Raw genomic sequence first — 229,108 nt, 5'->3', positions numbered from 1 at the left:
TTTTCAATCTGGACTTTGTCGGCTTCCAGCTTCGGGTCATTCTTCAGATACCAGCGAGTTTCGCGGGCCACCATGCCGGAAAGGATCAGCAGACCGATCAAGTTTGGCAGTGCCATCAGACCGTTCATCATGTCCGAGAAGTTCCATACGGCGGTCAGTTCGGTGGTGCAGCCAATGAACACGACCAGTGAGAAGATGACACGGAATGGCATCACGGCTTTGCGTCCGATCAGACGCTCAATGTTGCGCTCACCGTAGTAGCACCAGCCTAGGATCGTGGAATACGCGAACATCACCAGACCGATAGTGACAACCCAGTGTCCCCATTCACCTGGCAAACCGTGGCTGAAAGCCTCGCCGGTCATCAGCGCGGCCGAGATCTGCTCGCCAGTGGATTCATCCACCATGTTCCAAACGCCCGTGGTGATGATGACCAAGCCGGTGCAGGTGACCACGATGATGGTGTCGATGAAGGTCTGAGTCATCGAGACCAAGCCCTGACGAACTGGGTGGGTGGTCTGTGCCGAAGCAGCTGCGATAGCTGCTGAACCCATGCCGGATTCATTCGAGAAGATACCGCGGGCCACACCGTACTGGATTGCGATGATGATGGCTGAGCCGGTGAAGCCGCCAACGGCCGAGGAGCCGGTGAAGGCATCGCTGAAGATTTCAGCGAAGGCTGCAGGGATGCTGCTGACGTTGGCAATCAAAATGTAGAGTGCTGCCACAACGTAGAAGACGATCATGATTGGCACAAAACCTGCGGTGACCTTACCAATGGACTTAATGCCACCGACCAGAACAGTCAGGGAGAGTACGGTCAGCACGATGCCGGTGACCCATGGGGTGACATGGAAGGAGTTTTCCAAGTTCAGTGCAATGGAATTGCCCTGAGTCATATTGCCAATCCCAAAGCAGGCCAAGGTGGCAGCAATCGCGAAGAACATGGCCAGGAACTTACCGAAAGGTCCCTTGATGCCACGTTCCAAGTAGTACTGTGGGCCGCCGGACTTCTCGCCGGCTGCATCGGTGCCGCGGTACCGCACGCCGAGGAAGGCCTCGGTGTACTTTGACGCCATACCCAAGAGGCCAGTGACCCACATCCAGAACAACGCACCTGGACCGCCGATGCCGATTGCGGTGGCCACACCAACAATGTTGCCGGTACCCACGGTGGCCGCTAGCGCGGTGGTCAGTGCCTGGAACTGGGAGACGTCACCTTCAGCTCCGTCATCCTTACGCTTGAGTAGTCCGAGGCGAAGAGACGCGGCAAGTTTGACGAACTGCACGCCACCGAGCCGAATTGTCAGGTACAAGCCCGTGCCCAACAACAGCGGAATGAGGCAAAATGGTCCCCAAATAAATGAGGAAATATTCCCGAAGAGTGTTCCCAACGCTTCCATAAGTCGACTAGTCCTTTGCGCGAGTGAGTGATGAGATGAAAACCGAGGCTTTCATAGCTCACATCCTAGGTGAGAGTGCGACCCAAGTCACTGAACGCGCAGGTGGGCGGGGTAGTTCTCGCGTCAAGCGGTTAATCTTGAGAGAACGTTACGCGCGGGATGTTGTCCGCTGAGTAGTAATTCCGTGACGAGCGCAAAAGATAATGGGCCCACCAATAAGGTGAGCCCAATGCGGGAATTAACTACTTTTGCGCAGCGATGAATGTAGTCCGAGCAACGCCCAAACCATCAATGTGCGTCTCCAAAACATCCCCATGCTTCAGCCACGGGTGACGGCCATTCTCATCACGCCGTCCGACAGCGACACCAGCAGGTGTGCCGGTCAGGATGACATCTCCGGGCTGTAGCTCGTTGAAAGTTGAAAGGTAGGAGACGATCTCATCAACGGAGAAAATGAGGTCATCAATCGTGCCTTCCTGAACGAGATTGCCATTGACGGTACTGGAGATCTTTGCTGCCGGATCTAGCTCATCAGGGGTGACCAACCAAGGTCCCAGGGGCGTGGAATGATCCCAGATCTTGCCCTGCAACCACTCGGAGGTGCGGCCCTGGTAACCGCGCATGGACACGTCGCTGGATACGGCGAACCCAGCAATGTGTGCGCCAGCGTCTTCTTCGCTGATGCGTCGGCCGGGGGTTCCGATGATGATGGCTAGCTCTGCTTCATAGTCCACGCGGTGGTCCTCCACCGGAATCTCCACCTCATCGTTGGCGCCGCAGAGCGAAGAAGCAAACTTAGCAAAGACGGTCGGATATTTTGGCAACTCCTGACCAACTTCAGCGGCGTGCGACTTGTAGTTCAACCCAATGCAGTAGATCTTGGAGGGATTGGGAATCAACGGCGCGTAGTTCGCTTCGCCCTCGGCAATGCTGTCGCCAACTAGGGCGCGAGCGATGACTTCTTGCTGCGTTGCTTCATTCAGACGCAGGAATCGCTGGACAGTGTCCAGGTTCTCTAGATAGTAAGCGCGACCGTCGTCAATGACGGCTGCTGTGGTGTGGTTGGGTTCGCTACTCAGGCGGAGCGTTGCAAGTTTCATACTTCCATCTCACTACATTTGGCGGTGAAAACACAGACTATTTCAGCTTCTCACAAGCATTCCTTTTGACTGAGAATTGCCGAGCTGTCTAGGGGATACAGCATTCTCACCTGAGGTGACGTGGGCTACTGTCGGTAAGCTAGGGGTAGAAACAGGGTGTTTTTCGCGTCCTGAGAACGATCGAGATACAAAACTAAAGCGAAGTAGGTTTTAATGTGGGTGAATTTTTTGAGGAGAGATATCGCAATATCCTCTTCGCCTCGTGGCAGCACTTTTCGCTTGTCGCCCAGTGTCTGATTCTGGCAACCATCATTTCAGTGGTCATTGCCGTACTGGTGTACCGCAATAAAGCACTTTCTGGAATCGCTAATTCCATCAGCGCCATCGGACTCACCGTTCCGTCCTTCGCGCTGATCGGTCTGTTGATAGTCCCTTTCGGCTTTGGCGTTGGCCCTGCGGTCATCGTCGTGACGTTCTTCGCCGCCTTGCCAATTCTGCGCAACGCCATCGTGGGTCTAAACAATATCGAGCCGAGCATCGTTGAATCTGCCCGAGGTATCGGCATGAGCCGTTTCAAAACCTTGGTCTCCGTCGAGCTTCCAATTGCTTGGCCGGTGATTCTCACTGGCGTGCGAGTCTCGGCGCAGATGGTGATGGGTGTAGCAGCAGTAGTTTCCTACGCTCTGGGTCCGGGGCTTGGCGGATTCATTTTCCAGGGGCTCTCCCGACTCGGTGGCGCCAACGCCTTGGAATCTGTGGTGACCGGCGTTGTGGGCGTAGTGATCCTAGCGCTCATTCTTGACTTGATTTTGCTCGGCATTGGCCGACTGACTACCCCGCGAGGTATCCGTGTCTGAAAATAAGAACTCTGAAACTTTGACCGCCCAGAACGTTACCGGCGCGTCAATCATGCTCGAAGAAGTCACCAAGACTTACCCCGGGCAAAAGAAGTCCGCAGTGGGCGGCCTGACTTTGGAAATCCCAGCTGGCTCCATCGTGATGTTTGTGGGGCCTTCGGGCTGTGGCAAAACCACCACGCTGAAAATGATCAACCGTCTGATCGAGCCCACCAGCGGCAAGATTGTCATCAATGGTGAAGACGTGACCAGTATGAATGGTGATGAGCTGCGACGACGCATTGGCTACGTGATTCAGGCTGGCGGGCTCTTCCCACATATGACCGTGGCTACCAATATCGCTATGGTTCCCAAGATGCTGGGCTGGTCCAAAGAGAAGATCGCAGCTCGTGTAGATGAGCTTCTGGAACTAGTCTCTCTGGATCCTGAGCTGTACCGCGACCGGTTCCCGAAGGAACTCTCTGGCGGTCAGCAGCAGCGCGTGGGCGTGGCCCGTGCGCTGGCGGCTGATCCTCCCGTGTTGCTGATGGATGAGCCTTTTGGTGCGGTTGATCCGATTACCCGTCAGCGCCTTCAAGATGAGTTGCTGAACATCCAATCTGAAGTTCAGAAAACCATCGTTTGTGTCACCCACGACTTTGATGAAGCAGTGAAGTTGGGGGACTGGATCGCGATCTTTAACGAGGGCGCGCAACTTGAACAATATGATTCCCCGGAACGAATTCTGGCCAACCCTGCCAGCGAGTTCGTGGAGAACTTCATCGGTTCGGGTGCAGGGCTTAAGCAGTTGACCCTAACCCGAGTGAATGAGGTTGAGCTGGAAGAAGCGATCACAACCACTGCGGGCAAGCGCGCTTCCGACGTGCTCTCACAGTTGCAGGGCGCAGGGCGCAAACACGCGGTGGTAGTTGATTCACGTGGTCGTCCACTGCGTCGTTTGGACCGACGCCAGCTCTCCCGTGCAGAAATCATCGATGGCACCTATGACCATGGGCTGCCAGTTGTCGGTGAGCAGGCAACCTTGAACGACGCGCTGGATACGATGCTGGTGGCCAGTTCCGAATCAGCCTTGGTCACAGGTCGTCGCGATGTGTTGCTCGGTGTCATTTCAGTGCAGACCGTCATGGAGGCCATCGCGGCCGCTAACGGTGCTCACGATGCTGATCATGCAGCGCCGGTGGGGTTGAACTCCGGAGCTATCAACGTGGTGAACATTGAAGATGACGCCACCGAGCCGGATGGTGAGCCTGCATGAACGGAGAAAAGCGAACTCTGATTTGGCAGATTGTCGGTATCGCAACTGCCTTTGCGGTACTGGTCATCTGGCTGCTCACCGCAGATCTCACCGAAACTGAACGTCAGACATTGGACCCCGCCACCATTTGGGGCTACACGTTGGAGCATCTGGAACTGACTGTGGTCGCAACGGTCATTGTCTTGCTCATCGCGATTCCGCTGGGTATCTTGCTGACTCGTCCGGCGCTTCGACGCGCTGCCCCTATCGTACGAGCCATTGCGAACTTTGGGCAGGCGGCCCCAGCCATCGGTGTCATTGTTCTGTTGGCGTTTTGGATGGGCTTTGGGCCGAAAACGGCCATCGTATCGCTGGTGATTTATGCGATTCTTCCGGTGCTGTCCAACACTATTGTGGGGTTGCAGCAGGTTGATCAGCGCATTGTTGAAGCGGGCCGCGGTATCGGTATGTCCTTGATGTCAGTGTTGTTTAAGGTGGAGCTGCCGCTGGCGGTTCCGGTCATGCTCTCGGGCATTCGCACCGCACTGGTGTTGCTTGTGGGTACTGCGACACTAGCCACCTTCATCAACGGTGGTGGTCTAGGAATCCTGATTACTACCGGCGTGAACCTCAATCTGAACGTTGTGTTGATTACCGGGTCGTTATTAGTGGCTTTGCTCGCTTTGACCATCGACTGGCTAGGTCGTGTAGTTGAACAGGTCGCTCGACCGAAGGGACTGTCATGAAAAACGTACTAAAGCTGTCCCTTCTCTCATCGGTTGCCATACTTGCACTGACTGGCTGTGGCTTGAGCCCATCCACGGGTACGGTTCCAGCTGTGGGGCCGGGAAAGATCAAGCCAGTGGATGAAGCCAGCGATGCTCCTGCGGTGACCGTGACGTCCAAGTCATTCACTGAGCAGCTACTGCTAGGTAAGATTTCCGTGATCGCCTTGAAAGCTGCCGGATACGAAGTCACCGACCTCACCAACGTGCCTGGCTCGCAACCTGCGCGGCAGCTCTTGCTGTCGGGGGATGCCAGCGTGCTGTGGGAATACACCGGTACTGCGTGGCTGACCTATCTCGGTCACGAGAAGCCAGTAGTTGGTGAGAAAGCTCAGTGGGAGGCAGTGCAAAAAGAAGATGTTGCCAACGGGATTGACTGGGGCAAGCCAGCTCCGCTGAACAATACCTACGCCATGGCAATGAATGAGAAAACTGCCAAACGTCTTGGGATTACGAAGCTTTCTCAACTGAAAACTCTCGATAAGAAGGACCTCACTTTCTGTGTTGATCCGGAATTCAACTCGCGTCGAGACGGGCTGACTCCGATGCTTGAGCACTACGGCATTGACCGTGGCAAGCAAGTATCAGAGAACAATATTGGCCTGTACGACGTCGGTGCGATTTACCAGGCAACTGCTTCTGGTGCCTGCGACTTTGGCGAAGTGTTCACTACTGATGGTCGTATCAAGGCGCTGAACCTAACGGTGCTAGAGGACGACAAGAAGTACTTCCCGAGCTACAACGCCGCTCCTGCGTTCAATGGTGAGTTCTTGAAGGAAAATCCTGAAGTCAAGGAGATCATGGGCAAGATTGCCCCGTTACTCACGGACGAGGTGCTGATGGAACTGAACTACCAAGTGGATGTGGTCGGCCGTGAACCCTCGGACGTAGCGTTCGAGTGGATGGTCAGCGAAGGTTTGGTCAGCAAGCCATAGTCGTTTGGGCACTAACGAGCGTTGAAAAGCTGGAGTTGGGTATTCGCTACCGGACTCCAGCTTTTTGTCATTGAAGGTTCACCCGAAGTTGTTCACAACGGAGGGAAAAACAGGCAAGATAGAGCCAGAAGGTGAAGTTGATCGATACGTTCTCGTAGTTTTTCGCCACCTAGGCAACATGATCTGCAGAAAGTTTTCTGACAAACCGACACGTCAGACGCTAGTTTTGCGGGATCTTGAGCGACGGAAGAAACTTTTTGGGGAATTTTGTTGACGCTTCAACTTTTTCCGTGCAATACTGGTGTCAACAAAACAAATTGAAACGTCAACTACTTGTTGGCGGGATGAAAGGATTTAGACATGGCAGCATCAGCACTTACCTCCGGTACCTGGAACCTCGACGCTTCGCACTCCGAGGTTGGCTTCTCGGTTCGCCACGCCGGCATCTCCAAGGTCCGCGGTAGCTTCACCGAATTCGATGCAACCCTGACCGTCGGCGAAACCCTGGCTGATTCCAGCGTTGTTGCCAACGTTCAGACCGGTTCGGTGAACACCAAGGATGAGAACCGCGACGGTCACCTGAAGAGCGCTGACTTCTTCGACTCCGAGCAGTTCCCAGCCATGACCTTCAAGTCCACTGGCCTCAAGGGTGACTCGGATGAGTTCGTTCTTGTTGGTGAACTGACCATCCGCGGCGTTGCCAAGGAAGTTGAGTTGGAAGTTGAGCTCGGTGGCCAGGCAGTAGACGCCTTCGGTGCAACCCGCGCAGGTTTCTACGCAACCACCACCATCTCCCGCAAGGAATTCGGCATCACCTGGAACGCAGCACTGGAAGCCGGTGGCGTATTGGTCAGCGACAAGGTCAAGATCGAGATCGACGCTTCCTTCGTACTGCCAGCAGCAGCCTAAAGAACTTCCCGACGACCGTCATCATGGGGGTGACGGATTAGAGGGCCGATACCGGCAAAGCCTCCGAACCATCAATGGTTCGGAGGCTTTGTCGTTAGCGCTAAGAATGGATTCGCTTAGAAATCGTAGGTTGACCCTGTAGTAGAGCTTGTTGTGTCAGGAGCGAAGATTGCTAGAACGAACACCCCGACGAACATGAGGATGTAGACAAGAGCGAGGATCGTTCCAATCCACCCGGTCACTTTGCCGGCGGTGGCTGGAGTATTGAACTCACGTTCAGCCTGATTGGCCTTAATGATGGCAATTGGTCCCAGGACGATCCCCAGGACAAAGATCGAAACGATGCCAAGGATCATCGAAGTCTGAGCTAGTTGCATGCCACGCAGGTGATTCTGCGCTGGATACCCCTGATAGCCCCGCTGATACGGCTGCTGGTACGAACCGTTTTGGTAGGAGGACTGCGGGTAATTCGACTGCTGATATGAGGGCTGCTGATACTGCTGGTTCTGGCCCTGGTAGGACTGACCTGAGGTATATGGATTCTGCGGTTCGCCATTCGGGGTCGACATTGCAGCCTACTTTCAAACTTGGTGGTTTCTTACATTAAATCAATCATCTGGCGGCTTCGCCTAAAAGTCACCAGGGGTGAACCTTCCTGAAATTGCAGGGTCACCAATTAGGAAGCTGAACCCGGTGGTTTCTAAGATGGTGAATCATGACGTGGGCTTCATTTATTGCGTATCTTGGCGTTTGTGTCATGGTCACGATTTCGCCAGGACCAGACACCTTCCTCATTCTGCGCTATTCACTGGTTCGCAGGATGCACGGGATCGTGGCGGCGCTCGGATTGATGGTCGCGATTTTCGCCTGGGCCATTCTCGCTGGAGCCGGTGCAGCCACCGTGATTCAGAAGTACCCGATCGTTGAAACGATAATTGCAGTTCTTGGCGGTTTGTACCTGATGTACTTGGGGCTTTCCGGATTCCTCAAATCCCGGGCCGTAGCCAAGGCTGATAGCTCGATTGCGAACACTGAAATGCGGAAGCAGACCCAGCGTGCGCAGGAGCCATTGCGGAAAATCTTTGGGGCCGGAGTGCTCTCTGCGGCACTGAACCCAAAGTTAGGCTTACTATTCCTGGCGATGATGCCAAACTTCATCCCCGCCGATTCAAATACGTTCCTATGGGGACTGCTGCTGGGCGGAATTTTCGCATCTATCGGCTTTGTTTACATGCTGATCTTGAGTACCGCAGCATCCAAAGCCATGAACTGGTTCAAACGACCTGAAATTGCTCTGCGCCTTGAGTGGGTAGCGTGTTCTGCGTTGTTCATCATGGGACTTGTGGTGCTCGTCGGAGCTTTTCTGCACCACACGTAACTGCGTGAAAGATCGGCTCCCTCGATCCGATGGATCAAGGAAGCCGATCTTTGAGAAGCCAAGCGCCTTAGAGTTAGAGTCCGCGCACCATCAGCACATCCAAGGTGCGTGGTCCGTGAACACCCTCAACACGTTCCAGCTCGATGTCGCTGGTAGCCGACGGACCAGAAATCCAGGTCAGTGGTCGAGTGATCGACAAGCGTGGCATGGCCTCAGGCAATAGCTGGACGATCGACGAGACCGGAACGATACATACGTGGTGATCTGGCACCAGAGAAATGGCACGACGGCCCTGGTCAGGCTCACCATCAAGAATGATAGTTCCTGACTCGGCCACGGAAACCGCCGAGGAAGTCACCACTGCGCTGGTGGCATCCAGCTCGGCCACACTCAAACGATTTCCTGGTGCATCAAGTCGCTGCTCCACGTTCTGGTCCAAGGCCGAAAGCCATGTGGCATCCAGACCCTGCGGGTAGACAACACTAGAAGCATTCGCGAGTTTGTCCGCCACGAACTGTGGAATCTGCGCGGCCTCAATGACGTCGACACCAGCCTTGTAGTCCACCAAGCGGTCCACCAGTAATTCGATGAGCTGCTCTTCGTTCATCTCTGAGCTGGTGCGGTACTCGCGCGGAACCTCTTCGGTGACCGGAGAGTCAGCTAACGCTGAACGGATGCGACCGAGGATTTCATCTTTGGCACTCACTTGGACTCCTTCGTATCACTCCACCAGTCACGGAAAGACTTATTTGGTGGGGCGGGAATGTCGCGGCTCTGGGTCCACCCTGCAGCGATGCCCGGCAGCTTCTTAATCTTCTTATCCTTGCCCGCGGCCAGTCGACCCAGAGGCAAAGCCTTTTCGAGCAGCCCAATATTCTTGCCCTTGCCCAAAGCCCATGATCCACCCTTCATCAAAAGGTCCATCTGGGTGGGTAGCTTGTGCTTCTCACGCTTGGCATCAACGTCTTCGCCACGTAGGTGCACGAGGATCTCTGGGATGTTGATCTTCACTGGGCAGGCCTCGTAGCAGGCGCCACACAGCGAGGATGCGTACGGCAGGGAACCGTTTTCCTCGACCTCAATGCCGGTGAGCAGCGGGGAGAGGATCGCGCCGATCGGGCCAGGGTAAGTCGAACCGTAGGCGTGACCACCGGTGCGTTCGTAGACTGGGCACACGTTCATGCAGGCTGAACAGCGGATGCAGTTCAGTGCGGTGCGGCCAAAACGATCGGCCAAGGCGCGGGTACGTCCGTTATCAAGCAGCACGATGTGTACGTTCTGCGGGCCGTCATCGGCACTCGCCCCGGTCCACAGGGAGGTGTAGGGGTTCATGCGCTCGCCGGTGGAGGAGCGGGGCAGTAGCTGCATGAAAACTTCGATGTCTTCCCACTGTGGGAGAACCTTCTCGATGCCCATGACGGTGATCAGGGTTTCAGGCAGGGTCAGGCACATTCGTCCGTTGCCTTCAGATTCCACGACGCCTAGGGTTCCGGTGTCGGCCAGGGCGAAGTTGGCTCCGGAGATCGCGACCTTGGCGGCCAAGAACTTCTTGCGCAGGTGGGCGCGGGCTGCGTTGGCGAGCTTGCTCGGATCATCCGTGAGGTTCGGGTCGACCCCCGGCATTTCCTTCAGGAAGATGTCGCGCACCTGGGTGCGGTTCTTGTGGATCGCTGGGACCAGGATGTGGCTGGGCTTATCGTGCCCGAGCTGAACAATGAGTTCGGCGAGGTCGGTTTCGAAGGCGTCGATGCCTTCGGATTCCAGATGCTCGTTGAGCCCGATTTCCTGAGTAGCCATGGACTTGACCTTGACTACCTCGGTGGAACCGGTAGCCCGCACCAGCTCGGTGACGATCTTATTTGCTTCATCAGCGTCACGAGCCCAGTGAACTACGCCGCCGCGGGCGGTGAAGTTCTTTTCAAACTCCAATAGCCGCTCTTCGAGGGTGGCCATGGAGTTGTTTTTGATGGTGCTGCCAGCATCACGCAATGCTTCCCAATCGGGAAGTTCGCCCACGACTTTCAAACGCTTATCGCGAATGGAATGGGTGGCATGGCGTAGATTCTTGCGCATCTGGGTGTTGCCCAGTTCGCGGTGAGCTGCTTGGGGGAATGGCTCCTGCTCGAACAGGTTGCCCTGTCCGCCAGCAGGCATGCCGAGGAATACCTGAGTCACAGTGACACCGTCTCTTCCATGGTGCTGGCCAGAATGTCGGCCAGGTGCAGGGTTTTTGGTTTGGCACCGGTGCGGGAGAGGCCACCGCCGATGTGCATCAGACAGGAGGCGTCGCCGCCGGAGCAGGCCGAAGCGCCTGTGGAGCAGATGTTTTTCACCTTGTCATCGAGCATGGCCGAAGAAACATCGGCATTCTTGATCGAGAAGGTGCCGCCGAAGCCACAGCATTGATCTGCTTCGGGCAGTTCGTTGATGGTAATGCCACCGACGGTCTTGAGCAGATCCAGTTGGCGGTCACCTAAGCCAAGCGAGCGCATGCCGTGGCATGAGGGGTGATAGGTGATGGTTTCGGGGAAGTAGCTGCCGAGCTGTTCGGCAGCGTTGGTGATCCCCAAAACATCGACCAATAGTTGGGTGAGCTCATAGGTGCGGGCGCCAACAGCCTTGGCCCGATCCTTCAGTTCTGGTTTGCCTAGGCGCTCAGCTAAGTAAGGGTGCTGATGCTTAACCGATGCGACGCAGGAGCCCGAAGGGGCGACGGCGACGTCATAGTCCTCGGTGTCAAAGGCATTGATATGGTTTTCGACAACAGGCAAGGCTTCGGGCATGTAGCCGGAATTCATGTGCATTTGCCCACAACAGGCTTGCGCCTTCGGGAAAATTACTTCATGACCCAAGCGTTCCAGGATTTTCACGGTCGACTTGGCGGTTTCTGGGTACATAGCGTCCACGATGCACGTGGCAAAGAGAGCAATTCGCATAATAAATGACTCTTTCAGGTGTGGTCTGACCATACTATGCGACAACTTTTGTAATAGTCAAGACTTGTTGTGATGACACTCACGTTGTACTCTTGGTGGTCGGACCACATATGGTCAGACCAACACTCGAGCAAGGACGCCCACACCGTGTTTACTCCATCCACCGAACCGATAGCAGGAAGTGTAGCGATCTCTGCGCTGATCGCACTCATTCCTCTCGTAACCTTTTTTGTGCTTCTAGCTGTGATCAAAACCAAGGCTCACTGGGCTGGTTTGGGATCATTGGCAGTCGCCATCATCGTCGCCATCCTCGGCTGGAAAATGCCGGTAGCCATGGCCCTAAATTCAGGGCTCATGGGTATGGTTTTTGGAGCCTTCCCGATCGTCTGGATCGTGGTCATGGCTATTTTCCTTTACCAAGTCACCGTGAAATCCGGTCGCTTTGAAGATTTGCGTCGCGTCTTTGACGTGATCGGCGGCGGGGATGTGCGCATCCAGGCCGTGTTGATTGCCTTCTGCTTCGGTGGACTACTTGAGGCGCTGGCCGGATTCGGCGCTCCCGTAGCCATTACCGCCACCATGCTCCTGGCTCTAGGTCTCTCGCCATTGCGTGCGGCCTGCGCGGTGCTGATCGCCAATACTGCGCCAGTGGCCTTTGGTGCCGTGGCCATTCCCATCACCACCGCTGGTGCCCTGACCGGTATCCCTGCCAAGGAAATTGGTGCCGTCGTTGGTCACCAGTCACCCCTGTTGGCTCTGTTTGTTCCTACCATCTTGGTTTTGATTCTTGATGGCTGGCGCGGAGTACGTCAGGTGCTGCCAGCGACCTTGACCATCGGTATTTCCTTCGGTGTAGCCCAGTGGTTGTGCTCTACCTACTTCTCCTACGAGCTGACCGATATTGTTGCTTCGCTGGTCGGCTTGGCTGCAGCGGTAATCCTGCTGCGTTTCTGGACTCCGAAGGGCGCCGAGGAAGCTCGTGCCCGGGTCCTTACCCCCGAAGCTGCTGCCGTGCCAGTGGAGCAGGGAACTAAGCTGCATGCTGGTAACACCTGGATGGCGCTGTTCCCTTACCTGTTGGTGATCGTGATCTTCGGTCTGGCCAAGCTGTGGAAATTGGGCGTTGATATTCCAGCATGGCTATCAAGCACGGACATCAAGTTCGGCTGGCCGGGCCTGCATGGACATGTGGTTGATGCCAGCGGCAAGGCCGTCTCCTCGACCATGTACAACTTCTCCTGGCTTTCCTCGCCGGGTACCTTGCTGCTGATTACCGGCATAATCGTCGCATTTGTTTACTCGCGCAACTCCGGTGGTGGCAAGTATGCAATGACCTTCGGCGAGGGCTTGTCGGAGATTGGCAAGACCATCTACAACATGCGCTTTGCCGCACTGACCATTCTTTCGGTGCTCGGCCTGGCATACGTGATGAACTTGTCGGGTCAGACCATTACCGTGGGAACCTGGTTGGCCGGTGCCGGCGGATTCTTTGCTTTCCTCTCGCCAATTCTGGGTTGGATCGGTACCGCGGTGACCGGTTCGGATACCTCGGCCAACGCGCTATTTGCTAAGTTGCAGCAGACCGCTGGCGTAAACGCTGGCATTGATCCACACCTGCTAGTGGCTGCCAATACCTCCGGTGGTGTGGTCGGCAAGCTGATCTCCCCGCAGAACCTGGCCATCGCCGCAACCAGTGTGAAGATGGAAGGCCAGGAATCGGTGATCCTGAAGAAGGTTGCCGGCTGGTCGGTGGGTATGCTGCTGGTACTGTGCTGCTTGGTCTACTTGCAGTCCACTCCGGTCCTCTCGTGGATGCTTCCATAGCGTGCTGACCGGCTAAAATAGATCTGATGTCAGTTAACCCAGCTCCGCGTGCGTACCAGATTGTTCTTCAAGCCATTGAGGAAGATCTACGCACTGAGAAGTTGTCCGTGGGAGACCAACTTCCCGGTGAACGTGCGCTCGCGGAGCAGCATGGGATCTCTCGCGCTTCGGTGCGAGATGCCATCCGCATCCTAGATGTGATGGGCATTATTAAAACCTCCACGGGATCCGGTCCGAATTCTGGGGCGGTCATCGTCTCTAACCCTTCGGCCGGAATTTCCCAGGCTCTACGCCTGCATCTTGCCGCCAAAGGCATCAACGTTCGCGAGATCGTTGAGTCACGCATCCTCTTGGAAACATGGGCCGCCCAGATGAATCCGCGCGACCCGATCCACGCGCAGCAGGTTATAGACCGTACAGCGGTACTGATCATGCGCATGGATGATGCGCAGCTTTCACGCGAATCTTTCCACCGCATCGACGCCGAATTCCATGTGCTGCTTGCGTCCATGGCCGGCAACTCGGTGGTCGAATCCATGATGGAGTCACTACGCAACTCGATCAGTGACTATGTTGCTGTGTCCATTCCCGATGATGAAGCGTGGCAACCGGTAGTCAAAGTTCTGCGGCGCCAGCATAAAGCCATTCACCACGCTTTTGCCACGGGGCAACGCGAGCGCGCGGCCCAGCTGCTTGAAGAACACATCACCTGGTTCTATTCGCAGACACACTAGTTATGCGCGGCAGGGTAGCCCTAAATCTGAGGGGCAGATGAGTTCGTGGACTCGCTGTGAAGGTGGGTGCTAATTGTGCAAGGCTTGCACAATTGGGTCCCAGGACGGTTCGTGAACACGAGTACGGCCTATCGCATTGTGGTGCTCCGCTGACGTTTCATTGAAGAAATAAGTACGACTTTATTGCCCCACGTACAGCTTATGTCTGATATGTTTTGAGAAGCGACGGGGCTCACTTTTTTGGATACACCACATTGCAATAGCTGGTGATGGGTTCCCGTCGGTGAATTATCGACACTTTTTTGCGAGGGAATTCATGAGTCAACTTTTTGACCTATCTGGACGTTTGGCCCTAGTCACCGGGTCTTCCCGCGGTATTGGCCGCGAACTTGCCCGCGCTCTAGCTGACGCCGGTGCCAGCATCATTCTGCACGGCCGCGACGAGGAACGTCTGGCACAAACCGTCAGCGAATTCACCACCGCGTATGGAGCCGAACGCATTCACAGCGTCTGCTTCGACGTCACCGATGACGCAGCCGTTCGTGAAAATATTGCGGCCATCGAAAAGAACATCGGCGCGATCCGCATCCTGGTTAATAACGCAGGAATCCAGCACCGCGTTCCGATGCTGGATTTGGAGCTGGCTGATTGGCAGCGCGTGATCGATACCAACCTCACCAGCGCTTTCCTTGTCGGACGAGAAGTCGCTCGCGGCATGGTGCAGCGTGGTGAAGGCAAAATCATCAACATCTGCTCAGTGCAGACCGATCTGGCCCGCCCAACCATCTCTGCGTACACCGCAGCCAAGGGTGGACTGCGCAACCTGACCCGCGCGATGACCGCCGAATGGGCTGCCTCGGGTCTGCAGATCAATGGCATCGCGCCGGGGTACATTCACACAGAGATGACTCAGAACCTGGTGGATGACGAAAAGTTCAACTCCTGGATCTTGGGCCGTACTCCGGCTGCTCGTTGGGGCACCGTGGCAGACCTCGCTGGGCCGGCCGTCTGGTTGGCCTCGGATGGTTCTAACTACGTGAACGGTCAGACCATTTTCATCGACGGGGGCATGAGCGTTGTCGTCTAATACCTTGACCACCAACACCATCGCTGTTGTTGCCCATGCGGCTGGTGACCTGCGCATTGAACAGATTGAGCTTTCGGCCCCGGATGTTGATGAAGCACGAATCGCGATCGCCTACGGTGGCATCTGCGGATCGGATCTTCACTACTGGAGCCACGGCGCAGCCGGCGAGTCCATCCTCAAAGCCCCGATGATTTTGGGCCACGAGATTGTGGGTACCGTGATTCAGGCTGCGGCTGACGGCACGGGCCCGGCTGCCGGTACTAAAGTTGCCGTGCACCCGGCAACTCCTAATGGCACCGGCGAACCATATCCAGAAGATCGCCCGAATCTTTCTCCGGGCTGCACCTACTTGGGCTCGGCCGCCCGCTATCCTCACACCGAAGGTGCTTTCGCTCGTGAAGTGAACCTTCCAGCACGTATGTTGCGTGAACTGCCTGAAGGCTTGTCGCTGCGCGATGCAGCGCTGGCCGAACCAGCTGCCGTGGCGTGGCATGCAGTCTCCCGCGCGGGGGACGTCGCCGGTAAGAAGGCGCTGGTCATCGGTGCAGGTCCAATTGGTGCCTTGGCAGTTGCAGTACTCAAGCGCGCCGGCGCAGCTGAAATCATCGCAGTGGACATGCACGAAAAGCCATTGGCAATTGCCACGCAGCTCGGTGCAACATCTACCCTACGTGCCGATGATCAAGAGGCCATCAGCGCAGTGAATGCAGATGTGGTGATTGAAGCCAGTGGTAACTATCGTGGTCTGGCCTCGGCAGTTCGAGGGGCGACCCGCGGTGGCCGAGTTGTGATGGTAGGTCTGCTTCCTACCGGTGAACAGCCAGCATTGATCTCAATTGCGATTACCCGCGAGCTTGAACTTGTTGGGTCCTTTAGATTCAACGACGAGATTGATCAGGTGATCTCCGCTTTGGCCGATGGTTCGCTGAATATCGCAGCGGCTGTCACCCATGAGTTCCCAGTAGCCAAGAGCTTAGAAGCGTTTGAAACCGCCAAGGATTCATCTACCTCGGGCAAGGTGCTGCTCGAATTCTTGAGCGAGTAGCCTGAAGGGTTCACCAACACAAAACCAACGCACGGCACCGATCCCTCCCAGAGGTTGGTGCCGTGCGTTTTTGGTTGTTGGGTACCTTAGTTCGCTTCGGCCACATGCACCGAAGTAGTCACCGGCACCGGGTTGGCAAACAGGTCCAACACCGGGCAATGATCATCCACAGCCTGGCGTAGTTCCTCGTAGCGCTCGGCAGATTCGGGGCCAGCAATCTGTACCTTCAGATCTACTGAGGAGAAACCGGGACGGATGGAGGCATCAATGCCGAACAGGCCACGGACATCAAGCTGCCCATCGGCGGTGATCTGAACGTCATCAACCTGGATCCCCAAGTTCTCTGCGTAGAGTCGGTAGACCACTACCTGGCAAGAAACCAAGGCTGCCAGCGCGTATTCGACGGGGCTGGCCGCGATGTCACTGCCACCAAGCGCAGCTGGTTCATCGACGGTGAAGGTGTGCTTACCGGCCCGGATATTAGAGGCCACCGACTCGAAACCCTCGCCCTGAACGGTGAAAGTTAGCTGAGCGTTTTGTGGAGCGGCAGAAATGCGTTCGCCCCAACCTGCACCGGCTTCTTTTAGGCGCTGCGAGCGGTCTTTTGCGGCGGAAAGTTTTTCGGTTGCGGTAGGCATGAGGAATCATCCCCTTTCTGACGCAAGGGTGCGCCATCGTTTACGCATCTTGGCTTTCAAGAAGCGTCGAATCCTCACCTGGGGCACCCCGCACAATGGCCTAAGGGTTGCCGTCCGCTCGGCCAGGGCCGTGATCAGCGGAACTCATGATTCAGTGGTTCATTTTTAGCCTGAATTCCGTGGCCACGTAAAGCGTGAGCTTAACTTTTCGTCATTACAAGACTGTCGGTATCCGCCGATAAGATGGAGGATGGCAACCGGCTCTACGGCGTATTGGGTGAATGGCGATTATGGAATACCAGCTGACTCTCGACTCATTGGAAGCTGTCATCAGCGAAGACACGTTGGAGCTAGGTGCTTTCTTCTACAACGCAGGAAAAGTTGCGCAAGTAGGGAGGTGGATTGAACCAAATATCACTACCGTGCGCGGCAAAGTACTCGGTGCCGACGTCAAAGCCGAGTTTCGATTTACTGATCAGGGCATTTCCTTTGAAGGTTCCTGCACTAAGCACCTGGTAGATACTCGTTGTGCTGAGGTCGCTGCCATGCTGATTGAAGCGGTGTCCGATGATGAAGACCCGTTGTACATTTCAGACGGAGCACCGAGTCCACAAAACTGGCAACGCAACAGCGTTCCACAGTGGGAACGCAACCTTAATCGTTTGTTGCCGTACGTTGATGATGAACCGGAAGTCGTAGAAGAGCCACTGGGCCTAATTCTCAAGATTGTCAGCGAACCACGTTATGGATCGGATGATGTACTGACTTTGCAGGCACGTCCCGCGCGACAGGGAACCAAGAGCCCCTGGATTCAAACCGGGGTCAGTTGGAAATCAGTGGCCTTTGACGCGCGATTCCCCAAAGAACAGCGACGAGCCCTGGTGGAACTGGACCGACTGCGCGAGCACTCGGAAAAGCAGCGGTACGGATACGTTTGGGACGTTAAAGATTGGGTTTCCCTGATGACCCTGTCCGGCAAAGATCTCATCGACGCATTCAAGATGCTTCAAGATGCCGGGGTACAAATCATCAATGGCAACAGTGCTAATAAGGCGACCGTAGAGTTCAGTGCGAAACAAGCAAACGCCTACGTAGATATTCGTCGTGGCAACGAGGGGCTGACGATGGAGGGCTTTGTCGCCGGGCCGGAACCAGAACACGAGTATCTGCTACCTATCGGCAACCCTCCCACTATGGTTGCGTACTCCAACAAGCCGTTGGCCAAAGCCAAAAGCTGGGGTCTGGCCGAATTTGCTGAACCCGTATCAGCTGAGCTGATCCAGTTCATGGCCTCAGGCGTTCAGTTTGTTCCTGATTCCGATGTTGCGCGCTTCGAAGAGAAGCACCTAGAACGTATGCGTCATCTTGCGCCGCTGAAAAGCGCTGACGTGAGCTACTCAATTCCGAAACCTGCTCGTCCCGTGCTGCGTTTGGCTGTCTCCAGCAGCCCAGAAGTTGTTAGCCTTCGGTATTCGTGGAAGTACCCGGCCAAGGCGCCGCGTCAGCGAACCACAGAGAAAGAAATTATCGCATCTATCAAGGACAAATTGGGCGACGATGCTGCGCTGGGTCAGCTGAACTCCAACGGGATTTACGAAGATCAAGACCTGAACCTCAGTCAGTCCATCGACTTCTTGGTCTACACCTTGCCACTGCTTGAAGAGCACCCAGATGTGCTGATTGAGGCAGAGAACCGACTTCCTCAATATCAAATCAACGATGCGCCGGCGAAGGTTGCTGTCGAGGCGGGGGAGAGTACCTCAGACTGGTTCGACCTATCCGTTGAAGTCACCATTGATGATGTCAAGGTGCCTTTCCCACAGTTACTCGCTGCCCTGACCCACCACGAGGATTACCTGGTGTTAGATGACCTGAGTGTCATCCCTATCAGCGGAAACGACTTTGCACAGCTACGTCAGCTGGTCAACGAGGCTGGTGAGCTGGGAACGGTTGACGGCGATACGATTCGAATCCACAAGCTGAGCATCGACTGGTGGCAAGAGCTGGTGGACTTGGGCATCATCGAAGCCCAACACAACCAGTGGTTGCACACTATGAACGAGTTGACCAGTGGTGAGGAACTGAAGACGGTAGAACTGCCGGAGACCTTTAAAGCGAATCTGCGTCCATACCAGGAACAGGGTCTGGCCTGGTTGAACTTCTTGCGCACTCATTCACTCGGGGGCGTACTCGCGGATGACATGGGCCTGGGTAAAACCGTGCAGTTATTGGCCTGCCTGGAGCAGGCTCGCAGTGAAAACCCGGAGCAGAAATTCCTGGTTTTAGCCCCCACCTCAGTGGTGGGCAACTGGATCAATGAAGCTCAGCGGTTTGCACCGCACCTTCGTACTCGGGGGATTAGCTCCACTTCCAAAAAAGCTGGACAGTCCATCGCCGAGCAACTCGGTGACGCGCAGTTGATTGTCACTAGCTATACGATCTTCCGACTTTCCTATGAAGAATTTGAAGCGGCCGGATTCTCCGTGATGATCATGGATGAGGCCCAACAGCTTAAGAACCACACATCCAAGGGCTATAAGCAAGCACGCCAGTTGCCGGTTCCTTGCAAATTTGTGGTGACCGGAACTCCCATGGAAAACAACCTCATGGAATTGTGGGCGCTTGTTTCTTTGGCTGCACCTGGACTATTGGGCGGGCAGAAGGCCTTCAAAGATATATACCAGAAGCAGATCTCGGACGGAGACAAAGAGCGTCTAGACCGGTTGAAAAATCGACTACGTCCCTTTGTGCTTCGCCGTACCAAGGAACAGGTAGTTCCAGAACTTCCTGCCAAGACCGAACAGGTACTGGAAGTTGAATTGGAACCAAACCACCGCAAGGCCTATGACCGCCGCTTCCAACGAGTTCGCCAAGAAGTATTGGGACTGGTGGATGACGTTGATTCCAACAGATTTAAGATTCTGCAGTCCTTGACCTTGCTACGTCAGTTGGCATTGGATCCGTCGCTAGTTGGTGAAGGAGATGGACCCAGCGCCAAGCTTGAACTGCTCAAGGAACTCATGTCTGATGCGGTGGCCGAGGGGCACAAGATTCTGGTCTTCAGTCAGTTCACCAGCTTCTTGACCAAGGCTCGTGATGTTGCCCAGGCACTAGATATCAATCACGGGTATCTTGACGGGTCCACTAGTGGAGCCAAACGCAAAGAAATGATCGATGGATTCAGCAACGGCGAATTCCCGGTCTTCTTCATCTCGCTGAAGTCAGGCGGTTTTGGTATCAACCTCACCGCCGCCGATTACTGCATTCTGCTTGACCCGTGGTGGAATCCTGCCGCTGAGGCTCAAGCCATTGACCGTGCGCATCGCATCGGTCAGGAACGTCCGGTCTATGTTTATCGGTTGGTCGCCAAGGACACTATTGAATCCAAGGTGCTCGCGCTTCAGGCGAAGAAGACTCAGTTATTCAATGACGTCTTGGGAGACGAATCTGAAGCTGGTCAGCAAGCAACGCTCAGCGCCGACGACTTCTTAGCGCTGATGGAATAGTGCAGGCGAAGCCTTAGACAAGTTCTTCGAAGCTGATGTTTAGACGGTGCAGCAGCTTACCAAAGTTCTGCAGATCGGTTTCTTCCCATTCGGTCAACTGCTTGCGCAGTTCCTGTCGAAGAGTGTTCCCGCTGTCGCGCCACTTTTGTCGTGCTTCATCAGTAGCGGAGACTAATTGAGCTCGGCCATCGCTTGGGTCTTGGGTGCGAACTACCAGGGACAAAGCCTCCAGCTGCTGAACCAGGCGGGAGATGGTCGCCTTGTCCAAACGAAGTTTTTCGGCCAAAGCACCTTGCTGTTGGGCATCTTCGCGGATAACTAGCGACAACAGTCGGTAGCCAGGCGCTTGAAGGTCAGGGTGCACGGATTTTGCACGCCGTATGAGCATGTCTCGGGCATGCAAAAGTATGGCGGTGAACTCATCCTCGACCGATTGCAACAGCTTTTCATCTTGCATGGGATCTATTCTATTGAGTCCCTCGCGCGATGTGGAATTTAGTTCTTTCCGGGCCGAGCCTGTCCACTGTAGAGTTCAAGCGGAAACCGCGGTGAACTCGCGGATATTCGAGCAGATTTCCTGTACCCGAGACACAAAAGTTTCGTTTGCATGCCCAGAATAATGGGGAGTTGCAATGACACGTGGGTCAGCTGCGAGCCTTTGGGTGAGCGCAGGAGCCACCGAACCCATGGGGGCATCCCACCAGACATCCAAGGCTGCTCCGGCAATCAACGATTGGTCCAAAGCATCAAGGAGCGACTGAGAATCAATAATGGGGCCGCGCGACACATTGACAAGTAATGCATCTGATCGCATGCGCTTGAACTCAGTCGAGGAAATGAGACCTGTCGTTTCGGCGGTCAGCGGCAAACAGAGAATAACAACATCGCTACACTCAAGAAGCTCTGGCAGATGATCCATAGGCTTGGTCCACAGCAAGTTTTCGTTACTCATCGGGTGGCGGGGGACACTGCGACGCACAGCCACTGACTTGGCGCCCAAAGCGGAGACCGCATCTAGGGCACGAGCCCCAATGCCTCCCAACCCGACAAAACCTATGGTCAGATCCTTAAACGTACGAAACATTGGAACGCTCGCATCGGTAGCCACGCTCCTCCAAGAACCGGCCTTCAGTTCCTCGCTGACTTGAAATAGCCTTCTTTCGTGCGCCATGATCACCATCAGAATATGCTCAGCGATGGATTGTTCGTGGTGCGAGGTTGTGGCGACAGTAGTAGTCGAAGGCAAGCTTGCCAACGCTACACGATCAGTCCCAGAGCCGGTAACGTGCACTAGCCGTGCTTGGCATCGCTGTGCATCTTGTGCTGAAAGCCTGGCACAAACGAGCACTTCCGCGTTGGCGATGTGAGCGGATTGCTCCAAGGGGGAGAATCCAGCAACAAAGTGCCAGTCATATTCGGGGAGCAACCGAGGGAACAGGCGCTCGAATCGACTCATGATTGGATCAGTGACTACTACCTTCAGCCCGGTTACCATCGTGGAGTCTTCAGCTCGAAAGTTGGATCAATGGATTGCATGTAGCCGGTATCGTTTCTCTGCTGAAGCCCACAATCCAAATATTGTTGGTGCATGCGTTCTAGGGCCTGGGTATCTAGCTCCACACCGAGGCCGGGAGCAGTAGGTACCTTGACGCTGCCGTCTCGAATTTCTAGCACTCCGGGAACAATGACGTCGTCTTCCACGAGCTTCCATGGCCAATGAGTGTCGCAAGCGTAATCGATATTCTCTGTTGCTGACGCCAAATGAATCATGGCGGCAAAGCTTATTCCAAGATGCGAATTGGAATGCATCGAGAGGCTGAGGCCAAATGTTTTAGCGATGCCTGCTAGGAGGCTTGAGCGGGAGAGCCCTCCCCAAAAGTGATGATCCGAAAGAACAATGTCAACGGCCTTGGCATCCAACGCAGGCGGTAGATCATCAAAGGAGACAACGCACATGTTCGTAGCGAGAGGTAACGAGATTTCCGAGCGAACTGCCGCGTTATCTGCGATGCTCAAACACGGATCTTCTAGGTATTCTAGGGACGATTCTAGACGGTGTCCGATCTGGATGGCTGTCGGAATGCTCCACACACCATTGGGGTCGAGACGCAGGGGGATGTCGGGGAATTCCTGATGCAGGGCTTCAATCGCGGCTGCCTCTTGCTCAGGGGGGAAAACCCCGCCCTTGAGCTTCAGCGCCTTGAACCCGTACTCATCGACCATCTTTCGAGCCTGCTCGACGATTCCCGACGGGTCTAACGCGACGCCCCACTTATCCTCACCATGGCCTGGGTGTGAGGCCCACTTGTAAAAAAGGTAGCCGCTGAAATCAACCTGTGCTCGTACGGCTCCGCCGAGTAGTGTGCTCACGGGGAGACCAAGGATCTTGCCTTGAATGTCCAGGCAAGCAACGTTGAAGGCTGAGAGAACACGATCGTCTAATGAAGTTGTCGTGACCATGCCTCCGGTTCCATGTCCGCCTTGACCATCGTCTTCTAGCAAAGAGCGTGAGACAAGGCGGGAGACAAGATTCAGATTGAACGGGTCGACACCAATGAGTTCCTCAGCTGCCCGACGCAGGCGAGCCACATGGGCCTCATCGCCGTAGGTTTCACCTAGCCCGTAGTAACCGCTGGCGGTGTGCACCACGACGATGGCGCGCAGGGCAAATGGTTCATGCACACCCACCGAATTCAGTAGCGGAGGGTCAGCGAAAGCGACAGGAGTAACGTCAATTTTTGTCACTGCATGATTGGCTGAAACGATCTGCTGTTCCTGAGGCGTGACATACTGCGTCATTGCATCTGACATGGATAACTCCCTTGGTCGTGTAGGTCTAGAATCACTGTAGAAGCACAGATTGATACCTGTCCAAGCTAACTTTTGCAATCAACGGTTCAAGGAGAGTATTGATGTTTTCGCTCATTCAGCTGGAGTCGTTTGTCGCGGTCGCCGAAGAACTTCACTTCGGTGCTGCAGCCGAACGGTTGAATATGACTCAGCCTCCGCTCAGTCGCCAAATTCAGTTGTTGGAACGAGAACTGTCGGCAAAACTCTTCGTAAGGACCTCACGAAGCGTGCAACTCACAGCGGCTGGAGAAGTTCTCTTGCCCAACGCGCGTCGCCTTCTTGAATTGAGCAGACGCACCAGTGTGGAGGTTTCGCGAGTGTCAACAGGGGACTCGGGAACTGTGGTTGTTGGCTATACCTCCGTGGCAGGTCAGTCGGTCTTGCCCGCACTTTTGTCTACAGCGGCACGTCATCTTCCAGAGGTCACACTGGTTCTGCGTGAGGCGGTATCCATTGATCAACTTGATGCTCTGAGCACCGGAAATATTGACGTGGGCCTTCTGCGCCCGGTAGTCACACGGCCTGGAGTGCAATCGTGTCTGGTGAAAAAGGACCGTTTAGTTGTGGCCCTTCCAGCCGAGCATTATCTCGTGACGGGCAAGGGGGTTCTCATCAAGGAATTGGTAGGTCTTCCATTGATGATGTACTCGACCAACGAAGCTCGATACTTCTATGACTTGGTACTTCGCCTCTTTGATTCTGTCGGAACCAAACCTACGATTACCCAAATAGCCAGCCAGATTCCTGCTCTCATGGCGTTGGTTGCCGCCGGTCTTGGAGTGTCTCTGGTACCAGCTAGCGCGATGGATTTTGCCCCGCCAGGAGTGGTCTTCGAAGAGCTGACAGGTCCAGACGGATTGCAGGATTTGAATCATTCAGACATCTTCATCGCTTGGGAAGAAGGCTCGGTAAATCCAGCGGCGCAACGATTGCGGGATGTCTTCATCGAGACTCTGGAAAACGTCGAAGGCAATCAGATCCCTAGTCTCGAGCACTCAAGTGCCAAGCCATAGAGCATTGAAGAGCTGGCGAGAGACCGTGGAGAGGCTAGTGATTTAGCAAACCTGCAAATGCGAGCATGACAGGAATACCCAAAATGGTGGTGACAAGAACGGTATCTTTGGCAACAGTAATTCCTGCGTTGTAGCGATCCGCATTTACGAAGATATTCTGTGCAGTGGGCAGCGCAGCCATGATGATGGCGATGTATTGACCAGTTGAATCGAGTCTGAATACCCATGCTGCTAACGCCCAGGCCAATAACGGGTGAGCAACAAGTTTGAGAGTTGCAGCTGTCCATACTTCGGCCCGACGCCCGGCAGACTTTTGCAGGGGCCTTGAACCGACCAGAGAGATTCCGAAACCTAAAAGCATGGCCGGGATTGAGGCGCCAGCAAGCAGTTCAACTGGCGTTAGTAGCAGCTGTGGCGGCATCCAATGAAAAATGGAGCATGCCAACCCGGCTGCTGAGGCGACGATCATCGGATTAGACAGCGTACGAATAAAAATACTTCTCACACCGGCTTCTCGGTTGCTGGTGGCCTTCTCCATCAAAGACAGCGACACCGGAGTCATAATGGCCATCTGGAACAGAGCTACGGGTGCCGCCAAAGAAATGTCACCCAACGCGTAGAGCGCAATCGGCAATCCTAGGTTGCCGGCGTTGACCGTGGAAGCAGCCATGGCTCCGATGGTCCGTTCCGCCGCAGAGCGTTTGAAGAACAGTTTCGCCAGTACACGGAACAAGACGAAAATTACGAGGGCAGAGATCCCAGCGATGAAGAGTTGTGACCCCAACGCTTCTTCCGGGTTGGCTCCGGCGATGGTAGTAAAAAGTAGTGCGGGGGAAGCAATGAAAAAGGTGAGCCTGTTCAGGATCATTCGGCCTTCGGAGCCGAAGACGTTCTTCTTACCCGCCCAATAGCCAATAGCGATAATGGCCCAGATTCCGAAAAAGCCTTCAAAGACACCAAACATGTAATTGGTTCGAACTCCTAGCTCAAGAGGAATGTTGCTAGTAATGCTACCGGGATAGATAAGAATGTACTGGCCAAAATGACTTCACGAGGAATTGTTGGCTTCAGTGAGAATTGTTGACTGAAAAGCAGAACATTCTGTGCCGTGGGCAAAGCTGCCATGACCACAACGCCCATGAGCTCAACTGACTTAAGCCCGAAGATCAAGTCTCCTAAGAGCCAAGCAATCAACGGCATGACCACTACTTTGAAGGCGCTAGCCAGGAGAACCTCTGGGCGCCCTTCATTCTCGGAGAGTGGTTTTTGCCCATACAGTGACATTCCAAAAGCCATTAACAACAGCGGGATTGAAGCATTTCCCAGCATGTCTAAGGGAGCATGTATGACCTCTGGAAGTCTGAGATTGAAGAAGGAGAAACCGGCTCCAATTGCGGTGGCCACCGTGACCGGATTGGCTACGGATTTGATGATCGTTGTGCCTAGCGGGAGTTCTTGAGAATCGGGACTGAGCTTGCGGGAGGTCAGTGCGAACATACATAAATAGGCCGGGGCAATGACCAGAAGTTGAGCTATGAGAACTGAAACCGCAGGGGTTGTACTTCCTACCGCGTACAGGGCTAGAGGGATACCGATATTGCCAGCATTGACGTAACTGGTGGACATGGCTGCCGCTGGAAGATTGTGCGCAGGAGTCTTGAACAATACTCGCGAGACCACAGCAAACAGCGCTCCGGTCAGGGCCGCAGTCAACAGCGCAATAGGGGTAAATACACCTAGCACTAACCCGAGGTCTGCGTCAGCCAGCAAGATAAACATCAACGCCGGATTGGTGATGTAAAAAATCAGTGGGGTGAGCCCGGTAGAGATCGCTTGTCTTTTGGCTGGAAGGAATTTGGCAGTAGCGAGACCAACCCCGATCAGTATCAGGACTACTGCGAATCCTTGCATGACGCCTTGCATATACGCTCCCATTGCCGGCTCTGTGTTTCACCCACGAATTCTGGGCACCACCGCGGAAACGGCGGAGACAAGGGTTCTTGTCTCCGCCGTACCGTGAATTTCATTTACTTTGAATCAAAACCTAGCGAACCAATGCGGGGCTCTTAGAATCAAAGCTCCAGCCTGGAATAAGGAATTGCATTGACACTGCATCATCGCGAGAACCCAGATCGTGTTCCAGGTAAAGCTCGTGGGCCTCATCTACACGCTCTCGGTTCAGACTTACGCCTAGACCAGATTTCTGTGGAACCTGAATCTGGCCATCACGAATGAGCAACGGATCTTCGGTAAGACCCTGACCGTCCTGCCAGATCCAGTGAGTATCCAACGCCGTGATTTCTCCGGGCGCGGCGGCACCGACCTGGGTGAACATGGCAAGAGAAATATCGAAGTGGTTGTTCGAGTGAGATCCCCAAGTCAGCCCGAATTCATTGCACAGCTGAGCGACACGTACAGATCCAGACATAGTCCAGAAGTGCGGATCTGCCAGCGGAATATCAACGGCATTGGTGCGCACTGCGTGAGACATTTCGCGCCAGTCGGTGGCAATCATATTGGTGGCAGTCTGCAGGCCGGTGGCCCGACGGAACTCGCTCATGACCTCGCGACCGGAGAACCGACCTTCCGGGCCACATGGGTCCTCGGCATAGGCCACAACACCACGCATGCGCTTACCAAGACGGATGGCATCTTCTAACAGCCAACCGCCATTAGGGTCCAGCGTTATACGTGCTTCGGGGAAGCGTTCCTTGAGCGCGATGACCGCGTCTACTTCTGCGTCACCAGCTTGGACCCCGCCCTTAAGCTTGAAGTCTTTGAAGCCGTAACGCTTCTGTGCAGCCTCGGCCAACCGGACCACAGCTTCTGGCGTCATAGCTTCTTCGCGACGAACCCGTTCCCATTCATCGGCACCGTCTGGTTCACGAAGATACGGAAGATCAGTGGCGTCTGGATTCCCCACATAGAAGAGGTAGCCGAGCATCGGAACAGCGTCACGCTGCTGTCCATCGCCAAGAAGCTCTGCCACAGGGACGCCAAGATGCTGTCCATGAAGATCCAAAAGCGCAGACTCAACAGCAGTCACTGCGTGCACCGTGGTGCGCAAATCAAACGTCTGCGCGCCGCGTCCACCCTTGTCGCGGTCCGCGAACTGGGTGGAAATCTGGCGCAGCAAGGAACGGTATTTGGCTACGGGTGCACCGTTGATGAGCGTTCCGGCTTCTTGGATGGTTGAACGGATTGCTTCACCGCCAGGAACTTCACCCAAACCGGTGCGCCCCTCTGAATCGGTGATGATCACGATATTTCGGGTGAAGAATGGGCTGTGAGCTCCGGAGAGATTCAGCAGCATAGAATCGTGACCGGCCACCGGGATGACCTCGACCGATGCAACAGTCGGATGTGTACTCATTAATTATTCTCCTGCAAGCTTCAGCGTGCCATCCACGCGACGAGTCAGATTCCATGGATTAGCGGTGGCCAATGGTTCTGGCAACAATGCGTCAGGGAAGTTCTGGTAAGCCACTGGACGCAGGAAGCGTTCGATGGCCAAGGTTCCAACTGAGGTGGTATGCGGAGCTGAAGTCGCTGGGAACGGTCCACCGTGCACCATCGCGTGGCCCACTTCAACACCTGTAGGCCAACCGTTGATCAGGATTCGACCCGCTTTGGTCTCAAGCACTGGAAGCGCTTGGGCTGCCAGAGCATGATCCGACTCGTTGAGTTGCAAGGTCGCGGTTAGCTGTCCTTCCAGCTTTGTCAGGGCGCCTACCAGTTCTTCTGAACTGTTGTAGCGGATCACCAGAGATGCGGCTCCAAAGATTTCTTCCTGTAACACTGGGTTGGTCAATAGCTGATCAACACCGGAAGCAAAGATCGCTGGGGCAGGAGCGTTTTCGCTTGTTCCCTCGGAACCACGACCCAAAAGCTCCACGCCATCTTGTGCTTCGAGGGCGGCAACGCTTTCGCTCCAAGAATTGAAGATTCCTTCGGTGAGCATGGTCTGACCGGTGGTGGAAGCCGTGGCAGGAGCGATGGCCTTGACGAACGCGTCTCCAGCCTCGCCGGCCGGAACGAAGACCAGACCAGGAGCGGTACACAGCTGTCCGGAGGAACCGGTGACGGATCCGAGGTACGCCTTGGCGTGGGCTTCTGGATCTTCTGCCAAGGCACCTTCGAAGAAGATCACCGGGTTGATGGCGCTCATTTCGGCATATACCGGAATGGGTTCTGGCCGTGCGGCCGCGGTATTCATCAAAGCGGTACCGCCCGAACGCGAACCGGTGAAACCGACCGCCTTAATCACGGGGTCAGCGACCAGTGCCTGACCGATCGAAGCACCAGGACCGTAAACCAACGAGAAGACACCTGGGTGTAGTCCTGAGTCGGTCACCGCCTTGGTGATGGCACGGCCAACGATTTCGCTGGTACCTGGATGCGCATTGTGAGCTTTGAACACCACAGGGCAACCGGCGGCCAGCGCCGATGCCGTATCGCCACCTGCGGTGGAGAACGCCAGCGGGAAGTTTGAAGCGCCAAAGACCGCCACTGGTCCCAACGGAATCTTGCGTTGGCGGATGTCTACACGCGGAAGTGGGGTGCGATCCGGCAAGGCCGGATCAATGCGCACACCGCGGAAATCGCCCTGACGAACAACCTTTGCGAAGAGTCGCAACTGTCCGGTGGTACGTCCGCGCTCGCCGTTTAGGCGTGCAGCTGGAAGACCGGTTTCGGCCATCGCCCGTTCGACCAGTTCCTCACCGACAGCCTCGATGTTATCGGCAATAGCTTCAAGGAAGGTCGCATGCTTCTCTGGATCAAGGGCGCGGAAAGAACCAAAAGCTTCGGCCGCAGCCGCGGTGGCAACTTTCAGTTGATCGGTATCGATCAGACTGTAGCCCGGTTCCAGCGGCTGGTTGGTGGCTGGGTTATAGCCGTTGACAGTGCGTCCGGTGCCAGCGGTTGGTACACCTGCGAGAATCGACTGCCCGGTGAGTTGCTCGGTCTTGGTAGTCATGGTGCTCCTAACGATTCGTATGTTGGCAGTTCAGTTCTTAGAGTGCGGCGTCAGCAGGAACAACGCCTGCCTTCTGGATCAATGCCGAAAGATCAGCCATATCAGCCTCGGTCAGATCCTGCAGTGGTGGACGCACGGAGCCGGAATCACGGCCGATAGCCTTCAGGCCACCCTTGACGATGGATACGCCGTAGCCCTTGACGCGGTCGCGAATTTCCAAGTATGGAAGGACAAAGCGGTTGAGCTTTTCGTTGATCGCCACGCGATCCTGGGCGCGCACGTCCTTGTAGAAGTCCAATGCGAATTCTGGCACGAAGTTGTACATGGCTGAAGAGTAAGTGCTCATGCCTAGCTGCAGCAGTGGCAGTGCAAAAGTCTCAGCGGTTGGTAGACCACCAAGGTAGAACAGACGGTCACCGTTCTTGGCGTACACCTTGGTGATTTGTTCAATGTCGCCCAGGGCATCCTTGAAACCGATGAAGTTTTCATGGTTATCGGCCAAGCGAGCAACGGTGTCTGCAGTGTAGACAGCGTTGGCACGGTTGTAAACGATCACGCCAGTCTTGGTGGCTTCGCAGACCTTGGAAACGTGCTGGTACAGGCCTTCCTGATCACATTCGGTCAGGTATGGAGGTAGTAGCAGAAGTCCTTCAGCGCCGGCTGCTTCTGCATCTTGCGCATTCTGGATTGCCTGTTTGGTGGAGCCACCGGCAGAAGCCAATACTGGTACGTTGGTGCCCGCTTCTTCGACGGCCATTCGTACTACCTTGGAGGCTTCTTGCGGGGTCAGGGTGAAACCTTCACCGGTGCCGCCCGCGGCAAACAATCCTGCGACGTTGAAGCTTGCCTGCCATGACAAGTGCTTGCGGTAGGCAGCTTCATCAATTTCGAGATTTGCGTCGAAGGCGGTGACTGGGAACGAGAGAAGACCGTCTTTGAGTTTGTTCGCCAGTTCGGTGGGAGTGTACTGAGCCATGAGAGGGATTCCTTTGTTTCGTTTCCCAATGTCCGCAGACTCTAGGAAGCAAGTGAGATGTGAATTGCAATTACTCTCACCCTAGGAACAGTCAGTGATGCCTGTCCAAGCCCATATTTGTATTGTTTGATACCTAGTCGGCATCATTGCCGTGGATGCTACCTCGGACGATAGCGACCAAACGTTCAAGAGCCGGATTTTTTGAGGTGCGGCTCCAAATAGCGTGAAGCTGCACCGGGTCTTCTTTGAGCTCTGGCAGGCGAAGATAACTCACTCCCGAAACTCCGAGCAGCTTGGCGCTTTCAGGGACAAAGGCAATTCCGCGACCCGCCGAGACCAAAGCAATCATGGTCAGGATCTGACTTACCGTATGCCTTACGTTCTTGTGTTCAATATCGATAAGGCGAACCACGAGGTCATAGAAGTAGCGAGCCTTAGTTGGTGAATGCATGATCAATGGTTCATCACGAAGGTCCTCGAAAGTGACATCCCGTTTGAGCTGGGCCAGAGGATGACTCGTGGGCACCGCGGCAACTAACCCTTCCGAGAATAGGAGGGCCGACTCGAATAGTGCTTCGTCAAATGGTGGGCGCGCTAAACCGAGATCTAAATCTCCGTCCAGAAGTGCATCGACTTGTTCGCTGGTTACCATCTCGGCGAGTTCCACATGGACCTTTGGCATCTGCTCAGAGATTTCGCCAAGCATGGGTCCCAGGAGGCTGAATCCGGAGGCTGCGGTAAATCCAATACGAAGTTCGCCTAGCTGACCGGCGGCGATTCGGCGCGCGTTATCTGGCGCGCGGTCGGCCGCAATGACTAATCGTCTAGCGTCCTGCAAGAAGGCTTGACCGGCTGCGGTCAGTGATACTCGGCGATTATCGCGCTCGAGTAGTTCCACGCCTACTGTTCGTTCTAGCTTCTGAATTTGCCGGCTCAGCGGTGGCTGGGTCATGTTCAATCTCTCGGCCGCGCGGCCGAAATGTAGCTCCTCCGCCACCGCAACAAAACTTCTGGCCTGATCCAGAGTAAACATTCAATACCTTTCGGGAATCATTCCATGCACATTCAACCTTGGACATGCATCACTTCCAGTTTCTACGCTATACCCGAGACCAACAAGGTGACTTACCTCACGCAAGGGGTAGTGATCTGGTCTTGCACACTCGAGCCCGCAGGAGAAAAACATGAAAAATCGTATGACCCGCCGCGCACTATTCGCACTCACCGCCGCTGGTACGGCACTGGCGCTGACCGCTTGTGGCGGAAATGTTGGAGGAGGCAGTGCCGAATCAGGCAAGTTCCCTTCTGGCCCGGTGACCATGACTGTGGGGCAGGCACCAGGTGGTTCGACGGATTTGATTGCTCGTGCGGCTGCTGAAGGGATGGCTGACTCTTTGGGGGTTTCGATGCCAGTAGTGAATAAGCCTGGTGCCAACGGCGCATTGGCAACCAAAGAAGTTGCAGCCATGAAGGCTGACGGTCAAAACCTGGTCTTGCTCAACGCCTCGCTGATCACCATCACTCCGCTGGCAGTTTCTGAAGAAGAGACTGTTTCGCTTGATGACCTTGACGTGCTGATGGGGCTGTCCCAGGACGACTACGTCATGGTTGCCAGCAAGTCTTCCGGGCTCAAGACTGTGGAAGACATCAAGAAGAGCGACAAGAAGCTGTCCTTTGGCACCACCGGCGTGGGAACCGGTTCGCAGCTAGCGCAGGAACTATTGCTCGCTCAGGCTGACATTGACGGCACCACCGTTCCCTTCGATTCCGGATCACCAGCACTGACCGCAGTCATGGGTGACCAAGTTCAGGTCTCCACTATTCAGCTTGGTGAAGCAAAGCCGCAGATCGACGCCGGCGCAGTGGTTCCGATCGTTGTCTTCTCCAAGGAACGCAATGAGTTCTTGCCTGAGGTTCCTACCGCTATCGAAGCCGGTTACGAAGTTCCGGTATCGCAGTATCGTGCCATCGCCGCGCCTAAGGGCTTGAGTGATGAGGCAAAGGACAAGCTGGTTGAATCCATCAAGGAAGCAACTAAGGCCGATAGCTACAAGAGCTTCAATGAAAAGAACCTGCTGACCACTCACGAAATCAGTGGTGAAGAAGTAGTTTCCGAATGGACCGAGTTAGCTTCGACCTACAAGAAGCTCACCGAAGAGCATGGGATCTCTCTGGCTGGCAACTAGCTAGCAAAGCTCGATAACCGACTCGAAAGAGAGAATCCCAGGATGAAACTTATGGATGCGAAACACGCGCGGCATGATTCAACAGAGAAATCTTTGACCTCTGAACTGACGCCAGAACCGCAAGAAGCAGAAGCGCTAACGCCGGAAGAACTTGCCGCACAGTGGGAAGCCGAGGCAGCCGAACCAGCAGGCCCGATAGCCAACCTGTTATCGTCCTTGGTTGTCCTGGGATTGAGCATTGCGGGCATGGCACTCTCAGTCGGTCTGGGGCTGGGAACTCCCTCGGCCCCAGCGGCTGGAATGTGGCCTTTTGTTATCTCGTTGATTGCCGCCGTCATGGCAGTCGCTCAGATCATAGTTGGCCGCGCCGGTGGCAGAGACGGCGAAAAATTCAGCGCCCTGAGCTGGTACGCAGCCATTGGGTTTGCAACGCTGATCCTGATGGTCGTTTTGATGCCAATTATCGGATTCGAAATCCCATCATTGCTGCTGTGCTTCGTTTGGATGCGTTGGCTAGGTGGGGAGCGTTGGAGGTCAGCGACAATCTATTCAATTCTGATTGTCGCGGCATTCTACGCAATCTTCATTGCAGCCTTGGGCACAACGATCCCTCGACTCTTCTAAGCACGTAAAGGCTGAACCGCATGGAATTTTTCGGACCGGTCTTAGACGGATTTAACGTCGTCTTGGACCCCACAAACCTCTTGTACTGTCTGCTGGGCGTTGTCGTCGGGATGCTCATTGGTGTGCTCCCAGGACTTGGGCCAGCAGCTACTATCGCCATCTTGCTACCCATGACCTATGGCGTTGAGCCAGTGACAGCCATCATCATGCTCGCAGGTATTTTCTATGGCGCGCAGTATGGCGGAACTATTACCTCGGTGCTCTTGCGGCTTCCGGGCGAAGCTAGCTCGGTCGTGACCGTCTTTGACGGCTACGTCATGGCGAAGCAAGGAAGAGCCGGAGCTGCTCTGGGTATTGCAGCGATTGGCTCATTCTTCGGAGCAACAATCTCGATTATCGGGTTGACCTTCCTAGCTCCCTTGGTGGCCAGCTTTGCGCTGGATTTTGGACCTCCTGAATACACCGCATTAGCGATGCTCGGCATCCTACTGGTTGCCACGATTTCAGGTGGCACAAAAATCAAAGCCATCATTGCCGCGGCCGTTGGCCTGTTCCTGGCCACCATTGGCCGCGACGGGTTCACCGGTGCTGAGCGTTTTACTTTCGGCAATCTCTCGCTGGCTGACGGAATTGATTTTGTCCCCATCGCGATGGGACTGTTCGGCCTTGGAGAAATCCTCTACAACTTGGAGGAGCGTCATCGTGCAGCTAACGCCCCGGTGAAGGTCTCGAAAGTCTGGCCTCAGCGCAAAGACATCAAGGAAGCTTCCGGAGCCATCGGACGTGGATCGGTACTGGGCTTCTTCCTGGGCATTTTGCCCGGTGGCGGTGCGACCATTGCGTCCTTGGCGTCATATGCCATGGAGAAAAAGACGGCAAAGGATCCTTCTCGTTTCGGTAAGGGCGCTATTGAAGGCGTGGCTGGGCCTGAATCGGCAAACAATGCCGCCGCGACAAGTTCGTTCATTCCGCTATTGACCCTGGGTATCCCAGCCAACGCGACGATGGCCATCATTTTTGGAGCACTGCTGATTCAAGGGATCACCCCGGGCCCGCAGCTGATCAACGACAATCCTCAGCTGTTCTGGGGCGTGGTGAACTCCATGTATATCGGCAACATTCTCCTGCTGATCATGTCCATTCCGTTGATCGGTGTGTTCGTGAAAATCCTTCGAGTTCGTGCAGCAATCCTGGCTCCAATTACGGCCCTGATCACCATGCTCGGTGCCTACACCATCCGAAACTCAATGTTTGATGTACTGCTGGTTGTACTGTTCGGCGCCATCGGTTACCTCATGAAAAAGTTTGGATTTGAACCGGGCCCGTTGGTTCTAGCCTTCGTGCTGGGAAGCCTGCTGGAATCGAACCTACGTAGGTCGTTGCTCGTTCTTGAAGGAGATCCGACTGGATTCTTCACTCGCCCGATTTCGGCAACACTGCTGGTTCTGTTCATATTTGTTGCTGTGTGGCCAGTGATCAAGAGCGGTATTGAAAAGCGAAAGGCCGGCTCACTGGCCAGCACTATTGCCTCAGAAAAAGAAAAGGAAAACGCATGAGCATCATCGTCGGATACGTTCCATCGAACGTAGGTGAGGCCGCAGTCGCAGCGGCAATACAGGAAGCTAAGCTGCGTGACGAGCAATTGCTCATCGTCAATTCTTCTCGTGAAGGCTCGCTCGTAGACAAGAACACAGCTTCAGAAGAGGATCTCGCTCGGGTCCTTGACACGGCAGTAAAGGCGGGAGTGAGTGCTCAAGTCATCGAATCAACCTATCGAGATGACTTGACCGAAGAGTTCTTGGGACTGGCCGATAAGCATGAGGTCTCGTTGATTGTGATTGGGCTGCGCCAGCGATCACAAGTCGGTAAATTCATCATGGGCTCACAAGCTCAGCGCATCTTGCTGCAAGCCGAGCACCCAGTCTTGGCGGTCAAAGCTCCATAGAGAGTTCTGAACACCTAAGAATGGCGTCTTCTGCAGGCCGTGAAATCTTCTTGAAAAGAGATTTCACGGCCTGCTTTTTGCTGCCCAGAAATAGCTAGCGAACAACGTAAAAACAGGATTAAATTTCCGTGATGCTCGTCACAAGGAGAGTGGAATTTTTCGGTTTTCGAAGCGCGGATGAGTAGCGTGCGGAAGCGCGGATCTGGCTTGTTTTAGGGGTTTTGCGGCGGCATCAGCTTCACCTCACAGGTTGCCGATGCTACCTAGGTATCAATAGATGCGGTTCGAGTCTTGGACGGACTGATGTGAAGTCACTAACGTGATTGATGGCACAAGGGAGTATGCGCCAGTTCACTTGAGAAGAGCTGTTGACGCCCCCCGATTGATGCCCACTTATTCTTTCCCCTGACCGCACTCCAGATTGGAGCCACTATGCCATTGCTCATCGTTGCGCTGGCTGTCGTCGTGCTTCTGATCCTCATGATGAGGTTCAAGCTCAACGGCTTTATTTCGCTAATTCTTGTTGCCACACTTGTCGCTTTTTGGGCGGTGGCAACCGACTCGCTGACCATAGATGGTGAGGCGGCGGGGATTGCGGACATCCCGGAGATCATTGCTGACGGGTTGGGCGGACAGCTAGGTGGAACCGCCATTGTCATCGGTTTAGGAGCGATGATTGGGCGCGTTATGGGTGATGCCGGCGCGGCACAGCGCATCGCTAAGAAAATTCTTGCAGTATTCGGTGAACGAGGCGTTCAGTGGGCTATGGTCATCTCGGCCATGCTCATCGGTGTCACCATGTTCTACGAGGTTGCTTTTGTTATTTTGGTTCCCGTCGCTTTTACTCTGGTGCGAGCCACCAAGGTAAACCTGCTGTGGGTCGGTCTGCCGATGTCCATCTCGCTATCCACGATGCATTCCTTCCTGCCTCCGCATCCTGGCCCAACAGCCGTAGCAGGGCTCTACAACGCATCGGTTGGTCTGACACTGGCCTACGGCCTGTTGATCGCCGTTCCGGTTGGCATTGCCATCGCAATGACCTGGCCACGACTGTCCTTTGTTCGCAAGATGAACCCACAAATGCCTTCTGGGCTTTTGGCCGAAAAGGAATTCAAAGACGAAGAGCTTCCGTCAACGGCAATGTCCTTCATCGTGGCTCTACTGCCGATCTTGCTGATCGCCGGTTCAGAAGTCGCACGTATGACGATGACACTCAGTGACACTGCTGACCATATTCTGGAACTACTTGGTTCAGCGGAGATAGCACTTCTTATCGCCCTGATCGTGGCAATTATCGCGTTCGGTCCAATGAGCAATCGAAGCATGAATCAGGTCGCCAAATCCATGAGTGAGGCGGCCCGAGCTATGGCAATGATCTTGCTGGTTATTGGGGCAGGTGGCGCGTTCAAGGAAGTTTTGGTCTCGGCTGGGATCGCTGATTACATCGCAGAAACTACTTCGGGATGGGATCTTAGCCCGTTGGTCCTGGCATGGCTGATCGCCGTGATTCTGCGCATCGCTTTGGGTTCTGCGACGGTAGCCGTATCTACCGCGGCCGGTATTGCCGCCCCTCTGGTTGCAGCCACTGGAGCTTCGCCTGAGTTGATGGTCTTGGCTACCGCCTGTGGTTCCATCGCCTTTAGCCACGTCAATGACCCAGGCTTCTGGATGTTCAAAGAGTACTTCAACCTCAACGTTGGTCAAGCAATAGCAGTGCGCACTACCTATACCACCACGCTGGCGGTTCTAGGATTGCTTGGAGTCTTATTGTTGAGCACGTTCATCTCCTAGTGCACAAAAATACACTGTGCCCGTACGGATCATTCCGTACGGGCACAGTGCATTTAATAAGGAGACGACTAGGCCTCAGCTTGTAGCCGAGCCATCGAATTGCTCAAGTGAATCCGCATGGCTGCCGAGGCTAATTGCGGGTTGGCCGATGCGATGGCCTGATGAATTGCCCGGTGTTCTGCAGCCACTGAATCAAGGCGCGTGCTGTCAATTGACTCACTGGAGTCCAGGCGGCGACGAGGCATGGCGATCATCGCGGGGCCGAAATTCTGAACGGCCTGAATGAAGTACGAGTTGCCAGTCGCGCGCGCTACGGCCAGGTGAAACTCGTAGTCACAGCGCATACTTACCGAAGCATTTCCCAAGGACGCTTCAAAACCTTGAAGTGCAGCGTCCATAGAGGCCAAATCTTGCTCAGACGATTTCAGGGCCGCGTTGGCAGCCGCCTCAGTCTCGAAGCCCAAACGGAATTCGATGAGGCGACGACGCTCCTCCAAAGTGCGTGGGATCAATGACTGCGACTCGGTGGGAGTCTCTGGGGGAGGAGTTAAGGCAAAGCTGCCGGCACCCCTGCGGGTGTAGATCAGTCCCTCGGCCTGCAGGCGAGTAATCGCTTCGCGAACAACAGTTCGTGAGACACCGTGGGAAGCAATCAGAGTATTCTCGCTGGGAAGTTTTTCGCCAGCGGCAATGTCACCGGAACTGATGCGTTCTCGCAGGTCTTCTACCAATGAAGAAGCCAGGTTGGGTTTCATGCTCTGCATCCTTATAGCATAAGCGCCGGTACCCGCCACAAACGGGTACCGGCGCTCTAATCAATAGTCGTTATGGGCGTCCGAATTCCACGGTGTCCGTGGTCCACGCACGGGCCTGATCACTGAAAGTGAAGCCCAGACCTGGACGGTCTGGAACGATCATGCGACCGTCTTTGGTCTCAAGGCGTTCGTTGAACAATGGATCCAACCAGTCGAAGTGCTCGACCCATGGTTCGCGTGGGTAGGTTGCAGCGAGGTGAAGATGGATTTCCATAGCGAAGTGAGGTGCCAGATCCAGACCTGCCTGGTCAGCTAGGGTTGCCAAGCGCAGGAACTGGGTGATGCCACCTACGCGAGGCGCATCTGGCTGAATGATGTCGCAAGCGCGAGCTGCAATCAGACGTTCGTGTTCAGCAACGGAAGCAAGCATTTCACCGGTGGCGATTGGGGTGTCCAGCGCAGCGGCCAAAGCCGCGTGGCCTTCTGCATCGTAGGCATCTAGTGGTTCTTCGATCCAGACCAGATCGAACTGTTCCAACTTGCGACCCATACGTAGTGCGGTGGCGCGATCCCACTGCTGGTTGGCATCCACCATGAGTGGGAAGTCGTTGCCGATGTGCTCGCGAACTGCTGAAACGCGACGGAGATCTTCGGCGCTATCTGGCAGACCAACTTTGATCTTGATGCCGCCAATGCCTTCTTCGATGGACTGGCTGGCGCGTTCTTTGACCTCTTCGATGGAGGCGTTCAAGAATCCGCCGGAGGTGTTGTAGGTGCGGACCGAGTCGCGGTGGGAGCCCAAGAACTTGGCCAAAGGCAGGCCAGCGCGCTTGGACTTGAGGTCATAGAGAGCAATGTCCAATGCTGCCAACGCCTGCGTTGCAACACCTGAACGGCCAACTGATGCGCCAGCCCAAAGCAGCTTGGTGTAGAGCTTTGCGATGTCGTTGGGGTCTTCGCCGATCATGGTTTCGGCGACTTCCTTGGCGTGCGCATACTGTGCTGGACCGCCGGCGCGCTTGGAGTAGGAGAAGCCCATACCTTCAAAGCCCTGCTCGGTGGTGATCTCGGCAAAGAGGAACACTACTTCGGTCATTGGCTTCTGACGGCCAGTGAAAACTTTGGCGTCTGAGATGGGGGTGGCCAGCGGTAGGCGTGCCGTGGAGAGCTTGACGTGACGGATTACATCGGGGGTGTATGTCATGAGATTCATGCTCCTGAAACTGGGGGAGGAAATAACTTCTGAACTTATCGTACAAGTTAGAAAGTTGTCGCACAAGTGATTTTTGAAGGCAAAAATTGTCAATGACAGTGCTGTTTGACGTGAAGGTTTCGCGCCTGTAGCCCATCCGAATTTGCGGATGGGCTACAGCGTGCGTGGCTGAGGTTTCTTATTAGATAGGAGTGACGAGCGTGCCGTTCGCGAGGTATTGACGCAAGTTATCTAGGGTTAGTGAGGCCATATCGGCCCGAGTCTCACGAGTTCCACTGCCGAGGTGAGGCAAGAGTACGACGTTTTCTAGATCCAGTAATTCGGTAGGAATCGTTGGCTCCTTTTCAAAAACGTCCAGGCCTGCGCCCGCGATGCCGCCTGAGGTTAGTGCGTGCACTAGTGCCGGCTCGTCGATGACCGAGCCACGTGCAATGTTGATGATGAAGCCCTGGGGGCCGACGGCGTTGAGTACTTCGGTATTAACTAGCTTGGCTGACTGTGGGCCACCTGCGGCCGCGACGATGAGTACGTCTGTGGCAGCGGCTAGCTCTGTGGCCGAGTGGTGGTACTCGTAGTTGACTCCAGGCTTTTCGCTTCGGTTGTGATAGTGGATTTCGCACCCAAACGCTTCGAGTCGCGTGGCGATGGCCTGTCCAATGCGACCCAGTCCAAGGATGCCAACTTTCTTACCGCTGGCACGAGTGGCTAGCGGGAAGTTCTGGCCAGGAATCCAGGATCCTCGACGTACAAAACGTTCTGCCGATCCCAGGCCACGCAGGGTCGAAAGGTAGAGCCCTAGGGCAGTATCTGCGACGCAGTCATTGAGGACATCGGGGGTATTGCTGATCTTGATGGATCGCTCGTGTGCTTGGTGGACGTCGGTGGCATCGTAGCCGACCCCGAAGTTGATGATGGCCTCTAGGTTTGGCAGCTGTTGCATGAGCTGAGTGTCAACGCCAAAACGTCCTGAGCACACCGCGACGCGAATGTGCTCCCCGTGGGTGGTGAGCAGGTTCTCTTGTTCGGTCGGTGAGTCGGGAAGTATTAGGGTGCCGAATTCCTCCTGCAAAGCTTGGGCGACCGTTGGGTTTACCGGTCCGACGCGAAGGATCTGTTCGCCGGTGATGGATGTCGAATCTCGTGTGGCGGAGGCGCTGGTATCAGTGGGCATGACTGAATCGTATGGATGCTCATCGATTCACGTCCAACACGCAAATTGTATGAATCAATGCCCTTGAGGCATGGATTCCAAAGTAGCCCCGAAATGTAGCGCAAGTCACACTTTGTTTACTTGGTGGTAGTGAACCCTGAGACCAGATGCCGTATTTGGCAACAATCAAAAACCCTTGACCCACACCGTGGGGCAGTCAAAGCTGTGGTTACGAACTTCGGCGGAAACTCCGCTGCATCCACCACTCACATCGCACTGTCGCGAAGGATACTCAATGTCTCACCGCACTCCACGCTCCCACCGCATCCCACTGGCACTAGCTGCTTCAGCACTTTTGGGCACCACAGCACTTTCCGGTTGCTCGGTGGCTAATTCCGAAGAAGCCTCCTCAGGATCGGGTGCACCGAGCGACACCCTACGCGTTGTCCTGCAGCAAGAACCGCCAACGTTGGAAGCCTGCGAATCAAACCTCACCAGTACCGGCGTAGTGATCCGATCCACCATCACCGAGCCGTTCATCGAAAGAAACCCAACCAGCGGAGAGCTAGAACCAAAACTCGCCACGGAATGGTCCAGCAAAGACGATAAAACCTGGACGCTGAAGCTACGAGAAGGCGTGAAATTCCACGACGGCTCAGACTTCAACGCGGACGACGCCATCGCAACGATCGATCGTGCAGTCAATTCCAAACTCGGTTGCAACGTCGAAGGCTACGTTTTTGGTGACGACGACCTGAAGCTCAAGAAAGTCGATGACTACACCATTGAAGTCACCGCAGCGAAGAAGGACCCTATCCTTCCGCTGCGCCTGTCATTCCTTGAAGTAGTACCAAAGGAGACTTCGGCAACCGAGAAAGTCCGAGAGCCCATCGGCACCGGCCCCTACCAGCTGGCCGACTGGCAGGCAGGGCAGAGTATCAACGCCACTGCCTTCGCTGACTACTGGGGAGAAGCACCAGCTTTCAAGAAAGCCAACTATCAGTGGCGTTCCGAGGGAAGCGTGCGAGCTGCCATGATCACCTCGGGTGAAGCAGACATCGCTACGGGGCTGAGCCCCGAAGACAACATCGGTGACCTAGGTGTTTCATACCCCAACAACGAGACTGTCGCACTGCGCATGCACGCAGATACTGCACCGTTTGATGACATTCGCATCCGCCGGGCGGTGAACTATGCGATTGATAAGGAGTCCATTGTTGCTTCCCTCTACGGTGGACGCGATAAGGCTGCCGCACAGCTAGTTCCGTCGGGCGTTGTTGGGCACAGCGAGGATCTTCCCGTATGGGATTTCAACCTGGATAAGGCCAAGGAGCTCGTAGCCGAAGCCAAAGCCGCCGGCACCGATGTCTCTGCACCCATTAACCTTGTTGTCCGCACCGCGCAGTTCCCTAAAATTCAGGAACTCGCTCAGGTGATCCAGGAACAGTTGACTCAAGCGGGCCTGACCGTAAACCTGAAGATGCTTGAGACTAGCCAGCATTTGACCTACCAAGTTCGTCCTTTCCCAACCAAGGAGGACGGCGCGATCATGCTGATGACTCAGCACGGTAACCAGGCTGGTGACGCTGCCTTCACCGTTGATCAGTACATGACCAGCAAAGGTGCTCAGTCGGCCTTTGGAACTCCTGAACTCGACAAGCTCATCGCTGCGGCAGATGCCGCCACCGGGGATGACCGCCAGGCAGCCTTCGAGAAGGTCTTCAAATACCAGAACGATGAAGTGGTTCAGTTCGCCCATATTGCGCACCAAACAGGAATGCTGGGCATTTCGCCTTCGGTTGCCTACGAACCAAATTCATCCAGCGGCGACGAGCTGCGACTGGCTGAAGTCACCCAAGCTAAGTAATCAACGGCAACTGAAAGTACAGCACTATGCTTACCTATTTGCGTAAAAGGATTATCGCCTCAGCGCTCCCGCTGATTGTGGTCATCGTTGGCGTTTTTGCGTTAGCCCGAATGACGGGCAATCCAGCGGCCCTCTACTTACCGCTGAACGCCACCGAAACCATGCGCGAGGAATTTGCCGCCCGAAACGGTCTTGACCAACCAATTTGGGTGCAGATAGCCCAATACTTTGGCGGCATCTTCCGCCTAGATTTTGGTACCTCAATGCGCACCGGCCAAGATGCGGCGGAAATGGCTTTGCGTGCCTTCCCCGCCACCTTGCAGCTCGCCGCGACCACCATGATCATTGCCATCCTCTTGGCGGTGATCGTGGGATCGGCTGCCGCGATGAAGCCCAACGGAATCTTGGATCGTTGCAGTTCCTTTATTTCAATGACCGCAGCGTCAATTCCAGATTTTTGGTTGGCCATCGTCGGTATTTGGGTATTTGCCATCACCCTCGGGGTTGTACCGACCTCCGGAGTTGTCGGTGCCGCTGCCTGGTTCCTACCCGTTGCCACCTTGGTGATGCGACCATTTGGCACCTTGGTGCAAGTGATTCGAGGAGCTATGGTCTCGGCGCTTTCTGAGCCGTATATCAAACTTGCTCGTTCCAAGGGCGCCACCGAGTACCGGGTGATTGCCCAGCATGCGTTGCGCAATGCTGCTGCTCCGGGGCTTACCGTGGCCGGTGACTTGACCGTCGGTTTGGTCAATGGCGCGGTGGTGGTTGAGACGATTTTCGGCTGGCCAGGTATTGGAAAGTTGATGATTGACTCAATTCTGCAGCGAGACTTCGCGGTGCTTCAGGCATGTGTCTTGCTCACCGCGGTGGCGATTTTCATCCTGAATATCTTGATTGATGTGGGTTACGCACTGCTAGATCCACGGGTCCGTCCCAGCGCAGGTGCCCGCCAGCGACGCAAGGCTCGTGCAGCTCAGGGCCCAACCCAGGGTGAAGATGAGCACCAGAACCAAAATGGCGCTCCAGTATTAGTCATGGCCGAAACTTCTAAGGGGAGTCACTGATGTCTTCTGTAGAACAAATCCCGACGACTAAGACACCGCAGCCAAGTCCTGAGAGCTCTGGCAGCCAGAAGCGTCGAAACGACGGCCGGGTGTCAATGTTCACCATGCTCTTGCGCGACCGCTTTGCCACGGTTGCTGCAGTTTTTCTCAGCCTCGTGGTGTTGACCGCAATTTTCGGCCCGACACTTATGGGCGAACATGCAACGGCGCAAAACCTCATGTTCATGAACAAGGCTCCGTTTGACCCGGCCAATGGGTGGATCTACATCTTGGGATCGGACTCATTGGGTCGCTCGGTCTTGGCACGAATTGTTGTCGCCACGCAGACCACACTTCTGGTTGCGGTTCCGGCTGTACTGGTGGCTCTGATCGTTGGATCCCTCTGGGGTGTCTGGGCGGGCTATCATCGAGGCCGTCGCGAAGCGATTTCCATGCGCATTGCCGACATCATCATGTCCTTCCCCTCATTGTTGCTAGCGGTCGTAGTGCTCTTCGTGTTCAGCCCCTCGGCAGCAAACATCGTGCTGATCTTGGCTATCACCCGCATTCCCATCTATATGCGTACGGCACGTACAGAATCGGCAGAATTGCAGTCACGAACTTTCGTTGATGCGGCGCGAACCTTTGGTACCAAACCGAACTCGATCATTGTGCGCCATGTGATTCCGGTAGTCACTCCTACCTTGCTGACTTTGGCGACGTTGGAATTCTGCTTCGTCATGTTGGCTGAGTCCTCGCTGTCCTTCTTGGGCATCGGGATTCAGCCGCCAGATGTTTCATGGGGACTGTTGGTGGCCCAAGGCCGCCAATATCTGCAGACCGCGTGGTGGCTATCGATTCTGCCAGGCCTGGCCATTGTTCTCACTGCAGTGGCAGCCAACGTGTTAGCTGCGTGGATGCGCATCGCTACAGACCCGGCACAGCGCTGGCGTTTGGAACTGGACCGAAAGAGCACCAAGGCGTTCGAAAAAGCAACACGTCAGGCTGCAAAGATGCATGCTAAGAAAGGCGATAACTCATGATGACCGAAATACTTGAGCCGGTTTCTCGCACTGCGCCATCGCAGCAGGCGGTGCTTGAAGTCAAAGATCTCGACGTGGATATCCGCACCCCCAAAGGAACCGTAAGGGTGGTAAGCAAAGTCGGGTTTAGCGCACGTAGCGGCAAGACGCTGGCGTTGTTGGGGGAGTCCGGTTGTGGAAAGTCGATGACCGCTAAGGCCATTGCTGGACTACTGGATCCAGTTGCTTCGGTGGCTGGCGGCAGCGCCCACCTTGAATCGCATGATCTTTTCTCGATGACCGCCAAGCAGCGCAGGAGCGTCGCCGGCGAGGGCTTGGGAATTGTTTTCCAAGATGCGCTCGCCGCGCTAAACCCGGTCTACACCATCGGAACACAACTGGGCGAAGCGTTCAGGATCCATCGAGGCGCCAGTAAAAAACAGGCCAAGGTTGAAGCGATCGAGCTGATGCGGCGGGTGGGGATTCCAGAACCTGAGACTCGTGTGAATTCCTATCCGCATCAGTTCTCGGGTGGTATGCGCCAACGTATTTTGATCGCGATGGCCGTGGCGCTCAGCCCCAAGCTCTTGATTGCAGACGAACCGACCACTGCACTGGATGTCACAGTGCAGGCGCAAATCATGCAACTACTGCGAAGCCTGCGTACCGAAGAGCAGATGGCGGTGGTGCTAATTACCCATGACCTGGCCGTAGTTGCTGAAGAAGCCGACGATGTGTGTGTCATGTATGCCGGCAACGTGGTGGAACAGGGCAGCGTGGAAACGGTCTTTAATAGGCCAACTCACCCCTATACCAAAGGCTTGCTGTCCTCGGTACCCGCCGATGCGCATCGCGGGTCGAGCCTGACCTCTATTCCGGGCAGTCCGCCGGAGCTGAGCAAGATTCCGACCGGATGCGTCTATCAAGACCGTTGCCCACTGGCCAGTGCGATCTGCCGTGAACAACGTCCGGAACTACGCCCGACGGGTCCGGCGCAGAGCGCTGCTTGCCACTTTGCAGAGCAAGTTTCAGCACTAGATCCTCAAAGCGAACCAGTGACCGGACAGGATTCGGAACGATGAGTATTCAGACGCACAACCAATCAGTGGACTCCGTTCTTGACGTACAGAATCTGACCAAAACATTCCACGTTGCCTCGGGCAGTTCCGGCACCCGCGAACTCAAGGCCTTGGATGGAATCAATCTCAACGTCAAACGCGGCGAAACTTTGGGACTGGTGGGGGAATCAGGGTGTGGCAAGTCAACGCTGGCTAGAACATTGATGATGCTGGAACAACCAGATGGTGGAACGGTTCGCTTTGATGGACAGGATCCGTTTGCCCTGCGTGGAAAACAGTTACGAGCCTGGCGCCGTCGGGTGCAAATGGTCTTTCAGGATCCGTTTGCTTCGCTCAATGCCCGCATGACCGCTGGACAGATCATTACTGAGCCTTTTGCCACGCACAAAGATTTGTATCCCACTAGTGCAGCCCGAAAGCAACGCCTGGACGAGTTGTTGGAGTTGGTGGGGTTGCGAACCACAGATGCCCAGAAGTCACCGCAAGAGTTTTCAGGCGGTCAACGTCAACGTATTGGAATCGCCCGCGCGTTAGCGTTGGGGCCGGATCTGATTATCTTGGATGAACCGGTTTCGGCACTGGACCTGTCAGTTCAGGCTCAGGTGCTGAATTTGCTCAATGACCTACAACAACAATTGGGAGTGAGCTACATTTTCATCTCCCATGATCTCTCCGTGGTCAGGCATGTTACGGATCGTGTTGCGGTGATGTATCTGGGACGGATCATCGAAACCGGCTCAACACAGCAGGTTTTTGATTCACCGCTACATCCGTATACGGCTTCCTTGATGTCTGCGTCCCCCAAATTGGACCCTGCTTTGCGTCCAGTGAATCGCATCGTTCTTCAAGGGGAACTTCCTTCTCCGTTAGATCCACCTTCGGGATGTCGTTTCCGCACACGGTGCTGGAAAGCTGAGTCAATCTGCTCGGTTGAGCGTCCGGAAAGTCGAGTGCGTGAACCCGACGGGAAGATCGTTCTGGGGATGCCAACACTTGGTCCTAGCGCAGAGCAACAGATCGCGGAATGTCATTTCCCGGTTCAGTCCGCAGCCGAAGCTGGTCTGGCAGTGAGCGCCTAGTAAGTGGGAGGGCCGGTGTGTGCGCCTCGTCTAATTTCGTTGACGCTTCAAGTATTTATTGTTACCTTGGAAGCATGACTCAGCAGACAGGCACCCCACCGGTTCTCTTCCTTAGCCACGGCGCACCACCGTTGGCTGATGATCAGCGTTGGACCGAAGAACTGGCAAGTTGGTCAGGAACATTTCAAAAGCCAAAAGACATCTTGATGATCTCGGCGCACTGGGAAAACGCACCGGTGACGCTGAGCGCAACACGTCAGAAAAACGAACTGGTCTACGATTTCTGGGGCTTTGAACAGAGGTACTACGAGGTTCGTTATGACGCACCGCTGGCACCAGACTTGGCTAATGAAGTGGAGCGGCTCACCTCGGCCCACGGTCATCATGTGGCCCGAGATGAATCGCGCGGTTTGGACCATGGCGCCTATGTTCCGTTGAAAGAAATGTTCCCCGAAGCAGATGTTCCCGTGGTTCAAATGTCCATGCCGACCTTGGATCCCACCGGGCTGTTTGAGCTTGGGAAGTCCTTGGCGCCACTACGTGATCGAGGAACACTTATTGTTGGTTCGGGATTTACCACGCACAACCTACGCTGGTTCAATCCATCCGCTGGTGCCGATGCCGCACCACCATCAGCCTCCAGCGAGTTCGACCATTGGGCCGAAGAAGCGATGGCGCACGGGGATGTGGATTCGATCCTTGATTTCTTGCACAAGGCTCCGGCTGCTCGCGAGGCGCATCCACGTTCCGAGCACTGGGCTCCGCTATATGTTGCCCTGGGTGCAGCCTACGCATCGGGTGGAATTGAAGCTAAAACTGCCATCGATGGTTTCTGGTTCGGGTTATCTAAACGCTCGTGGACGCTGAGCTAAACGAGGATTCAAAAACTATTAATATGCGTAGGGTGAAGTCGAAAACGCTCGACTTCACCCTACGTATATTTGTTTGCTTCTATTGGGGGGACAGCTAGTTGCTGGTTACCGACGTATCGTCGATACGGAAGGTGGTTGCCTGGGAACTATCCTCAACACCGCGGAAGCGCACGGTGACGCTCTTGCCGCGGAAATTGTTCAGGTTGACGGTTTTCTGCGCATAAGTAGAGGCAGCATCCAAATTTGACCATGAACCGACGTTGTAGGTTCCGGCGCCATCCAGAACTTGCACGGTCAGCTTGTCGTACGCGGTAGCCGAGGTGCTTTCATCGGTCAGCACCCGCAAATAGAACTTCAACTGTGCATTGGTAGCACCTGCTGGAATGGTGACTTTCTGATCCAGCGTGTATGTGCTGGAAGTTCCCCAACCGTTCAGGCCCGCCAGGCCATTGCCGGTGCGTGCAGCGGTTCCAGTCTCGAAGGTGTCTGCGCGATTGGCGGTCCAGGAGGTGGCACCGCTTTCAAAACCTGGGTTCAATAGCAGGTTGCCACTTGGTTCTGGCGTTGGCTCGGTAGGGCTCCCACTCAGGGCAGTCATGATCTTGGCGGCATCAACCAATCCTGCACCGCAACCGATGCTGCAACCACCAGGCATGGCACGGGTGCCATTCTTCAGTGCCGTCTCTACCTGAGAAGGCGACATGGATGGGCTGACCGACTTCATCAGTGCAACCAGACCTGCGACGTGTGGAGTTGCCATCGAAGTGCCCTGATAGAAGGTGTATCCCTGGCTCGATGGTGTGGTGGTGCCGGTGTTGATGGTCGACAGGATTCCCTGACCGGCATAACGTGTATCCCCGCCTGGCGCGGTGACGTCAATGGCAGAACCATAGTTCGTGTAGTACGACGGTGCTCCGGATGGGTTGCTTGCGGCCACGGTAATCACGTTGTTGCAGTTGGCTGGACGGGAATTGGATGCGTTTTGGCTTTCATTACCTGCTGCGACAACAACTGACGTGCCGCGCGAAACCGCTGAATCAATGGCTGCCTGATAGGTAGTGCCGCAGGCTCCGCCGCCACCGAGTGACATGTTGATGGTGTCGGCAGGAGTCGCGTTGGCTGGAATGTTGGGAACGCTTCCGCCAGAGGCCCAAATGATGGCGTCGGCAATATCGGATAGGCTGCCACCGCACTTGGCCAAAACTCGAACGGGCTGAATCTTGGCATTCGGGGCGACACCAGCAACGCCAGCGGAGTTGCCCGTGACCGCAGCAACGGTGCCTGCGACGTGGGTGCCATGCCAGGAAGAATTACCTGAGGAGCTGTCCCCACATTCACCTGCAGCGTACCAGTCGCCCTGATCTTGCGGGTTCGCATCGCGGCCGTTGCCATCGCGAGCGGCAGTGGAACTGGAAACGAAATCATAACCGGAAATGACGTTCGAATTCAGATCGGTGTGCGAGGTGATGCCGGTGTCCAGAACGGCAACAACGCTGCCCGTGCCCGTTGAGATGTCCCATGCTGATGGCATGCGCATGCCGTTGGTTCCGTTCAAGTCCCACTGCTCGCCGTAGCGAGTGTCGTTGGGGGTCATGGAGATCTTCATGATGGCGTCTGGTTCGACTGCCTCCACGAGTCCGGACTTTGCAATCTGGGCCATGAACTCTTCTGCGCCAGCGCCCTTGAGTTTCTTGTCGGCCTTCACCACAAAGCCACCGGTGGCCATTGCGCGAAGTTCTTTGACGGAAACTCCGGCATCCTTGGCTGCTCGGCCCCAAGCCTTGGCGCGCGATGATTTGCCTGCGCTCTGGGTGGAAGCCTTGTAAGTGACAATGAACTGGTCGTAGGACTCGCCCGATTCTACGGAACCAATCTTGACGCTAGTTTCACTCTGTGGGGCCGGAGTGGTTTTTTCGGCTGGGGTTTTCGCAGGTGCTGCCGAAGCGGGTAACGCGCCAGCGCTGAAACCAGCCACACCGATCGCAACCGCAGCGCAGGCGGCCATGGATCTGGAAAGCGGGGTAGAAAAACGTGCCATTGATCTTCTCCTTGTTGGGTTTTTGGGCGCACAAAACTCGGTGATCAAGCGAAGTGTGGTGTGCCGATATGGAGCGTAGCGGTTGAAGTAGCCCGAGCGGAAGTAGTTCTCAAAGAAATCTTTTATATTCATCCATGTACGAAAAAGTCATTTCATATCTCCGCGGGGCTGCATCATAGGTATTTTGCGGATTAGTTAAATGAATGACGGTTATTCGCGCGACAAGAACCTAGAAAATTTTCAGATTCATGCTGACTATGGCAAACGCGTAACGAATTATCGGAACCAGCGGAACTTATCCCTCCGGATGGATTTGGAACGACGAATTTGAGGGGCGAAGTACCATCGATATTTCTGCCGCGAAGCGCTCCTTAACCTCATTGCCTAATTCCTTGAGTAAAAGTTAGGGACCTTTCCTAAAGGTTGGCGAAGGTTGGAATCAAGGCGAGTGAGCGCTGCCGGAGACCCGGTGACTTCTCACCTGGATAGGAACTTTGGCACTTTCTAGCAGTCCTCAGCGCTCAAGTGCCCGTCGCACAGTAATCTAAAAACCAAGCACATACAGGAGTAGCGGAATGACAGTTAGGTTATTGGCCGTTGACGGCGGCCAGAGCGGGATCAAAGTTCGTCTGGTACACAACGGTGAACGCACGGAAGAGAAATTCCCCGGAGTCCAAACGGACGAGGCAGTACTGCCGCAGTTAGCGCGAGTGGTTAAGCGCGTCATCGCCCAGAACTCAGTACCGATCAATACTGTCACCGTAGGAACCACCGGACTAGTCAAGGCCGAACACGATGCCAGAAAACTCTTTGAACTGATCAATTCCGAGCAGCTTCATCACGTTGCGCTGGCCCACGATTCGGTGAGCAGCTACCTTGGCGCACTTGGCGATAGGCACGGTGTAGTCGTTGCGGCCGGAACTGGTGTGGTCACCCTCGCAGTGGGAGCAAAGCAGGTAGCTAGAATCGATGGCTGGGGCCACATCATGGGCGATGTGGGCAGCGGATACTGGATTGGGCAGCAGGCGCTAATAGCTGCCATGCGCCATTATGACGGCCGTGGCCCGCACACCAAGCTCACCCACGCGGTGAAAGATCGGTGGTCTGACTTGTCCGAAGCCTATATCGAATTGCAAGCACTTGAAGACCGGGTGGCCACTGTGGCCTCCTTCGCAGCCCACGTAGCTACCCTGGCCGACACCGACCAGATTGCCGCACAGATCTGCCAGCGTGCCGGTGAAGAACTGGCAGATTCAGCTGCCACCGCCATCCGGCGTGTGGATCTTGCAGGCAGCGATGAAATTCCGGTGGCGGCGATCGGCGGAGTATTTGAAGGGGAGCATGTGCGTAGAACGTTCACCGAGAAACTCTGTGAGCTCCTGTCCGCAGCACAAGTTCAACCGCAGGGTGGCAACGGCCTAGACGGAGTGCAACGCCTCGCCGAGCTTGCACCCGAGCACGCGCTTCAAGAACTCATCTCTCACCACAAACACTAATTTCAACGCGAAAAGCGTCACTATGGTGATTCACCAGCTAGGTGCTGACCAGCAATCAGTGACAAGATGAGAAGGATTAGTATTCAGCACCAAAGGAGTCACCGTGAGCTATCGAGTCGGTCCCGTAGATCTAGTCCCAGAAGGTGAATCCCTGTTGGTGGATTCTAAGGACAGCGGAGCTACCGAAGATATCGCGATCTTCCACGCAGAAGACGGCAACTTCTACGCCCTGCAGGACGAATGCACCCACGAGATCGCCTCACTCTCCGACGGGTGGATTGAAGACTGTTCGGTGGAGTGCCCAATTCACTCCTCCACCTTTGACCTAAAGACCGGCCGCGTGCAATGCATGCCGGCTACGGTTGATGCCCGAACCTACAAGATCAACGTTGTTGACGGCTTCTTGGAGCTCGAAATCTAAATGCCTTCGGTTCACATCATTGGTGGCGGCGTCGCCGGTTACACCCTGGCGCGCGAACTGGTGCAACAACAGTATTCGGGCACCATCACCATCAGCGACGCTCAGGGCTTGCCCTATGACCGCCCAGCACTGAGCAAAGCCCTGCAGGTTGAACCATTTGCACCGGTAGCTTGGTATCAGCAGCATGGCATCAACCTCATTCAAGAATCTGTCAGCAATGTTCAACTGCCAACCTGCGAATCTGACTGGCTGGTTCTTGCCACTGGAACCAGACCAACGCTTCTAGAAGTGCAGGGTGCCGAGCATGCTCGCACCCTGCACACCGCTGCCGATGCCGTAGCGTTGTCCCAGATCATTGACGCTGCCTACTTTGGTTTCCAGGTGGTGGTGATTGGTGCGGGCTTGATTGGCGCGGAGTTCGCCTCCACCGCCAGCATGCTCGGCGCCCAAGTCACCTTGATCTCGAACCATCCTGCCCCACTGCGCGCGGTGATCGGCCAAGAGTTGGCCGAACAACTGCATGCCGACCACGCCCAGCGTGGCATCCGCACCATTACCGGCACCGTGCAGAGTATCGCCGCGGATCACGTGATGGTGGACGGGGAACGTCTTGAAGCGAACTTGGTAGTCAGTGCGATTGGCGTCAAGCCCGATACCACCTTGGCTTCGGACCTCGGTTTGAGCGTTGATGACGGCATCGTGGTAGATCCCCATCAGCGCTCGATCACCAATGGCCAGGTACTAGCTATTGGAGACGCGGCCCGGCATGAGGGGACCAAACGTGCGGTGCACTGGGAAGCGGCCATGGAAGACGCGGCCCAGGCTGCTGCCACAATCCTTGGTACGGAACCGGTGAAGCGTTCGGTGCCGTGGTTCTGGTCTGACCGCCACGATATGCACGTGGAAACAGTGGGAGATTTCAGCCAAATCGCTACCACCGTTCACCGGTACAACCGACGTGGCAAACTCCAGATGACTTTCGGCTTAGATGCCCAAGGCCAGCTAGTAGCCGCCAGCATGATCGATGGCGGGCTGATGGCCAAGGCCGTCAAACGACTAATAGCTCGCGGGATCGCGCCGAACATCAATGACCTTGAAGACCCGAACGTTGGACCTCGCGAACTAGGGCGGAACTAGCCATGAGCACAGCTGAACCAGCGAAGATCCCTTTGGCATTACGCGCGCCCACCCAGCGGGTGAGCCGTGCCTGGATCGCAGCGGTAGTCACCGTTCAAATCGGTATTAACGTCGGATTCTTCGCTCCGATTCAAGTTCTGTTGGGACTGCACGCTGAACAACTCGACGCCAGTCAAAAGGGAGCCATCCTCTCCTTGGTCACCGGTGTGGGAGCGGCCGTCTCCATGGTGGCCAATCCACTCTTTGGTGCGCTCAGCGATCGCACCACCTCCCGGTTTGGTAGACGTATTCCATGGGTCTTCTGCGGAACCATCTGCGGTGCTCTGGCGCTCCTACTCATGTCCACGGCCCACAACATCGGACTCCTAGTACTCGGCTGGGCTCTGATGCAGGCAGCCGGAAACGCCGCGGTAGCCGCGATCTTCGCCGCCATCCCAGACCGTGTACCAGTAGAACAGCGTGGTGTGGTGGGCGGATTGGTCGCGCTGGGACAAACCTGCGGTTCGCTTATTGGTGCGGTGATCGGCATGGTGGCTGCCGGGGACTTGGTCTTTGGCTACGCACTGGTGGCGCTCGCCGTGGCGCTGTGCGCGCTACCTTTTGCCTTGATGCGCCAAGATGCGGTGCTGCCTAAGGAAGCGGTGGAACCGCTCACCGCGCTACAGTTCCTGCAGAGTTTTTGGATCAATCCGGTCAAGCACAAGGACTTCGGCTGGGCTTGGGTCACTCGTTTCTTGCTATACCTAGGTAGCCAGCTGTGTTTGGTGTACCTCCTGTACTTCCTGCAAGATGCCATCGGTCATCCCAACCCCGCCCAAGGGGTCCTGGTTCTCACCGCCATCTACGCATTCTGCGTGATTTTCTCGTCGGTCATTTCCGGAAAACTTTCGGATCGTGATGGTAAACGCAAGAAGTACGTGATCATTTCATCTGCGATTGTCGCCTGCGCAGCCGGTGTTATGGCGATTTCCACGACCTTCACCATGGCTGTAATTGCAGCAATACTTTTGGGTATCGGCTTTGGCGCCTACCTTGCGGTGGACTTCGCGTTGCTCACCCAGGTTCTCCCTACCGCAGATTCGCGTGGCAAGGATTTAGGAATGATCAACATTGCCAACTCCTTGCCACAGGTAGTTGCTCCATTCATCGCTTGGCTTGCGGTGACGCAATTAGATAGTTACCCGGCGCTGTTCCTTAGCTCTGTAGTGGTCTCGTTGCTCGGGGCAGCGCTGGTGCGAAAAATTAAGTGTGTCCCATAAACATGGCTGACTTGATCTCGTGGTTGATTAACGATGCGCCTTTTTCGGTGACGTTGCTGTTCTTCTTTTGCGGTGCTTTCATCCGAGGCAATGCGACCTACTGGATAGGTCGGGGGATTGCCAAGGGTGTAGAAAATAGCCGGTTTGAGAAGCGCCTTCACACATCGGGATTCCGCAGAGCCCAACAGGTTATTCAACGTTGGGGTGCCTTTGCAGTCCCGTTGAGTTTCTTGACTGTGGGAGTGCAAAGCGCCGTTAACCTATCGGCAGGAATCGGCAAGATGCCCTTGCGCAGATATCTGCCGGCAGTCGCCCTAGGCGCAGCCTTCTGGGCGTTGATCTATACCAGCATTGGTATGGCGGTGTTCTACGCATGGCTGGTCTTGGACTGGCCATGGGTTGTGGCGGGACTTGGACTCATCGCGATTCTCGTAGCGGTGGTCCTTCGACTTCGTGCCCGCAAGAGAAACAACGAAGAGCCCGAACATGAAGAACCTTCTGACATTAGCTGTTGACCAGTCGTATGATGATGGGGTCAAACTGAGAACACCGAGAGTAGGTGCGGCGAATGTCGCTGAACTTATCCAAGTCAGAGAATCGTCCTGTGCAGCTCGATGAGATTGATCGAAAATTACTTGCCCTGCTGAGCAAGAACTCACGTCGCACCAACAACTCGTTGGCCGAGGAGCTGGGCATTGCCGCGTCGACCTGTCTGGCCAGGCTGAACGCGCTGCGCGATTCTGGAGTTATCTCCCGCTTCACCATCGAAGTGGATCCGCAGGTTCTGGGACGTGAACTTGAAGCGCTGATCTTCGTGAAGATCAGGCCCGGTGCCCGGCACTTGATGTCCAACTTTGCCAGTGAAATGCGTTCAAAGTCTGGGGTACGTCAGCTGTTTTTCCTCGGTGGAGCCGATGACTTTGTGCTACACGTTGCGGTGCGAAACTCTTCTGATGTTCGACAATTCGTCCTGGACAATCTTTCGGCCAACCCGGCCGTGGCCACCACACAGACTTCGCTAGTGTTCGAACATGGGCACGGAAACGGCGAATTCTAGGTACTATTTAGACAAGGCTGTTCTCTGAGTCTTCGGATACAGTGATCTGCCCTACGGACGTTTTCGAAGAAATCTGCTAAACTAGTTTCTCTTCTCTTAGCAACACTGCGGTCCACCGGTCATCGGAAGATTCCTTCTGATTAAACGGACGGACCATACGCAGCAGCGACTGAAAGAATGGGGAGGTCGAGAAGACAATGAATTTGGAAACATCAATCCTGACCGCCGTGGTGACTCTGGTTATTTTGGCCATCGTCAGCATCATGATGGTGATCCGTTACAAGAAGGATCACCAGGCAGAGATTCGCCAAGCATTGGTGAATAAGGCATTTAGGCATGGCATCGCTTCGCCTGAGGATTTATCAAACCATGATCTGAGCCTGCAGATCCGCGAAGCCAAGCGCCAGCGCAAGAACAACGAGAACGAATTCAAAACTGTCTAGGCAGCATCATCGTTAACGCGTTCGGCCCCAGATTCTCAGATCGGTCTGGGGCTTTTGCGTACCAAAATTGAGATCCCAGAAGAATAGATATATTCCCTGTTTGTTATGTCGCCGGTCACCAGAAAATCGGATTTAGCCCCAGAATCATGCCGATTGCATCACAAGAGCATGTGTGGTTCTCGACAATTCTCTTCCCCCAATTCAGCGGTTCGGAAATGATAGTTATTGCTGGAAGACGTGATGGAAATGAACTAGGAGCAACAGGTATGGCAACGATCCCTTTAGGTGAAGATATTCTTTTGGCGCGCCACGGTGCGAACATTCTCAAGCTTCGCCAGGATCGTAAAACCCGTTCAACCATCGCCGTTTTGCGTGATGGCCAAACCGACAGCGCTTCCAACTTGCTGACCGTCACCACGCCAGCGCTAAGCCCAGCCGCCAGCTTCACCCAGGGAGCCGTTCGCTACCTGAACGATGAAGCTGAAGTAAGCCGCGGTGAAGTCCGTTCGTTGGTCAAGATTTCCCTTGGCTTCAGTGCCGTCATGGGTATCGTCTTCGGTGGTCTGGTTTTGGCGCTGTACAAGGTCGGCGGCAATGAAGCGATCCAGTCTCTGGCCTATATGGGCGGAGCCCAGTAGGTTTTCACACTTCACGAGGTGGCGAGGTTCCAAGGCAACTTGGAAGCTCGCCATTTTTGCGTTGTAGATAAAACTTTGTCTACGGCACACGCTCATGACTATCGTTTTTCGCCGGTCTCGGGCATAGGATGACCTGAACTAGACGAACAAGGAGCGGGTCATGCGTTTTGTTTTGGAAGTTAACTTCGATACCGAAAACATGCAAGACAAGCCCCTAGAAGAGCTTCAGCGAATTCTGGGGGACTGGTCGCAAAGAATTGCTCTGTATCCACTAGAGCCAGGCTCTCAAGAAGACGTCTATGACTCACAGAATGAAGAGGTCGGCGAGTGGGCCGTGCTCGACGATTAGTCGCGACGTTTTGAAATCCAGCCGATCACATAGCCCAGAGCTAGGGTGATCACCAGAATCAGCCAGAGTGGCGCCGATGAATGAATGAAGAAGAACTCCACGCGCACATAGGTTAGGTTCTGCAGGATAAAGACCAGGGCAAGTACCACGAGTACGATGGCCGTGATTTGTTTGGTGTTCAGTGCAAATCGGCCTTGTTTACGCTCGGGATCAGTCATGATTTTTGCCTGCCTCTAAGAGCCCATCAACCATGGCAGTTAGCCCACGCTGAAATGAGTCATCGCTGGTGTTGATCTTAGTTTCGCGCTGTGCTGCCACCGCTTTGGTGAAGTGCGGGGTGAGATCTTGGTGGTTGCTGGTGTCGAAGATATCGTGAGGGGCTGCGGTGTCCATGGCTGAGCCAAAGATGAATGATTCCAAGGCCACGATGGTTGGAATGATGGCTTCTTCTTTCAAGCCGTAGCTCGTCAGTCCTTGTGCAACACGCTCATACATTTCTAACGTGCCTGGCGAATCAGAGACGGGCAATACGGCAATGATCGGGATTAGCGGGATGTGCCGACTGAAAATATTGCGGTAGTTCGTTGACCAAGAAATCAGAGCATCTCTTAGTGGCTTCGTATCAAAAACTGACGTATCTACCTCAGTCATGATCAGTTCCTGAATCCATTGCATCAGGGCATGCTTTGACTCTACGTGGTTGTACAAAGCGGATGGTGAAACACCTAATGATTTGGCTAGACGCTGCATAGTCAGCGATTCATAGCCATCATCGGAAACCAGTTCCAATGCGTTGACGGTGATACGTTCGCGGGTGAGTACCGCCGTGCGCGGGCGTCCAGCACGCCTGGTTCCAGATGCTGCCATTCGATCTCTCCCTGACGTGGGTTGCTTCACAACTCGATGTTCTTCCCCTATGCTATATGACAAGTAAATGAACTCAATTCATTTTATTGTTGGAGGAGTTAGTCATGGAACATCTACAGCGCGATGTTGTAGTCATCGGAGCCGGCCCATCGGGTCTGACCGCCGCCTATGAGCTGAGCAAGGCAGGCAAGTCGGTGGCGGTACTCGAAGCCCGCGATCGTGTCGGCGGACGGACCTGGACTGATCAGATGGACGGTGCGACCATCGAAATTGGTGGACAGTGGATCAGCCCAGACCAGACAGGCCTCTACTCGCTGATCAACGAGCTAGGCATCGAGACCTTTGAACGCTACAAGGCGGGCAAAAGCGTTTACCTCAACGAGTCGGGTGAAGCCATCGTCTATGAAGGCGAAGACTTCCCGGTCGCTGCCAACACCATTGCCGAAATGAACAAGCTCATCGGTGTCATGAATGATCTGGCCGCACAGATGAACCCAGATAAGCCATGGGACCACCCACAGGCACAGGAACTGGACATGATTTCCTTCCACCACTTCCTTCGCCAGAACTCTTCCGATGAACTAGCCTGCAAAAACGTTGGCCTGTTCATTGCCGGTGGCATGCTCACCAAACCAGCCCATACGTTCTCCGCACTTCAAGCAGTGCTCATGGCAGCCTCGGCAGGATCCTTCGACAACCTCGTTGATGAAGACTTCATCCTTGACCGCCGCATGGTCGGCACCATGCAGGGAGTGTCCAAGGAACTGGCCGCACGCCTTGGCGAAGAGATCATTTTCCTGAACAACCCAGTACTCAAACTGGAATGGAACGATCACGGCGTGGTGGCCCACGGTGAAACGGTCACCGTTTCGGCTTCAAAGGTAGTCCTGGCGGTGCCGCCTAATCTGTACTCACGTATCACCTACGTTCCCGCCCTGCCACGCAAGCAGCACGTCACCCACCAACACCAATCCATGGGCCTAGTGATCAAGGTGCACGCGGTTTACGAAACTCCATTCTGGCGTGAAGATGGCCTGTCCGGAACCTGCTTCGGCCCTGACGCATTGATCCAAGAAATCTACGACAACACCTACACCGGCGAGAGCACCGGCACCCTGGTTGGGTTCATCTCGGATCTGCGGGCCGACGAAATGTGGGAACTAGATGATGAGGCACGCCGACAGGCCATCTTGGAGGGCATCGCCGCATACCTGGGAGACAAAGCACTGGATCCAAAGGTGTTTTACCTCTCGGACTTCGCCGCCGAAGAATGGACCCGCGGAGCCTACGCCACCAGCTATGACCTAGGTGGACTGCACCGCTTTGGCCCGGTGCAGAACGATAATGTCGGCCCGATCTACTTCTCCTCTTCGGACCTTGCTGGTGAAGGCTACCAACACGTGGACGGGGCGGTGCGCATGGGCCGTCGTTCAGCTGCGCGCATCATTGCCGCGCTTGACGGAACCAGCTACGACGAGAACTACGACGGCGTGAAGACGTTGACCCCGGTAACAGAAAAGGTCAGTGCCTAAAGCATGAAACTACTGGTTGGTTACACCGCCGATGAGCGCGGAGCCGAAGCTATCGAATTAGCGAGCGCACTAGCGGCCGATACTGCTGAAGCACAATTGCATATCGCCATTGTGCTACCGGCCTCCGCGCCTTTCAACGCCGTCTATCCCGGGTCAGATCATGGGTATTCAACCATTCTATCCGCGCAAGTGGATCAATGGGCTGCGCAGGCGATGACTTTGGTTCCTGCTGGAATCAAAGCCACGGTGGTGGCCCAATCGGTGCCGTCGGTAGCCGAAGGTTTGATCGACTTGGCTCAACAATATGGTGTTGATGGCATCGTGCTCGGCGGGCGTAAACGTCACCGCGCAGGATTCTTTATGCCCGGGGCCATCGCCAACGCGTTGCTGCACTCCTCACCGGTTGCGGTGTTCATGTCCTCGCCCGCTGCGATCGATACGTTGCGCAACGCCAGCGGCAAGCTGCGCCGACTCACCGCCTTTGTAGGGGACCGGCCCGGAGCCAAGGACGTTGTTGAACTATCGGCAAAGTTGGCAGCGGCCCATGCGGTGGCATTGCGCGTAGTGACTTTGGTGTTGCCTCATGAAGTGCAAGAACCCGAGAAGAACCTCGACGCACACATAGCCGAAACTAACGGCTATCTTTCACAGCTCACCTCCCAGATGAATCTGGAGGTCAGTGTGGAAGTTGTCGTGGGGCGGAACCTTGATGAAGCGACTGCTCAGCTCTCCTGGCAAGACGGTGACCTCGCCTTGCTCGGTTCAGCACGTCTAGCTGCGGACCGCAGGCTCTTTATTGGTCCTAAAGCCCAACGAATCTTGGGCAAACTCTCCGTGCCCATGGGTGTCATCCCTAAGCCGGGAACAAGCAACTAACTCCACTTTTTAGAACCTGACGGAAGGGTGGCTCGGTACTTCTGACCGATGCACTTATCGCCTCACTAAAGCAAAAGGTAAACCAACATGTCGCAAGACTTGAGGCAGGATTCTCATCCTGCATCCACTGAAACCGGTTTGCACGAAAAGGGACTTTCCAAAGGCACCGTCGGTGTTTTGGGCCTGGTCGTTATCGGCATTTCAAGTATCGCCCCGGCCTACACTCTCACCGCGGGCCTCGGAGCAACGGTGGCCGAGGTCGGCACCAGCCTGCCAGCTATCTTGCTCGCTGGCTTCTTACCCATGCTGTTGGTGGCCTTGGGCTACCGCGAACTAAATAACGCCATGCCCGATTCTGGCACCTCGTTTACCTGGGCTACCCGCGCCTTCGGGCCGATGATCGGGTGGATGGGCGGTTGGGGCCTAGTCTCGGCCACCGTTATTGTTCTCTCAAACCTCGCCGCTGTGGCCGTTGATTTCTTTTACATTCTGCTCGCTCAGCTCACCGGGCATGATGAGATTGCGGAACTGACTACCAACCTGTGGATCAACATTCCCACCACGCTGGTGTTCATCGCTATCGCCGCGTTCATTTCCTATCGTGGCATGAACGCAACAAAAGTCTTCCAGTACGGACTGGTGGCCTTTCAAATTGCGGTGCTCTTACTCTTTGCGATCATGTCCTTCACCTCCAACCAGCCGTTCGACAGGACGCCTATTACTTTGGAGATGTTCAACCCGGCCGGTGTGGAAAGTTTCTCGGCGTTTGCAGCGGGCATCTCACTGTCCATCTTCGTTTTCTGGGGATGGGATGTCACTTTGACCATGAACGAAGAAACTACGGATCCTAAGAAGGTTCCCGGGCGCGGAGCTACCTGGACCGTACTGCTGATCATGGCGCTGTATGTGGCAGTATCGCTGGGTGTGCTCTATTGGGCAGGCGTTGGAACTACCGGCATGGGCGCAGGTAATCCAGAAAACCAAGAATCTATTTTCGCTGTGCTTTCCGGTCCTGTGATGGGTCCCTTGGCGTTGCTGATGTCCTTGGCCATTCTTTCCTCTTCGGCGGCCTCTCTTCAGTCCACCATGGTCTCGCCAGCGCGAACCCTGTTGGCCATGGGATACTACAAAGCCTTGCCGACCAGCTTCGCAAAGATCTCACCACGTTTCATGTCCCCATCTGTGGCTACCTTCGCCACAGCAGCTGCTGCAGCGTTGTTTTACGTGGTTACGCGCTTGGTATCCGAAAATGCGCTCTGGGATACGATCACCGCTTTGGGCCTGATGATCTGTTTCTACTACGGTCTGACTGCTCTGGCCTGTGTCTGGTATTTCCGTGCAGAGCTGTTCTCCAACGCCCGCAACGTCATCTTCAAATTCCTCGCACCATTAATTGGTGGCCTGGTTCTGCTGGTGCTGTTCTTTGCTACCGCCATTGAATCGATGGATCCTGACTACGGTTCAGGTTCAAGCATTGGGGGAGTCGGGATGGTCTTCATCTTGGGCGTAGGGGTCTTGCTGTTGGGAGTTGTGGTCATGATTTACATGCGAATTAAGCAGCCGGCCTTCTTCAAAGGCGAAACGATCAAAACCTATCAGCCGATCAAGTAATCAACTGAAGAATCGATGATATTGAACCACCCACGAAACACCTTGTGGGTGGTTCAATAGGTTCATGGCTAACTCGGTACTTTTCATCTGCTCACGCAATGCCGGCAAATCTCAAATGGCGGCCGCACTCATGGACTACATCTCCGGCGGAACGATCACCAGCTATTCGGCGGGCACCAACCCCGGAACGGGGATCAATCAAGAAGCCGTGGCTTCGCTCGCGCAGTCCGGTGCTGACATGTCCGGCGGAACTCCAAAGCCTATCGACTCGAAGGTGGTTGAGCAGGTGGATCGAGTCATCATCTTGGGAACAGATGCACACCCAAATTTTGAAGCCTCGGTGACTACCGAACGATGGGTGACCTATGAGCCAAGCGAAGACGGGATCACCGGCAGCGAGCGAATGAATCTGATTCGCGACGAAATCGCCGAGAGGGTGCGCGAACTCTTCCACGAGATGGAGCAGTAACAATTTCTACAAAACTTCGTCGCGATGGCGCGACTGCATGGTGGCTACCTGGAATCTGTCTAGTACTGACCGGGTGGTGCGCCAATCAGTATGTTTCACTGATCAACTGGTACCAACAGTTCCGCCAGCTCAGCGAATTTGAAGCAATGCTAGTGATGGGCAGCTATTTGCTGGGCATGATTCCAGCACTGGCCCTGGGCGGACCACTGACCGATCGGTTCGGACGCAAACTCTTCTCGCTAGTGGCCCTGAGTAGCTCGGTGCTTGGCTCATTGGTGATGATCTACGGCTCACTGAATGTTGCTGGTCTCTATGCGGGGCGGGTTTTTACCGGCTTGGGCATGGGTCTAGCCATGGTGGCCATTACGAGCTGGGTGAAGTTCCTGAGTCCTGGCACCGCCGGGGCAACACGTGCCGCCCTGTGTACCTCGTTGGGATTTGCGGTAGGCCCGGTCATTTCTGGAATTGTCGTGGGCATCAGCGCGCACCCCGAAATCGCCTACCTGATTCATGCGCTCGCGGCCATGGCTTGGCTGGTTTTGATCATAGTGAGCTCCGAAGAGCCTGTAGCGCAGCAGCCTCGAATTGACCCACGTATGGCCGAACCTTCGGCAGGTACAACGACTTCGGCGAACCTGAGACGGTTCTATCGAGTGGTCCTTCCGGCTGCCCCATGGGTCTTTGGTATGGCAGCCACCGGCTTCGCTGTGGTGCCAGCCCTCAGTGATGGAGCCGGTGGATCAAACCTGTTCTATTCCACAATTGCCGTAGCAGTAACCATGGGTATGGGCACGGTGATTCAACCGTTGGTCCGGCGGTTCAACGATGTTCGTAAAGTCTGGTTGCTTCTGGCTGGCTTAGGCACGGCGATGATTGCGCTTTTGCTGATGATTGTTGTTTCGCTGAGCGGGTCGCAACTCTTAGGTGTGCTCACCTTTGTGATTGCTGGCTGCGCCAACGGTATCCTGCTGGTGGCAGGACTCAGCCAGGTTTTAGACCTTGCCGGACCAGCCGACCTAGGAAAACTCACCGGTCGGTTCTACATGGTCTGCTTTATCGGGTTTACCTTCCCGACTCTCTTTGCGATGTGGCGGTTGATTGCAGCCCCCGAGATATTTATCGGAATCTTGGCGGTGCTTTGCGCGCTGTCCATGGCGCAGGTCTACCGTGCACGCCATGAACTGCCAAAGACCGGAGTAGAGCAGCTACGGTTCTAGTGCTTATCCTTGCTCAGCTTCTTGAGTAGCTCAGTGGTGCGAAACGGGATCACATCGCGAAGAATCATCGAGGTCGAGGTGCGGGTGATGCCCGGGCACAGCCGGATCTCTTCACTGACACGGTAGAGATCATCTGGATCGGTCGCAGAGACTCGAATCAATAGGTCAGTGTCGCCGGCCGGCGCAACACATTCGAGAACCTCAGGGATCTGACGCAAGGCAGCAATGGCCTCATTCAAATTGGCTTGGTTCAATTCGGCACTGACAAAGGCGCTGACCCCGCGACCCAATGATGCTGGCAAGATGCGAGCAGTGTTGGGGCGCAATGCGCCAGAGTGCGCCAGTCGTTCCAAACGGGTTTGTACGGTGCCGCGAGCCAGACCAAGTTGCTGAGCAAGCATCATGATAGGAACACGTGGATCTGCATCGAGCGCCAACAGGATACGTCGGTCGGTTTCATCGAGCTGATACGTATCCGGATTCATAAACTAGTCTCCTGTGACAGGTTGTGGTGCGCGTGCGTAAGTACCTTCTTAGGATTTTAGTCAATATGACCAGTTACGCCCAAATGTGTTGCGCGGTCTGCCCGATTATATTGCGCACACTCCGGTCTTCGTCACAGGAATAACGGAGGTAATTTCAACCAGAACCCTTGTCCACATCATCGTGCTCCGTCGCCTCTGGGAGACAAACCGAAGTACGCTATTGCTATGAGGTTTATGCGCTTGGAAGATGTGGCTGAGGAGCTTAACGTAAAGCTTCCGCAAGTCCGCGCCCTAGTAAAAAGCGGCGAGCTACCGGCAATCCAAATTGGAGGTCGTGGCATGTGGCGCGTGGAACGCGTGGAGCTGGAAAACTATATCCAGCAGCGCTATGCCCAAGCCCGTGAAGAGATCGCCAGCGATTCTGAAATCTAAAACTCTGCGCTGTTTTGCACATACAGAGTCAATGCGTCGCGAACTAGTTCCGCGTAACCGCCATAATTCTTAGTAAACCGTTGATCACTCACGTACATGTCAGCCAACGCCAGAACATAGGCGCTTCGCTGTGCGGGATCTTCTGAAGCAAGCGGAGTGCCTGGTGCAGTATTGAGCCACTGCACATGTCGGGCGGCGAGCCGTTGGGCGGTAGCGCTTTCGGGGGCTACCTGATTTTTCCCCGCAGTAATCCATGCGGAGTTCAGCTCTTTGACCTGGGCAATGAATTCGGCCTGTTCGGACTTGTTCTTCCCGCGCCACCAGCGGTTTGAATCGTTGTAGGCCTTGGCGCCCCACCGTTCGGTGATTTCGTTTTTGTACTGTTCGTTGAAGCCGTCAAAGCTTTCTTCGGGGTTCATGCTGACTCCTGTTTCTAGTGACTTAATAGTGTTGTTCAATGCGGTGATCTGCCGGTTGAGTCTGTGCCGTTGTTCTTCCAAGACCTTCACATGCTCGCCAAGCGCTTCGACCTCGTCGCGCTGTTCGTTAAGAATCTGCGCGATGCTCTCCAAACTCAATCCCATATCTCGCAACAGTAGGATCCGTTGCAATTGCACCAGCTGGCGCTGCTCGTAGTAGCGATAGCCATTGACAGCCACATGATGAGGTGTGAATAGACCGATGTGGTCGTAGTGGCGCAGCGTACGGCTACTGATACCGGCGATGCGCGAAACCTGTGCAATCGAGAGTTCAGGGTTTGTGGCGAAGTGTGATGATGGCTCCATGACTTACAAGCTACAGGTTGACGTAACGTCAAGGTCAACCCCATGAGCTAACTTCAGCGAGGCTAGTTCCATGATTCATCGTTCGCGGCAATTTGGTGGATATTTCACGCACTTCTAGAATGTCATTGATCATATTGACTACTTAGTTGCTTGTCGGTTGCGCAGAGTGATTTATGTGTTATTTAATGTACTCAGACGACGTTGGAAAGGCTATCGCTGAACCAACTACGACCTAACGCCCTTGCAGACCACCCATATCTGCATGGCTAATGATGTTCGGGCCACCCAAGCCAGGACCTGGTGAAAAACTTGAGAGACGGCTCGTGAAGGCTCCACCGCGGTGGAACTCTCACGAGCCGTCTTTTTTAGTCCGGTCACCGAAACGGTCAACATACCTCGCGCCTTTCGCCAAAGCATTCGCTTGGCTCTGGAACAATGAGCCCGTAGGAACATGAAGGAGTGAAGTGGGTTCAATGAGACGCGTCTGGCAAAACTGGTGGATGCAGCTGGTTGGTGGAATTTTGGTGGCGGCTATCGCCGTCTTGCCATGGCTGTGGATCGGTGAAAAGGACCGCTCGATACTGCCGCTGGCTAAAGATGATGCCCTTGGACTCATTGTCGTATTTACACTGACTGCACTGTTGGGTAGTTGGTGCGTGCGGCGTCTAGGACGCGGACGAACCAGCTTTGCGGTACTCACCGCGGTGGGTATGTTCTTGGGCATGCTCGCGTTGGGTGCCCAAGGGATTCAAGCAACAAATCCCGATGCATTCACTGGTCACCTGACTAAGGCAACGGTGCACCAGCTGTGGGTCTTCGGATCCCTGTTGGTGCTGAGTCAAGCGTGGTATTTCCTCAGCGCGAAATTGCGATTACCGGTGGCAACATTGTTCTACGCAGGGCTCACGGTGAGCCTTGGTTACTGGTTGCAGATCGTCGCTTCGTTAGTAGCAGGGGCACAGTCGTATTACATTTATCTAGGCTATGCCGGAGCGCTAGTTTTGGGGCTGATCCTCGGATTTGTTGGCTTCCTGCGAGCTTCGAATTTGATCTTTTGGGTGCTGGCCCTAGCGATTCAATGGGTGATGCCGGCGGTGGTGGACAGCGCTGCACGAGCCATTCAATCTCAGACTGGTTTTGCCAAGGGGCTGCAGAGCTTTGGTAGGAGTTTCAATGCATCGGTTCTTGAAACCGAATGGCAAACGCCACTGGTGATTAGTTTGGCTACAGCCATGCTCACTAGTGTCATCCTGTTGATCGTGCGTAAGGTCCGTCGCCGCTAAGACCTAGAATGAACTCATGGATGAACTGCGCGAACGCGAGCTGGATGAATTGGTCCAACCCATCATTTTGAGGATCGATAAAGAAGATCCATCAACTGAGGATGAGGGGCTCTCAGCAGTGTCTCGGGCCGCGGTCATCGCTTACCTGCAAGATCCGCAGAACCCCGACTGGCAGAAGTGGGCCCGGCAGGCCTTCGCCAAATCAGTACGCAGGGCCAATCCTAAAATGTTCGCCAAGGTACTAGAAATGTTCCCGGAGCAAATGGTCAGTGAAGTTGGTAAAGCTCAAGCTGTTGGGTTGCCACCACTTCCGGCCGCGGATCTGCCCAAGCTCATCGCCAAACTCCAGGTCTCAGGAACGCAGCTACCTAAAAGCGATGAAGTTCTTGACGCCAAAGTTGTTATCGCGGTGAATGCCTCTCTGGAAATGTCCACGGGCAAAGCGGCAGCCCAGTGCGCTCACGCGTTGTTCGCCTGGCTGACCGAAACTACCGGGGAGGATATTGAAGGGTGGCTCAAAATTCACGCACCGGTGGGCATTCGGCATCTGCCACGTAAAGACTTTGAAGCATTGTCTCGTAGGGCAAGCGGCCCGGTGATCCAGGACGCCGGTCGCACAGAAATAGAGCCTGGCTCCACCACCGCCTTTGTTATCGTTCAGGCGGAGTAGTTAGACGAGTTGCCAGTCTGCTATTTCGGACAGGTGCTGAATCCTCGCTCTGGCTCAGGTGCCCAGATTCTGGTCTGCTAGTGACATGGGCGAAACACCAGCATCGCAGCAGATTGTAGTTGACCGACCAGCGCCAGAATGGGGCGGTCGAATTGACGGCGAAGAACCAGAGCACACTCGATGGCATCAGCACATTGCGCACGAACGCCAACAGAATCTCGCAGGTGCTATCGCGCTCATTGGTTTCTGCTCTGATGCGGGGGTGCTGCGCAATCAGGGGCGTGTGGGTGCATTTGATGGGCCTGAAAGTTTGCGCGCTGCCCTGAGTCCAATGGCGATTCATAGTCAACGTCAACTCGTGGACTGCGGTGACATCGTGGTGAGCGGTGATGAATTGGAAAGTGGTCAAGACCGTTTGGCCCGCGCGGTCGCTCAAACGCTAGAGGCTGGCGCGCTGCCGATCATTCTCGGTGGCGGGCATGAAACCGCCTATGGAACCGGCAGTGGACTGGTGCAGTTTTTGGCTCGGTATCCTTCGCAGCGCGTAGGCATTCTGAATCTTGATGCACACTTTGATCTTCGCGAGGAACCGCGACGCAGTAGTGGGACCCCCTTCTTGGATCTTGTTGGTTTGATGAAGGAATTAGGTCGAGACTTTAGATACGCGGTGCTGGGCATAAGCCGCCCAAATAACACGGCGGCACTTTTTGCTCAGGCTGAGAAATTGGGGGTTAGCTACCTGCTTGATGAGCAGTGTCAGCTGGAGAAAGCACAGGACTTCGTTAGCCGGTTCATGGGTCGTATTGATGCGTTGTATTTGACCATTGACTTGGATGTTCTTCCTGCCAGCGTCGCGCCTGGGGTCAGTGCTCCAGCGGGATTTGGAGTAGCCTACGAGGTTATCAGCGAAGTGTGCCGGCAGGTGGCTGACAGCGGAAAACTTGCGGTGGCGGATGTTGTTGAACTGAACCCTAAATTTGATGTTGATGCGCGAACTGCTAGGAGTGCAGCGCGACTCATTTACGACCTCTCAATGAGAAAGTGACGTCTTGAGATTGATTGTTTGACCCCTCAAACATTATCCTGTGAGTGAGCGAAGTTAATCGCTCGCGTTCTTCCGCGATGAGGCAGTCGTAACGCTGAGAAGTTCAGGATCTGAGGTCGGTAGTGCTCAAGGTAACTGGTCGTCATAGGCCATCGCGCTGGATGGCTTTGCTGGTGGTGCCATTACTACTACTCTCCGCGGGGTGCACCACCCAAGACGGCTCATCGATGGAACCTACGGCCCAACACGACTCGCGCCCGGTAGTCATCACAACATTCACCGTATTGCAGGACATCGCCCAAAACGTCGCCGGTGAGCACCTCCGGGTGGAATCGTTAACTCGCCTCGGAGCGGAAATTCACGGATATGAACCAACACCAGATAACCTTCGTCGTGCTGCACAAGCCGATTTGATCTTGGATAACGGGCTGAATCTTGAAGCGTGGTTTGCCCAATTTGTTCAGGAGAATCCTGCGCCACACATCACCGTCAGCCAGAACATCAAACCTATTGGAATCGTTCAAGGCGAAGGGGCTGGCAAACCAAATCCGCACGCTTGGATGAGCCCTTCCAACGTCCAAAAATACGTCAGCGTCATGGCACATTCCTTCAGCGAGATCGATCCAGAGCACGCGCAGGACTATCAAGCCAACGCCAAAAAATATCAGGCCAAGTTGCAAAAAGTCCAAGATGATCTCGCCAGAGAACTTCAAACCATCCCAGCCCAACAGCGCGTCTTGGTCAGCTGCGAAGGAGCCTTTAGCTATCTGGCCAGGGACGCGGGACTCAAGGAAAAATACCTCTGGGCGGTCAACGCAGAGTCTCAAGCTACTCCACGCAAGGTGGCATCCACCATTGACTACGTTCGAGAGAATCAAGTGACGGCTGTCTTCTGCGAGTCGACCGTTTCAGATGCGGCAATGCAACGCGTGGTTGAATCTACCGATGCGCAATTTGGCGGAACTCTTTACGTGGACTCGCTCTCCGAAGCCGACGGTCCAGTACCTACTTACTTAGATTTGATCACCCACGATACTCAGCTCATTGCCATAGCCTTGAAAGGCCAAAGATGATGACCACTAAAGATTTGGCTCCGCTGGCCGTCAACGTGCTTGACGCAACGGTCCACTACGGGCCGGTGCAAGCTCTAGATCGGGCCTCACTGCAGCTGGTTCAAGGAACTGTCTGCGGGTTGGTAGGCATGAACGGCTCTGGAAAATCCACGCTCTTCAAAACGATCATGGGACAGATCAAACCCGATACCGGAACTGTCCAGGTGGGAGGGACTGACCCGCTGCAGGCACGCAAAAGTGGCAAGTTAGCCTATGTTCCACAAAGCGAAGCGGTGGATTGGAGCTTCCCTATTTCGGTGCGCGATGTGGTGATGACCGGACGCTACGGCCAGATGGGTTTCAGCCGTCGGGCGAAGAAAAAGGACCACGAGGCAGTGAACGAAGCACTCGAACGTGTAGAGCTCACTGAATATGCTCACCGACAGATTGGGCAACTCTCCGGTGGACAGAAAAAGCGTGCCTTTGTGGCTCGGTGTATCGCTCAAGGTGCAAGCATCATGCTGCTTGATGAACCTTTTGCAGGCGTGGACAAACGAAGTGAAGCAACTATCACAACACTCCTGCGTGAAATTGCTGACGAGGGTGGAAGCGTTCTGATCTCCACCCATGATCTGCAGGCCTTGCCTGAGTTGGCAGACGAAGCGGTGCTGTTGATGCGCAAGGTACTGATGCACGGTCCACCTGAAGTTGTCTTGAAAGCAGAAAACCTAGCGATGGCCTTCGGGCTGGACCCAATGAAACGAGATGCGTCATGAATCTATTGGAGTTGCTCGCTGAGCCCCTGAGCTACACGTTCATGATCAGAGCTCTGTCCGTTACTGTCATCGCTTCGGTTCTCTGCGCGGTGCTTTCTTGCTGGTTGGTGCTCATCGGTTGGTCGTTGATGGGAGACGCTGTCTCTCATGCGGTGCTACCCGGAGTTGTCTTGGCCTATATCGTTGGTGCGCCCTTCGCCCTGGGCGCGTTGATCTTTGGCTTCCTTGCTGTTGCCCTCATCGGGGGCGTACGAGATACAACCAAGTTGAAGGAAGATGCAGCCATTGGCATTGTCTTCACCACGCTGTTTTCCTTCGGGTTAGTCCTGATTTCTGTGACTCCCAGCCACATCGATTTGAACCACATCATCTTCGGAAACCTACTCGGAGTCTCCTCAAGTGACTTGTGGCAAGTATTGATACTGGGCGCAGTCACATTGGCGATTCTGATCTTCAAACGCAAAGACTTTACGTTGTACGCCTTTGATCAAACCCACGCCCATGCGTTGGGTATGAACCCACGTTTGATTGGAGCCGCTTTGCTGGGACTTCTTGCCATGACTTCCGTGGTTGCTCTGCAAGCGGTGGGCGTGATCTTGGTGGTGGCCATGCTGATCATCCCGGGAGCAACGGCCTTCTTGCTAACCGATAAGTTCTCAAAAATGTTGGTTATCGCGCCAATGCTAGCTGCTGCTGCCGGAGTTTTGGGTGTCTACGTCAGTTATTTCTTGGATGCATCAACCGGCGGGATGGTGGTGCTGGCGCAGGGACTGATCTTTACTGTTTTCTACTTGTTTAGTCCTAGGCAAGGATTGATTGCCACGAGAATTGCCACAAAAAACCGGCGAAAGTCCTTGGTCTCTGTGCCCTGAAGCAAAATTCCTGCAGGGGCAGAAAAATGGCGGAGGTATGAACCTCCGCCATTATCTAGTGATCCTTATACGCGCCAACGAAGCTTTCCGTTAGCGTCGTATTTGCAGGTGTATAGCTTGCCCGCCTTAGACTTGCCGCGCTTACCCTTATCAACGTTCTTGCAGTAGGAACCTGGATGAACTGTGCCTTTGACGGTGGCAGGTGCCTTGGAAGTTTTCTTCTTAGGCGTCGCCTTCGGAGCAGAACCCCCTGGCTTGACGGTAGTAACCTTGGCGCCCTTTTGGTTCTTGCATGTGTTGAGCACCTTGGTCATGGCGTTCTTCTCGGCTTTGGTTACCGACAACGCGTACTTTTTCTTGACGCTAATTTGTGTAGCTACGTATTGGCAACGGAAGCTTTTGTTCTTCGGCAACCATTCGGCGGTATTCTTCTCGCCCTTCTGCCGGTTAGCCGATGCATCTGCCGCGATGAGGTTCAGCGGATCGTTGGCTAGGGCCTGACGCTGAGACTGCGAAAGCTTCTGTCCGCCGGAAATCCAAGCATTCTTCAGGGCAACAACGTGGTCAATATCGACGCTGCCTGACTTGACCTTCCAATTAATCCGCTTGTTGGTGTACTTGTCGTTTAGGGTTCCCGAAGCAACGGTGCACTTCTTGCGGTCCTTAAATTTGACCTTAGACATGTCTCGCGACAAGGTGTCTTGACGTTCGTCGCATTTGTCACCGTCAAAGTCTTTCCAACCATTACCGAATTTTTTATTTCGGTTGTAACCGGTGGCGGCTGCCTTTCCCTTCACTGGAAGAGACTTGAGCATGACTGTTGCTTTGGGGCCGGTGAGTTTGGCCCCAGCGCTGACCTTTTTAGAGCTGGTAGCAGCTCGCTCGACGATCAGGGCCTGGCTCGAAACCAGTGGTGCGGGAACTGCGTTTTTGGCAGGCGAGGACGAATAGGAATCCGTCGGTGTAGTACATCCGGCGAGTACCAGAATCCCTGCACAGAGCAGGGCAAAGAGTTTCCTTGGCAAGGTGATGACTTTCGGCAAGAAGGAATACGAGTGATGCCAAACCTCACCGTGTTATTCAAGGGATAACAACTTGAACATTTCAGTAAGTTTGGTTGATTCTTACTCTAATCCACAATCCGACAAATAAGATCCTCAAGCTGAGTCGAGCATGGTAGTGACACGATTTAGACCCCCGAAAGACCTGATCAACCGATGTTCGAAACCCACACCGCAGCGCTTGCGCGGGCGCCGAGCTGAACCGGTGAATTCTTCTGGTTGACGCGAACCGTGATGGTATCGGAAAAATCTGCGGCCACTGAAACACTGAGTTGTACTCCAACTCGCATGCCCTGATCTGAAAAGTATTGGAGTAGTTGCGAGTCATCATCGGCAATTCGTTCAATCATGACCTGGCTGCCATCGGTGGCCTCGCTGAGGTTAATCGCTTCGGGGACGCTGATAAGACCCTCGGCGGTGGGAATCGGGTCGCCGTGCGGATCTCGGGTTGGATAATCTAGCAGGTCGTCAATGCGCTCAATCATGAAATCTGAAACGGCATGTTCCAGATTTTCGGCCTCGTCATGAACTTGATCCCATCGGTAGCCGAGCATTTGAACGAGGAAAGTCTCCACAAGTCGATGGCGTCGCACCATAGTCATCGCGTAGGTGCGACCCAGCTCGGTGAGCGTGACGGCTCCGTAGGGTGCATGATCCAGCAGGCCCTGTTGGCGTAGTTTGCTCAGCGCACCAGAGACTGTTGACAGCTTCATTCCGGCTTTGCTCGCAATGATGCTGGGGGTCACCGGTTCACTCGACCACTCGTTGAGTCCATAGATGATCTTGAGATAGTTTTGCGCGCTATCTGAAAGTTGATTAACCGACACGAACTCCATCTTAGTCATTGGCGAGACGCGCGTGCCCAGATGCTGGTTCGAAACAACGGAACAGATCGAGAATAAATCTGAATTATTCAGTGTTCTGGGCGACAGCTCACGAAAAACAACAGGTCATGGCGTTGAGAATACGATGGATCTTGGCGAAGATCGACGGCTGATGTTGACAATAAATTCGTGGTGGTGGAGACTGTGTAATCGATTCCATGGAATCGATTACACGTGAGCAAAGGGGCTAACGCGATGAACGCCGTCACCATAAAGGACGTGGCACAGGCAGCCGGAGTATCTTCGGCCACGGCCTCGCGCGTTCTTTCAGGGCACTCCGCCACGTCGGCCGAATCTCGTGAAAAAGTTGAAGCCGCAGCTAAGAATCTGGGCTTTGTCCCCAATGCTCAGGCCCGTTCACTTCGCTCCACGAAGACCGACACTATTGCGTTGCTGATTTCTGATGTTCGCAACCCCTACTTCTCGGACCTCGCCCACGCTGTAGAGCAACAAGCACTCGAAGCTGGCATGATGACCTTCATCGGCAACGCCAATGAAGACAGCGAACAACAAGACAAGTTCCTCGCCGCAATGCTCTCCCGTCGTGTTGATGGATTGATCGTTGTTCCCCAAGGCCTAGACGAGGATTCAGAGCATCCGAGCGAAATGATGCAGCGGATCGTTTCCTCGGGCACACCTTTGGTCTTTGTGGACCGCACCCTACCTCAGCTGAACATTCCATCGATCTCCGCCTCCAGTGCCACTGCCTTGAATGAAGCCATCGGAGAGCTCAAAGCACTGGGGCATCAAAACATCGCGTTTTTGGGCGGACCAGCACACGCATCCACAGCACGCGAACGACACAGCGCCTTTGATGCAGCGCTCGAAGCCAACGGGCTAACGACCGAGAAAAGTTTGCACTTCGCCGGTGACTTCCGGGCCGCCTCGGGTGCCGACGGCGCCCATTGGGTGCTGAGACATCAGCTGGAACCAACGGCCGTGATCATCGCGGATGCGCCAATGGCCATTGGCGCTCTGACCGTATGGCGCGAAGCCGGGATTAGGGTAGGTGCCGACCTCTCGGTGATCGCTTTTGACGAAGTCGATGCGATGCTCATGCATCATCCACCGATCGCAACCATTAGCCATGACTTGCACTCGATGGGCAGAGCCGCAGTCACTGCGCTGCAATCGGTGATGGCCGACAAAGAGCCAGAACCCCAAGAATTTATTAGCCAATTCACCCCTCGGGCGTCCCTCGCCCAGGCTTCGGTAACTCCTGGAGCATAGGTGCATGGAAGGAACAAAAATGAGTAATGACGCTCTGCTGGTCCTGGACAAGGTCTGCAAGTCCTTCGGCCCGGTGCAGGTCATCGATGACGTCACCGTGGAAGTACATGCAGGAAAAGTCTCGGTACTCCTAGGTGAAAACGGCGCCGGCAAGTCCACCCTGATCAAGATGATCGCCGGAGTGCATGAACCTGACGCCGGACAGATCCTGTTCAAGGGACAACCGGTCAGGATTCGAGACACCAAGACATCTGAAGCGCTGGGCATTGCCACCATCCACCAGGAACTAAATCTGGTGCCCTCGATGAGCATTGCTGAGAACATCACCTTGGGCCGCGTACCGCGCAAATTCGGGGTCATCAACCGCCGCGAAATGCGCAAGATTGCCCGCGAGGCACTGGCCAAACTAGAACTGGATCTTGACGTCAACACCCCAGTGGGCGACTTGGGTCTAGCCCAACAACAGCTGGTAGAAATTGCCAAGGCGTTGAGTCTCGATGCCCGCGTGCTGATCCTGGATGAACCCACCGCGGCGTTGACCACTACGGAAATTGAGCACCTATTTAGCGTGATCAACCAGCTGAAAGCTCAAGGGGTCGGTATGGTCTTCATCAGCCACCACCTCGATGAGATCGCGGCCATCGGTGACTTTGTGAACGTGCTGCGCGATGGCAAATTCATCGCCACCGTTCCGGCCGATACCGAGGAAAACGAACTGGTCCGCCTCATGGTGGGACGCGACATCGACGCACAGTTCCCTCGTGTAGCCACAGAACCAGGTCAGAATCCACTACTCAGCGTTCAAAACCTCAGCGATGGGCGACTGGACGATATTTCCCTTGAAGTACGGCCCGGGGAAGTTGTGGCCTTGGCTGGCTTGATGGGAGCCGGTCGCACCGAACTGATCCGCGCGATCGCCGGAGCGGACAAATACACCTCGGGCACCGTGAAGGTCAATGGCAAGAAGCTGGCTAGCTTTGACGTAGCAGCAGCCACCCGCGCCGGCATTGGCCATGTGCCAGAAGATCGCAAAACCCAAGGCCTAGTCTTGGACGCGTCAGTAGCCGAGAACATCGGCTATGCCACCATGGCAGCAACCGCCAAGAACGGCCTGGTTGACCGTAAGGGTCAAAAGGCGCGGGCACAAAAAGTCGCTGAGCGACTACGGATCCGAATGGGAAATATCGACCAACCAATCCGTTCGCTCTCCGGTGGAAACCAGCAGAAGGCAGTCTTCGGACGTTGGTTCACCGCAGGAGCCAAGGTCTTGCTACTTGATGAGCCAACTCGCGGAGTGGACGTCGGAGCAAAGGTCGAAATTTATGAATTGATCAATGAGATCACAGCCTCCGGAGGCTGCGTTTTGATGGCTTCCAGTGAGCTGCCCGAAGTCTTGGGCATGTCAGACCGCGTCGTGGTGATGAGCCAAGGACGCATCGCCGGGGAATTGGCCACACCAGAAGCAACCCAGGACGCCATAATGGCCCTGGCTATTAGCAATGTGCATCGCGAAGAAGAGATGGGAATCAAGTAAATGAGCAGCGTAGCTACTGCCCCGAAGAAGGGCTTCGACTTCAAAGCCTTCCTGGCCAATAACGGTGCGCTGGTTGGCTTGGTTATCCTCTGCCTGGCGCTATTTATCGCCACACCACGTTTTCTCACCGGACCCAATCTGCTGAACATCGGTATCCAGGTTTCGACCATCGCGGTGATGGCCTTTGGCATGACCTTCGTGATCGTGGCTGCCGGTATTGACCTCTCGGTAGGTTCGGTCGCAGCCCTGTCGGCGATGGGTTCGTCCTATGCAGTAACCACCGCAGGACTGCCTGACGCATTGGCCATTCCCGTGGGTCTGGCCATTGGTGCCCTGAGTGGGTGGGTGACCGGCGCGATGAGTGCCTACGGCAAGCTGCCCACCTTCATCGCCTCGTTGGCGATGCTCACAGTGGTGCGAGGTTTGACCCTGGTCATTTCCGATGGTCGCCCGATTTCCACCGGTTCGTCGGTTTCATGGTTGGGTGATGACCTGGGTCCGATTCCGATGCCGATCATCATTTTGATGCTCTCTGGCCTGCTAGCAGCTTTTGTGCTCAACCGCACCGTGATGGGCAAGAACGCTTTTGCTGTCGGTGGCAACACTGAAGCTGCACGACTCTCGGGTATCCCAGTCAAGCGCGTACTGGTAACCGTCTTTGTGATTTCCGGTCTGTTTGCAGCGCTCTCCGGCATGATCCTAGCCGGCCGTTTGGACTCGGCACAGCCCACCTTGGCTTCCGGTTATGAATTAGATGCCATTGCCGCGGTAGTCATCGGTGGCGCCTCCCTCTCCGGTGGCGTAGGCCGGATTTCCGGGACCTTGATCGGTGCGCTGGTCTTGGCCGTGATCCGCAATGGCCTGAACCTACTTTCGGTTTCCGCCTTCTGGCAGCAAGTGGTCATCGGCGCGGTGATCGCGATCGCCGTCGGCTTTGACGTGTTGCGCCGCAAGAACGTCAAGCACTAATCCTTTACTACTCACATTCATTGTTCAAAGGAGAACACAGCATGAAAAAACTGATCCGCACCACAGCAGCAATCACCCTGTCACTCGGCCTGGCCGCATCGCTAGCGGCGTGTAACCGTGGAGAATCCGCAGCTGACGGTGCTTCGGCAACCTTGGCCGTTTCCACGCTCAATAACCCATTCTTTGTAGACCTGCGTGATGGCGCTCAGAAGGAAGCCGACGCACTGGGCATGGACCTGTCGGTAGTGGACGCGCAGAATGACTCTGCGACCCAGGCTAACCAGCTGGCTACCGCTGCAACCAACGGTTCGGCCGGTGTGATCATCAACGCTGTTGATACTGAAACCGCTGAAGCTGGACTGGCGCCGGTGGTCAAGGCCAATTTGCCGATCGTCGCTGTGGACCGTTCGGTTGGCGAGACCAAGATTGCTTCCTTCGTAGCTTCGGATAACGTGGCCGGTGGAGCTCAGGCGGCTAAGGCGCTGGCCGAATCCATTAACGGCAAGGGCAAGATCATCATTCTCGAAGGTGTCCCTGGAGCCTCGGCAACTAATGAACGCGGTGAAGGATTCACCAAGGGCCTAGCCGAGTACAAGGATATCGACGTGGTTTCCAAGCAGACCGCGAACTTCGACCGAGCAGAAGCTTTGGACGTAGTCACCAACCTGATGCAGTCCAACCCAGATACCGTGGGTGTCTTGGCGATGAATGACGAAATGGCCCTCGGCGCCATCCAGGCACTGGGCGATAAAGCAGGCAAGGGCGTGAAGGTCCTAGGCTTTGACGGAACCGATGATGGATTCAAGGCAGTGAAGGCCGGCACCATGGTGGCAACCATTGCGCAGAACCCAGCGGAACTGGGCAAGCAGTCGGTCCAGATGCTCTCCAAATCCATCAACGGCGAAGACGTTGAAGCCAACGTGCAGGTGGCAGTGGATACTGTTGATTCAAAGAACATTGCTGACTACTCAGACAAGTAGTCTTCAAGTAGTAGCAATTTAGGCACCGGTAGTGACCGGCCGCCGGGTCGAGGGAAGTAGAAGGAATAACCATGCAGCAGGACATCCAAGTCACCATCGTGGGATCAAGCAATGTAGACATCACCGCATTGATGGCACGATTGCCTGGTCCTGGAGAGACCGTGCTGGCCGATTCCTACCAACTCTCGCCCGGTGGCAAGGGTGCCAACCAAGCGCTAGCTGCTCAGTTAGCCGGAGCAAAAACCGAATTCATCGGTGCAGTGGGCAATGATTCGCACTCCGAGGTGGCCCTAGGCCAGCTGGAGGAAGCCGGTGTGAAAACTGACCGAGTGGCTCGCAGTACCCAACCGACCGGTGTAGCCATCATTCAGGTGGACTCCGGTGCGGAGAACTCCATCGCCGTGGTTTCTGGCGCAAATTCGACCGTCACTGATGAAGCAGTGAAGTCCGCCGGAGCTATCGATGGAATTCTCGTCCTGCAGGGCGAGATCCCAGCCTCGGGTATCAAGGCGGCCATGGACGCGGCCAGCGATCGTATCGTGCTAAACCTCGCGCCAGTTATCGAATTGGATCGTGACTACTTGCTCAAAGCCAACCCGCTGGTTGTCAATGAGCATGAAGCCGAAGCAGTACTTCATCAGTTGAATCCAGATCTGACGATGCGATTTGACGGTCACTATGAGCGTTTAGCTGGCTTGCTCATCGAAGAGGGCATTACCAGCGTGGTCATTACCCTCGGTGCTGCAGGTTGTTTAGTCGCTGACAAATTCCCGGCAGAAAATGGCGGAGCTCAGGTTCGTCCACTGCCAGCGGTGAAGGTCAAAGCGGTAGATACTACCGGCGCCGGTGACGCCTTCACCGGGGCATTAGCTGCACGACTGGCCAATGGTGATGAGCTTCCACAGGCAGCCGAGTTTGCCGGCAAATTTGCCGCGCTGACTGTGCAGGCTCACGGTGCCCAAGCTTCCTACCCACGTTCACTTGAGAACCTTTAAAACAATCTCCTAAGCAAGACCAGAAGGAAGCCTTCGTGCTGAAATCCGAAATCCTCAACGCGCCACTTTTAGGTGCGTTGGCCACCTGCGGTCACACCGATACTGTGGTGATCGCCGACTGCGGCCTGCCGCTTCCAAAAGGCCCGATCGTCATCGACCTAGCCTTGGCGCAAGGACTGCTCAGCTTTGAACAGGTGCTCGATGTGTTGACTCGCAACATGGTGATCGAACGCAGCACCTTGGCAACAGAAGCCAAGGATGGTGCGGTCCAAGATTTGTGCACCGGTAAAGGACTGGAAGCTGAGTTCATCTCTCACGAGGAACTCAAAGCTGAACTACCAGCAGCCAAGATCATTGTTCGCACCGGTGAATCGACGCCCTATGCAAATGTGATTCTGCACTGTGGAGTGGCTTTCTAAACTGCCAAGGAGACGGCCCGTATTTGCACTTGCAAATGAGGTGAACAGCATGCGTGATGCGGTTCTCCACCGATGCTCGTCAAGCAGCACAAGGTAGCCCTTCAGCCCAAGCTATCGTCACAGACTCCCTGCGCCCACACACGCGAACCGGAGCTAAGATAGCAGCGGCGCAGCAGCTCCAAAGCGAAAAGCTATTGCCTGCGCATCGTTTAGCGGCGGGACTACGTCCCTTGATCGGCAAACTTCATCATCCAATGCGGTGTGCCGATCCCAACGGCGGCTATTAGCCTTAGGCTACTTCTAGTTCGTTACTCAGCGTGTTTAACTCTTCTAAGGTCGGTGGCATTGCACCGGGGCGACGAACGGTCAAAGCACCGGCCGCTACAGCGCTACGGCCCAGCTGTTCGAGTTGCACAGATGACAAATCGGCGCTCCCATAACCCAGCAAGCCGTAAATCAGTGCGGACATAAATGAGTCGCCGGCGCCGATGGTATCGGCGACCTCGCTGCGCACCGCAGGTATCTGAACTTGATCAGTCAGAGTGCTCAACGTGGCGCCATCGGCCCCGCGGGTGAGTACTACGATCCGAGGACCGAGCTCAAGAATCGTGCTGGCCACCTGCGCCAGTTCAACATCTGGGTAAAGCCATGCTGCGTCTTCGTCGCTAAGTTTCACAACATCGCACAAGGCTGCGGTGCGTTCAAAGGTTGCTCGCGCTTGAACATGTTCGCCCACTAAAGCGGGTCGAATATTCGGATCGTAGGTGACCAAGGCTTGGCCCTTGGCCTGCGCCAAGAGCTGCGCCACGGCCTCGACTCCAGGCTGCAGAAATGTTGCAATGGATCCGGCGTGCACAATTTTGGGCACAGTCTCCAGCGTGTGGCGCGCTAGTTCCCAATGGATATCAAATTCGTAGCGGGCGGACCCATCGGCCAAGAGTACTGCGGTGGCTGAAGCAGTGCGCTGTAAATTCACGCTACCCGGCTGCAACTTCACATTTGCGGTGCTCAGATGATTTTGGATTTGTTCTCCGAACTCATCATCGCCTAGGGCTGTCAGTAGGCTAACGTCTACGCCTAGCCGTCCCAGACCAAAAGCCACGTTGGCTGGTGAACCCCCAGGATGGGCAACAGATCCCTCCGTGGTGGAGACAATATCGATCAGGGCTTCGCCGATGACCAAGACGTCATGTGATCCGGATTGTGGGTTGGTGGTAATCATCAGTGATCTCTTTACTGTGCGAAGTATGGCGAAACAATGGGCACTGGGCACGGAGTATTCTTCCGTGTCCAGTGCCCATGAATTGTGCTGGGCGATGGCCGAGCTTAGGCGGTAGCAGCACCGGTCATGATGGCCACCGCGTCGGTCATGCTGTGTGACTGCGGGGTGATCGTCGCTGCGCACTTGCCCAGACGCTGGATGTGAATCCGGTCAGCCACGTCAAAGACGTGAGGCATATTGTGACTGATCAAGATCACTGGCAGGCCACGCTCACGCAGATCACGAACCAGCTGGAGAACCTGATTGGATTCGCGAACACCTAAAGCTGCGGTGGGCTCATCGAGCACCACGACCTTGGAACCGAAGGCCGCCGCACGAGCCACCGCCACTGCCTGACGCTGACCACCAGAGAGGTTCTCCACCGGAACGGTGACATCCTGCAAAGTGGAAATACCCAGTCGGGTCAGTTCATCACGAGCCTGCTTGCGCATGCCCTTACTATCCAGCATGCGCAGCACGCTGCCCAGCAGCCCTGGCTTACGCAGTTCGCGACCCAAGAACAGGTTGGAAGCAACATCCAGCGCGGGGGAGACCGCTAGGTTCTGGTACACGGTTTCAATGCCATGCGCTCTAGCATCTTGCGGACGCTTGAACGATACCTGCTCGCCGGAAACATAGAGTTCGCCAGAGTCCGGAACCTCGGCGCCGGTCAGGCACTTGATCAACGTGGACTTACCGGCACCGTTATCGCCGATCACCGCCAGCACTTCGCCGGGGTACAGATCCAGGCTCACCCCGTCCAAGCCGACCACGCGGCCAAAGGTCTTGACCAAGTTGCGGGCACGTAGGATCGGTTCACGAGTTGTTACTTCAGGAGTAATTGATTCAGTCATGGTCATGACTTCGCCTTTCGAATCCACTGGTCCACGGACACAGCAACGATGATCAAGATACCTACGGCCAGGGTTTGGTACAGCACATCCAGGCCAGCTAACGACAGACCATTACGGAAGACGCCGACGATCAATGCACCCAGCAGCGTGCCCCAAACCGAACCGCGACCACCAAACAGGCTGGTGCCGCCGATAACCACTGCCGTGATTGAGTCAAGGTTCAAATCCAAGCCAGCGTTAGGGCTAGCGGAATTGGTACGACCAATCTGCAACCAGGCGCAGATCGCCAGCACGGATCCGGCTGCAAGGTAAACGCTCATGAGTACCTTGTTCACCGGAATACCCGCCAGACGGGCAGCTTCCTTGTCGTCGCCTACCGCGTATACATGGCGACCCCATGCGGTTTTGCCCAAGATGTAGGCAATGACCAAGTAGAGCAGGATCATCACGATGACGCCGGTGGAGATGCGCACCGAACCGATTGGGAAGGTATGACCAGTCCAGGTCAGTAGGTCTGGCATATCGCTACCGCGAACGGTGGCGCCGTTGGAGTAGAGCAAGGTCAGCGCCACAAAGACGTTCAGTGTTCCCAGGGTGACAATAAACGGAGGGAGCTTGAACTTGGTGACCAAGAAGCCGTTGATGGCACCGGTCGCCAGACCAGTGAGCAAGCCAACGAACAAAGCGATCACACCGGAAATACCGTTGTCCACTGCCAGCTGCGCCATCACCATCGAGGCCAGGATCATGCCCGCGCCCACCGAGAGATCAATGCCGGCGGTGAGAATCACCAGGGTCTGGGCGATGGCGATGGTGCCCACCACCGAAACCTGCTGGGTGATCAATGACAGGTTTTCTACACGCAGGAAGCGTTCGTTCAGAAGCCCGAAAACAATCACCGAGACAAGCAGTACCAGTGCTGGGCTCAGGGCAGGATAACGGTGTAGGGCTTGGCGTACTTTTCCGAGCGTGGTTTGGCGGTCAAGGAATTCTTCTGCCAGATCACCCTTCTTACTGCTCGGAGGGCTGGCGATTTTTTGCTGAGTCACGATAAATCCTGATCTTCGTTGATGAATGTCGAGGGATTGATGGGGTTACTTGCCCCAGCAGATCTTGCCGGCCTCGGCAGCGTCGATGCTTTCAACACCGCTGACCTTTTCTTCGGTGACCAGCTTGCTACCGGTGTTGAAGAAGTCCAGACCTTCACTGGTCTCTGGCTTTTCGCCGGTCTTGGCCATATCTGAAATGGCTTTCACGCCCATTTCGGCCATCTTTACTGGGTACTGCTGTGCGGTGGCATCGATGATGCCCTTCTCCACGTTGGAGACACCGGAGCAACCACCATCGATGGAGACCACGAGGGTGTCCTTGTCCTTGCCTGCGGACTTTAGTGCCTCGTATGCACCGGCTGCAGCTGGTTCGTTGATGGTGTACACCACGTTGATATCTGGGTTGGCGGCCAGCAAGGTTTCCATCGCGGTGCGTCCGCCGTCTTCGGCGCCTTGGGATGCCTGGTTGCCAGCGATTTCGTAGTCGCCGCCCTTGCCGCCGGTGTACTTGCCGGATTTGGCTTCGTCGCCGTTCTTCTTTTCATCGGCGGTATCGATACCCATGCCCTTGAGGAAGCCTTGGTCGCGGGTGTAGTCCACGGAAACCAGCTTGTCGTCGAAGAGGTCAACCAGGCCGATGACTGCCTTTTTGCCTTCAAGTTTGGCGGCGGTCCACTGGCCGATTTGCTCGCCGGCGGCGAAGTTGTCGGTGGCGAAGGTGATATCCGCTGCGTCGGCAGGGTCTGGTGGGGTATCCAGCGCGATGACGTACAGACCTGCGTCGCGGGCCTTCTTCAGGGCGTCGACAACCGATGGGCCGTTAGGGGTGATGAGGATTCCCTTGTCGCCGTCCGAGATGGCGTTTTCGATTGCCTGGATCTGGGTGGCCTCGTCGCCATCTGACTTTCCTGCGGCCAGCTTCAGGTCCACGCCGTCGGTTTCTGCTGCCTTTTTGGCACCGTCTTGCATGGAAACGAAGAAGGGGTTGGTGGTGGTCTTCACGATCAGCGAGACGCCGACTTTTCCGTCTGCCGAAGCTTCAGCGGAGTCAGAACCCGAGCAGGCCGAGAGGGAGAGGGCTGCTAAGCCCAAAACTGCGCCTGCTGCAAGCATGCGGGTGGTGCGGGTGCGACGTGCTGGGAAATTTGCCATTTGGTGCTCCTTTGCGGGTGGGCTTTGATCAAGCCCTGACAACGTGATCATGTAGAATGTAAGCTGGGTCACAAGCAAGAGTCAATAGAAAGAGGAAATATTTTGACAACGATGTCAAAACTGAGTGTCAGCGGAGGGTCGAAACCCAGACCCACCATGAAGCACGTAGCGGCCCTTGCTGGTGTAGGAATCAAGACCGTTTCACGTGTCATGAATGACGAAGCGGGAGTTTCGCAGGCCACCAAGGAAAAGGTTCTACTGGCTGCCAAGCAACTGAACTATGAACTGGACGTCACTGCGGGCAGTCTGCGGCGCACTAGCCGACGGACCAATACGGTGGGCTTGCTCCTACCTAGTGTCTCTAACCCCTTTAGCGCCGAGATTCACCGGGCCATGGAGGATGCGCTGATCAAAAAAGGCGTCGCAGTTTTTGCTGCCAGTCTTGATGATGAACCGGAGCGGGAGGAGGCAATGGTCCGCGCGTTCCTCGGTCGTCGCGTGGACGGGATGGTGCTCACTCCCATTGCAACCAACCAAGCGCACATCATTCCGGATCACTCCCGCGAGCTGCCTGTGGTCTTCATTGACCGTGAACCAGTTGGGTTACAAGCCGATGCGGTGGTGGCTGATAATGCGGTGGGTGCAGCCAAGGCTGCTAAACATCTTTTTGATGGCGGGCACCGGAAAATTGCCTATCTAGGTGACCGAACGGATATTCAAACAGCGCGCGAACGTCGTCGTGGATTCAACGAAGCGCTCAGCGAATTAGGTGTAGTGACATCCGCGTTGCCGGTGAGGGAAAATCTGCACGACGTTGAGTCTGCACGGTTGGCCGCAATCGAAATCCTGACCTCCCAGGACCCACCGACAGCTCTCTTTTCCAGTCAGAACCTGGTGACTTTTGGGTGCATGAGGGCGCTACGAGAACTCGGGCTGAACCATAAGGTTGCGTTGGTTGGTTTTGATGATTTTGCTCTGTCGGACATGGTGGATCCAGGTGTCACGGTGATCGCTCAGCATCCGGAAAAGATTGGCGCCCTCGCAGCCGAACGGTTGATGGCCAGGATTGAGGGCGATAGCCAGCCGCCACAGACCTACGTTGTTGAAACCACCATGATTATCCGCGGCTCAGGGGAAATTCCGCCGCCTACTAACTGACTCAACGATCCCTAGATTTAAGTGCGCGAGTGAAAGGCCAGTGTTTTGGAACAGAGGACTTTGTATGCAGAATTTACCGTCAAAGAGGGGCATGAAGCCCGCGTGGCAGAAATGATGAACGAACTTGCTGCCCGCGTACGTCAAGAGCCGGGAAATGTCATGTTCCTGCCCTATGTGCGCGAGGAGAATCCCCGTGAATATTTCGTGTTTGAAATCTACGCGGATGAACAAGCATTCCAAGATCACATCAGCGCAGACTATGGAGCTGTGTTCAATAACGAACTGACTGAACACATCGAGGGGGAAGGCTCCGAACTGACCTGGCTGCGCCCAATCGAGTAGAACCTGCAGTAAACAGATGGCCGCACGGGCAGATGCCCGTGGGGCTAATTTTCGTGCCAAAACTAGTTTGACCTGTAAAAATATTACTTTATTGGATCTCTTGAATTGTCTTGTGGACTTCGCCTACAGTCCTAGCTGTCGACAACGTTGTCTACCTCGTCATCCGTCAACCAGAGAGTCCAAGCAATGCCACAATGTAGTGCTCGAACTAAAAAAGCTTTCTCGCTTCTGAGTATCGCTTCCCTGAGCTTAGGAGTCGGTCTTGTCAGCGCAACGCCAGCCGGCGCTGCCAACCTTGGAGATGAAACTTACCGCCCGGGCGTGCATTTCAGTCCCGAGAAGAACTGGATGAATGACCCTAACGGCATGGTCTTCTACAAAGGCGTTTATCACCTGTACTTCCAGCACAATCCCAAGGGAAACACGTGGGGCAACATGTCGTGGGGACACGCGACCTCCAAAGATCTTGTGCACTGGGATCAGCAACCTCTGGCTATCGCCGGTGACGGGCAGGAAGATATTTTCTCCGGCAGCGTTGTCGTAGACAAAAACAACAGTTCGGGGTTCGGTACCGCTAAAAACCCTCCGTTGATCGCCATCTACACCAGCGCCTACAAGGCTGGTTCAAAATACCAAGGACTACAGGCACAGTCCTTGGCCTACAGTTTGGACGAGGGACAGACCTGGACCAAATACAAAAACAATCCCGTGGTCAACAGAGATTCGGCAAATTTCCGTGACCCGAAGGTCTTTTGGTACACCGGCAAAGACGGCAAGGGCTACTGGGTGATGACCGCAGTAGAGGCCACCGAGCACAAGGCAGTGCTCTACAAGTCTGAGAACCTCAAAGACTGGACGAAGCTCAGCGAATTCGGTCCAGCCAACGCCACCGGTGGCGTCTGGGAATGCCCCGACCTTTTCCCGCTCGCAGTTGACGGGGACCCCAACAACGTCAAATGGGTCATGGTCATTAACATGAATCCCGGCGGGATCTCAGGCGGTTCGGCCGGGCAATACTTCGTCGGTGATTTTGACGGCAAGACCTTTACCTCCGAAAGCACCAAACCAGCACCCACCATGCCCGAAGGCAAACTGATCGCCGGATTTAATGACGGGACCTATGACGGTTGGACGGTGAACAATGATTCCGCCGATGAACAGAACGGTCCGTTTGGAACCAAACCAGCTGCCGGGACCATTCCTGGCCAGCAGGAAGTCAGCGGTTACAAGGGCGCTGGCCTGGTCAACGGATTCCTCGGCCTCGACAAGCCAACCGGTAGCATGCTCTCGGATCCATTCACCATTGACCAGGATTACCTGAACTTCCTGATTGGCGGTGGCAAACACCCACGAATCAGCGACAAACGAGAGAATAATGCACCAGCCGGTGACCTGCTCTTCGACGGGTTCGAAGTTCCAGAAGGAGCAACCCTTGCTGACTTCGGCTGGAGGGGTACCGGAGCACTTGCATCGGAAAACCTACCGTTCAAGGGTGGGAACATGGCAATCGGATCCCACGTGATCAACACGTGGGAAGTTGACGGTGGCAGTGACGACAAGACCGGTACCGCCACCTCACCAGAATTCACGATTACCAAGGACCGCATTGGCATGCTTGTCGGCGGCGGTCACCGACGCAATGACCCAAGCCAACAACTCGAAGTTCAGCTCATCGTGGGCGGCAAGGTGGTTGATACCGTAGCCGGCGATAATGCTGGAGCCATGAATTGGAAGTCATGGGAGGTTGCTCAGTACAAGGGAGAGAAAGCTCAGATTAAGGTAGTCGACCAGGCTACCGGAAGTTGGGGACACCTGACTTTGGACAACGTGGTGCAAACCGATGAAGAAGTTGTTCCTCGTTCGGATGACACCAGCGTCAACCTGTTGATCGATGACAAGACGGTTCGTTCAACCACGGGTTCTGACAGCGAAAGCTTGGACTTCGCTTCATGGAACGTGAAGGAATTTGCCGGTAAAAAAGCCCAAATCGAAATCGTGGATAACAACCGCGAGGGCTGGGGCCATATCTTGGCTGATGAATTCACGCTCTCCAACACAGCTGCCAAGTCGTCATTGGAGAGCTACGACTGGCTCGACTACGGACGTGACTACTACGCTTCGGTATCTTTTGCGAACTTGCCGCAGGATCAGCGCATCATGATGGGGTGGATGAATAACTGGGATTATGCCAACGACATCCCCACCGATCCATGGCGTAGTGCCAACTCGTTGCCACGCAAGGTTGGACTGACTCAAACCGAGGATGGCCCACGCCTGACCCAGAAGCCCGTTGACCAGATCAACAAACTTGCAGTGAAACCACAATACAAGGCGGGGAAGCAGAGCATCGCTGAAGGAACGCACGTACTGCCAGCGGCTGCGTCGGGTTCCATCGCCAAGGTTGAGGTAACTTTTGATCCTGGTACGGCGAAGACTTCTGGCATCACCGTGCACTCGGACGCAACCAGCTCCACGGTCGTAGGCTATGACGCTGATGCAAAGAAGGTTTATGTGGACCGTACTAATTCGGGCAACGTGGGCTTCAACCCGAACTTTGCTTCCGTTGAACAAATGCCGGTTCAGCTCAACGAGAAGGGTGAAGTGACCTTGCAGGTCTATTTGGACCGTTCCTCGGTTGAAGTCTTCGCCCAGAACGGGCAGCGCACGCTTACCGATCAGGTCTTCCCTAATAAAGGAGCCGATCAACTAGCACTATTCGCTAAGGGTGGCACAGCGAAGCTCAAGTCGCTGAAGGTCACCCCGCTGCAACCATCGATGTTCTCCAATACAACTAAATAACATCATTATTGGTGCGGACTGTTCCACAGGGAAACCGGTGAAACAGCCCGCACCGTTAGTTTAAGTAAGCCCACAGCCCCGGAAGCTAGTATCGACGGTATGGATCAGGACGCTAAAGAGAACGAGCAAACGAATGCCTTCTCCCGAATTGCGCCAGAAGCGGGGCTACTGTTGGGAGCCGGACGTGCGATTCTGATGCAATTGGCGCATCCGCAAATTGGATTAGCCATTGATAAGCATTCTGACTTTGCCAGCAATCCGCTGAGCCGACTGATCCATACTCTCGGATACATTTATGCCCTGAGCAACGGCACTGCCGAACAACAACGCACGATGATCAACTACGTAAACGCCGCTCACCGCAATGTTCACAGTCCGCGGGATCTGGTCAAGAAAACGCCGGCCTATTCGGCTCTTGACCCGAAACTACAGCTCTGGGTTGCCGCCACACTTTTTGACTCCGCCAGGGTCATCGCCGCCCAAGTCTTACCCGGGGATATCCAGCACAATGAAGCGTTGTATCGGCAGTACACTCGGCTTGGTCGAGCGCTACAGATGCCAAGCACTTTCTGGCCAGCAACACTGGGCGAGTTTGATCAGTACGTCATCCAAACTCAAGAAAAGTTGTGCGTGAACGAGCGGATCCGCGCTCTCGCCGACGAATTATTTACCGGCAGAAACGCGCCATGGTGGATTCGATGGGGTCTGCCACTGATACGAGATGTCACCATCGCTCAATTGCCAACGGGTATTCGAGAACAGTTCGGTTTTGTCCTTAGCCGAAAGATTTACCGGCGCAATGCCGCAGTGATTCGCGTGGTGCGGTGGGCTACCAGGATCTTGCCCGTTTGGATCCGACACCTACCTATGCGGCTAATGCTTCGCCGCATAGACCAGCTGGCTCAAGACTAGGGCTATTCCTCTATCTCCCTTGCACGGCGAGGAATTAGGATGCGCGGCAGGATCAACAGTAGGAACAGGGTAACTACGACAAGGAAACCACCTACGCCTGCACCGATCTGCCAGCCGAATAGTACTTGCAACACAAACCAAACGCATCCTGAGACCAGCAGACCCACGCCGATTCCGACTATCTTGAGTACCGCGTGACCTAAACTTACCGTTTGCCTTTTCAGCCTTTGTCCAAAGAAATAACGGTGGACAGCCACCGGGGTGATCAACAGAAGAATCAGTAATGTCGCGGCAACAAGAAGCACAATGTAGATCAATTCTTCATTGCGGTTGAGCATGTCGAATCGTGCCTGGAAGGGCAGGACTACAAGGAATGCAGCCAAGATCTGTACGCCCGTTTGCATCACGCGCATCTCTTGGAGCAGTTCATTCCACTGTCGGTGTGCGGCGCCGTCACTTGAATCGGGATGAGACTGCGTATTCATGCGGTGACTCCTGTAGATGCTCAGGGCATTTGCCTGTTTGCGTACTGATTTCACACCTTAATAGAGGCTGATGACAATCGGCAAGGAGTCGCGGGGATCAGCCCATTGTGTCGGTGCCGTTGCCTATGGTGGAACTTCACTGAAGCACACAGAGGGGAGCGCACCGTGAATTCTGAACGCAGCTCAAATGGCAATTTGGATGTCTGGTCCATGCCAAGAACCGGCATCGTTTGGTGCGAATGTTCCGAGGACCACGAACTCACCAAGGAGTTCGTGGTCAACACGATGATTGAGATGGGATTGCACCCAGTCCGCCAACTAACTCTCGATGAGCTCATCGAATTGACGGCGGCGGTGTGGAACTATGAGGAAGTCTGCCGTTTCTTCGTGCTAGCCGTGGAGGAGGCCGCGTTACACATTCATGGGCATATTGATAGCTCGTATCCTCTGCAGGAATCGTTGTCTATCGTTGGTTACTTTTCCAAGACCTGGCAGGGATGCCCCGATGAAGCGTGCTCTGGTCTAGCAAATTAGTAATCAAGCGTGCTCAGCCGACGTGCACGTGTTTTGTCGTAGTTGGATTGAGTTCGTTAACCATGTGCGCATAGTGTGGGAAAGATGAAGAGCTTTGCATCTCCTAGGCCATCGGCAGCACACGACGGATTTATTCATGTTCGCGGTGCCAACGAGAATAACTTAGACAATGTAGAAGTACGGATTCCGCGCGATTCAATGGTGGCTTTCACCGGGGTCTCAGGGTCTGGCAAGTCCTCGTTGGCATTCGGAACAATCTTCGCGGAATCCCAACGACGCTTCTTAGAATCCGTGGCGCCCTATGCACGCAGGCTCATCGCCCAAGGGCACACGCCTAAGGTCGAGTTCGTTTCCGGGCTGCCTCCGGCGGTTGCCTTGCAACAGCGTCGAGGGGCAGCGAGTTCGCGTTCAACTGTTGGAACGCTCACTACGCTGTCTAATTCGGTGCGCATGCTCTTCTCGCGCGCCGGGACTTACCCCGCGGGTGCACCGCGGTTAGACTCCGATGCATTCTCCACAAATACTGCGGTCGGCGCCTGCCCACGCTGTCATGGTGTGGGAACGGTTCATTCGGTCACCGAAAAATCGCTGGTTCCGGATCCGTCGTTGAGTATTCGCGACGGAGCCATCGCTGCATGGCCAGGAGCTTGGCAAGGGAAAAACCTGCGAGATATCACCTCGCATTTGGGCTATGACATTGATCAGCCTTTCGAAAAGTTCTCCCAGGAAACACGAGATTGGCTACTTTTCACCGAAGAACAGCCCATAGTTGAGGTGACGCCCGAAAGGGACCGCGTAGCCAAGCCATATAAAGGAAAATTCTGGAGCGCTGAACGCTACGTTCGGCATACTGTCGCCACTTCAAAGAGCGAAAACTTACGGAACAAGGCTCTGGAGTTTATGATCTCCCAGCCTTGCCCAGAATGTTCGGGTACAGGCTTCCGTCCTGACGCCTTGAGCGTCACCTTCGCTGGGGTGAGCATCTGGGAATTCAACAAAAAATCCTTGCAGAACTTAGCTGACTTGTTGCGTCCCTTTGTGCTTCAAAAGTCATCGGATGCGACTTCAGATGTAGTGGCCACCATCAGCGCAGACCTGCTCTCGCGCATCGAGGTACTTGTTGAACTTGGATTGGGCTATCTGAGTTTGGACCGGTCAACACCAACACTTTCTCCCGGTGAGACTCAACGTTTGCGTATCGCCACGCAGTTGCGAGCCGGACTCTTTGGTGTCATTTATGTCCTGGACGAGCCCTCGGCCGGGTTGCACCCCGCGGATGTACAACCACTTATTGAGGTGCTTGCTGCACTAAAAGCCGAAGGCAATTCAGTCTTCGTTGTTGAGCACAATATGGACGTCGTTCGCAGGGCTGAGTGGATCGTAGACGTGGGGCCACGGGCTGGTAACGGTGGAGGGCAGGTGCTCTACAGCGGTGAAGTTAATGGGCTAGCCGAGGTCGAGCAGTCAATTACCCGTAAATTCTTGGAACCTCAGCCGGCGCCCGCGCGCGAGTTGAGGCAGGCCGAGCAGTGGTTGGAATTGAGCGGTGTGAACCTACATAACCTTGTTGATGTTGAGGTCGGATTCCCGCTAGGTGTGCTGTGCAGCGTCACCGGTGTATCTGGTTCTGGAAAGTCTAGTTTGGTTACGGCTGCACTGTCCCAATCCTTAGGCGCAACCACGCTTTCCGAGACTGACGAAACCACGGACTCCGTGAACGAGGCCAGCGTTGCCAAGATCGTCGGAGCCGAACACGTTAGTCGCGTGGTGCTCATGGATCAAAAACCTATCGGCAGAACGCCACGCTCCAATGTTGCTACCTACACCGGGCTTTTTGACGCAGTTCGAAAAACCTACGCTGAATTGCCGCTGTCCAAGAAACGTGGATACAGTGCTGGCCAATTTTCCTTCAACGTTGCTGGCGGACGGTGCGAAAACTGTCTTGGAGAAGGCTTCCTAGAAATTGAGTTGCTCTTCCTGCCCGGAACCTATGGGCCTTGCCCTCAGTGCCACGGAACCCGGTACAACGATCAGACACTTGAAATCGAGTACAAGGGAAAGAACATTGCTCAGGTTCTTGAGCTTAGTGTGGCCGAAGCCGAGGAATTTTTGAAAGATATTCCCCCGGCCGCCAGAGCCTTGGAGACCTTGAGAGAGGTGGGTTTGGGTTATCTGCATCTGGGGCAGCCAGCGACGGAAATGTCTGGGGGAGAAGCCCAACGCATCAAACTGGCCACCGAACTTCAGCGGCAACGTCGAGGCCACACCTTGTATTTGCTTGATGAACCAACAACTGGCTTGCACCCGGCGGATGTTGAGCTGCTAGTTTCTCAACTACAGCAGTTAGTGGATCAGGATAATACTGTCATCGTGGTGGAACACCACATGGATGTGGTTGCCGCCAGCGATTGGGTCATTGACCTAGGCCCTGGCGGTGGAGACGGTGGCGGACGTGTTGTAGCTTCTGGAACGCCGAGCCAAGTGGCAAAAAACAAGGCCAGCCGTACCGCGCAATACCTTGCGCGCCGGCTGGCCCCGTAGATGAATTTAGTTGCTGTTGAGCACTGCAAACGGGGGTGTCTCAACGCCCTCGGCCACGGCTTCGGCCGGGTCATCGCCTAGATGAATGATCTTGTTATCGGCATCTACGTGCACCACGCTGGGTACGTAGCTACGTGCTTCAGCGTCTTCCATCTGTGCATAGCTGATCAAGATGACCAGATCCCCTGGGTGTACGAGGTGGGCTGCTGCACCGTTGATACCGATGACGCCACTGCCAGGTTCGCCAGCAATGGTGTAGGTTTCAAGCCGTGCACCGTTGGTGATGTCGACAATGCTGACCAGTTCTCCGGGCAAGATATCCGAGGCTTCGAGCAGCTCGGAGTCCACGGTGACCGAACCGACGTAGTGAAGGTCGGCCTGGGTGACTGTTGCCCGGTGGATCTTGGACTTGAACATGGTGCGTTGCATAGCAAGTTTCTTTCACAGAAGGTTGGAAGTTTCCCGGTAGCCAAGTTTACGCTTTTTATGACGTTGGGGGACCGATCCGAGCTAAATCACACAGCTATTCGCATCACTAGGCTGGAAGATGATGACGCAGGACACTGTGCACGACACCAGTGGCCAACAGCTCATCAGCTGCTTCCAATTCCGCCGAGAGGAATCGGTCCTCGCCCGGACCTGCGACTTTGGTGCGCAACAGTTCTACAAGCGCGCCGGTGCCTGCTCCGGGCTTCAGCGGTGCACGCAGATCTAAGGCGCGAGCGGCAATGAGCATTTCCACTGCCAAAATTCTGCGCAGGTTCGCTACCGCGGTGCGCAGTTTTCGGGCGGCATGCCAACCGAGGGAAACGTGGTCCTCCTGCATGGCCGAGGATGGGATGGAATCGACGCTGGCAGGTACTGCCAAGCGCTTGTTCTCGGCGACCAGCCCGGCTTGGGTGTACTGGGCAATCATCATGCCGGAGTCCACGCCTGGATCATCTGCAAGGAATGCTGGTAGGTCACGGGAACGGGCTGGATCAAGCATGCGGTCGGTACGGCGTTCAGCGATGGAGCCGAGATCTGCCACAGCAATGGCCAAGAAATCTAGGACATAAGCTACCGGTGCACCGTGGAAGTTGCCATTGGACGTGACTTCTCCGCTGGGCAAAACCACCGGGTTATCAATGGCAGCAGCAAGCTCGCGGGTAGCCACCATTCGGGCGTGGGCGATGGTGTCACGCACAGCGCCAGTAACCTGCGGTGAGCAACGTAGCGAGTAGGCATCCTGCACTCGACCGTCGCCTTCACGGTGGGAATTGACGATCGGGGAGTTAGCGAGCAGTGCATACATGTTGGCTGCGCTACGCCCCTGTCCTGGGTGCGGGCGCAGTGCTTCGTGCAGCTCGGCACGGAAGACCTGTGCGGTGCCCAGTTGAGCTTCAACACTCATAGCGGCGGTGGCATCGGCGATGTCGGTGAGTTCTTCAAGATCGGCTAGAGCCATCAGCAGTTGGCCGAGCATACCGTCGGTGCCGTTGACCAGTGCTAGACCTTCCTTCTCGGCCAATTCCACCGGTGCGATTCCGGCTTCTGCTAGTAGCTCGGGAACCGGGCGTTGTACGCCATCGCGGTCGGTGGCTTCTCCCTCACCCATGAGCACCAGTGCACAGTGGGAGAGTGGGGCAAGGTCACCGGAACAACCCAATGACCCGTATTCACGAACCACGGGGGTGATTCCTGCATTGAGCAAAGCGACCATGGTTTCTAGAACTACCGGTCGCACGCCGGTACGACTGGAAGCCAAGGTCTTTGCGCGCAGGAACATTAGGGCGCGAACTACTTCTCGTTCAACAGGGGCTCCCATACCAGCGGCGTGGGAACGAATCAGAGACCGCTGCAACTTGGCACGGTCTTCCAGCGCAATGTGACGGGTAGCCAGAGCACCGAAGCCGGTCGAAATTCCATAGACTGGCGTATCGGCTGACGCTAGGGCATCTATATGTGCGCGGACCGAAGCTAGTTGTTCAAGTACCTGCGCGGAGATCGTGATGTGTGCTTCGTGGCGGGCTACTGCGATAACGTCTTCGGCGGTGGCACTGTTAAGCTCGAGGGTTACTGGGGTTGAAGAAGCCATGAAAATTCAGTCCATTCGTTACTTAGTAAAGTGGTCTCTAGTTTCTATTGTTCGGCAGAAACACGGGGTAAGTAGCCAATAAATCGTGGTTATGTCTGAAATGCCGGACGCATGTGGCCAACAGTTGTGAAGCGGTGATCAGGTTTGAGCCGGGCATCAGTGCATAGGAATTGATCCGCGGGATTCATTGACGGACGCATTGTTATTTTTCCAAACTAGGCAATTGCCTACACTGCAAACGTTGAGGATCTCGATTAGGTTCGCGGCTACAACTTACTCAGCCCTTGAGCTCAAGAATTCTTGTGAAGTCTTGCTGATTCTGGGAGGTCGCTCCGATTCGAATTCTTGCCAGCGGGATCGACATTCCATGACGGGGAACAGGGGGCGGGGAAAGAAGTTAAAGCGCTCGGAAAAGACAGGTCAGATGCCACTAGTTCTACGTGGAAAACAGGCCTACCCTGTACCTATCAGCAACACGGTGCGCTCGATGCACACCGACGGGAGGCAATGTGAAAACTGAAGTCCAGGGACAACTGGAAAAGTTGTAGCCAACGCGTGTGACTGCGCAACCGGTGGTCCATTCATTGATGAATTGTTTTGGAGCGGAAAGATGCCTAGAAAAATTCATGGATTAGGTCTAGTCGTTGGTGGAGGACTCATTGCCTCCTTGTTTCTCTTGTTTATATTCTTTGCCTCCGCAAGCCAATCTGACACTATGACCCCTTTGTGGCTTGGTGTCATTTGGGGTGGACTAGCCATGGCTTGGGGAATTTTCCGCATGATCGCAGGACCGTCGACCTTGGACCGCGTGAATGGTGGAACCGACGCAGGAGCATAGGAAATGCTGGCGAGCAGATACTGCTCGCCAGCAGTTTGTCGTCTTAATGCCTCGTGACCGGTTGCTGAACGTCCTCTCAAAATCGTTAGGGCACGTCGAAATTCTCGCACCATGTAGGTAACGTTCAGAGAAGTGCATCGGAACTGCACCGGTGCCGGCAACGTCAACTTCAATGCAAGGGAGATGCCATGGCGGACATCAAGAAAACCACCGCGAAGAAAACGACGAAGGAAAATGCTGAGAAGGGTTTCATTGCTTCGGCCGAACTGGGCGACGCTTTGCAGAACGTCCTTGTCCAGCTACTAGACCTGCAATTGATCGGCAAACAGATCCATTGGAACGTTGTAGGACCGAACTTCAGGGACTTGCACCAGAACCTTGACGAGATTGTAGATATTGCGCGTCGCGGCTCGGATGAAATTGCTGAACGTATGCGTGCCCTGCACATTACTCCAGATGGACTGGCCGCAACGATCACCAAGTACACCAAGCTTGAGCAGCCAGTTAACACCGAAATCCTGACCACGGACGCAGTGGATATGGTGGTTAAGGCTCTACAAAATACGGTTGGTGTCATCCGAGAAGTACATGATCCTGTAGACGATGCAGATCCTACAACCGCCGACATCTTGCATCAGTACATTGCTGATCTGGAGCAACAGGCATGGTTTATCAGCGCCGAAACACGACGCCCATAGTGAGCAACTTGTTGGCGGGTAGCCGGCTGGAGAGATGCTAGACAAAGAGAAGTCGCCTTGTTTCTGAAGTATTCAGAAACAAGGCGACTTCTCTTTAATGATCCGTACCCGTGAAAATTCTATCTACGGGAACAGGATGACAGTGAGCAAACGATGCCGCCTGTTGCTAGAACAAAGGTTAGAATTCTTCGTTCTGGCCCTGGCCGCCGAAGCCTTGTTCTTCATTATCATCACCGAAGGATCCTCGGTTGGATTGTTCGTTGTCGTTGCCACCACCGAACGACTGATCGTTGTCGTTGCCGCCGGCGTAGGAGCTTTGGCTTGATTGTTCGTTGCCGCCGCCGAAGGATTGTTCGTTGTCGTTGCCACCGGTGTAGGAGCTTTGGCTTGACTGTTCGTTGCCGCCGAAGGATTGTTCGTTGTCGTTGCCGCCGAAGGATCGTTCGTTGTCGTTGCCGCCGAAGGATCGTTCGTTGTCGTTGCCACCGGTGTAGGAGCTTTGGCTTGACTGTTCGTTGCCGCCGAAGGATTGTTCGTTGTCGTTGCCCTGACCGTTCGACGAGCCAAAGCCGCCGTTTTCGTCAGACTGGTTGTTATCGAAATTTCCGAACTGCTCGTTTGAATCCTGCTCAGACATGATGTCCTCCGTGGGTCGATTCGTCCTGACCTGACCCACGCTATGCACGGTCAACCGTGCCTTCAACCCTTAATTGGAACCTTTGAGATGCCCGTCACGGTGCGTTAAGAATGCGTTCATTGTGTCCATGTCAGACGGTATTTTTCGTCCTCTTATGATGCATGAAGCAAGGGGTACGCGTGCATTGCTAGCGGGTTAGCAGGCAACGCACGCGAACCGGACATGAAGCTATTTTCCGCTCATCGGGATGCGGACATTACGCTCATTCGCGACTTCGATAGCACGCTCGTATCCGGCATCCACGTGCCGGATGACACCCATGCCGGGGTCGTTGGTTAGGAGCGCTTCCAGCTTTGCCGCTGCGAGCTCGGTTCCGTCAGCCAGCGACACCTGACCAGCGTGAATCGAGCGGCCCATGCCAACTCCGCCACCATGGTGAATTGAAACCCATGAGGCACCCGAGCTAGCCGCCGTGAGCGCATTGAGCAAAGGCCAGTCAGCCACGGCGTCACTGCCATCCTTCATGGATTCAGTTTCGCGATACGGTGAAGCTACAGATCCGGAATCTAGGTGGTCGCGGCCGATTACAATCGGTGCGGAAACTTTGCCCTCAGCAACTAGTTGGTTGAAGAGTAGTCCGGCTTTCTGGCGCTCGCCGTAGCCCAGCCAGCAGATACGAGCAGGCAGCCCTTCAAACTCAACATGCTCTTGGGCGGCGTCGAGCCAGCGGTGCAGATGCTCGTTTTCAGGAAATAGATTCTTCAGCGCCTGATCTGTGACCTTGATGTCTTCTGGATCTCCAGATAGTGCAACCCATCTGAAGGGGCCCAGACCTTCGCAGAACAAGGGGCGAATGTAAGCAGGAACGAATCCGGGGAATTCGAATGCACGGTTGAATCCGCCCTTACGTGCTTCATCACGAATCGAGTTTCCGTAGTCAAAGACCTCTGCGCCAGCATCTTGGAAACCAACCATGGCCTCGACCTGTGCAGCCATGGCGCTCTGGGCCTTCTTGGTGAATCCCGTTGCATCGGCGGTCGACTCGGACTGCCATTGCTCAATGCTGTATTCGGGAGGTAAGTAGCTCAGCGGATCATGGGCGCTGGTCTGATCGGTGACGATATCAAAGGTCAATTCGCCAGCTTCATGACGCTTGCGCAACGCGGGGAAAATCTCTGCCGCGTTTCCAACGTGTCCAACAGATAAGGCCCTACCTTCATTCTTGGCAGCGATTACTTTGCTCAACGCCTTATCAAGATCTAATTCAACGTCATCTAGGTAACGCTTGGATAGTCTGCGGCGCAACCTAGTTTCATCAACGTCAATGATCAGTACCGCTCCACCATTGAGGGTAACCGCCAAAGGCTGGGCTCCACCCATACCACCGCAACCGCCTGTCAGAGTCAGCGTGCCGGCGAGGGAACCGTTGAATCTCTTAGCTGCAATGGCAGCGAAAGTTTCGTAGGTTCCTTGCAAAATGCCCTGCGTGCCGATGTAGATCCAGGACCCGGCGGTCATCTGTCCGTACATCATCAGACCTTCAGCTTCGAGCTTGCGGAAGTGCTCCCAATTAGCCCAATCGCCGACAAGATTTGAGTTGGCAATCAGAACGCGCGGTGCCCACTTGTTGGTTGTGAAAACGCCAACTGGTTTTCCAGACTGAACCAAAAGCGTTTCGTTCTCTTCAAGATCTTTGAGCGTCTCCACGATTGCGTCAAAAGCATCCCACGAACGGGCGGCTTTGCCGGTGCCACCGTATACCACCAGGTCTTCTGGGCGTTCGGCGACTTCGGGGTCCAGATTGTTCATCAGCATCCGTAGTGGAGCTTCGGTGGCCCACGACTTGGCGGTCAATTTGGTACCCCTTGGTGCGCGGATAACGCGGGTTTCGTTGCTCATGGCAATTCCTAACAATGTAACGTGACTAACTATTTACATCATTGGTCATGGCAGCAAGATTGAGTACAGCGGAAGCGGCAGACTTGTCCGGTATTTCAGAACCCGTGGTTTAGTTTGATTCAGAATTCTTAATTTGCAGCGAGTAACTCGGTAGCTTTCGCTTCGATTGCCTGAGGGCTCAAAGCGTGGTGCAGTGCAATCATGCTGGCACCGCGCAGTGCTCCATCCTCCCAGCTGCGTGAGGTACGGATCTGCAAATGCTGCGTCGAAAGTGGCGCCCCACGTTGGTAGACAACCTCACGAATTCCCGCAAGCAGGTGTTCTCCTGCGGCTGAGATACGGCCACCAATGACAATCTGTGAGGGGTTGAGCAGGCTGACCGATGCGGCGAGTACTTCGCCGAGGTCTCGTCCGGCCTGCCTGACCGCATGGATTGCTTGGATATTTCCCGCTGCCACCAAGTCCACTACGTCGGTGTTGCTGTGTGCCTCGATATCCTGGTCGCGCAGAGCTTGGGCAATCTTGGGTCCCGAAGCCACTGCTTCGAGGCAGCCTTCATTTCCGCAATGGCAGAAGATTCCATCACCACGACGAATGCGCACATGGCCGATGTCCCCGGCTGTGCCTTGCGCGCCACGTTGCAGTAAGCCACCGGAAATGATTCCAGAGCCAATGCCGGTGGCAATCTTTACGAATAGGAAGTTGTCGTTATCCTCATCGTTCTGGTTTCTCTCGCCCAAGGCCATGAGGTTTACATCGTTGTCCACGATGACCAACGCGTCTAGGTGTTGGTGGAACCATTCGGGGATGTTAAATCTGTCCCAACCGGGCATGATCGGAGGGTTCGCAGGCTGGCCCGTGTCAAAGATAACTGGGCCTGGTACCCCCATGCCCACCGCGATGATGTCATCCCGCTGGCGTTTGGCTTTCGAGAGTAAGTCATCGGCAAGTTTCAACGCTGCCTGCAGGATAACTTCCGGTCCATCGCTCAAAACGATTGGGGACTGTGCCTGGAATTGTGGGACTGATGCCAGATTAGATAATGCAACGCGCAGATGACTTGCCCCGAGATCGATGGCCAGGATCAGTCGCGCTTCAGGCAATAAAGCAATGCGTTGTGGGGGACGGCCGCCAGTGGAGGCGCCTTCCTGAACTAGGCCAATCAGACCAAGTTGGGTCAGAGTGTCGAGGCGCTCCTGCAGAGTGGAGCGAGCCATGCCGGTCAGGGCCGCGAGGTCGGTGCGGCTGTGGGCATTACCGTCGAGGAAGAGTTGCAAGACTTCACCCGCACCGCTGACTCCACGGCTAACTTGTGCATTCTGAGGACTTGGAATGTTGGTCATGACATCAGTAAAACACAGCAATGCCGTAGATCCTGAAATACTTTGACGGAATACCGACATACTTCTATTGACTCTCGACAAAAGTGGAACTAGTCTCTTGGTTGTGACTCAAGTCATAAGCCTCGGTCCGCATCCATTCCTCTTTCAGGAGACGCATTTGCCTGTCCACGACCTGTCAATCCAGCTGTATACGCTGCGTGAAAACATCGCTGAAGACCTAGCCTCAACACTGCAGCGTGTTGCTGAAATCGGCTTCACCCAAGTTGAGCCTTATAACTTTGTTGCTCGTGTTGATGAGTACGCCGAAGAATTAACGAAGAACAAGCTAAGCGCCCCAACTGCCCATGCGCCGTTGCTCGCTTCTGACTATGACGAAGTCTTCACCGCGGCTAATAAGCTCGGTATTTCTACCGTCATTGATCCTTTCATTCCTGCCGAGCACTGGCAGGACGAGCAGTCAATTAAGGCCACCGCAGAAAAGCTCAATGCAGCAGCACGACGTGGTGCTGAATATGGGATCAAAGTCGGCTACCACAATCATGATTGGGAAATCTCAAACGAGATTCACTCCACCACGGCATTGGAGTACTTTGCCAGTCTGCTCGACCCTGAAGTTGTTCTGGAGGTCGACACGTACTGGGCTGCTGTAGGCGGTGTGGATGTTGTTGACCTCCTTGAGTCACTGGCCCCGCGAGTTGTGGCACTTCACGTCAAGGACGGACCGCAATCCAAAAATAATAAAGAACAAGTTGCAGTGGGCAGCGGATCCATGCCAGTCGACCGCATTCTTGCCGCCAGTCAAGGGATGTTGCACGTGGTCGAGCTCGATGACTTCGCGGGTGACATCTTTGACGCGGTGGCCCAGAGCTACTCGTACCTCTTAGCGGAAGGCCAGTAGAACGCATGGAAACTCAGAACCACCCAACGGGCGTCGGGCTAGTCGGCGCGGGAACCATTAGCGACCAGTACCTCGAAAACCTCACTGCTTTCCCCGACCTAGCAGTGCGTTTTATTGCAGATCTGGATACCGAACGGGCAGCCAGCCAAGCAAAAAAATGGTCCGTTGAAGCTTCGGGCACTTATGAAGAGCTGCTGGCACGAGATGACATTCAGATCGTTGTGAACCTGACCATTCCAGCCGTTCACGTCGAAGTGGCACTCAAAGCAGTTGAAGCCGGCAAGCATGTGTGGGGCGAGAAACCCTATGCCCTAGATCGCGAATCCGGACGGCAACTGATAGAAGCAGCAAACGCTGCCGGTGTACGCGTTGCAGTCGCTCCAGATACCATTTTGGGTGCCGGGATTCAGACCGGTCTGCGTCAGGTACAAAGTGGTGCCATTGGAACGCCACTGACCGGACTGGCGATATTCCAAGGACCTGGCCCAGAATCATGGCACCCTAGCCCGGAGTTCCTTTTTGCAAGGGGCGCGGGGCCGCTATTTGATCTTGGTCCTTACTATCTGACCACTTTGGTGCGGGTCTTTGGTCCCGTGGCAAAAGTCGCAGCTACTGCCTCGCAGTCCAGAGCCGAACGAATTATCGGGTCAGGGCCTAAGGCAGGCACCAATTTTCCGGTGGAAGTTCCCACTCATATCAGCGCACTGCTGTCATTTGAATCTGGCGCTAGCGCTCAATGCATCTTCAGCTTTGATTCAAAACTACAGCGCGCGGGATTCGTCGAAATCGCGGGTACCGAAGGTACGGCACAATTCTCGGATCCCAACGAATTCACTGGTGATACCGTTCTGCACCTCGGCGGCGAGGAATCAGTGGTGATTCCTGCTCAAGGTTCGCAATACGGCCGCGGCACCGGTGTGGCAGAGCTTGCCCAAGCGATTTCAGAGGGGCGCAAAGAACGCGTCCCAGGAGAGCTAGCTTTCCACGTTCTAGATGTCATGGTCTCCACTGCTGAAGCTGCTGAATCGGGCTCCTTTGTCGACGTGAACTCGACAGTAGAACCCATCGAACTACTGGATCCACAGTGGGACCCCTCAGCTCCCAGCATCCTAGCGTGAAGCACTTCTTGTTCCCTTTCACCATCGCATCTGTAAAGGACCGACCATGTCTGCACCCCATTTCAAAGGAAAGCTAGGGCGCTTCGCCGCCATCACTTCCATTGCAGCTCTCTCGCTCAGCGGGCTAGCAGCCTGCTCCAGTGATGACGCGAGCGCAGAGCCTGCCAAGGCCGGTGACACCATCACCTACTGGGCCTCCAACCAGGGAAGTTCAGTTTCCCAAGACGAAAAAATCCTTGGCGAATCAATCAAGCGTTTCACCGCGGAAACCGGAATCAAAGTTGAACTAGAAGTTGTTCCGTGGGCGGACCTCTACAACCGCATCCTGACCGCGGTATCCAGCGGAGAGGGCCCCGATGTATTGAACATCGGTAATACCTGGGCCACCACCCTTCAGGCCAGCGGGGCATTTGTGCCTTGGGAAGGTGAAGCCCTGGAAGCCGTAGGTGGGGGCGATAAGTTCGTGCCGGCGGCATTGGAAACCGGTGGAGCCGCAGGCCAAGCACCGACATCTTTGCCGTTGTACTCCATGGCCTATGGCCTGTACTACAACACCAAGATGTTCGATGAAGCAGGAATCGACAAAGCCCCTGCGACGTGGGATGAGTTCGTGGCTGACGCCAAAAAACTGACCAAAGATACTGATGGCGATAACAAGATTGACCAATATGGATTCGCCTTGGCTGGTCAGCGCGTTGCCAACAACGCTCACTCCGCCTTTATCCTGGGAATGCAGAACGGCGGTGAGCTGTACACCCAAGACGGTAAGCCGGACTTCACCAATGACGGTGTGGTCGCTGGCATCAACGACTGGATTCAGCTGATGGGTGAGGACAAAGTGGTCTCCAAATCCAACGCTGAAATCAATGACGGTTCAGTACTTCCTGGAGAACTTGTTGACGGCAATGCCGCCATGTTTTTCGATCAAGCACCAGGCAAGTCCTTCAAATCAGCTGACTTCGAGGACTATGCGATGGCGCCAATCCCACTAAAAAATGCTGATGCAAGTGGACTGGAAGCCACCCAGTCTCTGGTAGCCGGAATCAACGTTAGTGTCTTTGAAAATTCGGACAATAAAGACGCTGCCATTAAATTTGTGAATCACTTGGTGAGCGTGGATGAGCAGAAGAAGCTCAATGCTGCTTACACCTCATTGCCTTCGGTTTCTGAAGCGTTCGAAGATCCAGCTTTTGATGATGCCGAATCTCAGGCCAAAAAGAAGATCCTTGCAGAAAACGCCGCGCCGATGCCTCTGTACCCAACTGAGGGCCAGATGGAGTCGCTGGTAGGCGAAGCAATCGGCAAGCTCTTTGCACGCATCGCCCAGGGTGACGACGTCTCTGAAGACGACGTTCGCAAAGCTTTGGAAGACGCTCAGAAGCAGATGCCCGCTAGCTAGCGGCCCGACACGTTGCACATGCCGCGGGAGCATTCCTCCTTGATACGCCCGCGGCATGCGCGACACTATTTTTCGTTTTTTCGACAGGAGATCGAATGTCGGCGCCAGCCCAGACACCGCCACGTATCAGCGAACCAAGCAAAACGCGGGCCGCTACACGTGCTATCAAACGTAGCTCAATAAAACGCGACCGTTTTTTCCCATATGCGTTGAGCGCACCAGCAGCCTTTCTTGAACTGCTCATCCACATAGTCCCGATGCTATTGGGAGTATGGATTGCTTTCCTTTCACTGACTCAGTTCTCCATCGCTAACTGGATCAAGGCGCCCTTCGTGGGGCTTAAGAACTTCACCACAGCGTTGGACCCCAACGGCCCGATCGGTTCCCAGTTCTTCGAAGCACTAGGCAGAACTTTCATCTTCACCCTCCTGGTCGTGGCCATTGCGTGGAGTCTAGGCATCTTCGCCGCGGTTCTGTTGGTTTCCAAATTCCGTAGTAACGGCTTTTTCCGAACGCTGTTTCTAGTTCCTTACGCATTACCTAGTTACGTGACAACCATTGCCTGGGCATTCATGTTCAATCAACGAGATGGCATGGTCAACCGTTTCCTCGTAGAAGATTTAGGCATCCTAGACGAGGGACCGTTTTGGCTTCTAGGTCAAAGATCATTCTTTGTCATGGTGATTGTTGCAGTTTGGCAGTTTTGGCCCTTCGCCTTCTTGATGTTGTTAGCCGCTCTGCAATCGATCCCCAATGAAGTTTATGAAGCAGCATCCCTTGACGGGGCCAGCCTATGGAAACAATTCACTAGGATTACGTTGCCGATGATCAAGCACGCCAATGTTGTTCTTCTGCTGATGTTGGGGCTATGGGTATTCAACCAGTTTGATATCCCGTACCTGCTCTTCGGCCCAGTATCTCCTCAAGAATCAACGTTGATCTCACCGTTGATCTACCAGCAGTCCTTTAACAACTGGAACTTCGGTGTAGGTGGCGCGCTGAGCGTAGTGCTGTTGCTGGGACTACTCATTGTTTCGGCTTTCTACATTCTCCTGGTCATGCCAAAGGGAAAGAGTATCGATGATTGAGACACGCGGCTTCAGAATCCTGAGAGTATTCGGGCTGGCCTTTATCACCTTGATTATCGTGTTGCCGCTTTATGTTGTGCTCACGACGTCCATCAAGCCGCTGAAAGATGTGCGCGGTGCTTTCGAATGGATCCCGTCAGAAATCACGTTCACACCCTATCTGGACATCTGGACCACAGTGCCCCTGGGCAAATACTTCGCCAACAGTCTGATCGTGACCGTTACGGCCACGGTGCTTTCGGTGACCATAGCAATCTTGGCGGCCTACGCACTATCGCGTTTTGATTTCCGGGGTGCCAGGTCCTTCCGCCTAATCGTGCTCTCCACCCAGATGTTCCCCGGAATCCTGTTCTTGCTGCCGCTGTTCTTGATTTTTACCCAATTGGAACGAGTCGTCGGTGTCCAGCTCAACGGTTCCTACCTGGGCCTAATCATCACGTACATGACGTTTTCGTTGCCGTTTTCCATCTGGATGCTCACTGGCTTTTTTGCCTCAATGCCAAAGGAACTGGAAGAAGCGGCAATGGTCGATGGACTAGGACGTCTTGGCGCCTTGGTGAAGGTAGTACTGCCGGTGGCCCGACCCGGAATTATCGCTGTATCTGTGTACTGCTTCATCACTTCATGGAGTGAGGTACTTTTTGCCAGTGTGCTCACTAATGCAGACACAAGAACTCTTTCCATCGGTCTGCAGGCCTACGCGTCACAGACAGATGTTTACTGGAATCAGATGATGGCAGCTTCGGTAGTGGTTTCAATTCCCGTGCTCGTCGGCTTCCTCTTTGCCCAACGACACTTGGTTGCAGGACTCTCTTCCGGCGCGGTCAAGTAAAACCTAGACAAGGAAATACATGCCTGAGCTAATCAGCCAACAAAAAGCACCATCCAACCAAGACCTAAAAGTTGGCGTTATAGGCGGCGGCTTCATGGCCAAAACGCATGCTGAGGCTATTCGACGTGCAGGAGCCCAGCTGATAGGCGTGCGTTCTAGCAGCGATGAGTCAACAACCCGCGCAGCACAGGCTCTGGGAGTTCAAGGATTCGCCAGCGTTGATGCACTGATCGAACAGAGCGATGTCATCCACGTGACCTCGCCCAATGCCCTACATGCCAAACAGGCTAAAGCCGCGCTTGCCGCTGGTCGTTCTGTAATCTGCGAAAAACCCCTGGGCACTAGCGGTAGCGAAGCAGCAGAACTGGTGCAGCTCGCTGAGGGATTGAATGTTTTGGCAGCGGTGCCTTTTGTTTATCGTTATCACCCTATGGTCCGTCAAGCGCGAGCTCATGTTCAGGACGGAAAGCTGGGCCGGTTACTCACGGTGCGCGGTGAGTATCTGCAGGATTGGATGCACACCGTCAACGACAATAACTGGCGTGTAGAACCTGAAAAGGGTGGGGCATCGCGTGCCTTTGCCGATATAGGTTCCCATCTTGTAGATCTGCTTGAATTCATTTCTGGAGAAAAGATCGTTCGGTTGAACGCGAGTACCACCATCGCCCATGCGCGACGTGGAGATATCAATGTGACAACCGAAGACGCAGCGGCCGTGATAGTTCAAATGTCCTCTGGAGCCATTGGCACGTTGATAGTTTCACAGGTAAACGCCGGACGAAAAAATGGGCTCACCCTAGAACTCTCCGGGGCAACGTCCGCCATCGAGTTTCAGCAGGAAAAACCCGAAGAATTGTGGATTGGTAAGCCTGAGATTTCCTCTGTGCTGTCTCGCCAGGCCAGTGACCTCAGCCCTGATGCCGCCAGATTATCGGTGGTGCCCGCGGGGCACCCGATGGGTTACCGTGATGCGTTTGCCGCTTTCGTCTCAGACGCCTATGCGACCCTTCGCGGTGAAGAACCAGAAGGGCTGCCAAAATTTTCTGATGGTGCCAGAGCCAACCGGCTAACCGACGCTGTATTGGAATCTGCGCGTACCGGAAGCTGGATTAGCACCAATGACTAAAGGAGAAAACATCATGAACGCAACTCACCCCGTGACACTTTTTACCGGCCAATGGGCTGATATGCCGTTCGAGGAGCTTGCAAAGCGTGCCTCCGATTGGGGTTACGACGGTCTGGAAATTGCGGCTAGCGGAGATCACCTTGATCTTAAGCGAGCTGATGAGGATCCTAACTACTTACAGTCCCGACTCGATATTCTGGATAAGTATGGTCTGAAAGTTTGGGCTATATCTAATCACCTTGGGGGACAAGCTGTTTGCGATGATCCCATCGATTTTCGCCACCAGGCGATCCTGCGCGATTACGTATGGGGCGATGGTGACGGTGAAGGCGTACGCCAACGCGCTGCGGAAGACATGAAACGTTCGGCACGTGTAGCCCGCAAGCTAGGAGCTGAGGTGGTTGTCGGGTTTACCGGTTCCAAGATTTGGCAATACGTGGCGATGTTCCCACCGGTTCCGGGCGAAGTCATTGACGCAGGCTACGAGGATTTCGCACGTCGTTGGAATCCGATCATGGACGAATTTGATGAGCAAGGAGTCAAGTTTGCCCTTGAAGTTCACCCATCGGAAATTGCTTATGACCACTGGACAACAGTTCGCGCTTTGGAAGCCATTGGCCATCGTGAAGCCTTCGGACTGAACTGGGATCCAAGCCATATGTTCTGGCAGGGAATTGACCCGGTAGCTTTCATCACTGACTTTGCTGATCGGATCTACCATGTAGATTGCAAAGACACCCGCTTGCATACGCCCAATGGTCGCAACGGTATTCTGGGTTCTCATCTGCCTTGGGGTGATCCGCGTCGACGCTGGGATTTTGTCTCCACAGGCCACGGGGACATTAATTGGGAAGACGCCTTCCGAGCTCTAGACTTCCACGGCTATAAGGGACCCATCTCTATTGAGTGGGAAGACGCAGGCATGGACCGTTTGCACGGTGCCGAACAAGCGGTGGGATACATTCGAGATCTCTTGTTCAAGCGACCCGAAGCGTCTTTCGACGCTGCGTTTTCCAACCAGTAGGAGATGTTCCGCCGTCAGTCTTTCACACGTGGTTACGACATCGTGCCGCCGCGGCGCAGGTTATCTTTGTGAGCCTGCGTCGCTGGGGAGCTAGAAAAGAAATTAAACAGTAATATGCATTGTCAGTAATCCGCCGAAACCTCACCGGCGGCTATCAATCGCGGGTGGGTGTAATCGCTGTTGTCCACGATCAACGTGGCTCTTTCCCAGGGTTTCGAGTCCGCGAAATACAGCTTTTGACCGCCAACGTAGCGGTTCATTGAAGGATGCTCCGGATCCGGATTGCTTCCGTTACGAACCGACATTCGGGCGGCAGTTACCGCGAAAGGAACGTCTAGGAACACTGATGCATCACAGTACGAAGCGAGTTCGTCGCGATGTAAGAACATCCCTTCTATAACCACAATTGCATTTGAAGGCGCCAGAAATGTCTGTTGGCGCTTCAGGATTTCGTCATTGCTCACGTCGTAGGCTATTGGCGAAAATAGTCCGGTTCCGTCGGGGCTTAGAGGATCGAGAACGTTCGCGATCAACGCATCATAGTTGTAGGTATCCTCCCAGAAACCTAACGGCGAACTGCGCCCCTTCGCATGACGGATTTCTGAAGAATTGAGAAAATCATCGGCATGAATCAAGATAGTTGGCCGCCCAAGTATCTCTGCGATGAGTTTGGCCGCGAAAGTCGACTTGCCGCTGCCGTCAACTCCATCGATTGCGATCAGTTGTCTTCCACGTCCGAGATGGCTCAATAGAGAGTTTGCCAGCGAGCTGTGAAACCGATTCATATGGCTATTGTGGCTCTTCAAGTTTTAGTGTGGTGACCCCAAAATAAGTAAGGCTCGCGGCCCCTCTGCGAAGATGGACGTCGACTAAAACAAATTCATCTGCAAGGAACTACCAGCAGTGTTCAAGGAAACCGGGCTAATCGACGCTGCGTCGATTCTGCTGAACCTCAACGACTACCGCGTCATCACTGCCAGCCCAACACCTTCCGGCCGACAAGTACTTGTCGAGCCCATAGCTACCGAAGCCACCTGCCCCTCCTACGGCCGTGCTGAGCATCCTGCACCACGCTAAAAGTTGAAGAGCCCTTATATGTGGGCGGGTAGTTTGAGGAAAAAGTCACGTAACGCTGAATTTTGCGCTCAATGAAGAACGGTCGCCGCGACAACCTGAATATTCAGGAGCTACGACGACCGTTAGAATCAGTGCTGTTGTGTGGAGATTTCTCGCCCATCAGCGACAATTAGAGAATTTTCTAGTCAGTTTCCGGTGTACATCCAACTAGGCGCGCTAATATCAACCGTGCCCAACGGTAGTGTCCAGAGGATGAGTTCTTCCCCATGCTGTTGCTCACGCTCCAGGCACGCTAATTGAGCGTCCTCCAGGTTTGCAAAGACCGCTACAGGCGAAGGGCTATAGCGCGCTGTCTCAGAGAAAATACCCCCCTGAACCAGTATCCACAACGGGGTTCCATCTGGGAGCGAGTCATCGGAACCGTTGACCTCGAATGTTTCCCAAGACATGGTGTAGTCCGGATATTCGCTAACTAGTTTTCTGGCTGCAGAATCAGTGTTGACTGCCCCGACCAAGGGGTTGAGGCCAGCGGTAAGATCTTCGGTGAAAATCAGCTCAATTGTTGAAGCTAATCTCTTCTTCTTGAGAAAATCCACGACTACGCCCCACACGCGAGCTTTTTTACCGGAGCATAGACCCTAGCGAAGTAGTTCTTGCCTTTGTAAACAATCGTGCCCAACGTGGTTCCCGACCAGTTTGTAGCTTTAGTGTTTTTGCAAGTGAACTTAACATTTTGCTGATACAGTGATTTTTCGCCCCGGCTCACGCTGGTAGTAGTGTTCCCGGCCTTCTTCCACCAGATCATAAATTTGCGCCTCAGATCAGTCTCATGCTTAACGCTCGTCACCGCACTCGTGCACGTTGTCTTCGTTTTATATCCAACTGTTTCGTACCCACCAGATTTCCGAAGGTGCAAGTACTCGGGCTTCAGTATGCAGGGGCCATACTTTGTGGCCGCCGCAGTTCCGATGAGTAATGGCGACTCCAAGGCATCGAGCTTCTTCACAGCCTCTTCAGGTGAATTGGCTTCGACATAGGAAACTGGCGGCCCCTCTTCTTGGAATAGTTTGCCGTCTGGAACAAGCGTTCCGTCTTTAAGCCACTGATCGATCTGAGTTTGGTCGACAGTTTCTTCGGAGGTAGACACTACCTCTCCTAGGCTGGCATGATCGGTACCGCTGTTCAGTTCTCCGAATTTCAATGTCTGAGGCGAACTTGCTAATTCTTCGGTCATTGCTGACTCTCCGACACCGCTGCTCGCTGCCGAGGCTGGAGCTTGGCCAGCGAAAACTCCAACAGCTATTAGACATGTTGTCGTAATTGCAGTAACTTTTCGCAAAACTGGCATCTGTTAGACCCTATCCGCGTATTTGAATAATTACATCTCCAAATAGTAGCGTCACCATGCGGTTATCCCATGCACCCTAAGGGTAATGTATTTTGGGCCAATAGGATTTATTTCATTGGAGGAATGCTGAAGAGCCGCTATTGTTCATGCTTTTGCACCGTATTTGGAAATCTTGTCGCTGAACCATCGTGGAAGAGCAAAGCTCATTGGGTTAGAGCTTGCTCTAAGTGTTGATCGGTTCCGCTAAATACAAGATGGCCCTGCGCTCCGTTGATAATTGGAAGGTGGGGTGGCACGTGGCCACATTCAACATCTCCAATGATCGGAATATCCAAGGTGCTCAACGCATCAAGGACAGCTTCCTCCTGCGTGAGTGTCTCTGAGTTGGGAGCTCCAGTACGTCCTACGAGAACGGCCGTTGCATTGTTAAAGAATCCGGCCATGCGCATGCCATGCAGGTGCCGACAGATAGTTGTAGCCTCAGCTCCTGACGCTTCAACGTAAAGGATCAAGCCATCCGCGGGTTGCGCACCCAAGGCCTCGGTTCGTAAGAATGGCGTGCCGGCAAGATTAGCCAGGGTCTCAATACAGCCGCCGATCAATCGTCCGGAAACATCCACATCTTGCACACCCTGATCCAAACGCTTCCACGAACCTTTACCGTTCCAACGATGCTCGGTCGCTTCGGGCAGGCTAGCCCAATCGTCCCAGTCATTCACTCGGTAAATGCCTGCGGATTTCTGCTTAAAACTTGATCCTGTAGGCAACGAGGCAACGTCAAGCCACGACATCAGCGAGTCTGGAACCTCGTATGGAGTGTCTAGGAGGTTATTTCCGTGAAGCGTTGCCATCCCGGTGCGCAAAGTGATGGGTGTGATCAGGGTTGAGATATCTGAATATCCCACAAACCAGGTTGGTTCTGCAGTGGCGATAGCAGCAAAGTCCAGATGCGATAGCACATCAATCGCGGTGACGCCTCCCCACGGAGGAACGATCGCCTTGACTGATGGGTCCAAGAGCATTTGCATGAGCTCTTGAGCTCGTTGTTCAGCCGGCGCACTGACGTGTCTTGTCCCATCCATGCAGTCGCCGACTTGGACATTGAATCCACGGTTTCGTAGGTGCTGCAGGGCAAAATCTAGGCGCGCCAGAAGTGGGGCAGGGACACCACTGGATGGTGAAGTGACCCCGATAGTGTCGCCTGGTTCCAAAGGTTTCGGATAACGGATCTCCATGAAGTAATTCTTGCATTCTTACGAGGCAAGACAGATAAATGTCACGGGCATTCGCGGCCGACACTGTTACCACGTGGAAACCAATGCCGTGCGCGTCGTGGCTCGCGGTGATAGCACTGTACGCTGAGGAAATCACACATCTGTCCGGTGGCTCAGAATTCGGCGTATGCCAGGTGCTGTCTATTGAACGCTACGACTTCATATCGGATATCGAATCTAGCGCAACGAGCCATTTGGAAACGGTATCTTCCATCCGCTTGAATTCCTCATCACTCAGTGTCGCGGCAAGTCGACGTTGATTGGCGGTATGTGCCTCGATGGCTTGGTCGATGAGTTTGTGACCATTCGGAGTTAACGCGATGACTCTCGCGCGCCGATCGTCGGTACCGCTGCGGCGGTCCACAAGTCCAGCCTCGACTAGTCGATCAATTCTCTTGGAGGTGGCTCCTGCTGTGACCATGGTGTGGTCGGCAAGTAGTGAAGGTGGGAGTTCAAATGGTTGCCCCATGCGTCGTAGCGCCGAAAGTACGTCGAATTCGCCTTCTCCGATCCCGAATTGCTCGTACCCAATCACGAACTCGTCCCGCAATCTGGTGGTTAGACGTCGCAGTTTTCCCATGAGGGCCATCGGGCCCGAATCGATGTCGGGGCGTTGCTCGCGCCACTGTTGGACGATTGTTTCGATCTGTTGAGAGTCATTCATGTCACCATTGTAGTTTCCGTGGAAAGTGTTAGTCTATTTTCCATGGAAAGTATATTGAGGAGTCGATGGTTTTGGCCTGTGCTGACACTCTTGGGCCCCATTGGCTTCGGATCAACGTACTGGGTTACCCACCAGTTTTTACCGGCAGGATCGCCGCTTTGGGGTTCGGCATTTCGAGCGTTACCTGCTGGTCTTGCGCTGATGGTGATCGTCCGCAGGCTTCCGCAAGGTAGCCAGTGGTCCAAGTCCATTGTGTTGGGAACTATCAACATGGGTTTGTTCTTCTTGCTGGCATTTATGGCTGCCCAATTATTGCCATCAAGCATCGCCGCTTCCTTCGGGGCGGCGAGCCCGTTGGTGCTTGCTGCGTTTGCTTGGTTCATTTTGAAAGAGAAAACGCGCATGGGCCTGTTGCTGACTGCGGTTCTAGGAATTCTAGGTGTTGTTCTTGTGGTTGGTGCGACAACAGAGAAACTCGCCTGGACCGGGATCGCTGCGTCATTTGGCATGCTCGTCCTGATGGCATTGGGCGCGACCCTGAATCGCAAATGGAACGACGGCACGCCAGTGCTCACTTCAACTGCGTGGCAGCTTATGGTCGGTGGGTTTGAATTGCTTATTGTGGCTATTGCCCTTGAAGGGACGCCACCACAGGTGGACGTACAGGGAGTCCTAGCGGTGGTTTACCTGTCATTATTCGCCACGGCTTTCGCGTACTTCTGTTGGTTCTCGGGTTTCAAGCACTTGCCGGCAACCACCGTTGGAATTATCGGTCTAGTGAATCCGGTTACTGGTGTGGCGCTAGGTGTTGTACTGGGTGGTGAGAGTTTCACCGGGACGCAGTTTGTGGGCATCGTGATCGTTGTTCTCAGCGTCTTGATGGCTCAGTTACTCACCCGTGGCGCCCGTAATGTACCGATAAGTGAGCTGAAGATTGAGTCAATGACCGATGCTGCGGTTCCGGTACCGAGGAAGTGACCGTTCTACCCGCGAGGCACCCCAGGGGTGGATGCGTGTTTGCCATATAGCTCTTGCGCCAGGGCAATAACTTTCTCGGTGGCTGGGTGGACGTTATCTGGTCGCCAAATAAGATACACCTTGGCCGGTTCCGCTTCGGTGAGCGGGCGATAGACGATTCCGGCGCGCCGATATTGCGCGGCCGTGGATTCAGGGGTGATCCCGATGCAGTCTCCCGCTCCGATAGACGAGAGCCAATCATCCACGTCATTAGTGTGTTCAAGGGTAGGCGGTTGAATACCTTTCCAGAGTTCGAGCGTGGTACTGCCTGTTCGACGGTCGATAGAAACCGTACGGGAAGGGATTTCGCGCAATTTGATATGCCTGCGTCTGGCCCACGGATCATCGGAGGCCATGGCTACCACACGGTTTTCGAGTCCCACAATGCAAGAGGCCCACTGCGAGGGATCGGGAACGGTGCGAATGACCGCCATGTCGCATAGCCCTTCGGCCAATCCACCGGAGGCAGTGTTGTGGCGGGTGAGTTGCATCTGAATCTCCCGATACATTGTGTGCCATCGTCGTTGGAATTCTGAGGTGTGTTCCCCGAAAGCTGACCACGGATGACCAATTCGAATCAGGGCGCGTCCTTCTTTGGCTTCGCGCAGTAGATCATCTGCGCTGCTCAGGATTAGTCGAGCGCGGGCCACGACGTGCAAGCCTGCCTCGGTGGGCATGATGCTCCTGCTGGTGCGGTGTAGAAGACGCACACCAAGTTCGGACTCTAATTTGGCCAGCGTGCGGGAGACCGCGGCCTGCGAGACGCCGAGCTCCAACGCGGCATCGGTGAATGTTCCGGCGTCAATAATTGTTGTCAGATACCGCAGTTGCTTCAGCTCTAAAGATGGTGTGACCACTGAGAATCCTATCTATACAGTTAGCGTATAGATTACGTGAGAAGCGCATTTTGCGCAGTACCGGCACACGGTGAACATGAAGTTATGACTTCCGAATTCCGCTCCACTGGTCTGAGCCCCTCGGCTCAAGAATCAACCAGTACAAAGTCCGGCGCCGCGGTGGCCATGATGCTTGGCAGCGCCGCATCAAATCAGGTTGGCGCATCACTGGCCACCCTAGCTTTTAATGGCATCGGACCAATCGGGGTGGTGGCTCTGCGCCAATGGGTGGCTGCCGCGGTGCTCGTGGCAGCCGGACGGCCACGCCTCTGGCGATTTTCCACCCGCCAGTGGCGTCTAGTTTTCGCGTTGTCCTTAGTCTTCGCGCTGATGAACATTTCGCTCTACACTGCCATTGAGCGTATCGGTTTGGGACTGGGCGTCACGCTGGAATTCTTGGGCCCGCTCACCATTGCCCTGCTCAGGGCGCGTGGCGCCATCAGCGTGATTTGCGCGATCGCTGCAGCAGCGGCCGTTGCAGTTCTCATGCGCCCGACACCGACCACAGACTACCTGGGCATAAGCCTTGGGCTGCTCGCCGCCGCATGCTGGGGATGTTACATCCTGCTTAACCGCGAAGTGGGTTCCAGCCTGCCCGGACTTGAAGGGTCGGCCGCGGCGAGCCTCATCTCGGCTATCTTGTATCTGCCGGTGGGACTATTGATCTTGTGCACTTCGCCGCCGTCCGCAAGTACGTTGGGCCTGGCACTTGCCGCCGGAGTTCTGTCCTCCGCGGTGCCTTTCCTTGCAGATTTGCTGACGTTACGGCGCATTTCTGCGCAGTCCTTTGGCATGTTCATGAGCGTGAATCCGGTGTTCGCCGTGTTGATTGGCGCGGTCGTCTTGGGCCAACACTTGGACTTAGCCTCTTGGATTGCTGTCGCGGTGATCGTCAGTGCCAATGTCATCGCGTTGCTGCGCGGACGTCATTCGGATCCACAGAGTTTGGAACGTGTGGGCTAGGTGGGTTGGTGGGCTACGCGCCGTCCTTGGATCCTGGAAGTCAGCACCGAGGCGGTGGAACGAATCTGCGTCACTAGCTTGTCCCAATCTTGTTCTGGAACCCGGTCAGCCAAGAAAGTCACTGCGATAGCGGCCACCGGCCACTTATTGGAATCACGGATTTCCACCGCAATGGAGTGGAAGTTTTCGGTGACATCTCCGCGTTCCACCGCGTAGCCGCGCTGGGAGGTTTGATCCAGTTCGCGGCGCAACTGTGAATATGAATTGATGGAGGATTGCTCGACTCGATCCGAGAAACTTGCCGCATTGGGATATAACGCGCGCACCTGGGACTTGGGCAAAGCCGCCAAAATGGCACGACCCGAAGCTGTCAGATGAGAAGGCAGTCGAACACCAACATCGGTGACCAAGGACGGTCGGCCCTTGGCACGATCTTCCACGATATACAGCACATCAGAACCGTGAAGAACGGCGAGGTGTGCACTTTCGCCGATCTTATCTACCAGCTGGGCAACCAATGGTGCGCTGAGCCGGGCCAATGGTTCCTGCCTGGTGTAGGCGCTGGAAAGTTCAAAAGAAGCGATGCCCAGACCATAGGACTTGTCTTCCGGATAATGGCTCACAAATCCATGCTCATGCATGACGGTGAGTAGCTGATAAACACTGGAACGAGGAAGCTGAAGCAACGTAGCGATCATCGCCGCAGGGGTGGGAGTCTTACGACTGGCCAACAGCTGAAGGATGCGCAACGTGTTATCTGCCGCTGGGACTTTGCTACCCATCCGGTTCAGCTTCCTACGGACAAGAGGAATTCGTTCAACTCACTCAGGGTTGGCGGGTTAGCGCCCGTGCGAGCAACGGTCATCCCGGCACACGCTGCCGCGGTTTCAAGAGCCCGCTCCAATTCGGTACGGTCCAAGGTCTTTCCATCCAACAAGTCTTGGGCCAGTGAACCTTCAAAGAGTGCGTGCAATAATCCAGCCATGAACGCGTCCCCAGCTCCTACCGTGTCTACGGTAGTCACCGAAAATGCGGGGACAACGATCTCGTGTTCGCGGGTCATCGCTTGAGCCCCATGCGCGCCAAAAGTCATCACGGCTAGTGAGGCTCCCAGATCTAAGATGCGTTCGAGCACCCGGTCGGTATCCCACCCCGGGTAAAGCCACAAGGCATCCTCGTCGCTGAGCTTAACCACATGGGCCAAGGAACACAGCTTCTCGATGTGACTGATCGCGGCATTCCTATCGTCAACCAGTGCTGGGCGCAGATTCGGGTCGTAGCTTTTCAACTGATCTTGCGCTGCGGTCGAGAATACTTCGATCAATTTCTGCGCGCTGGGGGAGCGGAAGGCAGCAATGGACCCGGTATGAAGAAGTTCAGCATCGCTGGGTTCAAGCTGTTCTAAGGCACAGTGCAGCTCAAATTCATAGCTGGCGTTGGACGCAGCATCAAGAGTCACCGTAGCCGTGGAGGTCGGCTCGGCCACGGATGAAGCAGTAGCAAGCTGTACGCCACTGTCTCGCAGGTGATCTTCAATGAGCTCGCCGTATTTATCCGCACCAATGTCGGTGCTCAACGTGACCTCGCGGCCCAACCGGCCCAAGCCCACAGCAACATTCAGTGGAGAACCGCCCGGATGAGCAACAGAATCAACAATGTCGACTAATGCCTCGCCGGCAACATGAAAAGAGACCATGAATCCGATCCTACGTAACGGCGAGACAAAATGCCCACTAGACGTTCAGTCGGTAACCGCGTTTGATCACCGTCGTGATGATTTCCGGCTGTGGTAAGGCACGACGCAAGCGGCTCAGGGTCATATCCAAGGCATGTCGGGAACTGACTTCTGGCAGGGCGGCGCCGAGTTCATCGCGAGAGAGCACACTGCCACCGGCCTCAATTAAGGCGCGAACCAGTTCGGCCTGGCCAGGGGTTAACTCGCAGTCCTGATCCTCAATGGACAGGGTCCGTCCGCGCAGCTGCACCTGTCCGTGCACCGTTTGTGCTTGAAGGGTCCCCAATGATCCGAGGTGCTCTACAAGCTGACCAATCATTGCGCCCATGCGGTGACGCTCAGGAACCAAAGGTTCGATCCCTGCTTCTTCTAGAGGAGAAGCCGTTACCGGGCCAACGGTGGCTACCGCAACACGTTCGGCCAGCGAACGCTGTAAGGCAGGTAGTCGGTTACGCGCACTGGCTGCTGCAAACAGCGCATGCACGCTCGGTGCGCTAGTGAAGGTCACCGCGTCAAAATGGGCTGCACACAGTCCCTCCACCAAGGACGAGATACCAGTGTCACTACTGGTGTCTTGCCAGCGGTAAGGCTCAACCTTAATGACTCGTTTGGCCCCCAGCTCACGCAACTGTTGCGGCATTCCGTGATCCGAGTCTGCATGTAACTGCAGTGCCACCGAAGCGCCGTCCAGTTTGCCCTTGAGCAACTCGATCAAGGTGGAACTGCGCCCATCCTTAGCCAGCGCGGCCGGCTCTAGGCCTAGAGCACGAATAGAACCATGGGCTTTGGCGCCGCGAACATAGAGCTCGGACTGGCTAAAAGCGGTAATGAGTTCATCGCCGATTCCAGCAGCCTCAGCGGTATCCAACCAACGACGCAGCCCATATGCAGTCGTAATGATGATGACGTTAGGGCGGGCCTCAATTAACTTGTGGGTCTGGGCCAGCAGCTGCGCTTCATCATCCAGCGGGGCTAAACGAAGCAGCGGGGTGTGAGTCACCTCAGCACCGCGTCGTTCAAAGGCTTCAATCAGTTCAGCCGAACGCCGATCGCTGGTCACAGCAATACGGAATCCAGTCAGGGGCTTGGTGATGTTCATTTGGCGGACTCCAAAATGTTCTCTGTAGGTACCGCTTGAAGTAGCGATTGCGGTAAGGCAGCAACTTCGCCAATGACAATCACTGCAGGGTTTGAATGGCTACGGGCCATGGCAGCCAGGCCATCTAGGGTGGCATGGCTGGTGCTCTGGGCCTCGGTGGTTCCGGACTGGATGATGGCACACGGCATATCCTTGGCCATGCCCACCTGCAGTAGTCCAGAGACGGTCTGCTCAATGGTTCCCATGCCCATCAGGATCACGATGCTGCCGCCGAGCTTACTTAGCTGCTCCAGTTGTTCAACGCCCAGTGGATCATGGCCAGAAACCACGGTGAACATGGTGTTGACCCCGCGGGCAGTCACCGGAATCCCTGCAGCACCCGGCACCGTGATGCAGGAGCTCAATCCGGGGATGACCGAAACCGGAACGCCGGCTTTGGTCGCCGCGGCTACCTCTTCAAATCCGCGACCAAAGACGTACGGGTCCCCGCCCTTGAGCCGCAAAACCTTTGCACCGCTCTGGGCCGAGGCAATCATTTGGGCTTCGATTTCGCGTTGGGTCAGTTTGTGATGTCCGGGCAGTTTTCCAGCATCGATGATCTTTGCCTGCGGAGCTAGAAGGGCCAGATGCTCGCTGGGACCAAGCCGGTCTGCATAGATGATCTCTGCTTCGGCCAAGGCGCGTACCCCGCGCAGGGTGAGTAGATCCAAGGCGCCTGGACCACCGCCGAGCAAGGTAATGGTGCCGGTTGCTGGCGAGGGCTCCGAACGCATCACCGGAATGCGCGCATTGCTCACCACCTCATCAAAGCGTTGTGGTGCAGCGTCGCAAATCATCAACAAACTTGCTTGGCCGATCAGCTCAAGGCCTTGCGCGGGTTCTTCGGCGAAAAGCAAGGTGCAGCCCTGCGCGCTCAAACGCTTAGCTACGGTCTTGTTTGCGCTTTGGTTACCAAGAACCAACACCACGCACTGGGAAAGTTCGAGGTCAATGCCGATCATGATTGCCCCGTTCTTTGCCGGAATTTCGTGTATGACATGGTGTGCTCCTTGCAATGAGTGGTTGCCTTCAAGCCTAGAGCGTCAGCTTTTCCCCGAGGTATCGCAAATGTTTCGGCTGTAATAATTCGAATAAAGGTTAACCTTCTGGAAATGTTCGAGTCGGTAGGAAGAAACACAACAAGATTAGTGTTTTTAGTGTTGCAAGGCACAGGCTCGGAATGACCTACAAAATTCAGTGAGCGAATACGTGGGAACTTGCCGGCCACGCCCTGCAACGGGCACGCTGGGTGTATGGAATCGCTTTTTGATGACAGCGCCTTGAACCGCACCGGGGGATTAGTTCGTCCCGGCGCGTGGCACCTGCCCGGATGGCTCAGCCCGACCGCGCAGCAATGGATTGTCGCACGCTTTTTCCAGTGGGGACACGGACCCGTCCCTCCCCACCGCACGCGTATTAATGGTCATCCCATGAGTGTGCAATCTTTAAGTTTGGGGTGGCATTGGAGCCCCAACCGTTATTCAAAAACCGCCGATGACCTCGGCGGTGCCCCAGTGGCTCCGATGGAACAATGGCTGGTACGCCTGGGCCAAAAAGCCGTAGCGGAGGCGACAGGTGATGCTGTGCGCGCGGCCAGCTATCAACCGGACGCGGCCATCGTGAATTTCTACGATCATCAAGCAACCATGGGCATGCATCAAGATGCCGAGGAACTAATCAACGCCCCGGTGGTATCTGTGTCCATCGGGGACTCGGCAACCTTCCGGTTGGGAAATACCGAAAACCGGAACCGTCCCTTTCAAGATCTTTACCTAGCTTCTGGGGACTTGTTTATTTTTGACGGACCAGCGCGTTTTGCCTATCACGGGGTCACCAAGATTCATCCCGGTACAGCCCCTGAAGACTGCCAGCTAGCTACGGGACGAATCAACATCACCCTGCGTCAAACGGGCCTGAGCGGTCAGTGAGCTAACTGTCCAAATCGATGGTGGCCTGCAACGCGTAATGATCCGAGTCGCCGATTTCCAGGCGTTCAAGGCCTGCGGATTGCACACCACGCATCATCACGTGGTCGATGCCCAGCATCGCGAAAGGCGAGCGAGGCCAAGTTAAAGCCAGACCCCACTTGCTGTATTTGGCTTCATCCATGACATCGGCGATCGGTGCAAAATGACGGTCTGAGCTGGTGGCGTTAAAGTCGCCAGCAGCAACGATCTTCGCAGAGTCATCGCTCTGAACGAACTTTGCCAGTGAGGCGAGCATCGCGTCGCGCTCATTATGACCGGTTGGTCGGGCTGAGGCTGCATGGACCGTGTAGAAACGCACGTCTCCATGCTCCGTTTTCACATCAACACGCAGGGCCCTGTTCCATCCGAGTCCCAGATCCAACGGCTGCGCATTGGCAAGCGGATAGGCACTCCAAACACCAACGGTGCTGACCATGTACTTGTAGGGGTGAGTCTTGGCCAGTGCCGCGGTGATCTGTTGTTCTTGCCCTTCACCAATTTCTTGGAGGGAAATGACCTCAGCGCCTTGTTTGGCGAGATCTTTGGCTGCCTGAACTCCAGCAGATTCGTGGACGTTTTGAGTCGCAACCTTTAGTGCTGCCTGCGGCTCGCGCTGTTGAGCTGGAACAAAGTTTGGGCCAAAGAGCACGGCCCACACCACCACCGGAATCAGCAAGCCGATAAAGCTGGCCCGGCCACGAAGGGCTAGTGCCATCAAGAACAGCACAGGAATTCCTAGACCGGCCCACGGTGCCAAGTTATCCACCACGAGCCCCAATCCCATGACATCGGGAATCTGCTGATGGAATACCAAAAGCCCTGCCAACGCTAGGCAGAGTAAGACAAAGAAAACCCTCGCGATAATCAGCGGGAGCGGAAGGCGTTGGTGCGATGCATGAGACATAGGACTTCTAACATTGGCACAAATTACTGTGGGATTCGTAATTTTCAGCTGGAGAAATACTCCGGCGATTTGCCACAGTCACTACGATGGAAACAGAGCGCCGAGGAAGTCGCGAACACACACCTGCCTAGAATTGAGTACTAAATGACTGCCTACCTGTCCGGCGGAAAATTACTATTAGCGATCCTCGCGCTCGCCATGGGTGGCTTCGGCATCGGAGTTACCGAGTTTTCGATGATGGGCCTGCTCCAAGAAGGTGCGGCCGATCTTAACGTGAGCAACTCGCAGATGGGGCTAATGATTAGTGCCTACGCGATGGGCGTGGTGCTCGGCGCTCCTGTCTTGACTGCAGCCGCTGCCAAGATCCCACGCAAGCGTGCGGTGCAGCTATTGATCCTCTTTTTCACCCTAGCGAATCTATCCTCGGCTTTCGCTCCGGATTACAACACCATGCTCATTACCCGCTTCTTGGCAGGTCTTCCACACGGGGCATACTTCGGACTAGCTGGTGTACTGGCCGGAAGTATGGTTCCGGGAACCATGCGTGGACGCGCCATTGCTTGGGTGATGCTTGGATTGTCGGTTGCTAACGTGGGCGGTGTGCCTCTGGCGACCATGCTGGGCCAGATGGCAGGCTGGCGCTCGATGTTCTATATCGTTGCTTTTGTCGGGCTACTGACCGCGGTACTCATCACCATCTTTGTTCCTTGGCGTGAGGCTGAACCTGGGGCAAGCGTACGCCGAGAACTTACAGCCTTAAAGAGCCCGCAGGTGTGGCTGGCAATGGCGACCGGCATCGTCGGTTTTGGTGGCTTCTTCGCGGTCTACTCATACATCTCCCCAACCTTGACCGAAGAATCTGGGCTGAAGATTTCATTAGTGCCCATTGCTCTAGCACTCTACGGCCTGGGCATGGTGGTCGGTTCCTTGATTGGTGGTCGCTTGGCTGACTGGTCAGTCTTTGGCGCTATCAAGCTTTCGAGCGTACTGATGGCCGCGACCATGGTGGTCTTTGCAGCCGTTGCTAGCTGGGTTGTGCCGACCATGATCATGGTCTTTGTGCTCGGTGCGGTCGGCTCGTTACTGATTCCGAGTTTGCAGACTCTGTTGATGGACTCGGCTCCGCACGCGCAGTCATTGGCTGCTTCGCTGAACCACTCAGCCCTGAACGTCGCTAACGCTTTGGGTGCTGCCCTGGGCGCTGCGGTGATATCGGCTGGTTTTGGTTACCGGGCGCCGTCCTTGGTGGGTGCAGGTTTGGCGGTGCTTGGTCTGCTAATCGCGCTGATCACCCAGGCGCGAGCCAAAAAAGTGGGCCTGCTCGTGGGCCGCGATGCGATCGATGCCAACGAACAGACCCTCAAAAACTAGGACTAGCTCTGAACAGCTGAAATGTTGAACATCCAGACCACGCCGAACTTGTCGCGCAGCTGACCGAATGAGTCACCCCAGGGGGCCTTTTCCAATGGCATCTCAATCTGAGAGCCTTCGGAGAGGGCCTCCCACCATTTGGTGAGAACTGCGTTATCAGCCTCGTCGGTAGCGTCACTGCTGAGGGACACCACGCCGTTACCGGTGACGTTCATTTCTGGGGGAGTGTCCGAGGCCATCAGGTGGATGCCGCGATCAATGTAAAGCGAGGAGTGCATGATCAGATCGGCTGTGGCAGGGTTTCCATCGTTCATTCCTTCTGCGAAGGTCAACAACGACAGCTCGCCACCTAATGCCGAGTTGTAGAATTCCATGGCTTCGCGAGCATCGCCGGCGAAGCGAAGGTAGGGAGTCAATCCAATGGTCATGGGATCGTGCCTTTCACGAGAGTACGGGTGGAACCGATCGGCCCCGAGATCATTTTTACCACTGGTGGGCGACATTTAGAATAGCCGATTGTGAGCAGGGTCTCTGAGGGTCGATTTGGAGATTCTTCAGATTCTCGGGTACAGTTTTATCTCGGTTCAAGGGTAGAAATACCAACGAATCAAAACTCTTTTGGGGGTATGGCGCAGTTGGTAGCGCGTCTGCATGGCATGCAGAAGGTCAGGGGTTCGAATCCCCTTACCTCCACCAAATGAATATAAAGTCTCCCGGTCAACGACCGGGAGATTTTCTTTTTTAGCGCAGAGTGCTGTGTCCTGTTCCAGCACCCGAAAATTTTTCGTCCTGAGTTAGCAGTAGCCGATATACGGTGCCCTAAATCTTCTTTCGGGAGCTACATTGTAAGTGCGTTTTTGGGGCCGTTGGTTTCGCTGCTCTGCTGATGCGATTTGATAACAGCCATTCTCCGACACGTGCTTGTCATCGATCCATCCATCGAAAGTGGCACCGAGCTGAACTTAAAACGGTGGACGGGGAGTCTGAAGATGTGTCGCAGATGCTCGATGAAACCGATGAGCTAATTGTGGCGTAATCGCAAAGTCTCGGGGTTGAGAAGTTGAAATGAGCGACTACTCTAATTGCGAATTCTGATTTCGTCGAAGTCACAAGGCCCACACCGAGCGTGCGTGTGCTGACACGTGTGGTTGAGAGCATTGTCTGGAAGACCATCAGCGCTCGGTTAGTCTAAGGACCTACCGCGGATCTGTTTTGCGAGCTGATGCGATCCGAAACCGGAGAAATCGGCGCTACCTGGTGGTCCCCATACCGTCAGCACTCTAAGGTCTGTGGGGCCGGTGTTTTTCAAGTCATGCTCGACTCCGGCAACGGCTAAAACGCTGTCGCCGGGAGAAAGATCGTAGATGTGCTCACCCACGCGCATCTGTGCTTGTCCTTCAAGAACGTGGTAATACTCTTGCAACTCTTCGGCACCGTGGTGAGCGTGCAAACCCTCGAATCCGCCCGGTGCAATGACCCAAGTTTGGATGGCCACCGGCATTCCTAATTGCCCCGCGAAATGGTCAGAGACTTTCAGTGTGGATCCTTCGTGCATTGTGTAGTTAAAGGAGTATTTGTCGCGAGCTTCAAAGGGCAGCATGATTATCCTTCTGGTTGGTAGCCCAACCTGGTACTGATTTCCCCGGCGGCTAAGGAGGTCTGCCGACTGAGTGTCTCAAGTTCGTCAGGGTCGACGCGGTAATAGGGAGCCGCGGTCATGGCGCAGGCGACTAACTGGCCACGATGATCAAAAATACCAGCGGCAACACCTACTTCATCGGCTGAAGTTTCCCCGTAGTTCACCGCATAACCGCGTTCGCGGACCAGTTCCAAACGCTTAAGGTAGTCCTTTATCGGTACGCCTGCGAGGTCGATCGCGTTCTGGGAGAGTAAATCGGTGCAGTGTGCGGTATCTTCATAAGCCAAAAAGATCTGCACCGAAGCGCTCAGGGCGCTGCGGTAGCGAGACCCCATCACCGAGGTGTGCTTAACCAATCGGGTCGAAGGGAGTTGCTCGATGGACACCGACTCATTCCCATCCCAGATGTTCAATACCGCGGTTTCACCGGTGGCCCCACGCAAATCCTCCAGGACCGGATACGCAACGCGGCGCACATCCAGATTCGCTAAGAGGGGGCCGGCTATGGCGATGAGTCCCAAGCCTAATCGATATTTGCGGGTCTGTTCGTCGCGCTCGACCACACGTTCTTGTTCGAGGGTGGCTAAGATGCGTGACACGCTGGATTTGTGCAAGTTGACCTGTTCGGCGATCTCGCTGACACCAACGATCGGGTTCGCCACGGTGAAACAGCGCAACACATCCAGTACGTTGACGATCACCGAGGCGCCTCGCGCCTCATTGCGTAGTTCGGTCATTTTGCCTCCTTACCTGCTCCTATCCTATGGCTCAGTCCAGTGGTTTGCGGCTGGTTTCAACAGAGGTGGCCACAGCAATTAAGGAAATTACCGCGGCGGCCATGAGATACCAGCCCGGGGCAAGGAGGTTTTGGGTGGAAGAAATCAGCAGGGTGGCTACAAACGGTGCCGTGCCTCCAAAGAGCGCGTTCGAAACATTAAAGGACACCGCGAAACCTGAATAGCGGATCTTTGTTGGGAACATCTCGGCCAGGAAGCTTGGTAGGGTTCCGTCGTTCAAAGCAAGCATGGCCCCCAGCAGAATCTGGACCATCACGATCAGCGCGAAGCCACCAGATTCAAGGAACATAAAGGCTGGAACGGTGAAAATGACAAATAGGATGGAGGCACTGATGAGCACCCGTTTGCGTCCTAAACGATCCGAGAGCATCCCGGTGAGGAAGATAAAGCCAATATAGGTCAAGAGGGCGATCGTTGTGGCTAGATAGGACCGTGCGGCATCGAGGCCCAATTCCTCGGAGAGGTAGGTCGGCATGTAGGAGAGGATGACGTAGAAGCCCACGGCATTCAATAGCACCGCACCAGAAGCTTGTAAAAGCTGGCGCCAATGGTTTTTTAGCAACGAGCCGACCGGTGAGCCTTCGGGGGTGGAAGAATGCGAGGCCTCAACGAAGGCGGGGGAGTCTTCAAGTTTGGTGCGGATGTAGCGACCGATTAACCCTAGCGGTGCGGCGAGTAGAAAAGGTAGACGCCAACCCCACGATTCAAGCGCCTCGGTCGAGAGCAGGCCGGTGAGAGCAGCGGCCATCAGAGAACCTGCCAACAGGCCAGTGGCGGTGCTCGCTGGAACTACCGCCGCATAGAGGCCACGCCGATTTGGCGGTGCGTATTCAACCAGGAACGCTGAGGCACCGGCATATTCCCCGGCCGCCGAGAACCCCTGGACGAGCCGCAGGGCCAGCAACAACAGTGGCGCTCCAACCCCGAGCACCGCGTAACCGGGCAGTAGGGCGATACAGAAGGTCGCCCCGGTCATCAGCAAGATCGACCATGAAAGGGCGGTACGCCTGCCAATTTTGTCCCCTAAATGGCCCCAGATGAATCCGCCGACCGGGCGGACGAGGAAGGAAATGGCGAATACACCAAAGGCCATCAGCAGTCCGGCCTGTGGATCATCGCCCGGGAAGAAGACCGCGGCGATGGTGACAGCCAAATATCCGTAGGCCGCATAGTCGAACCACTCCACGAAGTTGCCGATAAAGCTGGCCGCGATGACCTTGCGTCGGGTTTGTCGGACAGAGGAGGAGAGCCCGTGTTGGGTTGTAGCTTCAGGGGCAAGCTGGTTGCGATGCTGAGTCATGAGGTTCCACTTCCGAGGTTTAACCACCAAGTGGGGCGGGTTGTTAGATCCCGCCCCACCTGGTGGAACAAGGCCAGAGGGCCTAGATGATGTTGTTTTCTGGGCCAAAGCCGAATTTGGTGATGTTCTCGGCTCCGTTTTCGCCGACGACCAAGATGTCGTGCTCACGGTAACCGCCGGCACCTGGCTGTCCATCTGCCACGGTGATCATTGGTTCCATCGAAACGACCATGCCAGGCTCAAGAACGGTATCGATATCTTCGCGCAGTTCCAGACCAGCTTCACGGCCGTAGTAGTGCGAGAGGACGCCGAAGGAGTGGCCGTAGCCGAAGGTGCGGTTCGGGAGCAAACCGTGGGAAATGTAGATCTCGTTCAGCTCAGCGGCAATGTCCTGGCAGACTGCACCGGGCTTGATCAGTTCCAGACCACGACGGTGCACCTCGACGTTGATATTCCACAGTTCCAGGCTGCGTGCGTCGGGCTCACCGAGGAAGAGCGTGCGTTCTAGTGCCGTGTAGTAGCCGGAGGTCATCGGGAAGCAGTTCAGGCTCAGGATGTCACCGCTTTCCAGCTTGCGGGTGGTGGCCCAGTTGTGGGCGCCGTCGGTGTTGATGCCGGACTGGAACCAGACCCAAGTATCGCGCACTTCGCGGTGGGGGAAGGTCTTGGCAATTTCGTGCACCATGGCCTCGGTGCCGATCAATGCCACCTCGTATTCGGTGATGCCCTCGGAGATGGCCGCTTTAATGGCTTCACCGCCTAGGTCTCCAATGCGCGCACCGTGCTTGATGACTTCGATCTCCTCGGCCGACTTGATCATGCGCTGGCGCATGGCATCTACGGAGACATCTACCAGGGTCACACCATCGAAGGTATCGGCGATCTGCTGGCGGGTGCGTCCGGGGAGGAAGTCGTCTTCTACACCGATCCGGCTGGCCTTCACGCCGTCGCGCTTGAGTGCTTCTTGTAGTCCGTAGAAGAAGTTATCGCGCTGCCAATCGGTGTAGACGATGTTCTCGCCGTAGCTGGTGCGCCAAGGCATGCCCGCATCGATGTTGGCGGTCACGGTGGTGGAATTGCTGGCCGTGACCACCAGAGCGTAGTTGCGACCGAAGGTGGTGTAAAGGAAGTCCGAGTAGTACTTGATGCCGTGGTAGCTGGTCAGGATTACCGCGTCTAGGGAATTGGCCGCCATGATCTGGCGCAGTCCTGACAAGCGGCGTTCGAACTCTGCATCGGAGAAGGTCAGTTGTTGTTTGGACCCGTTGTGCAGGGTTTTCAGCCGGGCGAGTTCGGAGATGTTGGTGGCGATGTTTGCGGTAGTCATGGTTGTGGCTCCTTGTGGGAATTCATGGATCAAGGTGGCCGGCCCAATCAGATGGATTGCGAGGATTCATGGGAATCGCCGGAGATAAAAACTAACTGTTGCAATGAATGCAACGGCGTTGCATTCAGACTAAGTGTGCCCCGCGTCACTGTCAAGAGGTATTTTTCTACCGTCGTCTAGCAAGGTGAGCCTTGAACTAATTCGGGGACGGGAGAGCCAGAAACCGCTACCAACTCACTGTCCAGCGAGCGGCTGATCGCTGTAGTAATGGCATCAAGGAGTAGCTGCCCTCGTTCGACGGTGGCATCAACCGCGCTAGACAAGCACCCGCTTTCTGGGGTGCGTGAGGGGTCCTCGGGAAAAATGTCGTAGGGCGTCAGGCTAGCCGGCGGATGATTTACCACGCGGGTCATGTTCACCAGCTGCGGATGGAGCAACAACATCAGGGAAGTCTCCAAAACACCCCCATGTTCGATGTCCCAGCCCAAGAAACCCTCCGGAAAAACCTGGCTCAGAGTATCCTCATCGACGAAGTCCCAGTAGGACAACAAGATCGCACGTGCCGACAGGTCGTTGGCGCGCATTCTTGTTGTGGCCTTGTCAATTCCTTCGTAGAGGAATTGGTAATTCTCGAAATGCCCGTTCAAGACAATGACATTCTTGAAGCCCTGGGCCATAAATGAAGCGACGACATCATCGGTCCCGGCCATCAGGGCGGTGGCACTTAGCGAGGTCGTGCCTATGCGGTGGTTTCCACCCCCGGAGCGAGGTTGGGATTTATAACCGTAGGAAAAACTGGGAGCAACTACCGCCCCCATAGTCTGTGCAACAGCTGCCGCAATGTCCCTGGAAAGCATGGCATCCACACCCAGAGGCATATGTGGTCCGTGCTGTTCGGTAGCGCCGGTCGGGACGATGACCGTCGATCCGGGGGAAGTAGCAATCGCCGCGTAGGTGGGGGCATCGAGTTCTTCGAGGTAGACCGAAGTCATGATCGGTTCCTTTCCGCGCCATAATGCGCGATATCTTCGTTCCAAAGTTCGGGGTAGCTGGTGATGAATTCGTGCATGAGAGCGGTGGCTTCGAGGTCTTCCATGATGAGCACTTGGACACCGCGCGAACGCAGCCATTGAATTTCGCCGGTAAAGTTGGTCCATTCGCCAACGACTACTCGGGGGATTTTGAACTGAACTATGGCGCCAGAACACAGGGCACAGGGTGCCAGAGTGGTGTAGAGGGTCAATTCGTTGTGGTCAGTTCTCCGGCCAGCTGCACGTAGTGCGCTGATCTCTGCGTGTGCTGTCGGGTCATTATCTTGAACGCGACGGTTGTGCGCCGCAGCGAGCACTCGCTCCGAGTTAGCCAGGGAGGATCCGATGGGAATTCCTGCACTGGCTTTGCCCTGACGGGCGGATTCTAAGGCGGCGCGGTATCCACGTAGGTCCACGGGTGATAGCTCGGTTGGAGCTTCATTGTCAGCGGATTTCATCTTTTGACGCGCCTCATTTGACCGTTAATTTTTGGTTTTGTTCGTTTGGGTCGGTATCTATGGGTGCTAGTTCGTTGTCAACCTCAATGACTTGTTGGTTTTCGCAGAGTTCTTCGGCGCTGCCATGGTCCGCGAGGAATTGAGTCTCGCTCACGTTCTCCTTCAGCCCCAGCGGCACGCCAGCGTTGATTCGCTGACGGAAGCGGAAGTAGCCCATGAGCAAGTACAAGCCGCCACTGGTGAGGGTTCCGGCGAGCCATGAGAGGTCGATGCCGCCCAGGGCCTTGGCGCCGGGTCCTTGTAACAGCGGTACCGAACCGTGCATAAACACCCAGGTCATGAGGATGCCTGCGCCGAAGGCGAGGAAGGCGGAGCTATTGATGGACTTGAGCTGTGAGGACTTTGGATCCACGAAGAGATAAGAGAAATCTTTGTGTCTGCGCTCGAATATGAAGTAGTGCACGGCCATGATGCCGCCCCAGGTGGCGACCCAGCAGGCAATGGCGCCGATGAAATTATGCAGTAGTTCGGCAAAATCGTGGGCGAAGAGGAAGAGGATGACTGCACCCATGGCCAAAAAGCCTACGAGGATTGAGATCTTTTTGCGTGAGACTTGGATGTCCAAGGCCTGCACGGCGACACCGAAGGTATACATATTGATGATGTTGGTAGCGATCGGACCGTGGATGACTAAGAGGATCACCGGAATTGACATGGATCCAAAGCTTTCAACGATGAGTTGTCCGGGGTCAGCGGTGCCATTTTTTGTGGCCAGGCTCGCGCCGAGCACACCCAGCCAGACCACGGGAAGGAACTGCCCGAGCACACTGACGGAGTACAGTTTCCAAGGGTGGATACGCTTGGAAACGAAGCGTGAGTAATCCGGTGCGTAGGTGTACCAACCGATGCCCCATCCAATACCAATCGCGGTCATGATCGAGCTCATGGCGGCGATGCGGGGTAGGCCTTCGAGGACCGCGCCTTCTGGTCCTGCATAGCCCCAATCAATGTCGAGTTGGGTCCAAGCCAAAATGGACATGGCGATCAGGACGAGAATAGTCGGTGGCATGGTGAGCCGCTCGAACTTGGAAATGGCTTGGTAGCCACGGTAGCAAATAATCACTTGTAAGCTCATGATCACAGCAGCCACCATGATGCGGATCAGTAGATTCTCCTTGCCCGGGTCGACCCAGCCGATCTGTCCAAAGAGCGCTAATACGAGATCGAGGATCACCCAGGTGTTGATGGCCGACCAGCCGATGGCAATGACGGCCTGAATGGCCGCCGGAAGATAGGCTCCGCGTCGTCCAAATGCTCCGCGGGCCAGTAGCATCCCGGTGGCGCCAGTCTTTTGACCTAGCAGGACAAAGAACCCGAAGCCCAACATGCCGATGACATTGCCTAAGACCAACACGATGATGGTGTCTGCGAAACCTAGTCCCAGGTGAATGCCCAGCGCGCCGAGAATCCAGTTAATGGGAGCGACATTCGCCCCTGCCCAAATCCAGAATTGTCCAATAAGTTTTATCGTGCGTGCCGACTCTGGGATCGGCTGAAGTGAATCCTCAACCTGATGAGTTTGCTGCTCCGAACGACTTGGTGTCCGTGCCGACATGTCGCCTCATTTCCTGAACAGTAGTTGTGGGGTTGTTGAAAACTGTAGATTCATTTTGTGACCTGGGATATATGCATACTGTCGCCTTATGTATGCTTGAAGGTGTCACAATGACACCTGATGGTTCGGCCATTCAGAAGATCGGGGCAAAACTTGTTTATCCCTTTGCTGGAAGTCCTGGAAGATCCGATGTTTCGGGCCGCGCAGCCAGAAGTGTTGGCAGCACAGAATAAAATTGCTGTAACGAAAGTTCGCTGGGTGCATGCCACCGAGATATTAGATATTGCACCCTTGCTTCGTGGTGGTGAACTGCTGCTGAGCACCGGACAGGAACTCTTGAGGCTGCGAGAAGAAGCGCAGATGGCTCACATTCAGGCGCTGTCTGAACGTGGCATTTCGGCATTGGTTTTGGAACCCTATACGCGACACGCGCCGATCACGGATCGATTGATTGAAATTGCTGAGCAGGTACAACTGCCATTGATTCGTCTGCACCACACTGTGCCATTTGTGGATCTCACCGAGCGTATTAATCGCGCGATCGTTTCGAAACAGGCAGCGATTTTGCAGCAGGCGGATATGTTGTCACAGCGACTGGCTCAGCGCATTGCGACATCGGGACCAAATCTGACACCACTTCTTCAGATGATCGGTGATGATCTTGGGCTACCGGTGAGTTTGCAGTCTTTAGACGGCCAGGCGCTAGTTGCCTCTGCGGGCGAGCCATCTGATTTAGTGGTTTCCGCGGAAGAACCTGGTTCGTCGTGGAACGCCACCACCGACATTGTTATTGGCGGAGATGTAGCCGCTCACCTAGTCATTGAGTGCCGACAGGCTGAGGAAGCAGAATATGTGTCGATGATTGTTCAGCGACTGGGTGGCATAGTCAGTCTGGCCTTTGCACAACACCATCGACCTAGTCGTGCGCAACTGGCTAATCATGCCTTGATGCACGCCATTATCGAGAATGCTGGCAGGCATTATCTTGCAGAACGAGCTCTAGAAGCGGGCATCGAAGCTGAACGACCCGTCTGTATGGCGGTAGTGCAAAGTCATGACTTGAGCCGGCTAAGGGCTCAACTGGAGAAGGCGCTCCAGAGTGAAGTGAGAACAGGGTGCATTTCTCTGCAGAATAACAGACTGTATTTCCTGATCGAATTGGATCCAGAAAATCCCAGACGTTCACGTGACCGTTGTATTTCAAGGCTTCGTCAGACCTTAAAAGACTTCGCTATCGAATGTGCAGTGGGACCGATGGTCACTGCGGTAACCCAAGCGCCTCGATCTCTCAAAGATGCATTAATGCTTGATCGCTTTGCCTCGGTGCGCGCAACTGAAGGCAGGGTTCGCGATGCTTCTGAGTATGCGCTAGAACGACTCTTTGCCCAGGTGGGCGATACCCCGGCAGCCAACGGTTTTGTGGATGAGGTTCTTGGTGATCTTCTGGAGTGGGACCGGCTGCGCCATGGTGAGCTGGTGCCGACATTACATGCGTGGTTATCCACCGGATGCAACGTGACGGCCACGGCGGCGCAGCTGTATTTGGAGCGGCAGACGCTTCACAAGAGGCTCAAGAAAATCTTTACGTTGCTGGGCGGTGACCCGCGGGAAAGTGGAACTATTTTGCATATGCATTTGGCCTGCCGGATTCAGTTGTCCCAAGGACGCTGAATATCCCCGTCGCAAATTACCAGCGAAGTCTTGTTGATTTTCAGAGAACTGCGCGCACAGATTTTTCAAAGTGGATGATGTGTTCCCGTGCCAATTCCCGTGCTTTGTATCTATCACCGTCGAGGATGGCCTCCAAGAGTGAGACGTGTTCGGCGATATGTTCGGTGACGCTAGGTAAGCGTTCCAAAGTCATGCACCAGATGCGGGTTGCCAGATTGTCTAGACGGATGAGGGTTTCCTCTAAGTGGTGATTGTTGGCGGCTCGGTAAATCAACCGATGAACTTCAAGGTCATTCTCCATCAATGTTCGGCGGTCACCGTTTTTGGAAAGTTGGGTGACCGCGGCAAGAGTTGATTCGATGCCTGTGCGCGCGGTGCCACCATGCAGGGCAGCAGCCCGGTCAGCGGCCAACGGTTCTAAGGCAAGACGAACCTCGGTGATGGCGGCCAATTCGGTGATGTCCACCCGTGAGGCGAAGGTGCCCCGGCGCGGATAGGAATGAACCAGATGATCAACCTCTAGCCGTTTTAGCGCTTCACGTAAGGGGGTGCGACCGATGTTTAATTCTTGGACCAACGCGGCTTCGTTGATCGGTTCACCCGGAGCAATATCCATCATGATCAGGCGATCGCGCAGTATTTGATAGGCGCTCTCTGAGAGGGATTCATTCATCTGATCCTCCTTGCGGTGCGTAGCATCTAAGTATTTTTCGTCAACCCATTGACCGGGCCACAGGTTCCATCATACAGTGAATCGCAGATTGATATATCAGTTGTCGGCAATTCATACATCCTAAACGTTTCCGCTGAAGATTGGAGATTCACTGTGGCTGATCTGCTACCCGAGCACCCGGAGTTCCTGTGGGCGAATCCGGACCCCAAGAAGTCCTACGACGTAGTGATCGTCGGAGGCGGCGGCCACGGTTTGGCGACCGCATACTTCCTAGCAAAGAACCACGGCATCACCAATGTGGCCGTCCTTGAAAAGGGCTGGCTAGCCGGCGGGAACATGGCTCGCAATACCACCATTATTCGCTCCAACTACCTTTGGGATGAATCAGCTGGCATTTACGAAAAGTCACTCAAGCTTTGGGAGCAGCTACCAGAAGACTTGGAATACGACTTCCTCTTCTCCCAGCGTGGTGTGCTGAACCTAGCCCACACCCTAGGTGATGTGCGTGAATCCGTACGACGCGTCGAGGCTAATAAGCTCAACGGTGTTGACGCCGAATGGCTTGACCCATCCCAGGTCAAGGAAGCCTGCCCGATTATCAATACCAGCGACAACATTCGCTACCCGGTCATGGGTGCTACCTGGCAGCCACGCGCTGGTATCGCCAAGCACGACCACGTGGCTTGGGCCTTCGCCCGTAAAGCCAACGAACTGGGCGTTGACATCATCCAGAACTGCGAAGTTACCGGCTTCATCAAGGACGGCGAAAAGGTCACCGGTGTGAAGACCACCCGCGGAACCATCAACGCTGGCAAGGTTGCACTGGCTGGCGCAGGCCACTCCTCGGTGCTGGCGGAAATGGCTGGCTTTGAGTTGCCAATCCAGTCCCACCCACTGCAGGCACTGGTCTCCGAGCTGTTCGAGCCCGTGCACCCAACGGTGGTCATGTCCAACCACATCCACGTCTACGTCTCCCAAGCACACAAGGGCGAGCTCGTGATGGGTGCAGGTATCGACAGCTACAACGGCTACGGTCAACGCGGCGCCTTCCACGTGATCGAAGAACAGATGGCTGCCGCAGTGGAACTGTTCCCAATCTTCGCTCGTGCCCACGTCTTGCGTACCTGGGGCGGCATCGTGGATACCACCTTGGATGCCTCGCCGATTATTTCCAAGACGCCAATCCAGAACATGTACGTGAACTGCGGTTGGGGTACCGGAGGGTTTAAGGGAACCCCGGGTGCAGGGTTCACATTTGCCCACACCATTGCCCATGATGAAGCACACTCGCTGAACGCACCGTTTAGCCTTGAACGTTTTGAAACCGGCCACTTGATCGACGAACACGGCGCCGCAGCCGTCGCACACTAGGAGCAGCCACATGATGCTAATAGATTGCCCGCACTGCGGGCCACGAAACGAAAACGAATTCGGCTACGGCGGGGAAGCCCACGTGGCCTATCCGGAAAATCCTGCGGAACTGACCGATAAAGAATGGTCGCGCTACCTGTTCTACCGCGGCAATAAGAAGGGCATCTTCGCCGAACGTTGGGTCCACTCCGGCGGCTGCCGCAAGTGGTTCAACGCGCTACGCGATACCGTCAGCTACGAATTTTTGGCCGTTTATGGTGCTGGTGAAGCACAGCCAGAGATCGAAAAGATTCAAGGAGGCACCCGATGAGCAAGCCACAACGTCTGAGCGAAGAACTCAGCTCCCGTGCCCGGATCAACCGCGAAGAACCGCTGAACCTGAGCATCGACGGTCAGCCGCTGACTGCCTTCCGCGGAGACACCATTGCCAGCGCCATGCTGGCCAACCAGATTCGCCAGGTCGGCCCGTCGCTGTACCTCAAGCGCCCACGCGGCATCCTTGCTGCCGGGGTAGAAGAGCCCAACGCACTGATCACCGTCGCCGCCCGCCACGCCGCTGACGTCAACGAATCCATGCTGCCGGCCACCACCGTATCGGTGACCGAAGGAGTCTCGGCGAGCCTGCTTTCAGGCTTGGGCGTACTGGATCCAGACACCGACCCTGCCTACTACGACCACGTACACGTCCACACCGACGTTCTGGTGGTTGGTGCAGGGCCTGCCGGTCTGGCCGCTGCCCGTGAAGCCTCGCGCTCCGGTGCCCGTGTGATGCTGTTGGATGAACGGCCCGAAGCAGGTGGCACACTGCTAGATACCGCCGGGGAAAGCATCGACGGTCTAGATTCCACCGACTGGATCGGCCAGGTAGTGGGCGAATTGGCTGCAGCTGAAGAAACTACCCACTTACAGCGCACCACCGTGTTTGGTTCCTACGATGCCAATTACTTTGTGGCTGCCCAGCGACGCACCGTGCACCTTGATGAGCCTGCCGCCCCGGGTGTTTCCCGTGAGCGCATCTGGCACATCCGTGCCGGACAGGTTGTGTTGGCTACCGGCGCCCACGAGCGTCCGGTGGTATTTGAAAACAATGACCGCCCGGGCATCATGCTTGCCGGTGCGGTGCGCAGTTACTTGAACCGTTACGGGGTTCGTGCAGGGGAGAAGATCGCGGTCTTCACCACCAACGACTCTGCCTACCAATTGGTCAGCGAATTAGCTGCCTCCGGCTCGGTCGTCGCAGTAGTTGATGCACGGCAGAACATTTCCGCCGCGGCCGCCCAAGCGGTAGCCGACGGGGTGCAAGTCATCTCGGGTTCTGCTGTGGTTGATACCGAAGCCAATGAAGATGGGGAGCTTTCGGCCATCTTTGTTGCCACCTTGGATGAGCAGCGTGAGCTGGGCGAGGTCACCCGCATTGATGCAGATGTACTGGCAGTGGCCGGCGGCTTCAACCCGGTAGTGCACCTGCACTCACAGCGTCAAGGCAAGCTGGACTGGAACACCAACATTCATGCTTTTGTCCCCGCCAACGCGGTAGCCAAGCAGCATTTGGCTGGTGCCGTGACCGGACTGCTTGATACCGCTAGCGCCTTGTCCACGGGCGCTACCACCGGTGCAGCCGCAGCGAGCGCTGCCGGCTTTGAGACCATCGCACGCGTGCCTGAAGCGCTACCGGTCCCAGCCGGGGAAACTCGCCCGGTCTGGTTGGTGCCATCACGTTTGGGTGATGACGCAGCGAACTACAAGTTCCACTTTGTTGATTTGCAGCGTGACCAGAGTGTCTCCGACGTGCTGCGTGCTACCGGAGCAGGCATGCAATCGGTAGAACACATCAAGCGGTACACCTCGATCTCCACCGCCAACGACCAAGGTAAGACTTCTGGCGTGGCAGCGATTGGTGTGATTGCAGCGGTATTGGGCATCGAAAACCCAGCCACCGTGGGTACCACCACTTTCCGCGCTCCATACACCCCAGTGGCTTTCGCCGCCCTGGCAGGTCGTAACCGCGGGGATCAGCTGGATCCAGCGCGGCTGACCGCGATGCACTCCTGGCACCTTGAGCACGGCGCAGAGTTCGAAGACGTCGGACAGTGGAAGCGGCCTTGGTACTACCCACAGGCCGGCGAAGATATGGACACCGCGGTCTACCGTGAGTGCAAAGCCGTGCGTGAATCGGTAGGCATGCTTGATGCCACCACGCTGGGCAAGATCGAGATCCGCGGAAAGGATGCAGCAGAATTCCTGAACCGCATCTACACCAACGGCTACACCAAGCTCAAGGTTGGCATGGGGCGCTACGGCGTGATGTGCAAGCCCGACGGCATGATCTTTGATGATGGTGTAACCCTGCGTTTGGCTGAAGATCGCTTCTTGATGCACACCACCACCGGTAACGCGGCGGCGGTACTGGACTGGTTGGAAGAATGGTTGCAGACTGAATGGCCAGAGCTGGACGTGGTGTGCACCTCGGTGACCGAACAGCTAGCCACCGTAGCAGTAGTGGGGCCAAAGTCCCGCGAAGTAATCGCCAAGCTCGCCTCCAGCGTTGATGTCTCCACCGAAGCCTTTAAGTTCATGGCATTCCAAGACATAGTGCTGGATTCCGGGATTGAAGCACGACTATCGCGCATCTCCTTCTCTGGAGAATTAGCCTTTGAAATTGCCATCCCGGCTTGGCATGGACTCAAGGTTTGGCAGGACGTGTACGAGGCCGGCCAAGAATTTGGTATCACCCCCTATGGCACCGAAACCATGCACGTACTGCGTGCAGAAAAGGGCTTCATCATTGTCGGTCAGGACACCGACGGTACGGTCACCCCGCAAGATGCCGGTATGGATTGGGTCGTTTCCAAGCTCAAAGACTTTGTCGGTAATCGCTCCTACTCACGAGCAGATAACCAGCGCGAGGACCGCAAGCACCTGGTCTCGGTGCTGCCGGTAGATAAGAACCTACTCTTGCCAGAAGGTGCAGCACTGGTATCGGTGGAGGAACTGGCCGCCGAGGGGATCACCCCAATGGACGGCTGGGTCACCAGCTCCTATAACTCGGCTGCATTGGGCCGAACCTTTGGTTTGGCGCTGATCAAAAATGGGCGCAACCGCATCGGTGAAACCCTGCGAACCCCGGTAAATGGCCAGCTTGTTGAGGTCACCATCGGTGAAACCGTCCTCTTTGACCCGGAAGGAAGCCGTCGAGATGGCTAATGACACTTTGATCAAAAATGAAACACGTGTTTCTCCTGCAGCGCACCTGTACCAAGAAATGGCTGACGCTTCGGTGCCCGGCGCATTGTCGTTGAGTGAAGTTGCCTTCAGCACCAAGGTCTCGGTGCGTTGTGCACCGGGCAGTGCTGGCTTTGACGCCGTGGCAACAGCTACCGGTGTGGGCTTGCCTCACAAGGTCGGAGAGGTGCGCGGTGAAGTGGATACCGTGGCAGTGCTCTGGCTGGGTCCGGACGAGTTCTTGGTGGCAGCCCCGGAGGATGCGCAACTGGCGGCTAAACTCGATCAAACTCTAGGGGAAAATCCAGGACAGGTAGTGGACCTTTCGGCCAACCGCAGCGTGCTGGAACTTACCGGTGCTAAAGCCCCGCTGGTGCTGCGCAAGAGCTGTCCGGCAGATCTGCATCCACGAGCATTTGCCGTGAATCACGCGATCACTACATCACTGGCTAACATTCCAGTATTGCTCTGGCGTACCGGTGAAGAAAGCTGGCGGATCATGCCGCGAGCTTCCTTCACCGAGCACACCGTGCGTTGGCTCATTGATGCGATGATCGAATTTCGTACCGAATCAATCTAGTCGGATTAGCCTGGTCAGGCTACTCGTCTAGTGCGCGGTAGGTGCGTTGGGCATCCACCGATTGCACGGAATCTAATCCACGTAACTGTGTAGCAACCTGCTCGCTGCCCCGACCAATAACTTGGCCCAGGGCAGCGAGCACTCGTTTAACTTGTAAACCGTGAGATTCAAGTTCACTCACCGCGCCGGTGGCTTCAATGCCCTCGGCCAGCGTGATGACATATACCGGTAATTCAGAGTCGGACATGAGCCTAGCTTTCTGCGCTGGTGGGGGCTTGGGCCAGGCCGGCACCCACCTCGGTGGTCGGCAAGGACAGGCTGCGAGCTTCTTGGACTAACTTGTCCCACAGTTCTTGGGCACGTAACCCGGTGGATTCTGCCAGCAGTGCGGCAAGCCCGGCCACATGCGGGGTCGCCATGGAGGTACCACTGATGGTGTTGTAACGCTGGGAGCCTGGCCAAGAGGAATAAACATTTACACCAGGACCGGCAATGTCCACCTCGCCGCCCTCGGTGCTGATCGCTTGAGCCGAGAAGTCAGCAACCGCCAGTTTGGAGTCCACCGCAGCGACCGCCATGATGTACGGGCTATTAGCCGGTGCGCCCACAAAACCGGGGTTTCCCGCTGAACGCTGGGCATTGTTGCCGGCGGCGGCCACGATCAACGAGCCTAGTTCTAAGGAACGTCGGCCGGCGGTGACGTAGGGAGGGTGCACGGTTTTTACGTCGGCGCCCAGAGACATTGAAATGACTTGGCACTTGTTTTCCAACGCCCAGTTGATGCCAGCGAGGATGTTGGAGTCAGAACCTGAGCCGTCGGCACCGAGCACCTTGCCGGCAAAGATATTCGCTTCGCTGGCCACGCCATAACCCGGGCCTTGCTCAGGAGTGCGTGGTCCACAGGAGGTGCCGATGCAGTGGGTTCCATGACCGTGGCTGTCGGCAGCATCTTCGCCGTCCACCAGGGATTTGGTGGTGACGTTGCGTCCGGCAAAATCCGGGTGGTTGGCATCAAATCCGGTATCCAGAACCGCGAGGTTGATGCCCTTGCCGGTATAAGTGCTCAGATCTGCGCCCACCGCTTGCAGCCCCCAAGTGAACTGCTCGTTGTCGGTGAAACTGTCCTTGGCACCAGCATCTGGAAGGATGCGGTAGATCAGTTCAGGCACTACCTCGGCTGGCAATTGGTGGCCTGCGCAGCGTTGGCGGAAATCATCAAGCTGGTCAGCTTTGCTGGTGACCACCGCGATGCCCAACATCGGGAAGTACTCACTGAAGGAGTAGCCCTGTTCGGCTAGCAGTTGAGGCACTTGCCGCTCGCGAGCTTCGGCAGCGATACCAGGGGTTGCCGGATCCGCCGAATCAAAGATGATCACAAAGCGGTCGGGTACTTCGGTGGCTGCTGAGCGTGGAGAGCTTTTGCTGAACATGTCGGGCTCCTTGCTGGTTCGTGGACGTTGCACCTGCGAGTGCTTCGTACTGTACAAGCAGGGCCCGACATGTCACCACGCTCGCCACCGAATACCCAGCGAGCTTTTACTTGGCTGTTTTTACTTGCCCTATTACTTGCCCTGCGCCAATTGTGGGTAGAGAGCTTCCAATGGTGCCGACAGTCCGGACTTCACCTGCACGGAGGTTTCGTCAGCGAGAACTTCAAATTCTCCGGCCTCGGTAGCGTCAAGTACCTTGGTCACAAGCACTGCTGGATCCAGCTTTGGATCGGTGCTTGCAGCGGCCATAGCGGTATCAACCCAACCTACGTGCACACCAACTACCTGAACGCCTGCAGGCTGCAGTTCCAGGCGAAGCGAGTTTGTTGCGGACCACAGGGCTGCCTTGGTAGCCGAGTAAATACCGGCGACCGCATACCAAGCCAGAGCCGAGTGGATATCGATGATTGCGGTGTTCCCACCCTTGGCTGAGAGCAGTGGAGCGTAGGCGCGAGCCAGGAACAGTGGGCCCAGGAAGTTGGTCTCCACGTTGGCACGGATTTCTTCGTCGCTGTGGCCCAGGATTTCGGAGTTGCTTGTCGAGGCGCCGGCGTTGTTGATCAACACGGTGACATCTGGTGCAGCTTCGACGGCGGCCTTGATGGACGCCGAGTCGGTGACATCCAAGGTCAGCGGTACAACACGCTCGTCATCCCATACTTGTGGGTTTCGGGCTGAGGCATAGACCTTGGCTGCGCCACGGGCCAGAGCTTCGCGGACAAAGTGTCCACCGATTCCGCCGTTTGCGCCGGTGACTAGAACTACTGCATCTTTAAGTGAAGTCATGAGAATGCTTCCTACTTTCTTTCGTGAATTTGTTTCTGTTGGTTTTAGGCGTGAGTCAGGGTTGGGTAGTCGATGTAGCCCTTTGCTCCACCGACATAGAGGGTGGCTGGGTCCAAATCATTAACCGGTGCGTCGGTACGCAGGCGTTCAACAACATCAGGGTTAGCTAGGGCAATGCGTCCCAGCGGTTCGATATCTGCCAATCCTGCCTCGACGTCCGCACCGATAGTTTCGCGTTCGCGACCGTAGCGCACCACCAGTACGGCCGTTGGCCACGCCTGGCGCAGAGAGCGCAGTAGTGGGTCATCGCCCAGGTGATGAACGTGCAGGTAGACCAGATTCAGTTTGGCCAATTCTCCGACCAAGTGTCGGTACTGGGCATGGACATCTGCTGGCTCGCCCTCGAACAGGCCTCCGAGTGGGAAAGCAGGCGAGATGCGGATGCCGGTGCGATCCGCTCCAATTTCTTCGGCAACCGCCTGAGCGACCTCAACGACAAAGCGTGAACGATTTTCTACCGAGCCACCGTATTCGTCGGTGCGTTCGTTGGCATTTGGGGCCAGGAACTGGTGCAACAGGTATCCGTTAGCTGCGTGGATTTCTACACCGTCAGCTCCCGCAGCGATGGCCGAAGCAGCTGCGTGACGGAATTCGCCAATGACTTCTTGCATATCTTCGCGGCTCAGTTCGCGTGGCACGGGAGTCTGCTTTTTACCCTCAAGGGTGAAGATCTCTTGCTCAGCGGAGATCGCTGACGGCGCTACCGGCTGACGATGATGTGGGGTGTTGTCCGGGTGAGCCGAGCGGCCAGCGTGCATTAGCTGAATGAACAGGTGTCCACCTTCAGCATGAACCTCATCGGCGACCTTGCGCCAACCTGCGATGTGCTCTTCGGTGTAGATGCCTGGGGTGTTGAAGTAGCCCTGGCCGTCAGCCGACGGCTGGGTTCCCTCGGTGATAACCAAGCCGAGGGATGCGCGCTGTGCGTAGTACTGTGAGACATGCTCGCCCGGGGTGCCGTCTGCATTTGAGCGGTTGCGGGTCATCGGCGCCAAAGCAAGGCGGTGGGGGAGTTCGATCCGGCCGAGAGTGAACGGCTGCCAAAGGGACGGGGAAGTCATAACGAGCGGTTTCCTTATCTACTAATTGTGGGCACTGTCCTAGGGTTGAGGCCTTGTTGCCTCACGCCATCGTGGAAGAATGGAAGGTGTAAATTTCCAACCCCAGCAAACGGTGACTATGATCAAAACTGAGCGTAGTCATAGTTTATTCCCGGAGGATCAAAAGATGTCAGTGGCGTCCCAGCCCCTAGGGCGGCGTGAGCGAAACAAGCAGGAGAAGCTTGAACGCATCACCGCGGCCGCCAGTAAACTCTTCGCTAAGTACGGCGTAGACGAAGTGACCACACAACAAATTGCCGACGCTGCCGATATCGGCACCGGCACACTATTCCTGTACGCCAAGAACAAAGGCGAACTGCTACTGCTGGTGCAAAATCTGCACTATGCGCAGTCCCTGGAACGCGGATTGGCGGCAGCGAATAAGACCTCCACTGCGCTGGATGGAATTCTGGCCTTTATTGAACCAATAGTGGAATGTAACCGCGTCCAAGTAGAAAATGGCCGTACCTACCTGCGTGAGATGGTTTTTGGAGATCCGGAAGAACCTCACCACGCTGAAGCCTTAGCTATTGTTGAGCAGACTCAGGCGGTGACGGCGGATCTTCTAGTCGAGCGCTCCCAAATGGCGCAGGATCAGGCAAAGAGTTTTGCTTCGGTGATCTCAGCGATCATGTTCTTGGAATTGTCTGCGACGGTCAATGCCCAGTCCAGTAACGCGGAAATCATGGCGCGACTTCGTACCCAAATCTCTTCGGTACTGCCAGGCTAAGCTGGCGCAACTAAGCAGTGCACTAAGGCCTGCGCCATTCGGTCAGTGGGTTGGGCTGACCGAATGGCGCAGGCCCTAACAATTTGCCGAGCGACTAGGATTCGGGTGCTGCGAGAATCTCGCCACCCTTGACGTAGCGCAGTGTCGTTTCCACATCGTAGGCGTGAACGGCCGAGGTAAAAGGCGCGATTAGCTCAGAGAGATTGGCAGCCCGACCTCCGGCGAAAAACTTCTCACGCGCCTCGTCGTCAACAAAGCCTAGAATCACCGAAGCATGTAGATGCTGGTCCTCGGGATTATCGTGCGCAACGTTTGGGGTATCCCACAGCTTCTGACTCCAAGGCAGAAATACCTGGGTGCGCAATTCAGTAAGCACCCCGGTTTCTACTAGAGCTGGTACCAAAGTTTTCTTCACGAACTTATGGAAGGCCACCGTGCCGGTGTCCTTGCCCCGGCGTAGGTACAACACTGCGCGAGATCCCGGATGGGACCCAGGAGCCACGTCGTACCACCGGGAGGAACTCGGAGGTCCGGCGTAGAGCAAGGTGCGGCGGAAGACATTAACCTCGTCTGCAAAGGCCAACGCGGTTTGCTCGCGCCCGGTCAAAGGGGACAGAGCATTTTCGAAGGTTACTTCGGCGATGCCGTCAATCTTCCGATCCTCGGGAATGAGCGTCTCCAAGGACGGGTGGGCTGGCCACCGTCCAGGATTAGCTTCTGCCAGATGAATCTGCCGATATTCGCTCAAGCCCGGAGTATTGGTGATAATCCCAGAATGCGGACCTTTCCAATAGTCCATGCCGGTTTGGCGTGGCTGGTCCTTGCGCATCCAGAGCAAGATCGATGAAGTGAAGTGCTTAGCGACCTCTGGTTTTGCTTTCTCACTCATGTTCAGGCCTTCCAATTGATTCTTGCGAAGAAAACGGGACTACTCGGACAGGAATTCGGCGGCGACCGGCGCGAACTTCTCCCAGTACTGGAAGATGCCACCGTGACCGGAGTTCGGGTAAATGATCAGTTCGGATCCGGCGATGCGCTGGTGTAGGTCCACCGAAAGGATCGATGGAACCATCCGGTCATGATCGCCATTGGCGATCAAAGTTGGGATGGTGATCTTTGACAGATCCGAAGGTGCCGAACGGCCAAACTTCACGATGGCCTTAAGCTGAGTTTGCAGCGCTTTGAAAGCGATGTCCTTGTCGCGGTCGACGGTGCGCTCCTTCAAACGCTCCACAAAAGCCTTGCCAGCTTTTTTGCCTTCCTTGTTGCGTTCGAAGAACAAGAACTCTTTAGGATCTGAGCGGGTGATGGTGGCGCGGAAGATGTCCCAGTAGGTCACTGCAACCACCTTGTCGATGTTCCGGCCGCCACGTGGACCGGTGCCGGTGAGCACCAACTTTCGCACCAGATCAGGGTGCTTGAGCACTAGATCCTGAGCGATGAAGCCACCCATAGAGAACGAGAAGATATCGATCTTGTCGTAGCCCAGCGCGGTAATGAAGTTGTACGCGTCGTCAGCAGCTGCCTCCAAGGTGTCGGGAACTGTGCCAGAAGATGCGCCTACGCCGCGCTGATCAAAGGTGATAACGTGGCGTTTTTTTGCGATGGCATCAACAATGCGTGGGTCCCAGTTATCCAAGGTTGCTGCCAAGTGGACAAAAAAGACAACCGGGATGCCGCCCTTAGGGCCCAACTCGCGGTAGGCGAAGTTAACGCCACCGGCGTTGATGGTTTTTGCCGGTGCTTGCGCGTAGGAACTGATGACTGGTTCATTTGTGGACATGATTTCTGCTCCTTCTGAGCTTGGGGAATGCTAAATGGTATGAGAACTAGGCGCCGAGGATAACAACTTTGCCGCGGGCGCCACCTTTGGCTAGAGCTTCCAAAGCTTGAGGTGCCTGATCAAATTCAAAGGTCTTGCCAACTACCGGATTGAGCACATCATTGTCGATGAGCTTGGCGATTTCGCGCAGCTGTTCGCCGCTGGCATCCATGAACAAGAATTCGTAGCTGACCCCAAGTTTCTTGGCCTGCTTGCGGATTTTGGCGCTCAATGCGGTGACGGCTAAACGGAACACTACGTTCAGGCCGGCCTTGGCTGCGAAGGCAGGATCTGGTGGTCCTGAGATGCCGATGGCCTTGCCGCCCGGACGCAGGATGCGCAGGGATTTCTCCAGGTTTTCGCCGCCAAGTGAATCGAGCACTAGATCGTATCCGGAGAGTTCCTTTTCGAAGTCCTGGTTGCGGTAGTCAATAACTTCATCGGCTCCCAGTTCGCGGACAAAGTCGGCATTCTTGGCAGACGCAGTAGTGGCCACATATGCACCGAGGTGCTTGGCGAGCTGGATCGTGATTGAGCCAACGCCGCCGGCACCAGCGTGGATCAGTACCTTCTGTCCCGGCTGAATATTTGCGCGGACTACCAGGGCCTGCCATGCAGTGAGCGCAACCAACGGTAACGAAGCGGCCTCTGCGATAGTGATGGTGGTTGGGGCCAGAGCAACGTCGGCCTCGTCGATGGCGATGCGTTCGGCAAAGGTCCCAATGCGGAAATCGCGGGGGCGAGCGTAGACCGTGTCCCCGACTTTGAATCCGCGGACCTGGGAGCCGACACTGATGACAGTACCGGCAACGTCATGGCCAAGGACCAGAGGAGTCTTGTAGGGAAGGATAGTTTTGAATTCGCCTTCACGAATCTTTTCGTCCAGTTGGTTCACGCCAGCTGCCAGTACCTTCACCAGTACGTCGCGCTCGCCGAGGGTTGGCTCGGGACTGTTGGTCTCGCTGAGCGTACCTTTGTATTTATCGATAGCGAATGCTCGCATGTTATGTGCTCCTCTTGGCTGATGCTTGGACATTTGTCGAAACGTCGCTCGGTCAGCGACTCAAGAATTTAGTGATGGTTTGTGAAATTGATGCACGGTGTTGGGAGACAACACCATGCCCGGCGTCCGGGTAGATCTGCACCTGCGTTTGGGGGAGTACGCGTCTGAGCGCTTCGGTGTTTTCTGGGAAGACCATTGCGTCAGAATCGCCGTGCAAATCTAGTACGGGGCCAGTGAACCCCAGGGTCACGGGCGTCGCTTGGCCCCAACGTTTGACTGCGCGTAACTGGGCCACTAATACGTTCGGCGCTACCGGCTTGTCGCGACTGCTGGTTCGGAGCTTGAGCCGAGCCTGATACTCTTTGGCGGCGTGCTTGGCGTTATCAGTTTTTGTGAAAAACAAGACGGAGGTGGGGTTGGTCAAGGTGACTGCCCCACGTAGGACACCGCTGATGAAAGTCTTGGTCATTTGCGTCAGTCTAGGACCGCTCTGTGGTCCGGTCCCGGCGAAGACCACGCGGTTCACTAACTCGGGTGCTTGGCGTAAGACTTCCAGTGCCACCATCCCACCCATGGAGAGTCCAAATAGATCAATTTGAGCTAGGCCTAATGCTCGGATGGCCGCTATCGCATCTTGAGCCATGGCTTCGAAATTATCTTGCGGTGTTCCGGTAGAAGCACCCACGCCGCGGTAGCCGATCAGGATGACTCGTCGCGTGGCGGCGATGGGGTCGATGAGTTCTGGATCCCAGCTATCGAGGTTCGCGCCCAAATGGGTCAGCCCGACCAGTGGCAAGGTCTCGTCCTGACCATTACCAAGTTCGCGGTAGATGAATTGTGCCCCGGCGGCATCCACCGTGCGATTTTCCGCAGCAACAAGCGATGCTGTGGCACCGTGATCTTCGTTAGGTTGCTTTGTCATTTGCGCTGTGTGCTTCCTGCCTTGTTCGCTGTGAGGATGAAAGGTTTTCATCTCCATACTTCCGAGTATACTCAATTATGAGCAAGCTCAGATATTTTTGTCAAGGGAGGAAATATGAAGTCAGTCTATGCTCCCCGTGGTCGCCGGGAACGGGCCAAAGAAGAAAAACTTAAGCGAATTTTGTCCGCAGCCAGCTACCTGCTCGCCAAAGAGGGAATCAACAGTGTCACAACGCAACAGGTTGCTGACAAAGCAGATATCGCTATCGGAACCCTATACCTCTACGCGGGAACCAAAGCGGAGCTTTTGATTATGGTGCAGAACCAAAAATTCGCCACCGCAATCGAAGAAGGGCTGGCTGCCGACACCTTGACTAAGGGGCCGGATCCTCACCCCGTTCGAGACCTCATGGCTCTGATAGACCCGGTGCTGACCTGTATTCGAGAGCATCCAGAAAATGGTCGCACCTACATGCATGAGCTAGTTTTTGGCGACCCCGCAGAACCTCATCGAGCCGAGGGACTGGCCCATGCCCAGCGTTGGGAACAAGGAATGCGAAAGGTGCTCTCGGAGTACGCTGGCCTTGACGGAGCGATACTCGCTCGTGTGATCACCTCGATAGTCCATGTCACTGCAACGGCCACCATGTACCTAGATGACTCATTGCCTGTCATCCGCGCCAACGTTGAACAGCAGATCGCAGCAATCTTGCCAAGAGAAACAATTCTGTATCTAAAGGAGAACTTCCATGAACACCAGTACTAATCACTTTGACGTTGTAGTTCTCGGCGCGGGCCCCGGTGGTTATGTCGCCGCTATCCGTGCCGCGCAACTGGGCAAATCGGTGGCCGTCATTGAAAAGCAGTACTGGGGTGGGGTGTGCCTTAATGTGGGCTGTGTTCCTTCCAAGGCCCTGCTGCGCAACGCTGAACTTGCTCACACCTTCACTCATCAAGCTGAACAGTTCGGCATCCGCGGAGAGGTGGACTTTGATTTCTCGGTCGCTTTTGACCGCAGTCGCACCGTAGCCGAGGGAAGAGTTAAGGGTGTGCACTTCCTCATGAAGAAAAACGGCATCACCGAGATCAACGGACTGGGTAGCTTCAGCGACGCTCGCACCCTTCAGGTTCAGCTCTCCGAGGACGGAAGCCAAACCGTCACTTTTGACAACGCCATCATTGCAACGGGCTCCACTGTGAAACTGCTGCCAGGGGTGGAATTAAGTAAGAACGTGGTGACCTTCGAGTCTCAGATCCTTTCCCGCGAACTGCCAAACTCCATGGTGATCGTCGGTGCCGGAGCCATCGGGATGGAATTCGCCTATGTCCTCGCCAACTATGGAGTCGAGGTCACGATTATTGAATACCTTGACCGGGCTCTACCCAATGAAGATCCAGAAGTTTCCAAAGAGATCGCCAAGCAGTATAAGAAGTTGGGTATCACCCTGCTCACCTCGGCCTCGGTGAATACCGTCGAAGATGATGGATCCTTAGTGACCGTGACCTATACACCGAAGGGTGCTGAACCCAAAAGCATCGTTGTGGACAAGGTGCTAATGTCCGTGGGCTTTGCTCCACGCACCGATGGCTATGGGCTGGAAAATACGGGCATCACATTGACCGATCGCGGTGCCATCGGTATCGACGACTACATGCGCACTAACGTGCCACACCTGTACGCGATTGGAGATGTGACCGCAAAACTGCAGCTGGCCCACGTGGCCGAGGCCCAGGGCGTCGTGGCAGCGGAAACCATCGCCGGTGCAGAAACCCAGACGCTGGGCGACTACCGGATGATGCCGCGCGCGACCTTCTCGCAGCCGCAGGTTGCCTCCTTCGGATTGACTGAACAGCAAGCGCGAGATGAGGGCCACGAGCTGAAAATTGCTAAGTTCCCATTTACCGCCAACGCAAAGGCACACGGCCTGGGTGAACCCGGAGGATTCGTGAAAATCATTGCCGATACTCAGTATGGCGAGCTGCTTGGCGCACACCTGATCGGTGCCGATGTGGCTGAGCTGTTGCCAGAACTCACGCTCGCTCAAAAGTGGGATCTGACCGCGACCGAACTTGCCCGTAACGTGCACGTTCACCCGACGTTGGGAGAAGCTTTACAGGAAAGTTTCCACGGTCTTACTGGACACATGATCAATCTCTGAGTGAGTCGATTAAGTCCTTGCCAAGCACAGCGTCCGGGTGTGAGTATCGAGGTACATGGTTGTCGAGGAATCGGGTGCAGCATGGAATCGATCGTTGTCCTTGGCGGGGGTTTAGCCGCAGCAAGCGTCGTGAGCGAATTACGTGAGCGCGGTTATTCCGGAAAGCTGACCTTGATCAGTGATGAAACCGACCTGCCCTATGAACGTCCGCCGTTATCTAAAGGCTTCTTGCAAGGCAAGGAAGAGCCAGCGGACTTCATCGTTCATGACTCCATTTGGTACTCCGAACATGGGGTTACTCTGCGTCTGGGTGTGGCCGGGATCAGTATTGAAGCGGAACAGCAACGAGTACTGCTAGCGGATGGCGATTCGGTGAGCTATGACCATCTGGTTCTAGCCACCGGATCGCGGGCCAGCCTCGGGAAAGAGGCTCCGATTGCCGGCTATGACTTGCCTGGTGTGCATGTGTTGCGGACGCTGAATGACGCAAAGTCTCTGCGTGAGGACATCACTGAAGGAACGCAAGTAGCCGTGGTCGGCTCTGGCTGGATTGGTATGGAGGTCGCTGCCTCGACGCGTCAGAGCGGAGCGCGGGTCACCGTCTATTCGCCTACCGACGTTCCGCTGAGCAAGGTTTTTGGCGAGCGCTTCGGAAACTATCTCTTGGAGCTACATCAACGTCACGGTGTCGATGTGCGTACAGCACGGGTACAGGGCATCGAACAAGCGGACGGGCATCTGCAAGTGTATTCGGATGCTGGATCCTCCCGTGCTGACGTTGTAATCCTAGCGATGGGTGCGGTTCCGAATCTGGAACTGGCTGAAACTGCGGGGTTGGACGTGGACGGTGGCGTAGTTGTTGACCAGAGCCTACGAAGTAGCAATCGACAGATTCTCGCAGTGGGAGATGTCGCCCAAGCTTTTAACACACATCTCGATCGCCACCTGCGCGTAGAACACTGGGATAACGCAATACGCCAAGGGAAGCTGGCCGCCGCTACGCTCACCGGCGCTGATGAGTCCTCTGACTGGTTGCCGTACTTCTTTACAGACCAGTTTGATCTGGGTATGGAATATGTTGGCCACAGTTCACCGGATGACAAAACGGTGATCCGTGGAGATACTGAATCTGGAGAATTCATCATTTTCTGGCAGCACGGCCAGACGGTGACTGCTGCGGCCAACGTGAATATTTGGGACGTCAACGATACGTTGCGGACGCTGGTGGGGCGCAACATCGACGCGGAACGTTTGGCCGATGCCCAGATTGATTTGACGCAACTTTAGTTTAGGATTTTTTGGAGAATACTGGTTCGTTAGAAAGCAGGAACAGCTGATGGGCACGATGGTTTTGGGTGTGGAACCTGGAATGAATGCAGCCGTGTTGGCGGCCGCTGGAAAGCTGGCGCGAGAATTGCATGCACGTTTGGTGTGCGTTTATGCAGACTCTGGACGGATCGTGACGCAAAAGTTGGCCGCCGGAGACCTGCTAACCTCGGCGGGCAAAGTCTCAGAGGAACTAGCGTGGGAGATTTCCTCGGTGATCACTGGTGTCCAATTCGAAACCTACACAATTGCCGGCGACCCAGCAAAGGTGCTCAGCGCAGTAGCCGAGCAACTTGATGCTCAAATGATTGTTGTCGGTACTCGAAGAGCTGGCTTGCGCAACAGAATGACTGAAATCATTGACGGCTCCATTGCCGTCACCTTGGCGCACAAACAGCTGCGCCCCGTATTGGTTATTCCTCGACAGCCTGAAGCTGCCGAAGACTTCTAGGACGACAAATCAAAATACAGATTTTCGTGGAGTTTGCAGCCGGGGTTGAATAGCGCTTGGCAGTGCGGGCATGAAGATGAAGCACGGTATTCATCAACGCTTAGTTCGCAGCGGCAAACTCCGCAGAGAACTGCGGGTTGATCAAACTTATATGCCGGCCAAAGTTGGGCCGGATGTTCAGCCAATTCGGCGTGGCAGAGGTGGCACGGGTAATAGGTGTCGCAGCAGTAGTGTTTGAGCGCGATGACGTCGCGGAGCTGATGATAGTGAGCGCATCTGGTTTGTTCATCCATCTGCACACCACGCAAACTCACGTTTATCGCCACGGGACCTCCTAAGAACTTGATGGCCTGTGCAAAAAAGCACGCCGAATGTGCACAATCTGTGTCCCACTATGCACCCTTTGGGCTATCTTTGGCGATGTGATCCGGGTCATACTCGCTGTTGAGGTTAGTTCCAATGGGGTAACTAGCAAGGGCGGAAGGAACGCACTGTGGTCAGTGAAACGTCATCAAAATCTGAACGCAAGGGATTGCGCAGGGTCGTTGCGGCCTCCATGGCTGGCACCGTGGTTGAGTGGTACGAATTTTTCCTCTACGCCACCGCGGCAACCCTGGTGTTCAACAAGATCTTCTTCCCAGATAATGGCAACGACCTGGACAACATCATCAAGGCGTTCCTGACCTACGCGGTGGGCTTTATCGCCCGACCCATCGGTGGCATCGTCTTTGGCCACTTCGGCGACAAGTACGGACGCAAGCACTTGCTGCAGGTCGCCATCGTGTTGGTGGGTACCACCACCTTCCTGATGGGTTGCCTGCCGACCTTTGATGCCATTGGATATGCGGCTCCGATCCTGTTGATCGTGTTGCGCTTCTTGCAGGGCTTCGCGGTCGGCGGTGAATGGGGCGGTGCGGTGTTGTTGGTGGCCGAGCATGCGCCGAATAAGGAACGCGGCTTCTGGGCTTCCTGGCCGCAGGCCGCAGTGCCGGTCGGTAACCTGCTGGCCACGATCGTCCTGCTGGTGCTGTCCTCAACTCTGAGTGACGAAGCCTTCCTCGCGTGGGGCTGGCGCGTTGGCTTCTGGCTCTCCGTGGTCATCGTGATTGTTGGTTACTACATTCGCACCCGAGTCGCAGATGCTCCGATCTTCAAAGAAGCCAAGGCCGAACTGGAGCAGAATGCGGCCGCCGGATACGGTGTAGCCGAGGTCTTCAAGCGTTACCCGCGCGGTGTCTTCACCGCCATGGGCCTGCGCTTTGGGGAGAACATCATGTACTACATGGTCGTGACCTTCTCTATTACTTACATGGCCACTCAGCTGAAGATGGATACCTCCACGATCCTGGGGCTGATGCTCATCGCCCATGTCATTCACGCCATCTTGGTTCCAGTGGTGGGCCGATTCACCGATACTCGTGGACGTCGCCCGGTTTACGGCACCGGCGTCATCCTCATGGCCGTGTGGGGCGTCGTAGCCTTCCCGATGTTCAACACCGCTAACGACGCGATCATTTTGGCAACTATTGTGCTTGGCTTGGCGGTGCACGCCCTGATGTATGCCGGACAGCCAGCCATCATGGCTGAAATGTTCCCTACCCGCATGCGTTACTCGGGTGTCTCCCTGGGCTACCAGGTGACCTCGATCGTGGCCGGTTCCATGGCACCAATCATCGCCACCTGGCTGCTGAAGGTCTACGGATCTTGGGTTCCTGTCGCCGGTTACATCGTCTTTGCGGCGCTGGTGACCTTGGTGGCCGTCTACTTCATGCGTGAGACCAAGGGCGCCGACTTGGGAGCCATTGATGAGGCGGACCGCCTGGCCGTTGACGGCGAAGTTGAAGCGGCAAAGCACCTGAAGATGCAGTAACACGTTCCGATAGAACTAAGGGCTAGATCCACGTGGGATCTAGCCCTTAGTCATTAAAATTGCACGCAATCCTTATGTCAGTGAAATGACCTGACTACATGCGTCCACGACCTGTTTTGAGTGGGTAGCAATAATTACCGCTGCACCTTCTTGGGCAATGCGCTCCAGCTCGCCGAGCACCATCTGAGAATTCGTGGCGTCCAAGGCCCCGGTCGGTTCATCGGCAAGGATGATAGATGGCTTTTTGACGATGAGTCTGGCCAGAGCAACTCGTTGTTGTTCACCACCAGAAAGCGTGTAAACATGCTCTTTCCGGCGACCTGCCAAACCAACTCTGCGCAGCGCACCTTCGAAATCGGCTTTGGCGACCGCCCGTCTACCTTTGGCTGACACAGCGATTTCAAGATTTTCAGAAATGGTCGCGTTCTCGACTAGTGCATAGTTCTGAAACATGTACCCAAGAGTATCTCGACGAAACTTGCGCTGCGATTCGGAATTCATACGCGCAATTTTTTTGTTTTCGACGTAAATCTGCCCCTTATCGAGACGTTCTAAAAGTCCAATGCAATTGAGCAACGTAGACTTTCCTGAGCCAGAGGGACCAGTCAGGGCAGTCAACTGGCCGGACTCCACGTGGAACGACAGACCAGAGAACAGCTGGTGGTTATTGAATGATTTTGCTGCATTCTCAACGATAATATTGGTCATGCTGTTTCCTCACTGTGGGTACGGATCATTCTTTGCGTTCGGAGCTGGACCAGTCCAATAAGTAGAACGAGGTTAATCACCGCTACAACGGCAACTGCCAATGGATGCCACGTAGCGATTGCCAAAGCCATGTCATTCTCGGTTGCCGGTACATCGCCGCCCTTCGGCTGAATCAAGAGAATCAAGAACCTCACCAACGACCATGCGGTAACGACGGTAAAGATCAACAATTCGGCACGGACTAACCACCGATGAGTCGAATAGAAAGTCCAGCCATGGAGGTAACGAACAAGAATGGATTGAGCGTTGCCTTGGACGTGCATTTGAGCCAAACCTACGGCTGTTGCTAACAAGACGAACATGGCGATGAGGGAGCTGGCCGCGATGACTTTGAATTCGGATACGCGGTCACCATATTGGTCAGCGGCTGTCTGTGCCACCGGAACGTAAGCGGAAATCCACTTTCCCATGAACTGATTTGGGGTGTTCTCAACTGCTGTTTCGGAGTCTGTCATCAGCACGCGTCCGCTAGTGGCAAGGGCCAGATAGTCATCGTCCCGGATGAGTCCTGAATCGGCGCCAACTACGACAACTACCGGGTCTTGCATCCACTGTGGATACCTATTGCTTGAAACATTAGGCTCATAGAGGAAGTGATTCTGACCTTCGCTCAATCGGCCGAAACCGAGGTGATGGGTGGTCTCAGGGCTGGATGAGATCCCACTGAGGAAATTCTCTATTTCCTGTTGAGACACCGGGGAGTTTTCAGGAATGAAGGCGCGGACTTGAGATGGAGATACCTCGTCAAGTTTCTCGCCAACATCATTCAGGATCGGATTCGCTTTGAGGTACGAGTTGTTCACCAACAGTATATTCTTTGAACCGCGGAGTTGATCGCCGACTAAAGGAAAAGGCGCTACCAGCAACGTCCTTCCGGCCTTGTCCTCCTCTTTAAGCCAAGCCCCGGACTCGTATGACAATGATTCCATTTCCTCGGGAGGCATCAGACCCTCAAACACGATTTTTGCTGTGTTCCCAGCGTTGTCAAACTCGGCACGAGTAGTAGCCGCGTCTTGAACGGCAGTTGCTGCTGCGAAGCTGGATGCAATGAGCGAGACGGCTAGCAAAATTCCTGGGATTCTGATGAGGTATGCAGCCGGTACCGTTACGCGGAAACTGAGCCGTCCCTTCAGTCCTTCGAGAATGGAGGAGTTCCAAAGAATGAGCAGCACAACAAGATGAACTGCTATAGCAAAAGTGGCGGCAATGGCGAAAATGATCGAAGTTGTTTGTGCGAACCTGCCGAACTGATTGAGCCCGTTGTAGAAATACAGCGACATGATGCTGCCACAGCACAACGTAAGTATCGCGATGGCGGTGCCGGGAAACAAGCTCTTTATGGCCTGCCACATGATCGATTTTTTATCATGGCCGTGAAGCCGTTGGATGGCATAGCGCTTTATTTGAGAGATTGCGGATAACCCGGAGATGAGAGTAATCAAGAGCAGCGTCACCAAGGTGGGCGGGCCGGTTGGCCCTTGGGCCATGACCACGAATTCAGCTGTCGAGCCTGACGGATACTCAATGGTATATCCGAGTTTTTCAAACTCTTCGGTTACTTTGTGGTCCGCCTTGGCGTTCCCAAAAATGTAGTATTTACCTCTTGGATCTACACCGTTTAGATGACTAACTGAGTGAACATTGGATGTCCGATTACGGCTAAAATCAGGGAATCCGTCGGTAAGCCAACGAGCTTGCCTCGAATTCTCGTTTCCTACGACTACAAAAAGATTCCGAATATTCGTATCGTGCAGGTCTCTTACTTGCTTAACTATGACTGTCTCGGAAGAGTCGGCGATATTTTGCGCGACAGTTGGTAAGTCATCCCCACCCTCAGATGTTGCAGATCCGCTCACTAGAATCTGCGTAGATCCGTCGAGCATTGATTCGTCCATGATTGCCGTCGACATAAATCCGGCAAAAATGGCATATATTGCAGCAATTACAACTGCTAGGCGCAGGCCCGAGCTTTTCATCTATACGTACTCCTGAGCCGGAGCTGAGAATCGCAAATCTGCAACTCCCAGCTGGCATTTGATTAATTAGCAGTAACGGTAATAGGCGTGATGAAAGCCACCGGACGGCGAGTATATGGATTCTGAATACGCTCTTTTGTTTGGCAGAAGGCAGGGGGACTTGTTAGTTCCGCCAATGTCGCCAACTGCGGTGGACCCATGTTTTCTCTCAGTGTCGTCAAAGCTGGACCAGACGTATCGAGTATTCCAGCCAGGCGCGTCGACAGTGCCGTAGTTCCAAATCGGCGCCGCCTGAGCCGCGCCGACAGCCGGCACAAGCATTGCCATGGCGATGATGGTTGAAGCTAGACCTGAAACATATTTACTTCGGGTTTTACGCATAATATTTCCTTTTCAAAGGTACGAATGATGATGGATGGCATGTAATACCGAAATCAACGGTAATCAATATCAATTCGTTGTCCTAATTGTGACGCTGTTGGAGGGTAGAGATCCTTTTCACACGCATTTCGACGTAGATAATTTACGCTGTGTGTACTTACCTCGAATTCGAGGGCTTCGGCTTGAGCCTCTCGACGGGTAAGACAGGAGCAGAGAGCGAAGACTAGTCGATTGCCCATGAGGTTCACTTGCCGGCATCACAAATCGGATCAAATCGTCGCCACTTGTCATCCATGGGTTGCATCTGAGGGCGAATCCAGCGGAGCCTTCCGGGGGTGCGGGCGTAGACTCTTGGTCTGGGAAAAACTCGTCCAAGGAGAATTAGATGCAATCGTGTCGACTGTATATCGTCGGCGCCAGTGGTTCAGGGACGACCACCCTAGGGAGTGCAGTGGCAGATGCCTGGTCCGTGCCACATGCCGATTCAGACGACTACTTTTGGATCCCGACCAATCCTCCCTACACCCTAGTTCGGCCAGCTGCAGAACGTGTGGACCTGATGGAGAGCGTTTTTGCTCCCCGCCCGGCATGGGTCCTATCGGGCTCGGTCAACGGGTGGGGTGAAAAGATCTTGCAACTGTGCGACGCAGTGGTGTTCATGAGCTTAGAGGTTGGGCAGCGACGTCAAAGAGCCGAACAGCGTGAGTCTATTCGCCGCAACGGTGAAGCTATTGATAGTGAAGCATTTGAAGAGTTCATGCAATGGTCCCAAAGCTACGATGATCCACAATTCCATGGTCGTAGCAGGGCGAAGCATGAGGCGTGGTTGGCAACTTTAGACTGTCCAATTTTGAGGTTAGACAGCACGCAGAGTGTGCAGCACTTGCGTGATGCCGTACTTAGCTGGGAGCCTGAGAGCCAGTAGGGAAAATAAACCAATCCCCATTGGCCGCCGCATCGTTCAAGGCCCGAACGGTCGCCTGAACGGCCTTGTTGCGCAACGCTTCCTCGCGGCCCACCAACCAGTATTCAGAGACGTAGCTGAACTGATCGTGCAACACCGGAACCAGATTTGGGTAATGCTTGGAGAGGAAGACTGGTAGTAGCCCAAAGCCTGCATGATTCATCGTGGCAGCGTACTGCACGGCAATGCTGGTGGAGGAGATGGCTCGGTGCATGGGTGGTAGGTGACTGGTCGCTTCATCAAGTTTGTCCACGGTCAGCGCAGTATCGATGTAGTAGTTCAGGCTGTGACCCTCAAGATCCGAGAGCTGGCCAGGGGTGCCATGAGTCTGAAGATATTCAGCGGTGGCATACAGTCGCAATTCATAGTCCATGAGCTTAGTGGTGGACGCCTTACGTACATTGGGGCGCCCGATAACAATTTCCAAATCCATACCGGTGCGGGTCTGCCTGGCGCGGGTAGTTTCCGAGACAATCTCAAAAACCAGTTGTGGGTGCTTGGCCTGCAACTTCGCCAAGGTCGGGGCCGCTAGGTGGGCGCTAAAGGCATCCGGGGCCGCCAACCGGACGTGACCGGCGAGCGCAGGGGAGTCATCTTCGGTGCTGATCGCCGCCACCGCCTGTTCGATGGCTTCGGCGCTGGTCATGGCTCGTCGGCCGAGGTCTGTCAGTTCCCACCCGCTAGGGGTTTGGGTCAGTAGGTGGCCGCCCATGGCCTTTTGCAGTGCATCGATGCGCCGGGAAATCGTCGAGTGGTTTACCCCAAGTACGGAGGCTGCTGCGGTGTAACGCCCTAGTCGAGCGACGGTCAGTAGGGCGATGAGGGATTCGAGATGGCGGTAATCGATCTGACGTTCCATGGCACCAGTCTGCCATGTTCGGTGTGCGCCAGCGCACACTACCCCTGCGCAATTGTCCTGCCGTGAAGCATTGAGCGGGTCATGCGCCGCACCCTACGCTGGCCTGAAGGTAACTAATACTCAATGGCGAGGAACGGGATGATGAGCACGTACGCATGGATTGGCTTGGGCAATATGGGTGGTCCGATGACCGCCAACATCGTCGCTGCAGGGCATGAGGTCCGCGGTTTTGACCTCAGTGAGCAGGCCTGCGCCGAAGCGGCCAAGGGCGGCGTGCAGATTGTCTCCTCGGTAATTGAAGCCATCGAGGGTGCTGACGTGGTTTTCACGATGCTGCCTAAGGGGGCGCATGTGCGCTCGGTCTACGAAGGTGAGCAAGGCATTTGGGCTCACGCCACCAACCAGATGCTACTCATCGATTCCTCCACGGTGGACATTGAAACCTCCCGATACATCCATGAGGGTTCAGCCCAGCGTGGGCTGAGCTTTGTTGATGCCCCGGTCTCCGGCGGGATCTCCGGCGCGGCGTCCGGCACCCTGGCCTTCATGCTCGGCGGCGCAGAAGAGTTGATGGAGCGGGCCACCAACTACATCGCGCCAATGAGTGGTCGCACCATTGTTGCCGGAGCGGCAAGCATGGGCATTGCGGCGAAGATCTGCAATAACATGATGCTCTTTATCGACCTGATGGCCAGCGCCGAAGGATCACAGTTGGCTCATCAACTTGGACTAGATCCCGAGGTCTTCTGGGAGATTGCCTCGGTCTCCTCGGGACGGTCCTGGGCACAGCAGACCTGGTACCCGGTCCCAGACATTATTGATACGGCCGCCGCCAACAACAACTTTGCTGCGACCTTCCGCACCGATCTGGCCCGCAAGGATGTTGGGCTCGCCTTGGATGCCGGGCAGAGCACCGGGGTGCGCCTTCCGGCGGCAACCCTAGCGGCCGAACACTTTGATGAGCTGATTTCCCAAGGTCTGGGGGACAAGGACTGCTCATTGATCGTCAAGAACATTACACCCGACGGAACCGTGCGGGGTTGGAACCCCGAGCAGGGAAACTGAGCATGCGTCAGATTAGAGCCGCCGTACTTGAACAGCGCGAGAACCAACCGCCTTACGCCGAGCACCAGCCGCTTGCTCTGCGCACACTGCAGCTCGAAGAGCCCGGCGCCGGAGAAGTGCTGGTAAGGATTACCGCCGCCGGGCTGTGCCACTCTGACCTGTCGGTGATTGACGGTAACCGGCCGCGGCCGGTGCCGATGGTCCTGGGGCACGAATCGGCCGGCATCATCGAACAGGTAGGAGTTGGGGTTGAGCTCAGCGTGGGGCAACAGGTGATTTCGGTGTTCCTTCCACGCTGTGAGCAGTGCGGCGCCTGCGCCACCGGCGGCAAACTGCCATGCACTGCCGGGACCAAATCCAATACTGCCGGCACCCTGCTCACCGGCGCTCGCCGACTGGTGATGGACGGGCAGCCGGTCCATCACCATCTGGGAGTTTCGGCCTTCGCCGACTATGCGGTGATGGATGCTCGTTCGCTGGTACCCGTGGGTCAGGATGTGCCACCTGAAGTGGCAGCGGTACTGGGTTGTGCGGTGCTCACCGGTGGCGGTGCGCTTCGCAATGCGGCTAAGGCTACCGGTGCCGAAGATGTGGCGATCGTGGGCCTGGGCGGTGTGGGCATGGCTGCGCTCCTGGTGGCCGTCGGGCAACGCACCACGGGGAAAATTCTGGCCATTGACGCCAACCCTGAAAAGCTTGACACCGCGTTGGAACTGGGTGTCGATCAGGTGGCTACCCCCGATGACGTGGATGGGGTTGAGGTGCAGATCGTGATCGAAGCAGCCGGGCACCCGCGGGCCTTTGAGACCGCCCTAAAAGTCACCGGCGTGGGTGGAACCTTGGTGACGGTGGGACTTCCGGCCCCCGGAGCGATGAGCAGCATTGAACCTCTGGCACTGACCGCTGGGGCACGCACCATCATTGGAAGCTACATGGGCTCGGCGCTGCCGGCCACGGATATCCCTTACTACGAGGAATTGTGGCGGGCCGGCAAGCTGCCGGTGGAAAAATTGGTGCGCACCAGAAAATTGGAAGAGATCAACCAGGCCCTCGATGAACTGGCGCAGGGACGTTCGGTTCGCCAAGTCTTACTCCCATGACCAGTAAACTTGAGAGGTGACTGATTCGACCGCTGGCCCAAGGGCTCTGGCAACTTTGACCGACATTAGGGTGTTCGACTACCTGTGCGCCGCCCCGGCCACACGCACTCAGATTTCTGCGGACCTTGGCATCTCCAAACCCACCGCCTCGCAGGCGATCTCACGCTTGGAAGAAAACGGGCTTGCAGTGGCAGTGGAGAGACCGTCGGAAACCAAGCGCGGTCGCACCCCGGAACGTTATGCGCTGCGTGCCGAATTTGGTCACCTTATGGCACTGTGTCTGCAGGCCGAGTCCCTTCAGGTTCGAGTCTCCGATCTGGCAGGCAATATCCTTATTGACCAGTTCCACGATTTGACCGAGCACAGCACTGCGGCCGAGGTGGAAGTCATGGCGGCCGCCGAGATCACCCGGGTGGGTGCCGAACTTGGTTCGCCTCTGTTGGCCGCCGCGGTCTCACAGGCGGCGCCAGTGTTGCGTGATGAGGCCGAGCATGTTGTTCCCACGGTGATCTTCCCGGCCTCGGGTGCCAATCTGGCCGGTCTCTTTGCCGAGGATGTGCCGGTGGTTCTGGATAATGACGTGAACTGGATGGCGGTGGCTGAGGCCGAAAACCATGACGGCTCACTGATGATGCTCTACATCGGTTCTGGTTTGGGTGCCGGATTGGTGATCGATGGAAAACTGCATCGTGGTCGCCACGGCATGGCCGGCGAGTTGGAGAACCAGTTGCTGGGGGAGAAGAACCTGCGCGAGGTCCTCGGTGAGGCCGGCATGTTCCAGACTCGGGTGCTGTGGGAGAAATTGGAGCAGCGTAGCAACTGGCCTAAATTTTTTGGACCGCTTAGCCAGGTGATGGCCAATGTGGTGGGCTTTGTGGACCCGCAACAACTGGTGGTTGCTGGCCCGGCAGTGAGTGAAGAATTGTGCCAAGCCTTGGCTGACGAGGTTAATAATCGTCTAGTGGTTCCGGTGCAGGTGCACGCTTCGGTATTTGGTGCTCACGCGGCGGCGCATGGAGCCATTGCTGGGGCCCGGGAAATCGCTTTGGGTAATCTTTGGGAAAACTACCGCGAACGTTGACCAAACGGCGGAAGCTTTATATCGTAAAGAGTCCTTAAAATTTCTTTGCAACGTTGGGGAGAATCCTGATGGCAACATCTGCCGCACCAGCATCCACACCGCAGTTCGCTGCCATCGGCCTTGACATGGGCGGATCATCGATCAAGTACGCTCTAGTCACCACCGACGGGGAACTTGTCGAAAGTACCCTGAACAAGGCGATCACCCCAGAAGGCGCACATCCCGACGCCGTCGCCGAGGTCATGGCACAAATTATTCGTGACCTTCAAGAAGTCACCGGCGAAGACCTCGCGGGCCTGCCAGTCGGCGTTGCCGTTCCGGGCATCGTCATTGACGGCGTGGTGCACTCGGCAGCAAATATCGACAAGGCCTGGATCGGCCTGGATGCCACCGCCATGCTCAGCAAGGTGCTGGACCGCGAAGTTCACCTGCTCAACGACGCCGACGCCGCCGGTGTGGCCGAAGTGTATGCCGGCGCTGGCTCTAAAGACGGTGCTCCGATCAAGGGCAGCACCCTACTGCTGACCCTGGGCACCGGCATTGGCTCTGCCTTCTTCCGCGATGGTGTGCTGTTCCCGAACCTGGAATTTGGCCACCTGGAAATCGACGGCTTTGATGCCGAAAGCAAGGCCGCTGCCCGCGTCATGCGCGAAGAGAACCTGAGCTGGGATGAGTACATCGCCCGCTTGCAGCGCTACCTTTCCCACGTGGAATTCCTGTGCAGCCCAGACTTGATTGTGATTGGTGGCGCAATCTCCGAGGACCACGAGCATTTCTTGCCTAAGCTGGACTTGCGAGCAAAACTCGTACCCGCAGCATTCAACAACGCCGCCGGGGTGTTGGGCGCCGCGCAACGCGCCATGCATCCATAGACCTAAGGAATATATGCACACCATTGACCCGAACGCCCAGATCAAGCTCGTTGCCGTTGACATGGACGGCACCTTTTTGGACGGTAACGGTCAAATCCCGGACGAAGCCTGGGGTGTGATTGACCAACTGCAGGCCCGAGGCATCAAATTTGTTCCTGCCTCGGGACGACAGTTCGTCACCCTGCGCGAACAGTTCGCCGCGCTGGGAGAAATCGCGATCATCGCCGAAAACGGCACCGTCGTGATGGACGGAGAAGAAGAAATCTACTCCAACGTCATCGACCCCGCCGCGGTGAAAACGGTCATTGAAGCGGTACGCGAGCACCAAGACCTGGACGCCGGGCTGGTGATCTGCGGGCGACGCACCGCCTATGTGGAACGCAACGACGAAAAGTTCATGCAGGCCGTCGCCCCGTACTACCGTGCAGTGAAGTTTGTTGAGGACCTGTCCGAGGTCCAAGGCGACATCATCAAGATGGCAGTCAACGTGGGCACCGGCCAGGTCCAAGACATGGCCGATGCGCTGGAGGTTCCACTGCAGGTGGTCGTCTCGGGCACTCATTGGGTGGATGCCATGAACCACGGAGTTCATAAGGGCCTGGCCTTAGGTGCCCTGCAGAAGGAACTGGGCATCACCGATGATCAAACCGTGGTCTTCGGTGATTACCCGAACGATCTGGAAATGATCAAGGCTGCCACCTACTCTTTCGCCATGGCCAATGCCCACCCTGAAGTAGCTGCAGCAGCAAACTTCACCGCGCCCGCCAATACCGAACACGGTGTGCTGCAGGTGCTACGCGCTTACCTCGAGGGTCGCAGCCAGCTCTAAGTAATTGCCCTCCATGTTCGGCCAAAGCCAAGCATGGAGGGCAAATTCTATTCAGCGTAAACGTCTTTGGCGATGCGCAAGGCGCCCCAAGCTTTAGGCCAACCGGAATAGAATGCCGCGTGGGTAATCACTTCCGCGGTGACCGAATTAGCCTTGGCCCGACGAATGTGGTGTTCCAACGAGCTGTCCAGACTACCGGTGGACAACAAAGCGGTGACGGTAACGATGCTTCGATCGCGCGCGGAGAGCTGCGCGGCGCGGCTCCAAACCTCGCCAAAGAGAACATCATCATTCAGCGCGGCAAATTTTGGTGCAAATTCACCCATAGCATCGCGTCCTGCAGTGACTTTTTCTGTCATGTCTAATCCTTACTTACCGCTGTAAACCGGGAACGCGATGGATTTTCCGTAGTCACGCACATTGAGGTTCTGCAGCGATTGCATATCGTGGTCGGAAATTTCAAAGTCCAGTTCGGAGTTCGCCTTCATATGCTCCGGGTTCGCTGTCTTGGGTAAGGACACCGTACCGAGCTGAAGGGTGTATTTGATGCACAGCTGGGGGACGCTGACGCCATACTTGTGGGCCATTTCAGTGATCTCCGCGTTGCCGAGAATTTCACCGTGGCCCATGGGGGAGTAAGCCTGAATCAGGATGTCCTGCTGTTTGCAGTAGTCAAGCAATTCAGTGGGAGTGTTTCCGGCGTGCAACAGGATCTGATTAACCTGGGGCGCTATCTCAGCCTTGCCGATCAAGTTTTCTATGTCCTTTTCAAGGAAGTTCGAGACCCCAATAGAACGGATCTTCCCTGAACGATAGGCCACTTCTAGCGCGTTCCACGCGGCGAGATTCCCTTCGGCATTATCGCCGTCACGGAACTGATCCCAGGGCTGCGGCGCATGAATCAGGAACAGGTCAACGTAGTCCAATCCGAGCTTTTCCAGCGACTCATCGATGGCGGCTACCGCTTGGTCGTAGTCTTTGATTTCTGCGGCGAGCTTGGTCGAAACGAAGAGCTCCTCGCGGGCTACACCGCTGCGTCGCAGACCTTCTCCGACTCCTCGCTCATTGCCGTAGGCCTGTGCGGTATCGATGTTGCGGTAGCCGAGTCCTATGGCGGCACTCACCGCTGCCGGGGCTGCGGCGTCGTCAATGAACCAGGTGCCAAGACCAAGCTTGGGGATCTGAACTTCGTTTAACAGTGAATAGGTGTCGGTCAGTGCGCTCAAGCTTGTTCTCCCTCGTTGTGTAGTGCACGGTAAGCCTCGTCGGTGACCGGCTCCAGCCACTCATTGCGAACGCTATCTCCTGGGGTGATGTAGGCGAGGTGGCTGAACCACGCATCGGCTTTGGCACCATGCCAATGCTTGGTTCCGGCGGGAACCCGAATTACTCTCCCAGGTTCCATGCTGATTGGCTCTTGGCCTTCGGCTTGGTACCAGCCGGATCCGGCGGTGCAGATCAAGATCTGGTCGCCACTTCCGTTGGCACCGTGGTGGATATGCTAGTTGTTCCGGCAACCGGGCTCAAAGCTGACGTTGTTCAATGGCACACTGCCATCGGCAAGTGGAGCCAGGTAGCTTTGCCCAGTGAAATATTGCGTGTAGGCATCGTTTGGTTTACCCAGTGCAAAGGGCTGATCAGAGTTCTTGTTCATCTTTTTACTCTAGGCATTGCCACATTGTTTTGGGGAGGTTCTGCTGGTACCCCTATGAACACCACCCCGGTACGATGCAGTTAGCTGAAGGTGGCCCACAACAATAGTGCTTTAGTTGGTCATGGTCAGTTCACCGAAGCGTGGAGAAGATTTTGCCTGCGGGCACCGGTGAAGTAAATGCCAGATGAATCTTTGGGTGAGTAGCGATTTTTCTGCGTAACAAGCCAATAATTCGAATCTCTACTTACCGGTAGTGACATACTCTCGCCCTGCTGGGTGCGAAAAGATCACTCGGCGGGTTAACAACCAGTTAACCGTGCAGGGTGAAAGGAATACCGGCAACCGTGAGCAAGAGGTTGACCTCAGGGAAGAATCAGGCCGTTGCAACACCAGAAAGTGCATGGCGTAAACGCAAAGACGCGTGGGAGCACCTCGGATATGTACTGAGCGAAATCGCCTCGGAACATCACGATGAACCGGGCCGTAAGGAACATGAACTTGAAGCCGGCCGCTTGCTGGGGCTACTAGCTTCCATCGAGCCGTATTGGGCCAACCCCGGTGTTGACTACTTGAACGACGTAGTGGAGCTGATGTCCAACGGCCATTATGCCGATGCGATGCAATTGGTTTATCAAGCCAATCAGTCGTTCAGGACCATTACTCAATACGTCGACATGGATGGTCACGATCAACCTCAGAGTGAGGGTGAAGATCCAGCTGGTGGCATCAAGCCCTATGTGCCGATGGTCGAGATCTTACTGCTGGATAATGGCCCCGCCGATGAGATAGCTAAATTTACCGAGGAACTAGCCGCCCAACGGGGGCGCACTGATCCGTTCCACTACAACTTTATTGTGGTGCCCAGCGTCGAAGATGCCTTGGCAGCTGTCGTAATCAATCCCAGCATTCAGGGCGTGGTGCTCACTGCCCGCTTTGAACTGGCGACCCGGCGCCGACTGTCTTCCACGCTTCACAAGTTCATCACGAACCGCACGGCCGGCTACTTCGAATCCACTCGACAGATTCAGCGACTGTTGGATCTTGAAGAGATCCTCGATACCTTACATCCGCAGTTGCCGGTTTATCTGATGGCCGGCGTGGCTCTAGAATCCATTGCCCACGAGATCACCGGACGCTTCCGGCGTATCTTTTCGCGCAACGACGGCATGGACCTGCACCTGTCCATCATTGCCGAGGTCATCGAGCGGTACCACACCCCGTTCTTTGCCGCCCTGCAGAAGTATGCCAAGCGTCCTGGCGGTGTCTTCCACGCGATGCCGATTTCCCGCGCCGGATCGGTGCAAAATTCACCGTGGGCCCGAGACCTGGTGGACTTCTACGGCAAGAACCTATTGTTGGCAGAAACCTCAGCCACCTCCGGCGGTCTAGATTCCCTACTCGATCCACAAAGCTCCATCAAAAAAGCCCACGAGCTTGCGGCCCGTGCCTTTGGCAGTCACCGAACCTACTTCGTCACCAACGGAACTTCGACGGCCAATAAAATCGTGCACCAGTCGATCCTGGCCCCTGGAGATATCGTGTTGGTGGACCGCAACTGCCACAAGTCTCATCACTATTCATTGGTGCTGGCCGGCGCCCATGTCAGCTACCTTGAAGCCTATCCGCTGAACGAACATTCGATGTATGGTGCGGTGCCGCTGCGCGAGATCAAAGCGCGACTGCTGCAACTACGCCGTGAAGGTCTGCTGCACAAGGTCAAGATGATCACGCTGACCAACTGTACTTTTGACGGGATCATCTATGACCCCCGCAGGGTCATGGAAGAATGCCTCGCGATCAAACCAGATCTGGTTTTCTTGTGGGATGAAGCATGGTTCGCTTTTGCGGGGTTCCATCCGGTCTACCGGCAACGCACCGCTATGAGCGTGGCCTCCCGGTTGGAAGCACAGATGGAAACGCAGGAGTATCAACAGCGCTTCGCTCAGCAGGTTCAGCAACTACCAGAGCCGGGGACTATCGATGCGCCGCAGAATGATGAACTGTGGCTGAATACGCGACTGATCCCAGATCCTGGGCTGGTTAGACTGCGCGTTTACTCGACGCAGTCCACGCACAAGACGCTGACGTCCTTGCGCCAAGGCTCCATGATTCACGTCTTTGATCAGGACTTTGCGATGCGTAACCGCAATGCCTTCCGTGAAGCGTACATGACCCACACCTCGACCTCGCCTAATTATCAGATCCTGGCTTCTCTTGATATTGGGCGTCGTCAAGCGGAATTGGAAGGCTATGCGCTGGTCCAACGTCAGGTGGATTTGGCGCAGTCTATTTGCCGGGCCATGACTCGTAACGCGTTATTGGGCAAATACTTCCGGATTCTAGATTCCAAAGATCTGATCCCAGACGAATACCGGTGCTCCACCAGCGCGACACCGGTACGCGACGGATTGGCCGCCTGGGATGAAGCCTGGGGCAACGACGAGTTTGTGGTGGATCCGTCACGGTTGACCTTGGATATTAGCCGGACCGGCGTGGATGGGGATACCTTCAAACACCAGTACCTGATGGACGGGCACTCAATTCAGGTTAATAAGACCAGCCGTACGTCAGTGCTGCTCATGACCAATATCGGAACTACGCGTTCTGCCGTGGCGCACCTGATTGAAGTGCTGGTGAAAATCGCCGAAGAGTTGGAACGTAAGATACGACTGGAAGGCCAGCTCCCAGCACTGAACACTAGTGACGATGAGAACTCGGTCTGTCTGCCTGACTTCAGTTCTTTCGCCCCGGAATTTGATACCGGCGGGGGCAGCGGGGACGTACGCAAGGCCTACTACCTGACCTACCAAGACCCGGCAACGCACTTCTTGTCCTCGGCCCAGATTCGCGAACGAATTGCAGCAGGCGAACAGATTGTCTCGGCGCTCTTTGTCACTCCTTACCCGCCAGGTTTCCCGGTATTGGTCCCCGGACAGGTGGTTACCTTGAACATCTTGGATTACATGGACCGGCTAGATACTCGTGAGATTCACGGGTATCACCAGGCTCTGGGATATCAGGTGTTCACCGGCGAGACATTGGCAGGTGCGTAGGACCGAGGTTATGCCCGAATGCGGGAGATGAGGAGCAGATAGAAAAGAAGGACCCCTCTCGGGTCCTTCCATAAATCATTCGTCTGGTGGGGAGGCCGAAGCCCACGAATCCAACACAGCTCGTTGGTAATACTTTATTCTGGTTGCGTGACCGAGCAATTCTGCCGTCGCACGGCGCGACACGACGTCCGTTTGTGGAGTCAACAGATCTCGCGAGTTCTGCCCAACACTGCGGGTACGTCCGTGAACGAGGCTCGGAATCGAGTTCGAAACGATTTGAAAGAAATCCGGTTACCGAGAAATCGAATCGCACATCATGAACTAATTTCATTGCGCTCCACGGAAGTAGCAGCATGGGTCAAAACGTTTGAAACCTATAGCCAGCTACCCAGACCCTAAACACTCGTACACCTGTAGTACGGTGGTTGTTCACCATATCTAGCAATGCGTGTCGAACTTGCTGGCCTATGCTGACCGTTATTGTTTAGATGCCAAATAACCGGAAACCGCTTCAAAGGCCCTAATCGTCGGGAAGAGTTTCGAAGCATCCTGCGGCAACGGCCAGCTGGAGAGCTTAACCGCAACCAGTTTCGTGGCAGGATCCATATAGATCATTTGCCCGTGAATGCCCAGAGCGACGGCGGCGTTGGTGGCAGGATTCGGGAACCAGATCTGGTTGCGGTACCTGCCGCCAGGCATCAGGTTGTCGCTCGGCGATTGCGCAAAAGCTTGTTGCTGTAGCGGATCAACGGTAAAGGTATCAGCTAGCCAGTTTTCGGAGACCACCTGTTTTCCAGTTAAGGCTCGACCGCCGTTGACGTAAATATGTCCAAAGCGCGCTAGGTCTCGCAAAGTGGCGTTCAATCCACCATCAAACATGCCGGTACCGAATTGATCTACGCCCATTACCAGATCCTGTTGGGCGCCAATCTTTGACCACACATGATCCGAGAGCAACTCTTGCAATGGTGCTCCGCCAGCAGATTCAATCACCCAACCCAAGACGTCGGTTTCGCAGGACCGATACTCGAATGCTCCACCGTGTGCTGACTTGGCTTGCAACGTCCTGAGGAACTCATACATGCCAATTGGGCCAACCCGGCCGTGGGGCGGAGCCCAACCGATGGCCTCTTCAAGCAGGCGGACTTCAGCGTCCGGATCAAGGTACTCCTCGGAGAACTTGATCCCTGAGCGCATATCCAGGATGTCGCGTACCCGTGCCCCGGCGTAACCGCTGGTGGCAAGGGCAGGAACATAGGCGGTGACTTCTTGCTCTGGATCGATGACTCCTGCGTCAATGAGCACTCCGGCGAGGGTTCCCACCAAGGTTTTGCTCACCGACATCAGCAGATGGTCGGTCAGCGAGGTCATGGTGTTGTAGTACTTCTCCCAGAGAATACGCCCATTGTGCATGATGAGCACCGCGTCAGTATTAGTCGCATGCATGACGCCGCGGACGGTGAGGGCAGGGTCGGTAAAATTCGCCTTGGCGACCTCTAGTTTGCCCAACTTTTCTTCGGCGAGGTGCAGCTTCACGATGGGACCGTCCCCACGTGAGACCTTCACCGTCGGGTGAATGCGAGCAATGTTCTGGAAAGAACGCTTGACGTTCTGTGGGTACTGCCAGTTAGCGATATTCAGTTCGTTGCCGCTGCCCGGCGAGGTTTCAGCCGGCTGATGCGCGGCGTCGGTAGCCTCAGTCGCCATGTTCGGCGGTGGGAACATCAATGCCCTTGTACTGGGAACGGATGGAAGCGATGAAGTGCTTGGCGTCGATGCTGAGCTTGGTCTTCTTCTTGCCTTCGTACTGCAGTTTGGCCTTGGTGACCAGGACCCCAAGGTCGGCCCCTTTCCAACGGTAATCTTCTACCCCGTAGATACGCAGGAAGAATGCTTCTTTATGAGATTGCAACTGGTGCCAGTCCAGCGCCGAACGGGAGAACTGCAGCTTGCCACGCGAATCGAGGAAGTAGTTACCCGTGCGCGGCGCGTGGGTAATGTACTGAAGAATGTCATCGGTTTCCTTGATGATCATGTGGCTCCAAACATCAGCCCCACTCATCTGTTCCCAGCGTTCGTTGATCTCATCAACATCGAGGTCAAACTCTACGTCGAGGAACTCCAAGAGGTGGAAGAGGAACAAAGGAACATCAGCGTAGGCTCCGGCGGTGACGTTAGTAATGGCACTGGCCCCGGAAATGCGCGGGTTCAGCTCACCGAGGTATACGTCATCCGTGTCGGTATCGACCAGAACATCAACTTCGAAGAACCCGCGGTAGCCGGCCTGCTGCAGGCCATTGCCAACCTTCCGTACTAGGTCGATGGTGCGTGAACGTTGAGAATCGGTGAGAACGTCGGGGTGCATTTCGTTGCCACACCAGCCACCCTTGTAAGGAGTGAGCTCCTTGTAGCCGGCCAACTCGGTCAGGATCGGGCCAACCACGGTGCCGCATGCGGTGAGCACTGCTTCGACGGCTACCGGCTGGTTGTTGATCCGCTTCATGATCTTCAGCTCTTCGCCGATGATGTTCTTGGAGTATTGCTTCCACTGTGCCTTGGAATCAATGAAGAAGGTAGTTTTCCCCGAATCGCCGTACGGAGTTTGCACCACCAGGTCATCACCTAGTTCGGCTTCTTCGGCCAGCTGAATTAGCTCCTCATAGCTTGAAGCCTTGCCCAGAATATTTGGAACCGATGGGGCTCCAGCTGCATTACCGAGCTTGGTGGTGACAATTTTTGAATCGAGTTCTTCACGTAAAGAAGAGGGTGGCAGGATCAGGTCGTAGCCTAGCTCTTCGCAGATCGCTTCGGTTTCTTCGTCAAAGAAGACCATGGCGATCTTTGGACGTTCTGCCCCAGGGGTGCACTGCGAGTCGATGTATTCGCGAACTTCAGGATTTTCCAGTAACCAATTGTTGATCTCTTCAGCGCTTTGGAATTCTATGTACGGTTTTTCATCAGGAGTGAAGACATGGGGGTGGTTTCCATCCCAACCGTCGTAGTAGGTGATGTAGCTGAACTTGCGCACCCAGCGATCTAAGCCTAGAAGGTTGACCGGGGTGGCCCCGATAAAGAAGATAGGGGTCCTATTGGTTCGGAAGAAATGGCGCACCTCGCTCATGTTCTTCAGCTTGCGTTCAAAGGGAAGAACTTTTGAGATTTGATCTTCGCGCAGTTCTTCGTTGTAGGCGGCGTCGACGGCGACATTGGCGCTGAGCTGGTCAGTCGCGGTACGCGCCTTGTGCCGAAGCTTGTCCAAATCGCTGGGCTTGGGCATTCGGGGACGTGAAGCCAGTGAGTGGGCTTCAAGAAGATCTGCCATGATGCGTTGCTGTCCTTTGAAACTGTCTGAGGAAGGATCGTGTGCAAGGCACACTGGGTGACAGTTTCATGCTCGGTTCTGTTCGTGAGCAGTAGAGACTATTGGAATGAACGCGTGGTGAACATTCTCATCGTTCTTTCAGCATCCGCCTGCGACTAGGCGGAAGCTGAAAGGACGGGTAGGTAGAATGCAGAAAATGACTGATTATTTCAGCAAGTTAGCCCGATATCGTTGTAGCGAAATCAGTGTCGTGGAATTCGAATCCTGCCTTTGAGAGCACTTCACTGGTGACTTTGCGGCCGGTCAGGGCAACTCGGGCGTTCGAGCCCATCACTGCGGCACCAATTTTTGGTAGTACTGAGCCGGTGGGGATCCCTGGCAAACCGGTCACCGAACGCAGAGCAGCCATGACTTCTTTGTTGCGCAGGGGAGTGGGGCAGGTGGCGTGAACTAGGCCGGCAGGGATGTGTGGGGTTTCGAATCCGAGCATGCAACGAATGACGTGTAGCCAATCTTGTAAGCCAATCCAGCTGAACCATTGTTGTCCATCACCCATCGGACCGCCCAGACCGGTATTAACCAGCATGTTCAGTGGGCCAAGTAGTGGGGCATCGGGGTGCATCACCAAGGAGGTACGTAGCACGTAACGCTGTTCCGCGTTCACCTTTGCTTCGTCAAAGGCTTGTTCCCACGCGGAGGCGACGCCAGTCATTTCTGGCAGGGCACGACGATCGGTGGGTAGTGGGCTGGACTCGGTAAAGTCAGCTTCCCCTCCGTCACCGAAAATGGCGGTGGTGCTGGCTTGGATCCACGTGGCCAACTGTGGCGCTGCTGCCGCGGCGTGGGCCAACGTTTGGGTGGAAGTCACCCGCGAGTCGGTGAGGGCGGCAATATTGGACGGGGTGTTGCGCTTGTCGACTCGTTCGCCGGCCAAGTTGATCAGGTGTACCGGATAATCGCTGCGTAGAACGCTGGTCCAGGGACCTTGGTGCACACCGTCCCAGATGAACTGCTCGGCAGGGAAGTCTTCCTCGGCGTTGCGCGTCAGCACCGCTACGGTGATGCCGCGGCAGGTCAGATCGGCAGCGAGGTTCCTCCCCAAGAAACCTCGTCCTCCAGAAATCACGACCCGCGCATCACGCTTACGGTGAGCAGTTGGCGCGATGATCTTATACAGTCGCGCTGCAGCAACAGCGAAGTCTTGGCACAGGGTATTGGCCACGGTGAATTTGAAGGCGGTGGTGCCCGGACCCGAGAGTTCAACGGTGAAGTGGAGCAGTGCTCCGCCCTCGTGCTCATCAACCTGCCAGCGCAGAATCATTGAGCCACCGGGCTGGGGCTGGGTGAACTCCACCATGCGTGTTTGATGGTTGCGCCGGGTGATAGAACCCGACGGTGCGGTACTGCGGTGCAGGGGTCCGAAGAGCTTACCCGGAGCGAGCAGATCAACTCTGGTACCTACTCCGCGTTGGTCATCGTGGACCACAAATCCGTCGAAGCTCTTCATCCATTCGCCGGTCTGTGACAGGTTGCCGACGATGGAATAGACGGCTTTGGGATCGGCGGCTAGGAACTGCGTTTCGGTGCGCTGCCAGTGGGTGAATTTATTCTGGGTGCTCATCGTTATAGTTCCTTCCAGCTCGGGAGTTCGGGCATAGCTCAAGGCTACTGTGCTCGCCTTAGAACGGCATGAGCGACATCAACGCCGGGCGCGAAATATGGTGGGTAATAGTGCGATCAATGCAGTCACCTCAACTGTCGTTATGAACTGCATCGTATGACAGGCTAAAAGCGCTGATGGCGGATAGCTCGACTATTGCCTCTGCAGCCGACAGATGTTCGGCTGCGATACCTAATAATTTCTGGTCCCACGAACTTGTTAGTCGGGACTCGTTGCAATTGACCGTTAGAGAGCAACTTTCCGATTTCCGCGCTACCCTTTTGCCACCTAGTCACTTCAGATCCATTTCAAGTTTGAGTTGCACTAACGGGCGGCTCTTGAGGCCAGCGACGAACGCATCGGTTCCGTCGATCCACTGAGTTGCATCGACCTTCTCGGCGTTCACTTCCATCTGTAAGAGATCTTCTACCTGCTGGGCCAAGGGGTAGGTATCACGACGACTTAGCGTGCCGACGATGAGGACATCCAAGTCATTCGGCGAGGCTCCTTGTTTGCCGGAATATCGGGCACCCCAAGAACCAAATGTGAAGGCTGATTCTACGTCTGGATGCCCTGCTAGAACACTTTCCAATACAACTTTCGGCCCGTAGGTTGCTTCAAGCAAAGACCGCATTGGAAGGTACAGACGGTCCTCGACATTTGCACGAATGAGGCGGGCCGTACCAATACGGCGTTCGGTCAATAGGCCAGAGGTGACGAGGCGGTCTACCTCACGATGAACGGTGGTGAGCTGCGCGTCAATTTGTCTCGCGATTTCGCTGAGGGTACTTTCACGTTCAGGTTGCAGCAACAAGTAGGCTAGTAGGTCCCCTTGAGCGTCGGATCGGAGCAGGGGAGCGAGTGCTGGACTAGGCTGTTTCATATAAACAGAATGCTCTTTCCGTTTAAACGAAACAATGAAATGGTGATCGATAGCTTGCGCTGTAGTCTTATCGAACTTCACGGATTGCTCCTTTGGGCTGAATATATTGAAGTTCTAGCCCAGTGGTTTCATGGCAGGCACGTCATTAACAGTCATTAAAACGAAAAAGTGATCCGGACTTGGGGTAATAGGAGTGTCAAGCTTCTATTCCACCGAAATCAAGGATCACCTTTTCTTTAATGGTCTTGGCAGGTCTGGTTACCCGCTGGCAAGATCGATGCCAACCTGACACAGCGTGATTCACACCCTTTCTGGCCAGGGGTATGCTCCTGTGCCTTGTCACTGATTTGTCCGCTGTGACGGGCTGGCATCAGTCTGGCCCCTTGCCATGGCTTAGTAAAAGGCTGGCCACTTCTTCCAAGAGGCGTGCCTCATTAAAGAACTGCCTGACAAGACTCCTTTCCAGACAGGTGCCTCAACTACGGCCGCCAATTGGAACAGAGGTCCACCATCATGACCATCATGGCAGAGAAATACGACTACGTCATCGGAATCGACACCCACGCCCGTACCCACACTTATGCGATCATCAACACCGGAACTGGCGCTCGTATAGGCTGCGAAGCTTTCCCAGTATCGGGGCCTGGCATGGGCAGAGCCATCGCCTGGATTCGACGCAACACGAGCAACGAAATCATTGTTGCGGTGGAGGCAGCAGGTCTTATGGAGCGTCGATCTGCCGTGAGCTCACTAGCGCTGGCATCACCGTCACTGAGGTCAAGCCGCCACGCAAACAAGCCCGTGCCGGGGTGGGAAAGACTGACGAAATCGATGCAACTGCCGCAGCGATGAGTATCCTCGGCACTGAAATTGAATTGTTATTACGGCCCCGTGCCGACGGAATTCGGTCAGCAATGAACCTTTTGCTGACCCGCCGTCGGCGAATGGAACAGCAGTGCACAGCCAACCGCAACGCACTGAGCGCTTTGGTTCGTCAGGCCGATCTTGGTTTGGATACACATCGAGCCTTGACAGACCAGCAAATCACAGAAATCAGTGCTTGGCGAGGCCGTCGCAGCGACAGAATTAATCAATGCATCGCCCGGCAAGAAGCCACAGAATTAGCTATCGATATCCTCAGAGCGTCCGCACGCTTGAAAGACAATAAATCACAGTTGGCTGAGCTCAGCGAGGAGCTTGCTCCTGGATTCCAGGAGCAACCCGGTCTAGGGCCCGTAACCTCGGGAATCATTCTTGTGTCCTATTCGCACCATGGCCGGTTCCGTTCAGAAGCCGCGTTCGCGTCCATGTCGGGTGCGGCGTTCGCGTCCATGTCGGGTGCGGCGCCTCTGCAGGCCTCGTCGGGTAACGTCACCAGACATCGGTTAAATCGTCACGGTGACCGTCAACTCAACATGGCTTTAGACATAGTGGTCAAGAACCGAATGATCCACGATCAAACGACCAAGGAGTACGTTGACAGGCGTACAGCTGAAGGGTTGAGCTATCGGGAGATCAAACGTGTTCTGAAACGATATCTCGCACGTAGTATGTTCCGGCAACTAGAGAAGATTTTCACCTTGACATGAGACATAAAAGGATCAGTGAACCATTCTACCCATGTGTTCCCTTCCCTCCCGTCCCAACTCACCGGCCAGAATCTGGTCTCCCACGCAGGGCTTTCAGTCCTCACTGGTTTTTTGAACGCACTGGACTTCCGCCAGCTTTGTGAAGATCGTTTCTCCCAGTTCGTACCAGCCACTGCAACCCACCGGCCAGGAAAGATCCTCGGCGCGCTCGCCCTGTCGATGGCAGCTGGCGGTGAACAAGCCACAGACATCGATCAGCTTCGCGCTGCACCGGATCTGTTCGGGACAGTGGCGTCCGACGCGACGGTCAGCCGATTCATGAGCCGCATTAAGAAACAACCAGACGCTTTCGCCTATGGCTTCGCCACTATGACCCGGACCTTGCGGTCCAAGGTCTGGGCGGCAGCTGGACCACGGGATCCAGCTAAGCTGGCCACGGCAATCAACCCGCTGGTCATCGATATCGACGCCCCGTTAGTTCATGTCCACTCAGATAAGGAACATAGTGCTGGCACCTATAAAGGTGGGTACGTTTTCTCACCGATGATTGCTATGGCTGATTACGGCAAAGCCAACGGCACCGGCGAAGTGCTTGCCGTGCAGTTGCGCCCTGGAAAGCGTGGAGCGAATTCCGCCAAATCCCACATCGACATACTCGATCAGGCGTTGGCTCAGCTGCCAGATGATTTCTATGATGAGCACGGGAATCTGTGTGGTGAGAAGGTCCTGGTCCGCACCGATAGCGCCGGGTCCTCCCGGGAGTTCTTGCACCACCTGGATTCGCTGGGGCTCCAGTTCTCCACCTCGTATTCGCTACCGGTCGTCAAGGAGCGGTTCATCCGGTGGATCGATGAGAAGAAGTACTGGGAACCAGCGCTGAGCGCTGACGGTGGCCAGCGTGATGATGCGTGGGTGATTGACGCGTCCAAGGTCATGGAGCTGAAGGACTACCCTCCGGGAACACGGATTTATTTGCGTGCTGAGCCGTTGCATCCCGGGGCGAAAGCGAACTTGTTCGATACGGACGGGAACCGAGTCACCGCGTTCTTGACCAATGCGCCGCGGTTCAATGTGGCGTTCCTCGATGCCCGGCACCGTGCCCGTGGCCGGTGCGAGAACAGGATCAAAACGCTGAAGAGTGCGGGGTTGGGTATGTTGCCGTATTGGTCTTTCGCCGCGAACCAGGCGTGGGCTGGCTTGGCGATGTTCGCAGTGAATTTGATGTCGTGGCTTCAACTTGCTGCGCTACCTGGCGGGCATGAGGCTTCGGTGTGGGATGTGAAGCGGTGGCGGTACCGGCTGTTCTCGATGGCAGGGAAGATTGTTTCTGGTGGCCGGCAACGCCGGCTTCTGATCCCTGAGAGAGCGCCGGAAGCTCAGCTGCTATGCCAATTGATTGAGGGCATCGGCGCATTGTTTCAGCGTTGGCGGCACGGCGAGCTGGCTGCCTGAACTGGTGGTTGTCCTGTTGTTTCTTTGATTTCGAAAGGTCATTACAACCCAGGTCGGTGGAGCCTGGTACTCAGCGCTGGTGGTTCGGGCGCTTTTTGTCGTGGGCAGAAGCGGAGATGGCCACCGAGAATCCCTTGGGTATGGATTTCGGTGGCCGTCAGCGCCGTGATGAAAAACTTGGGCTAGTTTTACGTCAAGAAGGACCCAGAGGCTAGTTCCTCTGGGGCCGGTAGCTGCTGGCTACTTTTTGGCTTTCTTCTTGGCGGTGGCTAATGCTTTCTTCTGAGCTTCTTTCTTTGCCCCTGCTTTCACCTTTTCGGTGATCTTCTTCTTTGCGTCTGCCTTGGCTTGAGACTTCACCTTCTTGGTGATCTTCTTTTTCGCTTCGGAGGCAGCTTTCTTTTCGGCCGATTTCTTAGCCGCCTTGGTGGCAGCTGCAGTAGCATCCTTTGCAGCCTGGGAGGACGCTTGGGAGGACGCTTGAGCCTTAGCATCCTTGGCTGACTTGGTGCTCACCACTGTTTTAGTGGCAGTCTTGGTTGCACTGGCGCTAGCTGAAGCTTTAGCCTTCTTGGTGACCTTTTTGGTCTTGGTCACCGTGTGGGATGCAGTCGCCTTGTAGTTTTTGCCCTTGTAACGGTAGGTTGCGGTTTCCGTCGCCTTATACGATGCCTTGCCCGTGTAGGACGCTGACTTTTCAGCAGTTGTCGTCGCCTTCTTCGTGACCTTCTGGGTCGCTGTAGCCTTGAAGATTTCTCGACTTCGGAAGGTCTCTTCGTCGATGGTCACCCGGTAGAACCGAGTGTCTTTCACTGCAGGGGCTTCCTCGCACCAGCCTTGCCAGTCGCAGATCGACCCTCGTGGAAGGTTTACGGTCGTTTCAAGCTCAAAAACATTGTATGGAGGCTTGAGATTTGGAAGCTCGCTCGCCTTGAACCCAGTAGAGGCTCCAACGTAGGCCGGTCCATAGAAATGAGTGACATTGACGTACGCGGTTGGCTTGAACTTCTTGCCAGTCTGCGACTGTGTCAGCACCATGGTGGCACTGCCAGTTCGTTCTCGACTTTCCGGCATATCCCGTTTCTCGTATTCCTTGTAGGCCTCTACATGGATACTGAAACATTGGGGTTTTTCATAAATCTTGCCAGTTCGGCATTCAGGTGTTTCTTCACGGTAGACACTGGCCATAGTAAAAGCTGGATTGTCTAACGGCGCCGCCTGTGATGGGACCGCTGAAACGCCGACAAACATGAATGCTGCGACGACGGCCGCAATGATTTTACGCAAAGTATTACGATCTTTCTCGAAAATGAGTCTTAGGATAATTCTATGGCTCTCACATTTCAAAATCGGTCAGCCAAAACCTCAGATCTTGTAATGAAACAACCGTGACCGGATATGCGCTTCAAACGCCGTCACCGTCGATTCAAAGTCATCACGCTGAACATTACTGATCGCGTTCTTCGCATCATTCCACACAGGCTCAATCGGATTATGATCCGGAGCGTACGGCGGAAAACTGATCAAATGAACATCCTGCAACGTTTCGCCCTGAGCTAGCTCTGCACGTAGCAACTGGTTCTTATGCCACGTCGCGTTATCCCACACAATCACTATCCGTTTCCCTGGATGCAACCCCACCAACGTTTGCACAGCTTCAAGGATCGTGGCGGCGTTCTGCCAATCCAACCGCAACGTCAAACACTGACCAGAGTTCTGATCCAAGAACCCGATAAACGACTGCGAAGCCTTCTGCCGGTCAACCTTCACCACGGTTTTCGTGCCCTTCTCATACCAAGCCCGCCGGACAACGGCTTCCTGATCAATACGTACCTCGTCCGCAGCGAAGACCAACGTGTCCTCGTCAGCTAACGGGACCGTGAGTTCTTCACGGATCTCTTTGATCCGCAGGTCAATGGCCTTGTCATCACCTCGTCTGCGGTCAAACTTCTCCGGCTTGTGAAAAGACAACCCCGCCATGCGCAACAAGAACTGATACGAAGTCGCGGACGCATATTCAACGTTGAACGTCGTGGATAACCAGTGATCTAGTTTCGGAACATCCCAGAACTGTGCTGGCAAGTACTGGTCACCTGGTGGCTGGGAGAGGACCTGAGCGGCAATCTCTCGTTGCTTCTCAGTGAGGAAACTACGGTTCAGGTTTCCTGCGTGACCTGTAAACAAGGACGCCATACGCTGCTTATTCCAGTCCCGGGCCCAGTCCTCCAGCGTGGAAGGTTCACGGTCGACGAAGTCAGCAACGATCACCGGGTCAACACCCGCAGAAAGCAGTAAGAGTGCCTCTGCTTTCTTCACCACGAGTTTGTGGGGAGCAGTGTTCTTGTAGTCTTTGAGCAGTCGGCGTTCGGCGTCGGTGACTTCGGGGTTTGGCATACCCACAAATTAACACCCAGTGTGGTTCACGCAGGCATTAACGCGCCGGTCGGGTTTAGGTTATTGAATCCGTTTTTGAAGTGTGCCCGCCATAGTACGCGACTTTTCGCGGAACGCACATTCTTGTGTGCACTGCGAAACTGCCGTTTATTTCGGGCGCTTTTCGATAGTGAAAAATTTTCTCAGTGACTTGTCAGGTGAAATATTTCTTCGCCAATGGGGAAAATGCTTTAGAGTATTTTCGAAGGGCTGTCATGGGGCGCCCTCGGAACAAAAGGGTCATCACATGGGGATTTTCTCGCGCAAAAAAGCACTCGGTGCCTCAGCTGTAGTATCGCTGATCGGTGCATTAGCTTTCGGTGCTGCACCAGCACAAGCCAGCAACCGTCCAATCGACATTACAGGGTACAGTGTTTCAGATGTTGTTGTTTCAAGTGATTCTTGCAAAAACATTTTGGTGACAGCGAAAGCTAAATTCGCCAACGATTTCAATGATGCAGCTGTTGAATCCTACGTGTCTCATAATGGTGACGAGCTGTGGGATCACTATGGCTTCGACTTCGTAAATAAGAAGCAGACGACTCGCAACGATCGAATTGAAATCTGCCCAGACCGCACTGGTCTTGGCGTTTACACGATTGCTCCGGCGTATGTCGTTGCGACCTTCAATTACTTGGATGACGGAACCCCCAGCCTGGCAACGCGCGATTACTGGGACACGACCAAGAAGTCGTTCTACGTTCGAGGAAAAACCAAGAGCAACCTTTCCGTCAAGCGCTCGGGAAAGAAAGTCACGTTGACGACTACTGCCACCGTTTTCTCTCCTGAGAAAAACCGCTACGTTGGGTACAACCCAAAGAACGCAACATTGCAAGTCAAGTCAGGCAAGACCTGGAAGACTATCAAGACGGTGAAGCTCACCAAGGGCAAGGCTTCAGTGACCTTGAAGGATTCCAAGAAGAAGACCTACCGAGTGACCGTTCCTAAGGCCTCCTGGGCTGTAGCAACGACCACTGCGCCAGTTACCAAGTAACGGCCAACTAGGTCCCTTGACCCCGCTCACAAGTGTGGCGGGTTCTAACGGCAGGTGGACTCCCTGAACAATCAGAAGTTCCCATTACCGTTAGAACCCGCTGCCCGTGGCCTGCGCGTGGTACATGCGCCAAGCGAAGCAGATGTGAATATCCTTCGTCGCGTCTTCAAGGAATATGACACGACGCCGTCCGAGGTCGGACGCAAAAACGGCAGCTTCTGCAGGCTCCTTAGCTCTCGGCGCTAAAAGCATTGCGCTTCTCAAAGAATTTTATTACGACGCTCAGTTTAGGGGCTCTTCGATTTTTAGCGTGGAAAATCCCCTCTTTGCGACACGGGCTGGGAAGCACGCCGCACCAAGTGCGTATCGTCGATCACTACGTGACTTCGAAAGGAAAACCGGAGAAACGGGTAATGGCGCGAAGTTAGGGCCACATGCGTTCCCACGTCTCGTTGCCACCCATCTAGCTGAGGCGCAAGGCCTTGACCAGTGAATCGATCTGGAACCGTCCGCTGTAGACCGGAACTAACCCAGGACCAGCCGTGGTCTGGCTCCTTGTGGCTAAACTGATCGCTGGTTCTTGAGTACTGAGATGGTCAACATGCCAGCCTGCTTCATCGCATACAACGTCAGCTATTAACTAATTGATAAGGAAACCCCAAAGAATGACATTTTCTATCCGGCCCCAAGCGGCGTCATTTGCTTTGATTGCTGCGACCGCAATCGCTATGGCAGGTTGTGCGGCCACAGGATCTCCTGCGGGTAAGAGCCCGGCAGATGAAGTGAAAACTAGCGCCACAGCGACCCCCAAGGCTAGCACCGCTCCTGAGTTTGGCACTGCCGAAGCTACCGAGGAAGCAGTTGCTCACGCGATGAAGTACGCTCGTGCTTCCCATACGAACGGGTACTACCTCAGCGGGCAATGGGTTAAGGACGGAGCCTCGATAGACGAAATGATAAATTTCCTTGGTAAGTACTACTCCGCTGACGAGCTGAAACCGGTGGCTTCGTGGAAAGGTAAGGACCTGGAAAACGAGGAATTCGCAGACTTGACTGTGCCGCTTATCATGTTCTGGGACGAAACGGATTTCTACAAGCCTTATGAGAAGTGTACCGAACAGAATTCTAAAGCGTGCATACTTTCTCTGAAGCAAGGAAAAGCGACGAGCAAAGTTGATAAATCACGGAAAATCGTCAATGTGCACTTCACGCAAACCTCTGAGTTTCCGCTGTGGAGCAATGAGATCGACGCGACTGTTAAGGCAACCGGAAAGTGGTCCTACGATCTGGATCTTGCACAGAATAAAGATGGTGGTTGGGAAATCGTTGACCAAGATATCGATGCAGCCTTTGATGCCCTTGAACCGGTAACTTTATAGTCTGCATTGTCGCATTAAAACCGATTGCAATTTGGGTTTGTCTGACAGTGGCAAAAAGTTCAATGTGGTGATGACTGCAACTGGTAAGGGACGCAACCGCACTTTGTGCGCTACTTCCAAGGCTTCGTCGGTGGCGAAGGTAAAGTTTACGGTGAAGAATGGTGCTGCAGTCTCTGGCAAGGAGAAGGTCGGGTTGAGCTGTCATGAGTATCACTGCTTCAGATACTCATTTCCAAGCGTTCAGCCCTTCCCTGCCTCCCGCATCAACCACAATGGGTCTCGGGGAAACGTTCGGGCTCCTCACCCAACGCGATTCCTACTCAGGTATTATGACCTCTGCTGACTGCTGCCCCATCAGTTACTGACCTCACGACCAGAACCGCCCCACTGGATAATCCGGTGGTGCACTAGGATAGACCTCCCCGGATAAGAACAATTACTTTCACTCTGCGCCTGCCACATTTACACAATTGCCGCTTGTTGCTGGAACAAAACTAGTGGAACGGACTTCACCATCTCTTGCTCGCTTACCCCGGCAAACATGCCTTGTTGGTGATTCGCGTTCCTCAATGCAGAGGTTTGCCTCCGGTTTCCTTCCCACCCCACCTCACTGCGACGCAGTTGCAATTGGTCAGGAGTTAAACCACCTTCTCCTCCAAGGTAGTTTCTCCCTTAAGTAGATGCCCATGCCGGGCGTACAACAGCAATGCCGCCCCCAAATTTAGGGGCGGCATTGTCATTCAGAAAAGCGACTAGTAGAAACTGTCCAGGTATTCGAGGATCTCCTCAGTGCTGCGACCGCAAGGATCCTTGCTTCGATCCTGCTTCCACCTGATTTCGTGGAAGATCTCTAGGCCGTCAAGGCCGAGGCCGGTGCGCTGAGCTGCGGTCTACAAGCCTTGGTCACGGAGATGGATAAGCTGACCATCACCGAGGGTGATGATCGTGGTGCCGTGGATGCGTGGCTTGGTGCTACGGATAGCGAAGCTGGTGTGTGAATACATGAATTCTCTTAGTACGGGAAATCTTCCATGTTCAGGACCTTCTTGCCGTTCTTATCCTGGACGTTTATCGTCCAGGTTTTCCAATGCAAGCCGTCAACCAACCATTCACCGTCTATCTTCGCCATGACAACGCGAATGACACTCGTTACACTTCCAGTGTGTTCTTCTGCCAGCTTGTATTGGTCCTCTTCAGTGAAGATAATTTCTAGAAGCTCATGGCCGGATACTTCATCGGTGCCTGCAACGAACTCGAACCCGTCGAAACCGATGGTCTGTCGCTGCTGGGTATCAATTAGGTACGTGTCATGGTCATTGACGTCTTTATCCTCGCTCTCCCACAACGATGCACTCAACATGATGTGGTAGGGGACGAAGTCGAAATGCTTGCCTGAATCCGTTGATTTTTTGGCATCCTTTAGTAGGAAGTCGCTCAAGGTCTTATATTTTTGTAACTCTTGGGCGTCAGATTCAGGAGTACGGGTTGTCCTGCTGAACTTGGGGTCGGTGCGAAGCTTCAGGTAGGTGTTCATCCCAACTTTGAATGCAGACTGTGTGTCCATGGCACTGAAAGCTATGGTGCCGTCTTCGGAAGTGACCTTGGCGAATTCGGGATCGGCACCGTATGGGGAACTCTCTGATGAACGCAGGACAAGAAATTTCATGTCGTGCTTGGCGTAGTCATAACGCGTCATCGACTTAGTCGAGGTGGCGCTTTGAGACGGTGAGGGCGAAGTTTCCGCAGGTGCGGAGACTGTCTTTGAGGGGCTGGCACTGGTGGTCTCGGCATTGGTCGCGCTAGAGCAGCCGCCAAGGCCGACAGCTACCAGCGCCAAGGCTGCGATGGACACGACCGTTTTCTCGTGCAGAGTGTTCCACATGGTGTTTCCTTTGGTGAGAGTGTGATAGCGAGCTTGTTCGAACTTTGACGTGGTAAGAATATCCAAGGGAAGCGGCCAAGAATGCTTTTATTCAAGCAGTGCGGTCAAAAAACGGTCATGAAATCAGTGATCAAAGCGATGCTCGTGGGTCGTACGGTTAACGTCGGGATAATGCGATGGCGGAGTCAGCGTTCTCGACGATTAAGTACGAGATTTATCACCACATCATTCCAGCTCAACCACCGTGCTTTTACGAGTCGGATTGCGGCTCGGACCGCGGTGATGGACTTCATTGAGGTTTGGTATAACCGAAAGTGTCCGCACACCGCTAATGGTGGATTGAGTCCTCGGATGCTTCTGGACTGGGATTGGGAGCAGAATTCTGTGGCTAATGCGGCCTGAGTTTAATAAGAAAAAATCATAGTTTGTGTCTCAAAAACTTGACCGGCTCAGTTCCCGGAGATATCGACGTGACGCAACAGAAACCCACAGTAAGAGTCTTGATGTTGCTACCGACTCGTAGATAGTTACTCCCGCTAGGTCAGGAAACGTAGCGTCGAATCACCGCTAGCGCACAGTCACCGTTCCGGATGTTGCCGACGCGTTCTGGTAGTTTTTCTTGGAACCAGTCATCCTCACAGATATTTTTTTATTGCGATCGGCCTGGACTAGTTTGTAAGAGCTCTTAGTTGCGCCCCCGATGTTCTTACCGTTCCTTAGCCACTGGTACGCATATCTGGTAGGGGAACCTCCCCACTTTGCAGTCTTTGCCGTGAGTTTCTTGCCCACTTTGGCTTGACCAGAAGTGGTTGGTTTCTTTGTGGTGAATCCGTAAAGAGCTTTCTTCGTCGCAACTTTGGTTACGGAATACGGCACAGTTTTGGGGAATGACCCACCAGTGAAACCAAATGTGTCAATCTTGTCTGTAGCAGTAACTGAGATCTGCTTACCTAGATCGGCCTTGACGAGTTTGTATGACGCGTTAGTGGCACCCCTAATCGGCTTGCCGCTGCGGGTCCACTGGTATGTGTCGATGTAGTCCTTGGAATGGGAAAGCTTTGCGGTGACGGTCTTTCCGATCTGTGGCTTGCCCATTATTTGAAGCTTCGCCTTTGAATCCTTGGCCCACTCGGAGAGGCAGCTAACCTCGATCGGGCCGTTGAAGTAGATGCCAGCGGACTTTAGTTGCGGCTGCTCTTTGGTTGCGGGATTCTTCGGAGCGAACTTAACGTAGTCTCGCCCCTTCCAGCAACCATTCCACCGAAGCTTCCTTGACTGTGCATCGTAGGAGTATTCCTTGCCAATCTTTCGTCCGCGTTCATCGACTTGATCATTATTGACGGGCAGCACTAAACTACCGTTGAGTGCTACCGGATATTTAGCCTTCGTCCATTGGTTTTCGACAGTTTTCTGAGAAGGTAGATCACCTGAAACATACACAGATTGCAGCTGCTTGAGTTTGCCTAACGGTGAGTAGTCAATCGGGGCGGCATTCATGATGGCCAAGTAGGTCAGCTTTGGCGACGCTTTCGCCAGAGTGCTCATACTCAATCCGCTACTGCCGTTACCGAGGTTGAGCACCGTGAGGTTCTTGATTTGTCCCACGGGGGCATAGCTTTGAACTTTAGGCGCGTTAATCGACAAGTAAGTTAGGCCTGCCGGGAGTTTGGGAATGCTGGTGATCGCAACCTTCGACTTTTCGCCACTATTCTTTGGCCCTATGATGAGTGATTGCAGATTCTCATATTGAGCGAATGTTGCCGATTTAGCCAGCGTCTTGCACTCCAAAGAGAAAACCTCGGAATTATTCCGAGGAGAATATTGGGTGGTGCATCCAGCTGGTAACTTTACCGCTGCTTGGGCAGGTGATGCGCCGAATAGCCCCGCGGCTAAGGAAACAATGGCAGCGACTGGCACCATTGATTTGACGAGTTTCATCCATTCACTTTCACGAGTGTCGACCAGAAGATACGTGCCTTTCGATGATATCCGATAAATCGGCAGACCGTTGTGATTTGTGGTCATTTTTTACTCAAAGTTTCCTAGTATTCTTCTGGAGAAATAGGATCATTCTTGCGTGTATCTTGGCAAGATACGCAGAACTAACCGAGGTTATTTGCTGAAATTATCCAGGCAGGAATTCGGTCCATTGCTTGCGCGCCTGAATCTTTCGCAACATTGTTGGTTGGCACTGCCATCCCATAGCATTAATGGGCTCTTCAAGTTTTAGCGTGATGACCCCAAAATAAGTAAGGCTCGCAGCCCCTCTGCGAAGATGGATGTCGACTAAAACAAATTCATCTGCAAGGAACTACGAGCCGTGTTCAAGGATACCGGGCTAATCGACGCTGCGTCGATTCTGCTGAACCTCAACGACTACCGAGTCATCGATGCCACCCATGAATCTTCCGGGCGACAAGTACTTGTCGAGCCCATATCTACCGAAGCTGCCTGCCTTTCCTGTGGCGTGCTGACTACCAGGATCCAGGCTAGGCCGGTCCACCGGGTCAAGGACCTGCCAGCTGGCGGTGATGGCCTGCAAGTAATGGTTCGCAAGCGACGCCTGGCCTGCAAAGAAGTAGCATGCTCGCGCCGTTCCTTCGTGCAATCCACCGAGCAGTTGCCTTTCCGGGGCAGGATCACCACCCGGCTCACTGAACAACTTGTCAGTGAGATGAGCAGTGAACTACGCGCTGTTTCTCGTGTCGCGGCAGTGCACGATGTTTCATGGCCTACGGTCATGGCCCGGCTCAACATTGTCGGTGAACTGGTCGGGGAGGTGGACCGGATGCTCGTAAGCCGGTTAGGCATTGATGAGCACCGGTTCCGCAAAGTCCGGTACGCACGTGGCAGGGGTGGCAAAGTGGTGAGGATTGAGCCGTGGTCTATCGTGTTCACCGATCTGAGCACCGGAAAGATCTTAGATATTGTGGACGGCCGTCGCGGTGCAGCAGTGAAGAACTGGTTGAAGAAGCGGCCACGTTATTGGGTCAACGGGTGGCGTACGTGGCGATTGATATGTCTTCAGAGTTCCGGAAAGCAGTGCGGGAGAACCTGCCGAAAGCCAAGGTCAGTGTGGATCATTTGGGTCTGCTGAAGGTTTGGTTGACACTTCGACCGCATAACCCAGCTATGGTTATGCCCAACCGAAGGAAACAATCACCATGCCAAGAATCTTCACTTACGAGTTCAAGAAGGACGCCGTCGCTCTCGTGGAGTCGGGGATGTCCCAGAAGCAAGTCGCTGCGGACCTAGGTGTCTCAAAGACCGCACTGGAAACTTGGGTCCGCGACGCCCGTTTCCAATCCCACGGAATGAACCCGTCCTCCGACGCTGACGAACGCAAAGAAATGTCCCAAGCTCTCAAACGCATCAGGGAGCTCGAATTGGAGAACGAAGTGGTGCGCAAGGCCGCAGCCTATCTTTCGCAGCCGCATATTCGCTCCCCAAAATAATGGGCCCGCTCGTCCGAGAATTGGCCGCCAGATCAGGCAGGAAGCGCATTCCTGTGGCGGTGACGTGCTTAGGTCTTGGGATTCAGTACCCAGGCGTACTACAAGTGGCTGAAGAACCCCGTCTCCGCTCGAGAAGTCGAAGAGCGGGAGTTGATGGCCAAGGTGCACGAGCTTGACGAGGAGGATCCCGAAGGTGGTTACCGAGTCCTTGCGGATGATCTGGAAGACGCCGGATACCAGGTCTCAGAGCGCCGGGTGTGGCGGTTGTGCCGCCAGGGGGATCCGTTCTGTGATCAGCAAGCGCAAACGCAAGCACGTCCCGGCGGGCCCTGCGGTGCATGACGATTTGGTGCGGCGGAAGTTCACCGCTGATCAGCCTAACCAGTTGTGGCTGACCGATAATACCGAGCACCCTACGAGCGAGGGAAAACTGTACTTGTGTGCGATCAAGGACGTGTTCAGTAACCGGATCGTGGGGTATTCGATGGACTCAAGGATGAAGGCCCAGCTGGCGGTCAACGCCGTGGAAATGGCTGTGGCCCATCGTGGGTACCCGCGCGGGGTCAAGGTCCACAGCGACCGCGGTAGCCAATTCCGGTCCAGGAAATTCACCCAGGCGTTAGAACGTCATGGGCTGGTCGGTTCGATGGGCCGGGTCGGGGCAGCCGGTGACAATGCCGCCATGGAGTCGTTCTTCAGCTTGCTTCAGAAGAACGTCCTGGACCGCCGATGGTGGTCCTCCCGCCAACAACTTCGCTTGGCCGTTATTGGGTGGCTGGAGGGGAAGTATCACCGCAAGCGCAAACAACGAGGGTTGGGTAAAATGACCCCGATCCAGTTCGAGGCTAGAATGATCGAGTCTGTCGCTCTGGCAGCATGAGCCTTGGTGTCAACCAAACCTTCAGCAGACCCTAACGCGTGGGTGATTGACGCGAGCAAGGTCATGGAGCTCAAGGACTACCCGTCTGGGACTCGGATTCATTTGCGTGCTGAGCCGATGCATCCTGGTGCCAGGGCGAACTTGTTCGATAAGGATGGGAACCGAGTGACGGCGTTCTTGACCAACAGTCCGCGGTTCAACGTGGCGTTTCTTGACGCGAGGCATCGTGCGCGGGGTCGGTGTGAAAACAGGATCAAGACGTTGAAGAATACGGGGTTGGGCAAGCTGCCGTATTGGTCTTTTGCCGCGAACCAGGCCTGGGCGGACTTGGCGATGTTCGCACTGAATTTGGTGTCGTGGCTGCAACTTGCTGCGCTGCCTGGCGGGCATGAGGCAGGTTGTTGGGATGTGAAGCGGTGGCGGTACCGGCTGTTTTTCATGGCGGGGAAAATCGTTTCTGGTGGCCGGCAGCGCCGGCTACTGATCCATGAAAGTGCACAGGAAGTGCAGCTACTATTTCAGCTTCACCAGAATATTGGTTTGCTGTTCCAGCTGTGGCGGCATGGTGAACTGGCTACCTGACCTGGTCATGGCCGTCGTCTTGGTTCTTTGTTTTTGAAAGATCATTTCAGTCCAGGTAGGTGGAGCTTGGCACCCTGCGCTGGTGGTTCAGGCGCTTTTTGTCGTGGGCAGGGTGCTGATACGTCCACCAGTGGTCCTGTGCATCGGATCATGGTGGGCGTCAGAACCTAGATGAAAAATCTGGGCTAGTTTTCCCCGGATAAGGGCATGAAAAACTCCCCTGCCACTAACTGTGGACAGGGGAGCTCGCGGAAGTAATGCTAGGCAGTAACCTTGGCTCCAACTTCCTTTTCCATCTCGGAGAATTCCGCATCGATGGTTGGGTTCGGACGGTAGGTGGCCCGAGAGACCAACCAGGCGACCACCAGTGCGACAGCAAAACCTGGAACGATTTCATACATCGCAGAAGACAACGCGTCGATGTTGCCCCAGATGAAGACCACCACTGCGCCGGATACCATGCCGGCGAATCCGCCTACCGCGGTCAGCTTGCGCCAGTACAGTGCCAGCAAGACGATTGGACCGAAGGCTGCGCCGAAGCCAGCCCATGCGAAGGACACGAGTTCCAAGATTGAGGAGTTCGGGTTCAATGCCAGCAGCGCTGCGATGACGGCGATCAGCAGAACTCCGCCACGGCCAAGGTTGACCAAGGCTTTTGGTGAAGCCTTGCGGCCGGTGATGTTGTACAGGTCCTCTACCAAAGCCGAGGAACAAACGATCAACTGTGAAGACATGGTGGACATGATCGCTGCCAGCACGGCGGCCAGCACCAATCCGGCAATCAACGGGTGGAAGAAGATCTGGCTGAGCAGCAAGAAGACCGACTCGCTGGAAGACTTATCCAGCGGTGACTTCGCGAAGTAGACGATGCCAATCAGCGCGGTCAGTACCGCACCCAAGGTGGTCAAGAACATCCAGCTCATGCCGATACCGCGGGCAGCCTTGGCTTCACCTGGGGAGCGCAACGCCATGAAACGAACGATGATGTGTGGCTGGCCAAAGTAACCAAAACCCCATGCTGCGGTGGAGAAGATCGCCACGGCGGCCAAAGCCCAGTTGTTGTCATTGAAGGATGAGAACAGGTTAAAGGCATCAGGGTTAGTCGTAGTGATGCGGGAGCCAAGGGTCTGGATATCGCCCATGCGAATCACCGCAACAATCGGCACTGCGATCAACGCGGCGAACATCAAGATGCCCTGCACCATGTCGGTCAAGGACGCTCCGAGGAAGCCGCCGAAGAGGGTGTAGAGCAGGGTAATGACCGCAACAAAGAACATACCTGTCAGGTACGGCCAGCCGAAGGAACTATCGAAGAACTTTCCGGCGGCCACCATGCCTGAAGAGACATAGAAGGTGAAGAACACCAAGATGATCAGGGATGATCCGATGCGCAATAGGTGCGCATTATCCTTCAATCGCTTCTCGAAGAAGCTCGGAATGGTGATCGCGTTATCGGAAATGGCGGTGTAGGAACGAAGTCGCGGAGCGACAAACTTCCAGTTCAGCCACGCGCCAATCAAAAGGCCGATGGCGATCCAGGCTTCGTGCAATCCGCCGAGGTAGATCGCTCCGGGAAGGCCCATGAGCAGCCATCCGGACATGTCGGAGGCGCCGGCAGAAAGTGCGGCTACCCAGGGTTTTAGGCCACGGTCGGCCAGCATGTAGTCGTCGATATTGTTGGTTCGGCGATACGCAATATAGCCGATGCCAAGCATGGCGGCCATGTAAATTGCGATCGCAATCATCTGGAAGGTCTGGTCGGACATAGTTCCTCATTACCGTTGCTGTCCCGGATCGTTGACGTAATCCGGAACGCGGATTCAAGTGGTGCGAGTCACCACTATGACACGAATTGTTCGCTTTGTCGCAAGTGTCATTTCTGTCTTGATGATGCTTTTTCCTCATCGACCGTATCGAAGTCTTGGGGTGTAGCCAAAATTACAGAGTCGTTTGCATCACTCATTCCGGGCTGCGCGTGCAGCATCTGACGCACCGCTTGAATGCCCGGTGACTTGGTAGAGGAGCGTCTCATTGCGGTGAAGATGGTGCGGGCTGGAGCACCGGGTAAATCCACTGTGCGCAAGGTGCTGTGATTGGCACGCAACACCAGATCCGGCAACATGGCCACGGCATTTCCGGTTTGCACCAGCTCCACGTGGGCCTGCAAGTCGGCGGTTTCGTAGCGAAGATCGGGCTCAAATCCAGCCAGGCGGCAAGCTTGTAACGCCCAGTGTCGACTGGCGGCGCCATCGGGTTCAACGACCCACGGCAGACTGGCTGCATGCTCCAAGATTGTGACTTGGTCAAAGGCTTCGTTGCCCGGGGCGCCTAGGACCGGAAGCGCCAAACGGATCGGGTCGTGCGTCAAAACCCTGCGGTCAAGGTTTGAATAGTGCGGGGCGGAGTGCCCGGAATATTGCTCTGCAACCACGAGGTCAAAGCTGCGGCTACTGGTTTCTTGCAGTGCGTCGGCGGGTTCCTGCTGGCTCATTTCAACCCGCAAGTCAGGGAATTTTTCGCGCATTTCGCGCAAGACCGGTGGCATGAGTGCGAGCATGGCAGTTTGGAAGACGGCCAGACGTACTGTGCCTGCCACGGTAGACATGGTGCCAGCCAGATCTGCCTCGGCGTGCTCCATGGCTTCGAGCAGGGTTTCGGTGTGTGTCACCAGTAGTTGGGCCTGAGCGGTGAGTTTGAGGGTGCGTCCGGTGCGGCGCAGCAGTTCTACTCCAACTTCCGATTCCAATTGACTCAGCTGCTGTGAAACCGACGAGGGGGAATAGCTCAGGGAGTCAGCCACTTCGGCGATGGTTCCGCGGATACTCAGTTCGCGGAGAAGTCGTAAACGTCGCAGTTCAAGCACGGTTTTTCCGCCGTTCGGTTGGGGAAGATTTGAGGCGTAAAGATACATTAGCAAACCCGAATAAATATCTTCGGATTTGTTCACTTTTGCTTAACGCAACTTAGGTTCATACTCGAACTTGCACACAGCTTTTTCTGCGGAAATCAACGCAACAAAAGCCATAACGACATCAACGTTCGGTGCCGAACCCAGACTGAATAACTTTGCATCGAAGGGACCACTAATTGTCTTCTCTCTCCACCCAGCACACCGTGCCTGCAGCGCTTGATGCTGAGGGCAACCCGCTGACCTCGCCGGCAGAACTTGCCGATGAAGTGATTGCGCTGGTGCGCCGCTGGCTCACCGAAGCATCCGACTATCCGGTTGATGCTGCGGCGGCCCGCTTGGCCGGTGTGCTCAAAGATCCCAACGGATTGGACTTCACCGTGGGATTTGTTGACGGCGTCATCCGTCCCGAGGACTTGAGTGTGGCTGCAGCCAACTTGAAAAAGCTGGCCCCCAAGGTTCCGAGCTTCCTTCCTTGGTACATGCGCAAAGCTGTGGGCTTAGGGGGCGTTATGGCGCCGGTAGTGCCACAGGTAGTTGTCCCTATCGCCCGCAAGGTCTTACGCGAAATGGTCGGCCACCTGATCATTGATGCGTCGGAGGCGAAACTGGGCGGGGCAATCAAGAAGATCAAGCGTGAAGGTGTAAACCTGAACGTGAACCTGCTGGGAGAAGCAATCCTGGGCGAAGGCGAAGCCGCCCGCCGTTTAGAAGGAACCACCACGCTGCTAGAGCGCGATGACGTTGACTACGTGTCCATCAAGGTTTCTTCCACCGTGGCCCCGCATAATCACTGGGCCTTTGATGAGGCAGTGGAGCACATCGTTGAAAAGCTCAGCCCGCTCTACGCCCATGCGGTAAATCATCCTAAGAAGAAGTTCATCAACCTGGACATGGAAGAGTACAAGGACTTGGAGCTGACCATTGCGGTCTTCACCAAGATCCTGTCCAAGCCAGAGTTTAAGGATCTGGCTGCCGGGATCGTGCTGCAGGCTTACCTACCCGATGCGCTGGCTGCGATGATCGAGCTGCAGGAATTCTCTGCAGCTCGTGTTGCGCAAGGCGGTGCGCCGATCAAGGTGCGAGTGGTTAAGGGCGCAAATTTGCCTATGGAAACCATGGAAGCTGACATCCACAACTGGCCGCTGGCTACCTGGCATAGCAAGCAGGATTCGGACACCAGCTATAAGTCCGTACTGGAATACGCACTACGCCCGGAGCATGTAAAGAACGTGCGCATCGGCGTTGCCGGACACAACCTCTTTGATGTTGCCTTGGCCTGGCTTCTGGCCAAGTCCCGCAATGTCGCCGACGGCATCGAATTCGAGATGCTGCTGGGCATGGCCACCGGTCAGGCCGAAGCGGTCCGCAAGGAAGTCGGTTCGCTGCTGCTCTACACTCCGGTAGTGCATCCACAAGAATTCGACGTGGCCATCGCCTACCTGATTCGTCGCCTTGAAGAAGGCGCAAGCCAGGAAAACTTCATGTCCGCGGTCTTTGAACTCTCCAAAAATGAGCAGCTCTTTGAACGTGAAAAGAATCGTTTCCTCGCATCCCTGGAAGCCATGACCGATCAGGTCCCTGCCCCGCACCGCGTGCAGGACCGCACCAGTGACGATCCAACGCTGGCTGAACGAGTCGCTGGTCTTGCCGATGGCAGTACCGACTTCTTCAACACCCCAGATACCGACCCAGACTTGAGTCAGAACCGAAACTGGGGCCGCGAAATCCTGTCCAAGATGCAGGATTCACCGCTGGGTAAGGATCTGGTCAAGGCAAATACCATCAATGCCGCGGGCGAATTGGATGAAGCCATCGCAATGGGCGTAGACGCTTCGAGCGACTGGCAGGCTATGGGCTCGGCGCAGCGCGCCGAGATCTTGCACCGTGCCGGTCAACTCTTTGAAGAGCGTCGCGCCACCTTGCTTGAGGTCCTAGGTTCAGAGTGCGGCAAGACCATTGACCAAGGCGACGTGGAAATTTCCGAAGCAATTGATTTCGCCCACTACTACTCGCAGTTGGGCCGCGAACTTGATCAGGTGGATGGCGCAACGTACGTACCATCAAAGCTGACCGTGGTCACCCCGCCATGGAACTTCCCAATGGCCATTCCGGCAGGCTCAACGCTCTCGGCGTTGGCCTCGGGCTCGGCAGTGATCATCAAGCCAGCCACCCAGGCTGCCCGCGTGGGTTCGGTGATGGTGCAGTGTCTATGGGATGCAGGTGTTCCTAAGGATGTTCTGCAGTTGGTCTTTGTGGGGGACCGCTCGCTGGGACAGCAGTTGGTATCCGATGAACGTGTTGACCGTCTGATTCTCACCGGCGGTTACGAAACTGCCGAACTCTTCCGTTCTTTCCGTAAGGATCTGCCACTGTTGGCCGAGACCTCGGGTAAAAACGCCATTATTGTCACCCCGCATGCGGACCTTGATCTGGCTGCTCGCGACGTCGTGCAGTCTGCCTTCGGTCACGCCGGTCAGAAATGCTCGGCAGCTTCATTGGTAGTACTGGTTGGCTCGGTGGCCGAATCGCGTCGCTTCAACAACCAGCTGATCGATGCGGTGAAATCACTGAAGGTCGGCTACCCATGGAACCCAGAATCGCAGATGGGCCCATTGATTGGTGAGCCAGGCGAGAAGCTCAAGCGCGGATTGACCACCCTAGGTAAGGGCGAACGTTGGGAAGTTGAGCCACAACAGCTCGATGACTCGGGCAAACTGTATTCGCCGGGTGTGCGTTATGGCGTGCAACGTGGCAGCGAATATCATCTGACCGAATACTTTGGCCCAATCCTGGGCGTCATGACCGCAGAAACTTTGGAGGAAGCGGTCCAAATGGTCAACGAGGTGGACTACGGACTGACCTCAGGTCTGCACTCGCTGGATCGGGGCGAAATGGCGTACTGGATGGATAACATCCAGGCCGGCAACATTTATGTAAACCGTGGTATCACCGGTGCCATTGTTCAGCGTCAGCCATTTGGCGGTTGGAAGAAGTCGGCCATTGGTGCAGGCACCAAGGCCGGAGGTCCAAACTACCTGATCGGTATGGGCAGCTGGAATGATGCTCCGGTCAATGACACTGCCGCCCTCTCGCGCTTTGACGAGCGTCTGCTAGCAGCAGCGCAGCTGGATGAGCCGCAGACCCAGTGGCTAACTGCCGCCTTAGGCAGCGACAAGTACTGGTGGAATGCTGAGTTCAATAAGGCCAAGGATCGTTCGGGTTTGCAGGCTGAACGCAATGTCTTCCGTTACTGCTCGGTGGAAGTTACCGTTCGTTTTGAACAAGAAAGCAGCAGCCACGGTCTGGCTGAGGCGTTGCGAGTTGCAGCTGCCGGTGTCGCTGCAGGTTCACGGGTTCGTCTGTCCCTTGCTGGCGAGCTTTCAGCACAGGTTCGAGCAGTGTTGGCCGAACACTCGGTCACAGTAGTACGCGAAGATGCAGATCAGTTTGCCACCTACGCTGCCAAGCTGGCTGCTAAGACCGGACCGGATTCTGCGGCACGTATCCGTCTGATCGGTGGATCGGTGAAGGCTGTTGCCCAAGCCACCGACGGCAAGCCAGATGTTGCTATCTATGCTTCCCCAGTCACGGGTGCCGGCCGAGTGGAGCTACTGCCCTTCCTGCACGAGCAAGCAGTATCTATTACGGCTCACCGTTTTGGTACGCCAAACCACCTCAGCGATGGTTTGATCTAGTAGATACAGACAAATAATTACGGATCGTGTTCCCTTAGCTGGGGAACACGATCCGTACCTTTTTAAAGTGACTTAGATTTTGGGCCGTTTATACCTGGTCACCAAGAAGTCGGCCAGTGCGGCCAAGATGGCAGGAACTACAAAACGAGCCATACTCACGATGACAAATGCGGTGAGCGATCCTTGGTCCGAGGTTACGGTAGCTTGAGCTGCAAAACCCAGGGCGAGCGCGCTGAGCAGACCGGTAAGCCAGCCGACGAGTTTGCGTGCCCGCAGTACGAACCAGCCGGTCAATGCAAGAAGGGGGAGCAAGAGGCCCCACACCGTGAAATAACCGGCGTATTGACCGGTGAGATCCAGGGCCGAAACCAAGAACCAATCGCCATATTCAACGGTATCGATCACCGGTAGTTTCAGCACGACATCCAAAATCAGTGAAAGTAAGGCCAAAGCCATGGCAAAGATCTTGGTGTCGGTACGCCCAGGTAACAGCCAGAAGCTTGAGATTGCCAGTACACGAATGACCCACAAAGAAAGGATGATTAGCAGGCTTCCACCGGTGACGTAGTGTGCTGTGGCCAGCAAGGTAGATCCGGCAATGCCGACAATCAAGGCGAGCCAAACTCCAACGAGTCGGGCGGGCAATTGAATCAATGGTTTTTCGACGCTCACTAGAACAAGTCTAGTAAAGCTCACTGTGCGAAGGCTGTTTCGATTCACAGCGGACTAGGCAGAAAAGTTACCGGACGGTAATGTGATGGTATGCACATGATTTTTCGAATTCTCATGGTCTTCCTAAACAGTAAAAAGGCCACCAGACTCACCATGTTTGATACCAGCTCGGTGAAAATGCGAGCTACCCTGACCGACATCGACTTTGCCGGTCATATTAATAACGGTATGTATTTCTCCATCTTTGACCTTGGTCGCTTTGATCTAATGTTCCGCTCTGGCGTTTGGGACATTATGCGTAAGAACAAATGGACGCCGGTGGTCCAGACCGAAACCATCACCTTCCGCAAATCAGTGCGCCTAGGCACCAAATTCTCACAGGAAACTAAGCTGCTGGGTCTGGATGACAAGTGCATCTACTTTGAACAGCGCATTGTTGTTGATGGTGAAATTTATGCCCGCGGGTATATTGCCACGCGCATGACCTCCAAAAAGGGTGCAGTCCCTAACGAAGAGATCCTCGCCGCTGTCGGACTGGATGTACCCGAGGATCGAGTGGTCCCTGAATGGGTGCACCAGTGGCGTGAGCAAGGAGCGCTTCCGGGCTCACGCAAACCGGCACCACATAACTGGCTGAGTTAATAGTCATACGGCTTTCGCAGCGTCGAGGAACTGAGCAATCAATCCCGGGTCTTTGACGCCGCGCGAGGACTCAACTCCCGATGAAACATCTGCTCCGGTAGCACCAGAAATCTTGATAGCTTCCGCAACATTCATCGGGGTGAGACCGCCTGCCACCAACCATTGACGGCCTGTAGCCAGCTCGCGTACCGCAGCGTAATCCCAACTTTCTCCGCTTCCCGGTACGGAGGCATCAATGAGCAGTAGTTCTTCGCCCCAGTCAGCGAATTCTTCAGCAATGGCATCTCGGCGCACGGCACGGATGACTTTGAAACCTGCGGCGTGGGCAGCCGCCACGTCCAGCTTGCTCCGTTGACCATGAAGCTGAACCCAGCCCACGCCCGCTTCTCGAGAGCGCGCAACGACGGTAGGGATATCTTCAGAACGGAAGACTGCCACAGTTTCGATACCTTCGGGCACCATGCGCACCAATGGCGCCGCATCTTCTGGCGTGATTTCTCGAGCGCTAGAAGTCAGCACAAAACCCAATGCATCGGCGCCGTGATCGATAGCTACCTGAACATCGTTGGCGGTGGAGAGCCCGCATACTTTGACTAATGGTTTCCGGTTACTCATCACGCGCTCGTTCCTGCTAGATGTACCGGGGTGTAACCACCCGGAGCATTCGCGCGAATCGCCACCAACTCACGAGCGTGATCCCATAAGCGCTGATCTTCTTCGCTGACCGGAACCCACGGCTTCACCGGCACAGCTGTACCAGTCTCATCACGGGTAACCATGACCGTCAGGCAATAAGTTGTCAGATTCATTTCTCTAGTTTTTGGATCACCGGAGCGCACATGCACAGCAATATGCATGCCCTTGCTGCCGGTGTACACCAATCGGGCTTCCACCTCGACCAGATGTCCAATGAACAGTGGTCGATAGAAACGCACACCACCGGAGAACACCGCAACGGTATCTTCTTGGCAATAGCGTGAAGCACACAGCGCTGCTGCTTCATCAATCCACTTCATCACGATGCCACCATGTACCTTGCCGCCCCAGTTCACATCGGTAGGGGCTGCTAAGAAGCGTAGGGTGACGCGTTCGGCGGTACCGGAGTCTGTGTAGCGCTGGTCCTTCATCGAGGCAACAATCTGCTCACGAATATCAATACGAGCCAGCGCGTTATCGCGAAGTTCGATTTCACGCAGGGTGCCCGGGGTAAAACTTGGCACAGCAGCGGGCTTACCTGAATCATCTACAGCAACAAAAATCACCAAGCAATTGCTCGAAGCCACGGGGCGCGATTCGCGAGGGTCTCGGAAAGAAACCTCCGTCTGAATATGCATAGAGCTAGTTCCGGTGTAAACGACCGAGGCCGTGACCTCAACTAGGTCACCAGAGTGAATAGGATCTGCGAAGTGGATATTGCCTACATAGGCGGTGACACAATAACTCGTGGACCAACCAACAGCTGCTGCGTAAGCAGCCTTGTCGACCCACTCTAGAACGGTGCCTGCAGGAACCATCCCCGTGACATCAACGTCGGTGGGGGCGGCAAGAAAACGCAGGGTGACAGAATGGGGGCGCTGTTGTAGCTCCGAAGTGCTCATGCACTCAAGTTTCTCTCAATCACGCTCCCACCGGCAATGTGTGACATCGCACCTGCGAACCACGAATCGATCTGGCCTAGGATAGTGGTGTGCGTAGGCTCTTTGGATATTTCTCGGTAGCAACAGTGATAGTCGTGGCCCTGAGCATCTTTGCCGCCGCCGCCACCGCCGGATTGGTCATCTTGCTCGGGCAAGGATTCGACCTGTTGTATCGAGGCGAAGCGCTAGATACGCAGTGGTATATCGGAGTAGGCGGCGAGTTACTCGCGCTGGCCCTGTCAACATTCCTCGTTCCAGTGGTGATCTCTCACGACAGCCAACTGCTCACCTCCTACCACCGCTCGATACTGCTCAAACATTACCTTTCCATCGGTCCACTGGCTGTGCGCAAAACCGGCGAGGGCGAACTGGTGCATGCGGCCATGGAGTCGGTGGACCGCTCGGTGAAGTACCGTTCCACCTTCCTAGGGCCTGCCAGCGCAGCTGCGGCCACACCGGTATTAATCCTGATCTTCATTGCCTTATTCATTGACCCGCTCAGCGCGATTTTGCTGCTGATCCCCACCGGGCTGGTGCCGGCGATTGTATTGGGATTCCAGAAGCGGTTTGGCGGATCCAGCGGAGAATACCGTCGCGCCCAAGGTATCTTGTCGGCAACTTTCCTCGACGCCCTGCGCTCGCTGAATATGCTCAAGCTAAATTCGGGCAGTATCTGGATGGGCAAAACCATCAATGCTGCCACCGAGCGGGTACGCCAGCAGGTCATGAAACTCTTGGCGCGAAACCAGCTCATACTCTTGGTCATTGATTCCAGCTTCGCGGTACTGCTCTTGGCCAGCTCTGCGGGGTTGGCCTGGTGGCGTACTAGCTCTGAGGCCCTCAGCCCCGGAGCGGGTTTTGCGCTGATTATCCTCAGCTATCTGATGCTTGCCCCGGTGAACTACGTCGGTAGTTTCTTCTACATTGGAATGACCGGACGAGCAGCCGAGAAACAACTGGCCGAGATCCAAGAGATTCCGATGCATCCCTCCATGGCTAACCCTCTGACGGTTAATCTGAAAGATAACGGACTGTTCATCCAAAACGTATGCGCCACGTACAACAACGCTGATCTTGCACTGAACGAAATCAATCTTCAGTTCCCTGCCGGCTCACGCACCGCCATCGTGGGGCCATCGGGAAGTGGCAAGAGCACGTTGATTCGAGTCTTGCAAGGACAACTAGAATCCTCTGCCGGTCTGATCCACGACGGTCGTCAAGCGATGGGACCGGCTACTTTGAAGGCCAACACCGCGGTTGTAGAACAACAGGCGACACTTTTCGGCGTGAGCGTTGGAGAAAACCTGCGCATAGGCGCTCCGCAAGCTACCGATGAACAACTACTTGCTGCCCTGAGCCAAGTTCGTTTAGCTTCCTGGCTGGCGGCCCAACCGCTGGGACTTGACCAACCACTGGGCGAAGGTGGAGCTCGTCTTTCAGGTGGCCAAGCCCAACGACTCGCCCTGGCCCGGGCTTTGCTGGCCCAGCGCCCGGTGCTACTGCTTGATGAACCCACCAGTGCATTAGATGTTCACAGTGAAGCGGAGATCCGAAAGATCCTTCGCGAGCTTGGCGCTTCAACCACCATCATTACGGTCACGCACCGCCTCGGTTTGCTTCAGGACTATGACTACGTGGTGGTCATGGATCATGGCAGAGTCATACAGTTTGGCCCACGTGAACAACTGGTTAAACAGGAGGGTTACTTGAACAAAGCGTTGAGCGTGCTGGATGAACGCACTGCCCAGTTGCAGTCAAGTGGTCTGCGGGCCTTGGGGGAGAAGGAAGCATGAGCCGAGAAAAGAAGCGAACCCTCTCGACAGTCTTGTGGCTCATCTCAACCACCAAGGACCTTATTGCTCCGTTGGCCTTGGCCAGCATATTTTCCTGCCTGACGCGCTTGAGCTCCATCGGAATTTACCTGATGGCAGGTGTGGGATTGAGCAAGGCATTGAACTTGAATAGTCTTCAGTTCCTTAGCTCCCTGAACTGGTGGTGGCTGGTTTCAGGCATTATTGTGCTGAGCTTGGTTAAAGGTGTCTTACGCTACCTCGAACAGTACGTGGGGCACCGGGTAGCTTTCCTTTCATTGGCTCGCCTGCGCCAAGAAATGTATGCAGCTTTTGAACGTCAAGCTCCCTTCAACGCAGCAACAAAAAACTCTGGACGGTTACTAGCCAGAGCCACCAGCGATATCGACAAAGTGGAAGTCTTTTTTGCCCACACTCTTCCTCCAGCGGTGGCGGCCATTGTAGTCAGCGCCGTGGCGACGTGGGGAACCTGGATGTATTTCGGAGCGCTTCCCGCGCTGATCCTGCTGGGCGGCTATGTACTGATAGGCCTGATCATTCCAGCCATCTCGGTACGCAAGCTGAAGGTTAACGCCGCAATTACTGCTTCGGAAAGGTCAGCTCAAAATCAGCTGATGAATCAGGCCATGTGGGGGATTGAAGTCCTGCACAGCTTCCGTGGTGGAAACGAAGCGATGAAAAAACTACGCGAAAGCACCAGCACAGCGGGCAACGCTACGGTACGCACCGGCACCATCACCGCGGTTCGAGCGACCCTAACTCAGCTAAGTATCTGGGGCAGCATGCTGGCCCTGTTCCTTGTCCTTGGAGGGCAAAACCAACTTGGCGCACTGATCATCTTGGGGTGCGTCGCGGTTCCTTCTTACGAGGCAGTGCGTACCGTTGACGGTTTTGTGCTGGGGCTTCAAGATTCGCTAGCCAGCGCTCGCAGACTTCATGCCACCGCCACCCTAAAACCTGTGGTGGTAGATCCTGCCATGCCAGTCGCGCTACCGGAAACTGGAATCCTGCAGGCCAACAATCTGGCTATTAGCTACGGTGAACAGCAAGTGCTTGAAGCCGTGAACTTTGAAATTGCTCCCGGCGGCATGCTGGCGATGGTTGGAGAAAGCGGATCCGGAAAATCCTCGATCGCAGCGGCCCTGGTACGCTCACTGAACTACGACGGGAAAATCACCTTCGGCGGTGTAAATATCACCGAAGCCAGCCTGAGCCAATTGCGCACCAAGGTCATGTTAGTTACTCAAGAAGCAGTGATGGTTCGCGGAACACTGCGTGAAAATCTCCAATTGGGACAGAGCGAATTCAGTGATGAACAACTAGAACAAGTGCTGGGCGAGCTGGGTCTTGATGCTTGGCTTAGCCAGCAAAAATCCGGACTAGACACGCGCCTGGGTGACCGCTCCTCTAGGCTCTCTGGCGGACAACGTCAACGCCTAGCATTGGCTCGCGCACTGATTCGCGATCCAAAAGTTCTGATCCTTGATGAGTCCACCAGCGCGTTGGATTCGGCTAGCGAACATCTGGTGTTGCAAGCCATTGAGCGTCGACGTCAGTTGGGCATGAGCGTCATCATGATAAGCCACCGTTTGGCAACGGTGAGTCACGCGGATCAGATTCTGGTCTTGGACGATGGAGCCGTGGCCGAGACCGGTAGCGCCGAGCAGCTCTTGAAAGATCAGAAATCGATGTTCTCCCTGATGGCAATCCGAGAGATGGACCGAATCCTTCCGGCCTAGGTGCCTGACAAGCGCGCACATAGCTACTAGGCTCGGCACCATGATGCGAATAGTGGTTCTCCTGTTCTTAGGTGTCCTCGCTACAGGATTTGTGGTCACCGCAATCCTGGCTAGTACCTCAGGTGGTTGGGTCTGGTGGATCTTAGTGGCCCTGACCGGGCTTCTTGTTCTGCTCGGAATACGAGACCTGCTGCAGAAAAAGCATGCGATTCTTCGCAACTTTCCGATCGTGGGGCATGCACGCTATTTGTTTGAATTCATCCGCCCAGAAATTCAGCAGTACTTCATTGAGCGCAACACCGACGGCAAACCCTTTGACCGTGATACCCGTTCATTGATCTACGCTCGCGCTAAGGGAGCCGATAGCCACAAAGCCTTCGGCACCGAACGCAATGTCAACGAGCTGGGACACGAGTATCTGTTGCATTCGGCTGCTCCGGTGGCACCGCCCACCAACCAGTTCCGGGTCACCGTAGGCTCAAGCCAATGCACCCAGCCGTACGAGATTTCTCTGATGAATATCTCATCGATGAGCTTCGGGGCTTTGTCGGCTAACGCAGTATTGGCCATGAACAAGGGTGCTGCCATGGGTGAGTTCGTTCATGAAACCGGGGAAGGTGGGCTGACCAAGTACCACCTGGAATACGGGGCCGACCTGTTCTGGGAAATCGGTTCGGGATACTTCGGTTGTCGTACATCCGAAGGTCGGTTCAACCCAGAAACCTTCGCCAAAAAAGCCAGCCACGAGAAGGTCAAAGGCATCACCATCAAGCTCTCCCAAGGAGCTAAGCCCGGGCTTGGAGGCGTGCTGCCGGCAGCCAAGGTCACCGCTGAAATTGCTGAGGCCCGCGATGTTCCCATGGGTCAGGACTGCATTTCACCGGCCAGCCATGCCGAGTTCTCCACCCCACGCGAGCTCATGCACTTTGTTGCTCAACTGCGTGAGCTTAGCGGCGGCAAGCCTATTGGTGTGAAGTTCTGTGTCGGCTCCCGAACCGACATCATGGCCCTATGCAAGGGCATGCTGGACACCGGAATTTTGGTGGACTTCATTACCGTGGATGGCGCCGAAGGTGGCACCGGTGCTGCACCACTGGAGTACGAAGATCACGTAGGTGCACCGCTGACCGAAGGGCTGATGCTGGTGCACAATACTTTGGTGGGTGCAGGACTGCGCGAAGAAATCCGTGTGGCAGCTGCAGGAAAAATTGCCAATGGATCAGATATCATCAAGCGTCTGATTCAAGGCGCTGACTTCACCTTCTCGGCACGTTCCATGATGATGGCTACCGGATGTATTCAGGCGCAACAGTGCCATACCAATCACTGCCCGGTCGGTGTGGCCACACAGAACAAGCGGTTGATGCGTGCCTTGGACGTGGAAGACAAAGGGCACCGCGTCTACAACTATCACCGTCTGACGGTCACCGAAGCTGCGCAGATCATGGCGTCCATGGGGCTAAGCAGCCCCAAGCAGCTGAACACGCGAATGCTTCGTCGCCGAGTCAACCTGCAATCAACCAGGTCCTACGCATCATTGTTCCACTGGCTGCGTCCCGGAGAACTGCTTGAAGATGCCCCGGGTTCGTGGAAAGAGGACTGGGAGGAAGCAGATGCCGATCACTTCGGGGAGCACGCACCCTTGCACTTTGAAGAACCGATGGGTGTGGGCATCGAACCACCAGTGGTGCGCGAGCCACAGGACGCGGTCAGTGCACCACGTATCGAGCCCAGGGATTCAGCGAAGGTTCGTCCGGTGCATTCGGATGTGACCCGTCCCGAGGGCAGACCTGGAGCAGATAGCTAAATATGTCATTCGCGGACTAGGGACCGTAATTCATCCTGGAAGACGTCGGCCAAAAGCGCTGGTGACCAGTGCGGGTTGCGGTCCTTGTCTATGACCTGGGCGCGGATTCCTTCTGCCAGATCTGGTTGGTGCATCAAAAAGCTGGCCAAGCGCAGTTCACGGTTTAGGGCGGAGCGAAGGTCTTGTTCAGCGCGTGCCTCGCGGACCGAATAGAACGCAGCACAGATGCTCGATGGCGAGTTAGCGGCTAGTAATTGTGCGGCCTGACCTGCTGCCGGATGCACCATCTGCTCAAGGCGTTCGATCACTTCTTGTGGGGTTTGGGCGCTGAAAGCATGATCAACCCAGCCCTGGGTTTGCTGGAGGGCGAAGGACTCTGGTGCGCCGTGCAGAACTTCGATAGCGGAGATGATTTCTGCGGGGCTCAGGCCCAGCAGCTCATCAAGTTCATCCAAGATGTTTTCGGCAAAGGCGTCGGTGACCACCACATCAGCAAATCCCATGAAGACGGCGTCTGCTCCACAGAACGAGGCGGCACTCATCGCAAAGTATTCGCCCAGATAGCCAGGAGCATTGGCCAGTAGATGACTTCCGCCCACATCCGGGGTGTAACCAATCTTGGCTTCGGGCATTCCCATTTTGGCACTGGCGGTGACCAGTCGAACTGGAGCGTGGCTGGCCAACCCCACACCACCACCCATGGTGATCCCATGTGCCAGAGTAATCAGTGGTTTGGGGTAGGTAGAGATCAGATAGTCGAGATCAAATTCGCTGGACAGTAGATTGATGAAGTCCTGATGTTTGCCGGTTGTGATTGCTTGATGGAAGTCCGCAATGTCCCCGCCTGCACAGAAGCCTCGCTCGCCGCGACCGGTTAGGAGAACTAACTGGATTGAGGAATCTTCGGCCCAGACTTTGAGCACACGATCCAACTCGGTAAGCATCTCTAAGGTGAGCGCGTTGAGTTTTTCCGGGCGGTTGAGCTCGACATGTCCGATGGCCCCATACACCGTGGAAATGACAGTCGGCACGCTATTGACGGGGTTCTGAACGCTGGTCATCCTCAGACTCTCTTGAATATTCATCGGTACTGCTCGCACGGGAAGACAGGTACCAGGCCTAGTGCTCTTATTTTTTACTGTGCCAGGATCTGGGTGAGCCGGTCCAAGACCAGAGCCACCTTTGGTTTTTTAGAGTTCTCCGGCTTGAGCGCAAAGATGGAACGTGCCAAACGAATCTCTGGAGCATCAACAATACGGATGCCTTCAGGAGCATTAGCCATGGCTAGGTCAGGAACCAGTGCAGCACCTAGACCCGAGGAGACCAGGCTGAGCGATGCGTTGAAGTCGTCGCAGTAGGCCGCCACCTGCGGATGAATATTGTAGGAGGAGAACAATCGCGAGATCAGTGTCGCGTCCGAGGTCCCAGGATGGTGGAAGATCCACGGCCATTCAGCCAACTGGTCAACGGTGAGTTGCGAGTCTTCGGCGATCGGCCAGGACGCGGGGATGACAACACGGAATTGATCATCACCCAACCACGTGCGCTCAAGAGATGCAGGCCAAGAAAGTCCACCGGGGCCCACCTGGAAAATCAGCGCCAAGTCTAGATCTCCGCCGGACCCTAGTCCCGCGACGGTCTGTTGTGGTTCGCCGATCCACAAACGCAAATTGATTCCCAACGAGGCCCAATCGGGTGCTTTGAGGATTTGAGGTAAGGCGTAGGTGGCCAACGAGGGGAAGATGCCAAGCTTGATTTCCTCGAGGTCCGTGGACTCGGTAGAGATGGTAGCGACATCGGCCATCAACGCGTCAAGGTCGGTGAGTACGCGTTTGGCGTGGCGCACCATGCGCATGGCGCCGGGAGTTGGAGTGATCGAGCGTGCACCTCGAACAAACAGGGTGGTCCCGGTGCTGCGCTCTAGGGCTGTCATCTGCTGGGATACAGCACTGGCCGTGTAGCCCAGGCGAGTTGCGGCCGTGGCAAAGGAACGATGCGCGACGACTTCAAGCAGTGTGCGCAGATGAACTGGATTAATCACTTCTAAAGTCTATGGCCTTTAGCCCAAGTTTTGCTTAGCCGCGGCGTTAGTCATCATCCTCAGGATCATAGGAATCTTCATCGTCATCCTCTGAACCATCGCTGGTGAACTCATTATCCAGATCATCTTCGGTTTCAAGGTCGTCATCGTAGAGATATTGACGCTGGGCAAGCGGATCATGATTGCGCATGGTTTCGGGCATGTCGCTGGAACCTTCATAAGCCTGAGAATCGCGCCCGTCATCTGGTTCATAGATGTCATTGCCGAACTCGGTGCCGAATTCTGTGGGTTCAAAATCTCTGGTCATCTCGCACTCCTTCGTAATTACGAGGGATCCGCTGGTGGAAGCCGGGGATACGCCTCGTGACTTCTCGTAGCACCAGCCTAGGACGGTGATTGGCGAAACTAAAGACTTGAAAAAAATTAGTTTTTTAGTGGTTGTGTTCGGTGTAGTGTTCCAACAAAGGAGAGGCGCGGTAGGCCAGATGAGTGTGCAACGCAAAAGTGGTCTCCGAGCGGGTGACACCCTTGATGCGCAAGATCTGGCGCAGGGCAGACTGCAGCTGATGTGTGTCGGTGGCAATGAGCCGAGCCCAAACGTCTCCGCGTCCGGAGGTCTCATGGATCTCTAGAACATTAGGGATTTGACGCAATGCGGTGATTACCGAGTCAAGGTCACGGTGACTTACTTCCAAGGTGACAAAGGCCAGAACATCGTAGCCGAGTTTTCCTAGATCAATATCACGGCCACCGTCACGAAGAATTTCGGAACGTTGCAGCCTGCGCAACCGCGACTGAGCGGTATTGCGAGCGATCCCCACTTCATCGGCAAGCTCGGAAATTTGGATGCGAGGATCCTTAATCAGTGCCAGCAGTACCTTGAGGTCCACGTCGTCTAATCGCACCATATGCTCACTCCAGGGGTTGTCGAAGACCATTATTTTGACCAAACTGCTCAAATTCTAGCAAGAAAGACTTCTACCTGCTTCGAAACCGGGGATATTAGTGAGTGAACGATCTGTTGCAGTAGACAAACTCAAGCAGAACGCTCAACTCACCGGTGGGGAAGCGAGTAGCCCCACCGGTTAAAACTCTTTCGGGACTGTTTCTGAATCCCAAGGCCTGACCTATTTGATACCGGGAGTGAACGTGTCTGTCATCAGTGAACTGCGCATGCAGCCCATGACCAATCGGACGCTTTCCTGGAACCCGGGATTGACCACTCGTCTGGTCATCACGGTATCGGTGAGCTTCCTGCTGCTCGTGGGCGCCAACCTTGCCACCCCTTTGTACCCAGCGCTTCAAGCCGAACTACATTTGGGTGCGATGGGAACCACCATTGCCTTCGCCAGCTATGTTTGCTCGCTGATGCTGTTCCTCTCCACCGTGGGGCACTGGTCCGATCACATCGGACGTCGTGCGGCCTTGGTCATCGCAGTGCTGGTTTCGCTGATGGGTACACTCGTTTTTGCCTCGGCCTCCAATCTGGTGGAACTGTGCCTTGGGCGCGGTCTGCAAGGAACCGGTGTCGCCCTAGCAACTGGCGCTAGCGCCGCAGCATTGCGAGAATTGCTACCTTCCAAGCCCGAATGGGCCTCGCGCTTCACGCTCCTAGCTTCTTCTGGCGGGGTCGCCTTTGGTCCGGTACTTGGTGGATTGTTAGCCAATCTTCCGGGCGGACGAATTACCGTCTTTATGATCCAAGCGGTGTTGTTGTTATTGATCCTGATTCCGCTGGGTACATTGCAGGCTCGTCCGGCGATCGCCATGGCCGAACGCGGACAGCGTGGAAAGGCACTGGCCCCACGGCGCCTAGGGATTCCAAGTACCGCGCGTTCACAATTCTGGTTAGCCGCACTGGTTGGCTTCCTGAGCTTCGCGATCTTCGGCTTCGTGCTCTCCTTGGCACCGGGCTACTTCGCCCAGGTGTTCGGCCTGGAATCACGATGGGTCATCGGCCTCATTGCCGGATTGCCCTTGGGTATCTCGGCCTTATCGCAGGTAGTGGTTAGGGGAGGGGCAAAACTTCTGCCCGTCGGTCTGGGGCTGATGGCAGTGTCCACCGTCCTTTTAGCGATTGCCGCCGAACACCACCAGCTGATTCTCGCTCTTCTAGCTCTAGGGCTGGTCGGTCTGGGGCAGGGCATGAGCTTCCGAACTGCCTTCGCTAAGGCCGTGGACTCGGTCAATGATGCTCAGCATGCCCAAACGGTCTCCACGATTTACCTCGTTACCTACCTCGGCAGTGCTGTACCGGTAATTGCCCTGGGCTGGGCTGTTGGGGTCTTTGGACAGGAAATCAGCATTCTGGTCTTTGCTATTTGTTGCTCGGTCCTGGCTGCAGCCCTGGGCCTATGGTCCATGGCCACCGACCGTAGCAAAGCATAAAACTTCGCCCTCGAGCTCAATGAGCACGAGGGCGAAACTGTATGTACTGTTTGCGAAGACTACTTGGTAGCCAGCAGTTCGGTGGCCTTGGCGGTGATCATCACAGATTCCAAACGTTCACGTTCTTCGTTCGGGTAGTGAATGGTGATCAGTTCATCGGCCTGCGACGTGGTCGCAAAGTGCTGCAGGTAGTCCGCAACCTGCTCTCCGGTACCCACCGCTGTATAGCGCATCATGTCTAGGATCTGTTCTGCCTGTGGGGTATCCATGAGCATGTCGATCTCTGCCTCGGTGAATTCCTTTTTAGCATTTCGGCCCAAGAAGCTGGCCACGCGGTGACGTTTGGCTACGTTCAGTAACTCATGTGCCTTCTGCGCGGTTTCTGCCGCAGCGACACCCACACCGGCGATCACATAAGGCTGCGCCAACTGTTCTGAAGGCTGGAACTCATCGCGGTAAACGCGGATGGCCTCATGTAAAGCTGCCGGGGCGAAGTGCGAGGCGAAGGAATACGGAAGTCCCAGCTGGGCGGCGAGCTTCGCGCCGAATAATGATGAACCCAGAATGTACAGCGGTACATTCGTCCCGGCGCCCGGAGTGGCAGAGACCGTTGGCACACGCGACTCACCGGCAAGGTAAGCCTGCAGCTCCAGCACGTCATGTGGGAAAGAATCTGCCGACGATGGGTCACGGCGCAGCGCGCGCAAGGTGGTCATGTCGGTGCCCGGAGCTCGGCCCAGGCCAAGGTCGATGCGGTCGCCGTAGATCGTGGCTAGGGTACCGAACTGCTCGGCGATCACTAGTGGGGAGTGATTGGGTAGCATGACTCCGCCCGAGCCCAAACGAATTTTGTCGGTGTGGTGGGCGACGTGGCTGATCAGCAGCGATGTCGCGCTAGAGGCAATGGTCGACATGTTGTGGTGTTCGGCGTACCACACACGCTCATAACCATGGCGTTCTGCGGTCTGGGCCAGACGGACGGAGGATTTAAAGGAGTCGGCGATTGTTTGCCCGGGAGCGACCGGGGCAAGATCCAAAATAGATAGCTTCACCTCTAGTACAACCGGTCGGTGGACTGATGTATTCCGTGATCTGCAACGCTCATTACAAAAAGACGGTCACCGGCAATGCCGGTGACCGTCTTAGAAAAGTCAGGCGTTAGCGCCAAAGACCTTCTTTAGAGAGCGCGGATATCTGCAGCCTGCAGACCCTTTGGACCCTCAACAACTTCGAACTCGACCTTCTGGCCTTCGTCCAGGGTACGGAAACCCTGGGTCTGGATGGCGCTGAAGTGTGCGAAGACATCTGGATCTCCGCTGTCTGGTGCGATGAAGCCGAAGCCCTTTTCAGCGTTGAACCACTTTACGATTCCGGTTGCCATATTTCTCTTTGGTCCTTTCAGACGTTTCTCGCCGGTTCTATTGGCGATCTTGGTTGTAATCTACGCAAGAGTCATCTTCCGCAAAGGAAGAATGGAACTTGCGAAGCAGCCAAGTCATTCACTGCACGTCTAGAAGGGGGCTCGCGTCAACCGAGGTGGTTCGACATTCACATACTTCTAACGGGTACTTCGCGAATTACTTTGGAACTACACTGCCTAGCCTACGTGCTTGCCGTCGACAATTGAATAACTTTGAACCAATTAATCAAAAATTTGGGCAAGTGGTGCGCCAAGTTTACTTAAATACCGGCTTGATGACGCGAAATACGAGCACTGCGGCTACCAAAGAGAGTGCGGCGGCAATTGTCGAAGTAAGTAATACGCCATGATCGAAGGCCTGAGCCGCTGAGGCGAGCAACGCCTGAGCATCGGTGGCATTCAAGCCTGCAGCCACCTGATGCGCCCCACCCAAGGTCTCGCGTGCCAGTTGTGCTTGGTCCTGACCTAGGGAGCCGGGAACCAAAAGCTGAGCGGAATAAGCCGAGTTCAAAATGGTGCCCAAAACTGCCACGCCCATCACGGAACCAACTTCATATGCGGTCTCCGAAATTGCCGAGGCGGCCCCGGCCTTGGATGGTGGCACGGCGGCCAAAGTCATGTCATTAGAAAGCGTCTCGGTCATACCGATGCCCATGCCCAAGATCGCAAAAGCGATCATCAGCATGAGCGCACTAGCGTTGGTCCCCGCCATTAGAACCAGCAAGTAGGCAACCGCCGAGAAGATCAAGCCCAAAGCCATGATGTTCGGGGAACCGAAACGGCGCGAGAGCGCAACGGCAGCCAGCCCGAAGAGCATGGTTAGCACCAGACCCGGAGTCATCCATAGGCCTGCCTGGATGGGGCTCAGGCCGGTGATTAACTGCAGGTGTTGGGAGACGAAGTAGATGAAACCAACTAGCGAGAACACGCCGATGAGGTTAACCATCAGGGCGCCGGAGAAGGCTGGATTTTTGAACAGTTGCATCTCCAGCATCGGAGAGGTCGAGGCCAGCTGGCGGCGTACAAAGCTCACTCCACTGATGATCGCTACGGCTACTGCCGCCACGGAAATGAACCAAGGCGCGGTGGCGAAGGTTTTGATCGCGTAAGTAAATGGCAACAGCGTGAAGATAATGAGCACGATAGAGATCGGGTCAACTCGTCCAGGATTGGGATCCTTGGATTCAGGAACCAGGATTAGCCCACCGATGAGCAGTGGAAGCAGCATCGGAACCGCCATCAAGAACACCGAACCCCACCAGAAGTGCTCAAGCAGCAGCCCGCCAACGATCGGTCCGAGGACCGCGCCGCCGGAGAAGGCCGCTGCCCAGACCGCAATAGCCGTGCGGCGTTCTACCGCGTCCGGAAAGATCGTGCGGATCAGGGAGAGAGTTGCCGGCATTAGCATGGCGCCGAAAATACCAAGTAAGGCACGAGCGGCGATGAGCTGACTGGCATCGGTGGCGAAGGCGGCCACCGCCGAGACCACGGCAAAACCGCTGGCGCCAATAAGCAACAGCTTGCGGCGTCCAATGCGATCTCCCAAAGAACCCATCGGAACCAAAAGACCAGCCAGGATCAGGGCGTAGATATCGATAATCCACAACAGCTGATTGCCGGTAGGGGATAGGGCTTCAGTCATGGCGGGGACCGCAAAAGAGAGCACAGTGTTGTCTACAGAAATTAGTAGTACCGGGAAAATTAGAACAGCCAACGCCGCCCAACGACGCGACTTGCTCAGCGTGGAAGCGCGTTCGGAGATGTTCGAGCTCATTTCTTTCACCTTTGATGGTTAGAACTGGATGGAGGGTTGTTTCCCCTTCGTAACTATACCGTCCAGACGGTAGAGTTACCATTGAAGATAAGGTTGAAATAGATCACCAATCCAAGGAAACGGAGAGTTATGGCCCGCCCACCAGCTGCCCGCGGCAAAGTACTCGATGCCTACATTTCACTCTTATGTGAAGAAGGTGAACGCGCGGCGACGTTGGACGCCACTGCGGCCCGCGCTGGCGTATCTAAGGGTGGATTGCTGTACCACTTCGCCTCCAAAGAAGCCTTGGCTGAGGCGCTTATTGAAGCTGCTGAAGTGCACATTGCTCACGACCTTGAACTCATGAGCACTGCTGATGAGGGCGCCTCGTCCTACTTCATTCGCACCAGCGCAGAAGTGGACACAGAGCTGGACCGCCACCTGGTGGCACTGCACCGTTTGGCTCAGGCTGGAGTCAAGCCTGCCTTGGAGGCGCTAGAAAGCACCAGCGAACGATGGTTTAACTGTGTTCTAGATGAAATTGGAAATCGAGATCTCGCCCATTTGGTCATACTGACCGGTGAAGGTCTCTACGCTTCACTCTCTCTTCCGGGCGATTGGTATCAGCGTAATTTTGATGGTGAGCTGGATCGGTTACTAGAGTTAGTCTCATCGATCAAAAAGTTGGGGAATCTCAACCAAAGCTAATCAGGAAGACTTCAATGGCGAAAGACAGTACCTCCACACCATTACGCGGACGAATCGGGGCACTTGCTGGCATCCTCATGCTCGCCTTGTCCCTGCGAGCAGCTGTCGTTTCGGTGCCGCCATTGCTGGCCAGAATCAAAACGGATATTGAGTTTACCGAGCTAACTACGGGTCTGCTGGCAATGCTCGCCCCCATCGTTTTTGCTGTCTTTGGGTTGCTAACTCCGAGATTGATCAGACTCTTTGGGCTGGAAAAAACCCTGATCATTGCCTTGGTGTTCGCGGTAGCAGGTCAGCTGGCGCGCGTGTTCATGCCCGAGGTCTACTCTTTCCTTGCCTTGTCTGTGGTGGCGTTGGCCGGTTACGGAATGGGCAACGTAGTTTTACCGCCATTGGTTAAGAAATATTTCCCGGAACGCATTGGCATTGTCACCAGTGGGTACGTGACCATGATTGCCGTGGGTACCTGGTTGGCACCTCAGTTCTCAGTTCCGTTGGCCAACATGAGCAACTGGAAAGTGTCCATCGGTTCATGGGCCGCGCTCTCGGGAATAGTGCTTATCCCATGGATGGTTCAGCTCTTCGCTGACCGAGGTATTAACCGTTCAGAACCTGCTGTTGGGGCCAACTCGGTGGCTCACCCAGTGGCCAAGATCAACCCGTGGAAGTCCAAAGTTGCCTGGGGACTGGCAATCTTCTTGGCTGGTAACTCTGCCCAGACTTACGTGTACTTCACCTGGCTGCCGCCGTATCTGCAAGATCGCGGACTTGATGAGATGACTGCGGGCAACATGCTGGCACTCTTTGCCATTCTTGGTCTACCTATGAGCCTATTAGTTCCGCTGTGGGTACCGAGGTTGAAAAATCCAATCATTGCGGTACTGATCTTTACCGTCTGTTGGATCACCGGGCACCTAGGCATTTTCTTTTCGCCAACTCACAACACCGCACTGTGGATCTGCGCAGCAGGACTGGGGCAGGGCACCTTCGCGGTGGCGTTGTTGATGATGAACCTACGCTCGCGGACCACTTACGGCTCTGGCGTACTTTCCGGCTTCGCTCAGGGTCTTGGCTATGCCGGTGCCGCAGTCGTACCGATGCTTTTTGGTGTGGTGCAGAAGGCCACCGATTCATGGGGCGCGGCGTTCTCGATGATCGCCGTTTGCGTGGTCGTGATGCTGATTGGCGCGGTGATCATCAACCCTTCACGCACCATTGAAGATGATGCTCCGGGTAACGAAGAGATGGGCAAGCTCGAACGCATCGACTGAGCTGAGGGTAAAACCTAGAAGTGACGCTGCGGTCCGTCGTGACCCGGCGAGGTGGGGGTGGATCGGTGCCAGTGGCCCGCTGCCAAAGGCACCGACCAACCAAAACGCAGTGAAGCGACACGGATAGCAAAGGCCAAGGCGCCAATGCCAAAGCCCACCAAAGAATTCATCACACCCAAATGCCACGCTAAGACAGTTAACGTTGAACCAACCATGGCTGCCAGCGCGTAGATATCGCGAGGGTTGAACAAATCCGGGGTGACGTTAGAAATAACGTCACGCAATAGACCGCCACCCACACTGGTGATCACGCCCAGCAGAATCGCAGTGACCGGGTTGAACTGGTGCTCCAAGGCTTTGAGGGTACCGGTCATACAGAACAGTCCGAGGCCTGCTGCATCAAAGAGCTGAACCAGACGATGAAGTTTTCTTACGGCCGGAGTGAACGCATAGACGCACAAGGCCGCCAACACCGGTGGCACAAAGTAGATCGGGTGCTGGAAGGTCGCGGGGGATTCATTCAGAATCAAATCCCTGACTACACCACCACCCAGGCCGCAAACACCACCGAGGAACACCGAACCCAGCAGATCAAAACCGCGCCGGGCAGCCATGAGCGAGCCGGCTACGGCGAAGAAGAAGATGCCGACGAGTTCAATCAGAATGTACATTCCAGAGCCTTTGCAGGGTCAGTGAAGTGTGGTCAATGCCCAATTATTGCCTGTTGCACCCATCAGCCAATAATTTTGGCAATTTTCACCAGAGTGTTGTGGTTACGAGTCGTCAGGGTTCTTTGCTTAGCTTGCGTTTGAATCAGCTTGGCCAATGGATCGGTGGTGCTGGTTCCCTTAGCCGCGACCCAAAGTAGCGCACGACCAAGGATCAGAAAATCTTGGGAGCTTTCCAAGGCATCAATTGCCTCACCGAGTTCCTTGGCATCCGTGGTGCTCTGACAGAGCGTGAGGTAGCCGTGATGCTCCTTGACCGGTTCAGGAATTGGCAGGGCGAAGGGACCTGCCAGCTCTTTGATCTGTTGGGCATCAAAAACCAGCGTGGGAATACTGCGTTGGTAGTGCTTCGAAAGCAGTTCATCGCACCGTGCCTGAATGAGCTGTGGATCAGATTCCGAGGATTCGAGAACCACATTGCCACTGGCCAGTAGCGTCTTTACCTCGGTGAACCCGGCCTCCTGCAGTAACTGCTTGAGGTCTTTCATCAGCACCTTCACTCCACCGACATTCACGCCACGAAGAAATACAGCAAATTTACTCATAGATTTTCCAAGCTCTTCTGAATGATTCTTCTTAAGGGTCGTTCTGTATCCCAAAGATCGCTAGGATCAAGAATATGCCTATGAACTTGCCTTTCGGATCCTGGCCTTCTTCAATCACAGCACATGACGTCGCCGCGGGGACCAAACCCTTGGGAGGGGCCTGCTTCAACGGCGAGCGGATTATTGTCCAAGAAGGCCGTCCCGCAGAAGGTGGCCGAATCACTCTGGTTGAGTATGACCGCAACGGTGAAAACAGCAAAGAACTGATTGACGCCCCCTTCAACGTTCGTTCACGCGTTCACGAATATGGTGGAGCAAGCTGGATACTCATTGAAGAGGAACCAGCACGAATCATCTTCGCGAACTTCAGCGACCAACGAGTTTATTCACTGACCCTCGGGCAGAGTGAACCCACGGTGCTAACGCCCCAGAGCTTGGTGGACGGCGACCCTAAACTACGCTTTGCTGAATTTACCCGAGGCCCCGAAAATACGGTCGTGGCCATCATGGAAGATTTACGTGCTGAACCCGTACGTCATATTGTGGCCATTCCTTTAAACGGCAGCGCTGCCAGTGACTTGTCTAAGATTCGCGTACTTAGTGCGCCAGCGCGCTTTGTCGCAGCACCGCGACTGAGCCCCAATGGTCAGAAACTTTCGTGGATCAGTTGGGAACACCCCAACATGCCTTGGGATTCCACTCGTTTGCACTTGGCACAGCTGACTGATGAGGGAATTCTTGCTAGCCGTGTCATCGCCGGCGGTGAAGAAGAATCGGTGATGCAACCAGAATGGCTGGATGACGACCGTATTGCTTTTATCTCTGATGCCAGCGGTTGGTGGAATCCTTACGTCTATCAAGACGAGTCTTCGCGAACTACACGACTCGTGGACCGTCCCGCCGAATTCGCCGGCCCGCTCTGGCAGGTTGGCACCCGCTGGTATGTGGTGGAAAATCCACACACGTTGCTGTGCTCCTACGGAACCGGGACCAAGAGCCTGGCACGAGTGCACTCAGCCACAGGCGGGCTGGATGCCATCGAATTACCGTTCACCGGCATCCGCCCATTGGCGCTCAAAGATAGTTGGCTCTTGGCAGGAACGTCGTCGATGACAGAGGGCGAACAGATCACGCTCATCAATCTGGAAACCCTCGAGCACAGCGAAATCACCCGTGCGATTGGTGACCTACCGGATCCAGCCATGCTGCCGGACGTTGAAGAATTCGAATGCAAAAACTTGGCCGGTCAGTCTGTGCATGCACTGCTCTACCGTCCAGCCCAAGCTGATCTCACCGGCGTTGAAGGTGAACTACCCCCATTTGTGACTTTTGTGCACGGTGGGCCAACGAGCCAAGCTAATCCAACACTGAGTGCAACGGTGGCTTACTACACCTCGCGTGGCATTGGTGTGGTTGATGTGAACTATGGAGGATCCACCGGTTACGGGCGGGAATACCGCAATCGGTTGCGCGGGTCCTGGGGCGTTGTTGACGTCGCAGATACCGTTGCAGTAATCAACGCACTAGTAGGACAAAAAATCGCTGACCCAGCACGGATTGGCATTGAAGGTGGAAGCGCCGGCGGTTGGACGGTGCTGTGCGCGCTGACCTTCGCTGATGTCTTCACCGCAGGCATCAGCCGCTACGGGGTGTCTGACCTTGTAGGTCTAGTGCAAGATACTCATGACTTTGAATCCCAATACATGTTCTCTCTGGTTGGTCCCTACCCAGAAGCTGCGGACCTTTATGAGAAACGTGCACCAATTAACCACGTGTCAAAGATTTCTTGCCCGGTTTTGCTCTTGCAAGGCGACGAAGACAAGGTCGTACCGCCGGCCCAGTCGCAAGTGGTGGCTGATGCGCTCGCCGAGCGAGGCATCGCCCATGCCTACATCCTTTTTGAAGGTGAACAGCACGGATTTAGGAAGTCCGAGAATATTGTGCGGGCATTGGAATCGTCGTTGGCGTTCTATGCTCAGATCTTTAGATTTGAGACTGACGCCCCGGGTATCGAACTGTCCTAGTCTGACTCGGGTTCCTGCCAAGAAGCACGCAAGCGATCCATCTCGCGGCGGTCCTTCTTGGTGGGACGCCCGGCTCCGCGCTCACGAACCGGTACTTGCGGAATCACCAAACGCTCACGCGGGGGAGAATGGTCAAGGTAGCACTTGGTTGCCAGCGGAGCAGATACTCGTTTCGAGAGTAAGCCGGTGACTTCGAGGTCTCGGTCAAATCCGTCTTTACGCACGCGTACGCGATCACCAGCAACGATATTTTGTGAGGCCTTAACAGGCTCGCCGTTGAGGCGCACATGACCGGCACGACACGCAGTGGTGGCAGCGGAACGAGTTTTGTAGATGCGCACGGACCACAACCACGCGTCGAGCCGTACTTTGCCACTGGTAGGAATTTCAACCATGACAGAAGTCTAAAACAGGGTCATGGGCCAAAAATTATTGTTCGCTCTGCGCAGTAGCGTTATCGCAGGAAGTTTTTAGACGTTCTTGCAGTGCCGCTGGAGCTTTGTCGCCGGAATCGGCAAGCTCATTGAGGACGTTGACCATCTCATTGGGTAATCCGCCACCTTCAACGGAACCAACGATTGAAGAGAGCACTTTCAATTCACCGGCGTCAATGCTGCCGTCCTGAACGGGCGCACAGGCCTGACGTACAAGTTCTTTACTAGCCGCATCAGTGAGTTGATCTGTTGCACGCGATGCGGTGTCTTCAACAACGGAACAACCGGCACTGAATATGACTACTGATGTCATGGCAAACAATGCTGCCATCTTACGGACTTTCACTTTCCCCATAGAAGTAAATCTTAGTCATCGATAATGAATTTCAGCTGTATGCTGGCCGAGTCGATCATCTGAACTCACAGGCCGTTAAGACACAATGGATCGGTGAGTAGCGAGCAGAAGAACAACGCAAATGACCCGGCCGTGCAACAGCGAATTATCGCTCAACTGGCCAAGGAACTATCCACCGAATCCACGGTTGCCACGTGGCAAGTCAAAGCGGCAGTAGAACTACTGGACTCGGGATCAACTGTTCCGTTTATTGCTCGTTACCGAAAAGAAGTTACCGGAACACTCAGTGACAGCCAGCTACGTTTACTTGAAGAACGCCTACGTTACCTGCGCGAACTTGAAGAGCGTCGTGTGGTCGTTCGTGATGCCATTGCCGAGGCCGGCAAGCTTACCAATGACCTAGTTGACGCTATTGCCACGGCTACTACCAAGGCTGAGTTGGAAGACATCTACCTTCCATTCAAGTCCAAGCGCCGGACCAAGGCACAGATTGCTCGCGAAGCAGGCTTGGAGCCTCTGGCAGATCTGTTGCTGTCTTCTCCCTCCACTGACCCACAGTCGGCTGCAACAGAGTACTTGAACACCGAAGCCGGATTCGGCACTGAAGCCGACGTACTTTCCGGTGCCCGCTCCATCGTTACTGAACGTGTTTCTCAAGACGTTGCCCTGGCTGGTGAGCTGCGCGAGCGTCTGTGGAAGAGCGGCAAGATCTCTGCCAGCGTCTCATCGACGGCCAGCACCGAGGGCCAAGGTAAGTACTCGGACTACCTGGACTATGTCGCAAACTTGGATCGATTGCCCTCACACCGAGTACTGGCACTGCTACGCGGTGAGCGCGAAGGTGTGTTGAACCTGCAACTAGCCGAAGCTGATCCTCGCGATGAGGAGGCACTAGCCCAGGCCCGCCAAAGCTATGAGAACGCCATCAGCGCTTCTTTGGGGCTGAACGTTCCTTCCGGTGCTGCCGCCGCCTCATGGATTTCTCAGACCGTAAGATTGGCATGGAAGGCCCGACTGCTCACCCGCTTTGAATCAGATCTTCGTTCACGACTTTTCGACGCCGCTGAAGATGAGTCAGTGAAGATCTTCGCTGCCAACCTGCGTGACGTATTGCTGGCGGCTCCGGCGGGAAACAAGGCCGTGCTGGGCCTAGACCCAGGGCTTCGTACTGGTGTGAAAGTTGCCGTTGTAGACCTCACCGGTAAGTCCGTTGAAACCGCCACTATCTATCCCCACGCTCCTGCGAAGAAGTGGAACGAAGCCTTGGCCACCCTGGTTCAGCTGGCCAAGAAGCATGAAACAACATTGATTGCGGTGGGTAACGGAACTGCTGGTCGAGAGACCGATCGCTTGGCCGCGGAAGTGATCAAGGCGGTAGGTGAAAAGACGATGAGCAAGGTTATCGTTTCCGAGGCAGGCGCGTCGGTGTACTCCGCTTCAGAACTAGCCAGCCAAGAACTACCAGATATGGACGTATCACTGCGTGGTGCGGTGTCTATTGCCCGCCGACTTCAAGATCCACTAGCAGAGCTGGTGAAGATTGATCCGAAATCAATTGGTGTAGGACAGTACCAGCACGATGTCACCGCTTCGAAGCTGGACCGCGCGTTGGATGCCGTGGTTGAAGACTGTGTGAACGCTGTCGGTGTTGACGTTAATACTGCGTCCCCCGCGTTGCTTGCCCGTGTGGCCGGCGTTGGCCCATTGCTCAGCCGGAACATTGTTGATCATCGAAATGCCAATGGTCCTTTCGCTACTCGCAAGGATCTACTCAAAGTTCCACGGCTTGGTGCCAAGGCCTATGAACAGTGCGCGGGCTTCCTGCGCATTACCGGCGGTAAAGAGAAATTGGATGCTTCATCGGTGCACCCCGAAGCATATGACTTGGCCAAGAAATTGCAGAACAGCGCCGAAGCGCAAGGCCGCCGTCTAGAAGAGCTAAAGGTTCAGGACTTTGTTACCGAACAATTCGGCGAACCAACTATTCGAGACGTAATCTCTGAACTTCGCCGCCCGGCCCGCGACCCACGTGGTGAATTTGTGACAGCCGCGCTGAAGGAAGGCGTCGAGACCATCAGCGACGTCAAACCGGGCATGATTCTTGAAGGCACGGTATCCAATGTGGCTGCCTTTGGTGCCTTCGTTGATTTGGGTGTCCATCAAGACGGCCTCATCCACGTCTCAGCGATGAGCAACAAATTCATCTCGGATCCTCGCGAGGTGGTGAGCTCGGGACAAATCGTTAAGGTCAAGGTGTTGGAAGTCGATACCGCGCGCAAGCGCATTTCGTTGACCTTGCGCCTGGATGATGAACTACCCGGTGCAACAGATCCAACCAAGGGCGGTGGCCAGCGCGAGCGGGGTAGTACCTCCAACACTTCGCGTTCTCCACGCAACGCTCAGCAACGCGGCGGGCAACACAACCGAAAGCCGGGTGGGCAAGACTCTCGACCAGCTTCCTCGGGGAATACTGCCATGGCAGAGGCATTGCGCAGAGCTGGGTTGAGCAGGTAGTTCTGACCAGTTCGGTTTACCTAACCTTTCTTAGTGTCGGCTACAATAACTTGCTCGCAACGTGGGATGATTCCCTAATTCGGGTTTGACTAAGTGAGCACAAACTTCGGTGACAAGACGGGAAAAACATCCTAGTCTAAAGACATGGAACTTACAGGAAAACTGGCAGAAGCCTTCAGCACTCAGGTAACCCTCGAACTCACCGCAGCCACGGTCTATCGTCAGCTGGCAGTTGAAATGGACGTCAAGAGCCTTCCAGGTATTGCTGGATGGTTCCGCGCCCAGGCTGGCGAAGAAGTCGTTCACGCTGAAAAGTTCATTACCCACATGACCGACCGCTCGGCACACCCAAAGATTGGTGAGCAGCCAGCACCAGAACTGAATATCAAGAGTGTCGCTGATGCTTTTGCAGCTTCGCTGGCTCATGAGCAGAAGGTCTCCGAAGCAATTCGTGAGTTGTACCGTTTGGCTCAGACCGAAGGGGATATTGATTCCCTTCCGCTGTTGCACTGGTTCATCGACGAGCAGATTGAAGAAGAGGCCACTGTCTCTGAAATTCTGGATCGCGTGAAGCTCATCGGTAACGATGGCAGTGGTCTATTGCGTCTGGACGCTGAGCTCGGCTCGCGTTCATCGGACGACTAATCGTCTAAGAAGCACGCATCTTCTAAAAATGGAATAAACTTAGGGAAGCAACCAACGGTTGCTTCCCTAAGTTTTTATTTGAGGTGGTTGTGAACCCAGTGGGCTTACCGAATAAGTCGGCTTTGACGTCGTCAGTAACGTTAACCCATCGGACGACTGCCTCGCTGAAACTGCGCAAGGGTGCCGGACGGCATTACGTTGTGCAAAGTAATCTCGCTGAGCTGACCGAGCTGGCCTTGATTGAAGTCATTGGCTCTTGGGCCCATGTCTTTGTTAACGGAATTTACGGTTGGTTACCTAATATTTATCTTGAGCCAATTCCTACTGTCTTTGATAAGCCTGTAGTCGCTGAGGATGAAGACGACGATGATTACTCTGAACCTGTACTTTCTCGTTACTCACTGATTGAAGCAACCCACGTCACCACCGCGACCTTGAACCTCCGTAAGGGCAGCGGCACCGGATACCCGGTACTGAAGGTCATCGACCAGGGCAGTAAAGTTCGTTCAATACTCCAGCAGGGACTGTGGTCCCAGGTCCAGGCAGGCAAGCTGATGGGCTGGGTACCGAGCATGTATCTGCAAGAGATCCCTGCCCGCCCTGCACGTGGGGGACTGATTGCTGTACCTAATCAGCGTGCATTGACCACCATTCGACTCAACGCACGTCGAGGTCCTGGCGACCATTACTCACTGGTGCGCATTCTTCCTGCTGACACCGCGGTGGTTATTGTTGCCCGTCAGGGGGCATGGCGTCAGATCGACCGTGATGGCGATCAGATGTGGGTTCCCGCTAGCCAATTGCGGACTGTTTATTAGCTAAGTTTCGGATCCGCCGAAGTTACGAGCCCGGATTCAGCTGCGATGACGGCTAACTGGACTCGGTTGGGAACGTTGAGCCCGTCCATGACACGGGTCAGATGAAGCTTGACCGATCCTTCAGAAATGTGAGCCATACGCGATATTTGCGCGTTAGTCAGGCCTGCGACTACTAAACGCACAAGACCACAGTCGCGATCACCCGATTCGCGGAATGCTTCCTGGTGGATCGTCCTTCGCGCAATCCTTGATGCTGGCTCCCAACCATCGGTGGGGTGGGCTATTTGCCGTTTGGTACGTGGGGGCAATACTGCTGTCGATCCTATTCGTAGCTGGATGGCAGACTCGAATCGTCACTCCGCTGTTTTTCATTTTTTATACAGCGATCAATGCTCAAAATACGCCAGTCTCTGATGGAGGAAACTACTTCATCAGGATCATGCTGATCTATATGATCTTTGCCGATCTCTCAAGAAGCTGGTCCGTCGACTCCTGGTTGCGAAAGCGCAGTGGTAAGAAGAAGCGCGAATTCGAAGTAGTCACGGTTCTTCATAACGTGGTTCTATGTCTCGTTGTTGCGCAGCTATGCCAAGTGTATTTAGAAGCCGGACTATACAAGGTCCAGGGCAACCTTTGTCAAAACGGGACGGCCATGTACTACCCCGTGAGTTCGGAGGCCTATGGAATTTTTCCTTGGCTTAGCAACCTGATAACCATGGATTCTTGGGTCGTCTCACTGATAACTTACGTGACAGTGGTCGCCCAGATTGCATTCCCGTCCATGTTATTCAACAAGATCAGCCGACGCATTGCGTTGGTGCTGATTCTAGGCATGCCCATTGGAATCGCAATCGTCATGAGGCTACCTTTCTTCTCGGGCATCATGGCATCAGCTGATGCCGTGCTTGTCTCTATCGCCACGTGGATAACGATTAGGACTTGGCTCGCGTCTCGTTGAAAGGCTATTTCTCCGTTTAAAAGATCGCCCGAGCCTTTTGACGAATCGGTCGAAGACGAAGAGGTTGAATCGAAGCAAGCTTCGACCACAGTTTGATGACCATGCAGACGCCAAAGGGTGAACCCTCTAACTGGTTCACCCTTTGGCCTTTAGCGATTTAGCTTTGATGCTCGAAGCGGCTACTCGCCGATGTAGAACAGGCGTTTGTTCACAAACTCATCCATACCCAGCGGGCCTAGTTCGCGGCCAAAGCCGGAGCGCTTCACGCCGCCGAATGGCATTTCTGCGCCCTCGGCGCTGGCAACGTTCACGTTGGCCATGCCGGACTGTAGTTTCTGAGCCACCTTGGTGGCACGCTCTACGTCGGTGGAGTGGACCGAGCCGCCTAGGCCGTAGATGGTGTCGTTGGCCAGTTCTGCTGCTTCTTCGTCGCTGCTGACCTTGTAGACCACAGCCACTGGACCGAAGAGCTCTTCGTAGTAGGCGCGCATGTCCTTGGTGATTCCGGTGAGCACTGCAGGGGAGTAGTACGCCGAAGGGCCATCGTGCAGGACACCACCTGCGTGCAAGGTTGCGCCCTTGGAAACAGCATCCTGGACCTGCTCGTGCAACGACTCAGCTGCCTTACGGGAGGACAGCGGCGCGAAGGTTCCTTCAGCCTCCTCAAGTGGGTCACCCGGCTTCAGGCCTTTTGCGCGCTTGGTTAGTTCAGAAACAAACTCATCATAGATATCGTCCATGACAATCATGCGCTTATTCGAGTTGCAGGCCTGACCAGTGTTATCAATGCGGTAGCCCCACGCGGTATCAACGATTTCTGACACGTTGTCCGAATCCAGAACCACGAATGGGTCCGAACCGCCCAGTTCCAGTACTGCCTTCTTCAAGTTACGTCCGGCCTGCTCGCCAATGATGGCGCCAGCTCGTTCGGAACCGGTTAGGGAGACACCCTGAATACGGGAGTCAGCAATGATGGTGGAAATCTGATCATGGGTTGCGAAGACGTTGTTGTACACGCCTGCAAGAACGCCGGCTTCATCCATGATTTCCTGGATGGCCAGGGCCGAGCGAGGGCAGGACTCAGCGTGCTTGAGGATGATGGTGTTACCTAGCATCAGGTTAGGAGCCGCGAAGCGGGCTACCTGGTACAGCGGGAAGTTCCATGGCATGATGCCCAGTAGTGGACCAACTGGAAGTTTTTGAACTACAGCCTTGCCACCGGAGAATGACTTGATCTCCTGATTCGCTGCCAAAGTTGGGCCTTGAGTGGCGAAATATTCAAAGATTTCTTGGCAGAACTGAGCTTCGCCGACTGCTTCAGAGAGTGGCTTGCCCATTTCAATAGTCATGATCTTGCCAAGCTCATCGGCACGCTCGGCGAACAGTGCGCCAACCTTTGAAACAATCTTGGCGCGCTCGTTGATGTCAACATTCTGCCAGTCTTCATAGGCAGACTGGGCGGCAGCAAGTGCCTGCTCAACTTGCTCATCGGTGGCCGCGTCGAATTCCTCAACAACTTCACCGTTGGCGGGGTTCAAGACCTTGTAGGTTGGGGCGCTCATCAATGCTCCTGTCGTTTGTGCAGAATAGTTGGCGTAGGCCTGTAACTAGAGATTACCGAACCTACGCTAATAAATGAATGTAATTCACTTCATTACACGTCTACCCCGAGCTTATCTGCGGAGTGCTGATCGATCCAGTATGAAGAAGCAATGATCAGTCCTTGAACTCAACATTGCATCTTCAGCAACAGCGTTGGCCGTGGCCGGCTAAATATTTAGCGGAAGACACGGACCACGACGCTGTCGCTAGGGATGTTCTGAACGCTGTGCTAGCTGATAGCCGAAGCACGCCACCAGTCAATACCGGCATCACCCTGAGCAATTTCCGCAATGCTGGAAAGCTCAGCATCAGTAAATTCTAGATTCTTCAGTGCTCCCAAATTCTCATCGAGCTGCTTGGTTGAGGACGCACCAATCAGCACAGAGGTTGCTGCCCCGTCACGTAACAACCACGCCAAGGCCATTTGCGCTAGAGACTGTCCGCGCTGCTGGGCAATCTCGTTAAGGCGGCGAACCTTGGTGAGGTTTTCATCGGTCAGTTGGCTCTCCAATGACCGGCGCCCGCCCTGTCGCTGTACATCAGTGGTGTCCAGGTATTTGTCGGTCAACAATCCTTGAGCCAGCGGAGTGAAAGCAATCGTGCCCATGTTTTCTTGCTTCAGTGTCTCTAACAATCCGTGCTCAACCCATGGATTGAGAATGTTGTAGGAAGGCTGGTGAATCACTAGCGGTGTTCCCAAATCATTCGCTATGGCCTTGGCCTGAGAGGTCCGCTCTGCCGAGTATGAAGAAATGCCAACGTAGGTGGCTTTGCCCTGACGAACCAAGGTGTCTAGTGCGCCGATGGTCTCTTCGAGGGGAGTGTCTGGGTCAAAACGGTGGGAGTAGAAGATATCAACGTAGTCAAGGCCCATCTTCTCAAGCGAGGCGTCGCACGAAGCTAGTAGGTACTTGCGTGATCCGAAAGTTCCGTAGGGGCCTGGCCACATGTTGTAGCCGGCCTTGGATGAGATCACCAGTTCGTTGCGATAAGGCTTGAAGTCCTTGCGCATCATGCGTCCGAAGTTCTCTTCCGCAGAGCCAGCGGGAGGACCATAGTTATTGGCAAGATCAAAGTGATTGATGCCGTGGTCAAAGGCGTGACGGAGAATTTCGCGCTGCGAATCAAAAGGTCGGTTGTCACCGAAATTCCACCATAAACCTAGAGACAGTGGTGGAAGGCGGAGACCTGATTCGCCGACTCGGCGATATCCGTAGTGTTCGTACCTGTCAGCTGCTGCAGTGTAGGGACGGTGTAGTTCATTGACGGCTGGGATTCGTTCGTATTCCACGAGGCACCTTTCTGTCAGCGTCAGCGCTGACGGGGTGGAGGGGCAGGAGGTCTTCACCATCAGAATATGGCAACGCGTCATGACGGTAGGAGAAGCGACGGTAAATCTGCTAAATGCGAAACAACGACGTCCGGTGAGCTTCTGGTCGTGCTCGGGTGCCGAGCCTCAGGGCGTCAGGTTAAAGAGAAGAACCGATCCGGCAGGCCAAGGAGGTAACGCCTGTGCGGATCGGTTCTTCTAAATCACTCGCACCTTGAGAAGGTATTAACAACACTAGGAGCCGAGCCTTATAACAAGCTGAGCGTCAAGTGTGCACTCACCAAGCATGTATGGATTAGTAATTGGATGGTGGGTCGGAAGCCGGAAAGGACTCGTCTTCCCATTCTTCAACAAGCGCTTCGTCGTGCTCGTCATGACGTTTCTTCTCTTCGTCTGCTGCGAGCTGTTGCTCATCGCGCGGATTCTCGCTCATGATCTTCCCCCTCGTTACTTTCAAGAGCCACCGTAGCCGGCGGCCTGGGCGTGCTGTAGTTCCTTCAGTCTTCACCCATTAGGTGCCAATGTCGATAGCTCAGGGGAAAAGAGGATTTCGTCATCCTTACTCCCAAGGGATTTAATCAAAGACATGCCAATGATCAATAACCCTGTCGACGGTTCACAAATCTTCTTTGACGATGATGAAGCTGGCGGGGAACCGATTCTTTTCCTGCACGGCTCTGCGTTATCCCGTTCCATCTGGCGCGGACTGGGTTACATCAAGGCCCTAGGCGAGGATCATCGCACCATCCGCTTGGATCTGCGCGGTCATGGAAAATCAGCCAAGTCTCATGACGTCGCTGACTACACGATGGACAAGGTGGTCAGTGACATCCAAGCGGTACTTCAGCACCTGAATGTGGAACGCGTTCATGTTGTTGGCTACTCCTTCGGTGCACGTACCGGTTTGCACTTGGCCATGACTCACCCCGAGCAGGTTATTTCATTGATCATGCTCGGCGGCACGTATGAGATCACTGAAGGGGAGATCGGGAAGATCTTCTTCCCTGGATACCTTGAAGCTCTGCGACAGGGCGACATTGAAGGGTTTGTCGCTGGTCAGGAAACCAACGGCAAGCTGGATCCTGCGACCAGACTGGCTTTCAAATCAAATGATCCACTGGCACTGGCTGCCTACTATGAAGCAGCCGAGACGCTGCAGAACATTGATCTAGCGGACTTAGCTAAGGTCCGGATTCCTACGCTGATGCTCATTGGCACGAAGGATCAGCCGCGCTTTGACCAGAACAAGATCATGCTTCGCACGCTGCCCAATGCTCGCATGGTGGCATTGCCCGGGCGTACTCATGGGAGCACGTTGTTCCCGATTGAACCGATCGTCTCTGCCATCCGTTCCTTCTGGTCAGGTAGAACTGTATGAGTGAGGTTCTTTTTGAGCTTGAACGGATCTCATCTCAGCTGGCTTTTGGGCCGAGTCGAGATGAACTGTATGCGGAACTTGTTGCCAACCCGGCTCAACCGTTAGTCATTCAAGCACCTCCCGGATCAGGTAAGACCACTATCGTTCCGCCAACGGTAGCCAATGCGTTGGATGCTGCTGGACACACGGGAAAGATCATTGTTACTCAACCGCGTCGAGTTGCAGCTCGCGCGGCAGCCCGACGGCTGGCACACCTGGATAGTTCCGCCTTGGGGGACCGGGTGGGTTTCGCTGTGCGTGGGGAACGTAAGAGTTCGGCGGCCACACGCGTTGAATTTGTGACTGCAGGTCTGATGCTTCGCAGGTTGCTGGCAGATCCGGACTTGGAGGGTGTCAGTGCCGTCATCATCGATGAAGTCCATGAACGTTCGATCGACACTGACCTTTTGCTCGCCATGATCAACCAGGTCAGTCAATTGCGTGAGGACCTTTCGCTGGTGCTGATGAGCGCCACCTTGCACGCCGAAGAACTTTCGCAATTACTCACGCGACAGGGGCCAGCGCCTGTGCTGAGCGCACAAACTGCCCAGTATGAGGTTGCCGAAAGCTTTGAGAGTTTTTCAGGTATTCGCACCAATGATTTTGGGCTCACTGACGAATACCTGCGGCACGTGGCCACGGTGAGCGTGCAACAATCTGCCGTAGAGAACGCCAAGAGTGACCAGCCAATTGATACTTTGGTATTCCTTCCGGGCGTGCGTGAAGTAGAACGGGTCTGCGCGCAGATCTCATCGCGTGGGGCACTTGCTTTAGAGCTGCATTCGCAGATTTCCTCGGCGCAACAAGATCAGATCCTCACCGACCCGGAACCAGGTAGTGAACCGCGGATCATCGTGGCCACCTCGATTGCAGAATCTTCGCTGACCGTTCCTCGGGTGCATTTGGTGATCGACGCTGGCTACGCGCGTGAACCGCGTCGAGATAGCGTGCGCGGAATGTCAGGTTTAGTGACGGTGGTGGCAAGTCGCGCGGCAGCAACACAGCGAGCTGGACGTGCCGGACGCCTGGGCCCAGGACGCGTTGTACGGACCTTGGACCCCAAGTCATTTGCGGCGGCACCGCAATTTTCAACGCCAGAAATTCGGACCGGCGATTTAGTAGCCGCTGGTTTGGCCATGGCACAGTGGGGGACTCCCAGAGGTGAAGGGCTGGACCTGTGGGAAGCCCCGCCTGCATCCACCATGGCTAGCGATGAGCAGGTGCTCAAAGACCTCGGCGCGGTAGATGAGCGCGGATTTATTACTGCCCATGGTGAGCAGATGGCTAAGATCCCTACGGATCCGCGAACAGCTCGTGCCTTGCTGGATGGCGCGCAAATATTTGGGAACCGCGAAGCTGCGCAAGCGGTGGCACTGCTGGCTAGCTCAGAACGGATTCCCAGTGCGGACCTAAACGAATTACACCGTTCGCTGCGTAGTAACTCGCACCCAGGACACCGGGCATGGAAAAACGAAGCGCAACGTTTGGAACAGTTGCTGGGTCAGTTCAACGCCACAGCAACAGCTGCCTCGCCACTAGTGAAATCCACGGGGGAGGCTCTGGCTGGGGTCAGCGCCTTGGCCTATCCTTCCTGGGTGGCGCGCAAGGTCAGCGGTGATGAGTACTTGCTGGCCTCGGGCACACGTGCTTCATTACCGAGAAATTCTCCTCTGGCCCATGAAGAGTATCTAACCGTTGCAGAAGTCGCCCGGGCCGGGACAAAAGCAGTGATCAGACGTGCCGCTGGTATCGCGCTAGAAGAAGTCTTGTCTTTGCTTCCGCAATTGCACGAGGTAAGCGAAACTGCGGAATTTGTCGACGGGAAAATTAGCGCTCGAAAAGTTGAGACCTTCGGTGCAATCGAGTTGGCCTCCCATCCGATCAAGGCCAGCGAACAACTAGGTATGAAGGCTGTTGAAAACGCTATTCGTGAGCAAGGGATGGCGTTCTTTGGAGAGCACGAAAACTTTGAGGCGTTACGCCGAAGAATGGCTGTTGCCCATCGCTTGTTGGGCGAACCATTTGTTACTGTTGATGATCAATCTCTGAGTAGTGACGTGCAGAATTGGTTAGAGCCAGTCTTACGTCAGGTAGCCAACGGGAAGAATGTGGCCAGGGTTGATCTGTATTCTGCCTTACGTAATCTTTTGCCCTGGGAGCATGCTCATGATTTTGACTCGTTGGTTCCGCTCCGGCTGGAAGTTCCCTCGGGGTCAAAGATTGCTATTACTTATCCACCCGTGGGGGAGAGCGGGCCAGCAGTAGTGGCAGTAAAACTGCAGGAGTGTTTTGGTCTGAACCTCTCCCCGCGACTGGTCAAAGATCAACTACCGGTTCAGTTTCATTTACTCTCGCCAGGAGGCTTCCCGCTGGCAGTGACCGATGACTTGGTCAGCTTCTTTAATGGTCCATATGCGCAGGTACGCTCCGAGATGCGTGGCCGTTATCCGAAACATCCTTGGCCAGAGAACCCCTGGGAGCATGTGGCTACGGCCAAGACTAAAAATAGGTTGAATCGTAGCTAGTCTGGAGATGCTTTGGGGACCAGTTCTAAATGAACTGGTCCCCAAAGTTTATGCAGTGAGCGCTTTCGGATTAGGCGAAAGCTGAAATACCGGTGATGTCGCGACCCATGATCAAGGCCTGGACAGTTTCGGTGCCCTCATAGGTGTGAATCGCTTCTATGTCCGCGAAGTGTCGAGCAACTCGATTGCTGGTGAGAATGCCGTTGCCGCCGAGTAGGTCACGGGCGTTGGCGGCAATAGCGCGGGCGGTACGGGTCGCAGTGTACTTGGCAAGGGAAGCCTGAGGGCCAGTGAGCTCGCCGGTAGTCTCACGCTTGGTGGCCTGCATAACCAATACCTGGATAGAAGCCAGCTCTGACTGCATGCGAGCCAGACGCTCCTGAACTATCTGGCTAGCTGCAAGTGGACGTCCAAACTGTACGCGCTGTTTGGCGTAGTTCACCGCAGACTCGTAACACGCGGTTGCGTGGCCAACGGCGGACCAAGCGACACCTAGGCGGGTAGCGAATAGCACGCGAGAGGTGTCCTTGAAGCTAGTGGCATCAGGTAGGACATCTTCATCTGGCACAAAGACATTTTCCATGCGGATGTGTGCCTGCCAGATGGCGCGCAGCGAGAGTTTGTTGGCAATGGTTGTTGCGCTGTAGCCTTCGGCATCCTGGTGGACAACAAATCCGCGGACCTTGCCTTCATCGTCGCGGGCCCACACAATGGTGACCCCACCAATGGAACCGTTGCCAATCCATTTCTTTTCGCCGCTGATCCGGTAGCCTCCGGCAACCTTGGTGGCACGAGTTTCTAGCGATACTGAATCTGAACCGTGGGTAGGCTCGGTCAGTGCGAAGGCACCGGGAAGCTCGCCGTTCATCATGGGCAGAGCATACTTTTGGACTTGTTCTGGGCTGCCACAGAACAGCACCGAACGCAGCGCAAGTCCACCTTGAACGCCAACAATGGTTGCAACTGAACCATCGCCGCGGGCCATTTCCATGTTAACCAATCCAGCGGCCAGTGGGGTCATTTTTTCGCGAGACTCCACGTTCATGCCATCGCGGAACAGATCTGCTTCGCCCAGTTTCTTGATCAGGTGCACTGGGTATTCTGCTTTGTCCCAGTGCTCGTGGATGTCGGCCTTGACTTCGTCTAAGACAAAATTGCGCGCTTTGGTGCGCCACGCGTTGTCGGCGTCATCTATATCGGCGAAAACTCCTGTGGGATCAACATTGACATCCCCGGACCATAGGTCATAGTCGGGCTCAACAACTCCGTCGGGGAAGTCCAAACCGGTTGACTGCTCTGTCATCTCAGGCGCTCCAAAATTGGCTAGAGTGAAAACTTTTCATCTCAAGCCTAATGGAACTGGGTGTCATGTCAAGAAACTAGGTTTCATGCTGTGGGGTGTCGGGTATAAGCAGTGTCTACTGAGCCCGGTCCTTGAGCGCGGCTGAGACAGCTTTCAAGATTGCCTGTTCGTCTGCGCCAGCATCCAAAACCGATACTACGACAGTGGGAGCTGGCGCCGCGATGGTGTCGCTACCTTCCGAATCAAGAAGGTCAGCAAACCGTCCCAAAAATAAGCGGACGTCCTGGGCAAGTTTTCCCCGGTCGGTGCTGGCTGGATCCTTGATCCAGCTGCGTAGGTGATCATTGTGAATTGCTACCAAACCGGCGCTGACACCCAAACAGAGTGACTTTTCTGATGCGGTGCTGGCCAGTCCTCGGCGTGAGAGGAAGTCGTAAAACGCGCGTTCGTAGCGATGAGTAGAAACGAGCTCTCGTTCACGCAAGGACGGAACAGAAGCCAAGAGTTTATGGCGTAGCTGCGCGCCTTCAGGATTGACCGTGTACTGGTCGAAGACCACATGCGCTGCATCAATCAGCGTCGAAATGGCATCCACCGAAGAGGCCGCAAGGGTCGTCTGAACGTGGGTGATAATCATTTCTTGGTCGGCAAAGACCATGTTCTCTTTAGAACCAAAGCGTCGGAAGAAAGTGGAACGTGAGATCCCTGCGGCGTTGGCCAATTCATCAACACTCGTGGCGTCAAAGCCCTGTGAAATCAGCAGATCAAGGGCGGCCGGTGGTACAGCAGAAGAAGCGATCATGATTTACGAATTTAGCATGAAAGTTCATGGCTGAATCTTGAGTTAGGCTAAGCGCGCCGTCGAAATGATTGTGAACTACACCGCCCATGACTACGCTGAACACTAAGGCGTTCTTTGTTCGAACGCTATTTGTACACAACGGAAAGAGAAGTGAGGGCCCATGGGAATCTCGATCGCAAACGCCGCACTACGATTGGTCAGTGGCGCATTCATTCTCAATAGCGGTATTAATAAGCTGCGCATTGATGAAGCCAGTGCGGCCGGCCTACAACAAATGGCCTCCAACGGTGTGCCACAATTAGCCGACCTAGAACCAAGCGTCTTTGGCAAGGTCGTATCCATCTCGGAAATCTCCTTGGGCAGTGCACTACTACTTCCACTAGTGCCATCGCGTTTGGCAGGCCTAGGACTCGGCGCATTCTCTGGGGTCCTTTTGTCCTCGTACCTGCGTACCCCGGGCATGACCGAATCCGATGGTATCCGACCTACCGCTGATGGTACCGCGCTAGCCAAAGACTTCTGGCTTGCCGGTATTGCAGCTGCTTTGATCTTCGCTCGCAAGGGCGGCAAGAAGGTCAAGAAAGACAAATAAGTAGTAGCTCGCTGAGCACCCCTTGCGGTCACGGGAGATAGATAAGGCCTGAAGACTGCAGTTTTCAGTGGTTAAATTTGGAACACAAGCTAAGAGGAGAACCACAATGGGTTTCTTAGATGATGCAAAGAAGAAGCTGGGCGAAGCAGTCGAGAACGCCAAAGAGTTTGCCGGTGAAGCTACCGAGAACATCAAGGACTTTGCAGCCGATGCTCAAGAAAAAATTGGCGAGAAGGTTGATGAGTTCAAAGGTGGCGAGGACACGGACGGCCCTTCGGACAAGGTCTAAATAGCCTAGAACAAAGCGCCCTGGCACTGACGAATAATCGTCAGTGCCAGGGCGCTTTTGTGCCTCTGGTTCAGAACCTGCTAGCTTAGGCTTTTTTGCCAGGGCTCAGGAAGGCCGCCACAATCACAGCGGCAACGGCAACAAATCCGGGAAGCAACAATGCCTGACCCAGACCCACAGAGGTCGCTTCCATCAAAGCTGCAGGGTCCTTGGACCCGACCTTTTCGATCTCTGCCTGTACGCGTGAATCCATCATCACGGCAATCAACGCTGAGCCAAGAACCGAACCAATCTGACGGGTCGTGTTGTAAATACCAGAACCTGCACCGGCATCACGCGCAGTGAGATCTCGAGTGGCAGCCAAGGAAAGAGAAGGCCAAATCATCGCGGAGCCAACACCCTGAACAGCTGAGGGAATCAACAGCGTCCACAACGGAGTATCTGCATGCATCATGAAGGCATACACCACGGTGGCACCGCCAAAGAGCAGGAAGCCAGGAACTGCCAGCTTGCGTGGGCTGAGCTTATTGACCATCTTGCCCAAACGTGGGGCAATGAAAATACCAACCACAGCCATTGGCGAAATCATCAAGGCAGATTCAGTCGGGGTCAGCCCGCGAACATTCTGCAAGAAGAACACCATTGGCAAACTCATCGTGGCGATGGTGACACCCATGGCGGTGATGGCGACGTTAGCCAGTGAGAAGTTTCTGACCTTGAACAGGCGCAGGGGAACCAACGGTTCGGCTTGGGTCTTGCTCTGCCACCACACGAACACAGCGAGCAACACAATGCCAGCGGCGATCAGGTGCCACGAGGAGATTGGACCAATAAAAGGTTCCCAGTTTGAGGACTGACCTTCCTGGATACCAAAGACCAAGCAGAACATTGCCACCGCTGAAAGGAAGACTCCCAGCCAATCAAATGAGTGAGCCTGCGGGGCTAGGCGTGGCACAAATTTGAAGACCATGGTCAGGCTGACCACAGCGATGGGCAGGTTGATGAAGAAGATCCACTCCCAACCCACCGAGTCAACCAGCAGACCGCCAGCGATAGGACCAATAAGCGAGGCAATACCGGCCACCGCGCCCCACAAGCCC

General features: G+C 55.1%; 211 protein-coding genes, 1 tRNA gene, 6 pseudogenes and 1 riboswitch (2 of these 219 only partly in view). Of the genes and pseudogenes, 116 read left to right on the top strand and 102 right to left on the bottom strand.

Annotated elements, in window-relative coordinates; all coding sequences use genetic code 11:
- Window positions 1-1,403, bottom strand: partial view of a sodium:alanine symporter family protein gene (locus FJV47_RS10355; RefSeq protein ID WP_159612626.1) — the 5' portion only. Its footprint begins 73 nt before the window's first position; only the first 1,403 of its 1,476 coding nucleotides appear in the window; the start codon lies at window positions 1,401-1,403; its stop codon lies off the left edge, out of view.
- Window positions 1,404-1,645: 242 nt separating this feature from the next.
- A complete protein-coding gene (locus FJV47_RS10350) occupies window positions 1,646-2,503 on the bottom strand; it encodes a fumarylacetoacetate hydrolase family protein (protein ID WP_159612624.1) in 858 nt (285 codons plus the stop codon).
- Window positions 2,504-2,718: 215 nt separating this feature from the next.
- On the opposite strand from FJV47_RS10350, the gene FJV47_RS10345 reads away from it, so the two are divergent.
- The 5 genes from FJV47_RS10345 to FJV47_RS10325 all read left to right on the top strand — a co-directional run bounded on the left by FJV47_RS10345 (window position 2,719) and on the right by FJV47_RS10325 (window position 7,223).
- Window positions 2,719-3,360, top strand: a complete 642-nt coding sequence (locus FJV47_RS10345) for an ABC transporter permease (protein ID WP_159612622.1) — start codon at window positions 2,719-2,721, stop codon at window positions 3,358-3,360.
- Window positions 3,361-3,412: 52 nt separating this feature from the next.
- Window positions 3,413-4,615 carry an ABC transporter ATP-binding protein gene (locus FJV47_RS10340; protein ID WP_159613157.1) on the top strand — a complete coding sequence of 401 codons (1,203 nt, stop codon included), beginning with the start codon at window positions 3,413-3,415 and terminating at the stop codon, window positions 4,613-4,615.
- Window positions 4,612-5,340, top strand: a complete 729-nt coding sequence (locus tag FJV47_RS10335; RefSeq protein WP_159612620.1) for an ABC transporter permease — start codon at window positions 4,612-4,614, stop codon at window positions 5,338-5,340. Before FJV47_RS10340 ends, FJV47_RS10335 begins: the two co-directional genes overlap by 4 nt.
- Entirely contained in the window at window positions 5,337-6,314 is a 978-nt protein-coding gene (locus FJV47_RS10330; RefSeq protein ID WP_159612618.1) for a glycine betaine ABC transporter substrate-binding protein, read from the top strand. The genes FJV47_RS10335 and FJV47_RS10330 overlap by 4 nt, the downstream gene beginning before the upstream one ends.
- 360 nt (window positions 6,315-6,674) lie before the next feature.
- The gene (locus FJV47_RS10325) at window positions 6,675-7,223 is read left to right on the top strand and encodes a YceI family protein (protein ID WP_159612616.1); all 549 of its coding nucleotides are present in this window, start codon (window positions 6,675-6,677) and stop codon (window positions 7,221-7,223) included.
- Window positions 7,224-7,339: 116 nt separating this feature from the next.
- Here the strand turns inward: FJV47_RS10325 and FJV47_RS10320 are convergent, their stop codons facing one another.
- A complete protein-coding gene (locus FJV47_RS10320; protein WP_159612614.1) occupies window positions 7,340-7,792 on the bottom strand; it encodes a DUF4190 domain-containing protein in 453 nt (150 codons plus the stop codon).
- A 146-nt stretch (window positions 7,793-7,938) separates the two neighbouring features.
- On the opposite strand from FJV47_RS10320, the gene FJV47_RS10315 reads away from it, so the two are divergent.
- Window positions 7,939-8,601 carry a LysE family translocator gene (locus FJV47_RS10315; RefSeq protein ID WP_159612612.1) on the top strand — a complete coding sequence of 221 codons (663 nt, stop codon included), beginning with the start codon at window positions 7,939-7,941 and terminating at the stop codon, window positions 8,599-8,601.
- Window positions 8,602-8,674: 73 nt separating this feature from the next.
- Here the strand turns inward: FJV47_RS10315 and FJV47_RS10310 are convergent, their stop codons facing one another.
- From FJV47_RS10310 to FJV47_RS10300, 3 genes are read right to left on the bottom strand one after another with little or no spacing between them, the layout of a single operon-like run.
- Window positions 8,675-9,307, bottom strand: a complete 633-nt coding sequence (locus FJV47_RS10310) for a lactate utilization protein C (protein WP_159612610.1) — start codon at window positions 9,305-9,307, stop codon at window positions 8,675-8,677.
- Complete coding sequence (locus tag FJV47_RS10305) at window positions 9,304-10,755, bottom strand: LutB/LldF family L-lactate oxidation iron-sulfur protein (protein WP_159613155.1); 1,452 nt, start codon at window positions 10,753-10,755, stop codon at window positions 9,304-9,306. The genes FJV47_RS10310 and FJV47_RS10305 overlap by 4 nt, the downstream gene beginning before the upstream one ends.
- Before the next feature lie 17 nt (window positions 10,756-10,772).
- A complete protein-coding gene (locus FJV47_RS10300; RefSeq protein WP_159612608.1) occupies window positions 10,773-11,537 on the bottom strand; it encodes a (Fe-S)-binding protein in 765 nt (254 codons plus the stop codon).
- Window positions 11,538-11,684: 147 nt separating this feature from the next.
- Between FJV47_RS10300 and FJV47_RS10295 the strand changes: the two genes are divergently transcribed.
- The 4 genes from FJV47_RS10295 to FJV47_RS10280 all read left to right on the top strand — a co-directional run bounded on the left by FJV47_RS10295 (window position 11,685) and on the right by FJV47_RS10280 (window position 16,227).
- Window positions 11,685-13,361: an L-lactate permease gene (locus FJV47_RS10295; protein WP_159612606.1), complete on the top strand. Its 1,677-nt coding sequence runs from the start codon at window positions 11,685-11,687 to the stop codon at window positions 13,359-13,361.
- A 26-nt stretch (window positions 13,362-13,387) separates the two neighbouring features.
- Complete coding sequence (locus FJV47_RS10290) at window positions 13,388-14,095, top strand: FadR/GntR family transcriptional regulator (protein WP_159612604.1); 708 nt, start codon at window positions 13,388-13,390, stop codon at window positions 14,093-14,095.
- A 316-nt stretch (window positions 14,096-14,411) separates the two neighbouring features.
- Window positions 14,412-15,182 carry an SDR family oxidoreductase gene (locus FJV47_RS10285; protein ID WP_159612602.1) on the top strand — a complete coding sequence of 257 codons (771 nt, stop codon included), beginning with the start codon at window positions 14,412-14,414 and terminating at the stop codon, window positions 15,180-15,182.
- 4 nt (window positions 15,183-15,186) lie between these two features.
- Window positions 15,187-16,227 carry an L-idonate 5-dehydrogenase gene (locus tag FJV47_RS10280; protein ID WP_159612600.1) on the top strand — a complete coding sequence of 347 codons (1,041 nt, stop codon included), beginning with the start codon at window positions 15,187-15,189 and terminating at the stop codon, window positions 16,225-16,227.
- Window positions 16,228-16,313: 86 nt separating this feature from the next.
- Here FJV47_RS10280 and FJV47_RS10275 read toward each other — a convergent pair whose 3' ends face one another.
- A complete protein-coding gene (locus tag FJV47_RS10275; protein ID WP_159612598.1) occupies window positions 16,314-16,865 on the bottom strand; it encodes an OsmC family protein in 552 nt (183 codons plus the stop codon).
- A gap of 31 nt (window positions 16,866-16,896) precedes the next feature.
- Window positions 16,897-17,017, bottom strand: a riboswitch (SAM riboswitch).
- A 129-nt stretch (window positions 17,018-17,146) separates the two neighbouring features.
- Between FJV47_RS10275 and FJV47_RS10270 the strand changes: the two genes are divergently transcribed.
- The gene (locus FJV47_RS10270; RefSeq protein WP_159612596.1) at window positions 17,147-20,371 is read left to right on the top strand and encodes a DEAD/DEAH box helicase; all 3,225 of its coding nucleotides are present in this window, start codon (window positions 17,147-17,149) and stop codon (window positions 20,369-20,371) included.
- A gap of 13 nt (window positions 20,372-20,384) precedes the next feature.
- On the opposite strand, the gene FJV47_RS10265 is transcribed toward FJV47_RS10270, so the two are convergent.
- From FJV47_RS10265 to FJV47_RS10255, 3 genes are all read right to left on the bottom strand, one after another.
- Entirely contained in the window at window positions 20,385-20,828 is a 444-nt protein-coding gene (locus FJV47_RS10265; RefSeq protein WP_159612594.1) for a MarR family winged helix-turn-helix transcriptional regulator, read from the bottom strand.
- Window positions 20,829-20,903: 75 nt separating this feature from the next.
- Window positions 20,904-21,827 (bottom strand): NAD(P)-dependent oxidoreductase, encoded by a 924-nt coding sequence (locus FJV47_RS10260; protein ID WP_159612592.1) that lies wholly within the window; start codon window positions 21,825-21,827, stop codon window positions 20,904-20,906.
- A gap of 32 nt (window positions 21,828-21,859) precedes the next feature.
- Complete coding sequence (locus FJV47_RS10255) at window positions 21,860-23,182, bottom strand: enolase C-terminal domain-like protein (RefSeq protein ID WP_235026413.1); 1,323 nt, start codon at window positions 23,180-23,182, stop codon at window positions 21,860-21,862.
- 101 nt (window positions 23,183-23,283) lie between these two features.
- Here FJV47_RS10255 and FJV47_RS10250 point away from each other — a divergent pair, with 101 nt between their 5' ends.
- On the top strand, window positions 23,284-24,234 hold the full coding sequence (locus tag FJV47_RS10250; protein WP_159612590.1) for a LysR family transcriptional regulator: 951 nt from the start codon (window positions 23,284-23,286) through the stop codon (window positions 24,232-24,234).
- 34 nt (window positions 24,235-24,268) lie between these two features.
- Here the strand turns inward: FJV47_RS10250 and FJV47_RS10245 are convergent, their stop codons facing one another.
- The 6 genes from FJV47_RS10245 to FJV47_RS10220 all read right to left on the bottom strand — a co-directional run bounded on the left by FJV47_RS10245 (window position 24,269) and on the right by FJV47_RS10220 (window position 31,221).
- A complete protein-coding gene (locus FJV47_RS10245; protein ID WP_159612588.1) occupies window positions 24,269-25,198 on the bottom strand; it encodes an AEC family transporter in 930 nt (309 codons plus the stop codon).
- A 17-nt stretch (window positions 25,199-25,215) separates the two neighbouring features.
- Entirely contained in the window at window positions 25,216-26,145 is a 930-nt protein-coding gene (locus FJV47_RS10240) for an AEC family transporter (protein ID WP_235026412.1), read from the bottom strand.
- Window positions 26,146-26,278: 133 nt separating this feature from the next.
- Window positions 26,279-27,607, bottom strand: coding sequence for an enolase C-terminal domain-like protein (locus FJV47_RS10235; RefSeq protein WP_159612584.1), 1,329 nt, complete (start codon window positions 27,605-27,607; stop codon window positions 26,279-26,281).
- Window positions 27,608-27,610: 3 nt separating this feature from the next.
- Window positions 27,611-29,212 carry an aldehyde dehydrogenase (NADP(+)) gene (locus FJV47_RS10230; protein WP_159612582.1) on the bottom strand — a complete coding sequence of 534 codons (1,602 nt, stop codon included), beginning with the start codon at window positions 29,210-29,212 and terminating at the stop codon, window positions 27,611-27,613.
- Between the two features lie 37 nt (window positions 29,213-29,249).
- Complete coding sequence (gene kdgD, locus FJV47_RS10225; RefSeq protein WP_159612580.1) at window positions 29,250-30,188, bottom strand: 5-dehydro-4-deoxyglucarate dehydratase; 939 nt, start codon at window positions 30,186-30,188, stop codon at window positions 29,250-29,252.
- Between the two features lie 133 nt (window positions 30,189-30,321).
- A complete protein-coding gene (locus FJV47_RS10220) occupies window positions 30,322-31,221 on the bottom strand; it encodes a LysR family transcriptional regulator (RefSeq protein ID WP_159612578.1) in 900 nt (299 codons plus the stop codon).
- 151 nt (window positions 31,222-31,372) lie between these two features.
- Here FJV47_RS10220 and FJV47_RS10215 point away from each other — a divergent pair, with 151 nt between their 5' ends.
- The 5 genes from FJV47_RS10215 (at window position 31,373) to FJV47_RS10195 (ending at window position 36,734) form a co-directional block, all read left to right on the top strand.
- Window positions 31,373-32,374, top strand: a complete 1,002-nt coding sequence (locus FJV47_RS10215) for a tripartite tricarboxylate transporter substrate binding protein (protein WP_159612576.1) — start codon at window positions 31,373-31,375, stop codon at window positions 32,372-32,374.
- Between the two features lie 42 nt (window positions 32,375-32,416).
- Window positions 32,417-32,998 (top strand): tripartite tricarboxylate transporter TctB family protein, encoded by a 582-nt coding sequence (locus FJV47_RS10210; RefSeq protein WP_235026411.1) that lies wholly within the window; start codon window positions 32,417-32,419, stop codon window positions 32,996-32,998.
- A 20-nt stretch (window positions 32,999-33,018) separates the two neighbouring features.
- Entirely contained in the window at window positions 33,019-34,554 is a 1,536-nt protein-coding gene (locus tag FJV47_RS10205) for a tripartite tricarboxylate transporter permease (protein WP_159612574.1), read from the top strand.
- A complete protein-coding gene (locus tag FJV47_RS10200) occupies window positions 34,551-34,943 on the top strand; it encodes a universal stress protein (protein ID WP_159612572.1) in 393 nt (130 codons plus the stop codon). Before FJV47_RS10205 ends, FJV47_RS10200 begins: the two co-directional genes overlap by 4 nt.
- 432 nt (window positions 34,944-35,375) lie before the next feature.
- Complete coding sequence (locus FJV47_RS10195; RefSeq protein WP_159612570.1) at window positions 35,376-36,734, top strand: gluconate:H+ symporter; 1,359 nt, start codon at window positions 35,376-35,378, stop codon at window positions 36,732-36,734.
- Window positions 36,735-36,802: 68 nt separating this feature from the next.
- On the opposite strand, the gene FJV47_RS10190 is transcribed toward FJV47_RS10195, so the two are convergent.
- From FJV47_RS10190 to FJV47_RS10180, 3 genes are all read right to left on the bottom strand, one after another.
- Complete coding sequence (locus FJV47_RS10190) at window positions 36,803-37,489, bottom strand: FadR/GntR family transcriptional regulator (RefSeq protein WP_159612568.1); 687 nt, start codon at window positions 37,487-37,489, stop codon at window positions 36,803-36,805.
- 70 nt (window positions 37,490-37,559) lie between these two features.
- Window positions 37,560-38,693, bottom strand: a complete 1,134-nt coding sequence (locus FJV47_RS10185; RefSeq protein WP_159612566.1) for a mandelate racemase/muconate lactonizing enzyme family protein — start codon at window positions 38,691-38,693, stop codon at window positions 37,560-37,562.
- Window positions 38,694-38,883: 190 nt separating this feature from the next.
- Window positions 38,884-39,873: a 2-hydroxyacid dehydrogenase gene (locus FJV47_RS10180; protein ID WP_159612564.1), complete on the bottom strand. Its 990-nt coding sequence runs from the start codon at window positions 39,871-39,873 to the stop codon at window positions 38,884-38,886.
- A 274-nt stretch (window positions 39,874-40,147) separates the two neighbouring features.
- Here FJV47_RS10180 and FJV47_RS10175 point away from each other — a divergent pair, with 274 nt between their 5' ends.
- The 6 genes from FJV47_RS10175 to FJV47_RS10150 all read left to right on the top strand — a co-directional run bounded on the left by FJV47_RS10175 (window position 40,148) and on the right by FJV47_RS10150 (window position 46,817).
- On the top strand, window positions 40,148-41,719 hold the full coding sequence (locus tag FJV47_RS10175; protein ID WP_159612562.1) for an ABC transporter substrate-binding protein: 1,572 nt from the start codon (window positions 40,148-40,150) through the stop codon (window positions 41,717-41,719).
- A gap of 26 nt (window positions 41,720-41,745) precedes the next feature.
- Window positions 41,746-42,786, top strand: coding sequence for an ABC transporter permease (locus FJV47_RS10170; protein ID WP_159612560.1), 1,041 nt, complete (start codon window positions 41,746-41,748; stop codon window positions 42,784-42,786).
- Entirely contained in the window at window positions 42,786-43,808 is a 1,023-nt protein-coding gene (locus tag FJV47_RS10165) for an ABC transporter permease (protein WP_159612558.1), read from the top strand. Before FJV47_RS10170 ends, FJV47_RS10165 begins: the two co-directional genes overlap by 1 nt.
- Entirely contained in the window at window positions 43,805-44,869 is a 1,065-nt protein-coding gene (locus FJV47_RS10160; protein ID WP_235026410.1) for an ABC transporter ATP-binding protein, read from the top strand. Before FJV47_RS10165 ends, FJV47_RS10160 begins: the two co-directional genes overlap by 4 nt.
- A complete protein-coding gene (locus FJV47_RS10155) occupies window positions 44,866-45,945 on the top strand; it encodes an ABC transporter ATP-binding protein (RefSeq protein ID WP_159612556.1) in 1,080 nt (359 codons plus the stop codon). The genes FJV47_RS10160 and FJV47_RS10155 overlap by 4 nt, the downstream gene beginning before the upstream one ends.
- A 74-nt stretch (window positions 45,946-46,019) precedes the next feature.
- Window positions 46,020-46,817 (top strand): dioxygenase, encoded by a 798-nt coding sequence (locus FJV47_RS10150; protein ID WP_159612554.1) that lies wholly within the window; start codon window positions 46,020-46,022, stop codon window positions 46,815-46,817.
- Window positions 46,818-46,911: 94 nt separating this feature from the next.
- Here FJV47_RS10150 and FJV47_RS10145 read toward each other — a convergent pair whose 3' ends face one another.
- Entirely contained in the window at window positions 46,912-48,855 is a 1,944-nt protein-coding gene (locus FJV47_RS10145; protein ID WP_159612552.1) for a S8 family serine peptidase, read from the bottom strand.
- A 575-nt stretch (window positions 48,856-49,430) separates the two neighbouring features.
- Here FJV47_RS10145 and FJV47_RS10140 point away from each other — a divergent pair.
- The 9 genes from FJV47_RS10140 (at window position 49,431) to FJV47_RS10100 (ending at window position 55,655) form a co-directional block, all read left to right on the top strand.
- Complete coding sequence (locus tag FJV47_RS10140) at window positions 49,431-50,351, top strand: N-acetylglucosamine kinase (protein WP_159612550.1); 921 nt, start codon at window positions 49,431-49,433, stop codon at window positions 50,349-50,351.
- Window positions 50,352-50,454: 103 nt separating this feature from the next.
- Window positions 50,455-50,772 (top strand): non-heme iron oxygenase ferredoxin subunit, encoded by a 318-nt coding sequence (locus tag FJV47_RS10135; protein ID WP_159612548.1) that lies wholly within the window; start codon window positions 50,455-50,457, stop codon window positions 50,770-50,772.
- Entirely contained in the window at window positions 50,773-51,909 is a 1,137-nt protein-coding gene (locus FJV47_RS10130) for an NAD(P)/FAD-dependent oxidoreductase (RefSeq protein WP_159612546.1), read from the top strand.
- A 2-nt stretch (window positions 51,910-51,911) separates the two neighbouring features.
- Window positions 51,912-53,168 carry an MFS transporter gene (locus FJV47_RS10125; RefSeq protein WP_159612544.1) on the top strand — a complete coding sequence of 419 codons (1,257 nt, stop codon included), beginning with the start codon at window positions 51,912-51,914 and terminating at the stop codon, window positions 53,166-53,168.
- Between the two features lie 2 nt (window positions 53,169-53,170).
- The gene (locus FJV47_RS10120) at window positions 53,171-53,683 is read left to right on the top strand and encodes a DedA family protein (protein ID WP_159612542.1); all 513 of its coding nucleotides are present in this window, start codon (window positions 53,171-53,173) and stop codon (window positions 53,681-53,683) included.
- Between the two features lie 53 nt (window positions 53,684-53,736).
- A complete protein-coding gene (locus FJV47_RS10115; protein ID WP_159612540.1) occupies window positions 53,737-54,225 on the top strand; it encodes an Lrp/AsnC family transcriptional regulator in 489 nt (162 codons plus the stop codon).
- Between the two features lie 197 nt (window positions 54,226-54,422).
- Entirely contained in the window at window positions 54,423-54,668 is a 246-nt protein-coding gene (locus tag FJV47_RS10110) for a hypothetical protein (protein WP_159612538.1), read from the top strand.
- Window positions 54,669-54,934: 266 nt separating this feature from the next.
- A complete protein-coding gene (locus tag FJV47_RS10105) occupies window positions 54,935-55,306 on the top strand; it encodes a hypothetical protein (RefSeq protein ID WP_159612536.1) in 372 nt (123 codons plus the stop codon).
- Window positions 55,307-55,466: 160 nt separating this feature from the next.
- Complete coding sequence (locus tag FJV47_RS10100; RefSeq protein WP_159612534.1) at window positions 55,467-55,655, top strand: hypothetical protein; 189 nt, start codon at window positions 55,467-55,469, stop codon at window positions 55,653-55,655.
- On the opposite strand, the gene FJV47_RS10095 is transcribed toward FJV47_RS10100, so the two are convergent.
- Window positions 55,652-55,873 carry a lipopolysaccharide assembly protein LapA domain-containing protein gene (locus tag FJV47_RS10095; RefSeq protein ID WP_159612532.1) on the bottom strand — a complete coding sequence of 74 codons (222 nt, stop codon included), beginning with the start codon at window positions 55,871-55,873 and terminating at the stop codon, window positions 55,652-55,654. The two genes, FJV47_RS10100 and FJV47_RS10095, sit on opposite strands and share 4 nt — an antisense overlap.
- Window positions 55,866-56,522 (bottom strand): TetR/AcrR family transcriptional regulator, encoded by a 657-nt coding sequence (locus tag FJV47_RS10090; protein WP_159612530.1) that lies wholly within the window; start codon window positions 56,520-56,522, stop codon window positions 55,866-55,868. The genes FJV47_RS10095 and FJV47_RS10090 overlap by 8 nt, the downstream gene beginning before the upstream one ends.
- 104 nt (window positions 56,523-56,626) lie before the next feature.
- On the opposite strand from FJV47_RS10090, the gene FJV47_RS10085 reads away from it, so the two are divergent.
- From FJV47_RS10085 to FJV47_RS10065, 5 genes are all read left to right on the top strand, one after another.
- Window positions 56,627-58,054 carry an NAD(P)/FAD-dependent oxidoreductase gene (locus FJV47_RS10085; RefSeq protein ID WP_159612528.1) on the top strand — a complete coding sequence of 476 codons (1,428 nt, stop codon included), beginning with the start codon at window positions 56,627-56,629 and terminating at the stop codon, window positions 58,052-58,054.
- A 3-nt stretch (window positions 58,055-58,057) separates the two neighbouring features.
- Entirely contained in the window at window positions 58,058-58,930 is an 873-nt protein-coding gene (locus tag FJV47_RS10080; protein ID WP_159612526.1) for a universal stress protein, read from the top strand.
- A gap of 87 nt (window positions 58,931-59,017) precedes the next feature.
- Window positions 59,018-60,541: an APC family permease gene (locus tag FJV47_RS10075; protein ID WP_159612524.1), complete on the top strand. Its 1,524-nt coding sequence runs from the start codon at window positions 59,018-59,020 to the stop codon at window positions 60,539-60,541.
- Between the two features lie 64 nt (window positions 60,542-60,605).
- Window positions 60,606-61,010, top strand: coding sequence for a low molecular weight phosphatase family protein (locus FJV47_RS10070; RefSeq protein ID WP_159612522.1), 405 nt, complete (start codon window positions 60,606-60,608; stop codon window positions 61,008-61,010).
- Between the two features lie 2 nt (window positions 61,011-61,012).
- Complete coding sequence (locus FJV47_RS10065; protein ID WP_159613146.1) at window positions 61,013-62,227, top strand: MFS transporter; 1,215 nt, start codon at window positions 61,013-61,015, stop codon at window positions 62,225-62,227.
- On the opposite strand, the gene FJV47_RS10060 is transcribed toward FJV47_RS10065, so the two are convergent.
- Complete coding sequence (locus FJV47_RS10060; RefSeq protein ID WP_159612520.1) at window positions 62,224-62,712, bottom strand: Lrp/AsnC family transcriptional regulator; 489 nt, start codon at window positions 62,710-62,712, stop codon at window positions 62,224-62,226. The two genes, FJV47_RS10065 and FJV47_RS10060, sit on opposite strands and share 4 nt — an antisense overlap.
- Window positions 62,713-62,946: 234 nt before the next feature.
- Here FJV47_RS10060 and FJV47_RS10055 point away from each other — a divergent pair, with 234 nt between their 5' ends.
- On the top strand, window positions 62,947-63,144 hold the full coding sequence (locus FJV47_RS10055) for a helix-turn-helix domain-containing protein (protein ID WP_159613144.1): 198 nt from the start codon (window positions 62,947-62,949) through the stop codon (window positions 63,142-63,144).
- Here FJV47_RS10055 and FJV47_RS10050 read toward each other — a convergent pair.
- Entirely contained in the window at window positions 63,141-63,929 is a 789-nt protein-coding gene (locus FJV47_RS10050; RefSeq protein WP_159612518.1) for a MerR family transcriptional regulator, read from the bottom strand. The genes FJV47_RS10055 and FJV47_RS10050 overlap by 4 nt on opposite strands.
- A 464-nt stretch (window positions 63,930-64,393) precedes the next feature.
- On the opposite strand from FJV47_RS10050, the gene FJV47_RS10045 reads away from it, so the two are divergent.
- The 6 genes from FJV47_RS10045 to FJV47_RS10020 all read left to right on the top strand — a co-directional run bounded on the left by FJV47_RS10045 (window position 64,394) and on the right by FJV47_RS10020 (window position 69,627).
- Window positions 64,394-65,212 carry a hypothetical protein gene (locus tag FJV47_RS10045; RefSeq protein ID WP_159612516.1) on the top strand — a complete coding sequence of 273 codons (819 nt, stop codon included), beginning with the start codon at window positions 64,394-64,396 and terminating at the stop codon, window positions 65,210-65,212.
- Between the two features lie 16 nt (window positions 65,213-65,228).
- Complete coding sequence (locus FJV47_RS10040; protein ID WP_159612514.1) at window positions 65,229-65,882, top strand: aminoacyl-tRNA hydrolase; 654 nt, start codon at window positions 65,229-65,231, stop codon at window positions 65,880-65,882.
- A gap of 85 nt (window positions 65,883-65,967) precedes the next feature.
- Window positions 65,968-66,927, top strand: a complete 960-nt coding sequence (gene hutG, locus FJV47_RS10035) for a formimidoylglutamase (RefSeq protein WP_159612512.1) — start codon at window positions 65,968-65,970, stop codon at window positions 66,925-66,927.
- A 161-nt stretch (window positions 66,928-67,088) separates the two neighbouring features.
- On the top strand, window positions 67,089-68,000 hold the full coding sequence (locus FJV47_RS10030; RefSeq protein ID WP_159613142.1) for a metal ABC transporter substrate-binding protein: 912 nt from the start codon (window positions 67,089-67,091) through the stop codon (window positions 67,998-68,000).
- Complete coding sequence (locus tag FJV47_RS10025; RefSeq protein WP_159613140.1) at window positions 68,000-68,755, top strand: metal ABC transporter ATP-binding protein; 756 nt, start codon at window positions 68,000-68,002, stop codon at window positions 68,753-68,755. Before FJV47_RS10030 ends, FJV47_RS10025 begins: the two co-directional genes overlap by 1 nt.
- On the top strand, window positions 68,752-69,627 hold the full coding sequence (locus tag FJV47_RS10020; RefSeq protein WP_159612510.1) for a metal ABC transporter permease: 876 nt from the start codon (window positions 68,752-68,754) through the stop codon (window positions 69,625-69,627). Before FJV47_RS10025 ends, FJV47_RS10020 begins: the two co-directional genes overlap by 4 nt.
- A 65-nt stretch (window positions 69,628-69,692) precedes the next feature.
- Here FJV47_RS10020 and FJV47_RS10015 read toward each other — a convergent pair whose 3' ends face one another.
- A complete protein-coding gene (locus FJV47_RS10015; RefSeq protein WP_159612508.1) occupies window positions 69,693-70,652 on the bottom strand; it encodes an HNH endonuclease family protein in 960 nt (319 codons plus the stop codon).
- Between the two features lie 185 nt (window positions 70,653-70,837).
- Window positions 70,838-71,515, bottom strand: coding sequence for a metal-dependent transcriptional regulator (locus FJV47_RS10010; RefSeq protein WP_159612506.1), 678 nt, complete (start codon window positions 71,513-71,515; stop codon window positions 70,838-70,840).
- Between the two features lie 252 nt (window positions 71,516-71,767).
- On the opposite strand from FJV47_RS10010, the gene FJV47_RS10005 reads away from it, so the two are divergent.
- The 7 genes from FJV47_RS10005 (at window position 71,768) to FJV47_RS09975 (ending at window position 77,986) form a co-directional block, all read left to right on the top strand.
- Window positions 71,768-72,802: a LacI family DNA-binding transcriptional regulator gene (locus tag FJV47_RS10005; RefSeq protein ID WP_159612504.1), complete on the top strand. Its 1,035-nt coding sequence runs from the start codon at window positions 71,768-71,770 to the stop codon at window positions 72,800-72,802.
- A 19-nt stretch (window positions 72,803-72,821) separates the two neighbouring features.
- A complete protein-coding gene (locus FJV47_RS10000) occupies window positions 72,822-74,336 on the top strand; it encodes a sugar ABC transporter ATP-binding protein (protein ID WP_159612502.1) in 1,515 nt (504 codons plus the stop codon).
- Entirely contained in the window at window positions 74,337-75,305 is a 969-nt protein-coding gene (locus FJV47_RS09995; protein WP_159612500.1) for an ABC transporter permease, read from the top strand.
- A gap of 41 nt (window positions 75,306-75,346) precedes the next feature.
- Entirely contained in the window at window positions 75,347-76,285 is a 939-nt protein-coding gene (locus FJV47_RS09990; protein ID WP_159612498.1) for a substrate-binding domain-containing protein, read from the top strand.
- 71 nt (window positions 76,286-76,356) lie between these two features.
- The gene (locus FJV47_RS09985; protein WP_159612496.1) at window positions 76,357-77,280 is read left to right on the top strand and encodes a ribokinase; all 924 of its coding nucleotides are present in this window, start codon (window positions 76,357-76,359) and stop codon (window positions 77,278-77,280) included.
- Between the two features lie 35 nt (window positions 77,281-77,315).
- Window positions 77,316-77,699 carry a D-ribose pyranase gene (gene rbsD, locus FJV47_RS09980; RefSeq protein ID WP_159612494.1) on the top strand — a complete coding sequence of 128 codons (384 nt, stop codon included), beginning with the start codon at window positions 77,316-77,318 and terminating at the stop codon, window positions 77,697-77,699.
- 53 nt (window positions 77,700-77,752) lie between these two features.
- A complete protein-coding gene (locus FJV47_RS09975) occupies window positions 77,753-77,986 on the top strand; it encodes a hypothetical protein (protein WP_159612492.1) in 234 nt (77 codons plus the stop codon).
- 2 nt (window positions 77,987-77,988) lie between these two features.
- On the opposite strand, the gene FJV47_RS09970 is transcribed toward FJV47_RS09975, so the two are convergent.
- From FJV47_RS09970 to FJV47_RS09955, 4 genes are all read right to left on the bottom strand, one after another.
- Entirely contained in the window at window positions 77,989-78,921 is a 933-nt protein-coding gene (locus FJV47_RS09970; protein WP_159612490.1) for a carbohydrate kinase, read from the bottom strand.
- Window positions 78,922-79,025: 104 nt separating this feature from the next.
- On the bottom strand, window positions 79,026-79,820 hold the full coding sequence (locus tag FJV47_RS09965; protein WP_159612488.1) for an ATP-binding cassette domain-containing protein: 795 nt from the start codon (window positions 79,818-79,820) through the stop codon (window positions 79,026-79,028).
- Window positions 79,817-80,863 (bottom strand): ABC transporter permease, encoded by a 1,047-nt coding sequence (locus FJV47_RS09960; RefSeq protein ID WP_159612486.1) that lies wholly within the window; start codon window positions 80,861-80,863, stop codon window positions 79,817-79,819. Before FJV47_RS09960 ends, FJV47_RS09965 begins: the two co-directional genes overlap by 4 nt.
- A 45-nt stretch (window positions 80,864-80,908) precedes the next feature.
- Window positions 80,909-82,015, bottom strand: a complete 1,107-nt coding sequence (locus FJV47_RS09955) for a substrate-binding domain-containing protein (protein ID WP_159612484.1) — start codon at window positions 82,013-82,015, stop codon at window positions 80,909-80,911.
- 156 nt (window positions 82,016-82,171) lie between these two features.
- Here FJV47_RS09955 and FJV47_RS09950 point away from each other — a divergent pair, with 156 nt between their 5' ends.
- From FJV47_RS09950 to FJV47_RS09935, 4 genes are all read left to right on the top strand, one after another.
- Complete coding sequence (locus FJV47_RS09950; RefSeq protein ID WP_159613138.1) at window positions 82,172-83,173, top strand: LacI family DNA-binding transcriptional regulator; 1,002 nt, start codon at window positions 82,172-82,174, stop codon at window positions 83,171-83,173.
- A 45-nt stretch (window positions 83,174-83,218) separates the two neighbouring features.
- Window positions 83,219-83,515: a putative quinol monooxygenase gene (locus tag FJV47_RS09945; protein ID WP_159612482.1), complete on the top strand. Its 297-nt coding sequence runs from the start codon at window positions 83,219-83,221 to the stop codon at window positions 83,513-83,515.
- A 186-nt stretch (window positions 83,516-83,701) separates the two neighbouring features.
- A complete protein-coding gene (locus FJV47_RS09940) occupies window positions 83,702-86,314 on the top strand; it encodes a GH32 C-terminal domain-containing protein (RefSeq protein ID WP_159612480.1) in 2,613 nt (870 codons plus the stop codon).
- Window positions 86,315-86,413: 99 nt separating this feature from the next.
- Window positions 86,414-87,226, top strand: a complete 813-nt coding sequence (locus FJV47_RS09935; protein WP_159612478.1) for an oxygenase MpaB family protein — start codon at window positions 86,414-86,416, stop codon at window positions 87,224-87,226.
- Between the two features lie 2 nt (window positions 87,227-87,228).
- Here FJV47_RS09935 and FJV47_RS09930 read toward each other — a convergent pair whose 3' ends face one another.
- Entirely contained in the window at window positions 87,229-87,711 is a 483-nt protein-coding gene (locus FJV47_RS09930) for a DUF6328 family protein (RefSeq protein ID WP_159612476.1), read from the bottom strand.
- Window positions 87,712-87,876: 165 nt separating this feature from the next.
- On the opposite strand from FJV47_RS09930, the gene FJV47_RS09925 reads away from it, so the two are divergent.
- Together FJV47_RS09925 and uvrA are read left to right on the top strand one after the other, a co-directional pair.
- Window positions 87,877-88,245: a hypothetical protein gene (locus FJV47_RS09925; protein ID WP_159612474.1), complete on the top strand. Its 369-nt coding sequence runs from the start codon at window positions 87,877-87,879 to the stop codon at window positions 88,243-88,245.
- 84 nt (window positions 88,246-88,329) lie between these two features.
- Window positions 88,330-90,786, top strand: a complete 2,457-nt coding sequence (uvrA, locus tag FJV47_RS09920) for an excinuclease ABC subunit UvrA (RefSeq protein ID WP_159612472.1) — start codon at window positions 88,330-88,332, stop codon at window positions 90,784-90,786.
- A gap of 6 nt (window positions 90,787-90,792) precedes the next feature.
- Here uvrA and panD read toward each other — a convergent pair whose 3' ends face one another.
- Complete coding sequence (panD, locus tag FJV47_RS09915; protein ID WP_159612470.1) at window positions 90,793-91,215, bottom strand: aspartate 1-decarboxylase; 423 nt, start codon at window positions 91,213-91,215, stop codon at window positions 90,793-90,795.
- A gap of 106 nt (window positions 91,216-91,321) precedes the next feature.
- On the bottom strand, window positions 91,322-92,863 hold the full coding sequence (gene hutH, locus FJV47_RS09910; protein ID WP_200831988.1) for a histidine ammonia-lyase: 1,542 nt from the start codon (window positions 92,861-92,863) through the stop codon (window positions 91,322-91,324).
- A 715-nt stretch (window positions 92,864-93,578) separates the two neighbouring features.
- Here hutH and FJV47_RS16710 point away from each other — a divergent pair.
- The gene (locus tag FJV47_RS16710) at window positions 93,579-93,701 is read left to right on the top strand and encodes a hypothetical protein (RefSeq protein ID WP_255474794.1); all 123 of its coding nucleotides are present in this window, start codon (window positions 93,579-93,581) and stop codon (window positions 93,699-93,701) included.
- Window positions 93,702-93,889: 188 nt separating this feature from the next.
- Window positions 93,890-94,399, top strand: a complete 510-nt coding sequence (locus FJV47_RS09905; RefSeq protein WP_159612468.1) for a Dps family protein — start codon at window positions 93,890-93,892, stop codon at window positions 94,397-94,399.
- 178 nt (window positions 94,400-94,577) lie between these two features.
- Here FJV47_RS09905 and FJV47_RS09900 read toward each other — a convergent pair whose 3' ends face one another.
- The 3 genes from FJV47_RS09900 to FJV47_RS09890 all read right to left on the bottom strand — a co-directional run bounded on the left by FJV47_RS09900 (window position 94,578) and on the right by FJV47_RS09890 (window position 98,278).
- The gene (locus FJV47_RS09900) at window positions 94,578-95,036 is read right to left on the bottom strand and encodes a hypothetical protein (RefSeq protein WP_159612466.1); all 459 of its coding nucleotides are present in this window, start codon (window positions 95,034-95,036) and stop codon (window positions 94,578-94,580) included.
- A gap of 228 nt (window positions 95,037-95,264) precedes the next feature.
- Window positions 95,265-96,935: a urocanate hydratase gene (hutU, locus tag FJV47_RS09895; RefSeq protein ID WP_159612464.1), complete on the bottom strand. Its 1,671-nt coding sequence runs from the start codon at window positions 96,933-96,935 to the stop codon at window positions 95,265-95,267.
- 128 nt (window positions 96,936-97,063) lie between these two features.
- The gene (locus tag FJV47_RS09890) at window positions 97,064-98,278 is read right to left on the bottom strand and encodes an ROK family transcriptional regulator (protein ID WP_159612462.1); all 1,215 of its coding nucleotides are present in this window, start codon (window positions 98,276-98,278) and stop codon (window positions 97,064-97,066) included.
- Between the two features lie 157 nt (window positions 98,279-98,435).
- Between FJV47_RS09890 and FJV47_RS09885 the strand changes: the two genes are divergently transcribed.
- The 7 genes from FJV47_RS09885 to FJV47_RS09855 all read left to right on the top strand — a co-directional run bounded on the left by FJV47_RS09885 (window position 98,436) and on the right by FJV47_RS09855 (window position 105,763).
- The gene (locus FJV47_RS09885) at window positions 98,436-99,176 is read left to right on the top strand and encodes a sugar phosphate isomerase/epimerase (protein WP_159613134.1); all 741 of its coding nucleotides are present in this window, start codon (window positions 98,436-98,438) and stop codon (window positions 99,174-99,176) included.
- A gap of 5 nt (window positions 99,177-99,181) precedes the next feature.
- Window positions 99,182-100,294 (top strand): Gfo/Idh/MocA family protein, encoded by a 1,113-nt coding sequence (locus FJV47_RS09880; protein WP_159612460.1) that lies wholly within the window; start codon window positions 99,182-99,184, stop codon window positions 100,292-100,294.
- A gap of 46 nt (window positions 100,295-100,340) precedes the next feature.
- A complete protein-coding gene (locus FJV47_RS09875) occupies window positions 100,341-101,693 on the top strand; it encodes an ABC transporter substrate-binding protein (RefSeq protein WP_159612458.1) in 1,353 nt (450 codons plus the stop codon).
- Between the two features lie 95 nt (window positions 101,694-101,788).
- Window positions 101,789-102,781, top strand: coding sequence for a carbohydrate ABC transporter permease (locus FJV47_RS09870; RefSeq protein ID WP_159612455.1), 993 nt, complete (start codon window positions 101,789-101,791; stop codon window positions 102,779-102,781).
- The gene (locus FJV47_RS09865; protein ID WP_159612453.1) at window positions 102,774-103,613 is read left to right on the top strand and encodes a carbohydrate ABC transporter permease; all 840 of its coding nucleotides are present in this window, start codon (window positions 102,774-102,776) and stop codon (window positions 103,611-103,613) included. Before FJV47_RS09870 ends, FJV47_RS09865 begins: the two co-directional genes overlap by 8 nt.
- Window positions 103,614-103,632: 19 nt before the next feature.
- Window positions 103,633-104,739 carry a Gfo/Idh/MocA family protein gene (locus FJV47_RS09860; RefSeq protein ID WP_159612451.1) on the top strand — a complete coding sequence of 369 codons (1,107 nt, stop codon included), beginning with the start codon at window positions 103,633-103,635 and terminating at the stop codon, window positions 104,737-104,739.
- A gap of 13 nt (window positions 104,740-104,752) precedes the next feature.
- The gene (locus tag FJV47_RS09855) at window positions 104,753-105,763 is read left to right on the top strand and encodes a sugar phosphate isomerase/epimerase (RefSeq protein ID WP_235026408.1); all 1,011 of its coding nucleotides are present in this window, start codon (window positions 104,753-104,755) and stop codon (window positions 105,761-105,763) included.
- A gap of 122 nt (window positions 105,764-105,885) precedes the next feature.
- Here FJV47_RS09855 and FJV47_RS09850 read toward each other — a convergent pair whose 3' ends face one another.
- Entirely contained in the window at window positions 105,886-106,569 is a 684-nt protein-coding gene (locus tag FJV47_RS09850) for a uridine kinase (RefSeq protein ID WP_235026407.1), read from the bottom strand.
- Between the two features lie 97 nt (window positions 106,570-106,666).
- Here FJV47_RS09850 and FJV47_RS09845 point away from each other — a divergent pair.
- Window positions 106,667-106,813 (top strand): annotated as a pseudogene (locus FJV47_RS09845) (ISL3 family transposase); the annotation flags it as partial.
- A gap of 212 nt (window positions 106,814-107,025) precedes the next feature.
- Here the strand turns inward: FJV47_RS09845 and FJV47_RS09840 are convergent.
- The 4 genes from FJV47_RS09840 to FJV47_RS09825 all read right to left on the bottom strand — a co-directional run bounded on the left by FJV47_RS09840 (window position 107,026) and on the right by FJV47_RS09825 (window position 110,126).
- Window positions 107,026-107,436, bottom strand: a complete 411-nt coding sequence (locus tag FJV47_RS09840) for a hypothetical protein (protein WP_159612449.1) — start codon at window positions 107,434-107,436, stop codon at window positions 107,026-107,028.
- 2 nt (window positions 107,437-107,438) lie between these two features.
- Window positions 107,439-108,074, bottom strand: a complete 636-nt coding sequence (locus FJV47_RS09835) for a hypothetical protein (RefSeq protein ID WP_159612447.1) — start codon at window positions 108,072-108,074, stop codon at window positions 107,439-107,441.
- Window positions 108,075-108,391: 317 nt separating this feature from the next.
- Window positions 108,392-109,423: a S66 peptidase family protein gene (locus FJV47_RS09830; protein WP_159612445.1), complete on the bottom strand. Its 1,032-nt coding sequence runs from the start codon at window positions 109,421-109,423 to the stop codon at window positions 108,392-108,394.
- 190 nt (window positions 109,424-109,613) lie between these two features.
- On the bottom strand, window positions 109,614-110,126 hold the full coding sequence (locus tag FJV47_RS09825) for a MarR family winged helix-turn-helix transcriptional regulator (RefSeq protein ID WP_159612443.1): 513 nt from the start codon (window positions 110,124-110,126) through the stop codon (window positions 109,614-109,616).
- Between the two features lie 78 nt (window positions 110,127-110,204).
- Here FJV47_RS09825 and FJV47_RS09820 point away from each other — a divergent pair, with 78 nt between their 5' ends.
- On the top strand, window positions 110,205-111,104 hold the full coding sequence (locus FJV47_RS09820; RefSeq protein ID WP_200831986.1) for a DMT family transporter: 900 nt from the start codon (window positions 110,205-110,207) through the stop codon (window positions 111,102-111,104).
- A 5-nt stretch (window positions 111,105-111,109) separates the two neighbouring features.
- Here FJV47_RS09820 and FJV47_RS09815 read toward each other — a convergent pair whose 3' ends face one another.
- Window positions 111,110-112,000 (bottom strand): LysR family transcriptional regulator, encoded by an 891-nt coding sequence (locus tag FJV47_RS09815; protein WP_200831985.1) that lies wholly within the window; start codon window positions 111,998-112,000, stop codon window positions 111,110-111,112.
- Between the two features lie 84 nt (window positions 112,001-112,084).
- On the opposite strand from FJV47_RS09815, the gene FJV47_RS09810 reads away from it, so the two are divergent.
- Window positions 112,085-113,002, top strand: coding sequence for a DMT family transporter (locus tag FJV47_RS09810; protein WP_235026406.1), 918 nt, complete (start codon window positions 112,085-112,087; stop codon window positions 113,000-113,002).
- Here FJV47_RS09810 and FJV47_RS09805 read toward each other — a convergent pair.
- Genes FJV47_RS09805 through cobA form a run of 4 tightly spaced genes read right to left on the bottom strand, consistent with a single transcriptional unit; the run spans window position 112,999 to window position 116,837 of the window.
- The gene (locus FJV47_RS09805; protein ID WP_159612439.1) at window positions 112,999-113,784 is read right to left on the bottom strand and encodes an IclR family transcriptional regulator; all 786 of its coding nucleotides are present in this window, start codon (window positions 113,782-113,784) and stop codon (window positions 112,999-113,001) included. The genes FJV47_RS09810 and FJV47_RS09805 overlap by 4 nt on opposite strands.
- 5 nt (window positions 113,785-113,789) lie before the next feature.
- Complete coding sequence (locus FJV47_RS09800) at window positions 113,790-114,698, bottom strand: carbohydrate kinase (protein WP_159612437.1); 909 nt, start codon at window positions 114,696-114,698, stop codon at window positions 113,790-113,792.
- A gap of 37 nt (window positions 114,699-114,735) precedes the next feature.
- On the bottom strand, window positions 114,736-115,836 hold the full coding sequence (locus FJV47_RS09795) for a uroporphyrinogen-III synthase (RefSeq protein ID WP_159612436.1): 1,101 nt from the start codon (window positions 115,834-115,836) through the stop codon (window positions 114,736-114,738).
- Window positions 115,833-116,837: a uroporphyrinogen-III C-methyltransferase gene (gene cobA / locus FJV47_RS09790; RefSeq protein WP_159612434.1), complete on the bottom strand. Its 1,005-nt coding sequence runs from the start codon at window positions 116,835-116,837 to the stop codon at window positions 115,833-115,835. The genes FJV47_RS09795 and cobA overlap by 4 nt, the downstream gene beginning before the upstream one ends.
- 291 nt (window positions 116,838-117,128) lie before the next feature.
- Between cobA and FJV47_RS09785 the strand changes: the two genes are divergently transcribed.
- Window positions 117,129-117,803: an alpha-ketoglutarate-dependent dioxygenase AlkB gene (locus FJV47_RS09785; protein WP_159612432.1), complete on the top strand. Its 675-nt coding sequence runs from the start codon at window positions 117,129-117,131 to the stop codon at window positions 117,801-117,803.
- A gap of 1 nt (window position 117,804) precedes the next feature.
- On the opposite strand, the gene FJV47_RS09780 is transcribed toward FJV47_RS09785, so the two are convergent.
- Window positions 117,805-118,746, bottom strand: coding sequence for an endonuclease/exonuclease/phosphatase family protein (locus tag FJV47_RS09780; RefSeq protein WP_159612430.1), 942 nt, complete (start codon window positions 118,744-118,746; stop codon window positions 117,805-117,807).
- A 144-nt stretch (window positions 118,747-118,890) separates the two neighbouring features.
- On the opposite strand from FJV47_RS09780, the gene FJV47_RS09775 reads away from it, so the two are divergent.
- On the top strand, window positions 118,891-120,117 hold the full coding sequence (locus FJV47_RS09775; RefSeq protein ID WP_159612428.1) for an MFS transporter: 1,227 nt from the start codon (window positions 118,891-118,893) through the stop codon (window positions 120,115-120,117).
- A 2-nt stretch (window positions 120,118-120,119) separates the two neighbouring features.
- Here the strand turns inward: FJV47_RS09775 and FJV47_RS09770 are convergent, their stop codons facing one another.
- Window positions 120,120-120,545 carry a VOC family protein gene (locus FJV47_RS09770; protein WP_159612426.1) on the bottom strand — a complete coding sequence of 142 codons (426 nt, stop codon included), beginning with the start codon at window positions 120,543-120,545 and terminating at the stop codon, window positions 120,120-120,122.
- Between the two features lie 192 nt (window positions 120,546-120,737).
- On the opposite strand from FJV47_RS09770, the gene FJV47_RS09765 reads away from it, so the two are divergent.
- Window positions 120,738-120,813: transfer RNA gene (locus FJV47_RS09765), tRNA-Ala, on the top strand.
- A gap of 487 nt (window positions 120,814-121,300) precedes the next feature.
- On the opposite strand, the gene FJV47_RS09760 is transcribed toward FJV47_RS09765, so the two are convergent.
- From FJV47_RS09760 to FJV47_RS09730, 7 genes are all read right to left on the bottom strand, one after another.
- Window positions 121,301-121,717 (bottom strand): cupin domain-containing protein, encoded by a 417-nt coding sequence (locus tag FJV47_RS09760; protein ID WP_159612424.1) that lies wholly within the window; start codon window positions 121,715-121,717, stop codon window positions 121,301-121,303.
- 2 nt (window positions 121,718-121,719) lie between these two features.
- Window positions 121,720-122,493 carry an IclR family transcriptional regulator gene (locus FJV47_RS09755; protein WP_159612422.1) on the bottom strand — a complete coding sequence of 258 codons (774 nt, stop codon included), beginning with the start codon at window positions 122,491-122,493 and terminating at the stop codon, window positions 121,720-121,722.
- Between the two features lie 31 nt (window positions 122,494-122,524).
- Complete coding sequence (locus FJV47_RS09750) at window positions 122,525-123,853, bottom strand: MFS transporter (protein WP_159612420.1); 1,329 nt, start codon at window positions 123,851-123,853, stop codon at window positions 122,525-122,527.
- 82 nt (window positions 123,854-123,935) lie between these two features.
- Complete coding sequence (locus FJV47_RS09745) at window positions 123,936-125,180, bottom strand: M24 family metallopeptidase (protein ID WP_159612418.1); 1,245 nt, start codon at window positions 125,178-125,180, stop codon at window positions 123,936-123,938.
- A gap of 176 nt (window positions 125,181-125,356) precedes the next feature.
- Entirely contained in the window at window positions 125,357-126,172 is an 816-nt protein-coding gene (locus FJV47_RS09740) for a creatininase (protein WP_159612416.1), read from the bottom strand.
- Window positions 126,169-126,669, bottom strand: coding sequence for a nucleoside deaminase (locus tag FJV47_RS09735; RefSeq protein ID WP_159612414.1), 501 nt, complete (start codon window positions 126,667-126,669; stop codon window positions 126,169-126,171). The genes FJV47_RS09740 and FJV47_RS09735 overlap by 4 nt, the downstream gene beginning before the upstream one ends.
- 13 nt (window positions 126,670-126,682) lie before the next feature.
- Window positions 126,683-128,284, bottom strand: coding sequence for a cytosine permease (locus tag FJV47_RS09730; RefSeq protein ID WP_159612412.1), 1,602 nt, complete (start codon window positions 128,282-128,284; stop codon window positions 126,683-126,685).
- 153 nt (window positions 128,285-128,437) lie between these two features.
- Here FJV47_RS09730 and FJV47_RS09725 point away from each other — a divergent pair, with 153 nt between their 5' ends.
- Complete coding sequence (locus FJV47_RS09725) at window positions 128,438-129,955, top strand: PucR family transcriptional regulator ligand-binding domain-containing protein (protein WP_159612410.1); 1,518 nt, start codon at window positions 128,438-128,440, stop codon at window positions 129,953-129,955.
- Window positions 129,956-129,995: 40 nt separating this feature from the next.
- Here FJV47_RS09725 and FJV47_RS09720 read toward each other — a convergent pair whose 3' ends face one another.
- Window positions 129,996-130,628, bottom strand: a complete 633-nt coding sequence (locus tag FJV47_RS09720; RefSeq protein ID WP_159612408.1) for a GntR family transcriptional regulator — start codon at window positions 130,626-130,628, stop codon at window positions 129,996-129,998.
- A 153-nt stretch (window positions 130,629-130,781) separates the two neighbouring features.
- Between FJV47_RS09720 and FJV47_RS09715 the strand changes: the two genes are divergently transcribed.
- Genes FJV47_RS09715 through FJV47_RS09700 form a run of 4 tightly spaced genes read left to right on the top strand, consistent with a single transcriptional unit; the run spans window position 130,782 to window position 135,801 of the window.
- Window positions 130,782-131,999 carry a sarcosine oxidase subunit beta family protein gene (locus FJV47_RS09715; RefSeq protein WP_159612406.1) on the top strand — a complete coding sequence of 406 codons (1,218 nt, stop codon included), beginning with the start codon at window positions 130,782-130,784 and terminating at the stop codon, window positions 131,997-131,999.
- 10 nt (window positions 132,000-132,009) lie between these two features.
- Window positions 132,010-132,309, top strand: a complete 300-nt coding sequence (locus FJV47_RS09710) for a sarcosine oxidase subunit delta (RefSeq protein ID WP_159612404.1) — start codon at window positions 132,010-132,012, stop codon at window positions 132,307-132,309.
- Window positions 132,306-135,203, top strand: a complete 2,898-nt coding sequence (locus tag FJV47_RS09705; protein WP_159612402.1) for a sarcosine oxidase subunit alpha family protein — start codon at window positions 132,306-132,308, stop codon at window positions 135,201-135,203. Before FJV47_RS09710 ends, FJV47_RS09705 begins: the two co-directional genes overlap by 4 nt.
- The gene (locus FJV47_RS09700; protein ID WP_159612400.1) at window positions 135,196-135,801 is read left to right on the top strand and encodes a sarcosine oxidase subunit gamma; all 606 of its coding nucleotides are present in this window, start codon (window positions 135,196-135,198) and stop codon (window positions 135,799-135,801) included. Before FJV47_RS09705 ends, FJV47_RS09700 begins: the two co-directional genes overlap by 8 nt.
- Before the next feature lie 19 nt (window positions 135,802-135,820).
- Here the strand turns inward: FJV47_RS09700 and FJV47_RS09695 are convergent, their stop codons facing one another.
- The 4 genes from FJV47_RS09695 to FJV47_RS09680 form a co-directional block, all read right to left on the bottom strand.
- Entirely contained in the window at window positions 135,821-136,048 is a 228-nt protein-coding gene (locus FJV47_RS09695; protein WP_159612398.1) for a hypothetical protein, read from the bottom strand.
- A 4-nt stretch (window positions 136,049-136,052) separates the two neighbouring features.
- On the bottom strand, window positions 136,053-137,231 hold the full coding sequence (locus tag FJV47_RS09690) for a S8 family serine peptidase (RefSeq protein ID WP_159612396.1): 1,179 nt from the start codon (window positions 137,229-137,231) through the stop codon (window positions 136,053-136,055).
- Window positions 137,232-137,363: 132 nt separating this feature from the next.
- Window positions 137,364-138,077 carry an SDR family oxidoreductase gene (locus tag FJV47_RS09685; protein WP_159612394.1) on the bottom strand — a complete coding sequence of 238 codons (714 nt, stop codon included), beginning with the start codon at window positions 138,075-138,077 and terminating at the stop codon, window positions 137,364-137,366.
- 44 nt (window positions 138,078-138,121) lie between these two features.
- On the bottom strand, window positions 138,122-139,198 hold the full coding sequence (locus tag FJV47_RS09680) for an alkene reductase (protein ID WP_159612392.1): 1,077 nt from the start codon (window positions 139,196-139,198) through the stop codon (window positions 138,122-138,124).
- A 166-nt stretch (window positions 139,199-139,364) separates the two neighbouring features.
- Between FJV47_RS09680 and FJV47_RS09675 the strand changes: the two genes are divergently transcribed.
- Window positions 139,365-139,967, top strand: a complete 603-nt coding sequence (locus FJV47_RS09675; protein WP_159612390.1) for a TetR/AcrR family transcriptional regulator — start codon at window positions 139,365-139,367, stop codon at window positions 139,965-139,967.
- A gap of 94 nt (window positions 139,968-140,061) precedes the next feature.
- Here the strand turns inward: FJV47_RS09675 and FJV47_RS09670 are convergent, their stop codons facing one another.
- Genes FJV47_RS09670 through FJV47_RS09655 form a run of 4 tightly spaced genes read right to left on the bottom strand, consistent with a single transcriptional unit; the run spans window position 140,062 to window position 143,714 of the window.
- Window positions 140,062-140,856: a strictosidine synthase gene (locus FJV47_RS09670; protein WP_159612388.1), complete on the bottom strand. Its 795-nt coding sequence runs from the start codon at window positions 140,854-140,856 to the stop codon at window positions 140,062-140,064.
- 39 nt (window positions 140,857-140,895) lie between these two features.
- On the bottom strand, window positions 140,896-141,750 hold the full coding sequence (locus tag FJV47_RS09665; RefSeq protein ID WP_159612386.1) for an alpha/beta fold hydrolase: 855 nt from the start codon (window positions 141,748-141,750) through the stop codon (window positions 140,896-140,898).
- A gap of 46 nt (window positions 141,751-141,796) precedes the next feature.
- Complete coding sequence (locus FJV47_RS09660) at window positions 141,797-142,792, bottom strand: NADP-dependent oxidoreductase (RefSeq protein ID WP_159612384.1); 996 nt, start codon at window positions 142,790-142,792, stop codon at window positions 141,797-141,799.
- 52 nt (window positions 142,793-142,844) lie between these two features.
- The gene (locus FJV47_RS09655) at window positions 142,845-143,714 is read right to left on the bottom strand and encodes an alpha/beta fold hydrolase (RefSeq protein ID WP_159612382.1); all 870 of its coding nucleotides are present in this window, start codon (window positions 143,712-143,714) and stop codon (window positions 142,845-142,847) included.
- Between the two features lie 114 nt (window positions 143,715-143,828).
- Between FJV47_RS09655 and FJV47_RS09650 the strand changes: the two genes are divergently transcribed.
- The 4 genes from FJV47_RS09650 (at window position 143,829) to FJV47_RS09635 (ending at window position 147,649) form a co-directional block, all read left to right on the top strand.
- Window positions 143,829-144,479: a TetR/AcrR family transcriptional regulator gene (locus FJV47_RS09650; RefSeq protein ID WP_159612380.1), complete on the top strand. Its 651-nt coding sequence runs from the start codon at window positions 143,829-143,831 to the stop codon at window positions 144,477-144,479.
- A complete protein-coding gene (gene lpdA, locus FJV47_RS09645) occupies window positions 144,463-145,872 on the top strand; it encodes a dihydrolipoyl dehydrogenase (protein WP_159612378.1) in 1,410 nt (469 codons plus the stop codon). Before FJV47_RS09650 ends, lpdA begins: the two co-directional genes overlap by 17 nt.
- Before the next feature lie 81 nt (window positions 145,873-145,953).
- On the top strand, window positions 145,954-147,159 hold the full coding sequence (locus FJV47_RS09640) for an NAD(P)/FAD-dependent oxidoreductase (RefSeq protein ID WP_159612377.1): 1,206 nt from the start codon (window positions 145,954-145,956) through the stop codon (window positions 147,157-147,159).
- Window positions 147,160-147,208: 49 nt separating this feature from the next.
- Complete coding sequence (locus FJV47_RS09635; RefSeq protein ID WP_159612375.1) at window positions 147,209-147,649, top strand: universal stress protein; 441 nt, start codon at window positions 147,209-147,211, stop codon at window positions 147,647-147,649.
- Here FJV47_RS09635 and FJV47_RS09630 read toward each other — a convergent pair.
- Window positions 147,646-147,942 carry a CHY zinc finger protein gene (locus FJV47_RS09630; RefSeq protein WP_159613124.1) on the bottom strand — a complete coding sequence of 99 codons (297 nt, stop codon included), beginning with the start codon at window positions 147,940-147,942 and terminating at the stop codon, window positions 147,646-147,648. The genes FJV47_RS09635 and FJV47_RS09630 overlap by 4 nt on opposite strands.
- A gap of 200 nt (window positions 147,943-148,142) precedes the next feature.
- On the opposite strand from FJV47_RS09630, the gene FJV47_RS09625 reads away from it, so the two are divergent.
- Window positions 148,143-149,519, top strand: coding sequence for an MFS transporter (locus tag FJV47_RS09625; RefSeq protein ID WP_159612373.1), 1,377 nt, complete (start codon window positions 148,143-148,145; stop codon window positions 149,517-149,519).
- Window positions 149,520-149,591: 72 nt separating this feature from the next.
- Here FJV47_RS09625 and FJV47_RS09620 read toward each other — a convergent pair whose 3' ends face one another.
- From FJV47_RS09620 to FJV47_RS09610, 3 genes are all read right to left on the bottom strand, one after another.
- Window positions 149,592-150,227: an ATP-binding cassette domain-containing protein gene (locus FJV47_RS09620; protein ID WP_159612371.1), complete on the bottom strand. Its 636-nt coding sequence runs from the start codon at window positions 150,225-150,227 to the stop codon at window positions 149,592-149,594.
- A complete protein-coding gene (locus FJV47_RS09615; RefSeq protein ID WP_159612369.1) occupies window positions 150,224-152,263 on the bottom strand; it encodes a hypothetical protein in 2,040 nt (679 codons plus the stop codon). Before FJV47_RS09615 ends, FJV47_RS09620 begins: the two co-directional genes overlap by 4 nt.
- A 66-nt stretch (window positions 152,264-152,329) precedes the next feature.
- A complete protein-coding gene (locus FJV47_RS09610; protein WP_159612367.1) occupies window positions 152,330-152,644 on the bottom strand; it encodes a hypothetical protein in 315 nt (104 codons plus the stop codon).
- A 385-nt stretch (window positions 152,645-153,029) separates the two neighbouring features.
- On the opposite strand from FJV47_RS09610, the gene FJV47_RS09605 reads away from it, so the two are divergent.
- Window positions 153,030-153,569, top strand: a complete 540-nt coding sequence (locus FJV47_RS09605) for a hypothetical protein (protein ID WP_159612365.1) — start codon at window positions 153,030-153,032, stop codon at window positions 153,567-153,569.
- Here FJV47_RS09605 and FJV47_RS09600 read toward each other — a convergent pair.
- The gene (locus FJV47_RS09600) at window positions 153,544-154,467 is read right to left on the bottom strand and encodes a LysR family transcriptional regulator (RefSeq protein ID WP_159612363.1); all 924 of its coding nucleotides are present in this window, start codon (window positions 154,465-154,467) and stop codon (window positions 153,544-153,546) included. The genes FJV47_RS09605 and FJV47_RS09600 overlap by 26 nt on opposite strands.
- A gap of 141 nt (window positions 154,468-154,608) precedes the next feature.
- Between FJV47_RS09600 and mmsB the strand changes: the two genes are divergently transcribed.
- The 5 genes from mmsB to FJV47_RS09575 all read left to right on the top strand — a co-directional run bounded on the left by mmsB (window position 154,609) and on the right by FJV47_RS09575 (window position 159,414).
- A complete protein-coding gene (gene mmsB / locus FJV47_RS09595) occupies window positions 154,609-155,532 on the top strand; it encodes a 3-hydroxyisobutyrate dehydrogenase (RefSeq protein ID WP_159613122.1) in 924 nt (307 codons plus the stop codon).
- 2 nt (window positions 155,533-155,534) lie between these two features.
- Window positions 155,535-156,632 (top strand): alcohol dehydrogenase catalytic domain-containing protein, encoded by a 1,098-nt coding sequence (locus FJV47_RS09590; protein ID WP_159612361.1) that lies wholly within the window; start codon window positions 155,535-155,537, stop codon window positions 156,630-156,632.
- A gap of 16 nt (window positions 156,633-156,648) precedes the next feature.
- The gene (locus FJV47_RS09585; protein ID WP_159612359.1) at window positions 156,649-157,713 is read left to right on the top strand and encodes an ROK family transcriptional regulator; all 1,065 of its coding nucleotides are present in this window, start codon (window positions 156,649-156,651) and stop codon (window positions 157,711-157,713) included.
- A gap of 68 nt (window positions 157,714-157,781) precedes the next feature.
- Window positions 157,782-158,585 carry a polyphosphate--glucose phosphotransferase gene (ppgK, locus tag FJV47_RS09580; protein WP_159612357.1) on the top strand — a complete coding sequence of 268 codons (804 nt, stop codon included), beginning with the start codon at window positions 157,782-157,784 and terminating at the stop codon, window positions 158,583-158,585.
- Window positions 158,586-158,598: 13 nt separating this feature from the next.
- The gene (locus tag FJV47_RS09575; RefSeq protein ID WP_159612355.1) at window positions 158,599-159,414 is read left to right on the top strand and encodes an HAD family hydrolase; all 816 of its coding nucleotides are present in this window, start codon (window positions 158,599-158,601) and stop codon (window positions 159,412-159,414) included.
- Between the two features lie 47 nt (window positions 159,415-159,461).
- On the opposite strand, the gene FJV47_RS09570 is transcribed toward FJV47_RS09575, so the two are convergent.
- On the bottom strand, window positions 159,462-159,773 hold the full coding sequence (locus tag FJV47_RS09570; protein WP_159612353.1) for a carboxymuconolactone decarboxylase family protein: 312 nt from the start codon (window positions 159,771-159,773) through the stop codon (window positions 159,462-159,464).
- A 9-nt stretch (window positions 159,774-159,782) separates the two neighbouring features.
- Window positions 159,783-160,640 (bottom strand): aldo/keto reductase, encoded by an 858-nt coding sequence (locus FJV47_RS09565; protein WP_159612351.1) that lies wholly within the window; start codon window positions 160,638-160,640, stop codon window positions 159,783-159,785.
- A 98-nt stretch (window positions 160,641-160,738) separates the two neighbouring features.
- Between FJV47_RS09565 and FJV47_RS16470 the strand changes: the two genes are divergently transcribed.
- Window positions 160,739-161,152, top strand: a complete 414-nt coding sequence (locus FJV47_RS16470) for a hypothetical protein (RefSeq protein WP_200831984.1) — start codon at window positions 160,739-160,741, stop codon at window positions 161,150-161,152.
- Window positions 161,153-161,412: 260 nt separating this feature from the next.
- Window positions 161,413-164,121: an aminotransferase class I/II-fold pyridoxal phosphate-dependent enzyme gene (locus FJV47_RS09555; RefSeq protein WP_159612349.1), complete on the top strand. Its 2,709-nt coding sequence runs from the start codon at window positions 161,413-161,415 to the stop codon at window positions 164,119-164,121.
- A 477-nt stretch (window positions 164,122-164,598) separates the two neighbouring features.
- Here the strand turns inward: FJV47_RS09555 and FJV47_RS09550 are convergent, their stop codons facing one another.
- From FJV47_RS09550 to FJV47_RS09535, 4 genes are all read right to left on the bottom strand, one after another.
- On the bottom strand, window positions 164,599-165,828 hold the full coding sequence (locus FJV47_RS09550; RefSeq protein ID WP_159612347.1) for a serine hydrolase: 1,230 nt from the start codon (window positions 165,826-165,828) through the stop codon (window positions 164,599-164,601).
- Window positions 165,818-167,443 (bottom strand): biotin carboxylase, encoded by a 1,626-nt coding sequence (locus FJV47_RS09545; protein ID WP_159612345.1) that lies wholly within the window; start codon window positions 167,441-167,443, stop codon window positions 165,818-165,820. The genes FJV47_RS09550 and FJV47_RS09545 overlap by 11 nt, the downstream gene beginning before the upstream one ends.
- A gap of 217 nt (window positions 167,444-167,660) precedes the next feature.
- Window positions 167,661-169,064, bottom strand: a complete 1,404-nt coding sequence (locus FJV47_RS09540; protein WP_159613120.1) for an NAD-dependent epimerase/dehydratase family protein — start codon at window positions 169,062-169,064, stop codon at window positions 167,661-167,663.
- A 331-nt stretch (window positions 169,065-169,395) separates the two neighbouring features.
- Window positions 169,396-169,986, bottom strand: a complete 591-nt coding sequence (locus FJV47_RS09535) for a winged helix-turn-helix domain-containing protein (protein ID WP_159612343.1) — start codon at window positions 169,984-169,986, stop codon at window positions 169,396-169,398.
- A 513-nt stretch (window positions 169,987-170,499) separates the two neighbouring features.
- Here FJV47_RS09535 and FJV47_RS09530 point away from each other — a divergent pair.
- Window positions 170,500-171,575 (top strand): annotated as a pseudogene (locus tag FJV47_RS09530) (transposase).
- A gap of 15 nt (window positions 171,576-171,590) precedes the next feature.
- On the top strand, window positions 171,591-173,027 hold the full coding sequence (locus tag FJV47_RS09525) for an IS1380 family transposase (RefSeq protein ID WP_159612341.1): 1,437 nt from the start codon (window positions 171,591-171,593) through the stop codon (window positions 173,025-173,027).
- 240 nt (window positions 173,028-173,267) lie between these two features.
- Here FJV47_RS09525 and FJV47_RS09520 read toward each other — a convergent pair whose 3' ends face one another.
- Window positions 173,268-174,314: a hypothetical protein gene (locus FJV47_RS09520; protein ID WP_159612339.1), complete on the bottom strand. Its 1,047-nt coding sequence runs from the start codon at window positions 174,312-174,314 to the stop codon at window positions 173,268-173,270.
- A 78-nt stretch (window positions 174,315-174,392) separates the two neighbouring features.
- Window positions 174,393-175,427 (bottom strand): IS630 family transposase, encoded by a 1,035-nt coding sequence (locus FJV47_RS09515; RefSeq protein WP_159612337.1) that lies wholly within the window; start codon window positions 175,425-175,427, stop codon window positions 174,393-174,395.
- Between the two features lie 280 nt (window positions 175,428-175,707).
- Between FJV47_RS09515 and FJV47_RS09510 the strand changes: the two genes are divergently transcribed.
- Both FJV47_RS09510 and FJV47_RS09505 read left to right on the top strand, forming a co-directional pair.
- Window positions 175,708-176,454: a hypothetical protein gene (locus FJV47_RS09510; protein ID WP_159612335.1), complete on the top strand. Its 747-nt coding sequence runs from the start codon at window positions 175,708-175,710 to the stop codon at window positions 176,452-176,454.
- Between the two features lie 665 nt (window positions 176,455-177,119).
- On the top strand, window positions 177,120-177,833 hold the full coding sequence (locus FJV47_RS09505) for a hypothetical protein (RefSeq protein ID WP_159612333.1): 714 nt from the start codon (window positions 177,120-177,122) through the stop codon (window positions 177,831-177,833).
- A gap of 1,012 nt (window positions 177,834-178,845) precedes the next feature.
- Here the strand turns inward: FJV47_RS09505 and FJV47_RS09500 are convergent.
- Window positions 178,846-179,715, bottom strand: coding sequence for a hypothetical protein (locus FJV47_RS09500; protein ID WP_159612331.1), 870 nt, complete (start codon window positions 179,713-179,715; stop codon window positions 178,846-178,848).
- A gap of 167 nt (window positions 179,716-179,882) precedes the next feature.
- On the opposite strand from FJV47_RS09500, the pseudogene FJV47_RS09495 reads away from it, so the two are divergent.
- Window positions 179,883-180,117: pseudogene (locus FJV47_RS09495) on the top strand (integrase core domain-containing protein); the annotation flags it as partial.
- Between the two features lie 165 nt (window positions 180,118-180,282).
- On the opposite strand, the gene FJV47_RS09490 reads toward FJV47_RS09495, so the two are convergent.
- Window positions 180,283-181,653, bottom strand: coding sequence for a hypothetical protein (locus FJV47_RS09490; RefSeq protein WP_159612329.1), 1,371 nt, complete (start codon window positions 181,651-181,653; stop codon window positions 180,283-180,285).
- A gap of 382 nt (window positions 181,654-182,035) precedes the next feature.
- Between FJV47_RS09490 and FJV47_RS09485 the strand changes: the two are divergent.
- The 3 pseudogenes from FJV47_RS09485 to FJV47_RS09475 all read left to right on the top strand — a co-directional run.
- Window positions 182,036-182,811 (top strand): annotated as a pseudogene (locus tag FJV47_RS09485) (transposase); the annotation flags it as partial.
- A gap of 68 nt (window positions 182,812-182,879) precedes the next feature.
- Window positions 182,880-184,050, top strand: a pseudogene (locus FJV47_RS09480) (IS3 family transposase).
- Between the two features lie 33 nt (window positions 184,051-184,083).
- Window positions 184,084-184,632, top strand: a pseudogene (locus tag FJV47_RS09475) (transposase); the annotation flags it as partial.
- 260 nt (window positions 184,633-184,892) lie between these two features.
- Here the strand turns inward: FJV47_RS09475 and putP are convergent.
- Entirely contained in the window at window positions 184,893-186,398 is a 1,506-nt protein-coding gene (putP, locus tag FJV47_RS09470) for a sodium/proline symporter PutP (RefSeq protein ID WP_159612327.1), read from the bottom strand.
- 107 nt (window positions 186,399-186,505) lie between these two features.
- Window positions 186,506-187,495 (bottom strand): LysR substrate-binding domain-containing protein, encoded by a 990-nt coding sequence (locus tag FJV47_RS09465; protein WP_159612325.1) that lies wholly within the window; start codon window positions 187,493-187,495, stop codon window positions 186,506-186,508.
- 224 nt (window positions 187,496-187,719) lie between these two features.
- Here FJV47_RS09465 and FJV47_RS09460 point away from each other — a divergent pair, with 224 nt between their 5' ends.
- The gene (locus FJV47_RS09460) at window positions 187,720-191,238 is read left to right on the top strand and encodes a proline dehydrogenase family protein (protein ID WP_159612323.1); all 3,519 of its coding nucleotides are present in this window, start codon (window positions 187,720-187,722) and stop codon (window positions 191,236-191,238) included.
- A gap of 72 nt (window positions 191,239-191,310) precedes the next feature.
- Here the strand turns inward: FJV47_RS09460 and FJV47_RS09455 are convergent, their stop codons facing one another.
- The gene (locus FJV47_RS09455) at window positions 191,311-191,910 is read right to left on the bottom strand and encodes a hypothetical protein (protein ID WP_159612321.1); all 600 of its coding nucleotides are present in this window, start codon (window positions 191,908-191,910) and stop codon (window positions 191,311-191,313) included.
- 90 nt (window positions 191,911-192,000) lie between these two features.
- On the opposite strand from FJV47_RS09455, the gene FJV47_RS09450 reads away from it, so the two are divergent.
- Window positions 192,001-192,552: a thioesterase family protein gene (locus FJV47_RS09450; RefSeq protein ID WP_159612319.1), complete on the top strand. Its 552-nt coding sequence runs from the start codon at window positions 192,001-192,003 to the stop codon at window positions 192,550-192,552.
- A gap of 3 nt (window positions 192,553-192,555) precedes the next feature.
- On the opposite strand, the gene FJV47_RS09445 is transcribed toward FJV47_RS09450, so the two are convergent.
- Window positions 192,556-193,167, bottom strand: a complete 612-nt coding sequence (locus FJV47_RS09445) for a phosphoribosylanthranilate isomerase (RefSeq protein WP_159612317.1) — start codon at window positions 193,165-193,167, stop codon at window positions 192,556-192,558.
- A complete protein-coding gene (locus tag FJV47_RS09440) occupies window positions 193,167-194,150 on the bottom strand; it encodes an acyl-CoA thioesterase (RefSeq protein WP_159612315.1) in 984 nt (327 codons plus the stop codon). The genes FJV47_RS09445 and FJV47_RS09440 overlap by 1 nt, the downstream gene beginning before the upstream one ends.
- Before the next feature lie 89 nt (window positions 194,151-194,239).
- Here FJV47_RS09440 and FJV47_RS09435 point away from each other — a divergent pair, with 89 nt between their 5' ends.
- From FJV47_RS09435 to FJV47_RS09425, 3 genes are read left to right on the top strand one after another with little or no spacing between them, the layout of a single operon-like run.
- Window positions 194,240-195,982, top strand: a complete 1,743-nt coding sequence (locus FJV47_RS09435; RefSeq protein ID WP_159612313.1) for an ABC transporter ATP-binding protein/permease — start codon at window positions 194,240-194,242, stop codon at window positions 195,980-195,982.
- Entirely contained in the window at window positions 195,979-197,739 is a 1,761-nt protein-coding gene (locus FJV47_RS09430; protein WP_159612311.1) for an amino acid ABC transporter ATP-binding/permease protein, read from the top strand. Before FJV47_RS09435 ends, FJV47_RS09430 begins: the two co-directional genes overlap by 4 nt.
- 40 nt (window positions 197,740-197,779) lie before the next feature.
- Complete coding sequence (locus FJV47_RS09425; protein ID WP_159612309.1) at window positions 197,780-199,546, top strand: FMN-binding glutamate synthase family protein; 1,767 nt, start codon at window positions 197,780-197,782, stop codon at window positions 199,544-199,546.
- A gap of 5 nt (window positions 199,547-199,551) precedes the next feature.
- On the opposite strand, the gene FJV47_RS09420 is transcribed toward FJV47_RS09425, so the two are convergent.
- The 4 genes from FJV47_RS09420 to FJV47_RS09405 form a co-directional block, all read right to left on the bottom strand.
- A complete protein-coding gene (locus FJV47_RS09420) occupies window positions 199,552-200,607 on the bottom strand; it encodes an enoyl-CoA hydratase/isomerase family protein (protein ID WP_159612307.1) in 1,056 nt (351 codons plus the stop codon).
- A 74-nt stretch (window positions 200,608-200,681) separates the two neighbouring features.
- On the bottom strand, window positions 200,682-201,587 hold the full coding sequence (locus FJV47_RS09415) for a LysR family transcriptional regulator (protein ID WP_159612305.1): 906 nt from the start codon (window positions 201,585-201,587) through the stop codon (window positions 200,682-200,684).
- A 46-nt stretch (window positions 201,588-201,633) separates the two neighbouring features.
- Window positions 201,634-201,894 carry a hypothetical protein gene (locus FJV47_RS09410; protein WP_159612303.1) on the bottom strand — a complete coding sequence of 87 codons (261 nt, stop codon included), beginning with the start codon at window positions 201,892-201,894 and terminating at the stop codon, window positions 201,634-201,636.
- Window positions 201,895-202,018: 124 nt separating this feature from the next.
- Window positions 202,019-202,495: an Lrp/AsnC family transcriptional regulator gene (locus FJV47_RS09405; RefSeq protein ID WP_159612301.1), complete on the bottom strand. Its 477-nt coding sequence runs from the start codon at window positions 202,493-202,495 to the stop codon at window positions 202,019-202,021.
- Window positions 202,496-202,736: 241 nt separating this feature from the next.
- Between FJV47_RS09405 and FJV47_RS09400 the strand changes: the two genes are divergently transcribed.
- The gene (locus FJV47_RS09400) at window positions 202,737-203,975 is read left to right on the top strand and encodes an MFS transporter (protein ID WP_159612299.1); all 1,239 of its coding nucleotides are present in this window, start codon (window positions 202,737-202,739) and stop codon (window positions 203,973-203,975) included.
- A gap of 59 nt (window positions 203,976-204,034) precedes the next feature.
- Here the strand turns inward: FJV47_RS09400 and FJV47_RS09395 are convergent, their stop codons facing one another.
- From FJV47_RS09395 to FJV47_RS09385, 3 genes are all read right to left on the bottom strand, one after another.
- Entirely contained in the window at window positions 204,035-205,027 is a 993-nt protein-coding gene (locus tag FJV47_RS09395) for an LLM class flavin-dependent oxidoreductase (protein WP_159612297.1), read from the bottom strand.
- 125 nt (window positions 205,028-205,152) lie between these two features.
- Window positions 205,153-205,356 (bottom strand): cold-shock protein, encoded by a 204-nt coding sequence (locus FJV47_RS09390; protein ID WP_013349999.1) that lies wholly within the window; start codon window positions 205,354-205,356, stop codon window positions 205,153-205,155.
- Window positions 205,357-205,651: 295 nt separating this feature from the next.
- Window positions 205,652-207,169 carry an MFS transporter gene (locus FJV47_RS09385; protein WP_159612295.1) on the bottom strand — a complete coding sequence of 506 codons (1,518 nt, stop codon included), beginning with the start codon at window positions 207,167-207,169 and terminating at the stop codon, window positions 205,652-205,654.
- 129 nt (window positions 207,170-207,298) lie between these two features.
- On the opposite strand from FJV47_RS09385, the gene FJV47_RS16705 reads away from it, so the two are divergent.
- Both FJV47_RS16705 and FJV47_RS09375 read left to right on the top strand, forming a co-directional pair.
- A complete protein-coding gene (locus FJV47_RS16705) occupies window positions 207,299-207,856 on the top strand; it encodes a TetR/AcrR family transcriptional regulator (protein WP_159612293.1) in 558 nt (185 codons plus the stop codon).
- 14 nt (window positions 207,857-207,870) lie between these two features.
- Window positions 207,871-209,127 carry a CynX/NimT family MFS transporter gene (locus FJV47_RS09375; RefSeq protein ID WP_159612291.1) on the top strand — a complete coding sequence of 419 codons (1,257 nt, stop codon included), beginning with the start codon at window positions 207,871-207,873 and terminating at the stop codon, window positions 209,125-209,127.
- A gap of 14 nt (window positions 209,128-209,141) precedes the next feature.
- Here FJV47_RS09375 and FJV47_RS09370 read toward each other — a convergent pair whose 3' ends face one another.
- A complete protein-coding gene (locus tag FJV47_RS09370) occupies window positions 209,142-209,798 on the bottom strand; it encodes a trimeric intracellular cation channel family protein (RefSeq protein ID WP_159612289.1) in 657 nt (218 codons plus the stop codon).
- Window positions 209,799-209,860: 62 nt separating this feature from the next.
- Window positions 209,861-210,400 carry a DUF1697 domain-containing protein gene (locus tag FJV47_RS09365; RefSeq protein WP_159612287.1) on the bottom strand — a complete coding sequence of 180 codons (540 nt, stop codon included), beginning with the start codon at window positions 210,398-210,400 and terminating at the stop codon, window positions 209,861-209,863.
- 80 nt (window positions 210,401-210,480) lie between these two features.
- On the opposite strand from FJV47_RS09365, the gene FJV47_RS09360 reads away from it, so the two are divergent.
- The gene (locus FJV47_RS09360) at window positions 210,481-212,424 is read left to right on the top strand and encodes a prolyl oligopeptidase family serine peptidase (protein ID WP_235026405.1); all 1,944 of its coding nucleotides are present in this window, start codon (window positions 210,481-210,483) and stop codon (window positions 212,422-212,424) included.
- Here FJV47_RS09360 and FJV47_RS09355 read toward each other — a convergent pair.
- Together FJV47_RS09355 and FJV47_RS09350 are read right to left on the bottom strand one after the other, a co-directional pair.
- Window positions 212,421-212,819: an RNA-binding S4 domain-containing protein gene (locus FJV47_RS09355; RefSeq protein ID WP_159612283.1), complete on the bottom strand. Its 399-nt coding sequence runs from the start codon at window positions 212,817-212,819 to the stop codon at window positions 212,421-212,423. The genes FJV47_RS09360 and FJV47_RS09355 overlap by 4 nt on opposite strands.
- A 34-nt stretch (window positions 212,820-212,853) precedes the next feature.
- A complete protein-coding gene (locus FJV47_RS09350) occupies window positions 212,854-213,189 on the bottom strand; it encodes a hypothetical protein (RefSeq protein WP_235026404.1) in 336 nt (111 codons plus the stop codon).
- Between the two features lie 117 nt (window positions 213,190-213,306).
- On the opposite strand from FJV47_RS09350, the gene FJV47_RS09345 reads away from it, so the two are divergent.
- The 3 genes from FJV47_RS09345 to FJV47_RS09335 all read left to right on the top strand — a co-directional run bounded on the left by FJV47_RS09345 (window position 213,307) and on the right by FJV47_RS09335 (window position 217,190).
- Complete coding sequence (locus tag FJV47_RS09345; protein WP_159612279.1) at window positions 213,307-215,727, top strand: Tex family protein; 2,421 nt, start codon at window positions 213,307-213,309, stop codon at window positions 215,725-215,727.
- 144 nt (window positions 215,728-215,871) lie between these two features.
- Window positions 215,872-216,372 (top strand): ferritin, encoded by a 501-nt coding sequence (locus tag FJV47_RS09340; protein ID WP_159612277.1) that lies wholly within the window; start codon window positions 215,872-215,874, stop codon window positions 216,370-216,372.
- 200 nt (window positions 216,373-216,572) lie between these two features.
- On the top strand, window positions 216,573-217,190 hold the full coding sequence (locus FJV47_RS09335) for an SH3 domain-containing protein (RefSeq protein ID WP_159612275.1): 618 nt from the start codon (window positions 216,573-216,575) through the stop codon (window positions 217,188-217,190).
- Here FJV47_RS09335 and FJV47_RS16700 read toward each other — a convergent pair.
- A complete protein-coding gene (locus FJV47_RS16700) occupies window positions 217,187-217,498 on the bottom strand; it encodes a response regulator transcription factor (RefSeq protein ID WP_255474760.1) in 312 nt (103 codons plus the stop codon). The genes FJV47_RS09335 and FJV47_RS16700 overlap by 4 nt on opposite strands.
- Between FJV47_RS16700 and FJV47_RS09325 the strand changes: the two genes are divergently transcribed.
- Window positions 217,441-218,148 (top strand): HTTM domain-containing protein, encoded by a 708-nt coding sequence (locus FJV47_RS09325; RefSeq protein WP_159612271.1) that lies wholly within the window; start codon window positions 217,441-217,443, stop codon window positions 218,146-218,148. The genes FJV47_RS16700 and FJV47_RS09325 overlap by 58 nt on opposite strands.
- 179 nt (window positions 218,149-218,327) lie before the next feature.
- On the opposite strand, the gene FJV47_RS09320 is transcribed toward FJV47_RS09325, so the two are convergent.
- From FJV47_RS09320 to FJV47_RS16465, 3 genes are all read right to left on the bottom strand, one after another.
- Window positions 218,328-219,710, bottom strand: coding sequence for an NAD-dependent succinate-semialdehyde dehydrogenase (locus FJV47_RS09320; RefSeq protein ID WP_159612269.1), 1,383 nt, complete (start codon window positions 219,708-219,710; stop codon window positions 218,328-218,330).
- 269 nt (window positions 219,711-219,979) lie between these two features.
- Window positions 219,980-221,041: an L-glyceraldehyde 3-phosphate reductase gene (gene mgrA, locus FJV47_RS09315; protein WP_235026403.1), complete on the bottom strand. Its 1,062-nt coding sequence runs from the start codon at window positions 221,039-221,041 to the stop codon at window positions 219,980-219,982.
- A 334-nt stretch (window positions 221,042-221,375) separates the two neighbouring features.
- Window positions 221,376-221,513 (bottom strand): hypothetical protein, encoded by a 138-nt coding sequence (locus tag FJV47_RS16465; protein ID WP_200831983.1) that lies wholly within the window; start codon window positions 221,511-221,513, stop codon window positions 221,376-221,378.
- 153 nt (window positions 221,514-221,666) lie between these two features.
- On the opposite strand from FJV47_RS16465, the gene FJV47_RS09310 reads away from it, so the two are divergent.
- Window positions 221,667-222,458: an alpha/beta fold hydrolase gene (locus tag FJV47_RS09310; RefSeq protein WP_235026402.1), complete on the top strand. Its 792-nt coding sequence runs from the start codon at window positions 221,667-221,669 to the stop codon at window positions 222,456-222,458.
- Entirely contained in the window at window positions 222,455-225,022 is a 2,568-nt protein-coding gene (hrpB, locus tag FJV47_RS09305; RefSeq protein ID WP_159612265.1) for an ATP-dependent helicase HrpB, read from the top strand. Before FJV47_RS09310 ends, hrpB begins: the two co-directional genes overlap by 4 nt.
- Before the next feature lie 70 nt (window positions 225,023-225,092).
- On the opposite strand, the gene FJV47_RS09300 is transcribed toward hrpB, so the two are convergent.
- Complete coding sequence (locus FJV47_RS09300) at window positions 225,093-226,325, bottom strand: acyl-CoA dehydrogenase family protein (protein WP_159612263.1); 1,233 nt, start codon at window positions 226,323-226,325, stop codon at window positions 225,093-225,095.
- A gap of 115 nt (window positions 226,326-226,440) precedes the next feature.
- Window positions 226,441-227,127, bottom strand: a complete 687-nt coding sequence (locus tag FJV47_RS09295; RefSeq protein WP_159612261.1) for a TetR family transcriptional regulator — start codon at window positions 227,125-227,127, stop codon at window positions 226,441-226,443.
- Between the two features lie 160 nt (window positions 227,128-227,287).
- Here FJV47_RS09295 and FJV47_RS09290 point away from each other — a divergent pair, with 160 nt between their 5' ends.
- Both FJV47_RS09290 and FJV47_RS09285 read left to right on the top strand, forming a co-directional pair.
- Entirely contained in the window at window positions 227,288-227,719 is a 432-nt protein-coding gene (locus FJV47_RS09290) for a DoxX family membrane protein (RefSeq protein WP_159612259.1), read from the top strand.
- 106 nt (window positions 227,720-227,825) lie between these two features.
- Complete coding sequence (locus FJV47_RS09285; protein WP_159612257.1) at window positions 227,826-228,008, top strand: hypothetical protein; 183 nt, start codon at window positions 227,826-227,828, stop codon at window positions 228,006-228,008.
- Between the two features lie 85 nt (window positions 228,009-228,093).
- Here FJV47_RS09285 and FJV47_RS09280 read toward each other — a convergent pair whose 3' ends face one another.
- Window positions 228,094-229,108, bottom strand: partial view of a DHA2 family efflux MFS transporter permease subunit gene (locus FJV47_RS09280; RefSeq protein WP_159612255.1) — the 3' portion only. The gene runs 431 nt beyond the window's last position; the window shows 1,015 of its 1,446 coding nt (coding positions 432-1,446); the start codon falls outside the window, past its right edge — the gene reads right to left on this strand; the stop codon is at window positions 228,094-228,096.

Source organism: Glutamicibacter sp. JC586 (assembly GCF_009805585.1).
Taxonomy (GTDB): Bacteria; Actinomycetota; Actinomycetes; order Actinomycetales; family Micrococcaceae; genus Glutamicibacter.
This window is presented reverse-complemented; position numbering and strand designations above follow the sequence as displayed.

What these genes read in the sequence shown, in the direction of transcription:
- FJV47_RS10350 (WP_159612624.1), bottom strand. Translation starts at nt 2,503, where the DNA reads ATGAAACTTGCAACGCTCCGCCTGAGTAGCGAACCCAACCACACCACA.
- FJV47_RS10340 (WP_159613157.1), top strand. Translation starts at nt 3,413, where the DNA reads ATGCTCGAAGAAGTCACCAAGACTTACCCCGGGCAAAAGAAGTCCGCA.
- FJV47_RS10335 (WP_159612620.1), top strand. Translation starts at nt 4,612, where the DNA reads ATGAACGGAGAAAAGCGAACTCTGATTTGGCAGATTGTCGGTATCGCA.
- FJV47_RS10330 (WP_159612618.1), top strand. Translation starts at nt 5,337, where the DNA reads ATGAAAAACGTACTAAAGCTGTCCCTTCTCTCATCGGTTGCCATACTT.
- FJV47_RS10325 (WP_159612616.1), top strand. Translation starts at nt 6,675, where the DNA reads ATGGCAGCATCAGCACTTACCTCCGGTACCTGGAACCTCGACGCTTCG.
- FJV47_RS10320 (WP_159612614.1), bottom strand. Translation starts at nt 7,792, where the DNA reads ATGTCGACCCCGAATGGCGAACCGCAGAATCCATATACCTCAGGTCAG.
- FJV47_RS10315 (WP_159612612.1), top strand. Translation starts at nt 7,939, where the DNA reads ATGACGTGGGCTTCATTTATTGCGTATCTTGGCGTTTGTGTCATGGTC.
- FJV47_RS10305 (WP_159613155.1), bottom strand. Translation starts at nt 10,755, where the DNA reads ATGCCTGCTGGCGGACAGGGCAACCTGTTCGAGCAGGAGCCATTCCCC.
- FJV47_RS10300 (WP_159612608.1), bottom strand. Translation starts at nt 11,537, where the DNA reads ATGCGAATTGCTCTCTTTGCCACGTGCATCGTGGACGCTATGTACCCA.
- FJV47_RS10290 (WP_159612604.1), top strand. Translation starts at nt 13,388, where the DNA reads ATGTCAGTTAACCCAGCTCCGCGTGCGTACCAGATTGTTCTTCAAGCC.
- FJV47_RS10285 (WP_159612602.1), top strand. Translation starts at nt 14,412, where the DNA reads ATGAGTCAACTTTTTGACCTATCTGGACGTTTGGCCCTAGTCACCGGG.
- FJV47_RS10275 (WP_159612598.1), bottom strand. Translation starts at nt 16,865, where the DNA reads ATGCCTACCGCAACCGAAAAACTTTCCGCCGCAAAAGACCGCTCGCAG.
- FJV47_RS10270 (WP_159612596.1), top strand. Translation starts at nt 17,147, where the DNA reads ATGGCGATTATGGAATACCAGCTGACTCTCGACTCATTGGAAGCTGTC.
- FJV47_RS10265 (WP_159612594.1), bottom strand. Translation starts at nt 20,828, where the DNA reads ATGCAAGATGAAAAGCTGTTGCAATCGGTCGAGGATGAGTTCACCGCC.
- FJV47_RS10260 (WP_159612592.1), bottom strand. Translation starts at nt 21,827, where the DNA reads ATGAGTCGATTCGAGCGCCTGTTCCCTCGGTTGCTCCCCGAATATGAC.
- FJV47_RS10255 (WP_235026413.1), bottom strand. Translation starts at nt 23,182, where the DNA reads ATGTCAGATGCAATGACGCAGTATGTCACGCCTCAGGAACAGCAGATC.
- FJV47_RS10250 (WP_159612590.1), top strand. Translation starts at nt 23,284, where the DNA reads ATGTTTTCGCTCATTCAGCTGGAGTCGTTTGTCGCGGTCGCCGAAGAA.
- FJV47_RS10245 (WP_159612588.1), bottom strand. Translation starts at nt 25,198, where the DNA reads ATGTTTGGTGTCTTTGAAGGCTTTTTCGGAATCTGGGCCATTATCGCT.
- FJV47_RS10240 (WP_235026412.1), bottom strand. Translation starts at nt 26,145, where the DNA reads ATGCAAGGATTCGCAGTAGTCCTGATACTGATCGGGGTTGGTCTCGCT.
- FJV47_RS10235 (WP_159612584.1), bottom strand. Translation starts at nt 27,607, where the DNA reads ATGAGTACACATCCGACTGTTGCATCGGTCGAGGTCATCCCGGTGGCC.
- FJV47_RS10230 (WP_159612582.1), bottom strand. Translation starts at nt 29,212, where the DNA reads ATGACTACCAAGACCGAGCAACTCACCGGGCAGTCGATTCTCGCAGGT.
- kdgD (WP_159612580.1), bottom strand. Translation starts at nt 30,188, where the DNA reads ATGGCTCAGTACACTCCCACCGAACTGGCGAACAAACTCAAAGACGGT.
- FJV47_RS10220 (WP_159612578.1), bottom strand. Translation starts at nt 31,221, where the DNA reads ATGTTTACTCTGGATCAGGCCAGAAGTTTTGTTGCGGTGGCGGAGGAG.
- FJV47_RS10215 (WP_159612576.1), top strand. Translation starts at nt 31,373, where the DNA reads ATGAAAAATCGTATGACCCGCCGCGCACTATTCGCACTCACCGCCGCT.
- FJV47_RS10210 (WP_235026411.1), top strand. Translation starts at nt 32,417, where the DNA reads ATGAAACTTATGGATGCGAAACACGCGCGGCATGATTCAACAGAGAAA.
- FJV47_RS10205 (WP_159612574.1), top strand. Translation starts at nt 33,019, where the DNA reads ATGGAATTTTTCGGACCGGTCTTAGACGGATTTAACGTCGTCTTGGAC.
- FJV47_RS10200 (WP_159612572.1), top strand. Translation starts at nt 34,551, where the DNA reads ATGAGCATCATCGTCGGATACGTTCCATCGAACGTAGGTGAGGCCGCA.
- FJV47_RS10195 (WP_159612570.1), top strand. Translation starts at nt 35,376, where the DNA reads ATGCCATTGCTCATCGTTGCGCTGGCTGTCGTCGTGCTTCTGATCCTC.
- FJV47_RS10190 (WP_159612568.1), bottom strand. Translation starts at nt 37,489, where the DNA reads ATGAAACCCAACCTGGCTTCTTCATTGGTAGAAGACCTGCGAGAACGC.
- FJV47_RS10185 (WP_159612566.1), bottom strand. Translation starts at nt 38,693, where the DNA reads ATGACATACACCCCCGATGTAATCCGTCACGTCAAGCTCTCCACGGCA.
- FJV47_RS10180 (WP_159612564.1), bottom strand. Translation starts at nt 39,873, where the DNA reads ATGCCCACTGATACCAGCGCCTCCGCCACACGAGATTCGACATCCATC.
- FJV47_RS10175 (WP_159612562.1), top strand. Translation starts at nt 40,148, where the DNA reads ATGTCTCACCGCACTCCACGCTCCCACCGCATCCCACTGGCACTAGCT.
- FJV47_RS10170 (WP_159612560.1), top strand. Translation starts at nt 41,746, where the DNA reads ATGCTTACCTATTTGCGTAAAAGGATTATCGCCTCAGCGCTCCCGCTG.
- FJV47_RS10165 (WP_159612558.1), top strand. Translation starts at nt 42,786, where the DNA reads ATGTCTTCTGTAGAACAAATCCCGACGACTAAGACACCGCAGCCAAGT.
- FJV47_RS10160 (WP_235026410.1), top strand. Translation starts at nt 43,805, where the DNA reads ATGATGACCGAAATACTTGAGCCGGTTTCTCGCACTGCGCCATCGCAG.
- FJV47_RS10155 (WP_159612556.1), top strand. Translation starts at nt 44,866, where the DNA reads ATGAGTATTCAGACGCACAACCAATCAGTGGACTCCGTTCTTGACGTA.
- FJV47_RS10150 (WP_159612554.1), top strand. Translation starts at nt 46,020, where the DNA reads ATGACTCAGCAGACAGGCACCCCACCGGTTCTCTTCCTTAGCCACGGC.
- FJV47_RS10145 (WP_159612552.1), bottom strand. Translation starts at nt 48,855, where the DNA reads ATGGCACGTTTTTCTACCCCGCTTTCCAGATCCATGGCCGCCTGCGCT.
- FJV47_RS10140 (WP_159612550.1), top strand. Translation starts at nt 49,431, where the DNA reads ATGACAGTTAGGTTATTGGCCGTTGACGGCGGCCAGAGCGGGATCAAA.
- FJV47_RS10130 (WP_159612546.1), top strand. Translation starts at nt 50,773, where the DNA reads ATGCCTTCGGTTCACATCATTGGTGGCGGCGTCGCCGGTTACACCCTG.
- FJV47_RS10125 (WP_159612544.1), top strand. Translation starts at nt 51,912, where the DNA reads ATGAGCACAGCTGAACCAGCGAAGATCCCTTTGGCATTACGCGCGCCC.
- FJV47_RS10120 (WP_159612542.1), top strand. Translation starts at nt 53,171, where the DNA reads ATGGCTGACTTGATCTCGTGGTTGATTAACGATGCGCCTTTTTCGGTG.
- FJV47_RS10115 (WP_159612540.1), top strand. Translation starts at nt 53,737, where the DNA reads ATGTCGCTGAACTTATCCAAGTCAGAGAATCGTCCTGTGCAGCTCGAT.
- FJV47_RS10110 (WP_159612538.1), top strand. Translation starts at nt 54,423, where the DNA reads ATGAATTTGGAAACATCAATCCTGACCGCCGTGGTGACTCTGGTTATT.
- FJV47_RS10105 (WP_159612536.1), top strand. Translation starts at nt 54,935, where the DNA reads ATGGCAACGATCCCTTTAGGTGAAGATATTCTTTTGGCGCGCCACGGT.
- FJV47_RS10100 (WP_159612534.1), top strand. Translation starts at nt 55,467, where the DNA reads ATGCGTTTTGTTTTGGAAGTTAACTTCGATACCGAAAACATGCAAGAC.
- FJV47_RS10095 (WP_159612532.1), bottom strand. Translation starts at nt 55,873, where the DNA reads ATGACTGATCCCGAGCGTAAACAAGGCCGATTTGCACTGAACACCAAA.
- FJV47_RS10090 (WP_159612530.1), bottom strand. Translation starts at nt 56,522, where the DNA reads ATGGCAGCATCTGGAACCAGGCGTGCTGGACGCCCGCGCACGGCGGTA.
- FJV47_RS10085 (WP_159612528.1), top strand. Translation starts at nt 56,627, where the DNA reads ATGGAACATCTACAGCGCGATGTTGTAGTCATCGGAGCCGGCCCATCG.
- FJV47_RS10080 (WP_159612526.1), top strand. Translation starts at nt 58,058, where the DNA reads ATGAAACTACTGGTTGGTTACACCGCCGATGAGCGCGGAGCCGAAGCT.
- FJV47_RS10075 (WP_159612524.1), top strand. Translation starts at nt 59,018, where the DNA reads ATGTCGCAAGACTTGAGGCAGGATTCTCATCCTGCATCCACTGAAACC.
- FJV47_RS10070 (WP_159612522.1), top strand. Translation starts at nt 60,606, where the DNA reads ATGGCTAACTCGGTACTTTTCATCTGCTCACGCAATGCCGGCAAATCT.
- FJV47_RS10060 (WP_159612520.1), bottom strand. Translation starts at nt 62,712, where the DNA reads ATGAATCCGGATACGTATCAGCTCGATGAAACCGACCGACGTATCCTG.
- FJV47_RS10055 (WP_159613144.1), top strand. Translation starts at nt 62,947, where the DNA reads ATGCGCTTGGAAGATGTGGCTGAGGAGCTTAACGTAAAGCTTCCGCAA.
- FJV47_RS10050 (WP_159612518.1), bottom strand. Translation starts at nt 63,929, where the DNA reads ATGGAGCCATCATCACACTTCGCCACAAACCCTGAACTCTCGATTGCA.
- FJV47_RS10040 (WP_159612514.1), top strand. Translation starts at nt 65,229, where the DNA reads ATGGATGAACTGCGCGAACGCGAGCTGGATGAATTGGTCCAACCCATC.
- hutG (WP_159612512.1), top strand. Translation starts at nt 65,968, where the DNA reads ATGGGCGAAACACCAGCATCGCAGCAGATTGTAGTTGACCGACCAGCG.
- FJV47_RS10030 (WP_159613142.1), top strand. Translation starts at nt 67,089, where the DNA reads ATGGCTTTGCTGGTGGTGCCATTACTACTACTCTCCGCGGGGTGCACC.
- FJV47_RS10025 (WP_159613140.1), top strand. Translation starts at nt 68,000, where the DNA reads ATGACCACTAAAGATTTGGCTCCGCTGGCCGTCAACGTGCTTGACGCA.
- FJV47_RS10020 (WP_159612510.1), top strand. Translation starts at nt 68,752, where the DNA reads ATGAATCTATTGGAGTTGCTCGCTGAGCCCCTGAGCTACACGTTCATG.
- FJV47_RS10005 (WP_159612504.1), top strand. Translation starts at nt 71,768, where the DNA reads ATGAACGCCGTCACCATAAAGGACGTGGCACAGGCAGCCGGAGTATCT.
- FJV47_RS10000 (WP_159612502.1), top strand. Translation starts at nt 72,822, where the DNA reads ATGAGTAATGACGCTCTGCTGGTCCTGGACAAGGTCTGCAAGTCCTTC.
- FJV47_RS09995 (WP_159612500.1), top strand. Translation starts at nt 74,337, where the DNA reads ATGAGCAGCGTAGCTACTGCCCCGAAGAAGGGCTTCGACTTCAAAGCC.
- FJV47_RS09990 (WP_159612498.1), top strand. Translation starts at nt 75,347, where the DNA reads ATGAAAAAACTGATCCGCACCACAGCAGCAATCACCCTGTCACTCGGC.
- FJV47_RS09985 (WP_159612496.1), top strand. Translation starts at nt 76,357, where the DNA reads ATGCAGCAGGACATCCAAGTCACCATCGTGGGATCAAGCAATGTAGAC.
- FJV47_RS09970 (WP_159612490.1), bottom strand. Translation starts at nt 78,921, where the DNA reads ATGATTACCACCAACCCACAATCCGGATCACATGACGTCTTGGTCATC.
- FJV47_RS09965 (WP_159612488.1), bottom strand. Translation starts at nt 79,820, where the DNA reads ATGACCATGACTGAATCAATTACTCCTGAAGTAACAACTCGTGAACCG.
- FJV47_RS09955 (WP_159612484.1), bottom strand. Translation starts at nt 82,015, where the DNA reads ATGGCAAATTTCCCAGCACGTCGCACCCGCACCACCCGCATGCTTGCA.
- FJV47_RS09950 (WP_159613138.1), top strand. Translation starts at nt 82,172, where the DNA reads ATGAAGCACGTAGCGGCCCTTGCTGGTGTAGGAATCAAGACCGTTTCA.
- FJV47_RS09940 (WP_159612480.1), top strand. Translation starts at nt 83,702, where the DNA reads ATGCCACAATGTAGTGCTCGAACTAAAAAAGCTTTCTCGCTTCTGAGT.
- FJV47_RS09935 (WP_159612478.1), top strand. Translation starts at nt 86,414, where the DNA reads ATGGATCAGGACGCTAAAGAGAACGAGCAAACGAATGCCTTCTCCCGA.
- FJV47_RS09930 (WP_159612476.1), bottom strand. Translation starts at nt 87,711, where the DNA reads ATGAATACGCAGTCTCATCCCGATTCAAGTGACGGCGCCGCACACCGA.
- uvrA (WP_159612472.1), top strand. Translation starts at nt 88,330, where the DNA reads ATGAAGAGCTTTGCATCTCCTAGGCCATCGGCAGCACACGACGGATTT.
- panD (WP_159612470.1), bottom strand. Translation starts at nt 91,215, where the DNA reads ATGCAACGCACCATGTTCAAGTCCAAGATCCACCGGGCAACAGTCACC.
- hutH (WP_200831988.1), bottom strand. Translation starts at nt 92,863, where the DNA reads ATGGCTTCTTCAACCCCAGTAACCCTCGAGCTTAACAGTGCCACCGCC.
- FJV47_RS16710 (WP_255474794.1), top strand. Translation starts at nt 93,579, where the DNA reads ATGACCCCTTTGTGGCTTGGTGTCATTTGGGGTGGACTAGCCATGGCT.
- FJV47_RS09905 (WP_159612468.1), top strand. Translation starts at nt 93,890, where the DNA reads ATGGCGGACATCAAGAAAACCACCGCGAAGAAAACGACGAAGGAAAAT.
- FJV47_RS09900 (WP_159612466.1), bottom strand. Translation starts at nt 95,036, where the DNA reads ATGTCTGAGCAGGATTCAAACGAGCAGTTCGGAAATTTCGATAACAAC.
- hutU (WP_159612464.1), bottom strand. Translation starts at nt 96,935, where the DNA reads ATGAGCAACGAAACCCGCGTTATCCGCGCACCAAGGGGTACCAAATTG.
- FJV47_RS09890 (WP_159612462.1), bottom strand. Translation starts at nt 98,278, where the DNA reads ATGACCAACATTCCAAGTCCTCAGAATGCACAAGTTAGCCGTGGAGTC.
- FJV47_RS09880 (WP_159612460.1), top strand. Translation starts at nt 99,182, where the DNA reads ATGGAAACTCAGAACCACCCAACGGGCGTCGGGCTAGTCGGCGCGGGA.
- FJV47_RS09875 (WP_159612458.1), top strand. Translation starts at nt 100,341, where the DNA reads ATGTCTGCACCCCATTTCAAAGGAAAGCTAGGGCGCTTCGCCGCCATC.
- FJV47_RS09870 (WP_159612455.1), top strand. Translation starts at nt 101,789, where the DNA reads ATGTCGGCGCCAGCCCAGACACCGCCACGTATCAGCGAACCAAGCAAA.
- FJV47_RS09865 (WP_159612453.1), top strand. Translation starts at nt 102,774, where the DNA reads ATGATTGAGACACGCGGCTTCAGAATCCTGAGAGTATTCGGGCTGGCC.
- FJV47_RS09860 (WP_159612451.1), top strand. Translation starts at nt 103,633, where the DNA reads ATGCCTGAGCTAATCAGCCAACAAAAAGCACCATCCAACCAAGACCTA.
- FJV47_RS09855 (WP_235026408.1), top strand. Translation starts at nt 104,753, where the DNA reads ATGAACGCAACTCACCCCGTGACACTTTTTACCGGCCAATGGGCTGAT.
- FJV47_RS09835 (WP_159612447.1), bottom strand. Translation starts at nt 108,074, where the DNA reads ATGACCGAAGAATTAGCAAGTTCGCCTCAGACATTGAAATTCGGAGAA.
- FJV47_RS09830 (WP_159612445.1), bottom strand. Translation starts at nt 109,423, where the DNA reads ATGGAGATCCGTTATCCGAAACCTTTGGAACCAGGCGACACTATCGGG.
- FJV47_RS09825 (WP_159612443.1), bottom strand. Translation starts at nt 110,126, where the DNA reads ATGAATGACTCTCAACAGATCGAAACAATCGTCCAACAGTGGCGCGAG.
- FJV47_RS09810 (WP_235026406.1), top strand. Translation starts at nt 112,085, where the DNA reads ATGACTTCCGAATTCCGCTCCACTGGTCTGAGCCCCTCGGCTCAAGAA.
- FJV47_RS09805 (WP_159612439.1), bottom strand. Translation starts at nt 113,784, where the DNA reads ATGGGTAGCAAAGTCCCAGCGGCAGATAACACGTTGCGCATCCTTCAG.
- FJV47_RS09800 (WP_159612437.1), bottom strand. Translation starts at nt 114,698, where the DNA reads ATGGTCTCTTTTCATGTTGCCGGCGAGGCATTAGTCGACATTGTTGAT.
- FJV47_RS09795 (WP_159612436.1), bottom strand. Translation starts at nt 115,836, where the DNA reads ATGAACATCACCAAGCCCCTGACTGGATTCCGTATTGCTGTGACCAGC.
- cobA (WP_159612434.1), bottom strand. Translation starts at nt 116,837, where the DNA reads ATGATCGGCATTGACCTCGAACTTTCCCAGTGCGTGGTGTTGGTTCTT.
- FJV47_RS09785 (WP_159612432.1), top strand. Translation starts at nt 117,129, where the DNA reads ATGGAATCGCTTTTTGATGACAGCGCCTTGAACCGCACCGGGGGATTA.
- FJV47_RS09780 (WP_159612430.1), bottom strand. Translation starts at nt 118,746, where the DNA reads ATGTCTCATGCATCGCACCAACGCCTTCCGCTCCCGCTGATTATCGCG.
- FJV47_RS09775 (WP_159612428.1), top strand. Translation starts at nt 118,891, where the DNA reads ATGACTGCCTACCTGTCCGGCGGAAAATTACTATTAGCGATCCTCGCG.
- FJV47_RS09770 (WP_159612426.1), bottom strand. Translation starts at nt 120,545, where the DNA reads ATGACCATTGGATTGACTCCCTACCTTCGCTTCGCCGGCGATGCTCGC.
- FJV47_RS09760 (WP_159612424.1), bottom strand. Translation starts at nt 121,717, where the DNA reads ATGCTGCCCTTTGAAGCTCGCGACAAATACTCCTTTAACTACACAATG.
- FJV47_RS09755 (WP_159612422.1), bottom strand. Translation starts at nt 122,493, where the DNA reads ATGACCGAACTACGCAATGAGGCGCGAGGCGCCTCGGTGATCGTCAAC.
- FJV47_RS09750 (WP_159612420.1), bottom strand. Translation starts at nt 123,853, where the DNA reads ATGACTCAGCATCGCAACCAGCTTGCCCCTGAAGCTACAACCCAACAC.
- FJV47_RS09745 (WP_159612418.1), bottom strand. Translation starts at nt 125,180, where the DNA reads ATGACTACCGCAAACATCGCCACCAACATCTCCGAACTCGCCCGGCTG.
- FJV47_RS09740 (WP_159612416.1), bottom strand. Translation starts at nt 126,172, where the DNA reads ATGACTTCGGTCTACCTCGAAGAACTCGATGCCCCCACCTACGCGGCG.
- FJV47_RS09735 (WP_159612414.1), bottom strand. Translation starts at nt 126,669, where the DNA reads ATGAAATCCGCTGACAATGAAGCTCCAACCGAGCTATCACCCGTGGAC.
- FJV47_RS09730 (WP_159612412.1), bottom strand. Translation starts at nt 128,284, where the DNA reads ATGTCGGCACGGACACCAAGTCGTTCGGAGCAGCAAACTCATCAGGTT.
- FJV47_RS09720 (WP_159612408.1), bottom strand. Translation starts at nt 130,628, where the DNA reads ATGAATGAATCCCTCTCAGAGAGCGCCTATCAAATACTGCGCGATCGC.
- FJV47_RS09710 (WP_159612404.1), top strand. Translation starts at nt 132,010, where the DNA reads ATGATGCTAATAGATTGCCCGCACTGCGGGCCACGAAACGAAAACGAA.
- FJV47_RS09705 (WP_159612402.1), top strand. Translation starts at nt 132,306, where the DNA reads ATGAGCAAGCCACAACGTCTGAGCGAAGAACTCAGCTCCCGTGCCCGG.
- FJV47_RS09700 (WP_159612400.1), top strand. Translation starts at nt 135,196, where the DNA reads ATGGCTAATGACACTTTGATCAAAAATGAAACACGTGTTTCTCCTGCA.
- FJV47_RS09695 (WP_159612398.1), bottom strand. Translation starts at nt 136,048, where the DNA reads ATGTCCGACTCTGAATTACCGGTATATGTCATCACGCTGGCCGAGGGC.
- FJV47_RS09690 (WP_159612396.1), bottom strand. Translation starts at nt 137,231, where the DNA reads ATGTTCAGCAAAAGCTCTCCACGCTCAGCAGCCACCGAAGTACCCGAC.
- FJV47_RS09685 (WP_159612394.1), bottom strand. Translation starts at nt 138,077, where the DNA reads ATGACTTCACTTAAAGATGCAGTAGTTCTAGTCACCGGCGCAAACGGC.
- FJV47_RS09680 (WP_159612392.1), bottom strand. Translation starts at nt 139,198, where the DNA reads ATGACTTCCCCGTCCCTTTGGCAGCCGTTCACTCTCGGCCGGATCGAA.
- FJV47_RS09675 (WP_159612390.1), top strand. Translation starts at nt 139,365, where the DNA reads ATGTCAGTGGCGTCCCAGCCCCTAGGGCGGCGTGAGCGAAACAAGCAG.
- FJV47_RS09670 (WP_159612388.1), bottom strand. Translation starts at nt 140,856, where the DNA reads ATGAGTGAGAAAGCAAAACCAGAGGTCGCTAAGCACTTCACTTCATCG.
- FJV47_RS09665 (WP_159612386.1), bottom strand. Translation starts at nt 141,750, where the DNA reads ATGTCCACAAATGAACCAGTCATCAGTTCCTACGCGCAAGCACCGGCA.
- FJV47_RS09660 (WP_159612384.1), bottom strand. Translation starts at nt 142,792, where the DNA reads ATGCGAGCATTCGCTATCGATAAATACAAAGGTACGCTCAGCGAGACC.
- FJV47_RS09655 (WP_159612382.1), bottom strand. Translation starts at nt 143,714, where the DNA reads ATGACAAAGCAACCTAACGAAGATCACGGTGCCACAGCATCGCTTGTT.
- FJV47_RS09650 (WP_159612380.1), top strand. Translation starts at nt 143,829, where the DNA reads ATGAAGTCAGTCTATGCTCCCCGTGGTCGCCGGGAACGGGCCAAAGAA.
- lpdA (WP_159612378.1), top strand. Translation starts at nt 144,463, where the DNA reads ATGAACACCAGTACTAATCACTTTGACGTTGTAGTTCTCGGCGCGGGC.
- FJV47_RS09640 (WP_159612377.1), top strand. Translation starts at nt 145,954, where the DNA reads ATGGAATCGATCGTTGTCCTTGGCGGGGGTTTAGCCGCAGCAAGCGTC.
- FJV47_RS09635 (WP_159612375.1), top strand. Translation starts at nt 147,209, where the DNA reads ATGGGCACGATGGTTTTGGGTGTGGAACCTGGAATGAATGCAGCCGTG.
- FJV47_RS09630 (WP_159613124.1), bottom strand. Translation starts at nt 147,942, where the DNA reads ATGGATGAACAAACCAGATGCGCTCACTATCATCAGCTCCGCGACGTC.
- FJV47_RS09620 (WP_159612371.1), bottom strand. Translation starts at nt 150,227, where the DNA reads ATGACCAATATTATCGTTGAGAATGCAGCAAAATCATTCAATAACCAC.
- FJV47_RS09615 (WP_159612369.1), bottom strand. Translation starts at nt 152,263, where the DNA reads ATGAAAAGCTCGGGCCTGCGCCTAGCAGTTGTAATTGCTGCAATATAT.
- FJV47_RS09610 (WP_159612367.1), bottom strand. Translation starts at nt 152,644, where the DNA reads ATGCGTAAAACCCGAAGTAAATATGTTTCAGGTCTAGCTTCAACCATC.
- FJV47_RS09605 (WP_159612365.1), top strand. Translation starts at nt 153,030, where the DNA reads ATGCAATCGTGTCGACTGTATATCGTCGGCGCCAGTGGTTCAGGGACG.
- FJV47_RS09600 (WP_159612363.1), bottom strand. Translation starts at nt 154,467, where the DNA reads ATGGAACGTCAGATCGATTACCGCCATCTCGAATCCCTCATCGCCCTA.
- mmsB (WP_159613122.1), top strand. Translation starts at nt 154,609, where the DNA reads ATGAGCACGTACGCATGGATTGGCTTGGGCAATATGGGTGGTCCGATG.
- FJV47_RS09590 (WP_159612361.1), top strand. Translation starts at nt 155,535, where the DNA reads ATGCGTCAGATTAGAGCCGCCGTACTTGAACAGCGCGAGAACCAACCG.
- ppgK (WP_159612357.1), top strand. Translation starts at nt 157,782, where the DNA reads ATGGCAACATCTGCCGCACCAGCATCCACACCGCAGTTCGCTGCCATC.
- FJV47_RS09575 (WP_159612355.1), top strand. Translation starts at nt 158,599, where the DNA reads ATGCACACCATTGACCCGAACGCCCAGATCAAGCTCGTTGCCGTTGAC.
- FJV47_RS09570 (WP_159612353.1), bottom strand. Translation starts at nt 159,773, where the DNA reads ATGACAGAAAAAGTCACTGCAGGACGCGATGCTATGGGTGAATTTGCA.
- FJV47_RS09550 (WP_159612347.1), bottom strand. Translation starts at nt 165,828, where the DNA reads ATGGCGACTGAGGCTACCGACGCCGCGCATCAGCCGGCTGAAACCTCG.
- FJV47_RS09545 (WP_159612345.1), bottom strand. Translation starts at nt 167,443, where the DNA reads ATGGCAGATCTTCTTGAAGCCCACTCACTGGCTTCACGTCCCCGAATG.
- FJV47_RS09540 (WP_159613120.1), bottom strand. Translation starts at nt 169,064, where the DNA reads ATGAGCACCCAGAATAAATTCACCCACTGGCAGCGCACCGAAACGCAG.
- FJV47_RS09535 (WP_159612343.1), bottom strand. Translation starts at nt 169,986, where the DNA reads ATGAAACAGCCTAGTCCAGCACTCGCTCCCCTGCTCCGATCCGACGCT.
- FJV47_RS09510 (WP_159612335.1), top strand. Translation starts at nt 175,708, where the DNA reads ATGGGGATTTTCTCGCGCAAAAAAGCACTCGGTGCCTCAGCTGTAGTA.
- FJV47_RS09505 (WP_159612333.1), top strand. Translation starts at nt 177,120, where the DNA reads ATGACATTTTCTATCCGGCCCCAAGCGGCGTCATTTGCTTTGATTGCT.
- FJV47_RS09500 (WP_159612331.1), bottom strand. Translation starts at nt 179,715, where the DNA reads ATGTGGAACACTCTGCACGAGAAAACGGTCGTGTCCATCGCAGCCTTG.
- FJV47_RS09490 (WP_159612329.1), bottom strand. Translation starts at nt 181,653, where the DNA reads ATGAAACTCGTCAAATCAATGGTGCCAGTCGCTGCCATTGTTTCCTTA.
- putP (WP_159612327.1), bottom strand. Translation starts at nt 186,398, where the DNA reads ATGTCCGACCAGACCTTCCAGATGATTGCGATCGCAATTTACATGGCC.
- FJV47_RS09450 (WP_159612319.1), top strand. Translation starts at nt 192,001, where the DNA reads ATGCACATGATTTTTCGAATTCTCATGGTCTTCCTAAACAGTAAAAAG.
- FJV47_RS09445 (WP_159612317.1), bottom strand. Translation starts at nt 193,167, where the DNA reads ATGAGTAACCGGAAACCATTAGTCAAAGTATGCGGGCTCTCCACCGCC.
- FJV47_RS09440 (WP_159612315.1), bottom strand. Translation starts at nt 194,150, where the DNA reads ATGAGCACTTCGGAGCTACAACAGCGCCCCCATTCTGTCACCCTGCGT.
- FJV47_RS09430 (WP_159612311.1), top strand. Translation starts at nt 195,979, where the DNA reads ATGAGCCGAGAAAAGAAGCGAACCCTCTCGACAGTCTTGTGGCTCATC.
- FJV47_RS09425 (WP_159612309.1), top strand. Translation starts at nt 197,780, where the DNA reads ATGATGCGAATAGTGGTTCTCCTGTTCTTAGGTGTCCTCGCTACAGGA.
- FJV47_RS09420 (WP_159612307.1), bottom strand. Translation starts at nt 200,607, where the DNA reads ATGACCAGCGTTCAGAACCCCGTCAATAGCGTGCCGACTGTCATTTCC.
- FJV47_RS09410 (WP_159612303.1), bottom strand. Translation starts at nt 201,894, where the DNA reads ATGACCAGAGATTTTGAACCCACAGAATTCGGCACCGAGTTCGGCAAT.
- FJV47_RS09405 (WP_159612301.1), bottom strand. Translation starts at nt 202,495, where the DNA reads ATGGTGCGATTAGACGACGTGGACCTCAAGGTACTGCTGGCACTGATT.
- FJV47_RS09390 (WP_013349999.1), bottom strand. Translation starts at nt 205,356, where the DNA reads ATGGCAACCGGAATCGTAAAGTGGTTCAACGCTGAAAAGGGCTTCGGC.
- FJV47_RS09385 (WP_159612295.1), bottom strand. Translation starts at nt 207,169, where the DNA reads ATGAGCTCGAACATCTCCGAACGCGCTTCCACGCTGAGCAAGTCGCGT.
- FJV47_RS16705 (WP_159612293.1), top strand. Translation starts at nt 207,299, where the DNA reads ATGGCCCGCCCACCAGCTGCCCGCGGCAAAGTACTCGATGCCTACATT.
- FJV47_RS09375 (WP_159612291.1), top strand. Translation starts at nt 207,871, where the DNA reads ATGGCGAAAGACAGTACCTCCACACCATTACGCGGACGAATCGGGGCA.
- FJV47_RS09370 (WP_159612289.1), bottom strand. Translation starts at nt 209,798, where the DNA reads ATGTACATTCTGATTGAACTCGTCGGCATCTTCTTCTTCGCCGTAGCC.
- FJV47_RS09365 (WP_159612287.1), bottom strand. Translation starts at nt 210,400, where the DNA reads ATGAGTAAATTTGCTGTATTTCTTCGTGGCGTGAATGTCGGTGGAGTG.
- FJV47_RS09360 (WP_235026405.1), top strand. Translation starts at nt 210,481, where the DNA reads ATGAACTTGCCTTTCGGATCCTGGCCTTCTTCAATCACAGCACATGAC.
- FJV47_RS09355 (WP_159612283.1), bottom strand. Translation starts at nt 212,819, where the DNA reads ATGGTTGAAATTCCTACCAGTGGCAAAGTACGGCTCGACGCGTGGTTG.
- FJV47_RS09350 (WP_235026404.1), bottom strand. Translation starts at nt 213,189, where the DNA reads ATGGCAGCATTGTTTGCCATGACATCAGTAGTCATATTCAGTGCCGGT.
- FJV47_RS09340 (WP_159612277.1), top strand. Translation starts at nt 215,872, where the DNA reads ATGGAACTTACAGGAAAACTGGCAGAAGCCTTCAGCACTCAGGTAACC.
- FJV47_RS09325 (WP_159612271.1), top strand. Translation starts at nt 217,441, where the DNA reads ATGCTGGCTCCCAACCATCGGTGGGGTGGGCTATTTGCCGTTTGGTAC.
- FJV47_RS09320 (WP_159612269.1), bottom strand. Translation starts at nt 219,710, where the DNA reads ATGAGCGCCCCAACCTACAAGGTCTTGAACCCCGCCAACGGTGAAGTT.
- FJV47_RS16465 (WP_200831983.1), bottom strand. Translation starts at nt 221,513, where the DNA reads ATGAGCGAGAATCCGCGCGATGAGCAACAGCTCGCAGCAGACGAAGAG.
- FJV47_RS09310 (WP_235026402.1), top strand. Translation starts at nt 221,667, where the DNA reads ATGCCAATGATCAATAACCCTGTCGACGGTTCACAAATCTTCTTTGAC.
- hrpB (WP_159612265.1), top strand. Translation starts at nt 222,455, where the DNA reads ATGAGTGAGGTTCTTTTTGAGCTTGAACGGATCTCATCTCAGCTGGCT.
- FJV47_RS09300 (WP_159612263.1), bottom strand. Translation starts at nt 226,325, where the DNA reads ATGACAGAGCAGTCAACCGGTTTGGACTTCCCCGACGGAGTTGTTGAG.
- FJV47_RS09295 (WP_159612261.1), bottom strand. Translation starts at nt 227,127, where the DNA reads ATGATCGCTTCTTCTGCTGTACCACCGGCCGCCCTTGATCTGCTGATT.
- FJV47_RS09290 (WP_159612259.1), top strand. Translation starts at nt 227,288, where the DNA reads ATGGGAATCTCGATCGCAAACGCCGCACTACGATTGGTCAGTGGCGCA.
- FJV47_RS09285 (WP_159612257.1), top strand. Translation starts at nt 227,826, where the DNA reads ATGGGTTTCTTAGATGATGCAAAGAAGAAGCTGGGCGAAGCAGTCGAG.